The organism is Enterobacter sp. 296B2, from assembly GCF_034106185.1.
GTDB classification, from domain to species: Bacteria; Pseudomonadota; Gammaproteobacteria; order Enterobacterales; family Enterobacteriaceae; genus Enterobacter; species Enterobacter cloacae_N.
Genome location: NZ_JAWNCA010000008.1, coordinates 1 through 180868 on the forward strand (window position 1 = coordinate 1; position 180868 = coordinate 180868).

165 protein-coding genes and 2 pseudogenes are annotated in these 180868 nt (G+C 56.0%); 54 read left to right on the forward strand and 113 right to left on the reverse strand.

Translation table 11 applies throughout. The features are described from left to right. Positions 1-147 precede the first annotated feature (147 nt). A complete protein-coding gene (gene ychH / locus URZ40_RS07955) occupies positions 148-423 on the reverse strand; it encodes a stress-induced protein YchH (RefSeq protein WP_008499505.1) in 276 nt (91 codons plus the stop codon). A 274-nt stretch (positions 424-697) separates the two neighbouring features. On the opposite strand from ychH, the gene pth reads away from it, so the two are divergent. Further along, positions 698-1282: an aminoacyl-tRNA hydrolase gene (gene pth / locus URZ40_RS07960; RefSeq protein WP_320720258.1), complete on the forward strand. Its 585-nt coding sequence runs from the start codon at positions 698-700 to the stop codon at positions 1280-1282. A 126-nt stretch (positions 1283-1408) separates the two neighbouring features. Then, on the forward strand, positions 1409-2503 hold the full coding sequence (gene ychF, locus URZ40_RS07965; RefSeq protein WP_010432886.1) for a redox-regulated ATPase YchF: 1095 nt from the start codon (positions 1409-1411) through the stop codon (positions 2501-2503). A 43-nt stretch (positions 2504-2546) separates the two neighbouring features. Here the strand turns inward: ychF and URZ40_RS07970 are convergent, their stop codons facing one another. The 20 genes from URZ40_RS07970 to URZ40_RS08065 all read right to left on the reverse strand — a co-directional run bounded on the left by URZ40_RS07970 (position 2547) and on the right by URZ40_RS08065 (position 26988). After that, positions 2547-2963: a hypothetical protein gene (locus tag URZ40_RS07970; protein ID WP_320720260.1), complete on the reverse strand. Its 417-nt coding sequence runs from the start codon at positions 2961-2963 to the stop codon at positions 2547-2549. A 79-nt stretch (positions 2964-3042) separates the two neighbouring features. Further along, complete coding sequence (locus URZ40_RS07975) at positions 3043-3831, reverse strand: Appr-1-p processing protein (protein ID WP_320720262.1); 789 nt, start codon at positions 3829-3831, stop codon at positions 3043-3045. Next, a complete protein-coding gene (locus URZ40_RS07980) occupies positions 3788-8146 on the reverse strand; it encodes an RHS repeat-associated core domain-containing protein (protein WP_320720264.1) in 4359 nt (1452 codons plus the stop codon). Before URZ40_RS07980 ends, URZ40_RS07975 begins: the two co-directional genes overlap by 44 nt. Positions 8147-8149: 3 nt before the next feature. Beyond that, complete coding sequence (locus URZ40_RS07985; protein ID WP_320720265.1) at positions 8150-8590, reverse strand: DcrB-related protein; 441 nt, start codon at positions 8588-8590, stop codon at positions 8150-8152. 76 nt (positions 8591-8666) lie between these two features. After that, complete coding sequence (locus URZ40_RS07990) at positions 8667-9743, reverse strand: hypothetical protein (RefSeq protein ID WP_320720266.1); 1077 nt, start codon at positions 9741-9743, stop codon at positions 8667-8669. 3 nt (positions 9744-9746) lie between these two features. Continuing rightward, on the reverse strand, positions 9747-10187 hold the full coding sequence (locus tag URZ40_RS07995; protein WP_240326275.1) for a hypothetical protein: 441 nt from the start codon (positions 10185-10187) through the stop codon (positions 9747-9749). Positions 10188-10395: 208 nt separating this feature from the next. Continuing rightward, a complete protein-coding gene (locus tag URZ40_RS08000; RefSeq protein WP_226857675.1) occupies positions 10396-10902 on the reverse strand; it encodes a hypothetical protein in 507 nt (168 codons plus the stop codon). Between the two features lies 1 nt (position 10903). Then, positions 10904-13489, reverse strand: a complete 2586-nt coding sequence (locus URZ40_RS08005) for a type VI secretion system tip protein VgrG (protein WP_166711475.1) — start codon at positions 13487-13489, stop codon at positions 10904-10906. A gap of 65 nt (positions 13490-13554) precedes the next feature. Further along, positions 13555-14985 carry a serine/threonine-protein kinase gene (locus tag URZ40_RS08010; protein WP_116339354.1) on the reverse strand — a complete coding sequence of 477 codons (1431 nt, stop codon included), beginning with the start codon at positions 14983-14985 and terminating at the stop codon, positions 13555-13557. 24 nt (positions 14986-15009) lie between these two features. After that, complete coding sequence (tssH, locus tag URZ40_RS08015; protein ID WP_320720270.1) at positions 15010-17625, reverse strand: type VI secretion system ATPase TssH; 2616 nt, start codon at positions 17623-17625, stop codon at positions 15010-15012. Positions 17626-17663: 38 nt separating this feature from the next. Continuing rightward, positions 17664-18707: a type VI secretion system baseplate subunit TssG gene (gene tssG, locus URZ40_RS08020; RefSeq protein ID WP_116339350.1), complete on the reverse strand. Its 1044-nt coding sequence runs from the start codon at positions 18705-18707 to the stop codon at positions 17664-17666. After that, positions 18704-20575 carry a type VI secretion system baseplate subunit TssF gene (tssF, locus tag URZ40_RS08025; protein WP_316379624.1) on the reverse strand — a complete coding sequence of 624 codons (1872 nt, stop codon included), beginning with the start codon at positions 20573-20575 and terminating at the stop codon, positions 18704-18706. Before tssF ends, tssG begins: the two co-directional genes overlap by 4 nt. A 2-nt stretch (positions 20576-20577) precedes the next feature. Then, a complete protein-coding gene (gene tssE, locus URZ40_RS08030; RefSeq protein WP_116339346.1) occupies positions 20578-21141 on the reverse strand; it encodes a type VI secretion system baseplate subunit TssE in 564 nt (187 codons plus the stop codon). Next, a complete protein-coding gene (locus URZ40_RS08035; protein ID WP_316379623.1) occupies positions 21134-21946 on the reverse strand; it encodes a type VI secretion system accessory protein TagJ in 813 nt (270 codons plus the stop codon). Before URZ40_RS08035 ends, tssE begins: the two co-directional genes overlap by 8 nt. Positions 21947-21955: 9 nt before the next feature. Beyond that, entirely contained in the window at positions 21956-22948 is a 993-nt protein-coding gene (locus tag URZ40_RS08040; RefSeq protein ID WP_302218064.1) for a hypothetical protein, read from the reverse strand. A gap of 16 nt (positions 22949-22964) precedes the next feature. Beyond that, on the reverse strand, positions 22965-23762 hold the full coding sequence (locus URZ40_RS08045; protein WP_023336024.1) for a PP2C family serine/threonine-protein phosphatase: 798 nt from the start codon (positions 23760-23762) through the stop codon (positions 22965-22967). Further along, the gene (gene tagH, locus URZ40_RS08050) at positions 23759-25519 is read right to left on the reverse strand and encodes a type VI secretion system-associated FHA domain protein TagH (protein WP_320720274.1); all 1761 of its coding nucleotides are present in this window, start codon (positions 25517-25519) and stop codon (positions 23759-23761) included. The genes URZ40_RS08045 and tagH overlap by 4 nt, the downstream gene beginning before the upstream one ends. Before the next feature lie 86 nt (positions 25520-25605). Beyond that, on the reverse strand, positions 25606-25959 hold the full coding sequence (locus URZ40_RS08055) for a T6SS amidase immunity protein Tai4 family protein (RefSeq protein WP_316379620.1): 354 nt from the start codon (positions 25957-25959) through the stop codon (positions 25606-25608). Next, on the reverse strand, positions 25956-26447 hold the full coding sequence (locus URZ40_RS08060; protein ID WP_121424099.1) for a type VI secretion system amidase effector protein Tae4: 492 nt from the start codon (positions 26445-26447) through the stop codon (positions 25956-25958). The genes URZ40_RS08055 and URZ40_RS08060 overlap by 4 nt, the downstream gene beginning before the upstream one ends. A gap of 58 nt (positions 26448-26505) precedes the next feature. Further along, positions 26506-26988, reverse strand: coding sequence for a type VI secretion system tube protein Hcp (locus URZ40_RS08065; RefSeq protein ID WP_008502640.1), 483 nt, complete (start codon positions 26986-26988; stop codon positions 26506-26508). Positions 26989-27261: 273 nt separating this feature from the next. On the opposite strand from URZ40_RS08065, the gene URZ40_RS08070 reads away from it, so the two are divergent. Next, complete coding sequence (locus URZ40_RS08070; protein WP_320720276.1) at positions 27262-27477, forward strand: hypothetical protein; 216 nt, start codon at positions 27262-27264, stop codon at positions 27475-27477. Here URZ40_RS08070 and URZ40_RS08075 read toward each other — a convergent pair. From URZ40_RS08075 to URZ40_RS08125, 11 genes are all read right to left on the reverse strand, one after another. After that, complete coding sequence (locus URZ40_RS08075) at positions 27466-27678, reverse strand: hypothetical protein (protein WP_320720277.1); 213 nt, start codon at positions 27676-27678, stop codon at positions 27466-27468. The two genes, URZ40_RS08070 and URZ40_RS08075, sit on opposite strands and share 12 nt — an antisense overlap. After that, positions 27671-28336: a hypothetical protein gene (locus URZ40_RS08080; protein ID WP_320720278.1), complete on the reverse strand. Its 666-nt coding sequence runs from the start codon at positions 28334-28336 to the stop codon at positions 27671-27673. Before URZ40_RS08080 ends, URZ40_RS08075 begins: the two co-directional genes overlap by 8 nt. Before the next feature lie 97 nt (positions 28337-28433). Beyond that, positions 28434-29933 (reverse strand): type VI secretion system contractile sheath large subunit, encoded by a 1500-nt coding sequence (gene tssC / locus URZ40_RS08085; protein ID WP_014884232.1) that lies wholly within the window; start codon positions 29931-29933, stop codon positions 28434-28436. A 3-nt stretch (positions 29934-29936) separates the two neighbouring features. After that, the gene (gene tssB, locus URZ40_RS08090; RefSeq protein ID WP_008502644.1) at positions 29937-30461 is read right to left on the reverse strand and encodes a type VI secretion system contractile sheath small subunit; all 525 of its coding nucleotides are present in this window, start codon (positions 30459-30461) and stop codon (positions 29937-29939) included. Positions 30462-30536: 75 nt separating this feature from the next. Further along, entirely contained in the window at positions 30537-31553 is a 1017-nt protein-coding gene (gene tssA / locus URZ40_RS08095) for a type VI secretion system protein TssA (RefSeq protein ID WP_116339328.1), read from the reverse strand. Between the two features lie 11 nt (positions 31554-31564). Continuing rightward, positions 31565-32281 (reverse strand): type VI secretion system-associated protein TagF, encoded by a 717-nt coding sequence (tagF, locus tag URZ40_RS08100; protein ID WP_116339326.1) that lies wholly within the window; start codon positions 32279-32281, stop codon positions 31565-31567. Positions 32282-32297: 16 nt separating this feature from the next. Then, positions 32298-35918, reverse strand: a complete 3621-nt coding sequence (gene tssM, locus URZ40_RS08105) for a type VI secretion system membrane subunit TssM (protein WP_320720281.1) — start codon at positions 35916-35918, stop codon at positions 32298-32300. Positions 35919-35921: 3 nt separating this feature from the next. After that, complete coding sequence (locus tag URZ40_RS08110; RefSeq protein WP_166711502.1) at positions 35922-37160, reverse strand: DotU family type VI secretion system protein; 1239 nt, start codon at positions 37158-37160, stop codon at positions 35922-35924. 17 nt (positions 37161-37177) lie between these two features. Further along, positions 37178-38521, reverse strand: coding sequence for a type VI secretion system baseplate subunit TssK (gene tssK / locus URZ40_RS08115; protein ID WP_320720282.1), 1344 nt, complete (start codon positions 38519-38521; stop codon positions 37178-37180). A gap of 28 nt (positions 38522-38549) precedes the next feature. Further along, positions 38550-39053, reverse strand: a complete 504-nt coding sequence (gene tssJ, locus URZ40_RS08120; protein WP_116339318.1) for a type VI secretion system lipoprotein TssJ — start codon at positions 39051-39053, stop codon at positions 38550-38552. A gap of 23 nt (positions 39054-39076) precedes the next feature. Then, positions 39077-39571: an SH3 domain-containing protein gene (locus URZ40_RS08125; protein WP_163329910.1), complete on the reverse strand. Its 495-nt coding sequence runs from the start codon at positions 39569-39571 to the stop codon at positions 39077-39079. Positions 39572-40550: 979 nt separating this feature from the next. Between URZ40_RS08125 and URZ40_RS08130 the strand changes: the two genes are divergently transcribed. Both URZ40_RS08130 and URZ40_RS08135 read left to right on the forward strand, forming a co-directional pair. Then, the gene (locus URZ40_RS08130) at positions 40551-42839 is read left to right on the forward strand and encodes an FdhF/YdeP family oxidoreductase (protein ID WP_320720283.1); all 2289 of its coding nucleotides are present in this window, start codon (positions 40551-40553) and stop codon (positions 42837-42839) included. Between the two features lie 23 nt (positions 42840-42862). Then, positions 42863-43759, forward strand: a complete 897-nt coding sequence (locus tag URZ40_RS08135) for a LysR family transcriptional regulator (protein ID WP_320720284.1) — start codon at positions 42863-42865, stop codon at positions 43757-43759. On the opposite strand, the gene URZ40_RS08140 is transcribed toward URZ40_RS08135, so the two are convergent. Both URZ40_RS08140 and URZ40_RS08145 read right to left on the reverse strand, forming a co-directional pair. Further along, on the reverse strand, positions 43738-44496 hold the full coding sequence (locus tag URZ40_RS08140; protein WP_320720285.1) for a PhnD/SsuA/transferrin family substrate-binding protein: 759 nt from the start codon (positions 44494-44496) through the stop codon (positions 43738-43740). The genes URZ40_RS08135 and URZ40_RS08140 overlap by 22 nt on opposite strands. After that, a complete protein-coding gene (locus URZ40_RS08145; protein WP_320720287.1) occupies positions 44489-45460 on the reverse strand; it encodes a fatty acid desaturase in 972 nt (323 codons plus the stop codon). The genes URZ40_RS08140 and URZ40_RS08145 overlap by 8 nt, the downstream gene beginning before the upstream one ends. A 148-nt stretch (positions 45461-45608) precedes the next feature. Here URZ40_RS08145 and URZ40_RS08150 point away from each other — a divergent pair, with 148 nt between their 5' ends. After that, a complete protein-coding gene (locus URZ40_RS08150; protein ID WP_116339306.1) occupies positions 45609-46589 on the forward strand; it encodes a GlxA family transcriptional regulator in 981 nt (326 codons plus the stop codon). 78 nt (positions 46590-46667) lie between these two features. Then, positions 46668-47678: a type I glyceraldehyde-3-phosphate dehydrogenase gene (gap, locus tag URZ40_RS08155; protein ID WP_320720289.1), complete on the forward strand. Its 1011-nt coding sequence runs from the start codon at positions 46668-46670 to the stop codon at positions 47676-47678. 41 nt (positions 47679-47719) lie between these two features. Here gap and URZ40_RS08160 read toward each other — a convergent pair whose 3' ends face one another. Further along, positions 47720-48907, reverse strand: a complete 1188-nt coding sequence (locus URZ40_RS08160) for an MFS transporter (protein WP_116339302.1) — start codon at positions 48905-48907, stop codon at positions 47720-47722. Positions 48908-49022: 115 nt separating this feature from the next. Here URZ40_RS08160 and URZ40_RS08165 point away from each other — a divergent pair. Then, positions 49023-49979 (forward strand): annotated as a pseudogene (locus URZ40_RS08165) (cupin domain-containing protein). 14 nt (positions 49980-49993) lie between these two features. On the opposite strand, the gene URZ40_RS08170 reads toward URZ40_RS08165, so the two are convergent. Further along, a complete protein-coding gene (locus tag URZ40_RS08170) occupies positions 49994-51334 on the reverse strand; it encodes a carbohydrate porin (RefSeq protein WP_320720290.1) in 1341 nt (446 codons plus the stop codon). Positions 51335-51748: 414 nt separating this feature from the next. Between URZ40_RS08170 and URZ40_RS08175 the strand changes: the two genes are divergently transcribed. Beyond that, positions 51749-53434 carry an alpha,alpha-trehalase gene (locus URZ40_RS08175; RefSeq protein WP_163329900.1) on the forward strand — a complete coding sequence of 562 codons (1686 nt, stop codon included), beginning with the start codon at positions 51749-51751 and terminating at the stop codon, positions 53432-53434. 62 nt (positions 53435-53496) lie between these two features. Here URZ40_RS08175 and URZ40_RS08180 read toward each other — a convergent pair whose 3' ends face one another. Both URZ40_RS08180 and URZ40_RS08185 read right to left on the reverse strand, forming a co-directional pair. Continuing rightward, positions 53497-55599, reverse strand: a complete 2103-nt coding sequence (locus URZ40_RS08180) for a TonB-dependent siderophore receptor (RefSeq protein ID WP_320720293.1) — start codon at positions 55597-55599, stop codon at positions 53497-53499. 112 nt (positions 55600-55711) lie between these two features. Further along, positions 55712-55966, reverse strand: a complete 255-nt coding sequence (locus URZ40_RS08185; RefSeq protein ID WP_008502662.1) for a GlsB/YeaQ/YmgE family stress response membrane protein — start codon at positions 55964-55966, stop codon at positions 55712-55714. 207 nt (positions 55967-56173) lie between these two features. On the opposite strand from URZ40_RS08185, the gene URZ40_RS08190 reads away from it, so the two are divergent. Further along, positions 56174-56905, forward strand: coding sequence for a flagellar brake protein (locus URZ40_RS08190; RefSeq protein WP_116339292.1), 732 nt, complete (start codon positions 56174-56176; stop codon positions 56903-56905). A gap of 36 nt (positions 56906-56941) precedes the next feature. On the opposite strand, the gene emtA is transcribed toward URZ40_RS08190, so the two are convergent. Continuing rightward, the gene (gene emtA / locus URZ40_RS08195) at positions 56942-57553 is read right to left on the reverse strand and encodes a membrane-bound lytic murein transglycosylase EmtA (protein ID WP_116339290.1); all 612 of its coding nucleotides are present in this window, start codon (positions 57551-57553) and stop codon (positions 56942-56944) included. A gap of 106 nt (positions 57554-57659) precedes the next feature. Here emtA and ldcA point away from each other — a divergent pair, with 106 nt between their 5' ends. Next, positions 57660-58574: a muramoyltetrapeptide carboxypeptidase gene (gene ldcA, locus URZ40_RS08200; protein WP_163329897.1), complete on the forward strand. Its 915-nt coding sequence runs from the start codon at positions 57660-57662 to the stop codon at positions 58572-58574. Between the two features lie 88 nt (positions 58575-58662). Then, positions 58663-60396, forward strand: a complete 1734-nt coding sequence (locus URZ40_RS08205; protein WP_116339286.1) for a potassium/proton antiporter — start codon at positions 58663-58665, stop codon at positions 60394-60396. A 48-nt stretch (positions 60397-60444) separates the two neighbouring features. Here URZ40_RS08205 and dadX read toward each other — a convergent pair whose 3' ends face one another. Together dadX and URZ40_RS08215 are read right to left on the reverse strand one after the other, a co-directional pair. Further along, a complete protein-coding gene (gene dadX / locus URZ40_RS08210; protein WP_320720296.1) occupies positions 60445-61515 on the reverse strand; it encodes a catabolic alanine racemase DadX in 1071 nt (356 codons plus the stop codon). A 9-nt stretch (positions 61516-61524) separates the two neighbouring features. Beyond that, the gene (locus tag URZ40_RS08215) at positions 61525-62823 is read right to left on the reverse strand and encodes a D-amino acid dehydrogenase (protein ID WP_116339282.1); all 1299 of its coding nucleotides are present in this window, start codon (positions 62821-62823) and stop codon (positions 61525-61527) included. Positions 62824-63144: 321 nt separating this feature from the next. Between URZ40_RS08215 and URZ40_RS08220 the strand changes: the two genes are divergently transcribed. Beyond that, positions 63145-64677 (forward strand): SpoVR family protein, encoded by a 1533-nt coding sequence (locus tag URZ40_RS08220; protein WP_100170101.1) that lies wholly within the window; start codon positions 63145-63147, stop codon positions 64675-64677. Positions 64678-64790: 113 nt separating this feature from the next. On the opposite strand, the gene fadR is transcribed toward URZ40_RS08220, so the two are convergent. Next, positions 64791-65510 (reverse strand): fatty acid metabolism transcriptional regulator FadR, encoded by a 720-nt coding sequence (gene fadR, locus URZ40_RS08225; protein ID WP_023336056.1) that lies wholly within the window; start codon positions 65508-65510, stop codon positions 64791-64793. A gap of 199 nt (positions 65511-65709) precedes the next feature. Here fadR and nhaB point away from each other — a divergent pair, with 199 nt between their 5' ends. Together nhaB and dsbB are read left to right on the forward strand one after the other, a co-directional pair. Further along, positions 65710-67248, forward strand: coding sequence for a sodium/proton antiporter NhaB (nhaB, locus tag URZ40_RS08230; RefSeq protein ID WP_320720298.1), 1539 nt, complete (start codon positions 65710-65712; stop codon positions 67246-67248). Between the two features lie 46 nt (positions 67249-67294). Then, positions 67295-67825 (forward strand): disulfide bond formation protein DsbB, encoded by a 531-nt coding sequence (gene dsbB, locus URZ40_RS08235; RefSeq protein WP_320720299.1) that lies wholly within the window; start codon positions 67295-67297, stop codon positions 67823-67825. Between the two features lie 33 nt (positions 67826-67858). Here the strand turns inward: dsbB and URZ40_RS08240 are convergent, their stop codons facing one another. The 3 genes from URZ40_RS08240 to URZ40_RS08250 form a co-directional block, all read right to left on the reverse strand. Next, positions 67859-68299, reverse strand: a complete 441-nt coding sequence (locus URZ40_RS08240; RefSeq protein WP_023336059.1) for a YcgN family cysteine cluster protein — start codon at positions 68297-68299, stop codon at positions 67859-67861. 93 nt (positions 68300-68392) lie between these two features. Further along, on the reverse strand, positions 68393-69052 hold the full coding sequence (locus URZ40_RS08245; protein WP_116339277.1) for a fumarylacetoacetate hydrolase family protein: 660 nt from the start codon (positions 69050-69052) through the stop codon (positions 68393-68395). Between the two features lie 47 nt (positions 69053-69099). Then, positions 69100-69375: a YcgL domain-containing protein gene (locus URZ40_RS08250; protein WP_024909870.1), complete on the reverse strand. Its 276-nt coding sequence runs from the start codon at positions 69373-69375 to the stop codon at positions 69100-69102. A gap of 123 nt (positions 69376-69498) precedes the next feature. Here URZ40_RS08250 and minC point away from each other — a divergent pair, with 123 nt between their 5' ends. The 3 genes from minC to minE are packed head-to-tail and all read left to right on the forward strand — an operon-like array spanning position 69499 to position 71312. Beyond that, positions 69499-70206, forward strand: coding sequence for a septum site-determining protein MinC (minC, locus tag URZ40_RS08255; protein WP_233003056.1), 708 nt, complete (start codon positions 69499-69501; stop codon positions 70204-70206). Positions 70207-70229: 23 nt separating this feature from the next. Then, positions 70230-71042 (forward strand): septum site-determining protein MinD, encoded by an 813-nt coding sequence (gene minD / locus URZ40_RS08260; RefSeq protein WP_008500505.1) that lies wholly within the window; start codon positions 70230-70232, stop codon positions 71040-71042. Positions 71043-71045: 3 nt separating this feature from the next. Then, positions 71046-71312: a cell division topological specificity factor MinE gene (gene minE, locus URZ40_RS08265; RefSeq protein ID WP_024909868.1), complete on the forward strand. Its 267-nt coding sequence runs from the start codon at positions 71046-71048 to the stop codon at positions 71310-71312. Between the two features lie 86 nt (positions 71313-71398). Here the strand turns inward: minE and rnd are convergent, their stop codons facing one another. The 5 genes from rnd to URZ40_RS08290 all read right to left on the reverse strand — a co-directional run bounded on the left by rnd (position 71399) and on the right by URZ40_RS08290 (position 77778). Then, a complete protein-coding gene (rnd, locus tag URZ40_RS08270; RefSeq protein ID WP_163329956.1) occupies positions 71399-72514 on the reverse strand; it encodes a ribonuclease D in 1116 nt (371 codons plus the stop codon). An 83-nt stretch (positions 72515-72597) separates the two neighbouring features. Next, the gene (fadD, locus tag URZ40_RS08275) at positions 72598-74283 is read right to left on the reverse strand and encodes a long-chain-fatty-acid--CoA ligase FadD (protein WP_162874940.1); all 1686 of its coding nucleotides are present in this window, start codon (positions 74281-74283) and stop codon (positions 72598-72600) included. A 203-nt stretch (positions 74284-74486) separates the two neighbouring features. Beyond that, positions 74487-75068, reverse strand: a complete 582-nt coding sequence (locus URZ40_RS08280; RefSeq protein ID WP_233003057.1) for a Slp family lipoprotein — start codon at positions 75066-75068, stop codon at positions 74487-74489. Between the two features lie 37 nt (positions 75069-75105). Beyond that, on the reverse strand, positions 75106-75801 hold the full coding sequence (gene tsaB / locus URZ40_RS08285; protein ID WP_320720304.1) for a tRNA (adenosine(37)-N6)-threonylcarbamoyltransferase complex dimerization subunit type 1 TsaB: 696 nt from the start codon (positions 75799-75801) through the stop codon (positions 75106-75108). Positions 75802-75867: 66 nt separating this feature from the next. Next, a complete protein-coding gene (locus URZ40_RS08290; RefSeq protein ID WP_023325496.1) occupies positions 75868-77778 on the reverse strand; it encodes an ATP-dependent DNA helicase in 1911 nt (636 codons plus the stop codon). A gap of 133 nt (positions 77779-77911) precedes the next feature. Here URZ40_RS08290 and URZ40_RS08295 point away from each other — a divergent pair, with 133 nt between their 5' ends. Next, positions 77912-78256 carry a RidA family protein gene (locus URZ40_RS08295; protein WP_320720306.1) on the forward strand — a complete coding sequence of 115 codons (345 nt, stop codon included), beginning with the start codon at positions 77912-77914 and terminating at the stop codon, positions 78254-78256. Between the two features lie 6 nt (positions 78257-78262). Here the strand turns inward: URZ40_RS08295 and URZ40_RS08300 are convergent, their stop codons facing one another. Further along, positions 78263-78445 (reverse strand): YoaH family protein, encoded by a 183-nt coding sequence (locus URZ40_RS08300; RefSeq protein WP_008500497.1) that lies wholly within the window; start codon positions 78443-78445, stop codon positions 78263-78265. Positions 78446-78506: 61 nt separating this feature from the next. Here URZ40_RS08300 and pabB point away from each other — a divergent pair, with 61 nt between their 5' ends. The 3 genes from pabB (at position 78507) to sdaA (ending at position 81965) form a co-directional block, all read left to right on the forward strand. After that, complete coding sequence (pabB, locus tag URZ40_RS08305; protein WP_320720307.1) at positions 78507-79835, forward strand: aminodeoxychorismate synthase component 1; 1329 nt, start codon at positions 78507-78509, stop codon at positions 79833-79835. Between the two features lie 2 nt (positions 79836-79837). Continuing rightward, a complete protein-coding gene (locus tag URZ40_RS08310) occupies positions 79838-80416 on the forward strand; it encodes a CoA pyrophosphatase (RefSeq protein WP_116339264.1) in 579 nt (192 codons plus the stop codon). Between the two features lie 184 nt (positions 80417-80600). Then, positions 80601-81965 carry an L-serine ammonia-lyase gene (sdaA, locus tag URZ40_RS08315; protein ID WP_166711534.1) on the forward strand — a complete coding sequence of 455 codons (1365 nt, stop codon included), beginning with the start codon at positions 80601-80603 and terminating at the stop codon, positions 81963-81965. Between the two features lie 250 nt (positions 81966-82215). On the opposite strand, the gene yoaE is transcribed toward sdaA, so the two are convergent. Beyond that, positions 82216-83775, reverse strand: a complete 1560-nt coding sequence (gene yoaE / locus URZ40_RS08320) for a CNNM family cation transport protein YoaE (RefSeq protein ID WP_320720309.1) — start codon at positions 83773-83775, stop codon at positions 82216-82218. Beyond that, on the reverse strand, positions 83763-83972 hold the full coding sequence (locus URZ40_RS23175; RefSeq protein ID WP_371199783.1) for a protein YoaL: 210 nt from the start codon (positions 83970-83972) through the stop codon (positions 83763-83765). Before URZ40_RS23175 ends, yoaE begins: the two co-directional genes overlap by 13 nt. Positions 83973-84236: 264 nt before the next feature. Here URZ40_RS23175 and manX point away from each other — a divergent pair, with 264 nt between their 5' ends. From manX to mntP, 5 genes are all read left to right on the forward strand, one after another. After that, on the forward strand, positions 84237-85205 hold the full coding sequence (manX, locus tag URZ40_RS08325) for a PTS mannose transporter subunit IIAB (RefSeq protein ID WP_163329887.1): 969 nt from the start codon (positions 84237-84239) through the stop codon (positions 85203-85205). Between the two features lie 47 nt (positions 85206-85252). Beyond that, complete coding sequence (gene manY / locus URZ40_RS08330; RefSeq protein WP_003859914.1) at positions 85253-86053, forward strand: PTS mannose transporter subunit IIC; 801 nt, start codon at positions 85253-85255, stop codon at positions 86051-86053. A 12-nt stretch (positions 86054-86065) separates the two neighbouring features. After that, complete coding sequence (locus URZ40_RS08335) at positions 86066-86917, forward strand: PTS mannose transporter subunit IID (protein WP_006810994.1); 852 nt, start codon at positions 86066-86068, stop codon at positions 86915-86917. A 54-nt stretch (positions 86918-86971) separates the two neighbouring features. Further along, positions 86972-87430 (forward strand): DUF986 family protein, encoded by a 459-nt coding sequence (locus tag URZ40_RS08340; protein WP_163329886.1) that lies wholly within the window; start codon positions 86972-86974, stop codon positions 87428-87430. A gap of 399 nt (positions 87431-87829) precedes the next feature. Next, positions 87830-88396 (forward strand): manganese efflux pump MntP, encoded by a 567-nt coding sequence (gene mntP / locus URZ40_RS08345; protein ID WP_061099650.1) that lies wholly within the window; start codon positions 87830-87832, stop codon positions 88394-88396. Here the strand turns inward: mntP and rlmA are convergent. The 7 genes and pseudogenes from rlmA to mgrB form a co-directional block, all read right to left on the reverse strand. After that, positions 88393-89208 carry a 23S rRNA (guanine(745)-N(1))-methyltransferase gene (gene rlmA, locus URZ40_RS08350; protein ID WP_320720310.1) on the reverse strand — a complete coding sequence of 272 codons (816 nt, stop codon included), beginning with the start codon at positions 89206-89208 and terminating at the stop codon, positions 88393-88395. The two genes, mntP and rlmA, sit on opposite strands and share 4 nt — an antisense overlap. Before the next feature lie 67 nt (positions 89209-89275). Next, complete coding sequence (ftsI, locus tag URZ40_RS08355; protein WP_116339254.1) at positions 89276-90994, reverse strand: peptidoglycan glycosyltransferase FtsI; 1719 nt, start codon at positions 90992-90994, stop codon at positions 89276-89278. A 217-nt stretch (positions 90995-91211) separates the two neighbouring features. Then, entirely contained in the window at positions 91212-91421 is a 210-nt protein-coding gene (gene cspE / locus URZ40_RS08360) for a transcription antiterminator/RNA stability regulator CspE (protein ID WP_001062678.1), read from the reverse strand. Between the two features lie 13 nt (positions 91422-91434). Continuing rightward, positions 91435-91579: pseudogene (locus URZ40_RS08365) on the reverse strand (DUF2627 domain-containing protein). 524 nt (positions 91580-92103) lie between these two features. After that, a complete protein-coding gene (locus tag URZ40_RS08370; RefSeq protein ID WP_320720311.1) occupies positions 92104-93093 on the reverse strand; it encodes an MBL fold metallo-hydrolase in 990 nt (329 codons plus the stop codon). Positions 93094-93116: 23 nt separating this feature from the next. Beyond that, positions 93117-93407, reverse strand: a complete 291-nt coding sequence (locus URZ40_RS08375) for a YebO family protein (RefSeq protein WP_163329882.1) — start codon at positions 93405-93407, stop codon at positions 93117-93119. 74 nt (positions 93408-93481) lie between these two features. Continuing rightward, entirely contained in the window at positions 93482-93625 is a 144-nt protein-coding gene (gene mgrB / locus URZ40_RS08380; protein ID WP_006175995.1) for a PhoP/PhoQ regulator MgrB, read from the reverse strand. 159 nt (positions 93626-93784) lie between these two features. Between mgrB and URZ40_RS08385 the strand changes: the two genes are divergently transcribed. Continuing rightward, positions 93785-94024 (forward strand): YobH family protein, encoded by a 240-nt coding sequence (locus URZ40_RS08385; protein ID WP_163329881.1) that lies wholly within the window; start codon positions 93785-93787, stop codon positions 94022-94024. A gap of 65 nt (positions 94025-94089) precedes the next feature. On the opposite strand, the gene kdgR is transcribed toward URZ40_RS08385, so the two are convergent. Next, on the reverse strand, positions 94090-94881 hold the full coding sequence (gene kdgR, locus URZ40_RS08390) for a DNA-binding transcriptional regulator KdgR (RefSeq protein WP_116339246.1): 792 nt from the start codon (positions 94879-94881) through the stop codon (positions 94090-94092). Between the two features lie 178 nt (positions 94882-95059). Here kdgR and URZ40_RS08395 point away from each other — a divergent pair, with 178 nt between their 5' ends. Next, positions 95060-96433 carry an MFS transporter gene (locus tag URZ40_RS08395; RefSeq protein ID WP_320720313.1) on the forward strand — a complete coding sequence of 458 codons (1374 nt, stop codon included), beginning with the start codon at positions 95060-95062 and terminating at the stop codon, positions 96431-96433. A gap of 50 nt (positions 96434-96483) precedes the next feature. Here URZ40_RS08395 and htpX read toward each other — a convergent pair whose 3' ends face one another. The 4 genes from htpX to URZ40_RS08415 form a co-directional block, all read right to left on the reverse strand. Then, positions 96484-97365, reverse strand: coding sequence for a protease HtpX (htpX, locus tag URZ40_RS08400; protein ID WP_010432647.1), 882 nt, complete (start codon positions 97363-97365; stop codon positions 96484-96486). Between the two features lie 193 nt (positions 97366-97558). After that, positions 97559-99607, reverse strand: coding sequence for a carboxy terminal-processing peptidase (gene prc, locus URZ40_RS08405; protein WP_320720314.1), 2049 nt, complete (start codon positions 99605-99607; stop codon positions 97559-97561). A 19-nt stretch (positions 99608-99626) separates the two neighbouring features. Then, positions 99627-100313, reverse strand: a complete 687-nt coding sequence (proQ, locus tag URZ40_RS08410) for an RNA chaperone ProQ (RefSeq protein WP_014884292.1) — start codon at positions 100311-100313, stop codon at positions 99627-99629. Between the two features lie 96 nt (positions 100314-100409). Then, positions 100410-100907, reverse strand: a complete 498-nt coding sequence (locus tag URZ40_RS08415; RefSeq protein ID WP_116339238.1) for a GAF domain-containing protein — start codon at positions 100905-100907, stop codon at positions 100410-100412. 132 nt (positions 100908-101039) lie between these two features. Between URZ40_RS08415 and yebS the strand changes: the two genes are divergently transcribed. The 4 genes from yebS to URZ40_RS08435 all read left to right on the forward strand — a co-directional run bounded on the left by yebS (position 101040) and on the right by URZ40_RS08435 (position 106790). Further along, positions 101040-102323 carry a membrane integrity lipid transport subunit YebS gene (gene yebS / locus URZ40_RS08420; protein WP_320720316.1) on the forward strand — a complete coding sequence of 428 codons (1284 nt, stop codon included), beginning with the start codon at positions 101040-101042 and terminating at the stop codon, positions 102321-102323. Then, positions 102292-104925, forward strand: coding sequence for a PqiB family protein (locus URZ40_RS08425; RefSeq protein WP_163329877.1), 2634 nt, complete (start codon positions 102292-102294; stop codon positions 104923-104925). The genes yebS and URZ40_RS08425 overlap by 32 nt, the downstream gene beginning before the upstream one ends. 71 nt (positions 104926-104996) lie before the next feature. Continuing rightward, entirely contained in the window at positions 104997-106445 is a 1449-nt protein-coding gene (gene rsmF, locus URZ40_RS08430) for a 16S rRNA (cytosine(1407)-C(5))-methyltransferase RsmF (RefSeq protein WP_407065510.1), read from the forward strand. Positions 106446-106550: 105 nt separating this feature from the next. After that, positions 106551-106790, forward strand: a complete 240-nt coding sequence (locus URZ40_RS08435) for a YebV family protein (protein ID WP_008500472.1) — start codon at positions 106551-106553, stop codon at positions 106788-106790. 33 nt (positions 106791-106823) lie between these two features. On the opposite strand, the gene pphA is transcribed toward URZ40_RS08435, so the two are convergent. Then, the gene (gene pphA, locus URZ40_RS08440) at positions 106824-107468 is read right to left on the reverse strand and encodes a protein-serine/threonine phosphatase (protein WP_116339230.1); all 645 of its coding nucleotides are present in this window, start codon (positions 107466-107468) and stop codon (positions 106824-106826) included. Positions 107469-107635: 167 nt separating this feature from the next. On the opposite strand from pphA, the gene URZ40_RS08445 reads away from it, so the two are divergent. Next, entirely contained in the window at positions 107636-108577 is a 942-nt protein-coding gene (locus tag URZ40_RS08445; protein WP_320720318.1) for a VirK/YbjX family protein, read from the forward strand. 405 nt (positions 108578-108982) lie between these two features. Here URZ40_RS08445 and URZ40_RS08450 read toward each other — a convergent pair whose 3' ends face one another. Genes URZ40_RS08450 through yobA form a run of 3 tightly spaced genes read right to left on the reverse strand, consistent with a single transcriptional unit; the run spans position 108983 to position 110580 of the window. Next, the gene (locus URZ40_RS08450) at positions 108983-109321 is read right to left on the reverse strand and encodes a YebY family protein (RefSeq protein ID WP_320720320.1); all 339 of its coding nucleotides are present in this window, start codon (positions 109319-109321) and stop codon (positions 108983-108985) included. Positions 109322-109337: 16 nt separating this feature from the next. Then, on the reverse strand, positions 109338-110207 hold the full coding sequence (copD, locus tag URZ40_RS08455) for a copper homeostasis membrane protein CopD (RefSeq protein ID WP_320720322.1): 870 nt from the start codon (positions 110205-110207) through the stop codon (positions 109338-109340). Position 110208: 1 nt separating this feature from the next. Continuing rightward, positions 110209-110580 carry a CopC domain-containing protein YobA gene (gene yobA, locus URZ40_RS08460; protein ID WP_116339110.1) on the reverse strand — a complete coding sequence of 124 codons (372 nt, stop codon included), beginning with the start codon at positions 110578-110580 and terminating at the stop codon, positions 110209-110211. Between the two features lie 136 nt (positions 110581-110716). Here yobA and URZ40_RS08465 point away from each other — a divergent pair, with 136 nt between their 5' ends. The 3 genes from URZ40_RS08465 to exoX all read left to right on the forward strand — a co-directional run bounded on the left by URZ40_RS08465 (position 110717) and on the right by exoX (position 112395). Further along, on the forward strand, positions 110717-110947 hold the full coding sequence (locus URZ40_RS08465) for a DNA polymerase III subunit theta (RefSeq protein WP_013096102.1): 231 nt from the start codon (positions 110717-110719) through the stop codon (positions 110945-110947). Positions 110948-111057: 110 nt separating this feature from the next. Continuing rightward, positions 111058-111708 carry a nitrilase-related carbon-nitrogen hydrolase gene (locus URZ40_RS08470; protein ID WP_320720324.1) on the forward strand — a complete coding sequence of 217 codons (651 nt, stop codon included), beginning with the start codon at positions 111058-111060 and terminating at the stop codon, positions 111706-111708. 24 nt (positions 111709-111732) lie between these two features. Then, positions 111733-112395 (forward strand): exodeoxyribonuclease X, encoded by a 663-nt coding sequence (gene exoX, locus URZ40_RS08475; RefSeq protein WP_116339107.1) that lies wholly within the window; start codon positions 111733-111735, stop codon positions 112393-112395. Here exoX and ptrB read toward each other — a convergent pair. Further along, positions 112392-114452, reverse strand: coding sequence for an oligopeptidase B (gene ptrB / locus URZ40_RS08480; protein ID WP_116339105.1), 2061 nt, complete (start codon positions 114450-114452; stop codon positions 112392-112394). The two genes, exoX and ptrB, sit on opposite strands and share 4 nt — an antisense overlap. An 85-nt stretch (positions 114453-114537) precedes the next feature. Next, entirely contained in the window at positions 114538-115188 is a 651-nt protein-coding gene (locus URZ40_RS08485; RefSeq protein WP_116339104.1) for a tellurite resistance TerB family protein, read from the reverse strand. Between the two features lie 170 nt (positions 115189-115358). Here URZ40_RS08485 and purT point away from each other — a divergent pair, with 170 nt between their 5' ends. Then, entirely contained in the window at positions 115359-116537 is a 1179-nt protein-coding gene (purT, locus tag URZ40_RS08490; RefSeq protein WP_320720328.1) for a formate-dependent phosphoribosylglycinamide formyltransferase, read from the forward strand. A gap of 42 nt (positions 116538-116579) precedes the next feature. Here the strand turns inward: purT and kdgA are convergent, their stop codons facing one another. From kdgA to zwf, 3 genes are all read right to left on the reverse strand, one after another. Continuing rightward, the gene (gene kdgA / locus URZ40_RS08495; protein WP_014884307.1) at positions 116580-117221 is read right to left on the reverse strand and encodes a bifunctional 4-hydroxy-2-oxoglutarate aldolase/2-dehydro-3-deoxy-phosphogluconate aldolase; all 642 of its coding nucleotides are present in this window, start codon (positions 117219-117221) and stop codon (positions 116580-116582) included. Positions 117222-117260: 39 nt separating this feature from the next. Then, positions 117261-119072 (reverse strand): phosphogluconate dehydratase, encoded by a 1812-nt coding sequence (gene edd, locus URZ40_RS08500; protein ID WP_041909456.1) that lies wholly within the window; start codon positions 119070-119072, stop codon positions 117261-117263. A 234-nt stretch (positions 119073-119306) separates the two neighbouring features. Continuing rightward, positions 119307-120782, reverse strand: a complete 1476-nt coding sequence (gene zwf, locus URZ40_RS08505) for a glucose-6-phosphate dehydrogenase (RefSeq protein WP_116339100.1) — start codon at positions 120780-120782, stop codon at positions 119307-119309. 358 nt (positions 120783-121140) lie between these two features. Between zwf and URZ40_RS08510 the strand changes: the two genes are divergently transcribed. Both URZ40_RS08510 and pyk read left to right on the forward strand, forming a co-directional pair. Next, positions 121141-122010: a MurR/RpiR family transcriptional regulator gene (locus tag URZ40_RS08510; RefSeq protein ID WP_028013615.1), complete on the forward strand. Its 870-nt coding sequence runs from the start codon at positions 121141-121143 to the stop codon at positions 122008-122010. Positions 122011-122149: 139 nt separating this feature from the next. Continuing rightward, positions 122150-123592, forward strand: a complete 1443-nt coding sequence (pyk, locus tag URZ40_RS08515; protein WP_116339098.1) for a pyruvate kinase — start codon at positions 122150-122152, stop codon at positions 123590-123592. 43 nt (positions 123593-123635) lie between these two features. On the opposite strand, the gene lpxM is transcribed toward pyk, so the two are convergent. From lpxM to znuA, 3 genes are all read right to left on the reverse strand, one after another. Continuing rightward, a complete protein-coding gene (gene lpxM / locus URZ40_RS08520) occupies positions 123636-124607 on the reverse strand; it encodes a lauroyl-Kdo(2)-lipid IV(A) myristoyltransferase (protein ID WP_233003068.1) in 972 nt (323 codons plus the stop codon). Positions 124608-124726: 119 nt separating this feature from the next. Next, complete coding sequence (gene mepM, locus URZ40_RS08525) at positions 124727-126046, reverse strand: murein DD-endopeptidase MepM (protein ID WP_116339096.1); 1320 nt, start codon at positions 126044-126046, stop codon at positions 124727-124729. A gap of 15 nt (positions 126047-126061) precedes the next feature. Further along, complete coding sequence (znuA, locus tag URZ40_RS08530) at positions 126062-127006, reverse strand: zinc ABC transporter substrate-binding protein ZnuA (protein ID WP_162874936.1); 945 nt, start codon at positions 127004-127006, stop codon at positions 126062-126064. Positions 127007-127083: 77 nt separating this feature from the next. On the opposite strand from znuA, the gene znuC reads away from it, so the two are divergent. Together znuC and znuB are read left to right on the forward strand one after the other, a co-directional pair. Continuing rightward, the gene (gene znuC / locus URZ40_RS08535; RefSeq protein ID WP_014884314.1) at positions 127084-127839 is read left to right on the forward strand and encodes a zinc ABC transporter ATP-binding protein ZnuC; all 756 of its coding nucleotides are present in this window, start codon (positions 127084-127086) and stop codon (positions 127837-127839) included. After that, positions 127836-128624, forward strand: a complete 789-nt coding sequence (gene znuB / locus URZ40_RS08540; RefSeq protein WP_116339092.1) for a zinc ABC transporter permease subunit ZnuB — start codon at positions 127836-127838, stop codon at positions 128622-128624. Before znuC ends, znuB begins: the two co-directional genes overlap by 4 nt. 141 nt (positions 128625-128765) lie before the next feature. On the opposite strand, the gene URZ40_RS08545 is transcribed toward znuB, so the two are convergent. The 7 genes from URZ40_RS08545 to aspS form a co-directional block, all read right to left on the reverse strand. Continuing rightward, entirely contained in the window at positions 128766-129221 is a 456-nt protein-coding gene (locus URZ40_RS08545; protein ID WP_316379509.1) for a hypothetical protein, read from the reverse strand. Positions 129222-129418: 197 nt separating this feature from the next. Beyond that, positions 129419-130429 (reverse strand): Holliday junction branch migration DNA helicase RuvB, encoded by a 1011-nt coding sequence (gene ruvB / locus URZ40_RS08550; RefSeq protein ID WP_025756924.1) that lies wholly within the window; start codon positions 130427-130429, stop codon positions 129419-129421. Between the two features lie 8 nt (positions 130430-130437). Then, on the reverse strand, positions 130438-131052 hold the full coding sequence (gene ruvA, locus URZ40_RS08555) for a Holliday junction branch migration protein RuvA (RefSeq protein ID WP_163329867.1): 615 nt from the start codon (positions 131050-131052) through the stop codon (positions 130438-130440). Positions 131053-131132: 80 nt separating this feature from the next. Further along, positions 131133-131654: a crossover junction endodeoxyribonuclease RuvC gene (gene ruvC, locus URZ40_RS08560; protein ID WP_003859749.1), complete on the reverse strand. Its 522-nt coding sequence runs from the start codon at positions 131652-131654 to the stop codon at positions 131133-131135. Between the two features lie 34 nt (positions 131655-131688). Continuing rightward, entirely contained in the window at positions 131689-132429 is a 741-nt protein-coding gene (locus URZ40_RS08565) for a YebC/PmpR family DNA-binding transcriptional regulator (RefSeq protein ID WP_003859747.1), read from the reverse strand. Positions 132430-132456: 27 nt separating this feature from the next. Beyond that, positions 132457-132900 (reverse strand): dihydroneopterin triphosphate diphosphatase, encoded by a 444-nt coding sequence (gene nudB, locus URZ40_RS08570; RefSeq protein ID WP_061097872.1) that lies wholly within the window; start codon positions 132898-132900, stop codon positions 132457-132459. Position 132901: 1 nt separating this feature from the next. Beyond that, entirely contained in the window at positions 132902-134674 is a 1773-nt protein-coding gene (gene aspS / locus URZ40_RS08575) for an aspartate--tRNA ligase (RefSeq protein ID WP_061097871.1), read from the reverse strand. A 264-nt stretch (positions 134675-134938) separates the two neighbouring features. On the opposite strand from aspS, the gene URZ40_RS08580 reads away from it, so the two are divergent. From URZ40_RS08580 to cmoB, 5 genes are read left to right on the forward strand one after another with little or no spacing between them, the layout of a single operon-like run. After that, positions 134939-135505: a hydrolase gene (locus URZ40_RS08580; protein ID WP_166711571.1), complete on the forward strand. Its 567-nt coding sequence runs from the start codon at positions 134939-134941 to the stop codon at positions 135503-135505. Further along, on the forward strand, positions 135502-136320 hold the full coding sequence (locus tag URZ40_RS08585) for a DUF72 domain-containing protein (protein WP_192984913.1): 819 nt from the start codon (positions 135502-135504) through the stop codon (positions 136318-136320). Before URZ40_RS08580 ends, URZ40_RS08585 begins: the two co-directional genes overlap by 4 nt. Positions 136321-136371: 51 nt before the next feature. Next, complete coding sequence (locus tag URZ40_RS08590; protein WP_116339083.1) at positions 136372-136767, forward strand: MAPEG family protein; 396 nt, start codon at positions 136372-136374, stop codon at positions 136765-136767. A 40-nt stretch (positions 136768-136807) separates the two neighbouring features. Then, positions 136808-137551: a carboxy-S-adenosyl-L-methionine synthase CmoA gene (gene cmoA, locus URZ40_RS08595; protein WP_163329865.1), complete on the forward strand. Its 744-nt coding sequence runs from the start codon at positions 136808-136810 to the stop codon at positions 137549-137551. Further along, positions 137548-138519 carry a tRNA 5-methoxyuridine(34)/uridine 5-oxyacetic acid(34) synthase CmoB gene (gene cmoB / locus URZ40_RS08600; protein ID WP_116339079.1) on the forward strand — a complete coding sequence of 324 codons (972 nt, stop codon included), beginning with the start codon at positions 137548-137550 and terminating at the stop codon, positions 138517-138519. The genes cmoA and cmoB overlap by 4 nt, the downstream gene beginning before the upstream one ends. 189 nt (positions 138520-138708) lie before the next feature. Here cmoB and cutC read toward each other — a convergent pair whose 3' ends face one another. Next, positions 138709-139452: a copper homeostasis protein CutC gene (gene cutC / locus URZ40_RS08605; protein ID WP_233003071.1), complete on the reverse strand. Its 744-nt coding sequence runs from the start codon at positions 139450-139452 to the stop codon at positions 138709-138711. A gap of 77 nt (positions 139453-139529) precedes the next feature. Then, positions 139530-140090: a VOC family protein gene (locus tag URZ40_RS08610; RefSeq protein ID WP_316379504.1), complete on the reverse strand. Its 561-nt coding sequence runs from the start codon at positions 140088-140090 to the stop codon at positions 139530-139532. A 239-nt stretch (positions 140091-140329) separates the two neighbouring features. Between URZ40_RS08610 and argS the strand changes: the two genes are divergently transcribed. Continuing rightward, positions 140330-142063 (forward strand): arginine--tRNA ligase, encoded by a 1734-nt coding sequence (gene argS, locus URZ40_RS08615; protein ID WP_116339071.1) that lies wholly within the window; start codon positions 140330-140332, stop codon positions 142061-142063. 35 nt (positions 142064-142098) lie between these two features. On the opposite strand, the gene URZ40_RS08620 is transcribed toward argS, so the two are convergent. The 5 genes from URZ40_RS08620 to flhB form a co-directional block, all read right to left on the reverse strand. Beyond that, positions 142099-143238 (reverse strand): glycoside hydrolase family 105 protein, encoded by a 1140-nt coding sequence (locus URZ40_RS08620; protein WP_320720334.1) that lies wholly within the window; start codon positions 143236-143238, stop codon positions 142099-142101. 4 nt (positions 143239-143242) lie between these two features. Beyond that, positions 143243-144826 (reverse strand): MFS transporter, encoded by a 1584-nt coding sequence (locus tag URZ40_RS08625; RefSeq protein WP_320720336.1) that lies wholly within the window; start codon positions 144824-144826, stop codon positions 143243-143245. Positions 144827-145088: 262 nt separating this feature from the next. Next, complete coding sequence (locus URZ40_RS08630; protein WP_320720337.1) at positions 145089-145481, reverse strand: flagellar protein FlhE; 393 nt, start codon at positions 145479-145481, stop codon at positions 145089-145091. Next, positions 145481-147559: a flagellar biosynthesis protein FlhA gene (flhA, locus tag URZ40_RS08635; RefSeq protein ID WP_316379501.1), complete on the reverse strand. Its 2079-nt coding sequence runs from the start codon at positions 147557-147559 to the stop codon at positions 145481-145483. Before flhA ends, URZ40_RS08630 begins: the two co-directional genes overlap by 1 nt. Further along, entirely contained in the window at positions 147552-148700 is a 1149-nt protein-coding gene (flhB, locus tag URZ40_RS08640; RefSeq protein WP_041909432.1) for a flagellar biosynthesis protein FlhB, read from the reverse strand. Before flhB ends, flhA begins: the two co-directional genes overlap by 8 nt. Before the next feature lie 502 nt (positions 148701-149202). Here flhB and URZ40_RS08645 point away from each other — a divergent pair. The 4 genes from URZ40_RS08645 (at position 149203) to URZ40_RS08660 (ending at position 154316) form a co-directional block, all read left to right on the forward strand. Beyond that, on the forward strand, positions 149203-149778 hold the full coding sequence (locus tag URZ40_RS08645) for a fimbrial protein (RefSeq protein WP_233003076.1): 576 nt from the start codon (positions 149203-149205) through the stop codon (positions 149776-149778). Between the two features lie 127 nt (positions 149779-149905). Next, positions 149906-150598, forward strand: a complete 693-nt coding sequence (locus tag URZ40_RS08650; RefSeq protein ID WP_233003077.1) for a molecular chaperone — start codon at positions 149906-149908, stop codon at positions 150596-150598. A 9-nt stretch (positions 150599-150607) separates the two neighbouring features. Further along, the gene (locus URZ40_RS08655; RefSeq protein ID WP_320720338.1) at positions 150608-153163 is read left to right on the forward strand and encodes a fimbria/pilus outer membrane usher protein; all 2556 of its coding nucleotides are present in this window, start codon (positions 150608-150610) and stop codon (positions 153161-153163) included. Beyond that, complete coding sequence (locus URZ40_RS08660; protein WP_320720340.1) at positions 153153-154316, forward strand: fimbrial protein; 1164 nt, start codon at positions 153153-153155, stop codon at positions 154314-154316. Before URZ40_RS08655 ends, URZ40_RS08660 begins: the two co-directional genes overlap by 11 nt. A gap of 46 nt (positions 154317-154362) precedes the next feature. On the opposite strand, the gene cheZ is transcribed toward URZ40_RS08660, so the two are convergent. The 11 genes from cheZ to URZ40_RS08715 all read right to left on the reverse strand — a co-directional run bounded on the left by cheZ (position 154363) and on the right by URZ40_RS08715 (position 165979). Further along, on the reverse strand, positions 154363-155007 hold the full coding sequence (gene cheZ, locus URZ40_RS08665) for a protein phosphatase CheZ (RefSeq protein WP_047345948.1): 645 nt from the start codon (positions 155005-155007) through the stop codon (positions 154363-154365). A 10-nt stretch (positions 155008-155017) separates the two neighbouring features. Beyond that, the gene (gene cheY, locus URZ40_RS08670; protein ID WP_008500431.1) at positions 155018-155407 is read right to left on the reverse strand and encodes a chemotaxis response regulator CheY; all 390 of its coding nucleotides are present in this window, start codon (positions 155405-155407) and stop codon (positions 155018-155020) included. 17 nt (positions 155408-155424) lie between these two features. Beyond that, positions 155425-156474, reverse strand: coding sequence for a chemotaxis response regulator protein-glutamate methylesterase (locus URZ40_RS08675; RefSeq protein WP_014884341.1), 1050 nt, complete (start codon positions 156472-156474; stop codon positions 155425-155427). After that, positions 156471-157337: a protein-glutamate O-methyltransferase CheR gene (gene cheR, locus URZ40_RS08680; RefSeq protein WP_163329858.1), complete on the reverse strand. Its 867-nt coding sequence runs from the start codon at positions 157335-157337 to the stop codon at positions 156471-156473. The genes URZ40_RS08675 and cheR overlap by 4 nt, the downstream gene beginning before the upstream one ends. A 19-nt stretch (positions 157338-157356) precedes the next feature. Beyond that, positions 157357-158958 carry a methyl-accepting chemotaxis protein IV gene (gene tap / locus URZ40_RS08685; protein WP_316379495.1) on the reverse strand — a complete coding sequence of 534 codons (1602 nt, stop codon included), beginning with the start codon at positions 158956-158958 and terminating at the stop codon, positions 157357-157359. Positions 158959-159002: 44 nt separating this feature from the next. After that, positions 159003-160670 (reverse strand): methyl-accepting chemotaxis protein II, encoded by a 1668-nt coding sequence (gene tar, locus URZ40_RS08690; protein WP_316379494.1) that lies wholly within the window; start codon positions 160668-160670, stop codon positions 159003-159005. A gap of 84 nt (positions 160671-160754) precedes the next feature. Then, positions 160755-161714, reverse strand: a complete 960-nt coding sequence (locus tag URZ40_RS08695; protein WP_316379493.1) for a spore coat U domain-containing protein — start codon at positions 161712-161714, stop codon at positions 160755-160757. Then, positions 161711-164095 carry a fimbria/pilus outer membrane usher protein gene (locus URZ40_RS08700; RefSeq protein ID WP_320720345.1) on the reverse strand — a complete coding sequence of 795 codons (2385 nt, stop codon included), beginning with the start codon at positions 164093-164095 and terminating at the stop codon, positions 161711-161713. Before URZ40_RS08700 ends, URZ40_RS08695 begins: the two co-directional genes overlap by 4 nt. Next, positions 164071-164829 carry a molecular chaperone gene (locus URZ40_RS08705; RefSeq protein WP_166711587.1) on the reverse strand — a complete coding sequence of 253 codons (759 nt, stop codon included), beginning with the start codon at positions 164827-164829 and terminating at the stop codon, positions 164071-164073. Before URZ40_RS08705 ends, URZ40_RS08700 begins: the two co-directional genes overlap by 25 nt. A 16-nt stretch (positions 164830-164845) precedes the next feature. Further along, positions 164846-165394, reverse strand: coding sequence for a spore coat U domain-containing protein (locus tag URZ40_RS08710; protein WP_320720347.1), 549 nt, complete (start codon positions 165392-165394; stop codon positions 164846-164848). Positions 165395-165406: 12 nt separating this feature from the next. Next, complete coding sequence (locus tag URZ40_RS08715) at positions 165407-165979, reverse strand: spore coat protein U domain-containing protein (protein WP_116339047.1); 573 nt, start codon at positions 165977-165979, stop codon at positions 165407-165409. A 429-nt stretch (positions 165980-166408) separates the two neighbouring features. Here URZ40_RS08715 and URZ40_RS08720 point away from each other — a divergent pair, with 429 nt between their 5' ends. Then, a complete protein-coding gene (locus URZ40_RS08720) occupies positions 166409-167668 on the forward strand; it encodes a dicarboxylate/amino acid:cation symporter (RefSeq protein ID WP_320720349.1) in 1260 nt (419 codons plus the stop codon). A gap of 104 nt (positions 167669-167772) precedes the next feature. Here URZ40_RS08720 and cheW read toward each other — a convergent pair whose 3' ends face one another. The 6 genes from cheW to flhD all read right to left on the reverse strand — a co-directional run bounded on the left by cheW (position 167773) and on the right by flhD (position 173202). Continuing rightward, on the reverse strand, positions 167773-168276 hold the full coding sequence (gene cheW / locus URZ40_RS08725) for a chemotaxis protein CheW (protein WP_014884351.1): 504 nt from the start codon (positions 168274-168276) through the stop codon (positions 167773-167775). Between the two features lie 19 nt (positions 168277-168295). After that, on the reverse strand, positions 168296-170329 hold the full coding sequence (gene cheA / locus URZ40_RS08730) for a chemotaxis protein CheA (RefSeq protein WP_320720350.1): 2034 nt from the start codon (positions 170327-170329) through the stop codon (positions 168296-168298). A 4-nt stretch (positions 170330-170333) separates the two neighbouring features. Then, positions 170334-171263: a flagellar motor protein MotB gene (gene motB, locus URZ40_RS08735; protein WP_061097847.1), complete on the reverse strand. Its 930-nt coding sequence runs from the start codon at positions 171261-171263 to the stop codon at positions 170334-170336. Then, entirely contained in the window at positions 171260-172147 is an 888-nt protein-coding gene (motA, locus tag URZ40_RS08740) for a flagellar motor stator protein MotA (protein ID WP_008500417.1), read from the reverse strand. Before motA ends, motB begins: the two co-directional genes overlap by 4 nt. A gap of 123 nt (positions 172148-172270) precedes the next feature. Continuing rightward, positions 172271-172849: a flagellar transcriptional regulator FlhC gene (gene flhC / locus URZ40_RS08745; RefSeq protein WP_013096051.1), complete on the reverse strand. Its 579-nt coding sequence runs from the start codon at positions 172847-172849 to the stop codon at positions 172271-172273. A 2-nt stretch (positions 172850-172851) separates the two neighbouring features. Continuing rightward, complete coding sequence (gene flhD / locus URZ40_RS08750) at positions 172852-173202, reverse strand: flagellar transcriptional regulator FlhD (protein ID WP_028013654.1); 351 nt, start codon at positions 173200-173202, stop codon at positions 172852-172854. Between the two features lie 796 nt (positions 173203-173998). Between flhD and uspC the strand changes: the two genes are divergently transcribed. Then, complete coding sequence (uspC, locus tag URZ40_RS08755) at positions 173999-174427, forward strand: universal stress protein UspC (RefSeq protein ID WP_320720353.1); 429 nt, start codon at positions 173999-174001, stop codon at positions 174425-174427. Positions 174428-174443: 16 nt separating this feature from the next. Here the strand turns inward: uspC and otsA are convergent, their stop codons facing one another. The 5 genes from otsA to araF form a co-directional block, all read right to left on the reverse strand. Further along, positions 174444-175868, reverse strand: a complete 1425-nt coding sequence (gene otsA, locus URZ40_RS08760) for an alpha,alpha-trehalose-phosphate synthase (RefSeq protein ID WP_116339039.1) — start codon at positions 175866-175868, stop codon at positions 174444-174446. Then, the gene (gene otsB, locus URZ40_RS08765) at positions 175843-176646 is read right to left on the reverse strand and encodes a trehalose-phosphatase (protein WP_320720355.1); all 804 of its coding nucleotides are present in this window, start codon (positions 176644-176646) and stop codon (positions 175843-175845) included. The genes otsA and otsB overlap by 26 nt, the downstream gene beginning before the upstream one ends. Before the next feature lie 176 nt (positions 176647-176822). Beyond that, entirely contained in the window at positions 176823-177803 is a 981-nt protein-coding gene (araH, locus tag URZ40_RS08770) for an arabinose ABC transporter permease AraH (RefSeq protein WP_032644894.1), read from the reverse strand. A gap of 14 nt (positions 177804-177817) precedes the next feature. Further along, complete coding sequence (araG, locus tag URZ40_RS08775) at positions 177818-179332, reverse strand: L-arabinose ABC transporter ATP-binding protein AraG (RefSeq protein WP_316379488.1); 1515 nt, start codon at positions 179330-179332, stop codon at positions 177818-177820. Positions 179333-179403: 71 nt separating this feature from the next. Next, entirely contained in the window at positions 179404-180393 is a 990-nt protein-coding gene (gene araF, locus URZ40_RS08780; protein ID WP_008500409.1) for an arabinose ABC transporter substrate-binding protein AraF, read from the reverse strand. Between the last annotated feature and the right edge of the window lie 475 nt (positions 180394-180868).

The window sequence follows — 180868 nt, forward strand, 5'->3', positions numbered from 1 at the left end:
AGATCAAGAGCCTGTCCAATGTGCATAAAAAAATCCGGAAACGGGTGAGCATTTCCGGATTCTTACACAGCCACTGGATCGGTCAACCGATCCTTAACTGATCGGCATTACTCCAGATGGAGTCGTTTCGGTATTCTGTATCGGGCACTAGCTGTGCTTATGCTGGTCACGGCGGCAGCGTTTATCGTAATGGCGCACCCACCAGTATTTATCGCAGACTTCCTCATGTCCGCTTACGCGCGCCCCGGCAAGCCACAACACCGCACCGAGGAAGATACTCAGTACCGCGCCATGCGCGAAGTATTGCGGGAGATCAAGCTGCGGCAGCTGGTTTAAAATGGAATAACCCACGCCGACTACCATCACGAAGAGCCCCAACCCCATCAGCACGTTACCGAGTAACGAAGCGTTTTTGCGTTTCATGTGTCACCTCCGGAACTTTGGGTTGTCAGGGGAAAAGCCCCTAATCCTTGTGTGTAAAGTATAGACAACGCCCCTTTTATGAGTTGCGTGAATGATCACAATTACAGATAACTCCCAGACAAAAATTTACAAATAACATGTTGAACAGCTTGAAATTCTAATTGTTCAGATAAGTAATTATTTGTATTTCGCTGTGACGATCGCAGAATTTTGTCAAGCGGCGCGCCAGACAGTAAACTACGCGCCAGATCTGGAACCCATTAGGAATTAAATCGTGACGATTAAACTGATTGTCGGCCTCGCCAACCCGGGCGCAGAGTATGCAGCCACCCGCCACAATGCCGGGGCATGGTACGTCGATCTGCTGGCCGAACGGTTACGTGCTCCCCTGCGTGAAGAACCAAAATTCTTCGGCTATACCTCACGTATCAACCTTGCTGGCGCGGATGTTCGCCTGCTGGTGCCCACCACCTTTATGAACCTGAGCGGTAAAGCCGTGGCGGCGATGGCAACGTTTTATCGCATCAATCCGGATGAAATTCTGGTCGCCCACGATGAGCTGGATCTCCCCCCAGGCGTGGCGAAATTCAAGCTGGGCGGCGGGCACGGCGGCCACAACGGCCTTAAAGACATCATCAGCAAGCTGGGCAATAACCCGAATTTCCACCGTTTGCGCGTGGGAATCGGCCATCCGGGCGATAAAAACAAAGTTGTCGGTTTCGTACTCGGTAAGCCCCCGGTTTCTGAACAGAAAATGATTGACGAAGCGGTAGACGAAGCGGCGCGCTGCACCGAAATCTGGCTGAAAGACGGCTTAACGAAAGCGACAAACCGCTTACACGCTTTCAAAGCGCAATAATCCGCCCGATACGGCTTTTTTACCGCGCGTCATGCGGGTTACGTGTATAATAGGCGTAGTTATTTACTTTTCATCAATCGGTTATCGTTAACGGATTGATTATCAAGATATTAAGGTGATTTAGAAATGGGATTCAAATGCGGTATCGTCGGTCTGCCAAACGTGGGCAAATCCACCCTGTTTAACGCGCTTACCAAAGCGGGTATCGAAGCGGCCAACTTCCCGTTCTGTACCATCGAACCGAACACCGGCGTGGTGCCAATGCCGGACCCGCGTCTGGACCAGCTCGCGGAAATCGTGAAGCCGCAGCGTATTCTGCCAACCACCATGGAGTTCGTGGACATCGCGGGCCTGGTAAAAGGTGCCTCCAAAGGCGAAGGTCTGGGTAACCAGTTCCTGACCAACATTCGTGAAACCGAAGCGATCGGCCACGTAGTGCGCTGCTTCGAGAACGACAACATCATTCACGTTAACAACAAAGTGGATCCGGCGGACGACATCGACGTTATCAACACCGAGCTGGCGCTCTCTGACCTCGACACCTGCGAACGCGCGATTCACCGCGTGCAGAAGAAAGCCAAAGGCGGCGACAAGGACGCGAAAGCGGAACTGGCTGCGCTGGAAAAATGTCTGCCACAGCTGGAAAACGCGGGCATGCTGCGCGCGCTGAAAAACCTGACTGAAGAAGACAAGGCGGCGATCAAATACCTGAGCTTCCTGACCCTGAAGCCAACCATGTACATTGCCAACGTTAACGAAGACGGTTTTGAGAACAACCCGTACCTGGACAAAGTGCGTGAAATCGCAGCGGCGGAAGGTTCTGTGGTTGTGGCGGTTTGCGCTGCCGTTGAATCCGACATCGCCGAGCTGGACGACGCCGACCGTGAAGAGTTCATGGCCGAGCTGGGTCTCGAAGAGCCGGGCCTGAACCGCGTGATTCGCGCGGGCTACGAGCTGCTGAACCTTCAGACCTACTTCACCGCTGGCGTGAAAGAAGTGCGTGCGTGGACGATTCCTGTGGGTGCGACTGCACCTCAGGCGGCCGGTAAGATCCACACCGACTTCGAGAAAGGCTTTATTCGCGCGCAGACTATCGCGTTTGAAGACTTTATCACCTACAAGGGTGAGCAAGGCGCGAAAGAAGCAGGCAAGATGCGTGCGGAAGGGAAAGATTACATCGTTAAAGATGGCGATGTGATGAACTTCCTGTTTAACGTTTGATTTGTTTTGAATGAAAAAAATCCACGCTTTGGCGTGGATTTTTTTATAGAGTAACGAACTTATCCCCTCTTGCGCGATAGAACTCTAGATATTTTTTAGGTCTATTCTGAAACGCACGCTCTTTGCCGTAGTTATAAGCATCGTTAAAATATTTATACGCTTCCTCGAATTGATTCAACTCATAACAGACCATGCCGAGATCGATTAAGGATGCAGTGTCTATATCCGATCCACGTGTTCGTAATGTCGTCTCTCCCCATTTCTTTGCCTCAGCGTAATCCGCGAGATCAAAATATGCGCTGTACATGCAGGCAGAGATCCAGTTGGCAAATTCAGATTCGAACTTTGGTTCAGGAAGAGCTTGCCAGGCTTTTTGGTATTGCTCTAAAGCCTCGGCGTATTTTTGGTTGTCGTGAAACTCGTTTCCTTGTTCAATAGTATATGTTATAGATATTTGCATACTAAAGCCCTTGCCCTTTTAAATAAAATCTTCCCCTAAGCAACAACCAAATATAATAAATAGATTCCTAAATTTCATATTATAAAGTTATTACACTGCAATCAATCATCTTATAGCAAATCTTTTTTTGTATTAATGTCTCTATAACATCCCAATCACCTCCACCAAGGCCAGCTCCTATCCTTGGCATTTGTACTGAAAGGCGATTCACTAAAGCAAAGTCAGATAATTTTTCCAGACAAACTTCCAGGGATGCATATGATACGTATTGTTTTCTGTCATTTATACTTTTCTTTATTCCATCCTGCGCATACATATTAGCAATAAATATCTGTTCTTGAGCATCAACCATGACAAAATCAACCATTCCTAATTCAGGGAAGTTATTTTCTTTGAAGCTACTGAGATAATGTTTCTTTGCAGCAGGGTATTTATTTGAAAGGGACAGAACAAAACCTTTACCCCATTTCCCTTTATTATTCACAATATGAGCAATAACTGTGGATTTTTTCAAAGGTTCCACAGCATCTCCAGATAAGTACTTTATTCGCTTTTTTTCTTGCAATGAACTCGTTGATGTTTGCCAGAAAGTTTCAAATTCCTCATTTGAAATTTCTTCAGCGTCACTTAAGTCCAAGTCGCTTTTTTTACCATCATATAATAGAAAACCTACTTTATCATTTTTATCCAGTAAAGAGGAAGAAGCATAATATTCACCATCTATAATATTTATTTGTCGAGTGGTTACATCTCCTATAAACTCATTGAGAATGATCCCTTCACCTGCAATAAAATCCACATTTCCTTTATAATATTTTTTCACCTCAACCACAACTCCTCCCACTTTTAACAATTCTTTTAGAGACATCGAGATCTTTTGTGTTTAAGATCAAAAATGTATTTTTCCGGGGTTCAATTACATCTAAGCCAGTAACATCTATTTCGACAAAATGACTTATGCCTTTTAATTTCCTCGCATCACCATATATATCAGCTGCTAATTGACCCAGAGACATTTTTCCAGTTCCGCCAACATCTTTAAGTGTTCGTCCGCCAATCATTTCAGGTCTGATATTAGTGAAGTATTGACCATCCCCGAATCGGGCATGTATATCTCCTGATGAAGGTCTTATTACACCACTTTCCGTGATACCTTTCATCCCTTCTTCAGTCGTGTAGTGAATTAATGTTTTAGGAGTCAACCCCCACGGATCCACCCACCCCAGCGCATTCGGCGCATACTGGTAAAGGTTTATCCCCCCCGCCAGCCCTATCGGGTCCTGCTGCGTAAACCTTCCGCAGTCCGGGTCATAATACCGGAACAGATTGTAGTGCAGCCCTGTCTCACGGTCCAGATATTGCCCCTGCATGCGCAGGTTCTGAGAATATCCTGATACCTGCGTCTCGCTTTCCCGCAGCAGCTTGCCCCAGGCGCTGTTCACCCCTTCCCAGCGCACCTGCCCTTCGATATCCGTCATCCGCTCCGGCGTGCCGTTCGGCTGGCAGTGGAACCAGAAAATCTCCGGGGCATCAACACCGTCAATACGCGCCAGCGGATCATAGCTGTCCTGATCGCTGTAGACGTAGGTGAGCGGCACATCCCCGTGCACCTCCTGCAGCAGGCGGAACCCTTCCCAGACAAACCGGGTGGTGACTGGCTTGCCGGTTGGCTGTCCGCCCAGCATCTGGCGTCGCGTTTTGCTGATGCGCCGACCGAGCGGATCGTAGCGGAAGCTGACCTGCGTCTGCGGCCTGTTGCGGTCCCTTGGCTGGCTGATGACCTCCGTCAGGCGATGCTCGCCGTCATAGCGGTAGTGCCAGCGGGTCTGGCCGTTATCCTTCTCCACGGTACGGCCGTGGATGTCATAGCGCCAGCGAATGCCGTTCAGCTGCGTCAGGCGGTTGTGCGTGACCTTCTCAGCAGAGCCTTCAAGCGGGTTACCGGCAGCATCCCAGCGCCACTGCTCCTGTCCGGGCAGCGTGCCGTCCTGAACAAGCAGACGCCCGGCGCTGTCGTACTGCCAGCGGTACCAGCTGAACGGGTTATCGTCCCGCTCTTCCCGCACCAGGTTATTGCGGTAGTCATAATCCCAGCGGCGGGACCAGCGGCGCGGCGACGGGCGCTGGGCATTGCCGGTAAAAACGTCCCGGCGATGCAGGCGGCCGAGGCGGTCGTACTCGCTGCGGGTGGTCAGCAGCCCCTGGGTGCGGCTGGTCTCTCGGTGAAGCTCGTCGCGCGTAAAATCGGAAACCGAGAGCTTATCAAGAGCAATGCTGAGCAGATGCCCGCTGCCGTAGTAGAACTGCTTCAGCTCGCGACCATCGGGCAGCGTGACGGAGGTGCGGTTGCCCAGCGCATCATACTCCCACGCCAGCTCACCTTGCTCGCCCGCTTCGCGGGTGACGCGACCGAGTGCGTCATACTCAAAGGCAAGCTCCTGCTCTGCCTCGGTGGTCCACGCGTCGGCTGAAAGCGCCGGATGCAGCCCTATCCGGCTTAACAGCCCGGACGGAGTGTAGTGGTAGCGGGTCTGTCCTTCTGGCGTGGTGCGGGCGACCAGCTGGCCGCTCGCGCTCCAGACGAAGGCGTGGGTGATGGCCTCCGGATGGCCGGCGGCAAACGTGCGCGCTATCGTGCGCCCGCAGGCGTCATAGCGATACTGCGAGGCCACGCCATCAAGCCCCACCTCTTCCAGCAGCAGAGAGTCCGCGCCCCAGCGGAACTGGTACGCTTCGCCATTTTCGTTTTCAAGGGCAATCAGACGTCCGCGGCTGTCCCAGCGGCGACGGACCTCTTCACCCTGGGTATTACGGGTGGCGGTTAAGCGCCCGGCCCCATCGTATCTGAACTCACTTTCCTTCCCGTCGGCGCCAGCATGCTTCACCGGCAGGCCACGTTCGTTCCATTTGAGCGACTCCGTCCAGCCTTCCGGTCGGTCGAGCTGCACCGGACGCCCTGCGGCGTCGTAGCGGTAACGCGTCTCTTCACCGTCGGCGCTAATCTCAGCCACCAGCCAGCCCAGCGGGTGATAGCGATAGCGGGTAATACGCCCGGAACAGTCCGTCGAACGTATGATCTGCCCGGCCTCGTTGTACTCCTGATAGCGGCTGTTGCCTGCGGCATCGACCTCTTCTACAACCTGGCCAAACTCATCCCGTCGCAGCGACGTCGTCTGCCCCATCGGATCCACCACGCGCTTCAGCCCGTGGTGTTCGTCGTACCAGAACCGGGTGGCGCTGCCGTCGGCTTCAATAATGGCCGCAGGAAGCGCGCGGTGTTCCAGCCAGGTGGTGGTGCGGGTGTTGCCGTCGGCGTCGATCTCCTGAACCCGGTTGCCCATTTCGTCGTAGACGAAGGTGACGGCATTTCCGAGCGGATCGATGCGACGCGTCAGAAGTTCGTTCTCATCCCACTCGTAGCGCCAGTTTTCACCACGCTCGTCAACGTAGCGGACAATCAGATTTTGCGCGTTCCAGTAGTGGCGGCGCGTCTGACCGTCGTAGTGTTCGACGGTCGTCAACCCAGCTGCTAAATCATAGCTAAAGCGGCAGCCGTCACCGGTGCTGGTGCGGTTTTCCACCACGCGCCAGTGATCGAATTTTTTCCAGCGGTATTCGCTCTCCAGACCGCCCGGCATCCGGTGCCAGACCATCAGGCCGTGGTCGTTATAGCGGTATTCACGCGTCACCACGCCGGAGGCATCCGTCGCGCTCGCCAGCTGGCCGCGCGCGTCGTAGCCCCATTGCATCAGCGGCCAGGTCTGGTTGCCGTCGAAATGGCTGGCAGCGGTAACACGCCGCGGGAAACGTTCATCTTCATAGCGCAGGGTGACGTCGATTGCCCGCGGCTCGTCGTGCAGGCCGACCAGCCTGCCGTGCTCGTCCCACTCCGTCAGCAGCGCGTTGCCATATTCATCGCTGAGGGAGGCCAGACGCAGGATGGAGGGATTCACCCGGGTTGGTTTATACAGACGCCACACCGCGCCGTCATCGTCGGCAATCGCCACGTCGCCGCTCTCATTGCGGCGGATAATAATGCCTTCGCTGATGCTGTAAAACGCGCGGTCGACAGGCGGCAGTTCGAAGCTCAGCTCGCGCCCGGTTTCGTCGAACCAGGTGGCGTTGTCTTCTTCCAGCGCCAGATAGCTGTCAAAGGTGGTTGCCCAGCCCAGACCGAACAGCCCTTCGCGGGTGGTCAGGCTGTTGTAGCTGCGCTGCCAGCGCAGCGGGAAGCGCCCCGGCAGCGAGAAGTCGAGCTCATCGTCATCGTTCAGCACCTTCACGCCGGTGGCGGCATGGACCGGATGCGAGGAGCCAAACACGGCGTTGACCGCCATATCGGCCAGCATCCCACCGCCAGCCGCTGCCAGCGCGCAGGGCATGTTTTTGAGGATCTTGCCCGGGCGCCCGCGTAGCAGGGAGAGCGCAATCATCCCCAGCGCCAGGCCCGGCGTTTTACCGCTTTTAATATCGCGGACCGTGAGCGTGTCCCCGCCGATGATCACGTTCGGGGAGACATCGTCGGAAACGGTGCCTTCGCAGGTGGTGCGATCTTTCGCACGCACTGCGGGCTGCCCGTTGATAAAGACGCTTTTAGAGCCTTCCGCCAGGTACTGCGGCCCGGAGTGTTTTTCACACGCCACCTTATCTTCTTCCAGCGGCGAGGTTCCCGCAGCGGCAGAGGCCACGCTCGGCTGCCACATTTCGCTGCCAAACTGTCCGGCGGCGGAAAGCAGCATGCCCGCGTAATCGGCAAAGCTGCCCGGCGACTGCGGCTCAGGGGAAGGGGTATCGGCGGGCGTCAGCGTGCCTGCCGCGCGTGCGGCGGGGATTGCGTTGGTCAGCACGTTATTTGAACCGGTGGTGATTTTACCCGCAGGCGACGGCGGGAAAAGCGCATTGCCTAATCCTTCCGCGGCGTTGCTGATATCGTCGGTAATACCCGCCACGTTCGCCAGCACGCCACCGATAATCCCGCTTAACAGACAGCTGGATCCAATTGCCGCCACGCCTGCGGCAGCAGCACCCGCACCGAGTAGAGGCGCGGCAGCCGTTGCCGCCAGCCCTACCGCCGCGCCAATCACCGCATAGGCGGCACCTTCCGCCACAATGCTGGTGATGTCAGCAAAAATGCTGGAGTGAATAATCTCGTCGCCCTTACGAGCCGCGTTGTTATCGCTCATGCCTTACACATTCCGGTTGTCGTTTAGCGTCAGACTCTGCTTAAGCGCGCTCCAGCGCACCTCGTCCTCTTCGGTGAATGTTCTTAATGCCGAGAGGGTAAAAATCATCAATACCGGTTTGCCCGGCGTCTGAACGGCAAGCTGTTTTTGCCACAGGCGCTGTCCGTTACGGTCAAAGGTGGTCTCGACTTCCAGTCCGCTAATTTTTCCATCAGGACCGGCTTTTACGTTCCGGAATTCGCTCTGGGCAATTTCGCCCATCTGAGGACGCAGTATGTCCCACTGACGGTGGAACTCTTGCTCATAGTTGCTGCTATCCGGGATAACGCCGCGGCTGACCACCACGGACAGCCCGCTTTCGTCATCGCGAATAATGTTCATGCTGTTATCCTGCCAGGCAGCAGGAAATAGGGAAAACGAACCTTCCTGGAGGGTGTATTTCATAAGTGAACTCGGGATGATTAATATGATGAGAAACAAAAGAGGCCAATCCATGCTGGCCCTTTGGCTGGCTGTATAGTTATTTAAGCCACTGGCCTGACTGTTCAACTAAAACATGGTTGCCTTTGCTGACAACCAATTTCACGGGTGCGTACGTCACGGTGTAAGCGATCTCGCCATTTTTGTACGTTGAGCCGATTATTTTACCTGCTGGATCGTGCAGCGTTTTTCCCTTTAATGAGATGGTACTGTTATCGCTTTTGCGCACGCCGAGATAAACCATCTCGTCACATTCGCTATCAAAATGACCGCACGTGTTTATAAGAGAAATAGCGAATTTTTCGGTGTCCAGTTTTCTGGTTTCAGCGCTATAAACCGATGCGGTTTTACGTAACGTATAACGCAGCGGTGCATAATAATTTCCTTTTTGAGGAGGAGTGACTAAACGCCATTCCATTTCACTCCCTTTTATTTCCAGAACAGCTCGTCCGCCCACGCCGCCAAACGATGAGTTGAACTCAACGCTGGCACGATTGCCAGCGATCGTACCGCTAAGATTTTGCTCATCATCTTCCGGGCAATCTATGCGGTTTCCTCTCTGGGAGATATAGCAATAGGAGCCTGTGATACGGTTACCTGATTCAGCTAAACGCAGGGTTAACGTTGAGTCGTTCTCGAATTCGCCGGCCCAAGCTCCGTCAAACGCGAGGCCTGATTGGCTGTTCGTTGCAAAATGCTTCGCATTGAATCTGGCGGCCCACTGCAGAATATCGGCATGAATAGCCGGGCTATTATCAGAAGTCTGGTAATGAATAACGTCCGACTCCGGAATCACCCAGGCCGCAAAGATTTTGCCGTCAGGATTAATGACCAGCGCGGACGCGTTCTCCTGATAGAGATCCTTTAGCCAGCCTTCAACAAACAATCCACCACCTGGGGTGGTATGCGGTTCCCCGAAGACATCAAAGTTATCAATATAGGTCTGGTAATGATTTCCCAGCGTCTTCCTGAGATTGTCTGTCACTTCGCTATCATTAACGATGCGACTAACCGTATTGAGCTTATTGTATTGCGATAATTCAAGCGCCGATGACGTTTCAACGACGCCTGCCAATAAAGCGGTGAACAAGACGACTGCCAAATATTTCTTGGTCATAAATTACTCTGAAGAGCCATTGTTGTAATTCATGCTTATTTTCAAAACGTTGCCGTCTTTCATCTCAAACGAGAGCGCTTTTTTACCCAACTCGTAGGTAATCCACTGTTCCCCCGAATCATTGTCGACCTGACCGGTACCGTATGCGCTGTTCAGTTCCTCTCTCGTTGAACCCACATGGATACCACGCGGCGTTGCGAAGCCTTGGTCAGTCAGCGTAATTTGAGACACGATATAATCATCAACGCTTCTTTCCGCTTTATCCCACCAGAGATTGGAACTGAATATTTCTAACCCAGCCCTTTGATGCTGGAAGAATTTATAGTTCATTCCGTCAAAAGGAACCTCACCGGTAAAACTGCCTTCCACTGGCATTTCAATTTTACAGGCAATATCAGGAGTCCATCTGTCGCCCAGGGCGATGGGCTGGTCTTTGACCTTCACGGAAAAATCCTGTTTTGTCAGAACGGGCGGCATAGCCTCTGCCAAAACCACATTGCTACTCAGACAACTTAACATCAGGGAAAAACAAAGAAATATGGGCGTGTGTTTTTTCACGTTAAACGTCACTGACTTGATGTAAATTACGCTCTTCACGGATGCTGCAAACCGGCAGCGAAATACCCGTGCCGGCATGAAAACACAACACTTATTAACGATCGTAACGCGACATAACGACTCTATTTAAACATTCCTGGTTCATCACCGGAAAACTAAATGCCCATGCAAGTCCTCTCTCATCAGTAACGGTTCGGTATCCAACAGATTGTCCTGCGGTATTCCCACGAGGAATGTTAGAAATTTTAACATCAGGGAAATGAGTTTTGACTTGTTCGAGCGTAATGCAAGGCTGTTCGATTACAAACGAGACAAGTGAAACGCTATTATCTCCGTTTCCCCATAAACGAACATCTAAATCGCTGATACGCGTTCCATCAGATAATGTGAATGGAACTGACGTATAACGGTCTTTCACTTCTGGATTTTTTTGGACCAGTGGTTGATGGAAAAGTTTACTGACATCCTCGGTCTGTTTTCCCCAGACTGTTTTGAGTTCTTTAACAATATGCCATAACGAATCTTGGTTCATGTTTGTTTGTCCTGCGTAAGAAAAAGTTGAAAATAGTGGGAGCAAAAAGAGGATGGTATTTTTTGTCATTCTACTTACCATAGAAACCCCCGTAATAATCGCTGTAATTGAGATCGGTACCCGAAGCTATTTCGCCTTTACCGTAGACTTTACCTATAGCTTTTGCAGCGTCAACCCGCGACAGCTCTCCACTTACCATTTTATCATAGGCTGCATTGTAAGCTTTGAGATTTTCCGGGCTTCCTGCTATATCAATATCAATACCGCCATTCCCCAGAATTTCACGCTGTATTTTGATATTATTCAAGGTTGCACCACCTTCATCCATTAGCTGGCTGTTAATGAAGTTTTCTTTACTCGAATAATCTGCAGCAACAGGATATGTGGCATGTCCTGCTTCATGAGCTAAAGTTTGTACCGTCGTGGCCGTGTCTTCCATGTGTTCAGGATCCATAACGATCAATTTATTATCCGCCTCAGCATAACTTCCCCCACCAGCCGCTCCTGGTTGAATCGCCCATCCCTTGTCTTTCAAATCTTTTAGCTGAGTTTGAAGGGTCGGTGACTTGTTGATTTGTTTAACAACATCATCATTGAAAGGCATAACGTCTGAGCTATTCGGATTATTTTTATAAACATAATTCCCTTTCAAAGGCGGGGCTGTTGTTGACGCCGAAGCTGGAGCAGTTTTCGATTGGCCTGCTGCTGGAGCCGCAGCGGGGGCAGGACGACTGGCGCTCTCTTGCGGCGAAAACTTCGCCTGCACCGCCGCATCAATATCCCCTTTATGCCCTGACCCCGGCGCCGTTGTGCCCGGTTTGGTGCCAGAGGTATTCAGATGCAGCTTACCGCCCGTGGTGATATAACCATCCCCTTCCACGAAGAAGTTAAACTCTTTGCCGATCAGGTTAATCTTGCCGTTAGCGTTCAGCTCAATAGCGCTCTCACCTGAGACCAGCCGCAGCTTCGTCCCGGAAGCAATAACATACTGCTCGACCGCCGCATCCAGCTTGCCTTTCCCCGTCAGGATCTCGGTTCCGCCTTTCACCGCCTGAGTTTGGTTCGCTTCCACACGATGCAGCTCATTTTTCTTCACATAATGGCTGCGCGCCCCGCCGACGCTGTGCGTTTCATCATTTTTAACGCTTGTGTCCATGTTGCGCTCGGCCTGGATCCACACCTGCTCTGCGCCCGCTTTATCCTCAAAGCGCAGGGCGTTGGCGTTGTCCACGGAGCCACCCTTAGAGCGGCTCATAAAACCCATCTGCGTCGCCGCAGCCGGCAGCGCCCACGGCGGCATGCTCGCGTCGTTATACACGCGCCCGGTAATAATCGGACGGTCCGGGTCGCCGTTGATAAAGTCCACCACCACCTCGTCGCCGACGCGCGGGATCTGCACCCCGCCGTAGCCCTGACCTGCCCACGCGCTCGACACGCGCACCCAGCAGGAACTGGTGTCATCCCCCTTCGCCAGACGGTCCCAGTGGAACTTCACCTTCACCCGGCCGTATTTGTCCGTCCAGATACTCTCGCCCTTCGGCCCGACCACTTTCGCCGTCTGCGGACCGTAGGTGCGCGGCCACGCCGTGGATTGTGCCGGACGGTAGGCCACCGACGCAGGAATAACCGTGAAATCGGTGCGGTGAATGGTCTCCCCCTCGCCGCTGGCATAGCGGTTCTCTTCGAGGTGGTAGCCCGCCGCCGTCACCAGATACTCCCCGTTGTCGCTGAAGAACGGCGCGTTGGTTAACGTGAAGGTGTGCCCCGGCGCAATCCCCGCCGCCGTCGCGGTGGCCTGAATCTGCTGGTGCTCAACCTGCCAGCGCTCCTGACGAATACGGGCATAGAACTCCCCGTGCCCTTTGTCGACAAAGCGACCCGGCCAGTCGTACACGTCGATGCTGCCCGGCTTCGGCGACGCCGGGTTCTGCTGGGCCTGGAACAGCCACGCGTTCGGCTTGCGGAAGTCATAGTCGTCGAGGCTGTAAATCCCCGGCGTCACGCTGTCCTCCAGCGCCCACTGGCTGATGCCCTCTTCGTCCGTACTGCCGCCGGACGGCGTCTGGTGGTAAGGAATGACCTCATAGCCGCTGAACGGCTGATGCTGCGTGGCGGCGTCGGTGAGCACCAGCGTGTGCTTGTCCGCCTCATGGCGGAAGTGATAGGCAATCCCCTCCAGCTCCATCAGGCGACTGATGAAGTCCAGGCTCGACTCCTGATACTGCACGCAGTAGTCCCACACCCGGTAGCTGCCGGTGAGTTTATCCTCAACGTTAACCTGATGCTCACCGAGCAGGGTTTTCACAATCTGCGGCACCGTCTGCCCCTGGAAAATACGCAGGTTACGGTCGCGCTTCATTGGCCACAGGTCCGGCTCCACCGTCAGCTGGTACACCGCATAGCGCGTGCCCGTCAGTTCAACGGCGCTGACCGCCACCCGGGTAATCTTGCCGTTAACGTAGCGGGACGTCAGCAGGCTCTGCGTCGGGATGGTCACCGTGACCGGCTGGCCGAGCAGCTTGCTGCGGTCGATGCGCGCGTCCGTGCCGAGCACGGTCAGCGTCAGCGCGAACGACTCGGACATCGCCTCGCGGCCCGTCAGTTTCCAGAACAGAAGCCCCTCCACCGGGAGCTGAACGGTAATTCGGTTGAGCATAATCTTTATTCCATATAGCTTATGCGATTCAGAAAAGAGGTTCGCATCTTTGACTGAGCGTAATACTACGGATTCACCAGCCAGGTGCCCGGCTTGCCGATATCCAGCGTCTGGCTGCGCGTTCTCCCGTTGCCCTGCAGTTCAATCTTCGCCTCACCGGCTGGCAGCTTGAGCGAGGCATAGCCGTTCGCCGCCGGACGCAGCGCTTTTGGCTCGCCGTTCACTTTCAGGGTTTCGCCGTCGAGAATGCGGATATAGACCAGCGCAACAGGGCTCGCGACAGGCGGTGGCGTTTGTTGCGCTGTCTCCGGCGCAGTCGTCTGCTCGCCAGCCTTCGCGGCTTCTGGCTTCACGTCAGGCGTGTTCGCGGCGGTCTCAGTCGGACGCGTCTCTGCCGGTGCCTGTGCAGCCTGCTCAGGTGCATCATTACCGCCGCTGAACAACATCGCTCCGGCGACAACGCCCACCAGCACGCCCGCGGCAACCATGCCTGGGATCTTGTAGCGCCGCCAGTCAAGCGCCGATGCCGGCTTCTCTTCCTCAACCGGAACCAGCATGGTGCCGGTCTTTTTGGCGGTCAGCACATCGTTAATCCCGGCGACCGGCATCTCAATCAGCGCGGCAAATTCGTCGATAGACTGGGGACGATCCTCCATGTGCAGCGCCAGCGCGCGGTCGATGGCCTGCAGCAGCGGGATGGAGTAGCCCTGCGGCATGATTTCCACCAGCGGTTTGCAGGTGTCCTGAATAGAGCGCACCACGCTGACCGGCGGCGGAGAACCCACAATCAGGGTACGCAGCACCGCGCCGAGGGCGTAAATATCCGTCCACGGGCCCTGCTCGCTTTCGTTGTCGTCGGTGTATTGCTCAATCGGCGCAAAGCCGGGGCGCAGCATGGTTTCCGTTTCGTCGGAAAGGTTACCGATGGTGCGGCGCGCGGAGCCGAAATCGAGCAGCACCGGCAGGCCGTTATCCTGGATCTGAATGTTATCCAGCGAGATGTCGCGGTGCAGATAGCCTTCGTCGTGGATGGTCTTGATCGCGCCGAACAGCATCGGCAGCGTGCGGCGGATCCAGGCCTCGTTGATCAGCTCCGGTTTTTCTTCGCGCAGGCGCGAAAGCGTGGTGCCGCTGTAAAACAGCGTCCCCATGTAGGCCGTGTCGTTTTGCACCCAGAAACGCAGGACGTGCAGCAGGTTCGGGTGGTTAAAACGCGCCAGCAGACGCGCTTCCTGAATGAAGCTGTTCAGTCCCGCGGAAAACGCTTTGCCAAAGCGTTCGCTGCGCAGCACCAGGGTCATGTCGTCGCCGCGCACGGCGAGCGAGGCAGGCATAAATTCTTTGATAGCGATAGTGCGTTCGAGCTGGTGATCCCACGCGCGATAGACAATGCCAAAACCGCCGCCGCCGATCACCTCTTTGATTTCAAACTCGTTGAAGCGGTACCCGACCGGGAGCGCGTTTGGGACAGTCCGATTGTTATCATTATCCGTCATCTTTTACAGTTCTCTTGATGATTATTACGCGGCAAACTGACAGTGAAACTCGCCCTGCTCGCAGGTGACGTGCAGACGTCGGTACTGCTCGTCGCTGCGGCTGGCGGTAAGTAAGATCTGGCTCATCTGAGGCAGCAAGGTGTTAGTCAGGATAGCATCCACCATGCGGCCGCCGGACTCCACCTCGGTGCAGCGCTGAACAATCTGTTCCACCACGCTGTCGTCAAACTCAGAAATGATGCTGTGATTCTCCTCCAGACGACGCTGAATGCGCTTGAGCTGCAGGCGAACAATCTGCCCCAGCATCTCGTCGCTGAGCGGGTAGTACGGCACCACCAGCAGGCGGCCCAGCAGCGCCGGCGGAAATACCTCCAGCAGCGGCTGGCGCAGCGCGCCGCTCAAGGCGTCCGGCTCAGGCATCAGCTCCGGATCGGCGCACATGGCGCTAATCAGCTCGGTGCCCACGTTGGACGTCAGAATAATGATGGTGTTGCGGAAATCAATGTGGCGCCCCTCGCCGTCTTCCATCCAGCCTTTGTCGAAGACCTGGAAGAAAATCTCATGGACGTCCGGGTGCGCTTTTTCAATTTCGTCCAGCAGCACCACGCTGTAAGGGCGGCGGCGCACGGCCTCGGTTAACACGCCGCCTTCACCATACCCTACGTACCCCGGAGGCGCACCTTTTAAGGTGGAAACGGTGTGCGCTTCCTGGAACTCGCTCATGTTGATGGTGATAACGTTCTGCTCGCCGCCGTACAGGGATTCCGCCAGCGCCAGCGCGGTTTCGGTTTTCCCGACGCCGGACGGGCCGCACAGCATAAATACGCCCACCGGTTTGTTCGGATCGTCGAGCTTCGCCCGGGAGGTTTTCACGCGGCGGGCAATCAGGTCCAGACCGTGACGCTGGCCGATAACGCGCTGGTTTAGCGTGTCGGCAAGGTTGAGTACCGCGTCGATCTCGTTTTTCACCATCCGGCCCAGCGGGATCCCGGTCCAGTCAGAGACGACCGCGGCGACCACGTTTTCATCCACTGCGGCAAACAGCAGCGGCTCGTCACCCTGTAAGGCGTTCAGCGCCTGATGCTGTTCCGCCAGCTGGCCGCGCAGCTCGGCGGTATCTTCTTCGCCCGCCACGAACAGCGCGGCGCGCAGGCGGATAATCTCCTGCACCAGGCTGCGCTCTTCTTCCCAGCGCCGGGCCAGGGCTTCGCGTTTTGTTTCGAACGCGTCGCGTTCGGCGCGTAATGCCGTGACGCGCTCGGCATCACCGGCCCCCATGCGCGCTTCGCGTTCTGCGATCTCAATTTCCACGTCAAGCGCAGCAAGGTGGCGCAAGCAGTCTTCCAGCTGCGCAGGCGGCGCGCTCTGGCTCACCGCGACGCGGGCGCAGGCGGTGTCGAGCAGGGCCACGGCTTTATCCGGCAGCTGACGCGCCGGGATGTAGCGGTGGGACAGCTTCACCGCCGCGCTGACCGCTTCGTCGAGCAGCAACACCTGGTGGTGCGTCTCCAGCGGCGACACGGTGCTGCGCAGCATCAGAATGGCTTTCGCTTCGTCCGGCTCGTGAACCTGCACCGTCTGGAAACGACGGGTCAGCGCCGGATCTTTCTCAATGTACTTTTTGTATTCTGCCCAGGTGGTGGCGCCGATGGTGCGCAGCTGGCCGCGCGCCAGCGCGGGCTTCAGCAGGTTCGCTGCATCGCCGGTCCCCTGCTGGCCGCCTGCGCCAATCAGGGTGTGGATCTCATCGATAAACAGAATGATCGGCGTGGCGCTGGACTGGACTTCGTTAATGAGCGCCTGCAGACGGGCTTCAAACTCACCTTTCATGCCCGCGCCGGCCTGCAACATGCCGATATCCAGCAGCCACAGCTGAATATTTTGCAGCGGCTCCGGGACGTCGCCGTCAGCGATACGCAACGCCAGCCCTTCCACCACCGCCGTTTTCCCAACCCCGGCTTCCCCGGTCAGCAGCGGGTTGTTCTGGCGGCGACGCATCAGGATATCGACCATCTGGCGGATCTCCTCGTCGCGCCCGACAACCGGGTCAATCTTCCCGTCGCGTGCGCGGGCGGTCAGGTCCTGGCCGTACTGGGCCAGCGTACCCTGAGCCGCCGGGACCGCACCCGCGGGCGCGTCGACGGCGGCAGCGGCCTGCTGCGTCTCTTTGCTGTTGGCGCAGATGGCGTCGAACTGCTCAATCAGCACCTCAACGTTAAGGCGGGTGAACTGCGCCGAGATGCTTTTCAGCACGTTGGCCAGATTCCAGGTTTTGAGGATACCGATCAGCAAATGGCCGCCGCGAATGCGGCTGACGCCAAACTTCAGCGAGCCGAAGACCCAGGCGCGCTCCACGGCGCTGTCAATATGTTCAGAGAGATCGGAAACGGAACTTGCGCCGCGCGGCAGAGCGTCCAGCGCCGCCACGATATCGCGCGCCAGCTGCTGTTCATCAAGGGCAAAATGGCGGATGACCTGCTGCAGATCGCCATCCTGCTGCTGCATCAGCTGATGCAGCCAGTGCACCAGCTCAACGTAGGGGTTGCCGCGCAGCTTGCAGAAGGCAGTCGCGCTTTCCAGAGAGGTAAATAACAGCGTATCCAGTTTGCCGAAAAGCACGGCACGGCTAATTTCTGACATGTTAGTTTCCATTAACAATGATTCGGTATACGGAAGGATTACCGCTCTGCGCGATACACCAGATCGCCACGCGGGACAGGCTGCGGCTGCAGGCCCAGCCAGGTGTTATAGCCTAATCGCCCATTGCTGCCGAGCGTGGTGCCCTGCACCGCGTCTTCACGCAGGATCACCCGCGTTTCCCATTCAAATTCAATCCCGGCGTACTGGCGCACCCAGTCGCGCAGCTCGGTGACCCACGCTTCACCCGGCAGAAAGCGGTTGTACTCCTCCGCGCTCAGCGGGCCAATCTCAATGCGAAACTTATGCTGCACGTCGCGGACGGCCACGCCAAGAAAGGCGGATTCACCCATACGCGGCATGCGGCGACCTTCCCCCAGCTGCGCCTGCTCGCGCGTGGAAAGCGGCATCCACTGCGGCACGTTGCTGACCAGTTTGACCGGCGCTTTAAAGTAGCTGCGCAGGATCTTCTCCAGCCCCTCCGGATCCCGCCCGTGACGGGTCAGGTGTCCGGCGTGGGTAAAGCGGGCATGAGAGCTCAGGCTGCCTTTGTTCATCTGCCCCGGCTGCCCCATGCCAATCAGCGACGCCAGGTAGCCCTCAAAGCGCCTGTTATCGGCGCGATCCAGAGAGACAGCCGGTTGCGCATCCGCCCACGCGCGGTAAAACAGCAGCGCCAGACGATGATGAAACAGATCGGCAAACGCGCTGAGGCTGGTGTCCTGATGATGATGAATACGCTCGCGGGCGTATTCGGTCATATGGACCGGCAGCGGACCGTTCGGGCCAAACAGGCCGAAGCTTAAAATTGATACTTCATGAATCCCGCTTTCCTCACGCAGGCCGACCTGAGCCAGCGTCGACGGCGCAAAGCTCATCGACGGTTGCTGGCCAATGCGCAGCGGCTCAAACTTCGGCAGCGGCGCGCGTCCCAGCGGGTAGCGCTCGCCGCCCTGGGCATCAATGCGCCTTAACAGCTGAAACAGATCGTAGCGCCAGGGCGCCTCACGGACCCCGTGCCAGAACGCATCCGGCAGCTTCGTCAGGCGATGTACGCGCAGCGGTGCAGTAGCGGCGTCACTCATACCAGCGCCCTTTTACCCATGCGAGGCGCCCAGTAGCCAATCTCGCCGCGCTGCTGGCTCTTCAGGGTGAACTCGGTGAAGCTGTTGATAGAGACCAGACGGGCAAAGAGGCGCTCCATCACGCTGCCGAAAAGCCACGGGCTGGCGCCGGAAAACGCCCGCTCGTCTACGGTCAGGCTGATGCCAATTCCACGGGCGAAAACGACCGGGCCGGGTTCAGGCACGCGGCGGTGAACCGGCTCCAGCACGCAGTGGCGAACGCCCTCTACCTGACGCGCCACCGGCGTCTCGGCCAGGTTGGCGTACAGCCCTAACAGCTGGCGCAGCGCGGCTGCCCCCTCTTCATTCTCGCTGTCCATCAGGCTGAGGTAGTTCATCTGCAGCTGGCTGATGAGCCGCCAGGTGCTGAACCCTTCAGCCAGCGCCGGACGCGGTGGCGTCGGCCCTTTACGCAGGGTGAGTGATTTCACCGGCATAGAGTCGGCCATAATGAACTGCCCGAGCTCCTGCTGCAGCATCAGCGGCAGGTCGCGGCTGGTGCAGAGCACCTCGGCAGAGATATAGCGCAGGTTTTCCTGCCACGGCGCATGCTGCTCGTCCACCAGCGAAACAAACACCTCTGAACCGATATAGCCGGTACGGGTGCCGTAGCGCAGGGCATGCTCAGAGAGCACGCGCTGTTCCCGGCGCAGGGAAAAATAGGCCCCGTAGTTGCCCGCGTCGCCGCTCCAGGTGCTCCAGAATGGACGAAACGTCTGGTCGTCGCGCTGACCATCGGCGCTGCCAAAAATTTTATTTACCGCGTAAATTTCATAGTCCAGCGGCCGGATGTTATCGACCACCAGATGGTATTCATGCTGCCCTTCATTCAGCTTCTGCCGGGCCGCCACTTTCGGGAACAGGTTGATGACCGGCGTACAGTGCAGCGCCAGATGGCTGGCGTCTACCACGCGCTCCAGCTGCTCATCCGACTTATCCAGCAGAATAAAAATGTCGAAGGCTTTTTCACCCTCACAGCGCTGGATCAGCGTGCTCAGACCGCTCAGGCTGATGAAGCGGAAGCGGGCCGGAAACGCAAAATACTCCTGCAGCAGACGGTAGCCGTCAAAGTTGCGCAGATCGTCCGGAAGGAGCGCCTGGTCAGACTCAAAGCCCTCCTGGCGAAGCGCGTCCGACGCCAGCAGCTGTCGCTGCGGCTGCGGGCTGACCGTCTGGCAGACGATCCCGGCGTGATGCTCCATGACCAGCTCCAGCAGCTTCAGCGCCTCAATGTCCGGGCCGCTCAGGAAAAACTCCAGCCGGTCGAAATCCAGGTGCCCGAGGTTTTGCGGGCCATCGCAGGCGATGCGGATCCGCAGGGCGCTGTTGATCCCCCGCTGGCTCAACCCCAGCTGCGCGAGCGGCAGATCGGCGGGCACGCCGCCCAGCTCGACCTTGTCGATTTTCAGCGGCAGCAGGTTGACCTCGTGCGCCGTGGTATAGCTGCAGGTCACGCCGGTTTTTTTCAGCGCCAGGCTGTCCATCATGGTGCCGCGCGGCACAATGAAGCCCTTGCTCAGGTCGCCCCGGCTGCTGTCGGGCTCAATCTCCGCGATCGCCATCGACGGCGTGGGTGCGAGGTAGTTCGGCGCGATCATCTCCAGCAGACGCTGGGAGAAGCGCGGAAACTCCGCGTCCATTTTCATCTGCACGCGGGAGGTCAGGAAGGCGAAGCCCTCCATCAGACGCTCGGTATACGGATCCGCCACGTCGATGCCGCGCATGCCCAGCCGTCCGGCGACTTTTGGGTAACGTTCGGCAAACTCGGCCCCCATTTCGCGCAGGTAGGCCAGCTCGCGGTTGTAATATTCGAGCAGTTTACTTTCCATGATTACCCCGCATCTTTCAGTTCAAAATGGCCGTTTTCCAGATCGACATCGGTGCGAAACAGAAACTCCAGCGGGTACGGCACGCACCATAAACGCCCTTTGATCTCGATGGAGAGCACGTTGTGCAGATCCAGCGAGGAGGTATCCGACACGCAGCGGACCTGCAGCCCCTGCGGCAAAATGCGCGGTTCAAAATTGATGATGGCCTCGGTAAGCTTGCGCTGAATATCGTGCCATTCGATATCCGACATTCTTTTCCCGGCGAGCGGCGCGACGCCAAAGTTAATCACCGAGCGGCTCACGTGCGGCAAGGCGCTCAAATCGCCGGAGGCATCGTGGTTGATGGTGTTAAACAACCACTGCAGATCCCGCAGCACGTTGCGGCGCAGGGCGGCGTGGGTGATCAGATTGCTGTTAGCCGGCTCGCGCTTTTTTTCCGGGTCGTTATCGGTGAGACGATCCAGCAGCGAGGGCTGCATTTTGTCGCGCGCCCCCACCTTCTCCTGCCTGCTGCGAGCTTGCCAGCCGCTGCGCAGCAGATCGCCTTCGCCAGCGGGATTACTCATCGGCTCCATCCGTCGCAAACGTCACGAGGCTTAACGACAGCAGCGGGCTTTCGCTTTGCTCGCTGAGCCAGGCTTTCTGGCCCATCCCTTCGTAGAGGGTGCCGTCCTCGTCGAGCGGCCGCCATTCGGTGGTGCGGCCCAGTTTGATCGCATCCGAAGCCTCGGCAGCAAACGGGTAACGCGCCGGGATCTGACACACCTGCTCCGTACCGTCGGTCAGGCGCACCAGCGCATGACGCCAGACCAGGTCGGTCACGCTGGCGGGGGCCTGGAAACGGATCTCCGCGATAGCGTTAAACGGCAGCCAGAAATAACGGCCGTTCACGAGGGTTTCGCACACCGGGCCAAGCCGGGCATCGCCGTCCATCAGCCACTCGAACGCCTGCGTCTCCTCATTTTCGAGGGTGATGAGACCGGCAGTGGCCTGCGCCTGTTCGAGGGCCTCCAGCCGCAGCGCATGCGCACGCTCGCCGTCCTCGCTAAGCGCCATAGCCAGGGTGGTCAGCCAAGGCCACTGGGTTTCAGGCATGGCCGGACGCGCCTGCCCCGCCATCACCTGCGCGCGCTGCAGCTCGCCCTGAATAGACTGCTCCAGCAGCGTGACGGTCGGCTTCGCCTGCGGCTTCAGCGCCAGCCAGCTTTTCAGCTGGGCCAGCGCACGCGTCCAGTTGCCGCTGAGGGTTAAAAACTGCACGAACGCGGCGCGGAGGTCGGCATCTGCCGGACGGGCTTTGATCTGTGCTTCGAGGCGCGCCAGCGCGTCGTTGAGCGTTTCACCCGCCAGTTGTTGATAGAGCGTATTCATAGCCATTCCTTAATTCGCCGCGCGCCAGGCGCCCACTGCCGGATCGCGCAGCTGAGGGCGCAGGGTATCAATCAGAACGATATTCAGCGGCGTGCCCGGTGCGACCCAGGCGCTCCAGGTTTTCTTCACCGCCGCAATACGCGCCTGCAGCTTTGCATCGTCGCTGGCAATCTCACGGGAAATCTCCACCGCCACCGTGCCGTTGCTCTTCCAGCTGTTCAGGGCGCTATCGTAAGGCAGGATCATCCAGCTCTGGTCGCTGTTCGGGGTGCTGAATACCATGCGCTCTTTGTTAACGGAGGTGATCAGTGCGTTTTCCGGATCGGCGCTCTGATTCAGCCCCATCACCGGGAAGCCGTGAATGTACGTCACCGCCATCTCTTTCTGTCCGCCGTTGCGGGACTGAGAGACAACGGTGTGACCGCTCAGCCAGCTGCCGTTACCGCAGCGGGTGGTGTCAGAATCCGGGATAAAGAGCGCCGGTGCGGATGCGCCCCCTTCCCAGAAGGTGCGCAGGTGGCAGCCGTCCTGCAGGGTAAATTCCTGCCACGGCGTGCGGTCCGCGGCGACTGTATGGGCGGCAACGTTCTGATCCGGTGGCAGTAACGCGCCGCTGGACGTGGCCGTGGTGACGGCAGGCGCAGCCTGCTGCTGTTTCACCACCAGCGCCCACTCCTGCGCTTTGGCGGCCGTACCCTGCGCCAGCGTCGTCCCCTCCGGATCGTTGAGCGTCCAGCTCAGCTTATTCACTTTGCTGCACTGGTGCTCCAGCAGCGAGCCAAGGCGCGGCACAAAGTTTTCCAGCACCGAGACGTCTTTCTTGCCGTTCGCCACGATACGCAGCGCCACCTCAGGCTTACACCAGCTCTGCGGCGTGTTGTCTTTGATGTTGTCGATCCAGATATCCAGCTTCTGCGCAGGAGACTGCACGATGCGGAAATTCTCAGCCTGCGCGGTGGAGGTCACCGCCAGAAGTGCCAAACCCGATAGCCAAAGTTTCATATCGTTCCTTGTGTGTCTAATCAGTTCCGCAGGGAAGAAATTGTGCTGCGTCAGAGAGGGTGTGCAGCAAAGTAGTGTCCTGAGGATTGCCCATCCATACCGCCAGGGCAGTATAGTTATCCTGAGCATTCCCTTCCTGTTCGCCATTCTTTTGAATGATTTGGTTCATTAAGGTCAGCCACTCCTGCGGCGTATTGACCATGTGAAGTGACTGCTTCATTTGCTCTTCACTGACGCCGTGCCAGAACCCGTCGGTGCAGAGTAAAAAGGCATCGCCGTCTTCCACCTGCACCACGTCGCTGTAGCTCGCCTCCGGCCCGCCGTTTTCAATCCCCAGCGCCAGATAAAGCAGGTTGCTGTTGAGATCGTCCGTCTGATGCCCGGCATCTTTCATCTGCTGCACCAGGCTGTGGTCGGTGGTCACGTGCCACAGCCATCCCCGGCGAAACAGGTACAGGCGGCTATCGCCGGCATGCGCCCAGTACGCCAGCCCGTAGTCCCGGTCAATGAACAGACTGACCAGCGTTGTGCCCATCCGGCGATAGTCCTGAACGGCCTGCTGTTCGCTCAGAATGGTGCGGTTCGCCGTCTGTACATAATCTCGGATATGCTGCGCGTTCAGGTGCTTGTCGCCATCGAAGCGGGAGATAATGCTGTTGCGGGCCAGTTCCGCGGCGACCTCACCGCCCGGCAGCCCCGCGATGCCGTCACAGACGACAAAGCAGGCCGAGCGTTCCCCTATGGTTTCTCCCGTCTGATCCTGGTTGCTGGCGCGCGTCCCCTGGCGGGAGAGAGAAGCGGTTGCGATATTCATTTGTCTTCCGATCCGCTCTGTGAGTCTTTGTACTGATTCACCTCCATGTCGTACGCATGAAGGAAGGCTTCGCCGAACAGGGTGTGGAAGTCATCCTCGATCTCGCCCGCCGTCTCGCCATAGCTGCGAACAAAATAGTCCCACAGGGCGGCTTTGCGGCTGCCCGGCAGCGCCAGACGAGAGGTCATGCCGTTCTGCTTCGCCTGCTCCTCCAGCTGTTCCGGGTTAAAGGACTGCAGCATCGCGGCGATGATGGCGCGAATACCGGAGATCATCCCCAGCTGGTGCGCCTGAAGGTCGATCAGCGCGTCGCGCACGGATTTGGTCGGCGGCATAAAGCCCGGCATCGGCGTGCCAAACATCTGGATCAGTACGGTTTTGCCGGTCGGCAACAGCTTGAACGGGTTGTTGGCATCGTCCAGCACCATGGTCATATCGGCTTTCACGCCGCGCTTGAGGATAGAGCGCGACGAGAGCAGCGCCACGGTGCCTTGCGAGAACATGCCCAGAATCTGCCCCAGCTGACGCATATTTTCACGGTCAAACTGCGGAACGGGCTGCATTTCGCTCAGGCCCATGCCTTCGAGCAGCGCCTGCAGCAGTTCGCCCTGCAGCACTTCGCCCTTCTCGCCGTTATTCGCGGTTGCGGTTGGGGTTGCCGCGTTGTTGACCGGGTCGATGCGCAGACGCCCCTTCGGTGCCTGAGCACTGCTACGCGCAACGGCCTGCGGCGTTGGCATGGTGAAGCCCGCGTAATCCGGTCGCGCCTGCTCTTCTTCACGCGCCGTTTCCTGCGGCTCAGGAGCGAACAGCGGAGAATCGGCCAGCACATCCTCTTCCTGCTCTGATTCAGGCGCTGGTGCTGGCTTGTCGTCAGCAATGTCATCCGGATGGGTTAAAGGTGCCCCGCCCATCAGCCCGAGCGGATCATCATTGCGCGCGGCTGGCGCGCTGGCCTTTCCACCAAACAGCGCCAGCGGGTCGAGCTCGTCCGACGCTTCTTCTTTAGCGGTGGGTTGCCCCTCAACCGGCGGCACCAGCGTGGAAGGCGTCACGTCGTCAAAAATGCTCTCTTTTTTGAACAGCGCTTCGTCGCTGAACAGCGTGTCCGGGTCGACGTTCTTACGCTCAAGCGATGGATCGCTGTCGTTGAACATCGCGAGCGGATCTTCGGCATTACGCTCCGGGGCCGCAGGCTGGGAGAACGGATCGTGCGATGTCGCAGGCTGAGGTTTTGCGCGGTTGCTGGAGATGCTGTCGGAGATGGAGAACTCCTGCATCAGGCTGTCCCAGATTTCCGACGGCACGGCGGTCGGTTCCGATTTACCGCGTGGCGCAGGGTTAGCAGGCTTCGCCTGCGCTGCGGGTGCAGTTGGCGCGGCTGTCGGACGTGGCGGCTGCTGCATGCTGGCCGCCATACGGCTTACCGGCTGCGTATCGTGGATAAGCTCAGTAACTTCAATGCGGTAGTCATCAATACCGAGAATGTCGCCATCCTGGAGTTCAACCTGACGCCCCCGCTCCAGCGGAATGTCATTTAATACCACGCGGGTGACGCTGCCACGGTTGGTGACGCGGCATTCGCCCTGGGCATCAACGTGGACAATGGCCTGCAGACGCGAGATGGTGCGGTCATTGTCCGGCAATACCAGATTGTTATCCGTACCGCGCCCAATGGTGCCGCCCGGGGCGTAAAAATCACAGCTGCTCTGCGGCGGCTGATGACCGGGTTTCGTAGAAATAATCGTGAATCGCATGGCGTATTCCTGCTGGTATGATTAGCGCTCAAACGCTGCCGCTCTCGGGGCGAGAACGGCGGCGTTTGGGGCCGCTTCCACTGCTTCTATTTTGCGGTTTTGAGCGGACGAATCTCGTCGCTGTTGGCGATTAAGCTGCACTTTAAAACCTGATATTGACCCGACTGAGTACCGCCCACGTTCTCTTTCAGTAAAGTTGCAATCACCTTGTCAGCTTTTTCAAAATTTTCAGCAGGCAGATCGCTTGCTTCCAGCCAGGCGGCCGCGCTGGCCTCTGCATCATCTTTCAGACTTTTACTGTCTGCGATCTTGCTGATGCACCGATTTTGCACCCAATTTTCAAAGATTTGTTGCTGAGAAAAAGCGCTGACGGCAGGCAGATTTTGGGCATAAACAGCAGAGGCATTGATAGCCAATACCAGCAGTAATAAACGTTTCATTTCAGGCTCCAGAAGGTGGCGTTGGTCGGAATAAACGAACCATTACCCGGTGAGCCGAGGAAATGGCAATCATCAGAGCAAATATTTCCATTCCAGAGTGTTACATGACCGGTTGCGTCGCTCCAGCCGTGCCCGGTAAAAATGATGATGCCTTGCTTGCCTGCAAATTGCGCAGGCGTTGGGGAAGAAACCGACATATCTGCATTGCCCAGTACCGTGGGTAGAAATGCAATCATATCTTTAACGCGGAACATATAGCGCTTTTTGTCGTTCCCGGTCACTGTCGCATATTTACTGTTAGAAGGAATCGGAATGCCACAGTAATTTAAAACGTAACTCATACGAATTGGGCAGGCATTTTTAAAAATACCGGCGTCGATATTATGCTGAACTTTTCCACCCAATAATTTGCCAACCTGTTCTACGTTTACGTTAACTTCTCTGAATCTGTTCCAGGCGGCACCAAAAGCAGGACGCATTTGAGACATCTAATTTCTCCTTGATAAGAAGCTCAGGGTAAAGTGAGCCCTTTCGGGCCCACTATTATTATGCTTCTTTGTTTTCTTTGATATTCCAGCCAGCGCTGCTTTCAGCACCTTTACCACCAGACGTGGTCTGCTCCCAGTACTGCTGTTTCACTTTCGCAGCCTGGAATGCGTAGGTCACACCAACGGTATCGCCGTTGTCTGCACCAGTGTACTGAACGGAAGTCACCAGCACATCTTCCAGCGTAATGCGGGAATATTCCACCTGCTGGCCACCCGCTTTACATACGGACAGCTCAACTTTGGTCAGGTGTTTACCGCTGGCGCAGTGTTTCAGGATAGCGGTGGTGGATTTGTCGATCAGCGCGTTAACGTGCAGGTCGTTAAAGTTGACTTTACCGGCACCGCCGCCACCGCCAACGCTCATATTACCAGGCTGGGAAGCGCCCCAGGAGAAGGAGGTAATATCAGTCCAGCCGGTGTGGTTAGAATCTTTAGATTCGCCCGTAACACCCTCGACCTTCAGAAACATATCAATAGCCATAATATCTACTCTTCGTGGATGAACAATATTGCTTTCGAAAAAGCACTTATATGGCAAACAGGAAAGCATGGGGCTGAATAAAACCGTCCATATTTTACCTCTGCCTCTAGCCTGACGAATTCGTACTTCGTACAGACTCTTCAGAGTGCCTGCAATTGCAACCACCCTAAATGATGGTTAGTCACACTTCATGGTAACTAAGCGCTAGACAATCATTCACTGCATCATCTAGAATATTTTCAACCGTGTATCATTCATATAAGGCAACATAAAATGAAGAAAATAATGTTATTAATACTGACAGTCGTATTTTTAGTTATCGCAATTTTCACAACTGTAGATCTTTTCCAATCAGCCTGGTATGTATTTTCATTAGAAAAAATCACTACAACTTCTGCAGGCTTACTTTTTGGGAAATTAGTTTTCCTGCTGGTTATTCTTTTGGCACTTTACTTCTCGCTAAAGTTTTTACGCAAATCAAAGGCTTGACTTTAGTTTTTCCGCAAAATAGTAAATAGCGATAGATGCAACTACAAGAATGATTAATAGAGCTGCATTTATCGTTATTTCTAAGGTTGTTACCGACCAATCAAAAACAAAAATATAATAGCCAAGAGTTGAGAAGAAAAGCATAAATGAAACAATAAGCATGAGATAGACTATAGCGTACTTTGATGCTCTTTCAAACACGATTAGCTCCTGCTAAAAATCGGCTAAAAATCTCTTTATCTATAGCACCATGACTCTGTTGGAAATTTATAGCCTCAATAAATGGCTTAACATTATCTTCAACGAGAAAATATAATAAATCTAAATCACCCGCACCACGCAGCTCATAGTAAACATTTTTATTTAATTTTAACAGATCGTATGAGGTATAAACGGAGCGAGAAATTGAAGCCCCTACACTTAACACACCAGTAAGTCCTGCAGAGACAAGAAATCGCGGAACAATTTTTGAAACGAATAGCGTAATTAATTCATTTACGAAAACCATTTTAAAGGCTATACCACCTACTTGCGACCCACCTACTTTTAGGAGGAGTTCCTTAGATTGCTCTTCAGATAAACCAGACAGATAACGTTTGACCACTGTATTGATTAAGCGACGCACATCTTCTGATGTAAGCCCTTTTTTGATTAGCGTTAACAACCTAATTTTATCTGTTTCATTTCGCCACCGATGGTCTGTATCCAGAAAATCTTTGGTTAACATCCATAAGTCTTCTGGGATTGACATAAAACCATCGACCGCGCTGCGAGCGAAAATTTCTGGACCACTCTGTTTACGCGTATCAAAAATCTTCAACATGCCATCTGCAATTTCTTTTGGTGAACTCGTTCCCAATGTTGATTCCTCCTGAAGTTAATGAATGTCGATGGTTTTCTATATGAATTATGCCAATGTGGTTAACTTTGCCGGCCCTCCAGGGCCGACACCATCATCACGCGTCTTTCGTCTTCAGCGACGGCAGCTTAGATACCAGTCGCAGAGAAACGGTCAGACCTTCCAGCTGGTAGTGTGGACGCAGGAAGAACTTCGCGGCGTAGTAGCCCGGGTTGTCTTCAATCTCCTGCACCTGCACTTCCGCAGCCGCCAGCGGTTTACGGGACTTGGTCTCCTGGGAGGAGTTAGCCGGGTCACCGTCCACGTAGTTCATCACCCAGTCGTTCAGCCAGCGCTCCATCTCTTCGCGCTCGCGGAAGGAGCCGATTTTGTCGCGCACGATGCACTTGAGGTAGTGGGCAAAGCGGCAGCAGGCAAACAAGTACGGCAGACGAGAGGCCAGGCGCGCGTTGGCGGTGGCATCCGGGTCGTGGTACTCGGCCGGTTTCTGCAGAGACTGCGCGCCGATGAAGGCGGCAAAGTCGGAGTTTTTACGGTGAACCAGCGGCATAAAGCCGTTTTTCGCCAGCTCGGCTTCACGACGATCGCTGATGGCGATCTCGGTCGGGCACTTCATGTCCACGCCGCCGTCATCACTCGGGAAGGTGTGGCACGGCAGGTTTTCCACCGCCCCGCCGGACTCCACGCCACGAATCGAGGTGCACCAGCCGTACTCTTTGAAGGAGCGGTTGATGTTAGCCGCCATCGCATAGGCGGCGTTCGCCCAGGAGTAGCTGTTGTGGTTCGCGCCGTCGGTTTGCTCTTCAAAGTCAAAGCTGTCGACCGGGTTGGTGCGAATGCCGTACGGCAGGCGCGACAGGAAGCGCGGCATCACCAGGCCCAGATAGCGGGCATCTTCGGATTCACGCAGTGAACGCCAGGCCGCGTATTCGGTGTTCTGGAAGATCTTGGTCAGGTCGCGCGGGTTAGCCAGCTCCTGCCAGGACTCCATCTGCATCACACCCGGTGCAGTACCGGTGATAAACGGACAGTGCGCCGCAGAGCCGATGCGCGCCATTTCGCCCAGCAGCTCCACGTCCTGCGGGCTGTGGTCGAAGTAGTAGTCGCCCACGATGCAGCCAAACGGCTCGCCGCCGAACTGACCGTACTCCTGCTCGTAGATTTTCTTGAAGATCGGGCTCTGGTCCCAGCCCACGCCCTTGAAGCGCTTCAGGGTGCGGCCCAGCTCCTGCTTGGAGATGCTCATAAAGCGGATCTTCAGCATCTCGTCAGTTTCAGTGTTGTTCACCAGATAGCTCAGGCCGCGCCAGGCGCTCTCCAGCTTCTGAAACTCTTCGTGGTGAATGATCTGGTTCACCTGCTGCGACAGCTGCTCGTCGATACCGGCAATCAGGTTCTGAATGGTGCGATAGGTGTCGTTCGAGAAGGTAACGGTATTTTCCAGCGCCTGCTGCGCCAGGGTTTTGACCGCGCTTTCTACGGCGGAACGGGCCTGATCGGTTTTCGGGCGGAACTCTTTGTTCAGCAGCGCGCTGAACTCATCCTGGCTGAACGCCTGACCCGCCTGCTGCTCGTGTTGTTGAGTCTGGTTGCTCATCGATTATTCCTCGCTACCTTTCGCGCTTTCGTCATTTTTCGGCAACTGGCTCAGGGATTTGAGCAGCGTCGGATCCTGCAGAATTTTAGCGATCAGCTCTTCCGCACCGTTTTTGCCGTCCATATAGGTCAGTAGGTTAGAGAGCTGGGTACGCGCTTCCAGCAGCTTGTTCAGCGGCTCAACCTTGCGGGCCACCGCATCCGGCAGGAAGTCGTCCATGCTGTCGAAGGTCAGATCCACGTTGAGCTTACCTTCGCCAGTCAGGGTGTTATCCACCTGGAACGCCACGCGCGGCTTCAGCGCCTTCATGCGTTCGTCAAAGTTGTCGATGTCGATTTCGAGGAATTTACGCTCGTCGACGGCCGGCAGATTTTCAACCGGTTTGCCGACCAGATCGGCCATGACGCCCATCACAAACGGCAGCTGAATCTTACGTTCTGCACCGTAGATCTCTACGTCGTACTCGATCTGCACGCGGGGGGCACGGTTACGTGCGATGAATTTCTGCCCACTGTTACTCATTGCCATGATGTTCTCCATCAAAGATGCGCGGTGAAGGTGAAACGGCAGGCTCCATGCCTGTCGTCATAATGCCTGGACGCGTTATTCGCGGCGTCCAAAGATGTTTTCCAGTTGGTTAACGCCGTCTGGCGCCAGGTCGCGAATAATGTCCATAAAGTTAAGTTCTGACAGCCGCTGCACCCGTTCAATCATCAGCGGTGCGGGGTGGCTCGGTTCGTACTGCGCAAAATACTGCTTCGCTTTTTCCAGCATCAGCTGCGCGTCGGCGCGGCTGGTGACCTGCACGCTGCGCCAGTCGGTCACCTGCTGAATCGGCTGCGTTGCCGCCGATTGCTGTTCAGCCTGTGGCTCTGCCTGCGCTTCACGGTTCGGCAGCAGCTTGCTGATGTCGGTCACCTGACACGCGCTGGCGACCAGCCCCACGGTTTTCAGCAACTGCTCCATCTCCGGCACGCCGCTTTCACCGAGATGCCCGGTGAGCAGCTCACGGATGGCAAGCAGCCGTTCGTTAATGACGATAACCGCTGCGGTTCCCGGCTGGTCGCCGCGGGCCAGCTCGTCAATCAGCCGCGGACGGCCGCCGGGATAGTCCGGACATTCCGTCTTGCTGCCGTCCAGCAGCGCCTGGGCGTCACGCAGCGAAATTTCATCGCCGTTAGAACGCAGCAGCGAGGCGTTGCGTACCGCGACGGTGAGGTCGGATTTATCGCTCAGCCCGGCCAGGGCGTTAATGCGGTAGAACGGGTCGGTTTCGCCATACTCTTCAAGCAGCGGGTAGAGCGGCTCCCAGTAGCGCGCGATCGCCTCCTGCACCAGCATTAATCCGTCCGCGTAGCCCGCAAGCCCGCGGCGGCGGGTCCAGGCATGGGTTAACGCCAGCATCACGCGAAGATCTTTGGTGCGGGTCAGCAGGCTGGTGGCGAATTTTTCAACCGTGTTCCAGTCAGCTGGCTCTGCCGGGATAATGGTGTCGCCAAACTGCTGTTCCGCTTTCCCAAGACTTGCCTGATTCATGATCTGGAAGTCGGCGTCGTACTCCAGGTTTTCGCCGCAGGGCTTTTCGGGGCTTATTGGCGCGAGAAATTCTTCGATATTCATGAGATCCCTGCTTATTCAAACATGGGCGGATAGAGACCGTGACGCCCCGGACGGGCGCCCCCTGCCGGGTCGAACAGCAGGGTGAAAAGCTGCCCGGTAAAGTTACCGCTGTGAACGTGGGTGTAGAGCGGGTAACCGTCGCAGCGGTTGGTCCACCAGTAGCTGGTCTGACGCAGCGGGTCAAAACACTCTGCCGCCTGCGGCCAGCCCAGCGTGCTCTGGCCGTCCTCGTCATAGCCAATCACATCAAGGATGTCGGAACGCTTTTGCGGCTCGACGGGCTGCGGCGCCGGAATGGACATCAGCATCTCATCCAGCTGCGAGGCGGAAAAGCTGTTGCGCACCGCGTGCAGCCCCAGACGACCAATCTGCTGATACCAGCTCTCCGCCTGGCTGAGCAGGCTGGTCGACCACTCTGACGGGGCAAAGCTCAGCTGAATGCAAACCGGGTACTGTCGGCCAACGCTGTCGCGGCCGGGCAGCAGGCAGCCCATCTGGATCATCTGGCTGCCCAGCATCGGCGGGACGACGAAATTCCAGACCGGTGCTTTGGTGAACTGGCGTTCGCCACCGCGCTGCTCTTCCTGCTGCCAGGCGAGCAGGCCAACCTGAAACCAGTGCGACCACTGGCGCTGTAAGGTGTCAGGAAAGCGACGCTGCAGAAAATCTCCGGCGCTGGGTAATTTGCCATACCAGCTGTAGCGGTTCATCGCAGGGGTATTCGTCATACGGCTGTCCTTGCGGTTATGGGCATGAAAAACGGGGAAGCTGGAACGGGTTGCGAATGCTGTTTGGCGCAAACTCCAGCGTGACCTGATGTCCGTCGACGTTGAAGGTAGCCTGACGGCTCAGGCTACCCGCGCCAGGGCTGGTGCTCGCTTTGTCGAAAAAGCGGTTGAGCGCCCAGGAACCGTTGGTTACCAGCGTCGCCGTGCTGCCGTTAACGAGCCCCAGCTGCATGCGTACCTGATTGGTGCCGCCCGGCCCCGGCCAGTTCATGATCTGCACGGCCTGCGGGCCGTGGCTGTAGCGCAGGAGCTGGCCGTCGACGTCCAGCGTCAGGTTCAGAATGGTGTTATCCATTCTCACAGTGCGTACCGTTACCTTGAAAGACGGCGTGGTGGCGCCGTTAGCAAAGAAAGCGTCGCGAATCGACTGGGCCTGCTGGAACGGTCTCAACAGCCCTTCGCTGCCCGGCAGGGTTTTACCGTCGATGCCCGGCATAAAGCGCCAGTTTGCCTGCGTGGTATCGACTTTGCTGGTCAGGTTGTCGCGAAAGAAGGTATCCATCAGCCCGGTACCGGGGGCAAACATGCGGGCAAGATCGTCCGGGGTGACCTCGGTGCTGGCGCTACGCACCAGCGGGTAGCGGCCGGCGATTGCCTGACGGCAGAACCCGCCGACTTCAACGTTAATCCGCTTACGCACGTTTTCCAGGTCGCGGCGCTGGGTATCGCTGCTGGCCCCCACCGCCATGTTGCTGAACATGGTTTGCAGTCCGCCCGGCAAACGACCAGCGCTGGCCTGCAGACGGCTGATCGCCTCACCGCCGGGTGCTGGCATACCGCTGTTGGCCGCATCCTGAACCGCGGTCAGGTAACGATAAAGCTCATCCACCTGCCTGAGAAAATCATCAAATACAATCGTCTTCCCGCCCTTCTCCAGCGGCTGCGCCAGCTCAATCATCGGCGCATAGTGGTCGGTCACCAGTTGCTCCGGCGCCTGAGTAATTGCGGCGGCCTGCGTCGGGGCATTGTCATTATTGCTGAACAGCGCTTCCAGCGTGCGGGTGGCGCGGTTGCTCTGCGCCTGCGCTTTACCGGCATCTTCCGGCGCCGGGGTATCGCGGGAGAGCGTCAGCACCTGGCTCAGGTTCTGGACCAGACGACGCAGGGGCGAGTTTGCGCCAGAGAGCAGGCGCGCGGTGTTGATGCGCTGGGAGAGATCGGCACTGTTATTAAGCTGAATGTCGGCGAGAAAGCGATCCCAGTTCGCGATAAAGTCGCGCATGTAGAGCTGGCGCACGGCGTTATCGATCTGCTGTTTATCTTCCTGCGCGGTTGCGGCACCCAGCACCCAGGCGTCGTCCTCATGCAGGGCGGTGGTTACGCTGTCAATCTGGCTGTTAAAGCTTTTCCAGTAACCGTCCGGCGTATAGAGCCCCGGCACGCCTTCGCTTACCGGCTTGCCGCTTTTGCGGGAAAACACCAGCTCGCTCTGCGGGCCGCCCAGATCGGAAAGGGAGACCGGCTTGAGGTTTTCGTCATGTTCCAGCAGGCGCTTCAGGCGACCGTAGACGCGGGTTGAAAGTGGCTGCTGGTTGATCAAAGCCCTTTCGCGCGCCACCAGGGATTCGTCCTGAGCGTACGGCGAGGCCTGAATTTTCGGCTCCAGCAGTTGGGTGAGATGCCATTCGAGCTGCTGCAGCTGCGCCTTCGTGACGTTTTGCGGCAGGTTACGCTGCAGGTTGAGCATCACCCACGAATGCAGGAATTTGCCGTCGTAGTGTTTCGGCTGATACAGCATCTGATAGGCTTTCAGCGCCTCGTAGCTGTACTCCACGTCGCTGCCGTTGTCATTGCGCAGCCAGGTGGTGATGTGCATAGCAACGGCGGGCAACAGCAGCTGATCCAGCGCCTTCTGGTACAGGGACTGAGAGGCATCGCTGACGTCATCCCCACGATAAAGCCCCATGCGGCGGGAGACTGGCGGATCGTTCACATCAAAGGCGTCGCTTTTCGGCAGGTCCACCAGGCCATTCAGCAGCGGAAGCAGTTCGAACAGGTCACGCTGCGGCTGGTTCTGCAACGCTTTGCTCTGCTGGTCCAGCAGCGGCACCTTCGCATCCACCTCTTCCAGATAGGCCTTGTTTTTTGCATAGCTGGTCAGCCACAGCCCGCCGAGGATCGCCAGCAGGGCCAGCAGCGCCGCGTAGCCGGACCAGATCACTGCCCGGTTGCGCAGTTCCCACCAGCGGTTTTCGCCGGCAATCCCGGCTTCCTGGAAGATGACGTTTTGCAGCAGGTTCTTGATGAAGAAGCTCTGGCCCTTCGCGCCGGGGATAGGCGCTTCTTTGCTTACCGAATCCCAGTTATCGTTCTCTCCCCCTTCCGGCAGGGAGAGCGCGCGGTTCAGCTCGCCCATTACGCGGTCGAACGGCATGCCTTCCTGGGTACCGCTGGCGAAGTAGATCCCGCGCGGCGAGAACTCGGTTTCGAAGTTGGAGCGGGCGAAGACCGTGCTGAGGTAATCCGCCAGCAGCGGACGCAGCGCGGCGAACTCCTGTGGGAAGAGATACGCTTCGGCACGGGTTTTCGCATCATGCTCTTTGAGCATGGTTTCCGGCAGCCCGGCATCAAGGCGCTGCTGTAACAAAGAAAACTCCTGCTGGAAGTTACCCATCAGATCGTAATCGGCGTGTTTGGTTTGCTCCCACGGCAGCGTGAAGCCCCAGATCTGATCTCGCTGCGCTTTGTCGTAGTCGGCAAACCACGCGCGGAAGCCTTTGAGCAGGTCGGCCTTGGTCACCATCACGTACACCGGGAAACGGATACCCAGCTGTTCATGCAGCTCGGACAGACGCTGGCGCAGATTCACCGCCTGCTGGCGGGACGCCTCGGCGGACTGGGTCAGCAGGTCCGAAATGCTGATCGTGACGATGACGCCGTTGATCGGTTGGCGGCGACGGTACTTGCGCAGTAGCCCCATGAACTGCAGCCATTCACCGGCGTCCTGCACCTGTTCGCTTTCCTGAGTGGTATAGCGACCCGCGGTATCCAGCAGCACGGCCTCGTTGGTGAACCACCAGTCGCAGTTGCGCGTGCCGCCGATGCCCCGCAGCGCGGTTTTACCGAAGCGGTCGGCCAGCGGGAACTGCAGCCCGGAATTAACCAGCGCCGTGGTTTTACCGGAACCCGGCGCGCCGATAATGACGTACCACGGCAGTTGGTAGAGATATTGCGTGCTGAAGCGCTGCGTCCACTGGGCACCCTGTCCCGCTTTGCTGAAGTGCGCTTTTTTCAGCATCTGCGCGGCTTCATCAAAACGGCTGGCGAGGATCTGCTCCTCGCTGTTCAGGCGCTGCTGCGGATCCGCCGCCTCCGGGCTGGTGGTGTTCTCGTTGAGCTTGTCCATCAGCTTGCGGTTCAGCCAGGCGTTATAAAGACGCGGCAGAATATGGCCCTGCGCCCACAGCAGGTAGACCACGGCAATACTGATGATGCGGTTCTGCTCGGATTCGAGCGGTCGGGTGTCCACGATGGACAACAGCGGACCTATCATCCAGATCACTGCCGCCAGCGCCGTGACGCCGAGGAAGCTCCACAGAATGCGGTTAGTCAGTATGGAAAGAAGAGTCGTCAGCATTCCTTAGTTTCCTTGCGGCAATCCGTTCAGCTCGGCCTGAGTGTTTTCAGGCGACACCAGCAGAGTAATTTCCACACGGCGGTTACGGGCGCGGTTTTCCGGGGTCGTGTTCGGCGCCACCGGGTTAATCTCGCCCCGCCCTTCCGCCTTCACGCGGCCAGGCTGAGAGAGGCTTCCCTGCAGCATTTTCTGTACGGAGCGCGCGCGTTCCAGTGAGAGCTCGTAGTTAGAGGCAAAGCGTGCGCTGCGGATCGGCACGTTATCGCTGTAGCCCACCACCAGAATTTTGCCGCTGACGTTATTCATCGCCTGCGCAATGCGGTTGATGACCGGTTCATAGCGGTCGCGCACGACGGTAGAGGCGGAGGCAAACAGCCCGTCGCCCTTCAGGATCACGACGCTGCGATCCGCTTCGTCTTTCACCGCCACCAGGCCCGCCTCAATTTCAGGCTTCAGGAAGCCGCGCAGGTTCAGCACAGCGGGCAGCTGACGCGCCGGCTGCTGGATGGTGGTTTCCGGCAACTGGGACTGGTAAATCTTCGCCAGCACCGGGTTGGTGCTGTCGCCAAGACGCCAGTTAAGCACGATATAAAACAGGCAGGCGATAAACCCGGCCAGCGCCACGCAGGCCCACAGGGGAACCATCGGCCGCCACAGCTTGCGCAGCACCGGACGATCTTCCGGATGAGGAGAAAGCGGCGGCGGATAGCTGCCGCGTACGCCTCGGATCATTTGCCACAGCCGCTGCTTGATGGTTTCAAGCTGGGTGCGACCATTGTCCAGTACCCGGTAGCGCCCCTCGAAGCCCAGCAGCAGACAGTAGTTGATCATCTCCAGCAGCAGAATATGCTCGCGCGGGTTCTGCGACAGGCGCGCCAGCAGCTGGAAGAACTTCTCCCCGCCCCAGGTTTCGTTATGGAACGTCACCAGCAGGCCATTGCTGGACCAGACGCCGCTGCTGCCCCAGGGGGTAAGCGCGGCGGCCTCGTCCAGCGCCGTACACAGGCAGTAGCGCGCCCCGACGATCACTTCGTAGGGCAGCCCCGCCTGCTGGCAGCGGACTTCAAAACGGCGAATCTCATCGATCAGGCGCTGGCGTAACGCCACCTGATCGTCATGTGATACCGAATGACGGATCTGCGGAATCGCGTTGAGCAGCGGATTGGCGGCCGCCACCAGCTGATTGTTGCTACTGGCTCCGGTAAACGCGGCATCACTGCCGCTATCCTGTCGTTCCTGCATATTAAGCGCTCGCTTTATTATTCTGTCGGGCTACGGATGGCCCAAAACTCCATATCCAGCCCCGGGAACTCCCCTGCAAGGTGCAGGGCGAATGCGCCGGACTTATCCATCTCGTGCCACAGCTCGCTGCCCTTCTCCAGCTCAAAGTAGCTGTAGCCGGCATGCCACGGGATCTGCGGTGGCGCGACCGGCATGGCGCGCAGCATAATGCCCGGCAGCTGTAGCTGAACCAGATCGCGAATTTTCGAGACCGGTGCGACCTTCATCTGCGCCGGGAAATGGGTCTTCAGGTGTTCGCCCGGCACGTTGGCTTTTACCGCCAGCACGAAGCCAAACTCACGCACCATGCTGGTTTCAGGCACCGTGGCAATGTTCAGGCCATGGGAGCGCTCGTTAAGCGGCAGCTGAATCGCGTGGTCTTCCATTACCAGCGACAGCCCCTGACGCAGCATCAGCATCAGCTTGCTGAAGCAGTTCGCCAGATCGTCGTGATCGTAAATCGGCAGCACGCTCTCGGTTGTACGCTGCGACGTCCAGGTGGCGAGCTCGGTGGCAAACGGCAGCCAGCTGCGCCAGAGCGTTTCCGGGTGCAGCAGCGGCAGCGTTTTCAAATGTGAAATCTCGCCCAGATGACGGTTCACCAGCGACAGCAGCGTAAATTCAATCAGTTCAGAGGTGTTAAAGCGGCCAGGCTGGCGCAGGCGGCCGCCAATCTGCTGGCTGCGCTGCACCAGCAAGCCGTGCAGATCGTTAATCATGCTGTAGATCTGCGGGCTGTTGTTGGCGTTCAGCATCGGCGGGATGTAGCTGTTATCGAGCCGCACGTGGTTGTCGTTGCGTTTTTCAGTCACAAACGCCACGCCGATGGCGGTCCATTCTGCCGTGAGGTCTTTTTCCAGCATCAGGGTCAGACGCAGGCGGCCAAACTGTACGGTAGCATCCCCTACCGACATGGCGTTATCGTCTTCCACCTCCTGCTCGAACGCGACGAAGCGCGCCAGCGAGGCCGGCTCTTCGCTGAAGATCACCTCTTCCCGCTCGCCACGACGAACCGGCAGCGCAAGCACCACCTTTTCGTTGGTGAGGTTGTCAGGAATTTTTAGCGGCGCGGGACCGTTGCGTCCGTTGCGCACCTGGAAAAAGGTGCCGTCCGGCAGTAACCCGCTGCAGTAGCTCAGGGCAATGCAGCCCTGGCGAAGCATTGCTTCGTCCAGCTCTACGTCGAGAAAGCCCCAGAGATAAGAACGCTGCAGCGCACCCCACTCACGAACATGGTTGAGCAGATAACTTTCAGTCCGCTGAAAATGGTGTGGACGCAGGAACATGCCTTCGGTCCAGACGACCTTTTCTGCTTTGGTCATGATGATGTGTTTCCTGTTGTGAAGCGCGTTACTGGCTGATGACCCGAATGCCGTTTACGTCGAGAAAAACGTTGGCCTGGAGTTCATCCGCGGACCATTTCCAGAACTGGTAGATATGATTTTCGCCTGGCACAGGCAGCGGGAGTGAAACGCGCCATTTTTTACCGTCCAGCTTCTGATATTCCGCCATCACGCCGATATAGCGCGCCTCGGGATCGCTCTGACCGCTGAGGGTTTTGGACAGCTGTCCCGGCATCAGGAAGAAAACATCGCTGTTCAGCAGATTCGCGCCAAGCGTTGCTGACGCGTTGTTCTGCAGGGAATAGAAGTCGCTGGACATGAAATCCGCATCGGATTTCAACAACAGCACCCGGACTTTAAGTGGCGCAGAATCATTGATTTGTGGATGAGCCTGAAACTGCAGATTGTAGCGGGAAGGGTCGCTGTGTGAAGACGACGTACAACCACTGACAAGGGCGAAAAACGCCGCGTAAAAGACTAACCACAGCCGATGAAACTTTTTATTATTCATAAAAATACGCCCACGAAAGCCGTTTAGTTCAGGATCCAGGTACCGTTAGCGCTGTCTTTGCAGGCTTTGCTGTTGCCATCCACATCGACGCAGGTCGCCTTTTTACGCGCCTTAGGACGAATGGCCTGTTTACGAACGGTCGCTTCGTACTGGTCGGCTTTGATAACGGCACGCATCGGGACGTAGCCAATCAGCTGGTCGTTCCCCTCATCGGCGAGCGCCATCCAGTAGTGTTCAACCTGCCCCAGCACCACATAAGTTTTGCCGGTATCCAGCGTACGGATAACCTTTCCGCCAAAATCAGGACGGCTCATCAGGGAGGCCGGGTACATGGCGCGATAAGGCTCGTTAAGCGGGGTGAATTCCGTTGGCGGCACCACGGCGTGACGGTGAGTCAGGGTGACGCCGTTGACCTGGCTGGTCACAATCGTGTCGTCGGTGATTGCCGGTTTCTGTGGCGCTTTACAGCCCGCCACCGCCATTACAAACAGAAGTGAAAACAGTACGCGCATTTTCATATGCTTTTCCGTAGCGATATTTTGATGATGGAGATAAGGGGATGAAATTTGACTTAGGTGCTATTGTTAAAATAGTCAGGATAATTTCGGGGTGTTACTAATTTTAAGGCATAGCTACCGCACGAGCCCTTCAGAATAAGGCCCAGCGTCTTCCTGACATATTTTGACAAACGGTAAACAAGTTTACATGAGCTTGCCTGCAATTCAATATTTCCTGCCTGACAAGTGGTGCTTAAAGAAGCACATGAATGATTATAGGATTAATCTGAGAAAAAAATATGATTTAAGCGCGACCCTCTATTTCACCCGCCAGACAACCAGTTATCCAATTGATATTTAAAGATTAACCCCAAAAAAGAATTACTTTCATTACCGCAGTCACTCTATTATTACTACTACCATAACTAGTAGATTTTAGCTTTTTGTGAGGTGAAGAAAATATATCCAGTATGAATTATTTGTTGCATTAGCCATGTAACATTAATTACTGGAAGGGGTAAGATGAATATATGAAGCTTATTCAGCAGGGTTGAAAAAAGTTAATTTTGCACTTCAAAATAAGTTTCTCTTTTAGCCATTACTTTTTCCCCGTTATTATCACCTGGATATTATAACAATTAAGCGTTGCTACACCATTTATGACGTTTCCCTCGATGAAATTGTGAAGCATTCCCTTTTCTGTTCGGATTCGCTTTGCTGCAAACCACGCAACCTTCATTTGAAATTTCACCCTGACTACATTATCGCCCCGCTACCGCCATCGCTCAGACTGAACACATGATAGATATAATTTATTATTAAAATGATAAAATTTCGTTATAATTTCTTTAAATAGTTACACATACACCGATTTAACCCATTGTTATAAATATGATTACAGGCAAGAGCTATAACTCGATCGCATGGGTTCCCCTTTATGCCAGTCATTGCTTTTGCTTATTACCCAGCCGTTGCGCGATCAAACACGTCAGGAGTATGTATGAACACGAAAAGACGATCAGTTCCCGGTATCAGACACTATGATGGTCCTGCCGGCGGCTGGGGCGCGTTAAAAGCGACGGCCATTGCGGTACGGACTCAAATGGATACCTTTGAAGCCCCCGCTACGCTGCTGCGCACCAACCAGCCTGACGGTTTTGACTGCCCGGGCTGCGCGTGGCCCGATAAAGAACACAAATCAACGTTCCAGTTCTGTGAAAATGGCGCCAAGGCGGTGACGTGGGAAGCGACCAGCAAGCGCGTGACGCCCGCGTTTCTGGCGGAAAACAGCGTCTCCTCGCTGCTGGCAAAATCGGACTTTGAGCTGGAGGGTTACGGGCGTCTGACGCATCCCCTGCGCTATGACCGGACTAGCGATACCTTCCGGCCCGTCGACTGGGACGAGGCGTTTCAACGCATTGGGGAAATCTTGCGCGGGCTCGAACCGGACCAGGTCGAGTTCTATACCTCCGGACGTGCCTCCAACGAAGCGGCGTATCTGTTCCAGCTGTTCGCCCGGGAGTACGGCACCAATAACTTCCCGGACTGTTCGAATATGTGTCACGAGGCCACCAGCGTCGGCTTGCCGCGCTCCATCGGTATTGGGAAAGGTACCGTCTCGCTGGACGACTTCGACAAGACCGAGCTGGTGATCTCCATCGGCCATAACCCCGGCACGAACCATCCGCGAATGATGGGGACCCTTCATGAGCTGGCTCGTCGCAACGTGCCGATTATCGTCTTCAACCCGCTTCGCGAGCGCGCCCTCGAACGTTTTGCGGACCCGCAAAGCGTGATTGAAATGGCAACCTATAGCTCTACGGATATCGCCTCAACCTACTTCCAGGTGAAGGCCGGGGGCGATGCTGCCGCGCTGAAAGGTATTGCTAAACATCTTCTTGAAATGGAGGCCGAACGCGGTAACGTGCTCGATCGTGCCTTTATAGCAGAACACACCCAGGGCCTTGACGACTTTGCTGCCGATATCACGCAGACCCGCTGGGATGACATCGAGCGCGAGTCCGGGCTCAGCCAGGCAGCGCTCAAAAAGGTGGCCGAGGCCTATGCAAAATCAAACGCCACCATCATTACTTATGGAATGGGGATTACCCAGCACAATAAAGGCACGGCCAACGTCCGCCTGATTGCTGACGTGCTGCTCCTGCGCGGGAATATCGGCAAGCCCGGCGCGGGGATCTGCCCCCTGCGCGGCCACTCAAACGTTCAGGGGAACCGCACCGTCGGGATTAGCGAGAAGCCCACCCCCGCCTTCCTGACGCGTTTGAAAGAGGTGTTTGGCTTTGAGCCCCCTTCCCGTCACGGGCATGATGCGGTGCAGGCGACGCAGGCCATGATCGACGGTCGCTCAAAAGCGCTCATTTGCCTCGGCGGGAACTTTGCCGTTGCGATGCCCGATCACGAACGGGGTTTTCCGGCGATGGGTAACCTGGATTTGAGCGTGCAGGTTGGGACCAAGCTCAACCGTACCCATCTGCTGGTGGGCAAAGAGACCTTTATTTTCCCGTGCCTCGGCCGCACCGAGCTGGATATGCAGGCCACCGGCCGTCAGTCCATTACCGTTGAAGACTCCATGTCGATGGTGCACGCCTCCTCCGGCAAGCTAAAACCCGCCTCGCCGTTACTCCGCTCAGAGCCCGCCATCGTGGCAGGCCTTGCGAAAGCCACGCTGCCGAAAACCCGTGTAGACTGGACGACGCTGGTCGAGGATTACGACCGCATCCGGGATCTGATTGAGCAGACCATCCCGGGCTTCGAGAACTACAATGCGCGGATCCGCGTTCCCGGCGGCTTCCGCATGCCGCTGCCGCCGACGCAGCGTATCTGGCCGACCGCGACGGGCAAAGCGATGTTTTCGGTATTCGACGGCGTACACGAGAACGCCAGCGGCGAAGGCGAGCATGTTCTGCGCCTGATTACGCTGCGCAGCCACGATCAGTACAACACCACCATTTATGCCCTGGACGACCGCTACCGCGGCGTGTTTGGCCGCCGCGACGTGCTGTTTATGAACGAAGAGGATATGGCGCAGTCGGGGCTGGAACACGGCGATCGCGTGGATATTGAAACCGCCCTGCCCGGCAGCGCTCAGCGTCTGGAGGATATCACCGTGGTGGCGTACAACATCGCCCAGGGCTCTGTCGGGGCCTATTACCCGGAGGCCAACGTGCTGGTGCCGCTCGATTATCTCGATAAGGACAGCGGCACGCCGTCGTATAAATCGGTTCCGGTTCGCATTACCCTGCGCTCGAAAGAGATCCGCATGCTGTAAGGCTTCACGCGCAGAGAAGAGTGATGGACATTAAACAGTTAAAATATTTACTCGCGCTCGACGAAACCCGCCATTTTGGTAAAGCGGCCTCGCGGTGCAATATCACCCAGCCGACCCTCTCCATGCGCATCCGCAGCCTGGAAGAGGAGCTCGGGCTGGTGCTGATTGTGCGCGGACAGCGCTTTGAAGGGTTTACACCGGAGGGTGAACGTATTCTGGCGTGGGCGCGCGCGCTGCTCGCCGCGCACGACGGATTGCAGGCGGAAGCCGCGCTGTGCAAAGGTCAGGTGGTGGGGGAATTACGTCTGGGGATGGTGCCTCTGGCGAGCGTGGATCCGATGATCTTTATCCGCCAGCTGACGCAAAAGTACCCGGAGCTGACCTACAGCCTCTATTCTATATCTTCGGCGCAGATTGCGGACGGCGTCAGCCGCAACCAGCTGGAACTGGGGATTTGCTATCTCAACAGCATCGACACCAGCCTGTTTGATATTATCCAGCTTCCTGAAACGAAGATGGGCCTGCTGCACGATACCCGTCATTTCCAGTTGGACCAGACAACGCTCACCTGGCGCGATCTGACGGATTTTCCGCTGGGGTTCCTGACCAAAGGGATGCACTACCGGGCGCATATGGAGGCCAGCTTTAAATCAGCCGGCATCGAACCCAGGTCCGTTTTCGAGAGCGACTCCACGTACCAGATCATTCAGGCGGTTCAGAGCGGCGTGTGCTGCGCCGTGATGCCGCTGAACAACGGGCTTGAGGAACTGAACAACAATTTCAGGATCGTCCCCATCGCCGATGCCAACGTTGAGGCCCCCGTCGGCCTGATTATGCGCAGGCAGAAGCCCGTCTCCTCGCTGGCGCTGCGCTGTTTTACCGACGCACAGGCGATTTTTCACGCGGTCAATGTGGCGTAAGCCTGGCGCGTCACCACGCTAAAACCGCCGATTAGCACCGCGGCACAAACCTCCCGGTATTCCGGCGCGCTCACCAGCTCGCGTAGCGCATCGCGAATGGCACTGAGTGTTTCGGGGGACGTGCGTTGCGACGTGATTAATGGCAGCCCAGGCGTAAGCGGGGTACGATCGATCGCCGCCAGCCCCGCAAGCCGTTCCGGCTCATGACGCTCCAGCAGCGCCCAGGTCACGCAGTCGATGGCGGCGATATCGCTCTTTCCGCGCTGGACGTCAATCAGGGACTGACGGTGACTGCCGCTGAATGACGTTTGTGAGAAAAATGGCCCGTCAACAATCAGGGGAGCCACCTTTTTTCGCAGTGCGTTATAGCCGGACTGCGAGTCTACCGAATTACAGACCGCCCGACGTCCGCGAAAATCCGCCAGCGTCAGGTGCCGATCCTCCTCGCGCGCCACCAGAAAGCTGCGGTACTGGAACCCTTCGCAGCCCTCCACGGTGTAGTGAAAACAGCCGACCACCTGCACGTCCGGGAGCTGCGTGACCAGCGGGTAGCCGCACGTCTGGCTGAGGATAAGCTCAGGCTGCCGCCAGTGGGTCAGCAGGTCAGACTCCGGCCAGCCGGGAACAGGATCGACGGGCACATCCCGTGCGGCCAGCAGACGCTGCACCGCCAGCCAGAGCGCGCAGGTGTCGGCGCGATCCACGGCGTACATGGGAAACGCCAGCAGGTTACTCATACCTCTCCTCCTGTTGTTTTCCGGGATGAACGGTGACCTCCACAGGCCGGGTCCAGAACTGGCGTAGCCAGTCACCGTAGCCCCTGACCACAAAGACGTGGTTACGCTGCCGGTACGCCTCCCGATTTTGCCGGTAGATCGTCGGTAGCCCGTACCAGGGAACGCCCGGTAAATCGTGGTGAATGGAATGGTAGTTGAGATTCAAAAACAGCACCCGCCAGAACAGCCCGGCCTCGTTAATGACCGAGCGCGCGAGCGGATCGTCCGCCGCCCGATGTTCGTAAAACGACCGGACCTTGGTCAGCGCCAGCGCCGGATAGCTTACCGCCAGCACAAACCAGACGGGTGAAAAGCTGTGATGCGCCATCCACGCGAAAAGCGCCGCCAGCAGCAGAGCGTGAACCAGCCACATCGCCATCGCCCGCGGCTGACGATGACGAAACGCCGTCACGGCGCTGCCAGGCGTCTGAAGGATATCCAGAAGCGGCGCCAGCGCCAGCCGCCCGATAAAGGTATTCCGGGCGCGGATCGCGCGTTTCTGCCACGGCGAAAAACGTGCCCAGCTCTCGTCGGTAAAATAGTACGACTCCGGGTCATCCACCGGATCGGTCAGGCTATGGTGCCGATGATGCGCAAGATGGGAATCCCGGTACAGGCCGTACGGATACCAGACCGCCAGCGGGAGCGTGCCAAGCAGCTGATTAAGCCAGGCGAAACGGGTGGGATGTCCGTGGATCAGCTCATGCTGCAGCGACATGTACCAGGCGGTAAACCCGATGAGCAGCAGCGTGGCGGGCAGCAGGCCCAGCGTTTGCCAGAACGCCAGCGTGGCAAACCAGCCGGCATAAATAGTGACGATCAACAGCCACGTGGGCAGTTCGCTTCGCCATATAAAACCCGATGCGAGATGGCGGATTTGTTCGCGTTGTTGCGGATGTAAATAGAGGGAGCTTCGTTGACTCATTCCTTCAGACGCCGTTTCGCCAGAGACAGTGCCCTGACGATCGGGGATAACGCCTGAAATAACAAAGAACTTAAATCGCTTTGCTTTGCCAGAAATGTGGGGGCACGCGCCGCTTGACTTATTTTGTGGTAAAGGTACTTTTCAGGACATGAAGAAAATTTTAATTATCGTTCCCGACGGTGGCATGCTGTTTGAAGCCGCCGGTATCGCCGACATTCTGATGCAGGCCAACCGGCTGCATCCGGAAGGGCTTTCCCGGCCCCGCTACCGTATTATCATCGCCACCACGCAGCCTCACCAGGTGATCCACGGCCAGTCCGGTCTGAACCTGCTGGCGGACTATCGTCTGCCGGAGCTGGATCCGCGCGAACCGCTGGACACCATTATCATCACCGGACGCGGGATGAACGAGCAGGAAAGCACGGCGGTGGTGGACTGGCTGCACCTCGCTGCGCCGCATGCCCGGCGGGTAGCCTCTATCTGCGGCGGCGCGATGCTGCTGGCCCAGACCGGCCTTCTGGACGGTCGTCGCGCCACCACCCACTGGCGGCTGCTGGAGACAATGCAAGCCCGGTATCCGTCTATCCATGTCGAAGGGGGCCCGCTGTACATTCAGGATGGCCCCATCTGGACCTCCGGCGGCGTCAGTTCCGGGTTCGACCTGACCCTCGCGCTGGTGGAGGACGACTACGGTTTCACCCTCGCCCGCGACGTGGCACAGGATATGGTGATGTACCTGCGACGTCCCGGCGGACAGCTGCAGTTTAGCCGCTATAGCCTGCAGCAGCCTGGCACATCGGGGCCCATAAGCGAGCTGCAAACCTGGATCCTGCAGAACCTCACCGCCGACCTGTGTGTGGAAAATCTGGCCGAAAAGGTGGCGATGAGCCCGCGCAATTTTACCCGGGTATTTACCCGCGACGCGGGCGTCTCGCCTGCCCGCTACGTGACCGAAGCGCGCCTGGCCGCCGCCCGGCAGCTGCTTGAGCAGACCCATGATCCCCTTGATCGCGTTGCCGAGCAAAGCGGGTTTGGCACCAGCATTAATTTGCGCCGCATCTTTGAGAAGCAGCTTCACCTCACGCCCGGCGAGTACCGCCAGCGATTCCACTGCCGCAAGATGGCGTAATCTGATCCTTTTTTGTCATTTACGCCAACCAGCCCGACGCCTACAGTGACTCCAGACAACAGAGATAAGGAGTGCACCATGGTTATGGTCGGTATTAACGGTTTCGGCCGTATCGGACGTAATTTCCTGCGCGCGGCGCTGGGTAACCCGGCTCTTCAGATTGTGGCCATTAACGATCTGACGGACAGTAAAACCCTCGCCCATTTGCTGAAACATGATTCCCTTCTGGGCAAACTGTCCGCGCCCGTTGAAGCGGCTGACGGCGCGCTGCAGGTGGACGGTCAGCGGATCACGGTGTTTAGCGAGCGCGATCCGGCAAATATCCCGTGGCGCGATGTCGGCGTTGACGTGGTGATAGAGGCCACCGGCTTCTTTACCGAGCGGGAAAAAGCAGCGGTGCACGTCACGCACGGTGGTGCAAAGCGCGTCATCATCTCCGCGCCCGGCAAGAATGACGATCTGACGGTTGTGATGGGGGTGAACCACGATCGCTACGACCCGGCTCAGCATGTGGTCGTCAGTAACGGGAGCTGCACCACGAACGGCCTGGCGCCGGCGGCTCAGGTGCTGCATCAACAGTTCGGGATTGAGCATGGTCTGATGAACACGACGCACGCCTACACCAACAGCCAGGCGCTGCACGACCAGCCGGAGAAAGATCTGCGCGGCGCGCGCGCGGCGGCGCTGTCGATTGTGCCTTACTCCAGCGGCGCGGCGAAAGCGCTGGGCAAAGTCATTCCCTCACTGGACGGCAAACTCACCGGGTACTCTCTGCGCGTGCCGGTTCCGGTGGTGTCGATTGTGGATCTAACGGTAACGCTCAGCCGGAACGTAACCGCCGAAGAGGTGAATGACGCGTTCCGTAACGCGGCAGCCAGCGGGCCGCTGAAAGACATTCTGGGCTATAGCGATGAACCGCTGGTCTCCAGCGACTATCAGGGCGACCCGCGCTCCTCCATTATCGACGGGCTTTCCACGCTGGTGATTGGCGGGAACATGGTGAAGATCCTGGCGTGGTATGACAACGAGTGGGGCTTCTCTAACCGCCTGGTGGATCTGGCGGTGTGGATGGATAAGAAAGGGCTGTAAGCCTGGGGCCGGGTGGCGCAAGCGCTCACCCGGCAAATAAATTACTCCGCTTTGACCTTCACGCCCATCAACACAACCACCATCGCCGTCACCAGCAGCAACCCGCTTCCGGCGAATACTCCGCTGGCACCGTTAAGGTCAAATACCGCTCCGCCCACGGCCGCACCGGCACTGATTGCCAGCTGAATTGAGGCCACCAGCAGCCCTCCTGCACTTTCGGCTTCATCCGGAACGGTGGTAGCAAGCCAGGTTGACCAGCCTACCGGAACCAGACCAAACGCAAAGCCCCACAGCGCCACCAGGAACCCGTCCAGCATCGCCAGATGGCCAAACGCCACCATCGCCAGCGCCAGTATGCCCATGGCGAAAGGCACCAGCGCCAGCGTCAGGCGCAGATTACGTGCCAGCAGGTGCCCGGCAACGGAAGTACCGACAAAGTTCGCCAGCCCAAAACCCAGCAGGATCAGTGAAATGGTCTCAACGTTCGCCTGCCCCACCGTTTCCAGGAATGGGCGCAGGTAGGTAAAGAAGGCGAAATGGCCGCTGAAGATCAGAATAGTGGCCAGCATGCCGCCGATCATCCCCGGACGACGCAGCACGCGGAACAACGTGCTCAGGCTACCGCTGCTCTCTGGCTTCATGGACGGCAGTACCCAGATCTGCCACAGCAGCGCCAGCATGCTCGGCAGAATGCAGAGCACAAAGACGTTGCGCCAGCCAATCAGGCTGCCCAGATAGCTCCCCAGCGGGGCCGCAACCACGGTGGCAATCGACACGCTGGAGAAGATCACCGCCAGCGCTTTCGGCACCTTATCCGCCGGAACCAGACGCATCGTCGTGGCCGTCGACATCGCCCAGAACCCACCGATGGCGACCCCTAACAGCAGGCGCCCCATCAGAAGGACGTGCAGCGTGGGCGCAAAGGCCACCAGCAGGCTGGAGATGATTTGCAGCACGGAGAAAAACATCAATACCCAGCGACGGTCGATATTTTTGGTCGCCGGGGCGATCAGCAGACCGGTGACCAGCGCCACCAGCGCGGTGGCGGTGACGGCCTGCCCGGCCATGCCCTCACTGACGCCAAGGCTCGCGGCCATCGGCGTCAGCAAACTGGCCGGCAGGAACTCTGCCGTTATCAAACCAAACACGCCCAGCCCCAGTGAATAGACGGCCCGCCAGGCGGGTCTGGCAGGCGCAACGGCCTCTCTCGCCGCGACACATGAATTCATCTGTTATTCTCCCGTTATAAAAATGTGACAACTGTCGCAAAAGCATAGAGGGTTCACCGTGGACGATCTATGACATATAATCTCCACTTATTGATTATTCGTCCGGAGTTGCGGCATGACCGTACAGTCCCCCGATTTGATCAGCGAACTTTTACGCGGCATGCGCCTGTCGGGCGTGAAATACCGACGGATTGAAGCCAGCGCGCCGTTTGGCGTGGCGTTCCACCAGGCACCTGGTAAGGCGTAGTTCCATTTTGTGAGCCACGGAAGTGCCCTGCTCCGAATGGACAGCGGCGCAACGTTTGAACTGAGCAGTGGCGACGCGCTGTTTATTCCTGGCGGTAATTCCCATGCCCTGCTCTCTGACGCACAGGCAGCCATTACCCCGGTGAACGCCTTTCCCAGCGAGCCTATCTGCGGCTCGGTCTGTGCGATTACCTGCGAGCCCTGTCCGGAGAACGAGAACACCATCATCTTTAGCGGGTGTATGAATTTTGAGCTCGGCGGGATGCAGCCGCTGATTAAAGCGATGCCGGAAGTGATGATGGTCAGCCGGCTGATGTCCACCTGGCCGGAAATCCATCCGCTGCTGGCGGCCATGGAGCGCGAGTCAATGACACGACAGGTCGGGTTTGCCGGGATCCTCGCCCGGCTGGCTGACGTGGTGGCGGCGCTGATCGTCCGCGGCTGGGTTGAGGCTGGCTGCGGGAAAGCCACCGGCTGGGTGCAGGTCTTACGCGACCCGCGGCTGAGCAGGGCCATTTATGCCATGCACCAGCAGCCTGGCCTGAACTGGAGCGTGGCGGAACTGGCAAAAGAAGCGGGCACCTCCCGCTCCGTGTTTGCCGAACGGTTTCTGGCCGCGACGGGAACCACCCCGGCAAAGTATCTCAGCGAGCTGAGAATGCGGCTGGCGATTCAGTACATTCGCCACGAAAACCAGCCGATTGAAACGGTCGCACTTAGGCTGGGTTACGGATCGCTGGCAGCGTTTAGCCGGGCCTTTAAGCGCATCATTGGCCATGCGCCGGGCACGCTGCGGGAAGCCAGCCAGACCCCGGAAGAGATCTGACCGGCAGGCGGGCATCAGAAATAGTATTTAAAGCGCACGCGGCCACCGTAGCGGTCGTCGTTTTTATTATCACCCTCTTTCGGGGAAGCGTTGACCCAGGACGCATACGCGCCCAGATAGACGTTGAAGTTTTTCATCTTCATGACATTCGGGATCAGGTACGACGTATGGATGGTATGAATGTCATACTCGCCCGGGTCGGTGATCCAGCAGTCGTTCTCGCACTCTGCGTCAAACGTCGAGGTATTGAATTCGTCGATTTCGTTATGGGCGTAGATATAACCCAGCTCAAAATTATGCCAGAGGGCATTGATGCCTGAGGTAAAGTCGGTTTCGCCCGTCGCGTCCAGGTAAGCCGTGTTGAGGTTCATGACCACCCCGTCCTGCGGATCGGTTTTGAGCCCGTCCCAGGTCATAGTAAACCCGTAGCCGGTACGGTCGGATTGATCGACCCAGCGCCCTGCGTCGTCGCGATAGCCGTATGCGTTGTTCACCAGGTTGGTCTCCATGGCGACCGCGGTGGAAAACGGCCCGTCCTGCCACGAGATGACCGGGCGCACGTAAGCCACATTTTTATCGTTCTCAAGTTCTGCGCCGTGATAACGCTGGTCGACGTACAAATCGCTGCCGTCTTTAAACAGGGTATTCAGCTCAAAATACCAGTTATCCAGCGTCTTGCTCATCAGGAAGTTGCCCCCGCTGTCGGTTCGCCCGCGGCCCTCTTTCAGCATATAGATATAACCGTAGCCATCGCTGTAGAGATCGTCTGCGGTATTTCCTGAGTATTCCACAAAGGTATCCTGATTGAGCGGGAACATATCGTACGCTTCGAAGCGTCCGACTTTAATTTCCCAGTCGCTCTCAGAACCAAAGAAGAATACCGCATCATCAAGATACATTTTTCCGACGAGATCGCCGAGGGGCTGAACAGAAAATCCGGCAAAATTGCCGTTATCCATTTTACGATAACCATCAAAGCCTAATAAAATACGTCCGTTAATATCCCAGCGTTCTTTATCTCCTGGTGCCCAGTCGCTATTAGCGCTTTGCCTAACGGACGTCAGACTGCCGGTCTTACTCGCGGCATCCATATTAAACTCGACGTCGCCATAAAATTTAATATCACCATACCCTGAAAGCGTCAGCTTTGGCGGTTCGGCTTTGCTCACCGGCTCTTCCGACCTCACAACAACGGCGGATGCTGCCTGCGCGGCGGCCGCCTGCTGCTGTTTAAGCGCCTGAATTTGCGCTTCCAGTTGCGCCAGCTTTTCTTCCACGTTCGTCGAGGGTTGTGCCGCGAAAAGCGCGCCGGAATAGAATGCACTTATCAGTATTACCGTTTTTGTTAATTTCATAGAATCCATCCTGATTATAAAAGTGAATACGCAAATATTGAGCATCGCCATTTCGACCAAATACTCATTGGGGTGCTATTATGTTTTTTGATAAGTGAATTATGAATTTTAACTTATGTGATCGGCGCAGAGAAAACATCTCACGATGAACAAAAGAAATACTATTTACTTCACACTCTTATTCCATTAATCACATCAATATTTTAATGCGTAATGAATATAATTATTTAAAGGCATAATTGTTCTAACACCATTTACACAACAAATCCTTCCGGACAGGGCGTGCGAAGCGGTAAATTGTCTGGTTCTGCGCAAAATGGGATATTCAACACGCGAAGCGGGCGATATTCGTCTAAGGTTTTCAGGTGATTGATAACAGCGGTCACGCTGCTCAGGAATACAGGAGACGAACCGATGATAAGACCTCGTACTTTACGCCCTGCCCTTTTGCACCTCGCGCTAGGAGGCGCGCTACTCGGTGTGGCAACGATGGGCTATGCCGACGAAAAGCCAGCCTATCAGAAAAATTCACCCGATATTTTGCTTGGCCCTCTGTTTAATGACGTGCAGAGTGCCAAACTGTTTCCCGATCAGAAAACCTTCGCTGATGCCGTTCCCAAAAGCGACCCGCTGATGATTCTGGCGGATTATCGGATGCAGCACACCCAGACAAGTTTTGACCTGCGCCACTTTGTGGAGATGAACTTCACGCTGCCTGAGGAAGGTGAAAAATATGTGCCGCCTGCGGGACAAAGTTTACGTGAACACATTGACGACCTCTGGCCTGTACTGACGCGCACCACGGATAAAGCCAGCAACAAATGGGATTCCCTGCTGCCGTTACCGAAGCCTTACGTGGTGCCCGGCGGGCGCTTCCGCGAGGTCTACTACTGGGACAGCTATTTCACCATGCTGGGCCTGGCGGAGAGCGGCCACTGGGACAAAATCAGCGATATGGTGGATAACTTCGCCTGGGAAATTGATACCTTTGGCCATATCCCCAATGGCAACCGCAGCTACTACCTGAGCCGCTCCCAGCCGCCGTTCTTCTCATTGATGGTTGAACTGCTGGCGACCCACGACGACGATGCACTGAAGAAATACCGTCCGCAGATGGAGAAAGAGTACGCCTACTGGATGGAGGGCGTAGATAGCCTTCAGCCTGGGCAAGCTAACCAGCGCGTGGTGAAGCTGGATGACGGTTCGGTCCTCAACCGCTACTGGGACGATCGCGATACCCCGCGCCCGGAGTCCTGGCTTGACGATATCACCACGGCGAAGAGTAATCCTAACCGCCCCGCCACGGAGATCTACCGCGATTTGCGCTCCGCAGCCGCCTCTGGCTGGGACTTTAGCTCCCGCTGGATGGACGATCCGCAAAAACTCGGCACCATCCGCACCACCAGCATTGTGCCCGTCGATCTCAACGCCCTGATGTTTAAAATGGAAAAATTGCTTGCGCGAGCGAGCCAGGAGGCGGGCGACAGCGCGGCGGCGAGTAAATATGAAGCGCTGGCAACTGCACGTCAGAAAGCCATTGAGCGTCATCTGTGGAATGATAAAGAGGGCTGGTACGCCGATTACGATCTCAAGAGCAAGAAGGTGCGCAACCAGCTTACGGCAGCTGCCCTCTTCCCACTTTACGTGAAGGCGGCGGCGCAGGATCGTGCCGATAAAGTCGCCGCGGCCACCTCAGCGCGCCTGTTGAAACCGGGCGGTATTACCACCACTACCATCAACAGCGGCCAGCAGTGGGATGCGCCAAACGGCTGGGCGCCGCTGCAGTGGGTGGCAACGGAAGGGTTGCAGAACTATGGGCAGAACAAGGTGGCGATGGACGTAACCTGGCGCTTCCTGAAGAACGTTCAGCATACTTACGACCGCGAGAAGAAGCTGGTGGAAAAGTATGATGTCTCTTCTACCGGTACCGGCGGTGGCGGCGGAGAGTACCCGCTGCAGGATGGGTTCGGCTGGAGCAACGGCGTGACGCTGAAAATGCTGGATCTGGTTTGTCCTAAAGAGAAACCGTGCGACAGCGTGCCGGAAAATCAGCCTGCGGCGAACGATGAGGCTGCGCCGGTGAAAGCTGCGGCGCAGTAAGGATATTGCCGGGTGGAGGCTTCGCCTTACCCGGCCTACATTTTGAACTCACAGGGAGTTACTTAGAAACTGTAACTCGCCCCTAGCTGATACGTCCTGTCACGCCCAATCCAGCAGTTGGTCGCGTCATAGCAGGTCAACGTCTCTTTATTGGTGATGTTCTGCGCGCTGGCTTTAAGCGTTAGCCCTGCCAGCGAAGGCAGAATTTCGCCCATCCGGTACGAGGCCGCCAGATCGTACTGCGTAGTGCCCCCGAGTTTACCCGCATCGTTTGCCGGAGAGATTTCCATCGGCCCGGTGTAGCGTGCGCCCGCTCCCAGCATCAGTCCTTTCAGCGGCGTGTTCTCAAAGGTGTAATCACCCCAGAGGTTGAAGGCATTCTCCGGGACCTGCGTTGGACGTTTACCTTTGTACTTGTCATCTTCCCGGTTGATCGCGTGGGTGTACGCATAGTTGGCAATCAGCGTCAGGTTATCCGTCGGACGGCTGATGGCGGAGAGCTCCGCGCCTTTGGATTCCACTTCACCGGTCTGACGGTAGTTCAGGAAGCCCGGATCGGAGGTGACAACGTTTTTCTGCCGGATGTTAAACACCGAGGCGGTAAACGTCGTGGCGTACTCTGCCAGAAGATATTTTACCCCGCCTTCCACCTGCTTGCTGGTGGTCGGCTTGACGTCTTTCGCCACGAGCGTTCCCTGCGGCGACACTGGTGCAAAACCTTCTGAATAGCTGATAAACGGCGAAATACCGTTATCGAATGCGTAAAGCGCGCCCAGACGTTTGGTGACGCGATCCTGCGATACCCAGGCCTTATCGCCATTTTGCAGGTAATCGGTGGTGACGGAGCGGTAATCGTCGTAGCGCAGGCTGCCCAGCAGATTTAAGCCGCCAAATTCCACCTGATCCTGGAGGTAGTACCCGTTCTGCTGATAGCTGAGGCGGTTTTTCTGGGCGGTGTAGAGTCCCAGCGCGCTTTCATGGATTTGCGAATAGTCAGGATTACGCATATCCATGCCCGGCGTGGCGGACGCGTAACGGTAGTGGAAATGGGAATTTAGCCTTTGATAGTCAAACCCGGCCAGCAGATGGTGTTTCCAGTCGCCCAGCGCAACGGTTTTGGTCACCTGGTTATCAATGTTGAAGCTCTTAAGATCTTCATCGGTGGTATAGGCAAAGCGGTTAAGCTGATAGACCTCACTCCCCGTTCCCGTCGCGTAGACGCTGTTCTGGTGGGTATCGACGTCGAAATAGCGCGCTTTCTGGCTAAAGCCCCAGCCGCTGTCGAACTCGTGTTCGAAGCTGTAGCCCAGCATCCACTGGCGCTGCTTAAACCCGCTCCACTCATCGCCGGCGTAATCCCGGCGATCGGCATATTTCGAGCGCAAATAAGCGAACGGCAGCGGGTTCGACGGCGTCAGGCTCGGGGAATTTTGCGCCAGCGCATCCAGCGTGAGGCGGGTTTTGCTGTCGGGTTGCCAGGTGACGGACGGGGCGACCAGGTAATTTTCATAGCGGCTGGTGTGCGGCTGATCGTCATTCTCCGTCGCCTTACCCAGCAGACGGTAATTCCAGTCGCTGTCGGCTATTTGTCCGGTCGAATCGAGGTAGCCTTCTTTCAGATTACGGTTCCCGGTATTAAAACCGACCTCGGTTCGGGCTTCCCGCTGCGGCTTTTTACTTTGAATATTTACCAGCCCGCCCGGCGAAGCGCCGCCGTAAAGCACCGATGAAGGCCCTTTCAGGATATCGACGCTGTCTATTAACAGCGGATCGATGCGCGCCTTGGTGTTGCCGGTGACGTTATAGGGCAACTGCAGCCCGTTGTAGAACTCCTGGTCAACGGTAAAGCCACGAATTTTGTATTCGCTCATATAGGAGGTGTTACCCCGCACCTCGGTCGAGACGCCCGGAGCATAGCGCAGAATTTCATTCACGGAGTTCGCGTGACGCTTTTCAATTTCAGGCGCCGAGAGCGTGTTGATGACCTGCGGCGTTTTACTTTCGGCAACGGCCGACTTTGTGGCGCTGTTCGTCCAGGCCGGCAGTGCGCTGCCCTGCTCTGAGCCCGTGACGACAATGGTGGATTCTTCGGCGAAAGCCTGGACCTGCAGTGCCAGCGTGACGGCACCCGCCAGGGCGCATAACGTAAAACGTGAGGAGTTCATAATGTCGTCTTGTTGTTAGATGCAATACGGAACGACAATTATTATCATTTAGATTAACAAATCAATACTCAGGCAAAAAAACGGCCCTCCGCAGAGAGTCATTTACGTCAGTTTATGCTCGTCGCAGTAACCTGAATATGCCCAGCACCACAATGGCACCCACGACAGCGACCAGAAAACTGTGCAGGTCGAAACCACTTATGTTGCCTCCAAAACCAAACATCGTCGCCAGCCAGCCGCCTACAACCGCACCAACGACCCCGAGTACGCAGGTCAAAATAAAGCCGCCGCCATCGTTTCCCGGCATGATCAGTTTAGCGATAGCGCCAGCAATAAGGCCAAAGATAATCCAGGCGATGATACCCATAGCAATGCCCTCTTGCAGATTAAACGCATGTGCAGAAAACCTTCTGCACAGCTAGCTTAAGTATAGGTCATCGCCGAAAAACCATTTTCAGCTCACCGACTTATCTTTGCTTAAACAGGCAAAAAAACTCACCGGTTTGTATTAAGTTTGAGGGTGGATTGCCGATAACGCTAAGACAGTCCGTCATCAATCAAGGAGCCACCCGGCGTGAGTCATTACAGTGAGCAGTTCCTCAAGCAAAATCCGCTGGCTGTGTTAGGGGTATTACGCGACCTGCAAAAAGGCGAAGTGCCGCTGCGCATCAGCTGGTCGAATAATCAGTTTATCAGCAAGATCCTTGACGTCTCGCAGGAGCGGCTGGTTATTGACCTGGGCAGCCAGGAGTATGAAAACCGCGCGGCGCTGAAAGCAGAGAATATCGTCGTCATGGCCGAAACCCATGGGGCCAAAGTGGAGTTTGTCCTCCTGCGACTTGAAATGAGTGAATACCAGGGGCTCCCGGCTTTTGTTACCCCCCTTCCTGGCAACCTCTGGTTTGTCCAGCGTCGTGAATATTTCCGCATCAGCGCCCCGCTTCATCCTGCCTATTTTTGTAAGGCTAAAATGCCGGACAAAAAAGAGATCCGCTTCCGTCTCTTTGACCTGTCGCTGGGCGGAATGGGCGCGCTGATGGATACCCCTAAACCGGAGGGCCTGGTAGAAGGCATGCGGTTTACGCAAATTGAACTGGATATGGCGGGCTGGGGCCGTTTTTATTTCGATGCACAGCTGATTGCCATCAGCGAGCGCACGGTGGTGGACAGCAAAAATGAAACGATTACCTCGCCGCGGCTGAGCTTCCGTTTTCTGAACGTCGGTCCGGGCGCCGAGCGCGAGCTGCAGCGCATTATCTATTCGCTGGAGCGGGAAGCACGGGAACGTGCGAATAAGGTGCTTTGAGAGAAGTCGGGCAGCGAGCGCCGCCCGTTTGCGACATTACATGGCATCCATCGCTTTCTGTACTTTCCAGATATAGCGAGGCGCCTGCGGTGCCGGATGATTTTTCGCCACATGCTCGACGAATTCATCTTTGTCCATGTCGTTGATCTCCTCGATCGCCTCTTTACGGTCAGAGGAGAAGGTTCTGAGCAGCGCCCCTGCGCCGTTCACGTACGAGACCACCAGCGCGTATTGCATCACTTCCGGATCCTCGATGCCCTTCAGCACGCCATGTTCCAGAATGCTCAGGTAAGCGGTCCCCATGGAGATGTTACGTTCCGGGTTCTTCAGCTCGCTGGTCGATGGCTGTCCGCTCCAGCCCATATAGCGGTAAACCTCTCTCCCCGCCGTTGAGGCTTTCAGCTGCATCAGACCCACCGCGTTGGATTTGCTGACAAGCGTGGGATTGCCGCCGGACTCCACCGCAATAATGGCGGTGATCAGACGCGGGCTGACGCCCCAGGCCTTTCCGGCTTGTTCACTGATCGGCATCCACTGCATGGCCCGTTTCACCGGCACTTCCGGGTTCCAGGGCGGGTTTTGATAATCACGTTTTGAACTACAGCCAGCCAGCAAAACAATCAAAAAAGCAAACCATCTCAATTTCACGTCATCTATCCTTATAGCCGGTCATCGCGGTGCGCCGCCCTTGAAGCAGGCAGCGTATACGCGGCATGATATAGACAATTAGTTTCTCATTCAGCAAGGAATTGCCATGTCTCAGTTTCATCTCATCGCGCCGTCGGGCTACTGCATTAACCAGGACGCGGCGCAGCGGGGCGTTCAGCGCTTACTGGAATCCGGCCACCAGGTAGAAAATCAGACAATTATCCCGCGCCGCCAGCAGCGTTTTGCCGGAACAGAAGCGCAGAGGCTGAATGATATCAATAGTCTGGTGAACCTGAAGGGTGAAAACCGAATAGTCCTTGCGGTGCGCGGCGGCTACGGTGCGAGCAGGCTGCTGGAGAGCATCGACTGGCAGGGCCTGGCGCAGCGCCAGCAGCAGGATCCGCTGCTGATATGCGGCCACAGCGATTTCACCGCCATCCAGCTTGGTCTGCTGGCGCAGCATAACGTCATTACGTTTAGCGGCCCGATGCTGGCCGGTAACTTCGGCGCGCCGGAACTGGACGCGTTCACCGTGGAGCATTTCTGGCGCGCACTGCGCAATCCCACCTACAGCGTCGAGTGGCAGGGGAATGGGCCGCACTGGGAATGTGAGGGCCAGCTGTGGGGCGGTAACCTGGCGATGCTGGTCTCGCTCATCGGCACGCCGTGGATGCCTCAAATCGAGGACGGCATTCTGGTGCTGGAAGATATCAACGAACATCCGTTCCGCGTCGAGCGCATGTTATTGCAGCTTTATCATGCCGGTATTCTCGATCGCCAGTCCGCGATTGTGCTGGGCAGCTTCAGCGGCTCGGCCCCGAATGACTATGACGCGGGCTACTCCCTGGAAACGATGGTCGACTTCATCCGCTCGCGGCTGGATATTCCGGTTATCACCGGTCTGGATTTCGGCCATGAGCAGAAGACCGTTACCCTTGCGCTGGGCGCGCAGGCCACGCTTACACATGATGTTTCGGGCAGTCGGTTAACGATCGGCGGTCATCCGGTCATAAAAGCATAAAAAACCCCCTTAATAAAACGCTGTTACCGTTGTTAATATGTTAGGGTTTTAGTAACAGCGTTAACATTGAGGTGGGAGTAAGATAACATTGGATGCCGCAGCGATAATCAGCCTTTTCATTTTGGGTTCTGTACTTGTAACCAGCAGTATTTTATTAAGTTCATTTTCATCGCGTCTCGGCATACCCATTCTTGTTATTTTCCTTGCCATCGGCATGCTGGCCGGCGTTGACGGCATCGGCGGTATCCCCTTCGATAACTATCCCTTCGCCTACATGGTGAGTAACCTCGCACTGGCGGTGATCCTGCTCGACGGCGGGATGCGCACTCAGGCAAGCTCCTTCCGCGTGGCCCTGGGGCCTGCGCTGTCGCTGGCGACCGTCGGCGTGTTGATCACCTCCGGCCTCACCGGGATGATGGCCGCATGGCTTTTCCATCTCAATCTGATGGAAGGCTTGCTGATTGGCGCAATCGTTGGCTCTACCGATGCGGCGGCGGTCTTTTCCCTGCTTGGCGGTAAAGGGCTTAACGAACGCGTTGGCTCAACGCTTGAGATTGAATCCGGCAGTAACGATCCGATGGCGGTGTTCCTGACCATCACGCTGATAGAGATGATTCAGCAGCACGAGACGGGCCTGAGCTGGATGTTTGCCTTACATATCCTGCAGCAGTTCGGGCTGGGGATTGTCATCGGCCTGGCGGGGGGATACCTGTTACAGCAGACCATTAACCGCATCTCGCTGCCCTCGGGGCTTTACCCTCTGCTGGCGCTGAGCGGCGGGATCCTGATTTTTGCCGTCACCACCGCGCTGGACGGCAGCGGTATTCTTGCGGTTTACCTCTGCGGGTTCCTGATGGGCAACCGCCCTATTCGTAACCGTCACGCCATTTTGCAGAACTTCGACGGGCTGGCCTGGCTGGCGCAAATCGGCATGTTCCTGGTGCTGGGCCTGCTGGTGACGCCATCTGACCTGCTGCCTATTGCCGTTCCGGCGCTTCTGCTGTCGGCGTGGATGATCTTCTTCGCCCGTCCGCTGTCCGTGTTTGCGGGTCTGCTGCCGTTTCGCGGCTTTAACCTGCGAGAGCGCGTCTTTATCAGCTGGGTTGGCCTGCGCGGCGCGGTGCCGATTATTCTTGCGGTCTTCCCGATGATGGCCGGTCTGGATAACGCGCGGCTGTTTTTCAACGTGGCGTTCTTCGTGGTACTGATTTCCCTGCTGTTCCAGGGAACCTCGCTCGGGTGGGCGGCAAAAAAAGCCAAAGTGGTGGTGCCCCCCGTGGGCTGGCCGGTTTCGCGCGTGGGGCTGGATATTCATCCGGAAAACCCGTGGGAACAGTTCGTCTATCAGCTGAGCGCTGATAAATGGTGCGTGGGGGCCTCGCTGCGCGATCTGCATATGCCGGCCGAAACGCGCATTGCCGCCCTGTTCCGCGATAATGTCCTGCTGCACCCTACCGGCAGCACCCGCCTGCGCGAAGGGGATATTCTCTGCGTAATTGGCCGCGAGCGCGACCTGCCCGCGCTGGGCAAGCTGTTCAGCCAGTCGCCTCCCGTGGCGCTGGATCAGCGCTTCTTCGGCGACTTTATTCTTGAAGCCAGCGCCAAATTTGCGGATGTGGCGCTGATTTATGGCCTGGATGAAGGAGCTGAAGAGGGTGATAACCCGCAAACGCTGGGCGAAATCATCCAACAGCGGCTTGGCGCTGCCCCGGTCGTGGGCGATCAGGTTGAGTTTGCCGGGATGATCTGGACGGTTGCCGAAAAAGAAGATAACGCGGTGCGGAAGGTCGGTTTGAGGCCGATGGAAGAGGACGCGGAGTAGCGTTTTTTTACCGGGTGGCGGCTTCGCGTCACCCGGCACACGTACAAGTTACACCGTCACAACCGGCACTCTCGGTGCCAGCGCACACAACAGTTCATAGCCAACCGTTCCCGCCGCGGCCGCCACGTCATCAATTTTGATTTCGTTGCCCCACAGCTCGACCGGAGAACCGATCCCTGCCTGCGGGCATGGCGTGAGGTCAACCGCCAGCATATCCATTGAGACCGTCCCTACCGTGCCCGTGCGAACGCCATCCACCCAGACTGGCGTACCGGTCGGCGCGATGCGCGGGTAGCCGTCGGCATAACCGCCCGCGACGATGCCGATACGCTGCTCGCCCTTCGCCCGGTAGCGGCTGCCGTAGCCTACCGTGTCGCCCGTCTTCAGCGTCTGCACGCCGATGATCTCGCTGCGCAGGGTCATAACCGGCTTCAGGCCGCTGTTGGCGATATCCTGCCACTGCCCTGAAGGAGACGCACCGTACAGAACGATCCCCGGACGTACCCAGTTATAGTGAGCTTCAGGATGCCACAGCGTGGCCGCCGAGTTTGACAGCGAGCGCGGGCAATCGAGCCCTTCCGCCGCCTGCTCAATGCGGACCATGGCATCCACAATGCCGTCCGGTTTTTCCGCATCGGCAAAGTGCGCCATCAGCGTCATTTCGCCGACGTTTTTCAGAGCGCGCAGCTGCTGCCAGACCGTATGAACTCGCTCGGGCTGGAAGCCCAGACGGTTCATGCCGCTGTTTACCTTGAGATAAATATCCAGCGGAGCGTGGAGCTTCGCATCCTGAATGGCTTTAATCTGCCAGTTGCTGTGCACGCTGGTGGTCAATCGGTACTTATCCAGCAGCGGCAGATCGTCCGCGTGGAAGAACCCCTCCAGCAGCAGAACAGGCCCTTTCCAGCCGCGCTCGCGCAGCAGGATGGCCTCTTCGAGATTGAGTAACGCAAAGCCGTCGGTCGCGCCGAGCGCGCTCCAGATACGATCGATACCGTGGCCGTAGGCGTTCGCCTTGACGACCGACCAGACGCGCGAACCAGGTGCTGCCCGGCGAACAATTTGCAGGTTTTCCTTCAGGGCCTGCAGATCCAGCTGAGCCAGAACAGGACGGGACATGACAACTCCTTAGTTATGCGCGCCGTGCAGATGCTGAGGACGCGCTGGCGTGAATCCTGATTGATAGCGCGCAGCACTTAAATCGTCAAACGGAATTGCCGGCGTGCGCCCGGAAATCAGGTCGCTCAGCAGCTGGCCCGATCCGCAGGCCATCGTCCAGCCGAGCGTACCGTGTCCGGTATTGGTCCACAGGTTTTTGAACGGCGTGCGCCCGACAATCGGGGTGCCGTCCGGCGTCATCGGACGCAGGCCGGTCCAGAACGTCGCCTGCTCAACAAAACCGCCGCGCGGGAAGAGATCGCCCACCACCATCTCCAGCGTTTCACGACGCGGCTGCAGCAGTTCGGTGTTAAAGCCGACAATCTCCGCCATGCCGCCGACGCGAATACGGTTATCAAAGCGGGTAATGGCGATTTTGTAGGTTTCATCCAGGATGGTCGACACGGGCGCCCCGCTCTCCTCTTTCACCGGGATGGTCAGCGAGTAGCCCTTCAGAGGGTAGACCGGAATATCAAGAATGCCTTTCAGCATGGCGGTAGAGTAGGAACCAAACGCCATCACATAGGCGTCCGCCTTGATCACCTCGTCGCCGCACTTCACGCCGTAAATTTTTTCGCCTTCCGACAGCAATTTATCGACAGAGGTGTTGAAGCGGAACGTCACGCCTGCCTGCTCGCACATGTGCGCCAGACGCTGGGTAAAGAGCTGACAGTCGCCGGTTTCGTCGTTCGGCAGACGCAGACCGCCGGTCAGTTTGTGGGCCACTTCGGCCAGCGCGGGTTCAACCTGACCCAGCTGGCTGGCCTCCAGCAGCTGATAAGGTACACCGGCATCTTCCAGCACGGCGATATCGCGGGTGGCGTTTTCATACTGTTGTTCGGTGCGGAACAGCTGCAGCGTGCCGCCCTGACGGCCTTCGTACTCGATACCCGTCGAGGCGCGCAGGGCTTTGAGGCAGTCGCGGCTGTATTCCGCCAGACGCACCATGCGCCCTTTGTTTTCCATGTAGTGGCGGGTGTCGCAGTTGCGCAGCATCTGCCACATCCACTTCAGCTGGAACTGCGTGCCGTCAAGGCTGATGGCCAGCGGCGCGTGACGCTGGAACATCCATTTGATCGCCTTCAACGGCACGCCCGGTGCCGCCCACGGGGCCGCATAGCCGGGAGAGATTTGACCGGCGTTTGCCGCACTGGTTTCAAGCGCCGGGCCGGATTCACGATCGATAACGGTAACCTCATGTCCCGCCTGACTTAAATACCAGGCGCTGGTTACGCCAACGACACCACTTCCCAGTATGACAACACGCATAGCCACTCCATTATGAGCAAAAGAACAATCATCTAATTACAGATTGATAACCTAGTTGAAAATATTATTCAACATATGACTTTTTTATGGTGACTTACCTCACACATCCCCCAGCATCAGGGGACAGGGATAATTTGGGATCTCCTGCTGAGCTTTATTTTTAACCAGCATAAAATGCTGATGCGCACCCTTTTTTTGCCGTATCAAAAACGAGAAATCGCAAAGAAAAAATTTCTGCGCCAGCACGCTTTTTAACACGTTGATCTATGCTTGAAAGGAGGCTCTCCAGACAGAGAGAGCACCCACAACGAGGGCGCGCTAATGGCTACTATTGATTCCCTGAACAAGGACAACACACGTCTGAGCGATGGACCCGACTGGACCTTCGAGCTGCTGGATGTCTACCTCGCCGAAATCGACCGGGTGGCAAAGCTGTATCGCCTGGATACCTATCCCCATCAGATTGAGGTGATTACCTCCGAACAGATGATGGACGCTTACTCCAGCGTCGGGATGCCGATCAACTATCCGCACTGGTCGTTTGGTAAAAAATTCATTGAAACGGAGCGGCTGTATAAGCACGGCCAGCAGGGGCTGGCGTATGAGATCGTCATTAACTCCAATCCGTGTATCGCCTATCTGATGGAAGAGAACACCATTACCATGCAGGCGCTGGTGATGGCGCACGCCTGCTACGGGCATAATTCCTTCTTTAAAAATAACTACCTGTTCCGCAGCTGGACGGACGCCAGCTCCATCGTTGATTACCTGATCTTCGCGCGTAAATACATTACCGACTGCGAAGAGCGCTACGGCGTGGACGAGGTGGAGAAGCTGCTCGACTCCTGCCACGCGCTAATGAACTACGGCGTGGACCGCTATAAGCGCCCGCAGAAAATCTCTCTGCAGGAGGAGAAAGCCCGGCAGAAAAGCCGCGAGGAGTATCTGCAGAGCCAGGTGAACATGCTATGGCGTACCCTGCCGAAGCGTGAGGAGGAAAAAACGATCGCCGAAGCGCGTCGTTATCCGTCCGAGCCGCAGGAAAACCTGCTCTATTTTATGGAGAAGAACGCCCCACTGCTGGAGCCATGGCAGCGTGAGATATTGCGCATCGTGCGCAAGGTGAGCCAGTATTTCTATCCGCAGAAACAGACCCAGGTGATGAATGAAGGCTGGGCGACATTCTGGCACTACACCATTCTCAACCACCTGTATGACGAAGGGAAAGTCACCGAGCGTTTCATGATGGAATTTCTCCACAGCCATACTAACGTGGTGTTCCAGCCGCCCTACAACAGCCCGTGGTACAGCGGGATTAACCCGTATGCGCTGGGCTTTGCGATGTTCCAGGATATTAAACGCATCTGCCAGTCGCCGACGGAAGAGGACAAGTACTGGTTCCCGGATATCGCCGGCTCTGACTGGCTGGAAACGCTGCATTTTGCGATGCGCGACTTTAAGGATGAGAGCTTTATCAGCCAGTTTATGTCACCGAAGATCATGCGTGATTTCCGCTTCTTCACCGTGCTGGACGATGACCGTAACAACTATCTGGAGATCTCGGCGATCCACAACGAGGAAGGCTACCGTGAGATCCGCTCTCGCCTCTCTTCCCAGTACAACCTGAGCAACCTTGAACCCAATATTCAGGTGTGGAACGTGGACCTGCGCGGCGACCGTTCCCTGACGCTGCGCTATATCCCGCACAACCGTGCGCCGCTCGATAAAGGACGTAAAGAGGTGCTGAAGCACGTGCACCGCCTGTGGGGCTTTGACGTGCAGCTGGAGCAGCAGAATGAGGACGGCAGCGTGGAGCTGCTGGATCGCTGCCCGGCGCGGTTGAATACCCTGTAGTGCAGCTTTTTTGCCCGGTGGCGCTGCGCTTACCGGGCCTGCAAACCCCGTAGGTCGGGTAAGGCGTAGCCGCCACCCGACGAAAAAAACCTCTCGTATGAGAGGTTTTTCTTTTAGCGGGTCTGAATCGCTAAATCGCCCGGCAGCGTTTTCTGCATACGGTGCCAGATTTCGCCGGAGTCGTGGCCGTAGCGGCGCACGGTTTCATAAACCTGATCGTGCAGGCCTTCGGTGCAGAGTTTGCTCAGCTTATGGTAGAAGCCCAGCGCCAGGCTGCGGGCTTCAGGATTGGCAAAATAGTGGCGACCAATGCGGGTATAGAGCCCTTTCATGCCGTTGAGGATCAGGCCGTAAACCGGGTTGCCGGAGGCAAACGCCAGGCCGCGGAACACGTTGTAATCGAGGGTGGCAAAGGCATCGGCGTGATCTTCAACTTCATTCGCGCTGGCCAGCACCGCAAGCGCATCCTCCGGATGCTGACGGAAAGCGGTACGAATAAAGATAGTCGCGATGTTGGTGCGCACGGAGAGCAGATTATCAATCAGCTGCGGCACGCTTTCGTGGTCGAGGCGCGCCAGCGTTTCAAGAATGTTCAGCCCCGAGGTTTCCCAGAAGTTATTTACCTTTGTTGGCTTGCCGTGCTGGATCGTCAACCATCCATCACGCGCCAGTCGCTGAAGCACTTCACGCAGCGTGGTGCGAGTGACGCCAATCAGTTCAGAGAGTTCGCGTTCAGCCGGAAGAATGGACCCCGCAGGGAAACGATTATTCCAGATGCTTTCAATGATGTACTCTTCCGCGAAACCCGCCGGGCTCTGCGCCTTAATGACCATAGTGAGATTTCCATTACACAGCTTTTGCAAATTGGACTCATCATACCAGAGGCGCGCAGCGGCAGGTAGCGCGGCAAAGTGAGAAAAGGGGATCGCCGTTTCATTTTTGTGAAATTTACAATGCGGGCTTATCCGCCTCCGGGCCGCGATTTTTGCGTATACTGATGTTTTGTATTACTTGACGGGAAGGACGTCTGTTGTGGAAATTTCTTTTGGGCGCGCGCTGTGGCGCAATTTTTTAGGTCATTCTCCTGACTGGTACAAACTGATACTGCTGGTTTTCCTGGTCGTTAATCCCCTCATTTTTAGTGTGGATCCGTTTATCGCCGGATGGCTGCTTGTGGCGGAGTTTATCTTCACCCTGGCCATGGCGCTGAAGTGCTATCCCCTGCTGCCAGGCGGTTTGCTGGCGTTTGAGGCCGTGGTCATCGGCATGACGTCAGCAGAGCATGTCAAAGCAGAGCTGGCCTCCAATCTTGAAGTGCTCCTGCTGCTCATTTTTATGGTGGCCGGTATCTACTTTATGAAACAGCTGCTGCTGTTTATCTTCACCCGCCTGCTGCTGAGCATTCCGTCAAAAACCATCCTCTCGCTGGCGTTTTGTCTTGCCGCCGCCTTTCTGTCGGCCTTCCTGGATGCGCTCACCGTCGTCGCGGTGGTGATCAGCGTCGCCGTTGGATTTTACGGCATTTATCACCGCGTGGCCTCCTCTCGCCCGAGTGATGATTTGCAGGACGATAGCCACGTCGAGGCGCATAACCGCGACGTGCTGGAACAGTTCCGCGCATTTCTGCGCAGCCTGATGATGCACGCGGGGGTCGGTACGGCGCTGGGCGGCGTGATGACCATGGTGGGCGAGCCGCAAAACCTGATCATCGCGAAAGCGGCAGAATGGCATTTTGGCGAATTTTTCCTGCGCATGGCCCCCGTCAGCGTGCCTGTGCTGGTCTGCGGGTTAGCAACCTGCATTCTGGTCGAAAAATTCAGACTGTTCGGCTACGGCGCACAGCTGCCTGAGCCGGTCCGCAATGAACTGCATAAATTTGACGAGCAGAGCCGCAAACAGCGCACGCGCCAGGAGATGCTGCGTCTGATTGCCCAAGGGATCATCGGCATCTGGCTTATCGCCGCGCTGGCGTTGCATCTTGCCGAAGTCGGGTTGATTGGCCTCTCCGTCATTATTCTTGCGACCACCTTTAGCGGGGTAACGGACGAACATGCTATCGGCAAAGCCTTTACCGAAGCCCTGCCTTTTACCGCGCTGCTGGCAGTCTTCTTTGCGGTCGTGGCGGTGATTATTGACCAACACCTGTTCGCACCGATTATCGCATTTGTGCTCCAGGCCTCGCCGGACTCGCAGCTTACGCTGTTCTATTTATTTAACGGTCTGCTATCCTCTATTTCCGATAACGTCTTTGTCGGGACGGTGTACATCAATGAGGCCAAAGCGGCGATGGAGCAAGGGATTGTCAGCACCGGGCAATTTGAACTGCTGGCGGTGGCCATCAACACCGGAACAAACCTGCCCTCAGTTGCGACACCGAACGGCCAGGCGGCATTTCTCTTCCTGCTGACCTCGGCGCTGGCGCCGCTCATACGACTTTCTTATGGGAGAATGGTCTGGATGGCGCTGCCGTACACGCTGGTGCTTACCGCTGTTGGTTTGCTGTGCATCAAAATTACTCTCGTTCCCTGTACGCAATGGCTGTTACAAGCGGGTATACTTGCGGCGCATTAAAATTCGTTTACACTGCGCTTTCTAAGCATGTTCCAGGGAAATGATTATGTTGAGATTTTTAAACCAGTGCTCCCGCGGTCGCGGAGCGTGGTTGTTGATGGCCCTGACCGCCTTTGCGCTGGAAATGGTTGCGCTGTGGTTCCAGCACGTAATGGGACTCAAGCCCTGCGTGCTTTGCATCTACGAGCGCTGCGCACTGTTCGGCATTATGGGTGCTGGCCTGGTGGGTGCGATTGCCCCGAAAACGCCGCTGCGCTATGTGGGTATTGCAATCTGGCTGTACAGCGCCTGGAAAGGGATTGAGCTTTCCTGGCAGCACACCATGATGCAGCTGCATCCATCACCGTTTATGACCTGTGATTTCGCCGCCCGCTTCCCGAGCTGGCTGCCGCTGGATAAGTGGCTGCCGCAGGTGTTTGTCGCATCCGGTGACTGTTCTGTACGTCAGTGGGAATTCCTGACGCTGGAGATGCCGCAGTGGCTGGTGGGGATTTTTGTGGCCTACTTCGTGGTGGCGCTGCTGGTGCTGATTGCTCAGCTGTTCAAACCGAAGAAACGCGATTTGTTTGGAAGGTAAAAGCAAAAACCCGCCTCGGCGGGTTTTTTATTCTCACCGATTCGGGTGATTCATAATGTGGTCTTCCCAGTCCCGCACCTCAGACTCTTTCACCGCAATGTGGCGCACAGAGATACGCTCGCCGTGCATCGCCGCTTTTGAACCGGTCAGTAGCGGATGCCATTTCGGCAGATCTTTTCCTTCCGCCAGCAGACGATACGCGCAGGTATGCGGTAACCACTCAAAAGTCGGCAGATTTTCACGGGTTAACTTGATGCAGTCCGGCTCGTACTCGAAGCGGCGTTCGTAATTGCGGCACTGGCAGGTTTTAATGTTCAACTGCTTGCAGGCAACGTTGGTGAAATAGATCTCGTCGGAGTCCTCATCCATCAGCTTATGCAGGCAGCACTGACCGCAGCCGTCGCACAGGGATTCCCATTCCGCGTCGGTCATGTCGTCAAGAGTTTTGCTTTGCCAGAAAGGGATGTCGTTCATCAGGATGTCCACACGTCAAAAGAAAGCGCACCTTATAACGAGTCTGGCACGTTGTTGCAAGTTTTGCCGCCCTCTTCAGGCGGCAAGCTTCGGTTACAGCACGCGGGTTTTTAGCGACAGGCCGTTAAAACCGACCTCAAGCTCATCCCCGCTGGCGAGCGGGCCCACGCCTTCCGGCGTGCCGGTGAGGATCACATCGCCCGGCTTCAGGGTAAAGAAACGGCTCATGTAGGCGATCAGCGGCACAATCTTGTGGATCATGTCCGCCGTAGTGCCCTGCTGGCGAACCTCGCCATTCACCTTCAGGCTGAGCGGGGTATCCTGCGGATCGTTAGTAAATTCACTCACCGGAACGAATCCTGAAATCGGACATGCGTTATCAAAGCCTTTGGCTTTTTCCCACGGCTGCCCCGCTTTCTTCATTTTGCCCTGCACGTCACGCAGGGTCAGATCCAGCGCCACGCCGTAACCGGCAATCGCTTTCTCGACATGCTCTTCGGAAGCCTGGCGCAGCGTCGCGCCGATCAGCACCGCGAGCTCCACTTCGTGATGCACCGACCCCAGCCCCTGCGGCAGCGCCAGCGGCTGGCGGATGTCGCACAGTGCCGTCTCGGGCTTAATAAACAGGACCGGCTCTTCTGGCGTTGCGCTGCCCATCTCCTGAATATGCTTAGCATAGTTGCTGCCCACGCAGACCACTTTGCTGACGGGATAATCCAGTAATGCACCTTGCCAGTTATGATGTTGATACATGCTCGACCCCTAATCGGTTGATGTGTTATGCCCGAAAACAGCTGAGGCTATTTTTTCCCGTTCGCCTCGAGGTGCTGTTTTAATAAATTCTCAGGCGGCGGTGGAAGCTGTAAATAATAGCCCTGCTCGGCTAATGCCGTTTTCACTTTTTCCAGATCGGCATTCACCAGTTTCTTACGGCCGTCCAGCGGCAGCAGCATCGCCAGCTGTGGTCGGCCAAAGTTCTTCATTAATTCTTCCGGCACGCGTGAAAAATCGTCTTTCTTTTCGACATAAAGATAGGTCTGGTCACGGCTTGTACTTCTGTAGATCACACAAAACATGTTTTTACTCTGAATTAATGGGTGGTTGCTTGCCTCAATATACTCCTGACTATAACATGCCTGATACTCTTCGGAATATCGCAGCGAATGGCTGCGGTTAATAGCAAATTGAGTAAGGCCAGGATGTCAAACACGCCCATCGAGCTTAAAGGCAGTAGCTTCACCTTATCAGTGGTACATTTGCATGATGCAAAACCCGAGGTTATTCGTCAGGCGTTAGAAGACAAAATCGCCCAGGCTCCCGCCTTTCTGAAGCACGCCCCTGTTGTTATCAACGTCAGCGGTCTTGAGGCGCCGGTGAACTGGAAACTTCTCCAGCAGGCGGTCTCCTCAACCGGGCTGCGTATTGTCGGCATCAGCGGCTGCAAAGATACCGAGCTGAAAGCAGAAATTGAGCGCGCGGGGCTACCTCTTCTGAATGAGGGCAAAGAAAAAGCCCCACGTGTAGCGCCAGCTGCCGTGCAAACGCCCCCTCCTGCGGCGCAAAACGTTACCGCTCTCACAAAAACGCGAATGATTGATGTGCCGGTTCGTTCCGGTCAGCGCATTTATGCACCAAACTGTGATCTGATTGTTACAAGCCACGTCAGCGCTGGCGCAGAGCTGATTGCAGATGGCAATATTCACGTATACGGTATGATGCGTGGACGTGCGCTCGCAGGCGCAAGTGGCGATCGGGACGCGCAAATATTTTGTACTCACCTGACGGCGGAACTGGTGTCCATCGCAGGTGAATATTGGCTGAGCGACAAGATCCCAGCCGAATTTTATGGCAAAGCGGCTCGCCTGCTTCTGGCAGACGACGCGTTGACCGTTCAACCGTTGAATTGATCCCTTTTTAACAAGGAATTTCTATGGCACGCATTATTGTTGTTACTTCGGGTAAAGGAGGCGTTGGCAAGACCACCTCCAGCGCGGCCATCGCTACTGGTTTGGCCCAGAAGGGAAAGAAAACCGTCGTTATCGACTTCGATATCGGTCTGCGTAACCTCGACCTCATCATGGGATGCGAGCGTCGCGTCGTGTATGACTTCGTGAACGTCATTCAGGGCGATGCCACGCTGAACCAGGCGCTGATTAAAGACAAGCGCACCGAGAACCTCTATATCCTCCCGGCCTCTCAGACGCGTGACAAAGACGCCCTGACCCGTGAAGGGGTGGAAAAGGTGCTCGACGAGCTGAAAAAAATGGAGTTCGACTTCATTGTCTGCGACTCCCCTGCTGGCATCGAGACCGGTGCCCTGATGGCGCTCTACTTCGCTGATGAAGCGATTATCACCACCAACCCTGAAGTCTCCTCCGTGCGTGACTCAGACCGTATTCTCGGCATCCTCGCCTCCAAATCCCGTCGTGCGGAAAATGGCGAAGATCCGATTAAAGAGCACCTGCTGCTGACCCGCTATAACCCGGGTCGCGTAAACAAAGGTGACATGCTGAGCATGGAAGACGTGCTGGAGATCCTGCGCATTAAACTGGTTGGCGTCATCCCGGAAGATCAGTCCGTGCTGCGCGCGTCTAACCAGGGCGAGCCCGTGATCCTTGATACAATGGCAGATGCAGGTAAAGCGTATGCGGATACCGTTGACCGTCTGCTGGGAGAAGAACGTCCTTTCCGCTTCATTGAAGAAGAGAAGAAAGGTTTCCTCAAACGCCTGTTCGGAGGATAAGTTATGGCATTACTGGACTTTTTTCTCTCGCGGAAAAAGAACACCGCCAACATCGCAAAAGAACGTCTGCAAATTATCGTTGCGGAGCGTCGTCGTAGCGACGCCGAGCCTCACTACCTGCCGCAGCTGCGCAAGGACATCCTGGAAGTGATCTGTAAGTATGTACAGATTGACCCGGAGATGGTGACGGTGCAGCTGGAGCAAAAAGACGGGGATATTTCGATACTGGAGCTGAACGTGACGCTACCGGAAGCGGAAGAGTCTCGTTAAACCGTTTGTGGTTTTGTAGGCCGGGCAAGCGTAGCGCCGCCCGGCAATCTCCCCGGTGGCGCTACGCTTACCGGGGCTACAATTCTTTAGCGTGGGTATGCTTCCAGCAGCGTATTCAGGCGATCGGCCATCAATTCCCCGCGCCAGCCCGCCATCAGTTCCGGCACGCCATTCTGCGGTTTTAGCTTCCAGTGCCAGTTCAGCAGCTGGTTAATCTGCCTGCGTGACGCCAGCAGTTCTGCACTCAGTTTGCTTTCCGTTGCGGCATCCTGCACCAGCGCTTTGATATCCTTAAACGCTTTGCGGTAGCCCGGCATATCCATCAGATTCAGCAACGGCTCAGGCAGCGCCTCTTCCGGAAGCTCCTGCGCTTTGGCGACGAGGGCCAGCAGGGTTTTACCGTGGAAGCGGATCTCGCTCCCCGAAAGCCCGATGCTGTCCAGTTCTCCCAGGCTGCCCGGCATATAGCGTGCGACCGCCCAGAGATGCTCTTCGCGAACCACGAAGTTAACAGCCAAATCGCGTTCGCGCGCTTTGCGTAAGCGCCAGTCGGCTAACAGTTGGAGGCACGCCAGCTGACGCGTACGCAGCTGCCAGGCGTTGCTGATGTCGCGCCAGGCTTCTTTCGGATCAACCACTTCCTGACGACGCTGCTGTGTCATACGGCACTCGTCCAGCGCGGCTGACAGCCAGCCGGAGGCTTCCGCCTCTTTCATCAGCTGTCCGGCAATCGGCAGCAGGTAAAACACGTCTGCCGCCGCATATTCCAGCTGGCGCTCGGTAAGCGGACGCGCCAGCCAGTCGGTACGGGATTCACTTTTATCCAGCGTCAGGCCCGTGTACTCCTCCACCATGGCGGCAAATCCCCACGACAGCGGACGACCGCTGAACGCCGCAAGGATCTGCGTATCAATCAGCGGCTGAGGCATGATGCCAAAGGTATTCAGAAAGACTTCCAGATCTTCACTGCCCGCGTGCAGGTATTTCGTTACCGCAGTATCCAGCAGCAGGTCACGCATCGGCGCCCAGTCGGTAATGCCGAGAGGGTCGATCAGCGAGACGTGCTTACCGTCGTACATCTGAATCAAACCCAGCTGTGGATAATAGGTGCGAGTACGGACAAACTCGGTATCCAGAGCGATGGCAGGAAAGTCGCGCGTTACTTCGCACAGCGAAGCCAGCTCGTCGTTGGTCGTGATCATCTGGTAATTCAAATCGGATTCTCTTTTGTTTGCGCCCATAAAAAACGCCGGCTTAACCGGCGTCTGGGCGATTAACGTGAAGCTCAGGCCTTATTGTCTACTTTGGCACGGGCTTCGTCACGTAATTCTCGTCGTAATATCTTCCCGACGTTGGATTTCGGCAGCTCATCGCGGAATTCCACCAGCTTCGGTACTTTATAGCCCGTCAGCTGACGACGACAAAACGTTATCAGCGCTTCCTCGGTAAGAGAAGGATCTTTCTTGACCACAAAAATCTTCACCGCTTCACCGCTGCTGCCGGAAGGGACGCCGACTGCCGCCACTTCCAGCACGCCGCTGTGCTGCATCACCACGTCTTCGATCTCGTTCGGGTAGACGTTGAAGCCGGAGACCAGGATCATATCTTTTTTGCGATCGACGATGCGCAGGAAGCCTTCGTCATCCATCACCGCAATATCGCCGGTGTGCAGCCAGCCGTCTTTGAGGATCTCGTCGGTCGCATCAGGGCGCTGCCAGTAACCCAGCATCACCTGAGGCCCTCTGACGCACAGCTCGCCTGGCTCACCGTGCGGCACTTCGTTACCCTCATCATCCACCAGCTTTGCTTCCGTGGACGGCACCGGCAGGCCGATGCTGCCGCTATGGTAGTCGATATCGTGCGGGTTGACGCTCACCAGCGGCGCGCACTCCGTCAGGCCGTAGCCTTCCAGCAGATATTGCCCGGTTAACTTCACCCAGCGCTCGGCCACCGCCTGCTGAACCGGCATGCCGCCGCCCGCAGAGAGATGCAGCGTGGAGAAATCGAGCTGCTGGAACTCTTTGTTGTTGAGCAGCGCGTTGAACAGGGTGTTCACTCCGGTCATGGCGGTGAACGGATATTTCGCCAGCTCCTTCACCAGCCCCGGGATATCGCGCGGGTTGGTGATCAGTACGTTTTGCCCGCCCAGTTCGATAAACAGCAGGCAGTTCATGGTCAGCGCGAAAATGTGATACAGCGGCAGCGCGGTGATCACCAGCTCTTTGCCCGGATGGAGCAGCGGCCCGTAGGTGGCATTGACCTGCTCAAGGTTCGCCAGCATGTTGCGGTGTGTAAGCATCGCCCCTTTGGCCACGCCGGTTGTGCCGCCCGTGTATTGCAGGAAGGCCAGGTCTTCTGAGACCACTTCCGGCTTGACGTACTGCATGCGATAGCCCGCATGCAGCGCGCGGCGGAAAGAGATAGCGTCCGGAAGATGGTATTTGGGCACCAGACGTTTGACGTATTTAACGACAAAGTTAACCAGCGTCCCTTTAGCGGTGGAAAGCTGATCGCCCATGCGCGTCAGGATGACGTGCTTCACCTGGGTTTTGTCGACCACTTTTTCCAGGGTATGGGCAAAGTTAGAAACAATCACAATCGCCACCGCCCCGCTGTCGTTCAGCTGGTGTTCCAGCTCGCGCGGCGTATAAAGCGGGTTGACGTTGACGACAATCATCCCGGCACGCAGGATGCCGAACAGCGCCACCGGGTATTGCAGCAGGTTCGGCATCATCAGCGCGACGCGATCCCCTTTTTGCAGCCCAAGCCCTTCCTGCAGATAAGCCGCAAACGCCCGGCTACGCTCCTCAAGCTTACGGAACGTCATCACCTCGCCCATATTCACAAACGCGGGCTGGTCTGCGTAACGTCTTACCGAGTGCTCAAATAATTCAACCAGGGATTGATAACGGTCAGGATTGATCTCCGCAGGCACATCTGCGGGATAACGGTTAAGCCAAACCTTTTTCAATGCATCACCTCTGAAATGAGTGTTCGTCGTCATCACAGCCCCGATAATAAACAGTTTGTTAACATTATATTAACTCAGCGTACCAGTTTATTAATTGTTCAGATTGCAGGTTGCGAAGCGCGTCACTCTTTTTTTTCGTTTTATCCGTAAAAAAACAGAGACAGCGGCTGAGCCGCTGTCTCTTTCCTAATAATAACAGTAAGTTACTCAGTTACGATCGTTTGCACCTGTGCAGGGCCCGGGTTATACCATCCCCATCCCGGATAACCGTAACGATAAGGATGTGGACCCCACATCCACGGATCGATTGGCTGAGGCGGCATCACCACCTGCTGTGCGAGCCGCCAGCGCTTATAGCCGTTCACCTGCATGGTCATAAATTTGTACGGCGTGTTGCCGATTTTGCCCTGCACCGAACCGGTAATCGGTCCGACGACGGTCACCAGCTGTCCGCGAAAATCGACCGGATCGAGGAAGCCATTCACGTCAGCATAGATACGCCCGCGAGAGGCTTCACCGAGGACGGGCCGCGCGCCGCTATCGAGCGGTACGGTGGCGATTTCCAGACGGGTTTTCCCCTGCTGGTTCTGCACGTCGATCACTTTCCCGCCAAAGCGGGCTTCCTGGCCGACGTAAAGCTCGGGCGCATTCATCACCCGAACCAGATCCTGCTGTGGCGTCGGGCTGCTGCCCTTGATCGCATCAGGTACGGTTACGCAACCGCTCAGTGCTATGGCAACCGCGCCTGCCATAAAAAGGCGTACTACTTTAGTCTGAACCGCCATGATGCGACTCCTTTTTCTCAGTTCCTGTTACTGAGATTCACTCGCGGCCCGGAAGTTTCTTCCACGCGACGGTGTTTCGCAAATAAACCGGTTCCGCATGTTCAACGGCAACGGTTTTTCCTTCCGCAAGCATCTGACGGGCAATCGGGAGCATATCTTCTGCCGCCGGCAGGAGCATGTTGCCGTCCACCAGCGTCACGCCTGTGCCGCTCGCCATCTCCGGCCACGCCGGCCAGCCCGTGCCGACCGTCGCCCACTCGCCGGACAGCTGCTTCAGGCGTTCAGTCACGGCTTCAGGCTTAAGCACCGCTTCCGTCTCTTCGCCGTGCCAGACGCCGTTTTCATCGCGGGTATATTCCGCCCAGTAAACTTCGCCCATGCGGGCATCAATAGCGGCGAGCACGCGGGTCGCGCCCGTCATGCGCCAGGCCCCCTGCGCCATCGTGGCGAGCGTAGAGACGCCGATCATCGGCAGATCAGCGCCGAGCGCGAGCCCCTGCGCAATACCAATGCCAATACGTACGCCCGTAAAGCTGCCGGGACCGCGGCCAAAGGCCAGGGCATCGAGGTCGGTTAAGGCGGTATTGCCCTGGGTTAAAATGGCTTTTACCAGGGGCAGAATACGCTGGGTGTGTTCCCGGGGACACTCTTCGAAATGGGCAGAAACAGCACCGTCGTTCAACAGAGCAACAGAGCAAGCCTCTGTCGCGGTATCAATAGCCAGAATTCGCATTAGTCGTCGCGCTCTCGCAAGGGTCAGTCACAAAATGGCGCGCATCTTAGCACACTCCGGGGCGAATTACTCCGCCGTTGGGTTTGCCAGAAAGCGCACCGCGCGTTTAATGTCCCGCGTACGCGGGGCGGGCGGCAGGCTGGCGAGGAAGGTCGCACCGTAAGGACGCATAACCAGCCGGTTATCACAAATGACCAGCACGCCGCGATCGGTGACGTCGCGGATCAGACGCCCTACCCCTTGCTTCAGGGTAATGACCGCATCCGGTAGCTGAACCTCGTCAAACGGATCGCCCCCGCGCAGGCGGCAGTCCTCCATCCGCGCTTTAAGCAGCGGATCGTCCGGCGACGTGAACGGCAGCTTATCGATGATCACCAGCGAGAGCGTGTCGCCGCGCACGTCCACCCCTTCCCAGAAGCTGCTGGTCGCCACCAGCAGGGCGTTACCGGCGCTGACAAACTGCTGGAGCAGCTGCCCTTTGCTGGTTTCCCCCTGCAGCAGCACCGGCAGGGTCATGGTGGCGCGAAACTGCTCGGCGAGGTCGCGCATCATGGCGTGTGAGGTGCAGAGCATAAAGCAGCGCCCGTTGTTGGCCTCAATCATCGGCTTGAGCATCGCCGCGAGAAGCCGCGCCGCACCCGGCTGGTTCGGCAGCGGCAGATTGCGCGGCACGCACAGCAGCGCCTGCTTTTCGTAATCAAACGGGCTGGGCAGCAGCAGTGATTCCGCCTGCTCAATGCCGAGGCGCTCGGTGAAGTGGTGCAGATCGTCATTGACCGACAGGGTGGCGGAGGTGAAGATCCAGCTTCCCGGCTTCTGCGCCATCACCTCTTTGAATTTATCGGCCACCGTCAGCGGCGTGAGCGCCAGGGTAAAGTGGCGCGAGGTACATTCGTACCAGTAGCTGTACCCAGGCTGATTGATCTCTTTCAGCCGTTTCAACCGACCGCGATACAGCGTGGCGCGCTCGAAGGCGGCGTCAAGCAGCGCCGAGCGTCCGAGGGACAGCTTCGCCACGTCGTAGCATAGTTCCAGGGCATCATCGAGCAGCAGCAGCGCACGCTGGATATTTTTGTCCGCCAGCAGCTCGCGCAGGTTGCCGCGATAGCCCGGCTCGCCTAGCTGTAAGCGGAAATCCTGAGCGCTTTGCGCCAGGCGGTCGGCGCACTTCTGCAGCTGCTGGGTATCTTTGAGTTCGGTCCGGTAGGCAATGGTGAAATCTTTTGCCAGATCCTGAAGCTGGCGGCTGGAAAGCGACTGGCCGAAATACTGGCTGGCGATATCCGGAAGCTGATGGGCTTCATCGAAGATCATCACATCCGCCTCCGGGATCAGCTCGCCGAAACCGCTGTCCTTAACCACCATGTCCGCGAGGAACAGGTGGTGGTTCACCACCACAACGTCTGCATCCATCGCGGTTTTACGCGCTTTCACCACAAAGCAGTCTTTATACAGTGGGCAGTCGCTGCCGAGGCAGTTGTCGTTGGTGCTGGTTACCAGCGGCCAGGCCGGGGAATCTTCCGGCACGCTCGCGCAGGTGCTGATATCGCCCTCTTCAGTCTGGTTCGCCCAGGCGCGCAGAATAATGACGTCGCTCAGGGTTTGTACCGGCAGATCGCCACCCGCCAGCGCCTGCTGTTCAAGTCGCTCCAGGCAAAGGTAGTTTGAGCGCCCTTTCAGCAGCGCCAGGCGTCCTTTGTATTTCAGCGCTTTTGCTACGGTAGGCAGATCGCGGCTGTAGAGCTGATCCTGCAGCGCTTTCGATCCGGTGGAAATAATCACCTTCTTTTTCGCGCGCAGCGCAGGCGCAAGGTAAGCATAGGTTTTACCCGTGCCGGTTCCGGCCTCGACCACCAGCGGCTGAGCCTTATCGATGGCGCGTGCAACGGCGTGCGCCATCTGACGCTGAGGCTCACGGGGCTTGAAGCCGGGGATCGCCTGCGCTAATTGACCTTCAGGGGAAAAATCGTCTGCCACGTTGCTCTCTCACTGTATTTTTGCACAGGGATTATGTCAGCCCATCCTCTCCTGTGCCACCCCAAATAGTGACGACAGTGGAACAATATGGCAGTCTTGCCGCCTGACGACGAAAAATAACGAGGAAACGTTTATGACAATTGTGCGCATTGATGCCGAAGCCCGCTGGTCTGATGTGGTGATCCATAACCAGACGCTCTACTACACCGGCGTACCCGCTAACCTGGACGCGGACGCGTTCGAACAAACGGCTAATACCCTGGCGCAGATTGATGCCGTGCTGGAAAAACAGGGCAGCGACAAATCCCAGATTCTGGATGCGACCATTTTCCTGGCCAATAAAGATGATTTCGCGGCGATGAACAAAGCCTGGGATGCGTGGGTAGTGGCGGGGCACGCACCCGTACGCTGCACCGTACAGGCCACGTTGATGAAACCGGAATATAAGGTTGAGATTAAGATTATCGCGGCAGTTTAAGCCCGATTACTCTTCATCTTCATCCTCGAAACGCGCCACGATCCGCTCGCCGGTATGCGTGGCGCGCAGTTCTTCCGCCACCTGGGAAATCGCCTGTCCGCTGCTCATCCCCTGGGACATCAGTTCCTGGATTCGCTCAACAGCTTTCTGCTGCTGTTCATGGCTCAGAGAAGGTAAACCTGCAAACATCGTCAACTCCTGCTAAATTATTCGCGCTAATTATTTCACGCTGCCCGGTAGTATGCCACACATGAACATGCGCTTCCCCACTGTTATTACCTTGCCCTGGCGTGCAGACGCCGCTGAATTCTGGTTTGCCCGCCTGAGCCATCGTCCGTTTGCAATGCTGCTGCATTCCGGTCATGCGGACCACCCCTATAGCCGCTTTGATATTCTGGTGGCCGATCCGGTGAAGACGCTGACAACCGATGACCTGTCGTTAACGGACGATCCGCTGGTGCAGCTTCAGCAAGCCATTAACGCACTGGGCTTATCTGCCACACCGAATCCGGACCTCCCCTTTCAGGGGGGCGCGCTGGGCCTGTTTGGTTACGATCTGGGTCGCCGTTTCGAAACGCTGCCGGAGCATGCGCAGGCGGATATTTCCCTGCCGGACATGGCCGTGGGGCTGTACGACTGGGCGTTAATTGTCGATCACCAGAAAAAAACGGTCTCCCTGCTGAGCCATAATGACGTGCAGGCGCGTCTGGCCTGGCTTGAGGCGCAGCAGCCTGCCCCAGCCGAGGCATTTACCCTGACCTCCGGCTGGCGCTCGAACATGACCTCAGCGGAATACGCCGAAAAATTCGCGCGCGTTCAGTCGTATCTGCAAAGCGGCGACTGCTATCAGGTTAACCTCGCCCAGCGTTTTCAGGCGACGTATCAGGGGGACGAGTGGCAGGCCTTTATCCGTCTCAATGCCAGCAACAGGGCGCCGTTCAGCGCGTTCGTACGTCTGGAACAGGGGGCGGTCCTTAGCCTGTCGCCGGAGCGCTTTATTCATCTCGCGGAGGGCATGATTCAAACCCGCCCGATTAAAGGCACGCTACCGCGTCTTGCCGACCCTGATGCCGATCGCCGGCAGGCGGAAAAACTCGCCGCATCACCGAAAGATCGTGCCGAAAACCTGATGATTGTCGACCTGATGCGTAACGATATTGGCCGGGTCGCCGAGCCAGGCAGCGTGCGCGTGCCGGAACTGTTCGTCGTCGAGCCTTTCCCGGCGGTGCATCATCTGGTCAGTACCATTACCGCGCGTCTGCCCGCCTCTCGCACCGCCTGCGATCTGCTCCGCGCCGCGTTTCCGGGCGGCTCCATCACCGGCGCGCCAAAAATTCGCGCCATGGAAATCATCGACGAGCTGGAACCGCACCGCCGCAACGCCTGGTGCGGCAGCATCGGCTATATCAGCCTGTGCGGCACCATGGATACCAGCATTACCATTCGCACGCTGACGGCCTGCGGCGGCAATCTGTACTGCTCTGCGGGCGGCGGCATTGTGGCGGACAGCCAGGTCGAGGCGGAATATCAGGAAACCTTTGATAAGGTCAACCGTATCCTGAAACAACTGGAGAACTAACGGTGGAGAAAGAGAACCTGACGCTGGATGATTTTCTGTCGCGCTTTCAGCTGTTGCGGCCACAGGTCAACCGCGAGGCGCTGAATCAGCGCCAGGCGGCGGTGCTGATCCCGGTGGTGCGTCGGGAACAGCCAGGCCTGCTGCTTACGCAGCGCTCGCCGCATATGCGCAAACACGCAGGTCAGGTGGCCTTCCCGGGAGGCGCGGTGGACAGCACCGATGCGTCGCTGATTGCCGCCGCGCTGCGGGAAGCGCAGGAAGAGGTGGCTATTCCTCCTGAAAAGGTCGAGGTCATCGGCGTGCTGCCGCCGGTCGACAGCGTCACCGGCTTTCAGGTCACACCCGTGGTCGGCATTATCCCGCCTGGCCTGCAGTATCACGCCAGCGTCGACGAAGTCTCTGCGGTGTTTGAAATGCCGCTTGAAGAGGCGCTCCGGCTAAGTCGCTATCATCCGCTGGATATCCATCGCCGGGGGCATGACCATCGGGTCTGGTTGTCCTGGTATCAGCATTATTTTGTCTGGGGCATGACGGCGGGCATTATTCGTGAACTGGCGCTGCAAATCGGCCTGAAGCCTTGACTATACTTTACATTCCATCCTTTTTTGCAGGTTTGCGATCCGCGTCGCGCTATTAGCAAAACCCATCGTCAACCATTAGTTTAATTCATGTGAATAGTTAAGCCGAGGTCGGTGTTCCCTCTTACACTATGCGCAGTTATAACATCGTTACTGGAACCCCGGTAACCCTGTCAGGAGTGTGAAAGTGATTAGTATATTCGACATGTTCAAAGTGGGGATTGGTCCTTCTTCTTCCCACACTGTAGGGCCGATGAAGGCCGGTAAACAGTTCGTCGATGATCTGGTCGAAAAAGGATTACTGGAAAGCGTTACCCGTGTCGCCGTAGACGTTTACGGTTCACTGTCATTAACGGGTAAAGGCCACCACACCGATATCGCCATTATTATGGGTCTGGCGGGCAATATGCCGGACACTGTTGATATTGATGCCATCCCGGCATTCATCCGCGACGTGGAAGCGCGCGGCCGCCTGCTGCTGGCTAACGGTCAGCACGAAGTGGATTTCCCGCAGGATGACGGCATGCGTTTTCGCAGCGACAACCTGCCGCTGCATGAAAACGGCATGACTATCCACGCCTGGAGCGCCGAAAAAGAGATCTACAGCAAAACCTACTACTCCATCGGCGGTGGCTTCATCGTTGACGAAGAGCATTTTGGTAAAGAGAGCGCGGGCGACGTGAATGTGCCCTATCCGTTCAAATCGGCCACCGAAATGCTGGGCTACTGCAAAGAAACCGGTCTGTCGCTGTCCGGCATGGTGATGCAGAACGAACTGGCGCTGCACAGCAAAAAAGAGATCGAGGACTATTTTGCCAACGTGTGGCAAACCATGCGCGCCTGTATTGACCGCGGGATGAACACCGAAGGCGTCCTGCCTGGGCCACTGCGCGTGCCGCGTCGTGCCTCTGCCCTGCGCCGTATGCTGGTGACCACCGACAAGTTCTCTAACGACCCGATGAACGTGGTCGACTGGGTTAACATGTTTGCCCTCGCGGTAAACGAAGAGAACGCTGCGGGTGGTCGCGTCGTGACTGCGCCAACCAACGGTGCGTGCGGGATCGTCCCGGCTGTGCTGGCCTACTACGATCACTTTATTGAGCCCGTGACGCCGGATATCTATATCCGTTATTTCCTCGCGGCAGGCGCTATTGGCGCGCTGTACAAGATGAATGCGTCCATTTCAGGCGCTGAAGTGGGCTGTCAGGGTGAAGTGGGCGTAGCCTGCTCCATGGCGGCGGCCGGTCTGGCCGAGCTGCTGGGTGCAAGCCCTGAACAGGTTTGCGTGGCGGCGGAAATTGGCATGGAGCATAACCTCGGTCTGACCTGTGACCCGGTCGCGGGCCAGGTGCAGGTGCCGTGCATTGAGCGTAACGCGATAGCTTCCGTCAAAGCGATTAACGCCTCGCGCATGGCGATGCGCCGTACCAGCGAACCACGCGTGTCGCTGGATAAAGTAATCGAAACCATGTACGAAACCGGCAAAGACATGAACGCGAAGTACCGTGAGACGTCGCGCGGCGGTCTGGCCATTAAGGTGCAGTGCGACTAATCCTCTCTTTCGCCCATCCGCAACGGATGGGCGAATTTCTCCCTTCATTCTCGTCTCTTCCTTCTTTCCCCACTACACTTTTACGGTCGCGGCTGCTCGCGCACTGCCTGATATCAGGCAGCGGCTAAGTATTGGACTCGTTGCGAAAGGGGTTGAGAGAAGCGGACGCGGTATTAACGCCACAATGGCTGGCGGGAAATTCGTCCCCGCCAGCACATCATAACGGGCACATCGTACCCGTTAAGCAGACTTATTCATCTTCGTCGTGTGCAGACTGTTCTTTAACAATGCGGACCAGATCGACGCGGTAGTCGTTGGCTTCAACGATAGTGATGTGCAACGGAGGAAGCTCGATTACATCTCCGACGCGCGGGATCTGACCGTTTACGGCGATAACCAGACCCGCCACGGTTGCGATGTCTTCTTCGTCGTTAACCACGTTCTCCAGCCCCAGCGTGTGCGAGAGCGCGTGCAGGTCGGTCGCACCTTTGACCAGCCAGCCTTCGCCGTCGACCACAATCTCAGGCGTTTCGTCTTCATCCGGGAATTCACCGGCAATCGCTTCGAGAACGTCCAGCGGCGTCACCAGCCCCTGTACCACACCAAACTCGTTGGTGACGATAACAAAGCTACCGCGCGCGCGACGCAACACGCCCAGCAGGTTGATCGGATCCAGCGTTTCCGGCACGACAATCGCCGGCGACGAAGCTGCAATCGCCTCTACGTTGACGCCCTCTTCCAGCGCCACCAGCATCTCTTTTGCCCGCACGACGCCGATGATCTCATCCAGCTCACCGCGGCATACCGGGAACAGGCTGTGCGGTGAAGAGAGCAATTGCTGACGAATTTCATCTACGCTCAGGTTCGCATCCACCCAGCTGATTTCCCCGCGCGGCGTCATGATGCCGCGCAGCGAGCGGGAGGCAAGGGAGAGCACGCCGTTAATCATGTAGCGCTCCTCTTCCACAAACGCCCCTTCCGGGACCGGCACCGGGTTACGGTTTTCGGAATCAGACTGGACGTTCACCTGGCGACGCCCTCCCATCAGGCGCAGAATGGCGTCCGCCGTACGGGCGCGCAGCGGCTGATTTGACTGCTGCTTAATAAAGTTACGGCGCGCAATCTGGTTGAACAGTTCGATCAGAATCGAGAAGCCAATCGCGGCGTACAGGTAGCCTTTCGGAATATGGAAGCCAAAACCTTCCGCCACCAGGCTCAGACCAATCATCAGCAGGAAGCTCAGACAGAGCACGACCACCGTCGGATGCTGGTTGACGAAGCGCGTCAACGGTTTCGAGGCCAGCAGCATTACCGCCATAGCAATGACCACAGCCGCCATCATCACCGGCAGATGGTTCACCATACCGACTGCAGTAATAACCGCATCCAGCGAGAAGACCGCATCCAGCACCACAATTTGCAGTACCACGACCCAGAAGCTGGCATAGCCTTTACCGTGCCCATCATCGTGCTGACGGTTTTCCAGCCGTTCATGTAGCTCCGTCGTCGCTTTGAACAGCAGGAATATCCCCCCGATCAGCATGATCAAATCACGCCCGGAGAAGGTGTAATCCATGACGGAGAACAGCGGTTTGGTCAACGTGACCATCCAGGAGATGACGGAGAGCAGCCCCAGTCGCATGACCAGCGCCAGCGACAGACCAATCAGACGCGCTTTATCACGCTGTTTTGGCGGCAGTTTGTCCGCAAGGATGGCGATAAACACCAGGTTATCAATACCGAGAACGATCTCCAGTACGACCAGCGTGAGCAGTCCCACCCAGATTGACGGGTCCATTAAGAATTCCATGACAAGCTCCTGCTAAAGGAATGACAAAACGGTGCCCCACTCAACGTGGGCAAATATAAGGCAGACAGAGTCGATACGTGGCGTGGTTCGCCGGTGAAAAAGGCGCGGAATGGCCTGGTAGATGACTGACGTCGGTGACGGTCCATATAGTGGGCTGTAGCCCTATACTCCTGAACAATTAAACGGAGGCTAAACATATCAGACACAATGCATTTTTAGCAAAGATTTACGTTCCTTTGCAAAGATCTGTAACACAGTGGCTGTACCCTTAAGATAAATCTGTCGTGTGTAGCTAAATTACGGATCTTCATCACATAAATTATTTTTTCACTATCTAAAATAATTCGCGGAAGTCTTAGTTTTTGAACTCTAACCCTTATCTGAATCGATTCGGTTCGCCAATACGATTCTCAGTACGTCTGCCCGGCAGGCGTATTAATGATAATAAAAGGAGGTAGCAAGTGACCATTGCTATTGTCATAGGCACACATGGTTGGGCTGCTGAGCAGCTACTCAAAACGGCAGAGATGCTGTTGGGCGAGCAGGAAAACGTCGGCTGGATCGATTTCGTTCCCGGTGAAAATGCCGAGACGCTGATTGAGAAGTACAACGCTCAACTCGCGAAGCTGGATACCAGCAAAGGCGTGCTGTTTCTCGTCGATACATGGGGCGGCAGTCCGTTTAACGCTGCCAGCCGCATTGTCGTCGATAAAGAGCATTATGAAGTCGTCGCCGGGGTTAACATTCCCATGCTGGTGGAAACCTTTATGGCGCGCGACGACAACCCGAGCTTCGATGAGCTGGTCGCGCTGGCCGTTGAAACCGGTCGTGAAGGCGTGAAAGCCCTGAAGGCTCAGCCGGTTGAAAAACCTGCCCCTGCCCCGGCTGCGGCGGCACCGAAAGCGGCGGCACCGGCAAAACCGATGGGACCGAACGATTACATGGTTATCGGCCTTGCGCGTATTGATGACCGCTTAATCCACGGGCAGGTGGCGACACGCTGGACCAAAGAGACCAACGTTCGCCGCATCATCGTCGTCAGCGACGAAGTGGCCGCTGATACCGTCCGTAAAACCCTTCTGACTCAGGTTGCACCACCGGGCGTTACCGCGCACGTGGTGGATGTCGCCAAGATGATCCGCGTTTACAACAACCCGAAATATGCGGGCGAGCGCGTGATGCTCCTGTTTACTAACCCGACAGACGTCGAGCGCATTGTTGAAGGCGGCGTGAAAATTACCTCCGTGAACATCGGCGGTATGGCTTTCCGTCAGGGCAAAACGCAGGTCAACAACGCGATTTCAGTCGATGCGAAAGATATCGAGGCGTTCAACAAGCTGAATGCCCGCGGTATTGAGCTGGAAGCCCGTAAAGTTTCCACTGACCCGAAACTGAAAATGATGGATTTGATCGGTAAAGTTGGGAAATAAGCCCGCGCCGGTTTTTCACATAAAGCTTATGTCATAGGAGAAGTACAATGGAGATTACCACTCTTCAGATTGTGCTGGTGTTCATCGTCGCGTGTATTGCGGGTATGGAATCCGTACTTGATGAATTTCAGTTCCACCGCCCTCTGGTGGCCTGTACGTTGATTGGTGCCGTTTTGGGTGATATGAAAACCGGTATCATCATCGGCGGTACGCTGGAAATGATCGCCCTCGGCTGGATGAACATCGGTGCTGCCGTTGCGCCCGATGCCGCGCTGGCCTCTATCATCTCAACCGTTCTGGTTATTGCCGGTCATCAGAGTATCGGTGCAGGTATCGCCCTGGCCATTCCTCTTGCCGCAGCGGGCCAGGTGCTGACTATTATCGTGCGTACCATCACCGTTGCGTTCCAGCATGCGGCGGATAAGGCGGCCGAAAATGGCAACCTCACGGCACTCTCCTGGATCCACGTTTCGTCCCTGTTCCTGCAGGCGATGCGTATCGCGATCCCGGCGGTTATCGTTGCGATTTCTGTCGGCACAAGCGAAGTTCAGGGCATGCTGAATGCGATCCCTGAAGTGGTCACCAGCGGTCTGAACATCGCGGGTGGTATGATCGTCGTGGTGGGTTACGCAATGGTCATCAACATGATGCGCGCAGGCTACCTGATGCCGTTCTTCTACCTCGGCTTCGTCACCGCCGCCTTCACCAACTTCAACCTGGTTGCACTGGGTGTGATTGGTGCCGTGATGGCGATTCTCTACATCCAGCTCAGCCCGAAATATAACCGCGTTGCGGGTGCCCCAGCGCAGGCGGCTGGTAACAACGATCTCGATAACGAACTGGACTAACAGGTGAGCGAAATGGTTGATATGACAAAAACTACCACCGAGAAAAAACTCACTCCGGGTGATATTCGTGGCGTGTTCATCCGTTCTAACCTGTTTCAGGGTTCATGGAACTTCGAACGTATGCAGGCGCTGGGCTTCTGCTTCTCCATGGTACCGGCGATCAAACGCCTGTATCCGGAAAACAACGAAGCGCGTCGTCAGGCGATTAAGCGTCACCTGGAATTCTTCAACACCCATCCTTACGTCGCGGCTCCTGTTCTGGGCGTGACGCTGGCGATGGAAGAGCAGCGTGCGAACGGCGCGGAGATTGACGATGGTGCCATCAACGGTATCAAAGTCGGTCTGATGGGTCCGCTGGCCGGCGTGGGCGACCCTATCTTCTGGGGTACCGTTCGCCCGGTCTTCGCGGCGCTGGGTGCCGGGATCGCGATGAGCGGCAGCCTGCTCGGTCCTCTGCTGTTCTTCATCCTGTTCAACGCGGTGCGTCTGCTGACCCGTTACTACGGCGTGGCGTACGGCTACCGTAAGGGCGTGGACATCGTTAAGGATATGGGCGGCGGCTTCCTGCAGAAACTGACCGAGGGGGCGTCAATTCTCGGCCTGTTTGTGATGGGGGCGCTGGTTAACAAGTGGACGCACGTGAACATCCCGCTGGTGGTTTCGACCATCACCGGTCAGGATGGTCAGACCCGCGTCACCACCGTGCAGACGATTCTGGACCAGCTGATGCCTGGCCTGGTGCCGCTGCTGTTGACCTTCGCCTGTATGTGGCTGCTGCGTAAGAAAGTGAACCCGCTGTGGATCATCGTTGGCTTCTTCGTCATCGGTATCGCGGGCTACGCTGTCGGCCTGCTTGGCCTGTAAGACACTGCGTTATCGACCGGGGGCTTGCCCCCGGTCTTTTTATCCGGAGGATGAATGACTGTTACGGACATCGTACTGGTTTTATTTATTGTTGCCCTTCTGGCTTACGCGATCTATGACGAGTTCATAATGCCTCGCCGCCACGGCGAGACGCTGCTGTCCCTTCCCCTCTTGCGCCGAGGACGCATTGATGCGTTTATCTTCGCGGGCCTGGTGGTCATTCTGATATACAATAACGTGACCAGCCACGGTGCAATATTAACCACATGGTTATTATGTGCGCTGGCATTAATGGCGATTTACCTTTTCTGGATCCGCTCGCCAAAACTCATTTTTAAAAAACACGGATTCTTCTTCGCCAACATATGGATAGAATATAACCGTATTAAAGAGATGAATTTATCCGAAGACGGCGTGTTAGTGATGCAATTAGAACAACGCCGCCTGCTCATCCGGGTCAAAAATATTGATGACCTTGAAAAAATCTACAACTTACTCGTTAAAACTCAATGAGTTATTATTATATCCTCGGCTATATATTGTGATATTCTTTCGCAAAGAATATAGCCGTTGCTATATCTTCCCTCCTCATTGACTTATATTTATTAACGATATTTTCACGCATAAATCTAAATGAAAATCGTTATCAAAAAGGCGAATAAATTAAGCCTTTATCATTGTTGTTTTATATTCTCAAAATATGTTAAGGTTGCGCCCGTCGTTGGGGAGTAGCCGATTTCCTGCACGCAGGAAATGTACGTGTCAACATACTCGTTGAAAAACGTGGCGCGTACGGATCGCTTTCAGCACACTTACCGTGCAAAAGGGATCAGGCGAGACCATAGATACATCAACTGCTGTTTACTGGGGGCAGTGATGTGTCATATGGATATCCCCGGTCTGGACGCTCTTATGAACATCTCCGCTACGATCCTTCTCGCTTTTGGCATGTCCATGGACGCATTTGCGGCTTCCATCGGCAAAGGCGCCACGCTTCACAAACCTAAATTCTCAGAAGCTCTGCGCACCGGTCTGATCTTTGGTGCCATCGAAACGCTGACGCCGCTCATTGGCTGGGGTTTGGGCATGCTCGCCAGCCAGTTCGTGCTGGAGTGGAACCACTGGATTGCGTTCGTCCTGCTGGTATTTCTCGGTGGCCGAATGGTGATTGAAGGTTTTCGCGGGAATGATGATGAAGATGAAGCACCGCTGCACCGCCACGGTTTCTGGCTGCTGGTCACTACGGCAATTGCCACCAGCCTGGACGCCATGGCCGTCGGGGTGGGTCTGGCGTTCCTGCAGGTCAATATTATCGCCACCGCGCTGGCCATCGGCTGTGCAACGTTGATTATGTCCACGCTGGGCATGATGGTTGGACGGTTTATCGGCCCGCTGCTGGGTAAACGCGCCGAGATCTTAGGCGGTATTGTGCTGATCGGCATTGGTGCCCAGATCCTCTGGGCACACTTCGCGCCTTAAGCGTCGCGCTGCCAGACGTGGATACTGAAATCCGTCTGGCAGCCAAACGTCGTTCGAGCCGCTAACGCATCCCATACTTCCGGTTTTGCCCGCCACGCGAACGGCGTCATTTGCAGCAGGGCTACCGCCTCTTCACCGTTTAAATTCATTTCATACGCCACTGACTGCTCCTGCTTCAGCGTAAAGCCTGTCAGCTGTTCAGAGTGCGGGGCATGCAGACGCACCTCGTCGTAAATGAGCCCTTTCAGCTCCATCAGGTGACGCGGGCCCGGCGTGACGGTTATCACCCAGCCTCCGGGCTTCACCACGCGCGCCAGCTCTTCTGCTTTACACGGCGCGTAAATGCGGATAACGGCGTCCATACTGACATCCTCAAACGGCAGCCGGTGGCTGGATGCCACACAGAACGTCACGCCAGCGTAACGTTTAGCCGCCGCGCGGATCGCCACTTTCGACACGTCGAGACCGAATGTCACAGCCCCCTTTTCACGCACCACATCCGCAAACCGTGCGGTGTAGTACCCTTCCCCACAGCCGATATCAAGCATGGCGGACGCCGAATCAGGCAACATGTCATCCAGCATCTGCGCTACCGTTTCCCGCAGCGGCAGATAGTGTCCGGCATCGAGAAACGCCCTGCGCGCCTGCATCATCTCTGCGCTATCGCCCGGATCGCGGGAGCGCTTGTGCTGCACCGGAAGAAGATTCACATACCCTTCTTTCGCCATATCAAACTGGTGTCCCTGCGGACAGGCATAACTTTTATCTGAGCGCGTCAGGGACGCGTGGCAAAGGGGACAGCTGAAGGACATGACAACTCCGGGAGATAAACCAAAGGGCGAAGTGTACCGCTATTCGCCCCGCTATAAAACGGCTGGATTACCGCATCACGATAAGGTGGTCAGAACCGGCAGGCAGCCCGTCAGGCTTCACGTTCTCCAGGCGCAGAACGTTGCCCATAATTTCGCTGAAGACCGGTGCGGAAACCGCTCCGCCATAGTAGGCCCCGTTTTGAGGATCGTTAATCACCACCACCAGGGCAAAACGCGGGTCGCTGGCAGGCGCAACCCCCGCGGTATAGGCGACGTATTTATCGACATATTTGCCGCTATCATCAATTTTCTTCGCCGTCCCGGTCTTCACCGCCACGCGATAGTCGCGAACGGCCGCCTTAACGCCCCCGCCGCCGGGCAGCGCAACGCTCTCCATCATGTGCTCCACCTCGTGCGCGATCTCTTCCGGCATGACGCGGTGTCCGATAACGGGGGGATCGATGCGGGTGATGGAGAGTGGACGCTCAAGACCGAAGCCGCCAATCGTCGCGTAGACGTGGGCCAGCTGGAGCGGCGTGACCATAAGGCCGTAGCCAAAGGCAAAGGTCGCGCGGTCGAGCTGGCTCCAGTATTTACGCTGTGGCAGCAGCCCCGCGCTCTCACCCGTTAGGCCAAGCCCCGTGTTGGTACCAAAACCAAAGTTTCGATAGGTATCAATCAGATGCTGAACAGGCATCGCCAGCGAGAGTCGGGATACGCCGGTGTCGCTCGATTTTTGCAGGATCCCGGTCATGGTCAGCTCAGGATAATAACCCACGTCGCGGATACGATGCCCGTCAAGGGTATACGGGTGGGTATCAATAACGCTGTCCGGCTGGACCAGCCCCTGCTGCAGGGCCGTCATCAGCACCAGCGGCTTGACGGTCGAACCAGGCTCGAACGTATCGCTGATTGCGCGGTTGCGAAAATCGTTTATCGTCGCACCTTCCCGGTTATTGGGGTTGAAATCAGGATAGCTCGCCATGGCGAGTATTTCCCCGGTGGGGATATTGATTAACACGGAGGCCCCTGACTCGGCCTTATTCCAGGCGACGGCATTATCCAGCGCGTCTTCGGTAATGGTTTGCAGCCGCTCGTCAATGCTCAACTGGATGTTATGCGCCGGCGTGGGCGCCACTTCCGTCAGGTTTTCAACCACGCGCCCGTAGCGATCCTCCCTTACCTGTCGGATACCCGCTTTACCCGTCAGCTGCGCATTGAAGCTTTTTTCCACCCCTTCAATGCCCTGTCCGTCAATATTGGTGAAGCCAATCAGATTTGCCGCCACGTGGCCTGCCGGGTAAAAACGGCGGGATTCATCGCGTAAATTAATGCCGGGCAAATTAAGTTTATCAATCCACTTTGCCTGTGCTGGATCGACCTGACGCGCCAGGTAGATGAAGCGGCCCTGGGGATTAGCGTTAATTCGCGAAGCAAGCGTGTTCAGTGAGAGATGCAGCGCATTTGCCAGCGCCTGCCAGCGTTCATCAAAACCGACGCCCCCTTTCGCCCGCACGGTTTTAGGATCGGCCCAAACGGCCCGGACAGGCACGCTGACCGCCAGGGGTCGCCCTTCGCGATCCATAATCATCCCACGCGGCGCATCAATCGCCAGCTGACGGAGGGATCGCATATCTTCCTGCTTCACCAGATTGTCGGGTTTAATGATTTGTAGCCAGGCAACGCGGCCAAGTAAGAAGGCCAGACTGCAGAAAATAGCGAAACAGAGCAGCGCAAAACGCGCCGGCGTGAAATTGCCAGCGGTTATTATCAATTTCTTCTTCACCTGAACCCCGGGACTGTTAAACAACGCCCTGATTTAACGAGAAAAGATGCGCTTTGGGAGGCGAAACTGTGCTACTAACCTCGCAGCTTTGCAACAAGTTGCTAACAAGGCCGGAGATTGCAATATTTTGAAAGAAAGGGAATAAAAAAGCCCCGCATGATGCGAGGCTTTATGTCTGAGATTGAAGCGCTATGCGCCCCAGTCAGCAGCGGTTCGATCAGATAGCAGTTACGTTAACTGCAGCTGGGCCTTTCTGGCCGTCCTGAATTTCGAACTCAACGTTCTGGCCTTCAGCCAGAGTTTTGAAGCCGTTACCCTGGATTGCAGAGAAGTGTACGAACACGTCTTTGCTGCCGTCAGCAGGAGTAATGAAACCAAAACCTTTAGACTCGTTGAACCACTTAACTTGACCTTTAATCTTTGCCATTTTGCAAAATTCCTTAGAGTGTTTTCTTAGCCCGCAGGCATTAACTGAGATAAAACTGAGACATTACTGCATGAGGCACTAATATAAGGTTCGGCAGAGAAGCGGTATTCAACGACAACGTGTTTACTCAGGACTTCTTTACTGAAAATGCCACACATAAACAGAACTGTACCTCGTTTGACCCAAAACGTGTTATCACACACTATGTTTAATATGGCAAGCCATTTTTAAACATGTCTCGATCCGCCGCACAAATTCGAACACTGTCTGTAAGGATTTGCACAATTATGCGCTTCACAAACAGACGGCTTTACTCACTTACACAGACTCAACGCTGCTTACGCAACCGCTGTAAACTAAGACTTTTTTAACATAGCTCAATCATTACAATGCGTCCAGCTGACGGGAAAAGAAATCTTCGGCGTTGATTGAGTTAGAACAAATTGTGAAAACTTATGCTTAAATCATTGTAACGTGACCGTATTGTTTCAGGCAAAAATGATGTTAATAAACCACGACCCGCTGTATTAAAATGCACCAGATAATAAACAGGATTATGCACCAAAATAATGAAATTTTTATGACTCTGCATCAAAACAAGGCAAGCAAAACGTTTCGATAAAAATAAAACATTCCTGACAACGAATACATACACAATATATGCAACAATGCATCGCTTCGTTTATAAGGGTAAATATTCGCCAATTTTCAGTATCCTGAAAGGATTATTAACTGACGCTACATTATCCAGCGCGTCAGTTAATTCTTTTATCGGGTCATCCAGCGCTTCATCTGCCAGTTCAAACACCCCCCAGTGCACAGGGAACGCCAGAGGGCAACCTAACTGCTGCCACAGCGCAACGGCAGACTGGGGATCCATATGGTGTACGGCCATAAACCATCGCGGAGCATAGGCACCAACGGGCAATGCTGCCACATCAATCTGCCCCAGACGTTCCGGTATCAACAGCAGCTCAGGCGAATAGCCGGTATCGCCGCTAAACCAGAACCGGTGATGTCGCCCTTCAAAGACCCAGCCGCACCATAATGAGCGATTTCGGTTCCAGAGCGTGCGCATACTCCAGTGCTGCGCCGGTACGGCTGACAATGTCATCCCCTGCCAGGTAAAACTCTGCCACCAGTCGAGCTCAACCACCTGTTTTGCACCCCGGCGACGAAACCAGCCGCCCAGACCTAAAGGAACAAATATACTGACGTCGGGAAAGCGTTTGAGAATGTGGCGAATTGTGAGTTCATCAAGATGATCGTAATGATTATGCGAGATGACGACTGCGTCAAGTTGGTGCAGTTGATCGACAGACAGTGCCGGAGGCGTTTTACGCTGCGGCCCTAAGAAAGGGAGCGGAGAAGCGCGCCGTGAAAAAACGGGATCGGTAAGAAGGATATTGCCGTCCAGCTGCAGCAGTATGCTCGCATGTCCGAGCCACCACGCCCCATCCCCTTGTGGTTGCTGAAGATTGGCCGGTTGCCACCACTGCCGGATAAAGTCATCGTAACCGAGGGCGGGCGGCTTCGGCAGGCCGGCTTCTTTACGTTCTTTGCGCCAGCGGTCAAGGTCGCCGGGCTGGTGTCCTGCAGAAGTCGTATTACGAAAACCGTTTGGGGTGTGATGTTTCAGGGAGGGGTCATACCAGGGATTTTTCCAGACCACAGCCACCTCCCGGAATGATACGATTAGCGCTCAGCAACCAGGCGGATAAAATCGTCTTGGTCGTTGTTCTCTTCAGCGACCGCCTCTTTTGGCACGTCTTTCTCTTCCGGCTCGTTAGCCTCGCACAGACGACGCAACAGCGCATTCTGTCGCTTTTGCTGCTCAAGCAGCGCTTCCAGCAGTTCGATCTGCTCATTAGTACGTGAACTGGCACGGTTTACGAAAAACCAAATGACCAGCCCCACCAGCAGAACAACCAAAGAGATCGTCAGGGATGCCATATTTAGCAGCCCTGAATTCAGTAACTCACCCATTTCACCACCTCAATAAAAGCGTCTATTTTACCACTGGCGCGAAGGAAGGAAATCACCTGAAGAAAAAATGCGTGCTACCACGGAATAAACTTATTGATTGCGCAAACGCCGCTAAAAAACTGTACATCCTGATCGCACATCACGTTGATAGTCTGCGTCCATAACACCACGCACGCTATCAGCACGATAATCAGAATCACCCAGCGTATTTTTTTCACTCCACACTCCGTTTAAAGACCTGATGCAACCAGGTTATCACGGTTATCTTAAACAAGGACTAACTGTAGCGCCATCAGGCTCTTTTCAGAATCCTGCACTTGTTTCATTACGTAAACCGTTTAGTCTGGCATTATGATAACAATGAAAAAGAGGTAATAATGCGCTTAATTATTCGAACAATTGTTGCACTGGCGATACTCTGGATAGGCCTTCTGTTAACGGGTTATGGCGTGCTGGTGGGAAGCACCGAAAATGCAGCAGGGCTGGGCATACAATGTAAATATTTAACAGCACAGGGAGTCAGCACCGCGCAGTATCTCCATTCGGACAGCGGGATCGTTGGTTTAACCAACTGCCCGGTACTGCGTAAGACCTCCGTCGTGATTGATAATGGCTGATCCACAGCGTGAATGCCGAATAAAAAAACGCCGCAAAGATGCGGCGTTTTTTATGCTAACCAGGCTTAAAACGGATAGTCGTGGTAACCCATCTGTTCTGAAATCTTGCGCGCGGCGGTATGCAGAATAGCCACATACTCGTGCAGGCGCTCTTCCGAGAAGCGCAGCGTTGGGAAAGAGATGCTCAACCCCGCAATCACGACGCCAAAGCGGTCAAACACCGGAACGCCAATACAGCGCAGCCCTTCTTCCTGCTCTTCGTTATCCTCGCCATACCCTTGTTCACGCACCTTGTCGAGCACCGTTAATAACTCTTCGGTGCTGGTTATGGTGCGTTCAGTGCTGCGTTTGTACTCCACGCCATCGAGGATCTGTTTTACCTCTTCACGATCGCGCCACGCCAGCAGAACCTTACCAATTGCCGTGCTGTAAAGCGGGTTGCGACGACCAATGCGCGAATACATACGCAGGTTATACATGGAGTCGATTTTATGGATGTAAACAATACTGTCTTCATCCAGCGCACCCAGGTGGATAGTCTCTTTGGTCAGGCGGGAAATCTCACGCATCTGAATATCCGCGCTACGGATCAGATCCACGTTTTGTAATGCCCTGGCACCCAGTTCAAACAGTTTCAGCGTCAGAGAGTATTTTTCAGACTCCCCTTCCTGTGCAACGTAACCCAGTGATTTCATGGTTTGCAAAAAGCGATAAACGGTGCTTTTCGACATCATCACGCGCTGTGACAACTCTGTGATACCAATTTCACGCTCTTCCCCGAGCGCCTGTAAGATGCCAAACACCTTCAGCACGGAAGAAACAGAATCTGGCTGTTTATCCAAATCCGCAATTGCCATTTACCACCTCATAGAGAGTGTTTTATAAAAATCAGAACCGGTTTTTATTATAAATTCCCGTCATGTTACCTGCAATCAATCCGCGTTTACTTCGTTACAAATCTGCGACATAAAACGGTGTTGACGATGCTAAAATAGTTACCCTGAGAATAATTTCACTCTGAGCTATTTATCCCCGATGGAAAAGAACCTTTCCGATGGCCTGCCTTTGCCCCAGCGGTATGGCGCTATCGCTACGATAATTATTGGTATCTCAATGGCCGTCCTTGACGGCGCCATTGCGAACGTTGCCCTTCCCACCATTGCCACCGATCTGCATGCTTCCCCGGCCAGTTCGATATGGATTGTTAACGCCTATCAGATTGCGATTGTGGTTTCCCTGCTCTCCTTCTCTTTTCTGGGCGATATGTTCGGCTACCGTCGGGTATATCAGTGCGGGCTGGTGGTATTTACCTTCACATCACTGCTGTGCGCCCTTTCGGACTCTCTGCATACGCTGACGCTGGCGCGCATCGCGCAAGGTTTTGGCGGCGCGGCGCTGATGAGCGTCAATACGGCGCTAATCCGCCTAATCTATCCGCAGCGTCATCTGGGGCGCGGCATGGGGATAAACTCGTTTATTGTCGCGGTCTCATCTGCCGCCGGGCCAACCATTGCGGCCGCTATACTTTCTGTCGCCTCCTGGCAATGGCTGTTCGCCATAAACGTGCCGCTGGGTATCGTGGCCATCTTCTTTGCCCTGCGTTATCTCCCCGCTAACGGCCCGAAAAGCACCATGCCGCGCTTTGACGTGGCAAGTGCAGTGATGAATGCGCTCACCTTTGGTCTGCTGATTACCGCCCTGAGCGGCTTTGCGCAGGGTCAATCTCTGCTGCTTACCGCCGCGGAGCTTGTTGCCCTGCTAGTGACGGGCTTCTTCTTTGTTCGCCGACAGCTTGCCCTGCCGGTACCTTTACTGCCGGTCGATCTGCTGCGTATCCCCCTCTTTTCGCTCTCCATCTGCACCTCCGTCTGCTCGTTCTGCGCCCAGATGCTGGCTCTGGTTTCTCTGCCCTTCTTCCTGCAAAGCGTGATAGGACGTTCCGAAGTGGAGACCGGGCTGCTGTTAACCCCCTGGCCGCTGGCGACGATGGTGATGGCACCGCTTGCCGGTTATTTAATAGAACGTGTACATGCCGGTTTGTTGGGTGCGGTGGGGCTGGCAGTGATGGCAACCGGTCTTTTTGCGCTGGCGCTGCTTCCGTCATCGCCAGGCGATCTGGACATTGTCTGGCGCATGGTTCTGTGCGGTGCCGGGTTTGGCCTGTTCCAGTCCCCCAACAACCACACCATTATTACCGCGGCGCCGCGACATCGCAGCGGAGGTGCCAGTGGCATGCTGGGGACCGCGCGTCTGCTGGGACAAAGCACCGGTGCGGCGCTGGTTGCCCTGATGTTTAACCTTGCCGGGCAAAACGGTAATCACGTTGCGCTTCTCACCGCAGGCGCCCTTGCCACCCTGGCAGCCATCGTCAGCGGTCTGCGCGTGACCCAACCCGGCGTTCAGGCATAAAAAAAGCCGGGCGGAGTCTTCTCCTGCCCGGCTTATTTACGCTCTTAGCGTTACTTCAGGTATTCCCCACTGCGCAGCGCTTCAATACGTTTATCCAGCGGAGGGTGAGACATAAACAGCTCGCTCAACGACTTTGATTTGCCATTGATGCAGAAGGCCATCATGCTGTTCGCTTCCTGCGGCTCGTAGCTGGTTTTCAGACGCTGCAGAGCTGCAATCATCTTCTCACGCCCCACCAGCTTCGCAGAGCCAGCATCCGCATGGAACTCACGATGACGAGAGAACCACATGGTGATAATGCTCGCCAGGATACCGAACACCAGTTCCAGCACCATGGATACAGCGAAGTAGATCAGCGGGTTACCGTTGCTCTCCTCACCTTCATCGCGGTTGCCGCCCATGAAGCCAGCCGCAATCTGCGCCAGGATACGGGAGATAAAGATAACGAAGGTGTTCACCACGCCCTGAATCAGCGTCATGGTTACCATGTCACCGTTGGCAATATGGCTGATTTCATGCGCGATAACCGCTTCGGCTTCGTCACGGCTCATGTTCTGCAACAATCCGGTGCTCACGGCAACCAGTGACGCATCACGACGGGCACCCGTGGCAAACGCGTTAATATCCGGGGCATGGTAAATAGCAACCTGCGGCATCGCAATGCCTGCCTGCTTAGACTGCTGTGCCACCGTATTCATCAGCCACTGTTCCATATCGTTACGCGGCTGTTCAATCACCTCACCGCCTACGGATTTCAGCGCCATCCATTTTGACATCAGCAGGGAAATGAAAGAGCCACCAAAACCAAACAGCAGCGCCATAATCAACAGACCCTGAACGCTGCTCGACTGAATTCCTGTCAGGCTTAGCACGAGCCCGAAAACCACCATCACCGCCAGGTTGGTGAGCAGGAAGAGCGCGATTCGCATCATAATTTTCTTTTAACCTCAGTTTAACAAAACGCACTATGCGATTACCCACATCGTATGGGTATTACGGCTATTTTCAAGCATCCGGTAGGCGTAAGTCACCAGAAAGACACAACTTTACACAATTGGAAATCAGCCTGACGGAAGGATGCAGAACAAAAAGAAACAGGCACAATTTCTTGTGCCTGTTGGGAGATTATTTTGCCGGAGCGGGCTGTACGGCAGGCTTATCTTTTTCCAGATTCGCCAGGTCGAGCGCGATATGCACCGTCTCGTCCAGGTACGGATCCGGCTCCTGGTAATCTTTTGGCAGATCGTCCAGTTTTTTGAGCAGAGGTTTACCTTCTCGCTTGAAGCGATCGTTGATACGCGCCAGACGCGTTGCATCGTCCTCGTTGTTCTCTTTTTCACGCTGAGCGTAGTTCAGAGAAACAATATTCCGCTTATCTTTCAGGGCATTGAAACGCGCAATGTCCTTCATGATGTACTGGAATTCCGGATCTTTCGCGATGCGGTCATTATGCGCTTTCAGCAGCTCAGGACCAAACTGCGTCATATCACCGGCTTTAACGAACGTCGCAGCGTTGATGCTGTCCCACGGCAACGCGTTATCTTCAAACTTCTCGCCGGTTTCGGTCTCTTCCGTGCCGGTCGGCATCATGATATCCGGCGTTACGCCTTTACGCTGCGTACTGCCGCCGTTAACGCGGTAGAACTTCTGAATGGTGTACTGAACGGAGCCCAGCGCAGGCCATTCCGGACGCAGCATCTGATCGTAAATACGGTTCAGCGAGCGATACTGCTGAACGGTACCTTTACCGAAGGTGGGTTCACCCACGATCAGCGCGCGGCCATAGTCCTGCATTGCAGCGGCAAAGATTTCAGATGCGGACGCGCTGAAGCGGTCAACCAGGACCACCAGCGGGCCTTTGTAATAGACCACACCGTCGTTATCGGCATCTTCACGAACTTTACCGTTGTTATCACGCACCTGTACCACCGGGCCAGACGGGATAAACAGGCCAGAGAGCGACACCGCTTCAGTCAGCGCACCGCCACCGTTCGTACGCAGGTCGATGATAACGCTGCTCACGTTCTGCTTCTCAAGTTTCTGCAGCTGAACTTTTACATCGTCGGTCAGCCCCACGTAGAAGCCAGGAATATCCAGGACCCCCACCTTCTCTTTACCCACGGTTTTCACCGACATTTTCACCGCGCGGTCTTCCAGACGGATCCGCTCACGGGTCAGGGTCACGATACGGGTTTTGGTGCCTTTACCGGCCGGCAGAATTTCGAGGCGAACTTTGCTCCCTTTCGGACCTTTGATCAGCGCAACCACATCGTCCAGACGCCAGCCAATAACGTCAACCATGCTCTGACCGGTTTGTCCTACGCCCACAATGCGATCGCCTACGCTAATCGCTTTGCTTTTGGATGCCGGGCCGCCTGCAACCATGGAGTTGATCACCGTGTAGTCATCGTCCATCTGCAGCACCGCGCCAATACCTTCCAGAGACAGGCTCATCTCGGTATTGAACTGTTCGGTGTTGCGTGGAGAAAGATAGTTGGTGTGCGGATCGATTTCGTGCGCAAAGGCGGTCATCGCCAGTGAGAAAACATCCTCACTGTTGGTCTGCGCCAGACGACGAATGGCAAATTTGTAACGACGCGTCAGCGTGTCGCGGATCTCTTTCTCATCTTTACCGGTCAGCTTGAGGCTCAGTTCGTCGTATTTGACCTTGCCATCCCACAGCGCGTTCAGCTCGGCTTCGTCTTTCGGCCAGGGCGCTTTGCTGCGATCGAGATTAAAGGTGTCGTTGCCGGTGAAGTCCATCGGACGTTCGAGCACTTTCAGCGCGTACTGATAGCGCTCAAAGCGGCGCTTTTGCGACAGGTTGTAGAGATCGTAGAACAGATCCAGCTTGCCTGACCGCAACTCATCACCCACCTCGGATTTGCGCTTAGCGAACTGCTCGACATCGCTGGCGAGCAAAACGTTATGGCTGTAATCCAGCAAGTTCAGATAGCGGTCAAAGATTTTGGCCGAAAAGGCCTGATCGAGATCGAACTGACGATAGTGCGAGCGGGTAAAGCGAGAGGTTACACGCTCGCTTACCGTCGCGTGCTGCGTCTCTTCCTTGAGTACCGGAATTTGATCAACACGTGTGATATCGTCCACTGCGAAAGCATGGCCTGTTATGGCAAACAGGCCCGCCAGCGCGGTGAGCTTAAAAAAAGTGTTCATGCCAGGCTTGGCCTCCGTTTCAGAACAACAAGTGTTCTGCGCGTACAATCATTGACATACCAGAAGTCAGCTGTACACGAACGCCATCTTTGGTGATTTCCAGTACGGTGGCGTCCATAGCGTTGTTGCCCGCTTTTACCTTCAGAGCCTGACCCACGCTCAGGGCGTTAATGTCAGAAACCGGAGTATGACGCGGCTCTTCACGAGGCGCGCGAGGGGCTTTCGCTGCTGGTTTGTCTGCACGCGGTTTGCGATCGTTATTGTCGTGACGACGCGGCGCTGGGCGTGGTTTACGCTCACGACGAGGCGCTTCTTCCTGGCCGTTTGCCGCTGCGGCTTCGCGTTTTTTCGCTTGCTGTTCTGCACGTTGTGCCTGAACGCGTGCTTTGGCTTCTTCCAGCTGCTTGCGCGCGTGCTCAACATGCTGCTCGTCCAGCTCACCGCAAGGGTTGCCGTCGAGATCCACGCGGGTTGCGCCCGGTTTGATACCGTACAGGTAACGCCAGCTCGAAGTATAAAGACGTAAGGCAGAACGCAGCTGAGTTTTGCTGAGGTTCATTTCCCCTTCAACACGCGCCACCAGATCCTGAAAAATACCGACTTTCAGGGGACGAGCTTCACCTTCCGCGCTGAAGCACTGCGGGAAACGCTCGGCCAGAAATGCGATAACTTCTTTACTGCTATTCAACTTAGGTTGATTTTCCATGAAATTTCCTGATTACAACGGACGTTGCCAACAAGCGCAGGCATGAACAGGCGTCATTATAATGACGCTATCAGTAAATGCTACGTTATCCGTTGATTATCCTGCGACGCTCGCAAAGAATTTTTGATAATCGGTTGCAGCGAGGACGTTTTCCAGATTCGCTGCCAACTCGCGCAGCCCCTGTTCGTCCTCGCTTGTAAAGCGACTGAAGACCGTACTGTCGATATCCAGAACGCCAATAATCTGATTTTTTACCACCAGCGGCAGAACGATTTCTGAATTGCTGGCAGCATCACAGGCAATATGCCCGTCAAACGCATGCACGTCTTCCACGCGCTGAACCTGATTCTCGGCCACCGCGGTACCGCATACGCCGCGCCCTACCGGAATGCGCACGCAGGCCAGTTTGCCCTGAAACGGGCCCAGCACCAGCGTTTCACCTTCCAGGAGATAAAAGCCAGCCCAGTTCACATCGGATAGCCGTTCGAACAGCAATGCGCTAGTATTTGCCAGAGTGGCTAAGAAGCTGGTTTCACCTGCCATCAATGCCTTAAAATCGCGGTTCAGATCCGCGTAGAATTCTGTTTTGTTCATTATTCAATCACTTAGTTGTCTTACAAAATTACCGCATAGCCTATTAAAATAAGCAATAAATGCGCTCATGCTCAAGATGAATCCGTTCATGAGTTAATATAACGTTCAACAATACTTATTTGCGCGCAGCTGATGGCCTTAAAAACAACCAAAATTACGCCGACAAAAAAGATAACTGTCCATACGGTAAGCGAAGCTTTGCCTCGTGCACATTATCAGCGTTGCCCCCAGTGCGATACGCTTTTTATGTTGCCGAAGATGAAATCGCACCAAAGCGCCTTTTGTCCCCGCTGCGACGCTAAAATTCGTGACGGCCGCGACTGGTCGTTAACGCGCCTCGCCGCCATGGCCGTCACCATGCTGCTGCTGATGCCCTTCGCGTGGAGCGAACCGCTGCTAAAACTCTACCTGCTTGGTGTGCGCATTGACGCCAACGTGCTGCAGGGTATCTGGCAGATGACGAGCCAGGGCGATCCTCTCACCGCTGCCATGGTGCTGTTCTGCGTTGTCGGCGCGCCGCTGGTGCTGGTTGCCGCCATTGCTTACCTGTGGTTTGGCAACATTCTGGGGATGAACCTGCGTCCGGTATTGCTGATGCTGGAAAAGCTCAAAGAGTGGGTCATGCTGGATATCTATCTGGTGGGCGTGGGCGTGGCATCCATCAAGGTGCAGGACTATGCCTTTCTGCAGCCGGGCGTCGGGCTTTTTGCTTTTATCTGCCTGGTATTGCTCAGTATCCTGACGCTGATCCATCTGAACGTTGAGCAGCTTTGGGAGCGTTTTTACCCTCAGCGCCCTGCCACCCGCCCGGATGAGAACCTTCGCGTCTGTCTGGGATGCCATTACACCGGGCTGCCCGACAAGCGTGGACGCTGCCCGCGCTGCCATATACCGTTGAGGCTACGGCGCAACAACAGCCTGCAAAAATGCTGGGCGGCGCTGATTGCCTCACTGGTGTTTCTGATCCCGGCCAATATGCTGCCGATTTCCATTATCTACGTGAACGGTAGCCGTCAGGAAGATACTATCCTCTCCGGTATTATCTCCCTTGCGCACAGCAACGTTGGGGTGGCGGCCATCGTGTTTATTGCCAGTATCCTGGTTCCCTTTACCAAAGTGGTGGTGATGTTTACCCTGCTGGTCAGCATTCACTTTAAGTGTGAACAAGGTTTACGTACCCGTATTCTGCTTCTGCGATTCGTCACCTGGATTGGCCGCTGGTCAATGCTGGATCTGTTTGTGATTTCGCTGATGATGTCGCTGATCAATCGCGACCAGCTTCTTGCTTTTACTATGGGACCCGCGGCTTTTTATTTCGGCTCTGCGGTGATATTGACTATTCTTGCTGTGGAATGGCTGGATAGCCGCTTACTTTGGGATGCACATGAGTCAGGAAACCCCCGCTTCGCCGACTGAAGCGAGAATTAAAACTAAACGCCGCATTTCGCCATTCTGGTTGCTGCCCGTCATCGCGCTGATGATTGCAGGCTGGCTTATCTGGACGAGCTATGAAGATCGCGGCAGTACCGTCACCATTGATTTTCAGACCGCCGACGGCATCGTCGCCGGGCGAACCCCCGTTCGTTTTCAGGGGGTAGAAGTCGGTACGGTTCAGGACATCTCCCTTGGCAAAGGGCTTAACAAGATTCAGGTGCGGGTCAGTATCAAATCTGACATGCAGGATGCTCTTCGCAGCGAAACGCAGTTCTGGCTGGTGACGCCGAAAGCCTCTCTGGCCGGCGTCTCCGGGCTGGATGCGCTGGTTGGCGGTAACTACATTGGTATGATGCCGGGTAAAGGTGAACCGCAGGATCACTTTGTCGCGCTGGATACGCAGCCGAAATACCGCCTCAATAACGGCGATCTGATGATCCATCTTCAGGCACCGGATTTGGGCTCGCTGAACAGCGGCTCGCTGGTTTACTTCCGCAAGATTCCGGTTGGCCGCGTGTATGATTACACCATCAACCCGAACAAACAGGGCGTAACCATTGATGTGCTGATCGAACGTCGGTTCACCAATCTGGTGAAAAAAGGCAGCCGCTTCTGGAATGTCTCCGGCGTGGACGCCGACCTCAGCCTGAGCGGTGCAAAAGTGAAGCTTGAGAGCCTGGCCGCGCTGGTGAATGGTGCCATTGCCTTTGACTCCCCGGAAAATTCAAGCCCTGCCACGGCCGATGACACGTTCGGTTTATACCCGGACCTGGCGCACAGCCAGCGTGGCGTGATCGTTAAGCTTGTTCTGCCTGATGCTAAAGGACTGAAAGCGGGTTCCACGCCGCTGATGTACCAGGGACTGCAGGTCGGCCAGCTCACCAAAATGACGCTTAATCCGGGCGGTTCGGTGACCGGCGAAATGACGGTCGACCCGAGCGTGGTCGATCTCCTGCGCGAGAAAACGCGCATCGAAATGCGCAGTCCGAAGCTCTCCCTGAACGATGCCAGCCTCAGCGCACTGCTTACCGGAAATACCTTTGAACTGATCCCTGGTGAAGGTGAGCCAAGCAACAGCTTCGTCATTGCCCCGGCGGATAAAGCGCTGCTGCAAAAACCGGGCGTCGTGACGGTTACGCTGAATGCGCCCGAAAGTTACGGCATTGAGGCCGGTCAGCCGCTGATTCTGCACGGCGTACAGGTGGGTCAGGTGCTGGAGCGAACGCTCTCCGAAAATGGCGTGAGCTTCTCGGTTGCTATCGATCCGCAATACAGCAACCTCGTCCATGGCGACAGTAAATTCGTGGTGAACAGCCGCGTCGATGTGAAGGTGGGCCTGGACGGCGTGGAGTTCCTCGGTGCGAGCGCCAGCGAATGGGTTAACGGCGGCATTCGCATTTTGCCGGGCAATAAAGGCCCCGTTCGCGACAGCTACCCGCTCTACGCCAACCTGGACAAAGCGATTGAAAACAGCCTGAGCGATTTGCCAACTACTACCCTGACCTTAAGCGCCGAGACGCTGCCGGACGTTCAGGCGGGCTCCGTGGTGCTCTACCGCAAGTTTGAGGTCGGGGAGGTGATCGCCGTTCGCCCTCGTGCGGACGCGTTTGATATCGAACTGCATATCAAACCCGAATACCGTAAGCTGCTGACGCCAAACAGCGTCTTCTGGGCCGAGGGCGGCGCGAAGGTGCAGCTTAACGGTAACGGGCTGACCGTGCAGGCCTCCCCGCTCTCTCGCGCGCTGCGCGGGGCAATCAGCTTCGATAACCTCAGCGGCGCAGGCGCGAACCTGCGCAAAGGCGATAAGCGAATTCTCTTCCCGTCCGAAACCGCCGCACGTGCCGTGGGTGGGCAGATTACCCTGCATGCCTTCGATGCCGGCAAGCTGGCAGAAGGCATGCCAATTCGCTACCTGGGCATTGATATCGGGCAGATCCAGAAGCTGACGCTGATCACCTCGCGCAACGAGGTGCAGGCCACCGCGGTGCTTTATCCGGAATATGTGCAGACCTTCGCCCGAACGGGTTCACGCTTCTCGGTGGTGACCCCGCAGATTTCAGCCGCAGGTGTTGAGCACCTCGACACCATTCTGCAGCCTTACATCAACGTCGAGCCCGGCCAGGGCAAAGCCCGCCGTGATTTCGAGCTGCAGGAAGCCACCATCACCGACTCACGCTACCTTGGCGGCCTGAGCATTGTGGTCGAAGTACCGGAAGCAGGTTCGCTTGGCATCGGTACGCCGGTACTGTTCCGCGGCATTGAGGTGGGTACGGTAACGGGTCTCACGCTCGGCACGCTCTCCGACCGCGTGATGGTGGCGTTACGCATCAGCGAGCGTTACCAGCACCTGGTCCGTAATAACTCGGTGTTCTGGCTGGCGTCCGGCTATTCGCTGGACTTCGGCCTGACGGGTGGCGTGGTGAAAACCGGTACCTTCAACCAGTTCATCCGCGGCGGTATTGCGTTTGCCACCCCGCCGGGAACGCCGCTGGCGCCGAAGGCGCAGCCGGGTAAACACTTCCTGCTGCTGGAAAGCGAACCGAAAGAGTGGCGCGAATGGGGCACTGCCCTGCCGCGTTAATCTGACAGGCTCCGGTGTCAACGCGCCGGAGCCTTTATGTTACACTGCGCACCTGAACTTTTCCCTGTGGTGTGCTCGTGGCTCAAAACTCCGTATTTCTTCCTGAACAATTCCTGGCGCAGATGCGCGAGGCGCTTCCCTCTCATCTGTCGCTGGACGAATTTATCGCCGCCTGCCAGCGTCCGTTACGTCGGAGCATTCGCGTTAACACGCTGAAAATCAGCGTCGAGGATTTTTTGGCGCTGGTTTCTCCGTACAACTGGCAACTTACGCCGGTTCCGTGGTGTGACGAGGGATTCTGGATCGATCGCGATGACGAAGACGCCGTGCCGCTGGGAAGTACTGCAGAACATCTGAGCGGTCTTTTTTATATTCAGGAAGCAAGCTCAATGCTGCCGGTTGCCGCCCTGTTCGCCGATGGCAACGCGCCTGAACGCGTGATGGATGTCGCCGCCGCGCCCGGCTCGAAAACCACGCAGATTGCCGCCCGCATGGGTAACCGCGGGGCGATTCTCGCCAATGAGTTTTCCGCCAGCCGCGTGAAGGTGTTGCATGCCAATATCAGCCGCTGCGGTATTCACAATGTCGCTTTGACGCATTTCGACGGACGCGTCTTTGGCGCCGCCCTGCCGGAAATGTTTGATGCCATCCTGCTGGACGCCCCCTGCTCAGGAGAAGGGGTGGTGCGTAAAGATCCCGATGCGTTAAAGAACTGGTCGGTGGAGAGCAATCTTGAGATCGCCGCCACGCAGCGCGAGCTGATCGATAGCGCGTTCCACGCCCTGCGCCCCGGCGGCACGCTGGTGTATTCAACGTGTACTTTAAACCGGGATGAAAACGAAGACGTCTGCCTGTGGCTGAAAGCGCAATACCCGGATGCCGTTGAGTTCATGCCGCTTAACGATCTGTTCGCCTCGGCACAGGAGGCGGTCACGCCGGAAGGTTTCCTGCACGTATTCCCTCAGATTTACGACTGCGAAGGGTTCTTCGTGGCCCGCCTGCGTAAAACTCAGGCGGTAGCTCCCCTCCCCGCCCCTAAATTCAAGGTCGGAAATTTCCCGTTTGCACCACTCAAAGGCCGCGATGCCGCACAGCTTGAAGCCGCTGCCCGCAAGGTTGGGCTGGACTGGGATGAGAGTCAGCGCCTCTGGACGCGAGACAAAGAGATATGGCTGTTCCCGGCGAATATCGAGCCGTTGATTGGCAAAGTGCGTTTTTCCCGTATCGGGATTCGCCTGGCGGAAGTGCACAATAAGGGGTATCGCTGGCAGCACGAGGCGGTCATCGCGCTTGCCGGGCATGCAAATACTTTCGCCCTGACGCACCAGGAAGCTGAAGAGTGGTACCGTGGACGCGACGTTTATCCTGACGGCACGCCTTCCGCTGATGAAGTGGTGGTGACCTATCAGGGATACCCGCTGGGGCTGGCAAAAAAGGTTGGCTCAAGGCTTAAAAATAGCTATCCACGCGAGCTGGTCCGCGATGGCCGTCTGTTTACCGGTAACGATCGCACTGCCTGAAAAAAGCGCATTTTTTTACTGGCGATTTTGCTCTCCTTGTCTACGATCAAAAATGGATGCCCATACTGGTCATACCAGATTTTGACAACCGACCCGGAGAGCACTATGACGAAAACCAGCGTGCGTATTGGCGCTTTTGAGATCGACGACGCAGAGCTGCGCGGCGAAGCACAAGGCGATCGAACGTTAAGTATTCCCTGCAAATCCGACCCGGATTTGTGCATGCAGCTCGATGCATGGGATGCAGACACCAGCGTCCCGGCAATACTTGATGGCGAACACTCTGTTCTTTACCGTGAGCATTACGATAGTAAAACCGATGCCTGGGTCATGCGTCTTGCCTGACCTAAGAGAACCCGCCCGAAGGCGGGTTATTTATTACTGTAGCTGCGCCAGCGTAAAGTAACCGTCGAATACCGCACCGGTATCAATATAGTGCAGGTTAGAAAAATCATACCGTCTGTCGACGGGCGTATGGCCGAACCAGAAATGATCCGCGCCGCTAATCCCCTGCCCTTTGCCCACCATAAATCCCATCAGGCGGTCGCGATCCCACAACACGCGCTGGGCGCTTACCGGTTTTTCCCAGCGGTATTCCTCCGCCGGGTAATCCGCGTGAGCAATAACATTAAGGCCGTTTGCGCAGGTTATCTCAATAATATGCGGCAGCTCCCGGCAGGCGTTAAGTAACGTTCGCGCCAGCGCCTGCTGCTCATGCTCAAGGCGCGTAAACCACATTCCGCCATTCATCGTCCAGACCGAAAAATCATTATTATCCAGGCTATCTATTGCCATTTGCTCATGGTTACCCCGCACGGCTCGAAACCATTTCTCGTTAATGAGCTGTAATGATTTAACGCTGTCCGGCCCCCGATCGATCAGATCGCCAACGGAAATAAGTAAATCCTCATAAGGATTAAAATGACGGCGTTTCAGTTCCTCCATGAGCCTCTGGTAACAACCGTGTATGTCACTGACAACCCAGACGTGACGCCACTCTCCACTTTCGATTCGCTGATACATAAGGCCTCCCTTAAACAGTATAGCCGCGTCAGTAAATGAAAAAGACGGGAGCGGTCCTCACCAAGTCAAACAAACGGTAAACCAAAGAGAAATAAAGATCCTCACGCTATTAATCCCTTTTTATAGGCTCCGTAGAATAAGGGTAGAAAAAAACGAGAGGTCTTCACGTGTCTAATACACAGCTACATAACGATGTGTTCTATCCGCATCGCACGAATATTATTTCCGAGCTGGTGAACGGCAAACGCGTTCCGGGGCCAATCTGGCGGAAGCGCGATTACCGACTGAAGTTCCTTTTACGTTCGCTGCTGTTCTGGTCTTCCACCCACCGTATGCTGGAAGCCCTCTCTGGTCGTGACGATTTCGACAAATTGCTGACAGCGCAAATTACGTTGCCCAGCAAGACCCATCGGCAGTACCTGATGCGCGGTCTGACGGCAAACGATCGCGCTGACGCTATCGTTAACCACTATTACTGGATTGACAGCCTGAAAGAGAGCAGTCTCGCCCAGGCGCTGACCGGCCCGCTGGAACAACCCATTGCGCACTTCCATGCAAAAGACGGCGTGACCTACACGGTTAATGCGTCCTCAGCCGGCAAAGCCGAGCGTGAAGGTGAGAGCACACTCTGGCTGCGCGACAACGAGGATACGCTGCTGGCCAGCCTGACCTTTAGCGTCGCCCGCAGCAATGCTCAGCCCGTTATGGTCATTGGCGGACTTCAGGGACCCCGTCGCTGCGTATCACGGGATGCCATTAAACTGGCAACTCGCGCCTGCCATGGCCTGTTCCCCAAGCGCGTGCTGATGGAAGTTCTTTTCCATCTGGCAGCACAGTCATCTGTCCGGGCCATTTTTGCCGTCAGCGATGAGGGGCACGTTTTCCGGGCGCTGCGCTATCGCCTCAGCAAAGGTCGTCATTTCCACGCCAGCTATGACGAATTCTGGGATTCTCTGGGCGGAAAAAAAATCTCCTCCTTCTGCTGGCAGCTTCCGCTGCAGGTGGAGCGCAAATCCCTCGACGAGATAGCGAGTAAAAAACGCGCTGAATACCGTCGTCGCTTTGAACTGCTTGATGAAATTGAAGCGTCCGTTAAGTCCCGCTTTTAAGCACAGCGCTGACTTTCGCTGACTACTCACAAAAATTTAACAAAACAGGCAAAAAGGGCTGGACTTCCGCATGCTGTGTTGTGTTATGTTTTACGAAGTCGCACAGGACGCATGCGCTGTATAAAGAAGATAACGGAGTTAACTTATTCACTTTTATACAGATAAAAAGAGACCGAATACGATTCCTGTATTCGGTCCAGGGAAATGGCTCTTGGGAGAGAGCCGTGCGCTAAAAGTTGGCATTAATGCAGGCTAAGTCGCCTTGCCTTTTAAGAATAGATGACGACGCCAGGTTTTCCAGTCCACAGCAAAAGTGGACTGAAAAAAAGCGTTAGAGCATCATTAAAAGTGAAAAACCGCAGTGCTTTCGCGAGCATCTGCGGTTTTTTATTGGAAACCTGAACGTCAGCAGAGCTTGTCAGCGCGCTCGATAAACGGTGCCAGGCTCATCTTCTGCCCCGGGTGGGCCGGGTCATCAATCTGAATCACGCTGATTGGCTGACCGCTGCTCTTGCCGCTGGCGACCTGCTGCTCTGCGGTATCATTTAACGGATATTGCACCAGCGTACTCGGGTTGATTGCGTATAACGCATGCCCCGGACGGCAGGTCAGCATCACCTCTTCGCGATTGAAGGCCCATTTGTCTTTGCCCACCTCAAAACGGCTGACGGTGATAACCTGCGGTGCCGCCAGAGCGCTTCCCGCGCAGGTCAGCAATATGAGTGAAAGTACTGTCTTTTTCATTTAATAGTTAACCTTGTCAGAAGGGTTCCCAGGTAGCAAACAGACTGACCGTTGCCAGAACCAGCGCGCCCAGCACCACCTCTGCCTGTGTCATCCTGATAAAAAGCCGTTGTGCGCGCCCGGAATCTGGACGGAATCGTGGCACCAGAAAATACCGATTTACCAGCGCAATTGCCACCATCAACGCCACGAGAGCACATTTGAACAACAAAAACTGCACGTAGCCAGACTGCCAGGGAATATGGATGCCCAGAATCAACAGCGCATTCACCACGCCGGTGAGCAGCACGCCCGCGACGGCATAATGCCCCACGCGCGAGAAACGCATCATGGTATAGATGGCCGCGTTCTGCCAGCGCCCTTTAGTCAGACGCATGCAGAACAGCAGCGGCAACAATCCACCCACCCAGGTTGCGGCACACAGCAGGTGAACAGCATGATTGAGACGCTGTATCGCCCCCACCGGACCGTCGCTCATCGCCGCGTGCCCTACCCCTGCCAGAAGGATAAGCTGTCCCATAGCGAGCAGCAGCAGCCGCGAGCCTTTCAGCGGCGCGAGCCACGCGGCGGCAACGGTGATGGCGCCGAGGATGATTTGCCACAGCCAGACGCCGCCAAACCGAGTCCCCAGCACGCTGTGCCATATTTGCGGGTTAAGTACATCGCCCCAGCCGTTGCCCATTAAGCCACCCTGAAGCATGAACATCAGGATCGCAGCGGCCAGGCTGACAATGGACGCCACCCTCTGCTGGAGCTGGAAACGCCGGGCCATCAGGCGGTGCAGCCCGGAAGGCGCAAACCAGACGCTGTAAAGCGCGTTGCCAAAAACGAGCATCAGCGCCGCAAAATGGATAAAGCGCAACCCCACGTATAACAGTGCCAGCATGCTATTTCACGCTGAAGTGATAGCTGCCTGTGGTTTTATGTCCGTCGACGGAGACCACATGCCAGTCCACCCGGTAAGCCCCCGGCGCCAGCGTCTGTTCCAGCGGAACGGTCAGCTGTGCCTTGTTCTTTTCGTCTCGCGTTGCGGTACCGGTTTTGATCACCTGCTTGTGTGCATCCGTCACCACGACGCCGCTAAATCCGGGCTCAATGCCTTCGGAGAAATTCAGCGTAAGCACCTGCGGTGCCGCCACCTGGCTGTCTGCTGCCGGGCTTTGCTGCTTAAGATGCGCATGCGCCAGTACAGAGGGCGAAAGTATCGTCGAGGCCAGAAAAACCAGCGTACATACCGCGCGGGAAGAGGAAAAACCCATCACAATCATTCCTTTTTGTTATGCCTGTATGCTAAAGAATAACGCTGTATAATAAACGAGTCGAGGATCATCCCGCTCTGCTTGTCATCGTCGCGCAATCGCGGTAACGTTGCCGCCGCAAAATAAGGAGAAGGTAATGAAGATCAATCTGGCCGCCCTTCCTCAGGACGAGATGGATAAAGTGAATGTCGATCTCGCTGCCGCTGGCGTCGCCTTTAAAGAGCGTTACAACATGCCCATCGTGGCTGAAGTGGTCGAACGGGAACAACCCGCCCACCTGCGTGACTGGTTTCGCGAAAGGTTAATCGCCCACCGTCTCGCCTCGGTCAACCTCTCCCGCTTACCATACGAGCCGAAAGTTAAATAAGCTTAACGACTCGTTACACTTCCTTACGCGGAATCTGGCAGGATAAGAAAACCCTGGTTAAATTAGGATTATTCTTTAATCCCTGCGACTCAGTGTATAAGGAAGTCACGATGTCACATTGGAATATAGCGGCAGCACAGTATGGCGGGCAGCACCATAGCGTAGATGACCACGTTGCGCACCATCTCCACTTCATTGCCGAAGCAGCACAACATCGGTGCGATTTGCTGGTCTTCCCGGAACTCTCGTTAACGGGCCCGGGCACCACGGCACTACCGCTCCCGCCCGGAGACGCTCAGCTACTGCCATTGCTAAACGCCGCCCATTTTTACCGCATTACCCTCATTGCAGGGCTTCCCGTTGAACGAAACGGTCGGCGCCAGAAAGGCCTCGCGCTGTTTGCCCCCTCTCGCGATTGCATTCTGCGTTACCCTCAGGGGAGCGGCGCCAGCCTGGTGCCGGGGGATAAACAGCTCACTATCATGGACGAGCAAGGCGATTCCCCGAATCTTGATCCGCAGGCAACGCTCTTCACCAGCTGCCAGTCGGTGAGGGATTACCGCTGGCGACAGTCTATCAACACCCTGCAGCGCTTTGCGCACAGGTATGCCATCGCGGTATTAATGGCGAATGCCAGCGCGGGCAGCGCGTTATGGGATGAAAAAGGCCAGCTGATCGTTCGGGCGGATAAAGGTGAGCTTCTGTTGACCGGCACGCGCAACGGACAGGGTTGGCAAGGCGATATCATTCCTTTAGGCTAAGCGTTTTAAGCTCAGGAGATTTTCATGCTGCGCGTCATTGATACCGAAACTTGCGATCTTCAGGGCGGAATTGTGGAAGTGGCCTCGGTCGACGTGGTTGATGGAAAAATAGTCAACCCGATGAGCCATCTGGTGCGTCCCGATCGCCCTATTAGCCCACAGGCCATGGCTATCCATCGCATTACAGAATCAATGGTGGCGGATAAACCCTGGATAGAGGACGTTATCCCGCACTACTACGGCAGCCCGTGGTACGTTGCCCACAACGCCAGCTTTGACCGCCGGGTACTCCCCGAAATGCCCGGGGAGTGGATTTGCACCATGAAGCTGGCGCGTCGCCTCTGGCCGGGGATCAAATACAGCAATATGGCGCTGTATAAATCCCGCAAGCTCAGCGTCAGAACCCCTGAAGGGCTGCACCATCACCGCGCCCTGTATGACTGCTATATCACCGCCGCGCTGCTCATCGACATTATGAATATCTCCGGCTGGACGCCGGATGATATGGCAACCATCACCGGCCGCCCTGCGCTGCTGACGACGTTTACCTTCGGCAAATACCGCGGGAGAGCGGTATCGGATATTGCGGATAAAGATCCGGGCTATCTGCGCTGGCTGTACAACAACCTCGACAAAATGAGCCCGGAACTGCGCTTAACCCTGAAACATTATCTGGGCGAAGCTTAACGCTGCGCGCGGCCTGGCAGCGTATCCTGCGCCAGGCCAATCAAAAAGGCATACTCCAGGGCCACCCCTTCGTAAGATTTGAATCGCCCCGATTTCCCCCCGTGCCCGGAGTCCATATCGGTACAGAGCAACAGCAGGTTGTCATCGGTTTTCAGTTCCCTCAGCTTTGCCACCCATTTTGCCGGTTCCCAGTATTGCACCTGTGAATCGTGCAAACCGGTCGTCACCAGCATGTGCGGGTACGCTTTCGCTTCCACGTTATCGTACGGGCTGTACTCTTTCATATAGCGATAATAGGCTTCATCCTGCGGGTTACCCCACTCCTCAAACTCCCCGGTCGTCAGCGGAATGGACTCATCGAGCATGGTTGTCACCACATCAACAAACGGAACCTGCGCAACAATGCCCTTAAAGCGATCGGGGCGCTGATTGATGACGGCACCCATCAACATTCCGCCCGCGCTGCCGCCCATGCCGAAGCAGAGCTGCGGATCGCCATAACCTTGTTCAATTAACGCATCGCAGACGTCGAGATAGTCGTTGAAGGTGTTTTTCTTTTTCAGGAATTTCCCGTCTTCATACCAGTGCTGCCCCAGCTCGCCGCCGCCGCGAATGTGGGCAATAGCGAAAACAAAGCCGCGATCGAGCAGGCTTAATCTGCTGCTGCTGAAGTCGGCATCCATGCTGGAGCCATAGGAGCCGTAGCCGTAGACCAGGATCGGATTTTTACCTTTCTGAAAATGCGCCTTGTGATAAACGAGCGAAACCGGGACCTCAACGCCGTCGCGCGCGGTGACCCACAGGTGTTCGCTGCGATAATTGTCGGAATCAAAGCCCTTCACTTCGGTTTGCTTAAGCACCTGGCGCTGTCCGGTATCCATATCCAGCTCGAAGAGCGTATCCGGCGTGGTCATGGATGAGTAGCCGTAGCGCAACCGCGACGATTCGGGTTCAGGGTTGAAGCCGATCCACGTGACGTAGGCCGGATCGTCGAACGCAATCCCAATCACCTCACGCGTTTTACGGTTGATCTGCCGGATGCTGGTCAGCCCCCGCTGACGCTCTTCCACCACCAGCCAGTCGGTAAACAGCGTGAACCCTTCCAGCATCACCTGATCCCGCGCGGGGATAAGCACCTCCCACTTGCGCTCGTCGCGCACCTTGGTTTTGTACAGACCAAAGTTTTTGCCCTCGCGATTCGAACGCAGATAAAAGCTGTGCTGGAAGTGATCCAGGCTGTACTCGTGATCCTTGCGGCGCGGCAGGAAGCAGAGCGGCTGGGCATCAGGCAGTTCGGCATCCAGGAGCAGTACTTCCGAGGTGGTGGCGCTGGCCAGGAAGATAATCACATAGTGGCGCGAGGAGGTTTTATGCAGGCTGACATAAAACGTTTCGTCTTTCTCTTCATAGACCAGCTCGTCATCGGCTGAGTCCGTGCCTACGGTATGGCGCCACACCTGATAAGGCAGCAGCGTGGAAGCATGCTTTTTGACGTAGTAGACCGTCTCGGAATCGTTCGCCCAGACAAAATCCGGGGAGACATTTTCCAGCATTTCCGGATACCAGTTGCCGGTTTCCAGATTGCGAAAACGCAGGCCGTACTGGCGACGGGAGAGATAATCCTCCGCCAGCGCCATTATGGTGTTGTCCGGGGAGATGGACATGCCGCCCAGGGTATAAAACTCGCTGTGGGCGGCTCGCTGGTTCGCATCCAGCAGAATGTCCCATTCATCCCACTCGGCGCTTAATACCGACTGTCGCTGATAGATGGGATACTCATTGCCGGGCTCGTAAATATGGCGATAGCGATAGCCGTTTTTGGTCCACGGCGCGGAGATATCGCGCTGGGGAATGCGCTGCACCATTTCGTTCAGCAGCTGGTCCTGAAGCGCCTGCTGGCTGGACATGACCTTGCGACCATAGTCGTTTTCTTCGTGCAGGTAGTCGAGCACCTCTGGCCGGGAACGCGAATCATCCCGGAGCCAGTAGTAATTATCTATACGCGTATCGCCATGCGTGACGATCGCATAAGGAGTACGTCGGGCTTTCGGTGGCATGTCATCATTCTTTTGAGTTTTACACCCTATAAGGTTGGCAAAACCCGCGCATGATGCAAGCGAAACATGACCACCGGGGCGAGAGTTAGCCCTGTAGCGTCTGTTTTTGCTCCCGGATATCTTTTTCTATCCCTTCGCGTACGTCCTGAGGGATTTTCAGCGCATCGCCGAGGGCGTTGAGATAGCTGCGTTCCATAAAGTGATCGATATCGATGGCGGCACAGCTGAGGAAATAAAGTTCCAGCGCTTCTTCCTCATTTTTCACGTTCAGCGCCAGACGCTGCGGATCGAGCGGCTGCTCAATGGCCTGAGCCACCAGCGTTCTGCCCTGCTCTTCAACCCCGGCTTCGCGCAACTGCTGTTCGATAGCCGCTCTCTCTTTATCATCAATGTGCCCGTCGCTTTTGGCGGCAAACACCAGCGCGAGAATAAGCCGCTCCGTGCGCAAATCCAGCGGAGAAGTATGCTCGCCATAGTGAGGTTCATCGCGGTGCGCCGCCCGCACTTTATCCTTGTATTTGTTCCACAGCACGGTGCCAGCGATGGCACCACCACCGGCCAGCAGCGCGCCGGTACCGTACTTCGCCAGCAGCTTGCGTGAGGATTTATTGGCAACCAGCAGCCCTGCCAGCCCGCCGAGTGCCCCCGGTACCAGCAGCTTGCTCAGCCCCTGCTCGCCGGAACCTGACGTTTTCTGTCCTAACATGGATTGCAGTTGATTTAACCAGCCTGACATGGATTCCCTCGCTTAACGGTTAACATTTTCCACAGCGTATGCGAGCAGGCGTCAGGAAATGTCCGCTAAGGCTAAAGAAGCGCAAATTTCTCATCTGCCTTTTTGCCCTGCGCAAGACAGACGCAAACGTTTTCGTTTATACTGCGCGCATCTTTTTCAGGGGGAATATTATGACTCGTTTAGGAACCGCGCTGCGGCCTGCGGCGACGCGCGTGATGCTGTTGGGATCGGGTGAACTGGGTAAAGAAGTCGCCATTGAGTGTCAGCGCTTAGGGGTGGAAGTGATTGCCGTAGACCGCTACGCTGACGCGCCCGCCATGCACGTCGCCCATCGTTCTTATGTGATTAACATGCTGGACGGCGATGCCCTGCGTACGCTCATCATGCAGGAGAAACCGGATTACGTCGTGCCGGAAATTGAAGCTATCGCAACCGATACGCTGATCGCGCTTGAGCAGGAAGGCCAGCGCGTGGTGCCCTGCGCCAGAGCGGCAAAACTGACCATGAACCGTGAAGGCATTCGCGGCCTGGCGGCGGAGGAGCTGGGGCTGCCGACCTCACGCTACCGTTTTGCGGGCGACAAAACCGCATTCCTGCAGGCCGTCGAGGAGATTGGCTACCCGTGCATCATTAAGCCGGTGATGAGCTCTTCCGGTAAAGGTCAGAGCTTTATTCGCGACAGCAGCGCGCTGGATAGCGCGTGGGATTATGCGCAACAGGGTGGCCGTGCCGGTGCCGGTCGCGTCATTGTCGAAGGCGTGGTGAAGTTTGATTTCGAAATCACTCTGCTCACCGTCAGCGCCGTGGACGGCGTCCATTTCTGCGACCCGATAGGTCACCGTCAGGAAGATGGCGATTACCGCGAATCCTGGCAACCGCAGCAGATGAGCCCCCTGGCGCTGGAGCGTGCCCGGGAGATTGCCCGTAAAACCGTTCTGGCCCTGGGCGGCTACGGCCTGTTCGGCGTGGAACTGTTCGTTTGCGGTGACGAGGTGATTTTCAGCGAAGTCTCCCCTCGCCCGCATGACACCGGGATGGTCACGCTCATTTCGCAGGATCTCTCAGAGTTCGCCCTGCACGTGCGCGCCTTCCTCGACCTGCCGGTTGGTGGCATCCGTCAGTACGGCCCGGCGGCCTCGGCGGTGATCCTGCCACAGTTGACCAGCCAGAATGTGACGTTTGATAACGTCGAAGGTGCGGTTGGCGCAGGCCTGCAGGTCCGTCTGTTCGGCAAGCCGGAGATCGACGGCACGCGTCGTCTGGGCGTGGCGTTAGCCATCGGGGATAAGGTTGACGAGGCCGTAGCAAGAGCAAAAGCGGCGGCAGCGAACGTTAAGATAGCAGGATAGAAAAAACGGGCCGAAAGGCCCGTTTTTCATGCTGCGAATAAGTTACTGCTTCGCGCCTTCAACCGCTTCGCGAGCCAGTTTCGTGATGCGATCCCAGTCGCCCGCTTCCAGCGCATCCGCCGGTACCAGCCATGAGCCACCGATGCACAGCACGCTTTTCAGCGCCAGGTAGTCGCGGTAGTTCGCCGGAGAGATACCCCCAGTCGGGCAGAAACGTACCTGAGAGAAGGGACCCGCAATCGCCTGCAGCGCTTTAGTACCGCCATTAGCTTCTGCCGGGAAGAATTTGAACTCTTTCAGACCGTAGTCCATGCCCAGCATCAGTTCTGAAACGGTGCTGATGCCCGGGATCAAAGGAATCGTGCCTTCTGTCGCGGCCTTCAGCAGCGGCTCGGTCAGGCCCGGGCTGATGGCAAACTGTGCGCCAGCTTCGGTTACTTCCGCCAACTGCTGCGCGTTGAGAACGGTACCCGCACCGATGATGGCATCCGGCACTTCTTTAGCAATGGCGCGAATGGCATCCATCGCGCAGGCGGTACGCAGGGTCACTTCCAGAACGCGAACGCCGCCCGCAACCAGCGCTTTCGCCATCGGTACAGCGTGCTCCAGCTTGTTTACCACGATAACCGGCACGACAGGGCCAGTGGTCAGGATTGCTTCTGCACTTGTTTTCCAGTTTTTCATCAGAGTTCTCTCTCGCCAGATCGTTAAAATCAAGTCGTCTTAAAACGTAATACAGGTTGCGCCCTGCTCTGCACCGGAGAGTTTCTCACGCAGCGCGCTGAACATTTCGCGTCCGGTCCCCACGCGCGATGCGCTCAGGTCAGGAATATGGGGCTGACGTGCCGCCAGCTCGGCGTCATCCACCAGCAGGGTTAACTCGCCTGTCTGGCCGTTCACGCGGATCATGTCGCCGTCGCGCACTTTCGCCAGCAAGCCGCCGTCGTAGGCTTCAGGCGTGACGTGGATGGCGGAAGGCACTTTGCCGGATGCGCCTGAGAGGCGGCCATCGGTCACTAACGCAATTTTGAAACGGCGGTCCAATAATACACCAAGTGGTGGCATAAGTTTATGTAATTCTGGCATGCCGTTCGCTTTAGGCCCCTGGTGACGTACCACCACCACGCAGTCTTTATCAAGCAGACCGGCGTCAAAGGCAGGCAACACGTCGTGCTGGCTTTCAAACACCACCGCCGGGGCCTCGATAACCTGGTTCTCTTCCGGCACGGCAGACGTTTTCATCACCGCACGACCGAGGTTACCGCTCAGTACCTTGGTACCGCCGTGGTGGGAGAAAGGTTTGTCGATAGTGGCAATTACCTGCGGATCCAGAGACGCAGTTGCCCCGTCGCGCCAGTCCAGCTCGCCGTTGTTCAGCCACGGCTCCTGGGTGTAGCGCTGCAGGCCAAATCCGGCTACGGTGTTCACGTCTTCATGCAGCAGACCGCCTTTCAGCAGCTCGCGCATCAGCAGCGGGACGCCGCCCGCGGCCTGGAAGTGGTTGATGTCCGCCGGGCCGTTCGGGTACAGGCGAGCCATCAGCGGCACCACGGAGGAAATGTCGGAGAAGTCATCCCAGTTAATCAGAATGCCCGCCGCGCGCGCCATGGCCACGAGGTGCATGGTGTGGTTGGTCGAGCCGCCGGTGGCCAGCAGGGCGACGATGCCGTTGACGATGACTTTTTCGTCGACCATTTTGCCCATCGGCATCCATTCATTGCCGTTTCCGGTCAGACGCGTCACCTGACGGGCCGCGGCCTCGGTCAGCGCCTGACGCAGCGGCGCATCCGGCTGGATGAAGGACGAACCCGGAAGCTGCATCCCCATAAACTCCACCACCATCTGGTTGGTATTGGCTGTGCCGTAGAACGTACAGGTTCCCGGCGCATGGTAGGAGGCCGCTTCGGCCTCCAGCAGCGCCTGACGATCCGCTTTCCCTTCCGCATACAGCTGGCGGATGCGCACTTTTTCTTTGTTTGGCAGACCGCTCGCCATCGGGCCGGATGGCACAAAGATGGCGGGCAGGTGACCAAATGACAGCGCCGCCATCACCAGGCCCGGGACGATTTTGTCGCAGACGCCGAGATAGAGCGCGCCATCAAACATGTTGTGTGACAGGCCCACCGCCGCGGACATTGCAATCACTTCGCGGCTCAGCAGTGACAGCTCCATACCGTCCTGCCCCTGCGTCACGCCGTCGCACATCGCCGGCACGCCGCCCGCGACCTGACCCACCGCGTTTACGCTGTGCAGCGCCTTGCGAATGATGTTGGGATAGACCTCATAGGGCTGGTGTGCGGAGAGCATATCGTTATAGGAAGTAATAATAGCGATATTGTTACGCAACATGCTTTTCAGGGAGGCTTTGTCATCGGGCTGGCAGGCGGCGAAGCCGTGCGCCAGGTTACCGCAGGCCAGCTGGGAGCGGTGAACGGTGTTGCTCTTCGCCTGTTCAATCCGGGCGAGGTAGGCCGAACGGGTCTCTTTCGAGCGCTCGATAATGCGTTGTGTTACGCGTAACAATACAGGATTCATAAAAGCTCCTTTAATTTATCTGTCCGGGCCCGGGAGTTTACAAAGTCGCTGGCAGTTGTTAACAACGCTGAAACGCTTGCTGTCCGGAGCTCAGGGGCAAAATCACTTCCGGCAGTGTAATAAAAAAAGCTCCGCGGGTGAATCCACGCGGAGCTTAAAAGTATAAAAATTGTGCCACGAGCTGTGTTAGATCATGTTACCGGTAAAATAACACTTTTGGGCTAGTGGATAATCCTACTCAAACTCGTTCCAGGAGCGACCATCGCGGGTGATCATCGCCACCGACGCGACCGGCCCCCAGGTACCCGCCTGATACGGTTTTGGTGCATCCTGATCGGCAGCCCAGGCTTCGGTGATGGAGTCGACCCATTTCCACGCCTCTTCCACTTCGTCGCGACGTACGAACAGCGCCTGGATACCGCGCATGGTTTCCAGCAGCAGACGCTCGTAGGCATCCGCCAGGTGCGTCTGGTTGAACGTTTCGGAGTAGCTCAGATCCAGCTTGGTGGTCTGCAGGTTGTGCTTATGATCCAGGCCCGGTACTTTGTTGAGGATCTGGATATCCACCCCTTCGTCCGGCTGCAGACGAATGGTCAGCTTATTCTGGGGCAGCTCCTGCCAGGACTCTTTGAACAGGTTCAGCTCAGGGTTTTTAAAGTAGACGACAACTTCGGAACATTTCGTCGGCAGACGTTTACCGGTACGCAGGTAGAACGGAACGCCCGCCCAGCGCCAGTCGTCGATATCCACGCGGATCGCCACAAAGGTCTCGGTGTTGCTGGTCTTGTTCGCGCCCTCTTCTTCCAGATAGCCCGGCACTTTTTTGCCTTGCGCAAACCCGGCGGTGTACTGGCCGCGCACGGTCTTCTCGCGCACGTTGGAACGATCGATGCGGCGCAGCGACTTCAGCACTTTAACTTTGGCGTCGCGGATGCTGTCAGCCGTCAGGTCAGACGGTGGAGACATGGCAATCATGCACAGAATTTGCAGCAGGTGGTTCTGGATCATGTCGCGCATCTGGCCGGCCTGGTCAAAGTAACCCCAGCGACCTTCAATCCCCACCTCTTCCGCCACGGTAATCTCCACGTGGTCGATGGTGCGGTTGTCCCAGTTGTTCACAAAGAGGGAGTTAGCGAAGCGCAGCGCCAGCAGGTTCAGTACCGTCTCTTTACCAAGATAGTGGTCGATACGGTAGACCTGGCACTCTTCAAAGAACTCGCCTACCTGGTCGTTGATTTCACGCGAGGTCGCCAGCGACGTACCCAGCGGCTTCTCCATCACCACGCGCGCCGGCTTGGCGTTCAGCTTCGCTTCGCCCAAACCTTTGCAGATGGCACCAAAGGTGCTTGGCGGCATGGCGAAATAGTTAATGGTGACACGGTTTTTCTGATCCAGCATGGCACCCAGACGGGAAAACGCGCTAACGTCATTGACGTCCAGGTTGCAGAAATCGAGACGACCGCTCAGGGTATCCCACAAACTTTCATCAATTTTTTCCTTCATGAAAGTTTCGAGCGCCTCGCGGACGACTTTGGTATAAGCGTCCTTGTCCCAGTCGGCGCGCCCTACACCCAGGATACGCGTATCCGGATGAATTTGGCCCGCTTTCTCCAGTTGATACAGGGAAGGCAGCAATTTTCGGCGTGCAAGGTCGCCTTTCGCGCCGAAAATGACCAGGTCACATGCCTGGGCTGTTTGCGTTACCGCCATGTCATTCTCCTCAGTTGGATCACCTGGTGCTTCTGCCAGGTATCGTTGTAATTTTATTACAATGCACTGTACTGCTTTTACGTCATTCCCGAAACCATTAGCGCTTATCGTCTCGTGCGATACGGCGATTTTTCGCCATTCAGCCAATTACGGCGACGTAATGACGCAACAGCCGTCGATAATTTGCGCAACAGGGTCATAGCAAAACCCGACATCGATCAAGTAATGAAAAAAAACAACAACATTATCTTGTCGACTGTTACCCTTTATGGAAGCCACAGGGGTAATATCGGCTAATCGAATCAAGATTTCATCAATGCGTGAAATCGTTTCCACCCCCACGAGCGCCTTGTTAACAATGAACATGCTTGAAAAAATCCAGTATCAACTGGAACACCTTAGCAAATCCGAGCGAAAAGTGGCTGAAGTCATTCTGGCCGCGCCCGCTCAGGCAATTCATTCAAGCATCGCCGCTCTGGCTCAGGAAGCTGGCGTCAGTGAACCGACGGTCAACCGCTTCTGCCGTAGTCTGGAAACGCGCGGCTTTCCTGATTTTAAACTGCATCTGGCACAAAGTCTGGCGAACGGCACACCCTATGTTAATCGTAATGTGGATGAAGACGACAGCGTAGATGCCTACACGGCGAAAATATTTGAGTCGGCCATGGCCACGCTCGATCACGTTCGCCAAAGTCTGGATATGAGTTCAGTGAACCGCGCGGTGGATTTACTCACCCAGGCCAAGCGAATTGCGTTCTTCGGACTTGGCTCGTCAGCCGCCGTGGCGCACGACGCCATGAATAAATTCTTCCGCTTTAACGTACCGGTTATTTATTCCGATGACATTGTGCTGCAACGCATGAGCTGTATGAATTGCAGTGAGGATGACGTCGTGGTACTGATTTCGCACACTGGCCGCACCAAAAGCCAGGTTGAGCTAGCGCAGCTGGCCCGTGAAAACGATGCCATGGTGATCGCCCTCACCACCGCCGGCACGCCGCTGGCGCGCGAGGCGACGCTCGCCATTACGCTGGATGTCCCTGAGGATACCGACATGTATATGCCGATGGTGTCCCGTCTGGCGCAGCTCACGGTAATCGACGTGCTGGCGACCGGTTTTACCTTACGCCGGGGCGCAAAATTCCGGGATAACTTGAAGCGAGTCAAGGAAGCGCTGAAGGAATCGCGTTTTGATAAAGAATTGCTTATAAAGAGCGATGTTCCCTGAAGTAGATAACGAAGACGTAACCAATAATTACGATGTAATGATTTTCGGCATTCGGTCCCCTCTTTGCTGCCTTGCGGCAGATGAAGGCCGATTCTATGTTCACGCAACACCAAAGTTGTTTCAGTCAACGGAGTATTACATGTCCAGAAGGCTTCGCAGAACCAAGATCGTAACCACCTTAGGCCCGGCCACCGATCGCGATAATAATCTCGAAAAAATTATCGCCGCTGGCGCCAACGTGGTGCGTATGAACTTTTCTCACGGTACGCCAGAAGACCATAAATTGCGTGCCGATAAAGTGCGTGAGATCGCCGCAAAGCTGGGCCGCCACGTCGCAATCCTCGGCGACCTGCAGGGTCCAAAAATTCGTGTATCAACCTTTAAAGAAGGTAAAGTTTTCCTCAATATCGGCGACAAATTCCTGCTGGATGCCAACCTCGGCAAAGGCGAAGGCGATAAAGAGAGAGTCGGGATCGACTATAAAGGCCTGCCGGCTGACGTGGTGCCCGGCGATATCCTGCTGCTCGACGACGGTCGCGTCCAACTGAAGGTTCTGGAAGTTCAGGGGATGAAGGTGTTCACCGAAGTCACCGTCGGCGGCCCGCTCTCCAACAATAAAGGCATCAACAAACTGGGCGGCGGCCTCTCTGCGGAAGCCCTGACCGAGAAAGACAAAGCGGACATCGTAACCGCGGCCCAGATCGGCGTTGACTACCTGGCGGTCTCTTTCCCACGCTGTGGCGAAGATCTGAACTATGCGCGCCGCCTGGCCCGCGACGCAGGCTGTGATGCCAAAATCGTCGCTAAGGTTGAACGCGCGGAAGCCGTGTGCGATCAGGATGCCATGGACGATGTGATCCTTGCCTCTGACGTGGTGATGGTTGCCCGTGGCGATCTGGGCGTGGAAATCGGCGACCCTGAGCTGGTCGGTATCCAGAAAGCGCTGATTCGTCGCGCACGTCAGCTGAACCGCGCGGTGATCACCGCCACCCAGATGATGGAATCCATGATAACCAACCCAATGCCAACCCGTGCGGAAGTCATGGACGTGGCTAACGCCGTGCTGGACGGTACCGATGCGGTCATGCTCTCTGCGGAAACCGCGGCGGGCCAGTATCCGGCAGAAACCGTGGCCGCAATGGCGCGCGTCTGCCTGGGCGCGGAGAAGATCCCAAGCATTAACGTCTCCAAGCACCGTCTGGATATCCAGTTCGACAATGTGGAAGAAGCGATTGCAATGTCCGCCATGTACGCGGCCAACCATCTGAAAGGCGTTACGGCGATCATCACCATGACCGAATCTGGCCGCACCGCGCTAATGACCTCTCGCATCAGCTCCGGCCTGCCGATCTTCGCCATGTCACGCCACGAGCGTACGCTGAACCTGACGGCGCTCTACCGTGGTGTGACGCCGGTACACTTCGACAGCACCAATGACGGCGTAGCTGCCGCGCACGATGCCGTAAACCTGCTGCGCGATAAAGGTTATCTGGTGTCCGGTGATATCGTCATCGTGACCCAGGGTGACGTGATGAGCACCATCGGCTCAACCAACACCACTCGCGTACTGACCGTAGAGTAAGATCCGATCCCCTCTCCCCTATGGGGAGAGGGGTGACTGTATTTTATTTCCTCGGGTAGAGCTCTTTACGCTTATAGGGTTCCGTCTCTCCCGGCTTCCGCGTTTTCAGCAGCTTCAGTATCCACGTGTACTGTTCGGTATGCGGCCCCACCAGCAGTTCCACCTCTTCATTCATACGACGTGCGATGGTGCGATCGTCCGCAGTCAGCAAATCGTCCATCGGCGGACGGACTTCAATGCTCAGACGATGCGTTTTACCGTCGTAAACCGGGAAGAGCGGGATCACGCGAGCGCGACAGACCTTCATCAGGCGGCCAATCGCGGGGAGCGTTGCTTTGTAGGTAGCGAAGAAGTCGACAAACTCGCTATGCTCGGGTCCGTGGTCCTGATCCGGCAGATAGTAGCCCCAGTACCCCTGACGTACGGACTGAATAAACGGCTTAATACCATCGTTTCGCGCATGCAAACGTCCGCCAAAACGACGGCGTACGGTATTCCAGACAAAATCGTAGATTTTATTGCCCTGGTTATGGAACATGGCCGCCATCTTTTGGCCCTGAGAGGCCATCAGCATCGCCGGAATGTCGACGCCCCAACCGTGAGGAACGAGGAAAATCACCTTTTCGTCATTGCGACGCATTTCGTCGATGATTTCCAGCCCTTTCCAGTCAACGCGCTCGATGATTTTTTCCGGACCTTTCAGAGCCAGCTCCGCCATCATCGCCATGGCCTGCGGTGCGGTGGTGTACATCGCATCGATGATGGCCTCGCGCTCGGCATCGCTTTTTTCAGGAAAACAGTAATAGAGATTAATCTGCGCACGACGACGCGCGCTTTTACCTAAACGTCCGGCCAGACGGCCAATTTTCCCCAGAACAGGATCGCGCAGTGCGGCAGGCAGCATAGCGATGCCCGCAAAGGTGTAAACCCCCAGCCAGGCGCCCCAGTTGCGCGGGTGGCGAAAGGATTTTTCAAACTCAGGAATGTATTCAATATTATTTTTTTTTGTTTCCATGCTGGTTCCAGGGTCTGGTGACGCAAAAAATTATTCAGATAGTGTAGCGAGGCAGTCGCCCACGCACAAAAGAAAAAGCCGGTGCATACTGACACCGGCTTTTTTCACACAACAAAGGCTTAGTTTAAGCTTAGCTGCGGTATCACCTCTTTCGCCTGCGCCAGGTAATCGGAGCGATCTTTACCTGTCAGGCCTTCGGTGCGCGGCAGTTTCGCCGTCAGCGGGTTCACGGCTTGCTGGTTGATCCACACTTCATAGTGCAGGTGTGGGCCGGTAGAGCGTCCGGTGTTGCCGGAAAGCGCGATACGGTCGCCGCGTTTCACTTTCTGGCCCGGTTTGACCAGAAGTTTACGCAGGTGCATATAGCGGGTGGTATAGGTACGACCGTGACGGATAGCCACGTAGTAACCCGCTGCACCGCTGCGTTTTGCCATTACCACTTCGCCATCGCCCACCGACAGCACGGGCGTACCCTGCGGCATCGCGAAGTCTACCCCGCGGTGTGGCGCAACGCGCCCGGTAACCGGGTTCAGACGACGCGGGTTGAAGTTAGAAGAGACACGGAACTGTTTCGCCGTCGGGAAACGCAGGAAGCCCTTCGCAAGTCCCGTACCGCTGCGGTCATAGAACTTGCCGTCTTCAGCGCGAATAGCGTAGTAATCTTTGCCTTCAGAGCGCAAACGCACGCCCAGCAGCTGGCTTTGCTCGCGCTTGCCGTCCAGCATTTCGCGGGACATCAGGACGGAGAACTCATCGCCTTTCTTCAGCTTGCGGAAGTCCATCTGCCACTGCATGGCTTTGATCACCGCGCTGATTTCAGCGCTGGTCAGGCCGGCATCACGGGCGCTGGAAACAAAGCTTCCGCCCACAGTACCTTTCATCACGCTGTTCACCCAGTCGCCCTTCTGCAGTTCACTGGTCATTTTGAAACCGTTTGCAGTGCGATCGTAGGTGCGGGTTTCGCGGCGGGACATTTCCCAGGTCAAACGCTGGAGATCACCATCCGCCGTTAAGGTCCAGGAGAGCTGTTGCCCGATTTTCAGGTTACGCAGGTCTTTATCCGCAGCCGCCAGCTGGCTGATATTGCCCATGTCGATACCGTACTGGTTGAGCACACTGCTCAGCGTGTCACCGGTAGAGACAACGTATTCGTGGATCCCCGCTTCGTTCTCGGTTTTATCGTCCAGCTCATCCTGCGGGATGGCTTCATCTTCCTGAGCAGCCTGGTCGATAGGCTCGCTGGCTTCAGGCAGCAAAGAACGAATTTCGCTCTTTTCAAGCTCGATGGTCTTAATGATAGGGGCAGAACTCGGGTGGTAAACATAGGGCCGCCAGACGGCGACCGCTAAAGTGAGAACTGTAAGCGACCCCAGCATAACGCGGTGGGGTCGAGGCAGATTGTTAAATGCCAGGGCGACAGAGCGGGCTATCTGTTGCACGTATTCACTTCCTCGTTAATCTCCTTTCAGGCAGCTCGCATACTGGTTCGCCAGTTGGCTGAGGAACTGCGAATAGCTCGCTTTGCTCAACTGGATGTTCGTACCTAGCGGGTCAAGGGTTCCCATGCGCACGGATGTTCCCCTGGCCACGGCTTCTACGACCGCTGGCCTGAACTGTGGCTCAGCAAAAACGCACGTTGCTTTTTGCTCAACCAGCTGTGTTCTGATTTCATGTAAACGCTGCGCACCAGGTTGAATTTCAGGGTTGACGGTAAAGTGCCCAAGCGGGGTCAAACCATAGTGTTTTTCGTAGTAGCCGTAGGCGTCATGAAAAACGAAATACCCTTTTCCTTTCAACGGTGCGAGCTCATTACCCACCTGCTTATCGGTTGCGGCTAATTGTGCCTCAAAATCCTTCAGGTTGGCGTCTAGTTTGGCTCGACTTTGCGGCATAAGTTCCACTAATTTGTCATGGATTGCAACCGCTGAAAGCCGCGCTATCTCTGGGGAAAGCCAGAGATGCATGTTGTACTCGCCGTGATGGTGATCGCCATCACCTTTTTCACCCTCTGCAGCGTGATGATCGTGTTCGTCACCGTCGTCATCCGCCCCTTTCATGAGCAGCGGTTTCACGCCGGAAAGCCCGGCAATCGCGACCTGTTTTTCGCCTGGAATCTGTTTGGCCGATTTCTGCATAAACGCTTCCATCTCCGGACCAATCCAGACAACTAAGTCCGCGTTTTGCAAGCGTTTTACATCTGATGGGCGTAAGGAATAGTCATGCTCGGATGCACCATCCGGGAGCAGAACCTGGGTTTCCGTTACGCCATCGGCAATGGCCGATGCGATGAATCCAAGCGGTTTAAGCGAAGCGACAACGGCAGCGTTAACATCTTGTGCGGTTGTTCCCCAAAGGGCAGCGGATAATGCTGCGAAAAGAAGCGTATTTTTATGTAACATAATGCAACTAGTCATCGTAGTGAATGCGTGGAATGTGATATTATAACATCCGTTGACTTCTTCAAGCTTAAATTGACATGACGACACTGGTTTCTCTCGATAATATTTCGGTCTCATTCGGCCAGCGCCGCGTCCTCTCTGACGTATCGCTGGATCTCAAGCCCGGCAAAATTTTAACGCTGCTCGGCCCTAATGGCGCTGGTAAATCCACTCTGGTGCGTGTGGTGCTGGGTCTGGTAACACCGGACGAAGGTGTAATTACGCGCGAGGAAAAATTGCGGATCGGCTACGTGCCGCAAAAATTACACCTGGACGCCACCCTGCCGCTGACGGTAAGTCGCTTTCTGCGCCTGCGCCCCGGCACGCGTAAAGCCGATATTCTCCCGGCGCTGAAACGCGTGCAGGCGGGCCATCTTATCGACGCACCGCTGCAAAAGCTGTCCGGCGGTGAGACGCAGCGCGTTTTGCTGGCCCGTGCGCTGCTGAGCAGCCCGCAGCTGCTGGTGCTTGATGAGCCAACCCAGGGTGTGGACGTTAATGGTCAGGTCGCGCTTTATGATTTGATCGACCAGCTGCGCCGCGAACTGAACTGCGCCGTGCTGATGGTCTCCCACGATCTCCATCTTGTGATGGCGAAAACGGACGAAGTACTGTGCCTTAACCATCATATTTGCTGCTCCGGCACGCCTGAAGTGGTCTCGATGCACCCGGAATTTATCTCCATGTTTGGCCCTCGCGGCGCTGAACAGCTGGGTATTTACCGTCATCATCATAATCACCGCCATGATTTACAGGGACGAATTGTCCTGCGCCGGGGAAATGGACACTCATGATTGAACTATTACTGCCCGGCTGGCTGGCCGGGATTATGCTTGCCTGCGCCGCGGGTCCACTCGGCTCGTTTGTGGTATGGCGCAGAATGTCCTATTTCGGGGATACCCTCGCGCACGCCTCCCTGCTGGGCGTGGCTTTTGGTTTACTGCTGGACGTTAATCCCTTCTACGCGGTGATTGTTGTCACCCTGCTGCTGGCAGCCGGGCTGGTCTGGCTGGAGAAACGTCCGCACCTCGCCATTGATACGCTGCTTGGCATCATGGCCCACAGCGCGCTCTCGCTGGGTCTGGTGGTGGTAAGCCTGATGTCGAATATCCGCGTCGACCTGATGGCCTATCTGTTTGGCGATCTGCTTGCCGTGACGCCGGAAGATTTAATTTCCATCGCCATCGGGGTGGTGGTGGTACTCGGTATTCTGCTCTGGCAGTGGCGTAACCTGCTGGCGATGACCGTCAGCCCGGATCTGGCCTTCGTCGACGGCGTGAAGCTGCAGCGGGTTAAGCTGCTGCTGATGCTGGTGACGGCATTAACCATCGGCGTGGCGATGAAGTTCGTCGGGGCGCTGATTATTACGTCGCTGCTGATTATCCCTGCCGCCACGGCACGTCGTTTTGCCCGCACGCCGGAGCAGATGGCCGGTGTGGCCGTGATTATCGGGATGATTGCGGTAACGGGCGGATTAACCTTTTCAGCATTCTATGACACGCCTGCGGGGCCGTCGGTGGTGTTGTGTGCGGCGGTGTTGTTTATTTTTAGTATGATGAAAAAACAACCGAATGCCTGAATAAGCGATTACCACCACCACAGAGGCTGGCGTTTCGCTTCATGTCCTGTGATCAACTCATGGCGAGACTTCCACCCGCAGGAGTGCGCCCATGTCGGGCGCACACGTAAATAAGCACCGATGAAATTATCGGTGCTTATTTTATTTATTAGTACAAGTTGCTAAATACAATTTGGCGCCTGGGACATTTATACCGCCTTCAATATCAAGACATTTCTCATGACCTTCATAATCACTTGTTATCATCTGTCCGTTAACATGGTTCCAATGAGGCGCGGAAGTGTCATTTTGGACTAAATAGATTTTATTATCTATTGGTCCGAACACATAATATGGATGTTCATCCAGTATCAGAGTCCCACCAAGAGCGAAATTGGGCTCACGTATATTCTGCATAGCTGGATTAGAACCACACTCTTCCATCGTCGCCTGCTCCAGGCCAGCGCCAGTCATACACAGTTTTTGTCCGTTACTGGTATTTTCAAGTCTCTGATCTACCATTTTCCATGTTTGGGTTCCTGAAATAGCGGCATTCGCTACGCCAGATATAGCCGCCATAGTCAAAGCGGCAATAGATATTGCCTTCATTAATTTCATTTTGTTATTCCTGATAGGGTAAATAAAATTCATTTATAGCTTGGGTATCGCTATAAATTCATAGTAGATAAAATGAGTGAATTATCTCAAATGATATGGATGATAAATTTATCCAAAATAATATTGATGGGAAAATCGGATGAGGTGAATAATCGGTCAGCGTCGCAGGCAGAATTTAACATCCCGCCTGCTCATCGTTACGGCATTGCCGGTGGGGTGATACCAAAATGATTCCACGCCCGCACCGTCGCCATTCGGCCACGCGGCGTGCGCTGTAAGAAGCCCTGCTGGATCAGATACGGCTCCAGCACATCTTCAATCGTCTCACGCTCTTCACCGATCGCCGCCGCCAGGTTATCCAGGCCAACCGGGCCACCAAAGAACTTATCCAGCACCGCCAGCAGCAGCTTGCGGTCCATATAGTCAAAGCCTTCGGCATCGACGTTAAGCATATCCAGCGCCTGGGCGGCAATCTCTGCCGAAATGGTGCCATCATGCTTCACTTCGGCAAAGTCACGCACGCGACGCAGCAGGCGGTTGGCAATACGCGGCGTCCCGCGCGAACGCTTCGCCACTTCAAAAGCGCCCTCTTCACTCATATCCAGCCCCATATAGCGCGCGCTACGGCCAACGATATGCTGCAGGTCCGGCACCTGATAAAACTCCAGACGCTGAACGATACCGAAGCGGTCGCGCAGCGGAGAGGTCAACGATCCGGCACGGGTCGTGGCGCCAATCAGGGTAAACGGAGGGAGATCGATTTTGATAGAGCGCGCGGCCGGGCCTTCGCCAATCATGATATCCAGCTGGTAATCTTCCATCGCCGGATAGAGCACCTCTTCCACCACCGGAGACAGGCGGTGGATTTCGTCGATAAACAGCACGTCATGCGGTTCAAGGTTGGTCAGCATCGCCGCCAGATCGCCCGCTTTCTCCAGCACCGGGCCGGAGGTGGTGCGCAGATTAACGCCCATTTCGTTGGCGACGATATTCGCCAGGGTGGTTTTCCCTAACCCCGGCGGGCCAAAAATCAGCAGGTGATCGAGTGCATCGCCGCGCAGCTTTGCCGCCTGGATGAAAATCTCCATCTGGGAACGTACCTGCGGCTGGCCGATATACTCATCAAGCAGCTTAGGGCGGATCGCGCGATCCACCACGTCTTCTGCCTGAAGGGTGCCTGCCGATACCAGGCGATCTGCTTCAATCATCCTTTACCTCACAATGCAGCGCGCAGCGCTTCACGAATCAGGGTTTCACTGCTGGCATCCGGTTTGGCAATTTTGCTCACCATGCGGCTGGCCTCCTGAGGTTTATAGCCCAGCGCCACCAGCGCGGCAACCGCTTCCTGCTCGGCGTCATCATCAGAGGCAGGCGCGCCCGGGGAGGTCAGAACCAAATCGGCCGCCGGGGTGAACAGATCGCCGTGCAGACCTTTAAAGCGGTCTTTCATTTCGACTATCAAACGCTCTGCGGTTTTCTTACCGATGCCCGGAAGCTTAATCAGCGCCGCAGGATCTTCGCGCTCAACGGCATTCACAAACTGCTGGGCTGACATACCGGACAAAATCGCCAGCGCCAGCTTCGGCCCGACGCCGTTGGTTTTAATCAGCTCGCGGAACAGGGTGCGTTCCTGCTTGTTGTTGAAGCCGTAGAGCAGCTGAGCATCTTCACGCACCACAAACTGAGTAAAGACAACCGCCTCTTTGCCCGCGTCCGGCAGCTCGTAGAAGCAGGTCATCGGCATATGGACTTCATAGCCCACGCCACCCACTTCCAGCAGCACTAACGGGGGTTGTTTTTCAATAATGATGCCTCTGAGTCTGCCTATCACGTGACGCTCCTGCGTTCTGGAAGAAATTAACTGCCGACATAATAAAAAAAGGCTGGATAAACATCCAGCCTGATTTCTGATTATCGTAACCTGCCTCGCGCCAGGTTGAGCCGCGACTCGCTCATCTGCATCGCGTTCTGGCTGACGTGGCAGTGGGTAATCGCAATCGCCAGCGCATCGGCTGCGTCGGCCTGCGGGTTCGCGGGAAGCTTCAGCAGGGTACGCACCATGTGCTGCACCTGGCTTTTCTCCGCGCTACCGATGCCCACCACCGTCTGCTTGACCTGTCTTGCCGCATATTCGAATACCGGCAAATCCTGGTTCACGGCAGCGACGATGGCAACGCCGCGCGCCTGACCCAGCTTTAGCGCTGAATCGGCGTTTTTCGCCATAAAGACCTGCTCGATGGCGAAATAGTCCGGCTGAAACTGGGTGATGATCTCCGACACCCCCGCGTAGATGAGCTTCAGGCGCGACGGCAGATCGTCCACTTTAGTACGAATACAGCCACTGCCGAGGTAGGTTAGCTGGCGTCCCACCTGACGGATAACGCCATAGCCGGTGACGCGCGAGCCGGGGTCAATCCCGAGGATAATCGACATCACGCGTCTCCCGTAAACGGTTTACAGGCTCTCATCAGAGAGTCGCTGCAACCTCATCAGAGATTTCACCGTTGTGGTACACTTCCTGCACGTCGTCGCAGTCTTCGAGCATGTCGATCAGACGCAGCAGTTTCGGTGCGGTTTCCGCATCCATGTCCGCTTTGGTAGACGGGATCATTGAGACTTCAGCGTTGTCCGCTTTCAGGCCAGCGGCTTCCAGCGCATCGCGCACGGCGCCCATCTCTTCCCAGGCGGTGTAAACGTCAATGGCGCCATCATCGTAGGTCACCACGTCTTCCGCACCCGCTTCCAGCGCCGCTTCCATGATCGCATCTTCGTCGCCTTTCTCGAAGGAGATGACGCCTTTTTTGCTGAACAGGTAAGCTACAGAACCGTCAGTGCCCAGGTTGCCACCGGTTTTGGTGAACGCATGGCGCACTTCCGCAACGGTACGGTTACGGTTATCGGACAGACACTCAACCATCACCGCAGTACCGCCAGGGCCGTAACCTTCATAAATGATGGTTTCCATGTTCGCGTCTTCATCACCGCCGACGCCACGTGCGATAGCACGGTTCAGGGTGTCACGCGTCATGTTGTTAGACAGCGCTTTATCCACCGCCGCGCGCAGACGCGGGTTAGAAGCTGGATCGCCGCCGCCCAGACGCGCCGCTGTCACCAGCTCGCGAATAATTTTGGTAAAGATCTTACCGCGCTTGGCATCCTGTGCCGCTTTGCGGTGCTTGGTGTTGGCCCACTTACTATGACCTGCCATAAAAAGTTCTCCAAAAATCGCGCCTTCTCAGGCCGCGTTAATTACAAATTCTTCAATCGCCTGCCGGTTGCTCCACGACTTGGTAAGCGCGGCGGCATCCGCCGCATCTACCCAGCGGTAGTTCAGGTGTTCGGTAAACACGATCTCCCGCTCATGGGGAAGCGCGAGACAGAACCACGACTCCGTATTGCGCTCAATGCCCGGCGCATAGCGATGACGTAAATGGCTAAAAATTTCAAACTCCACCGTGCGCTGACAGTCCTTCAGGGTCAGTTGCTCATGAGCAACATCAATGGTGACCTCTTCCTTTACTTCACGCGCGGCGGCCTGCGGCGCGGTCTCCCCCTCTTCCAGGCTGCCGGTAACCGACTGCCAGAAATCAGGATCGTCGCGCCGCTGCAACATCAGCACCCGCTTCGTGTCTTCTGCATAAATGACCACCAGGACAGAAACGGGAAGCTTATATGCCATATCAGTTTTTCTCTTCCTTCTTCACCACTTCAATGCCCAGCTCGGCCAGCGCAGCCGGGTTGGCAAAGCTTGGCGCTTCGGTCATCAGACACGCTGCGGCAGTGGTTTTCGGGAAGGCAATAACATCACGAATGTTATCGGTGCCGGTCAGCAGCATGGTCAGACGGTCGAGACCGAAGGCCAGGCCCGCGTGCGGCGGCGTGCCATATTTCAGGGCGTCCAGCAGGAAGCCGAACTTCTCGCGCTGTTCCTGCTCGTTAATGCCCAGAATGCCGAACACGGTCTGCTGCATGTCACCGCTGTGAATACGCACGGAACCACCGCCCACTTCGTAGCCGTTGATAACCATGTCGTAGGCATTCGCAACCGCGTCTTCCGGTGCCGCTTTCAGCTCTGCCGCCGTCATGTCTTTCGGCGAGGTGAACGGGTGGTGCATCGCGGTCAGGCCGCCTTCACCGTCGTCTTCAAACATTGGGAAGTCGATAACCCACAGCGGCGCCCATTTAGTTTCGTCGGTCAGGTTCAGGTCTTTGCCGAGCTTCAGACGCAGCGCGCCCATCGCATCCGCAACGACTTTCTTGTTGTCTGCGCCGAAGAAGATCATGTCGCCATCCTGCGCGCCGGTGCGCTCAAGGATCGCTTCGACGATGTCCGCGTTCAGGAACTTCGCCACCGGGCTGGTGATCCCTTCCAGACCTTTCGCACGCTCGGTCACTTTAATATAGGCCAGACCTTTCGCGCCGTAGATCTTAATAAAGTTGCCGTAGTCATCAATCTGCTTACGGCTCAGCGCCGCACCGCCCGGTACGCGCAGGGCCGCCACGCGGCCTTTCGGATCGTTAGCCGGGCCCGCGAATACCGCGAACTCAACGGCTTTCACCAGATCAGCCACGTCCACCAACTCCATCGGGTTACGCAGGTCTGGTTTGTCGGAGCCGTAGCGACGTTCCGCTTCGGCGAAGGTCATAATCGGGAAATCGCCCAGCTCAACGCCTTTCACGTCGTTCCACAGGCTACGCACCAGCGCTTCCATCACCTCACGCACCTGTTCGGCGGTCATGAAGGAGGTTTCCACGTCGATCTGGGTAAATTCGGGCTGACGGTCAGCGCGCAGGTCTTCGTCGCGGAAGCACTTAACGATTTGATAGTAGCGATCGAAGCCGGACATCATCAGCAGCTGTTTGAACAGCTGCGGTGACTGCGGCAGCGCGTAGAATTTGCCTTTATGAACGCGGGATGGCACCAGGTAATCGCGCGCGCCTTCCGGCGTGGCTTTGGTCAGCATCGGGGTTTCGATATCGAGGAAACCGTGGTCATCCATAAAGCGACGCACCAGGCTGGTAATTTTCGCACGGGTTTTCAGGCGCTGGGCCATTTCCGGACGACGCAGATCCAGGTAGCGGTATTTCAGACGCGCTTCTTCAGTGTTGACGTGGTTGGAATCCAGCGGCAGCGCTTCGGCACGGTTGATGATAACCAGATCGGACGCCAGCACTTCGATGGCCCCCGTCGCCATGTCTGCGTTAACGTTTTTCTCGTCACGCGCACGCACGGTGCCGGTGACCTGAATGCAGAACTCATTACGCAGCTCGGAGGCCAGCTTCAGCGCTTCGGCGCGATCCGGGTCGAAGAACACCTGAACGATACCTTCACGGTCGCGCATATCGATGAAGATAAGGCTACCAAGATCACGACGACGGTTGACCCAACCACACAGGGTAACCTGCTGTCCGACGTGGGACTGGCGCAGCTGCCCGCAATATTCTGTACGCATGAGATATCCCTTAATTAGCCGCAGGCTAAATGTCGCCTGGTATGCAGGCTACTATGTCGCAGCTTTCTGTATGTCACAACTGGATGAAAAAAGGCGGCTATTATACTGGAAATTCCGCCGGACGATAAGAGCGAACCACCGCCAGACGGTCGTTTGCTGCACTCTTATTGCGCATTCTCACAAAAATTAACAAAATTATCCGACCGATAACAGGTCATCACGTCGTAAGGTGTTACGAAAGTGATTAATTTACCTGGAGTGACGATGTTAACACTTGATGCCCGCAAAACCGCGCTTGTGGTGATTGATTTACAGGAAGGGATCCTCCCCTTTGCCGGTGGCCCGCACGCTGCGGATGATGTGGTCAGCCGCGCCGCTCGCCTGGCCGAGAAATGCCGCGCCAGCGGTGCCCCTGTAGTCATGGTGCGCGTCGGCTGGTCCGCTGATTTCGCCGAGGCGTTAAAACAGCCCGTTGATGCCCAGGCGCCCGCGCATGCCCTGCCGGATAACTGGTGGACGTACCCGGTGTCGCTGGGCAAACGCGACAGCGATATCGAAGTGACCAAACGTCAGTGGGGCGCCTTCTACGGGACCGATCTGGAGCTGCAACTCCGCCGCCGCGGTATCGACACCATTATTCTGTGCGGCATTTCCACCAACATCGGCGTGGAATCGACCGCCCGTAACGCCTGGGAGCTGGGCTTTAACCTGGTGATTGCCGAAGATGCCTGCAGCGCGGCCTCCGCAGAACAGCATCGGGGCAGCATGACCCACATCTTCCCGCGCATCGGACGCGTGCGCAGTACGGATGAGATTTTAAGCGCGCTATGATGTACGTGGGCCTTCCCCAGTGGTCGCACCCGAAATGGGTGCGCCTGGGCATCACCAGCCTTGAAGAGTATGCCCGACACTTCAACTGCGTCGAGGGTAATACCACCCTGTATGCGCTTCCCAAAGCCGAGATTGTCGAACGCTGGCGAGAGCAAACGACCGACGATTTCCGTTTCTGTTTTAAGTTTCCGGCGACCATTTCCCACCAGGCCGCGCTGCGAAACTGCGGGGACTTAACGGAAGAGTTTTTCACGCGCATGTCGCCGCTGGCGAACCGCATTGGGCAATACTGGCTCCAGCTTCCCGCCACGTTTGCCCCGCGCGACCTGCCTGCGCTCTGGCAGTTCCTGGATGCCCTGCCCGGTGAATTCACCTACGGCGTGGAAGTCCGACACCAGGACTTCTTTGCGAAGGGCGAAGCAGAAAGAGCGCTCAACCGCGGCCTGCTTGAACGTTCCGTAAACCGGGTGATCCTCGATAGCCGCCCGGTGCACAGCGCGGTACCGCATAACGAGGCGATCGTTGAAGCTCAGCGTAAAAAACCGAAAGTACCGGTCCACGCCATCGTGACCGCGCAGAATCCGATGGTTCGGTTCATCGGCAGCGATAACATGGAGCAAAATCAGGCGATGTTCGCCGTCTGGCTGCAAAAACTCGCAAACTGGGAACACACCACCACGCCGTACCTCTTTTTACACACGCCGGATATCGCTCAGGCACCCGAACTGGTCGATGCTCTGTGGCAGGCCTTGCAGGCTGCGGTGCCGTCCGTGGGCAGCGCGCCGTCCATCCCACAACAATCTTCTCTTTTCTGATATCACCCCCTATCATAGTGAAGTGCCATCTGCCAAAAACAGGGAGTTAGTATGGTCAGCGCGCTGTATGCGGTGTTAGGTGCATTACTGCTGATTAAATTTTCATTTGATGTTGTGCGCCTGAGAATGCAGTACCGCGTCTCTTATGGCGACGGCGGTTTCTCCGAACTGCAAAGCGCTATCCGCATTCACGGTAATGCGGTTGAATATATTCCCGTGGCCCTCATCCTGCTGCTGTTTATGGAGATGAATGGCGCGGAAACCTGGATGGTGCATATTTGCGGTCTGCTGCTGATAGCTGGCCGGCTAATGCACTATTATGGCTTCCACCACCGCTTATTCCGCTGGCGTCGTTCCGGCATGAGCGCGACATGGTGTTCGCTTTTGCTGATGGTGCTGGCTAACCTGTGGTATATGCCGTGGGAGTTGGTTTTCTCCCTCCGTTAGCGCACAATACGCCACTTTATTTTTCCCGGATTTTTACGTTATGTCAGATCGCGACACGCTTTTTTCCGCGCCTATCGCCAGCCTGGGCGACTGGACCTTCGATGAACGGGTAGCCGAAGTCTTCCCGGATATGATCCAGCGCTCTGTTCCCGGTTATTCCAATATTATCTCTATGATCGGCATGCTGGCTGAGCGCTTCGTTCAACCCGGCACGCAGGTCTACGACCTGGGCTGCTCGCTCGGCGCGGCAACGCTGTCGGTACGTCGTAACGTTCATCACGAAGGCTGCCGCATCATTGCCGTGGATAACTCCCCGGCCATGGTGGAGCGCTGCCGTCGCCATATTGACGCGTATAAAGCCCCCGTACCGGTGGACGTGGTGGAAGGCGATATCCGTGAGATCGAGATTAACAACGCCTCGATGGTGGTACTGAATTTTACCCTGCAGTTCCTGGTGCCTGAAGACCGTCAGCTGCTGCTGGACAAAATTTATCAGGGGCTGAATCCCGGCGGCGCGCTGGTGCTTTCTGAGAAATTCAGCTTTGAGGATGCCAAAGTAGGCGAGCTGCTGTTCAACATGCACCACGATTTCAAACGGGCGAACGGCTACAGCGAGCTGGAGATCAGCCAGAAGCGCAGCATGCTGGAAAACGTGATGCTGACGGACTCCGTGGAAACCCACAAAGCACGCCTGCAGAAAGCCGGGTTTGAGCACAGCGAACTGTGGTTCCAGTGCTTTAACTTTGGTTCGCTGGTGGCGCTGAAAGCGGGAGATGCGGCATGATTGAATTCAGCAACTTCTATCAGCTGATTGCTAAAAACCATCTTTCCCACTGGCTGGAGACCCTGCCGGCGCAGATTGCCGCCTGGCAGCGCGATCAGCAGCACGGCCTGTTAAAGCAGTGGTCAAATGCCGTGGAGTATCTGCCGGAACTGACGCCGCATCGTCTGGATCTTCTGCACAGCGTAACCGCCGAGAGCGAAGAGCCGCTCCCGGCCGGGCAGATCAACCGCATCGAAACGCTGATGCGTAATTTAATGCCGTGGCGCAAAGGGCCGTTTTCGCTCTACGGCGTGAACATCAATACCGAGTGGCGCTCAGACTGGAAGTGGGATCGCGTACTGCCGCACCTTTCCGACCTGACCGGGCGCACCATCCTGGACGTGGGCTGCGGCAGCGGTTACCACATGTGGCGCATGATTGGCGCGGGAGCCCATCTGGCGGTCGGCATCGACCCGATGCAGCTGTTCCTGTGCCAGTTTGAGGCGGTGCGAAAACTGCTCGGCAACGACCAGCGCGCGCATCTGCTGCCACTGGGCATAGAGCAGCTCCCAGCCCTGAAAGCGTTCGATACCGTCTTCTCAATGGGCGTGCTGTATCATCGTCGTTCCCCGCTTGAACACCTGTGGCAGCTCAAAGATCAGCTGGTCAGCGGCGGCGAGCTGGTGCTGGAAACACTGGTGATCGAAGGTGATGAACATGCCGTTCTGGTGCCGGGCGATCGCTACGCGCAGATGCGCAACGTTTACTTCATCCCGTCCGCGCTGGCGCTGAAAAACTGGCTGGAGAAGTGCGGATTTGTGGATGTGCGCATTGCCGATGTCTGCGTTACCTCAATTGAAGAGCAGCGCCGCACCGACTGGATGATCACCGAATCGCTGGAGCAGTTCCTTGACCCGACCGATCACAGCAAAACCATCGAAGGCTATCCGGCCCCGATGCGTGCGGTGTTGATTGCGACCAAGCCGTAGTTTTCCCCTCACCCCGGCCCTCTCCCCATAGGGGCGAGGGAGAAAAACCGCACCGAGCCGTCCCCTCTCCCCTATGGGGAGAGGGTTAGTGTGAGGGGATAAAAAAAGGCCCCTGTGTAATTGGCAGGGGCCTGGTACAAGCAAGCATCATATTGGGCGACATGATGCGCGGTAAAAATCGGTACGTTGCTACACGTGATGACGCTCAATCAGCGACTTCATTTCCGCAACCGACTCTCCCTCTACGCCATAGCGTGAATACTCATCCGCTTCAGCATCCGTCGACATTGACAGCCCTGTATTGCGATAACGCATGGGTGAAGGTATCCATTTCCCCGCAGAGCTGTGAAGCTCTTCCACCCCGGCGTTTAAAAACCGTTCCAGATTGCTGGCACGGACTCCCGCACCCGCCATTATTATTGGAACACCGGAATGTGCTTTTAGTTCCGTAATTAATTGCAGTCCTTTTTCAGCCGAAGACTGCTGTCCCGATGTCAGAACGCGCGCCACGCCAAGTTCTCCAAGCGTTTCAAAGGCCTGAAGCGGATCTTTACACATATCAAACGCGCGATGAAAAGTGACGGCCATCCCTTTAGCGGCATCCATCACCTGGCGCATCCGCGGCAGATCGACGTGACCGTCTTCATCAAGCAGGCCGGTCACCAGACCGGGGAACCCCAGGTCACGAACAAGGGCGATATCTTCAAGCATGGCACTGAACTCGCCCGGCGTGTAACAAAAATCGCCGCCGCGAGGACGAATAATCGGGTGGACCGGAATGGTGACGGCCTGGCGGGCAGACTTCAACACGCCGTATGAAGGCGTTAACCCCCCTTCTTTCGGGGCCGCGCACAGTTCGATACGGTCAGCTCCCATCTGTTGCGCCGTAAGGGCACACTCCACGCTGTAACAACAAATCTCCAGCAGCGCCATCTACTCCTCCTTAAATCAGCTTAACACGCCATCATGGCACGCCTCTCGTTTCGGGTCTCAGCGGCGAATCACAACTCTCAGGCTTCGCTGGCAACGATCTGCTCAATGGTCCATGGATGAAATTTCACGGTCACCTGCCCGTCCGTCACGGCCAGCGTCGGGTTAGGAAGACGCTCGTGCTCGCCTTTCGGTGAGCTCGTCTTCACAAAAATCCCCGGCTTGCTTAACCCGTCGTCTGACAGCAGGGCAAGGGCGCGCGCGTTCAACGTTTCCGGCTCACCCGGCAGGACGATTTCGATATGCTCCCAGCCTTCGTGCGGATAGCGTTTTTCACCCGGCCACGGCAGTTCAACCACGGTGAACTGCCAGTGCGCCACGTTCACCGGTTCATGCAGTTTAAACAGACAAATTGGGCGTCCATTGATGATGTTCTCAGAGAGCAACTCGCCGCACTGTTCAAACCCGCGGCGCCAGCGTTCAGCCGTCGCATTCTGGTGACAGCGCAAAGAGATGTGATCTGCCTCAAGCGGCGCGATATCCAGACCAAGACGGGTGGCAAGTTCTGTGAACGCCTTTGTGAAGCGCGGTAAATCTGCGGAAATATCATGCAGTTCGTCAATGGATTGCCAGTTTGCCATAAGTCAGTCTCTTTTCATGTCGCAAAGCCGCTAATTTACTCTGTTGCCCTGTTTTGACCAACCGCAGAATCCGGCTTTTTGCGACTGCATGATTATGCACACCTTCACCGCCTGGATTCTGAGCAATCTTCAGGCCCCGCAATGCTGACGCCAGAAGGCATTTGCAGTATACTCCCGCCCTAAATTCTTTAACTGGCGCGGGCGGTTGTAAGCCCGCATCAAAAACGTAAGGTATCCAGGTGAATATTCAGGCTCTTCTCTCCGAAAAAGTCAGTCAGGCACTGATTGCCGCAGGCGCGCCTGCGGATTGCGAACCGCAGGTTCGTCAGTCAGCAAAAGTACAGTTTGGCGACTATCAGGCTAATGGCGTGATGGCAGTGGCTAAAAAACTGGGCATGCCGCCGCGACAGCTCGCTGAGCAGGTACTGACGCATCTGGATCTCTCCGGCATTGCCAGCAAAACCGAAATTGCCGGTCCGGGCTTTATCAATATTTTCCTTGAGCCTGCATTCCTGGCGAGCCACGTTGACGCGGCGCTGAAGTCTGACCGTCTGGGCGTTTCCCAGCCGGAAGCGCAGACCGTGGTTGTCGACTATTCTGCCCCGAACGTGGCGAAAGAGATGCACGTAGGTCACCTGCGCTCCACCATCATCGGTGACGCCGCGGTGCGCACGCTCGAATTCCTCGGTCACAAGGTGATCCGCGCGAACCACGTGGGCGACTGGGGCACCCAGTTCGGCATGCTGATTGCTTACCTGGAGAAACAGCAGCAGGAAAACGCGGGTGAAATGGCGCTGGCGGACCTGGAAGGATTCTATCGCGAAGCCAAAAAGCACTACGACGAAGACGAAGCCTTCGCCGAGCGCGCACGCAGCTACGTGGTGAAGCTGCAGGGCGGCGATCGATACTTCCTTGAAATGTGGCGCAAGCTGGTTGACATCACCATGTCCCAGAACCAGCTGACCTACAACCGTCTGAATGTGACGCTGACTCGCGACGACGTGATGGGTGAAAGCCTCTACAACCCGATGCTGCCCGGCATCGTGGCGGATCTGAAAGCCAAAAACCTCGCGGTGGAGAGCGAAGGCGCAACGGTTGTGTTCCTTGATGAGTACAAAAACAAGGAAGGTGAACCGATGGGCGTGATCATCCAGAAAAAGGATGGCGGCTATCTCTACACCACCACCGATATCGCCTGCGCGAAATACCGCTACGAAACCCTTCACGCTGACCGCGTGCTGTACTACATCGACTCCCGCCAGCACCAGCACCTGATGCAGGCGTGGACTATCGTGCGTAAAGCCGGTTACGTACCTGACTGCGTTCCGCTGGAACATCACATGTTCGGCATGATGCTGGGTAAAGACGGCAAGCCGTTCAAAACCCGCGCGGGCGGTACCGTGAAGCTTTCCGATCTGCTGGACGAAGCGCTGGAGCGCGCACGTCGCCTGGTGGCCGAGAAGAACCCGGACATGCCTGCTGATGAACTGGAAAAACTGGCTAACGCCGTGGGTATCGGCGCGGTGAAATACGCGGATCTTTCCAAGAACCGCACCACCGACTATATCTTCGACTGGGACAACATGCTGGCGTTTGAAGGCAACACGGCGCCGTACATGCAGTATGCCTATACCCGCGTGCTCTCCGTGTTCCGAAAGGCGAACATTGATGAAAGCGTGCTGGCGAATACGACAGTAACCATTACGGAAGATCGTGAAGCGCAGCTGGCGGCGCGTCTGCTGCAGTTCGAAGAGACGCTGACGGTTGTCGCGCGTGACGGCACGCCGCACGTAATGTGTGCATACCTGTACGATCTGGCGGGTCTGTTCTCCGGCTTCTACGAGCACTGCCCTATTCTGTCTGCGGAAAATGAATCGGTACGCAACAGCCGCCTGAAGCTGGCGCAGCTGACGGCGAAGACCCTGAAGCTGGGTCTGGATACCCTGGGTATCGAAACCGTAGAACGTATGTAATACAAAAAACCCGGCAGACGCCGGGTTTTTTATTATCAGAAATACTTCCGCAGATACTCCGTCAAACAGAGTATCGCCATCGCCTGTCCGTACGGCATCGACGTCAGCGGGATCTGGCGATAGAACTCAAGATCGCTGCCCATGCCCGTGCCGAACGAGGTTTGCAGCAGCTCGCCTTCCGGCGAAATATTTTTGACGATACCGCCAATCGCTTTTTCTGCCACTTCGGCATACTCCGCGCCAACGTAGCGCTTGCGCACGGCTTTCAGAATGCCGTAGGCAAACCCTGCCGTGGCGGACGCCTCAAGATAAGAATGTGGATCGTCGAGCAGCGTATGCCACAGCCCGCTGTCGTCCTGACATTTCGCCAGCGCGGAAATCTGCGCATTCAATACCTGCACCAGGTAGCGGCGCACGGCGCTGTTTTCCTGCAGATCCACCAGCTCGAGGAAGTCCGGGATCACGATGGTGAGCCAGCTGTTGCCGCGCGCCCAGCGGGCACGGGCAAAGTTATGATTACCGTCGTAGCTCCAGCCGTGAAACCACAGCCCGGTCTCCCGGTCCATCAGGTTCTGCACGTGCAGCAGGAACTGATACACCGCCTCTTCAACGTACTCCGGTTTGTTGAGCAGCTTGCCGATTTTTGCCAGCGGCAGCACCGTCATCATCAGCGTGTCATCCCACATCTGCTGGTGGTTCTCTTCTGCCAGGGTGATGTGCTGCATTCCACCGTAATCGGTGCGCGGCATCTCGGCTATCGCCCACTCCGCCCAGCTTTCCAGCCACGGCAGCCAGGCCGGTTTTTTGGTCTCTTCGTAGCGATAGGCCAGCGTCAGGAATGGCGACATGGTATTGACGTTTTTGGTGGTGGCGCCTTCCGCAAAGCGGTCTATAAACCAGCTGTCGATAATATTGCGCATCTCTTCGTCGCCGGTCTGGCAGTAGTACTGCCAGATGCCATACAAACCGACGCCGTGCGTCCACTCCCATCCGGCCCAGCCTTTGGTGTCGATGACGCGTCCGTCGTCCAGCCGCAGCAAAAACTCACCCGTTTTGTCGTGGATATTGACCAGGTTATACGTCACCTTTTGAATCAGCGATTTCAGCTCATCCCTGGCTATAAAACGTTCAGGCTGACGCAATAACGGGCTATGTTTGACAGGCCAAACTTTCATTATCTTAACCTCCGTTGTATGTCGAATTGAGTACCGCACGATCCTTCAGCGAAGGTGCCGCTGGCTTGTTGCGATTCAGATAACCGATGTTGTTATTGCCCCAGAGTGACTCATAAGGCATACCGGCCAGCATCTCGACGGTAGCGCGGGCGTGTGGCGTCGCTGACTCCGGCATTGCATGACCACACTCGCGCATTTTCGCGGTCTCCTCGCGCAGCGTGCTGTGGGTCTGCAAGTTAAGCTTGAAGCGCAGGGAGACAAGAAAACCGCAGAACAGCACCAGGACGGTGCCCACGCTCAGGATCGTCAAAATGGTGTGGCTCACTTCCGCAGGCTGGACTTTTTGACCGCTGACAAAGCCGGACATCTGCATCACAATGCCTACCAGCATCACCGCACCGGCCTGAGACGCCTTGCGGGTCAGGGTCATGATGCCGGCGAAAATCCCTTCGCGGCGCTGGCCGGTGATTACTTCATCCACGTCAGCAATGTAGGTGTAGGTATTCCATGGCACGTAGTTGATACCGCCGCGGCCCAGCCCAGCCACCGCAGAGATCAGCAACAGCAGAGCGTAGACGTCGCTCAGGCCCGCATAATAGAGCATGGCGTAAGAGAGAGACGCCAGGCCAAACAGCACCACGACCATGCGGTAGGACGGAGCAGGTCCGAAGCGAATACACAGCGGGATCATCCCGATCACGGCGAGGAACTGGAAGATAGCCATCGTGCCCAGCAGATTGGACGCCATTGAGGCTTCCTGCATCAGCACAAACACCACGTAGTAAGTGAATACCGCATTAAACACGTCCTGCGCGATATAGCCGCCGAGGTACATGCCCAGATGCTGACGGAAAATCTTGATGCGCAGCGTGGAGCTTAACTCAACGATCAGGCGATTGAGACTCTGCCCCAGCGTCAGCTTCTTCTTCTCTTCTTCAGCACGCAGCGCCGCTTCAGACCACTCCTCACGCGGGCGCTCCCAGGTAAAGAACCAGACAAAGGTCAGCATCAGCGCGCACAGCACGGAGAAGACCAGGCTTGCGTAGAAGAAGGAAACGGCGTTGTCTTTCCCGAATTGCGTGAGCAGGATCCCCGGCAGGAAGGAGGCCAGAATGGCGGACATCTGCGCCATAGAGATACGCGCCCCGGAGAACTTGGTTTTCTGTTTAAAGTCATCGGTCATTTCCGGTACCAGCGTCTCGTAAGGCACCAGAATCATGGTGTAGACAATATCAAACACCAGATAGGTGAGCAGGTAGTACCAGAAATTCATGTCCCCCACCCACATCAACGAGTAGCTGAACACGCATGGAATACCCAGCAGGATAAAGAACTTACGGCGACCAAAGTGCTTCCCAAGCCAGGTTGTACCGAAGTTATCCGTCAAAAAGCCCATTAACGGACTGACAACAGCATCCAGCACCCTCGCAGCGGCAAAGATGAAGGTTGCCTCAATCGGTGTGAGTCCACAGAAGGTGGTATAAAAATACAAAAGCCAGGCCGCCGTCAGGGCGGTAGTACCTGCCCCAAGAAAATCGCCTGCTCCGTAGGCAAGATAATTTGCGAGTCCAATTTTACGTGTTTTCATTGCCGTCAACCCTAATCAAATTTGGGAGACTCCCTGCAGGTAAGGCTCATCGGGGAGTTTTTACACGGCTACAGTAAATGCAACGACGTCCTGATACCTTTCTGTTTCTGCCATCACGAGCAGGGTGAATGGCAAAAATGCAAAGGGTCGCGTCACGCGTGTCACTAATTTATAAAACAGCGTTTCTGTTGCATCAAAAGAGGAGGTCAATTTTGCGAGACAGCCATCAGAATTGACTGATGGCTGGTGAAAAGGCAGGCAGCTAGCGGTAGTTGACGATGACAGAATTACTCTGCACCTTCAGCGCCGGGATCAAACGTCCCCCGCCCGGCACTTCCCAGATAAAACGCAAGGGTTCAATGGCCGGCACGCCGTTGAATGCCTGGGTTGTGCCATTTTCTCCGTCGATCTCCGCACAGCGAGTCTGAGAACAGAGACGCACCCGAAGCCCGGCAGGGGTTGGGCCAATCAGCCGGTAGTTCCAGACCACCATCCCCATCTGACCAGAAACCGTTTCAGAAGGCGACAGCGGGTTAGAGGACATGGCGACCCCCCGGTTGCTGAGGGTCACGCCCATGCTGCTTGCCTGCCAGGAGCCTTCCCCGGCAGCCTGAACCGCCAGCGGGAAGAACAAAATCCATAACCATTTACCCATTATTTTCCTCCAATCGTCGCCGTCATACGAATATGGCGGTTATCCGACAGCTCCATATTCGACAGCACAACCAGCTGGTTCAGGCTGCGACGCAGGAAGCGCGACAGTAGCGGACGCAGCGCGTGGTTGACCAGCAGCACCGGCGGCGCCCCCAGCATCTCCTGACGCGCCAGCGCTTCCTGGGTCTGCTCCAGCAGGCGATCCGCCAGCCCAGGCTCCAGGCCGCCTCCGCCCTGCAGGGCCTGCAGCAGAAGGCGCTCAAGCGGCGTATCGAGGCCAATAACCTGGACTTCGCCGGTTCCCGGGAACCACTGTTGGGTGATCGCGCGCCCCAGCGCCACGCGCACCACCGCCGTCAGCTCGTGCGGATCGCTTTGCAGCGGCGCATGCTCAGCAAGGGTTTCCAGAATGGTACGCATATCGCGGATCGGCACTTTTTCCTCAAGCAGGTTCTGCAGCACCTTGTGCAGCGTGGTTAACGTCAGCACGCCCGGCACGAGGTCTTCTGTCAGCTTCGGCATCTCCTGCGTCACACGGTCGAGAAGCTGCTGCGCTTCCTGACGGCCAAACAGTTCAGCCGAGAATTGGCCAATCAGATGATTAAGATGGGTTGCCACCACGGTACTGGCTTCAACAACCGTATATCCCTGAATTTGCGCCTGCTCTTTCAGCGCGCTTTCAATCCAGATTGCCGCCAGGCCAAAGGCCGGATCGACGGTTTGCTCGCCCGGGAGCGTGCCTGCTGCGGTGCCGGGGTTAATGGCCAGCCAGCGGCCCGGGTAGGCATCACCGCTGCCAATTTCGACCCCTTTCATCAGAATGCGGTAGCGCGCGGGCGGCAGGTCCATGTTGTCCTTGATGTGAACCACCGGCGGCAGAAAGCCCATGTCCTGGGCGAATTTTTTACGGATACTCCGGATGCGGCCAAGCAGCTCGCCATCCTGCTGGAAATCCACCATCGGGATCAGACGATACCCCACTTCCATTCCCAGGGAATCTTCCAGCTGAACGTCGTTCCAGGTCGCCTCTACAGCCTGGGTGTTCTCCGGCATTTTCACCGGTACCGGTTCCGCAGCCGGCCTGGCCTCGCGGCCACGCATCCACCAGGCCAGGCCCAGCAGCCCCGCCGTAAACAGCAGGAATACGAGGTTTGGCATCCCCGGCACCAGGCCGAGCAGTCCCAGCACCGCAGCCGCCAGCAGCATCACGCGCGGGTTACTGAAGAGCTGGCCAACCATCTGCTCGCCAACGTCCTGGTCGGTACTGACGCGCGTCACGATAACACCCGCCGCAGTGGAGATGACCAGCGCCGGGATCTGTGCAACAAGACCGTCACCAATGGTCAGCAGCGTATAGCTTTCCGCCGCGTGGCCCATGTCCATCCCGTGCTGCAATACCCCCACCAGCAGGCCGCCGACCACGTTAATCACCATGATCAGGATGCCCGCGATGGCATCACCGCGAACAAACTTACTCGCACCGTCCATGGAGCCGTAGAAGTCCGCTTCTTGCGTCACTTCCGCGCGGCGCTTTTTCGCTTCATCTTCGGCAATAAGCCCGGCGTTCAGGTCGGCGTCGATAGCCATCTGCTTGCCCGGCATCCCGTCCAGCACAAAACGCGCGCCTACTTCCGCGATACGCCCCGCGCCTTTGGTGATAACCATAAAGTTAATGATAACGAGGATAACGAACACCACGATACCGATAGCGAAGTTCCCGCCCACCAGGAAGTGGCCGAAGGCTTCGACCACCTTCCCTGCCGCTGCCGCGCCGGTGTGGCCTTCCATAAGGATGATACGCGTGGAGGCCACGTTCAGCGCTAGCCGCAGCAAGGTGGTAAACAGCAGAATGGTCGGGAACGCGGCGAACTCCAGGGTGCGCTGGGTGAACATCGCCACCAGCAGCACCATAATGGACAGCGCAATATTGAAGGTAAAAAGCAGATCGAGGATGAATGCCGGGAGCGGCAGTACCATCATCGACAGAATCAACAGGATGAGGATCGGCCCGGCAAGGATCTGCCATTGAGTCGATTTCAGGTTGCCGGGCAGGCGCAACATTGCCACCAGATTAGCCATCAGTGTCCTTCTCGTTCATAAAATCCAGCGCGGCAGGCACCGGAAGGTTCTCAGGTTTGACAGGCCGTTGACCGCCGGCCAGACGCCAGCGCTTCAACTGCCATACCCAGGCCAACACTTCCGCCACCGCGGCGTAGAGCTGTCCAGGGATCTGTTGTCCGATATCCGCGTGGCGGTAGAGGGCTCGCGCCAGCGGAGGCGCTTCCAGGATCGGCACGCGGTTTTCGGTGCCAATTTCCCGGATGCGCAACGCAATCAGCCCCGCCCCTTTCGCCACCACTTTCGGCGCGCTCATTTTGTTTTCGTCATAGCGCAGCGCCACGGAATAGTGTGTCGGGTTGGTAACGATGACGTCCGCCTTCGGCACATCTTCCATCATGCGGCGACGGGCGGCGGCACGCTGCATCTGGCGGATGCGCCCCTTCACGTGCGGGTCACCTTCCATCTGCTTATATTCGTCGCGGATGTCCTGACGTGACATCCGCAGTTTCTTGAAGTGGGAATAAAGCTGGAAGATCACGTCAAAACCCACCATCGGAATAATGCTGAGCACCACCAGCAGCGCGCAAAGCCCGACCAGATTCAGCGCGTTGCTCATCGCTGTGAGGGGCGACTCGCTGATAAGGCGCATCATTTCGGGCCAGTGGTACCAGAGAAAAAATCCCGCGGAACTGCCCATCAGCACCGATTTGAGAATAGCCTTGAGCAGCTCGGCCCCGGTCTGCGCCGAGAACATTTTCGCAATGCCCGGCAGCGGGTTGAGTTTCGAAAATTTGGGTTGCAGCGATTTTCCGCTAAAGACCAGGCCGCCCAGCATCACCGGCGAGACCAGCGCCACCAGCACTACGCCGGTAATCAGAGGCAGCAGCGCAACCATGGCCCCTTTTATCAGCTGAATAATCTGGCTGAGGATCAGATTCGGGTCGTTGACCATGCTGTGGTCAAAACGTAAGCCGGTGGAGAGCATCCCCGCCAGCTTGCGGGCGAGCGACTCCCCACCCCACCAGATAATGCACACCCCGACGATAAGGATCAGCAGGGAGGTCAATTCTCGGGATCGGGGTATCTGCCCTTCCTCACGCGCCTTTTCTAGTCGGTGGGGTGTGGGAGCTTCCGTTTTGTCGTCGTTCTCTTCTGCCACAGTACATGCTCAGCCCATTACGTCACGGGTATCATGCCACGGTGGCGCATCGTCAATGGGCTGATAAAACCCTATAAGCGGGCCTTTTTACACACTTTAAGAAGAGCCTGTACAGGAGAAGGCTGGAAAAATGGTTTAAATAATGCTCAGGTGGGTTTTGACAGCCAATCATCATCGATGAATAATTATTAAAAATGCATTTAGTAAAATTTAAGTACATACTCACCTGCTGAGCATTTGGTAAATACATCATCAAAATACGCTTATTTTTTCGCTCACTTGATTTCTTAAATGATAAAAATATGTAAATTAGATAACCGCAGCGTATCAAACATTAAATTCAATCAATTCAAATGTCATTTTTAATAGTTTACAATATACAATATTATTCTTGCCCATCGCTTACCTAATGAAAATTACCCGCTATACTTTTGCTCGGCGTTAATCGAGAAATATATCAAGTTGCATGCCAATTTGTTTTCAACTTCAGGAGTTTTTGTAGATGGATTTCAAAAGAAACATTTTTGCGGGCGTGACGCTTGCTGTCATTTCAATGGGCAGTTTCGCTGCCGAAATGAATGCAGGGACGATCCACTTCACGGGTGAAATTATTGAACCTAGCTGCACGATTCAAGGGGACAGCGGCACAGACAGTACGATTCCACTTGGCACCTATCCGGTCTCACTTTTTACAGAAGTCGGAAAGGAAACCACGCTCACTCCGTTCTCTATTATTTTGGCCAACTGTCCATTAAAAAGCGACGGATTGCCAGCGGTTCAACTGACCTTTAACGGTCCAACAACCTTGACGAAGACGAATACTCTGCTTGATGTAAGCAAAATTACCTCAACAGGTGACACCGCCGCGACAGGTATTGGCGTTGCCGTCAGTCCTGTAGGGAGCGATGCTCAGTTGATCACCATGGATGGTTCTGAAGAACAGGTCTACATTGAACTGCCCACGAAATCTTCTGATACCATCAAGGCAGACTTTAACGCCCGCTATAAATCATTCGCGGCAACGGTAACCGCCGGTCCAGCCGATGCTGATATGACGGTGAATATTTTATATCGCTAATAAACCATCGCCTAATATTCAGCTAATAAATATATTTACGCCATGACATTAAAGGAGTCATGCTCAGATAATAGTCCGCATTCGGACTATTATCGTTCTTTCAACCTGCTTTATTGAGGGGTTTTCCATGCGCACATCAATAAAACTCTTATTATGCATTCCCGTTATTGCAAGCACTTTTTGTCACGCCACGGGGGTACAAATCGGCCGTACTCGCATAATTTACGATGCCGCAAAAAAGGAAGTAGCCCTGCCCTTACTAAATAGTGAAAAAGAACTCCCCTGGTTAATTCAATCCTGGACGGATACTGGGGATGGAAAAACACGGGGCCCCTTTATCGTGACGCCACCTCTCTTTCGTCTCGATCCGCAAAAAGAGCAAAGTCTGCGAATAACCTGGAGCGGTCGCCCGCTGCCTGTCGATAAAGAGACATTGTTCTACCTTAATGTGCGAACCGTACCCGCCACGCCTGGAGATGAAGAGGGTAAGAATGTTCTGCGCCTGATTTATAAAACGCGCCTGAAACTCTTCTGGCGCCCTGTTGGACTTAGCGGCTCGCCATCAGAGTCATGCAAAAACCTGCGCTTCGTTCGCCATGACCAGCAGCTTACCGTCATCAACGATGGGGCATTTTACAGTATTTTTGATTCTCTCTCGCTGGGTGCAAAGAAGATAGAAAAAGCCGATATGGTAGGACCTAAATCCAGCGTCGCCATCCCGATACCTGCCAATATACAAGGAGCGAATGTCAGTTGGCGCTGCATCACCGATTACGGCAATGCTTCCGAAAAATACACCTCCAACCTGGCGCAGGATTAAACAAGCACAATGATTACAGGACGTAATTTTTTGTCCGGTCAGCGGATCTTTCAGCTAAACCCACTCCTCCGCTACCTTGGCGGCATTCTGATTATCACGAGCTGCTCAACGGATGCCCGGGAGTATCACTTTTCCGCCTCTTCGCTGGAAGGGGATATGTTGACGCAACAGGATATCGATCTCTCACTCTTTTCGAAATCGAATGCCCAGTTGCCCGGTACCTATCCCTCAAGAGTGATGATGAACGAACGTAGGCTTACCGACGCGGATATCGCTTACGTCAGCTCACCTGAAGGCGCGCTGGTGCCACAGCTGACGCCGAATATGCTCCGCGGTTGGGGGATTAATATCGATCGCTATCCAGAGTTGATTAAGCTCCCGGCCGACGAGACACTGCCAAACTCTCTGGGCAACTATATCCCGCTGGCATCAGCACAACTTGATTTCTCAACAATGACGCTAAAGCTGAGCATTCCGCAGGCGGCGATAAAAGGAAATGGTCGTGATTATGTCGATCCTTCACGTTGGGACGACGGTGTGCCGGTTTTGTTCAGCGATTACTCTTTTTCAGGATCACAAAATAAAGACAGCAGCGACAACAGCAGCACAAACCAGTATCTGAATTTAAGAACCGGGGCGAATCTTGGCGGATGGCGCGTGCGCAACTACTCAACGTGGAGCAAATCGGATGACGATCGCCACTGGGATACCATTAACACGTTCCTTCAGCACGACATTGATATACTAAAAGCGCAGTTCACAGCGGGCGAGAGCAGTACCCGCGGTGAAGTGTTCGATAGCCTCCAGTACCGGGGGGTAAACCTGGCCACGGACGAAGAGATGCTTCCCTATAGCCAGCGCGGCTATGCCCCGGTGATTCGCGGTATCGCCAGCTCAAATGCCGAGGTCTCCGTACGTCAGAACGGCTACCTCATTTATCAACAGAACGTTGCACCCGGCGCGTTTGAGATTAACGACCTCTACTCCACCACCAACAGCGGCGATCTGGAGGTGACGATAAAAGAGGCTGATGGAACCGAGCATCACTTTACCCAGCCCTACTCCAGCATCGCAGTCATGCAACGCCCGGAACACCTGAAGTATGAATTTACGGCAGGACGTTACCGTTCAGACAGTGGAACCAATCAAAAGGAACCCGACTTTCTTCAGGGAAGTATGGTATACGGCATAAACAATCTGCTTACCTGGTTCGGCGGGCTGACGCTTTCGAAAGACTATAACGCTGCCAACACGGGTGTAGGCGTGGCGCTCGGGCCCTTGGGTGCGCTGTCTGCAGATGTCACCGTGGCGGATGCGCAACTTGACGACGGTAGCGAGCATACCGGTCAGTCATGGCGTGTGCTCTATTCCGGTAAAATTGACTCTACCGATACCAACTTCACCCTCGGCAGCTATCGCTACTCCAGCCGTGGATATTACAGTTTTGCCGATGCTAATCAGAAGCTTGACGGTCACGAAGACGACTTGATGTTTAACTACAACAAGCGCAACCGTATTCAGGCCAGCATCAGCCAGAACATTTCCGCCTTAAGCGTGTACCTGAACGGTTATCAACAGGATTATTGGGGAACCTCCAAAAAAGAACGCAGCGTATCGCTAGGCGTCAACACCGTTCTCTCTGGAGTGAGCTATCACATGGCTTACACCTACAGTAAAACGAACGGCGAGGACTCCGACCGTATGGTCTCCTTCGGCTTTAGCATACCGCTCTCTCGGTGGCTGCCCCGCGCCTGGAGCAGCTATAACATCAGCAATACTAAAAACGGCTATACACGACAAAATATTGGCGTCAACGGGACGTTGCTGGATGACGAGAGGTTGAACTATTCACTGCAGCAAAGCCATTCAAATCACGATGGAGAAGACACAAGCAGTGTATATGGCACCTACCGTTCACGATACGCCAACCTGAACGCTGGATATTACGCCTCCTCTGACAGTTCTGAGCAGCTCAACTACGGCATCAGCGGGGGTATTGTTGCGCACCCGCACGGCGTGACGCTGGCGCAACCACTGGGTAGCCAGTTTGCCATTGTTAATGCCAACGACGCCGCCGGTGTTCGTTTCCAGAACCAGCGAGGTATCCAGACAGACTGGCTGGGGAATGCCGTTATTCCGTCCTTGACTCCCTATCAGGAAAACTACATTCGTATCGACACGGCCAGCCTGCCTGAAAACGTGGACAGTAGCGACACGGCTGCCACCGTGATCCCTTCACGTAACGCGGCTGTCGCAGCAAACTTCGATGCGCACGTAGGCTACAGGATGCTGGTAACACTGACGCGTCCAAATGGCCAGCGCGTACCTTTTGGTGCCATTGTCACCAGCACGCTCCCCCCAATGAGCGGCATCGCTGACGATACCGGTACCGTATACCTTACTGGTATCGGCGAGACAACGCAGCTTACGGTGAAATGGGGCAACGGTCAGGAGCAACAGTGCGTCTCCAGCATTTCGCCACAGACCGATCGACGCACTGAAACGCCTAACGGAATTCGCTCGCTTAGCGTGCTATGTCAGCAGGAATCATCACATGCTAAATAATATAAAGAAACTAGCCACTACGGCTTCACTGGCAACTGCAATGAGCCTGACATTTACGGATTCATGTCTGGCCGTTACGGTACTCAAAAATTGTTTCGGCGCACCACAAACCTACACGATCTCATACGATCATGAATTCACATCGACAGAGAACGTTGCAAATCATGATTACGATGTCCCCGGCCATCTGGTTGGGGCGGGTTCCGAGATGGATGCAAACTGTACGTGTCCAGGTAATGTGTTTTCGTCGAGTGTCATCTACGAAAAAAGCTACGCTGGCAGCCCACTCAGTCCGGGTACGAATGGATATGGCCATCTGACCGATAAAATTGATGCGGATATCACCGGCTATGCTGACGCGATCAATTCCCCGGACGGTAACTCTTTAACTGCAATCCCCATCAATGAGTACCCTACCTCGAGGGGGAATATGTTCTACGTTCTGGAATCGAGTCTATCGAAAACAGAAGGCGAGAGCACAGTCTGCAGCAGTGAGACTCAACCTTCAGGCGCTGCAACAGTAAAGCGTAAATTCCGTTGGAATGTTGTTGCAGTCATGCTGCGCGTCAAAAAGCCGATTCTTGGCGAGGAAATTATCCCGCAGACGCTTATCGCGCAGAACTACGCCTGCCTCTATATTGGCACCGGCGGAAGCTGCGACGCGGCTGAGGCAGAGCAGGTGTCAGATATCTGGTTCGGCGGCACCCTCTCCGCACCGTTAAGCTGTACAATCAACGCGGGCAGCACAATTGAGGTAGAGTTTGGCAGCATTGTCAGCAAGCAATTCACCAGCAAAGGGCAACCCCCGCAGGGATATACCCTTAAAGATGTAGATATTTCCTATCACTGCGACGATAACGCGGTTGGCAACAACGATCGGATAAAGCTCATGCTGTCTGCCGATCAGGGTGTGGCGGATAGCAGCACGCCATACATTGCTAAGTTACTGGAAAGAAACGATCTGGGTATTCGAGTGTATGATGAAAATAGCCAGAATGTCGCGCTGGATGGAACCTACGAATTTCCTGTCACCATGGACGAGCAGGGAAATGGGGTTGTCAAAATTAAGGCAGTGCCGGTAAGCACAACAGACACCACCCCCTCACCGGGTAGCTTTGAAGGTAACGTGACGGTGAAAATGGATCTGCGTTAAAAATATCCCTCAGATTGAGCAAACAACCTGAGGGTAAAGGCCGCAATCAGAAGCCGAGGCTGTCCAGCAGGTCGTCCACCTGGTCCTGGCTTGCCACCACGCCCGCCTTGCTGGCGTCGAGCTGTGGACCATTGAGCAGGCTTTCGTTCTCGCGTTTTGGACGGGCTGCCGGTTCCGGGATGTTCTCCAGCAGAACCATCAGCAGCTGACGCTCAATCTCCTGGATCACATCCATCATGCGCTTGATCACCTGACCGGTCAGGTCCTGGAAATCCTGCGCCATCATGATGTCCAGCAGCTGAGCGTTGGTAAAGCTGGTGTGGCCCGGCACATCACCCAGGTACTGACGGGTATCCGTCACCAGCTCGCGGGCATCCGCCAGCTCGATAGGGTTCTCAAACCACTCGTCCCAGCGTTTGCTCAGCGCTTTTGCGCCCTTTTCCATCGCATCCTGATGCGGCTGCGACGCTTCAACGCTGTTCAGCGCACGCTCAGCCGCCTGAGCGGTCATCTGCACAACGTAGTCCAGACGATCGCGGGCGTCCGGAATCGCTTCCGCCGCTTCGGCAATGGCCTGATCCAGCCCCAGTTCACGCAGGCTGTCACGCAGCATGCGCGTCAGGCTGCCGATGCGCACGATGATGTCGCTCGGCGAGTGTTCTTCAACGGGTTTCATTGCAGGTTGCATCATCACCAACACCTCACATGCCGAGTTTCTCGAAGATCTTACCGAGCTTCTCTTCCAGGGTCGCCGCGGTGAATGGCTTCACCACGTAGCCGCTTGCGCCCGCCTGTGCTGCAGCAATGATGTTCTCTTTTTTCGCTTCTGCAGTGACCATCAGCACCGGCATAGACGCCATTCCCGCGTCTGCACGAATCGTTTTCAGCAACTCCAGACCGTCCATGTTTGGCATGTTCCAGTCGGAGATGACAAAACCAAACCCGCCGGCCTGCAGTTTGTTCAGCGCATCAACGCCGTCTTCCGCCTCTTCAACGTTGTTGAAGCCCAGCTCTTTCAGCAGGTTGCGCACGATGCGACGCATGGTGGAAAAGTCATCCACAACCAAAAACTTAAGCTCTTTATCCGCCATAAAATAATACTCCTGAGTCAAATACGTATTGCCTGTCCGGCACTGATTTTCGCCAGCATCTGCTGGCTTACCTGGCTAAGATCGACCACTTCGCTCACGCCACCCATATTGATGGCCTCGCGCGGCATGCCGAACACCACACAACTTGCTTCATTCTGCGCAATCGTCCAGGCGCCAGCCTGGTGCATTGCAAGCATTCCGGCGGCACCGTCGTTGCCCATCCCCGTCAGGATCACCCCGACGGCGTTGCGCCCCGCATGTTTCGCCACCGAATGAAACAGCACATCCACCGACGGACGGTGCCGGTTGACCGGCGGTCCGTCATGAATTTTGATTTGATAGTTAGCGCCGCTGCGCGCCAGCTCCATATGCTTGTCGCCCGGGGCGATATACGCATGTCCCGGCAGTACGCGCTCGCCATCTTCCGCCTCTTTCACGCTGATCTGGCACAGCTTGTTCAGGCGTTCGGCGAACGAGCGGGTAAAGCCTGGCGGCATATGCTGAGTAATCAGAATACCCGGACTTGAAAGCGGCAATGGCTGGAGTACATGGCGAATTGCCTCTGTTCCTCCGGTTGACGCTCCAATAACCAGCAGTTTTTCCGAGCTGAGTAACGGACCGGCCTTGAGGGTTGCCGGCGCGGCCATCGGCTTGTGGGCCGCGAGCTTCGCGCGCGATGCGGTGCGAATTTTCTCCGCAATCATCTCGCTGTACGCCAGCATCCCCTCGCGAATGCCGAGCTGCGGTTTGGTGACAAAATCCACCGCCCCTAGCTCCAGCGCGCGCAAGGTGATCTCCGATCCTTTCCCGGTCAGGGAGGAGACCATCACCACCGGCATGGGCCGCAGCCGCATCAATTTTTCCAGGAAATCTATGCCATCCATGCGCGGCATCTCGACATCCAGCGTTAGCACGTCGGGGTTATATTTTTTAATTAAATCCCGCGCTACCAGCGGATCTGGCGCTGTGGCCACCATCTCCATGTCGCTGTGGCTATTGATTATTTCAGTCATGATCTGGCGCATCAGCGCTGAATCATCGACGGACAATACCCTGATTTTACTCATGCTTTTTCCTTACTCAGCGCATATACCGTTTGCCCACGCAGGCTAAACTCACGCGCGAGGTTGCTGAAGTTTTCCGAGTGCCCGGCAAACAGTAAACCGTCAGGCTTGAGCAACGGAACAAACCGACGCAGAATGTCCTGTTGCGTCGTTTTATCAAAATAGATCATGACGTTACGGCAAAAAATGGCGTCGAAAGGCCCCGGCACGTTGTACTGCTTATCGAGCAGGTTAACGGGCGCGAATTCGACGAGGTTCGCCAGCTCCTGGCGTACGCGAACCAGGCCTTCATGCGGCCCCGTACCGCGCATGAAGTAACGCTGCAGCTGCTGCGGTGACAGTGTTTTCAGCTCGTCCTGGCGATAAACGCCGTTGCGCGCCTTCTCCAGCACCTCGGTGTCGATATCGCTGGCGTAGACCTTCCAGCGCCCGGGCGCCATCCCCAGGGTATCGGCCAAGGTAATCGCCAGCGAATACGGCTCTTCACCCGTCGAGGCGGCCGCACTCCAGACGCGATACTCCCCGGTGCGACGGCGCGCGTGCTCGGCCAGGACCGGGAAGTGGTGAGCTTCGCGGAAAAAAGCCGTCAGGTTGGTGGTTAATGAGTTAATAAAAGCCTGCCACTCTGCGCTGTTTTGGTTGGCCTCAAGCATGCTCAGATAGCGGCCAAAATCATCCAGCCCCAGCGTACGCAAGCGCCGCACCAGTCGGTTGTAGACCATGTCCCGCTTATGATCCGCAAGCACGATCCCCGCACGCTGGTAGATTAACTGACATATCCGACGAAAATGCGCGTCGGACAGCGCGAGGCGCTGTGTCATCTGCAACAATAATGACGTTTGCCCAGGGGGCATTGGTGATGTCATAGCGCCTTCTTAATTACATTCAGGATACAACTGGCACGGCCTGCGACCGCCCGACTTCTGTTACTGCTTCAACGTGCTCTTTCACATTAAATACCGCGACCAGACCGGTCAGACGATCCGCCTGGCTGGCCAGCTGATCGGTTGCCGCTGCCGCTTCCTCAACTAACGAGGCGTTCTGTTGCGTTACCCGATCCATCTGGCTGACGGCCTGGGCAACCTGCTCAATCCCGCGACGCTGTTCATCCGACGCGGAGGCAATTTCGCCCATGATGTCGTTCACCCGCGTCACGGAGGTGACGATCTCGTGCATGGTTTGCGCCGCCGTATCCACAAGGGTTGAGCCCTGCTGAACGCGCGAGACCGACTCTTCGATCAGCACCTTAATCTCTTTCGCCGCGTTGGCGCTGCGGCTCGCCAGGTTACGCACTTCCCCGGCTACCACCGCAAACCCACGTCCCTGCTCGCCGGCGCGCGCCGCTTCAACGGCAGCGTTCAGCGCCAGAATGTTGGTCTGGAACGCGATACCGTCAATCACGCTGATGATGTCGCCAATCTTCTGCGAGCTGGTGGCAATCTCCTGCATGGTGCTGGCGACATGGGACGCCTGGTCGCCGCCTTTCTTCGCCGTCATCGCCGCCTGTTTTGACAGATCAGACGCCTGACGCGCGTTATCGGCGTTCTGGCTAACCGTTGCTGTCAGCTGCTCCATGCTGGCCGCCGTCTGCGCCAGCGAGGCCGCCTGCTGCTCGGTGCGGGACGAGAGATCGTTATTGCCTGCCGCAATCTCTGAGATCCCGGTGTGCATGGCATAACTGCCCTGACGCACGTCGGATACCGTTTCCCGCAGAGCGCCCTGCATCGCCTTCAGGCTGGCAAAGATCGCCGATATTTCGTTTTTGCCGAACACCGCCACCGGACGCGCCAGGTCCCCCTTCGCAATACTGTCGAAGTGGCTGCTGACGATCGCCAGCGGCTGCACAATCATTCTGCGCACCCAGAGCAGCGCCCCGCCGGTCAGCAGCCCCGCCAGGATCACGACGACGGCAAAGATGACGCCGGACATGTGATAGCTGATACGGCTCGCTTCACCTGCACGCTGAACAGACTGGTTAATATCCTGCTGCCACGCGTTAAAGCTGCCGTCAAACGCGGCCTGAGACGCCTGAACCGGTGCGGTCATAAAGTCCGAAAGCTGGTTGTTCTCAAGCCATGTCGCCTGGTGGTCCAGATCGCTGAACCACTGCTCAAAGTTCTTTTTCATGGCTGCCTTCAGCGCTTTCTCTTTCTCGCTGTCGGCCGCCTGCGCCGTGAAGGCCTTAAATTGTGCGTCTGCCTGCTTCAGGCTGTCGCGCGCCGTTGCCATCAGCGCTTTAATGTCATCCGGCGGATAGCTGAGCGCGGTTAAGGTTCCTGCCTTGTTCAGCGCAGTGCTTGCCTGCAACAGCACGGCACGCGTTTGTGCCAGTGCGGAGCGCTGCTGATTACTCGCCTCAACGTCCTGCAAATTCTGATAGCCATCGCGAAACGCCCAAAAAGACAACCCGTTACTGCCAACCTGCAACACACCGCAAAGGATCAGAATCAAAAACAGTGTGGTCGAGATACGAATACGATTTAACATCCACGCTCCCATCAAGCGGCAAGCAGCCGCGGTCTAATTGTCAGTCAAAATGTTTCCCAGTTTTCATCTTGTCCGGCCGTTGCAGCACGCATGCGGGTGACCGCCGGGTCGGCGGCTGGCGCGCGGTACGTCGACTGCGAAGTGACCGTATTTCCAGCGAGTGAAGCGAGACGAAACGCCGAGACGGCCATCTTCAGACGGCTCGCCTGGTCTTCCAGGGCAGCGGCCGCCGCAGCGGACTCCTGCACCAGGGCGGCGTTTTGCTGTGTCACGCGATCCATTTCCGATACCGCCAGGGCAACCTGGTCGATACCACGACTCTGCTCATCGGACGCAGAGGCGATTTCACCCATGATGTCCGTTACGCGGGTAACGGCATTCACGATGTCATTCATGGTCTCCCCGGCGCTTTCCACCAGCACCGAGCCGGTATCCACGCGGGAGACGGAGTCTTCAATAAGGGCTTTGATCTCTTTCGCCGCGTTGGCGCTGCGGCTGGCCAGGTTGCGCACTTCCCCGGCCACCACGGCAAACCCGCGGCCCTGCTCGCCCGCGCGCGCCGCTTCCACGGCGGCGTTGAGCGCGAGGATGTTGGTCTGGAAGGCAATGCCGTCGATGACGCTGATAATGTCAGCGATTTTCTTCGAGCTGTCGGCGATTTCGTGCATGGTTTTCACCACGCCATCCACCACGCGACCGCCGCGCTGCGCCGTCTCGGAGGCGCTTTCCGCCAGCTGAGACGCCTGGCGAGCGTTATCGGCGTTCTGCTTCACAGTTGCCGTGAGCTGCTCCATGCTGGCGGCCGTCTCTTCCAGAGCAGAAGCCTGCTGCTCGGTACGGGATGAAAGGTCGTTATTGCCCATCGCGATTTCGCTGGTGCCGGTATAGATAGCCTCTGACCCGTTACGCACGTTGGCGACGGTCTCGATCAATGAACGCTGCATATGGTCGACGCTGTTGGCCAACTCGGTGATCTCATTGCGCCCGGACACGGTCAGCGTTTTAGTCAGGTCACCGCTGGCAATATTGCGGATATGGGCAATCACGCGACCGAGCGGGTTCAGCAGGATGTGGCGAATGCCGTACCAGACCGCGATCAGCACAATGACCAGCGCCAGCGCCAGCACCGCCATCTGCCATTTCGCAAAGCGGTAGTCATTCTGGCTTTCAGTAAAGGCCGAATGATACAAATCGCCGCTGGCCTTCGCGTATTCCCCCAGCGCCGCGCCGAGTGCGTTTTGCATCCCCTGCGTCGGCTGTGCGAAGTAGGCGTCCATGTTGCCACTCTCCAGGAACTGAATCAGCTCCGTCAGCCCGGCATAGTAGGCGTTATATTTTTCATCAATATTCTGGCTCACCTGCGCCATAGCGGGCTGCGGGGCGATCTGTTTGAAGGTGGCGTAGTGTTTTGCCGCATCGGCCAGCGTGGCCCGGGCATTTTTTAGCAGATCGGTTTTCGCGCTGCTCTGCTGATTGTTGGGATCCATCATCATGCGCGCGGACGAGCGGCTCAGGTTGATGCGCGTTTGCAGCATCAGATCCCACGTTGACGTAAGCTCGCTCTGCTGAAGGCGGAGATCGTTCGAGGCGGCGAAGCTGTCCTGGTTCTGTTTTAACGACGAGAAAAAAAGCCCGCCGGAGATAAGCTGAAGTAGTGCGAAAATGACCAGCACCATCATGAGCATTGTGACAACGCGGATACGGTTCAACATACAACACCTTCTCATAGATTTATTAACGGTGTTATCGGCACAGGCCACAGGAACTTTACATTTGCGAAAGGGAAAAGCGCGGGGTTAAAACGCGACGTCAACAATCAGCGTATCGGTGTAGGTGCCGGCGGGTGGCGTGGCCTGATTGGTCAGGACCTTAGCGATATAGTTGTAGGTTCGCAGCAACCCGTCGCTACTGACCTGGGACGACGTCGCGCTGGACCAGCGTTCGGCACCGCTGCCGCCCCAGCGGTTACCGCTGGCTTCTTTATAGATGTCGTAGCTCAGGGCGTTACTGCCGCTCACCATACGCCGCACGTTGTTCAGCGCGTTGGCACCATTATTAATGCCAATGGTGTAGGTGCTGCCTTTGGTACAGGTCACGGCAATAGCCTGCGAAACGGTGGGAAAACTTTGCACCAGCGGTGCGCTGTTAAAGTTCACGTCCGGCGTGGTCATGGCGCTGCAGTCGTTGGTGACGGTCATGTTAAGCAGAATACTGGTCGTTGCGGTTCCCGACTGGGGAGATGTACACAGGCTTCCAAGACCGACGGCGCAGACGTTGTAGTTGATGCTGAAGGTCAGCAGCACCTGATAAGGCCCGGCAGTCACGTTTTGTCCGGGGACGGTGCGAAAATAGAGCGGTATGTTGTACCGTTTTGACCCGAGTAGCCCCAGCAGTGTGTTCCCGCTCCAGGTATAGGCTTTGCTTATCTGCACCTCGCTGCTGCTCGCGCAGCCCGATAATCCGCACAGCCGGGTGGGGATCACGTCCGTGATGGCCGCGTTATCCGTGCGTTTCATGGTGGCGCGGCTGTTGCCCGATACCGACGCTGCGGTGTAGTTCAGGGTCACCGAGTCGTTGGTCAGCACATTGAGCACGGCGTCACACGCCACCACCAGCGTGCCGGTGGTTTCCACTTCCCCGTTTCCGCTCAACGCAAACGACGTGACGCTGCCAAACGACGCATTGACCGTACTGACGGTGCACGCCGCCCAGCCGCCGCCGGAGAAAAGCAACAGCAACAGCAGCAGGCGCGTCATGGCCCCTCCCGACAAACCAGCGGACCGTAGGTTTGCAGCTTGTGCTCCGGATTGGCCCCCACGGTCAGGGTCGCCGTGCAGCGTTTTCCGGCAGGGGTGATCACCTCAAGCGGGTTCACATCGCTGAGGTTCTCCAGCCACGCGATGCCGTCATACCCCACCACTGCATTGCTGCGCGAGGCACGTCGGACCTGGCTTCCCACCGGGATCGCCTGCCCCTGCGCATCGTGCAGAATGACGCTTGCCACCCGCTCCTGCTCCATCGGGAAGTCCACCAGATAACCGCTGTGACGGCGAATGGCGATCCGCCGCTCAGTCTCCTTCAGCCGGGTATCCGCCGGCAGATTCAGCGTATCGATCCGGTAGCTTGCCGGATAGTACGCCGACACTCCGCTGACCAGCAGGTAGCCGTTGTTATTCGTTTTGCCGACGGGCTGGTTCTCATAGCTGACGGGCACGTCCGGATGGCCGTCGGTGCTGATCACCACAAACGCATCGTTGATTTTGTTCGCCGCGAACAGCTCCCCGTCCATCAGGACAATGGCGCCCATCGCCTCACCCCACCAGGTCATCGTGTCCCTTTCGCCATAGCCGCCGCCCTGAAGTTCGATATTGTTATTGCGCCAGCCCAGCGTACCCTGCTGATAATCACTGGATTTTGACTGGTTGGCCCAGGCCATGTTCCAGCTAAACCCGCCGTCAGAAGGCATAGAGTGGTTGTAGTTAATGCGCTGCGAGCTGCCTGCATCCGGGGTGTTTTCGAAGGTGACGGCAGCGCTGTCGCGTTCCCCCAGCGGCACCTGCAGCGACAGCGCGACCGTCCAGTCCCCACGCTGCTGGTCCCGGCTGCCGGCCAGGTAAATGCTGCTCGCCCCCCAGAGATTGCGGCTCCAGGAGAGATTCAGCAGTTCCGTTTTCTGGCTGTCAAAGCTTTCCACGCCGATCCAGGCCGCGCCGATATTGCCGTACTGCCCCAGATTGAAGGTCAGAGAATACTGGTCCGTATTGCGGCTAAAGCTGGCGATGGGTCTGTCATTTTCGTCATATACCGTCGGTTGGTCATAGAGAGCGAGATTGCCAAAGCCGCGATCGCGACGGGTGTGCTGGGTCGCGACGCTAAACTCGCTGGTGCTGTACTGATAACCCCAGCTGATTTGCCCGCCGTCGTCCCCGCGCATGCGGCTTTGTGAGTAAGAGGAATTCACCACGCCAAACTGGCCGAGCTTAATCACCGTCCCCGCCCCGCCCAGCGCCAGCTCTTCTGCCCCTTCCGCGTGGCCCTCCAGCGTTAGCCAGTCCGTCATCCCGTAGCGATACGAGCCGCTGCCTGCCGCAGGGCCGTAGTCAAAATTCCTGATGCCGTAATTCCGGCGCAGGCTGCCGAGCGTCACGGCCCCGTCGCTCAGCCCTGTTTTAAGCAAATCACTGGTGACATAAAACGGGAGCGTGGTGCTCACCTGGCGTCCCAGCGCATCGGTGGTGACCAGCACCGCATCCCCCGCCCCGTTGATATAGGGCAGATTGGTCAGAGTGAAGGGGCCCGGCTGAAGCTGAGTTGAGCCGGACCGATAGCCGTTGATAAAGAGATCCACCGAGGTGGGGACCGCGGCCTCACCCGAAAATTCGGGCAGCGGCCATGTCACCAGGTCCGGGCGCAGGGAGAAATCGCGTCCGTAGCTGATACCGCCCATCCGCACGCTGGAGGTCCAGCTCAGGGCATCGCTGATAACGTCTCCGGCGCTCCAGGTGGTCGCGTCATCCTCATTCGTTATCAGCAGCGTGGTGTCATAGCGAACATACCCTTCCTGCTGACCGTCGTTTCCGGTGAAATTTTTCCGGGCGTACCCGGTGGTGGAAAACGAACCGTTCTCGTCGAAGTAGCGGAGTTCATGCCAGAGCGACGCCTGGCCGCCAGTGTGCTCCGTGTGGTTGGTGTAGAGATCGTAATTCAGCAGCGCGCCGCGCCCGTAGTGCGGTTTGGACTGCGCCGTTTGCGCGCTAAAGGGTGTCACCCGGGCGGAGATCCAGTCCCGGGGAAGGGTCAGCAGCAGGCGCTGCGCGGCGCTGTCGTACTCCACACGAACCTGGCTCAGTGAGGAGATATTCACCTCTCCGGCGGGCACATGCTCCGGGGGCAGCCCGGCGCGCAGCAAATCGGCGCTGGAAATAAAGAAAGCGCCGTTGCGCTGCGTCACGGAGACCACCAGACCGGTGTCATAGTGGTTGAGCACCAGGGCAAGCTGAAAGACCGCTTCATCATTTACCGCCTGTGCCTGGGGAGGCGGCGGCAAACTGTCGTCGCCGGGTTCGCCCCAGGCTGTGGTACTGACGCAAAGCAGCATCATCATTGCCGGCTTCAGTTGACGGGCGTCGACTGCCATTGTGCGTCCCTGGCATTAATCTGCGCGCTCATCCGGTCTGGCTGACGAACGCCAGCGGGTATCGGCCAGCTACGGGTGCTGCCCGGCAGGACGTATCCCAGTAATCCCTCCGCTACGGTGCGTTTTTGCCCCCCCTGCACCAGCGACACCTGGCTAAGCCTGACGTGCACATCCCCCTGATTACGCACCTGTAATGCAGGTTGTCCTCCCTCCTGCGTCACCCGCCAGCTCAGGTTTCGGGTCTCCACCAGCGCGTGATGCGCTCCCTCTTTCAGGGTCGGGATCCCCTGTCCGTAAACAAACAGCGGAATGGAGTAACGCATCTGTAATTTGAGACCGATGGCGGGTGCAGCTTTGGCGTCAGGCTGCGGGATTTCATCCACGATAATGCGGTACGCCTGTTCAACGCCCGCGGGAACTGCGCCCTGTTTAATAAGACGAATCAGCTGCTTATTGCCTTTCTGGATGGTGACAATGGGCGGGCTGGCGACCACGTCCTGCTGCGCGCTGTAGCGTTCGTATCCGCCCTCCTGCTTCCAGCGCACAATCCGCACCTGCATGGTCGTTGCGCTGTTCCCCTGGTTCTGGATCCATAACTCCGTGGCGTTAGCATCGGCGGCAAGCCAGGGATCGATGGGCCAGAGCAGAATGGTGGCCGCCGCCTGCGCCTGTCCGGCCGCCGCGACGCATGACAACACACCCGCCAGACACATATGCCTGATAATTGGCTTCATTGCCTCTCTCCCTTTATTACCATGACAAGGTCACGGTGAGCTGATCGGAATAGGTTCCTGCCGGGCTAAACCCGGTCAATAGCGCCACGCCAAAAAGGGGCAGCGCGATGTTATTACTGTTGGTATAGGTCACCGGTATCGCCTGGTTAACGCCGATTTCGCTGTTTGCGGCCAGCGAACTGCTGCTGTACAGCCGGTACGGGACCATTTCCGTCCCGTTCGTACGTTTCATTCGGCGAACGGATGAATAATTCTGACCGCCATTAATACTCATAGTCAGCGCCACGCCCGGGGTGCAGGCGATGGACAAGGCCCCGTTTGGTACAAAGCTGGTGCTCACCGGCGCACTTTCCACGCCGTTATGGGTGCCAAAATCCAGCGTACCGAGAAGCCCCCCGCTGCCGGTAGCCACTGCGCACCCCGGTACAATGGTCGCGCTGACCTTAAAGGATTGTGATGTCACCGCCCCCGCCGTGGGGAGCAGCAACAACCCGACGATCAGCGCGAAAAAAGGCTGCACGTGTCCCTCTGCGCTTTTGCGCAGACCTATAAAAGGTGCCTTCATGGCAGTGCAGATCTAATAGGTCACGCTGACGTTAATCGTGTCGGTATAGGTGCCCGGTACCACCGTAACGCTGTTACCGCCGCCGGTAATGCGTCCGTAGAGGGTGTAACTGTCAACGCCCCCCGCCGTGGACGCGATCGGCAACGCGGCGTTATTAGCTACCACCGTGTTGAATCCGCTGTCGCTGTACAGGCTGTAAGCCACCCCCTGCGCCGTATTGGTCGTGTTTACCAGATAGCGCGCGGGCGTTCCCGGCGAGCCGACAACGGTGCCAGGTGCCGTGGAGTTGGTGTTGCCGGTGATCGCCACCGAATAGCTGGCGGTCGTGCATTGAATGGTGAAGGTATTTCCGCCGCTGGCGCCGGTTAGCTGCGTGGTCAGGGTAGAAAACGTTGCGGGATGGGTGCCGAAATCAAGTATCCCGAAGTTAATGCCGCTTTGGGCGGGCGATCCGTTAATCAGACAACCGTTTGTTAGCGTCAGCGTGGCGCCAATGGTGCCGTTGCTGGTGACGGCCAGGGCCTGATGGGCCGTTGTCGCAGTCAGCAACGTGCCTGCGCAGATCAAAAGGAGTTTTCTTTTCATTTACCACCCTCCAGAAGACGTCTCTGTTCCCTTGCGACATTTTATTTTTAACGTTCAAGATGTTAGCCCCGCTAAACCTTCCTCTGAGGGGGTTATTGAGAATTTAGTTTACGGATATCGCTTCGACCACCCGACGTGGGGCAGGTAAAACCCATGCCCTGACAGGATCATTTGTATATATAAAACAATGAATTAAATAATAACAAAGGAATATTCCTGCACTTTGACTGAGGATATATCCATAAAAATGTGATTAGCGTCACAATATATCGTTCAGGCATTAACAACAAAATTAATAAAAATTAAAAAGGAGTTGTATCCCCCTACGCTTTGCGTCAATTTATGTGCCGAATAATTTCCCGCGCCGCAATAAAAAATTTATATGTATCGGCGCGGGCTACAACTGAAGCGCATAGAGGGTCTTTTTTCGTGGCAAGTGCAAACAAACTCACACTCTTCATCGTGATATTCATGCTGGCGGGTATTCTTTCAGGGGCGGCAATTCACGAGTACGCATCTGCGGATGCCATCAAAGCCTGGTCGGATAATATTACCCTTCTGACCGATATTTTCCTCCGTCTGATCAAAATGGTTATTGCGCCGCTGGTCTTCAGCACGCTTACCGTGGGCATTATGAAGCTGGGAGAAACCTCCACCATTGGCCGCGTGGGCGGCAAAGCGATGGTGTGGTTTATCAGCTCATCCGTGCTCTCCATTCTGGTCGGACTGTTTATCGTCACGCTGGAGCGTCCGGGAAGCGGTCTGAACCTGACGGTCCCAACCGAGGCGGTAGATACAGGCCTGGCCGTGGGCGGGATGACGCTGGAAGCGTTCCTGTCTCACACCATTCCAACCAGTATCGCAGGGGCGATGTCGAACAATGAGATCCTGCAGATTGTGGTGTTCTCGATGTTCTTCGGCATTGGTGGCGCGTCGCTGGGGCAGAAATTCAACGCGCCGCTGGTGGCCGCGCTGGATGTGGTTTCCCATATCATGCTGAAGGTAACGGGTTACGTGATGTACGTTGCGCCGCTGGCCATCTTTGCGGCGATCTCCTCCGTCATTGCCACGCAGGGTCTTGGCATCCTGTTAAACTACGCCTCCTTTATTGGCGGCTACTACGTTGCCATTCTTCTCACCTGCATGGTGCTGCTGGCCGTGGGTTACATGGTGCTTAAAAAAGAGGTATTTCGCCTGGTCAGCATGCTGAAAGATCCGGTACTGGTCGCATTCACTACCAGCAGTTCTGAAGCGGCCTATCCTAAAACGCTGGAGCAGCTGGAGCGCTTTGGCTGCTCGCGCAACATCGCCTCTTTCGTTCTGCCAATTGGCTACTCCTTCAACCTGGTGGGGTCGATGGTGTACTGCTCTTTCGCCTCGATGTTCATCGCTCAGGCGTACAACATTCACCTGAGTTTCTCTGAGGTGACGGTGCTGATGCTGACCCTGATGCTGGCGTCGAAAGGGATTGCGGGCGTACCGCGTTCTTCGCTGGTGGTGCTGGCAGCGACCATTCCGAGCTTTAATATTCCTGTGGCGGGGATCCTGCTGCTGATGGGAATCGACCACTTCCTGGATATGGGGCGTTCCGCGATTAACGTGCTGGGGAATGGTATTGCGACCGCGATGCTGTCGCAGAATGAAGGTGCGCGGGAAGCGGAAGCTGAGCTGGTAAAGCAGGAAGCGTAATGGCATGAAAAAGGGTGAGGCCTGATGCCCTCACCCCGGCCCTCTCCCACAAGGAGAGGGAGCAAACACAAAAAACGGCAACCCGGTTGCCGTTTTGCATTTACCTACGCTACATGATTCGCCGCGATATCCAGCAGCGCCATCTCTTCGCTGTTCAGCAGCTTCTCAATGTTCACCAGAATCAGCATACGCTCGCCGAGCGCGCCCAGACCGGTCAGGTATTCGGTCGACAGCGTGACCGCAAATTCCGGCGCAGGGCGGATTTGGTCAGACGTCAGGGAGAGGACGTCAGATACGCCATCCACCACGATACCCACCACGCGCTGCCCCAGGTTGAGGACGATCACCACGGTGTTGTCATTGTAGTCAACGTCGCCCTGGCTGAACTTCACGCGCAGATCGACGATTGGCACAATCACGCCGCGCAGGTTGGTGACGCCTTTAATAAACGCAGGCGTGTTCGCGATGCGGGTAACCTGGTCGTAACCGCGAATTTCCTGCACTTTCAGGATATCGATGCCGTACTCCTCATCGCCCAAAGTGAAGACCAGGAATTCCTGCCCTGATGGCTCGCCCGCCAGTTTCGTTACATTACTCATACCGGTCATGTTATTACCTTCTACTTAATCAGGCGGCTGTGTACGCCACACGTTGTTCACGATTTAATCCCTGAAGCGCCGACACGTCGACGATCAGCGCCACGCTACCATCCCCCAGAATGGTGGCAGCAGAAATACCCGGCACCTTGCGGTAGTTGCTTTCGAGGTTCTTCACCACCACCTGGTGCTGACCAATCAGCTGATCGACCAGCAGCGCGTAGCGGCGGCCCGCGCTTTGCAGGATCACCACGATACCCTGCGTGGCCTCGGTCTTCGCCCCGTCCACTTCGAACACTTTCCACAGCTCGACCAGCGGCAGGTACTCACCGCGCACCTCAAGCACGCGCTCGCCGCCCGCCAGCGGATGCAGATCTTCCTCACGCGGCTGCAGGGATTCCATCACCGCATTCAGCGGCAGAATGAAAACTTCGTCCGCCACTTTCACCGACATACCGTCGAGGATCGCCAGCGTCAGCGGCAGCAGAATACGGATGGTGGTGCCGGAACCCTGTTTAGACTGGATCTCAACGTGGCCGCCCATCTCCTGGATGTTACGCTTCACCACGTCCATGCCGACGCCGCGCCCGGAAACGTCCGTCACCTGCTCGGCGGTCGAGAAGCCCGGCGCGAAGATGAGCATACCCACCTCTTCGTCGGTCATGTTTTCATTCACCGCCATCCCCTGCGAAATGGCCTTCGCCAGGATGCGCTCGCGGTTAAGACCGGCGCCGTCGTCGGTCACTTCGATGCAGATGTTCCCGCCCTGATGTTCCGCTGAGAGGATCAGGTTCCCGACCGGGGATTTCCCGGCGGCAATGCGGTTTTCCGGCAGTTCGATACCGTGGTCCAGGCTGTTACGCACCAGGTGCGTTAACGGGTCGATGATGCGCTCGATCAGGCTCTTATCCAGCTCCGTTGAGCTGCCCATCAGGGTCAGTTCAATCTGCTTATTCAGCTTGCTGGCGAGGTCGCGCACCAGGCGCGGGAAGCGGCTGAAGACATATTCCATCGGCATCATGCGGATGGACATGACCGATTCCTGCAGATCGCGGGCGTTACGCTGCAGCTGGCCCATGCTGGTGATCAGATCGCCATGCGTGACCGGGTCCAGCTCATTGGAGCGCTGCGCCAGCATGGACTGGGTGATCACCAGTTCGCCAACCAGGTTAATCAGCTGATCGACCTTCTCAACGGCAACGCGAATGCTGGTGGACTCGCTGGAGCGCGCGGCCGGTTTTTCAGCGCGGCCAGGTGCTGCGGTCTCTTTTGGCACAGCCTTCAGCGCCGGTGCCGCAGACGCAACAGCCGGTGCTGCAACCTGGGCAACGACGGCAACCTCTTCTGCTGCAGCCGGCGCTTCTGCCGCGGGGGTTTCCGTTTCGAAAGCAATCTGGTCGGCTTCAATCACAAAGCACAGCACCGCCACGATATCGTCCTGACTGATACCGTCATCGAGGGTCGCCGCGAGGCTGTCTTTGCCTTTCACCACATTGCTTAACTTCGCCAGGTTGCCCAGCTCTTCTTCCAGCAGGTTAACTTCGCTCTCTTTCAGGCGTGACAGCACAACGCGCAGTTTGCCCGCTTGCGCAGCGGGCGAGGCCTCTTCAGCAGCAACCGCATCAACAACGCTCAGTTTTGCCGCAGGGACAACGGCTGCAGCGACCTCACCTTTTGCTTCCAGGGCGAGCTGGCGCAGCGCATTGCAGATGTATTCAAAGCTGGCGGCATCAGGCTCTGCCGAACTTTTATAGGCGTCGAGCTGTTCCTGCATAATATCTTTGGTTTCCAAAAACAGGTTGATAATGTCGGTATTGAGCTGCATCTCACCGCGTCGTGCTTCATCGAGCAGGTTTTCCATTAAATGGGTCGTTTCCTGCAGGATGGTAAATCCAAACGTTCCGGCTCCGCCTTTAATGGAATGCGCCGCGCGGAAGATGGCATTGAGCTGCTCGGAGTCCGGTGCTTCGGGCACCAGATCGAGCAAATGTTGCTCCATATCCGCCAACAATTCGTCGGCTTCATCAAAGAATGTCTGGTAAAAATCGCTAATATCCATGCTCACGCTATCACCTCGGATTGGCTGGTGGCGATGTTGGAACGGCAGCCGCAGGGACGGCCCCAGGCTGTTTTAAATCGTCCAGTGACTCATTCTGACTTTCGGCGTTTTCATGCAGGATGGCCTGCTCCGCCTGCTGGTTCAGCACTAAAAGACTGATACGACGGTTGATGGCGTCATCCGGCCCGCGGTCGGAGACGCGCATGGTTGCTGCCATGCCGACCACGCGCAGTACCTTGCCATCATCAAGCCCACCTGCCACCAGCTCGCGACGCGAGGCGTTGGCACGATCGGCAGAAAGCTCCCAGTTGCTGTATCCCTTCTCCCCACTGGCGTACGGGAAATCATCCGTGTGGCCCGACAGGCTGATTCGGTTAGGAATACCGTTCAGCACCGGGGCAATAGCGCGCAGAATATCGCGCATGTAAGGTTCAACTTCCGCACTCCCGGTTTTAAACATCGGGCGGTTCTGGCTGTCGATAATCTGAATGCGCAACCCTTCCTGGACCAGATCGATTTTCAGGTGCGGACGCAGCGCGCGCAGTTTGGGATCCGCTTCAATCAGCTGATCGAGATCGCCACGCAGCTTTTTCAGGCGCGCCTGCTCCATCTTTCGTTTCAGCTCGTCGATGTTCGGCTCTTTTTTCACCTCACCCTTCTGCTGGGTGTAATCATCGCCGCCGCCAGGAATGGGGCTTTCGCTGTTAGAGATACGCTGCCCACCGGTCACTGCCGTCGCCAGCGGGGTACGGAAATATTCAGCAATCTGGATAAGCTCCTTCGGGCTGGAGATGGAGATCAGCCACATCACCAGAAAGAACGCCATCATTGCGGTCATAAAGTCGGCGTACGCGATTTTCCAGGAGCCGTGGGAACCATGTCCGCCGCCCTTGTGCTTGCGTTTTTTTACGATGACGATCGGATGGGACTGGTTTTTCATGCGTCCTCAGTTGTCGTCTGTTGGTTTGGGTTTTTCACCGCGCGCACGTGTTCTTCAAGCTCGATAAACGACGGACGCTCGCTGGAGTAAAGCGTTTTACGGCCAAATTCAACCGCGATCGGTGGCGCGTAACCGTTGAGGTTAGAGAGCAGCGTGATCTTCACGCACTGCATCATTTTGGTGGTTTCCGCGCTCTTCTGGCGCAGCACGCTTGCCAGCGGAGAGATAAAACCGTAAGCCAGCAAAATACCGAGGAAGGTACCCACCATCGCATGGGCAATCAGCGCGCCCAGTTCGGCCGCCGGGCGATCCGCTGAGGCCAGGGCGTGTACTACCCCCATGACCGCCGCCACGATACCAAACGCCGGAAGGGAGTCGCCCACCAGCGCCAGGCTGTTGGCCGGCACTTCTGATTCGCTTTCGTGGGTTTCGATCTCTTCGTCCATCAGCGCTTCGATTTCGAAGGTGTTCATATTGCCGCTGATGATGAGTCGGAGATAGTCGACGATGAAATCCAGCATCATGGCGTCCGCCAGAATGCGCGGATAGCTGGCAAAAATCTCGCTCTCTTTCGGGTTTTCAATATCCCGTTCGAGCGAGAACATTCCCTGCTGTCGCGACTTCGCCATCAGGCGATAGAGCAGCGCCAGCAGATCCATATACATGCTTTTGGTGTATTTCGAGCGACGGAACAGCAATGGAATTGCTTTCAACGTGCCCTTGATCGATTTACCGTTGTTACCAACGATAAAAGCCCCTACCCCTGCGCCGCCGATGATAATAAGTTCAGCCGGTTGATAGAGTGCTCCAAGGTGCCCGCCGGTCATCATGTAACCGCCGAAAACTGTACCGAGAACTACCAGGTAACCTAATAAGATAAGCACGACATCATCCTTCCGCTAGTGACTATGGCAAGGACGTCCAGTTCGCAGCGTTTACCGTTTGCGGGGTAAAAAAAAGCAGCGGTAATTGCTTACCGCTGCTGGAATCTTGCCCACACGTTCGGGTTAAACAGCTTGTTCGATCTGTTCATCCAGCAGTTGTGGAATAATATCGGCAGCATCCCGGGAAAGTTTACGTCTTTTTACTGCGCGGGATGGCGGCTGACATAAACTACAGGCGAAGCTGCCTGCAGGCTGATGAGCATGGGTAATAAAATTGCCATCGCAGCAATTGCAGCGCGACAGTTCAAGCATTCCGCTCTCAACAAAACGCACCAGCGTCCATGCGCGGGTCAGCGCCAGCAGAGGGCCTTCTTCCTGCTGTGGGCATTGTTCAAGGTAAAGTTTGTACGCTTTGATCACGGCGTCTACGCCGCTACACAAACCGGTTTTGAGAAGATACTGCCAGGCATTACAGAACATGGAGGCGTGTATATTCTGCTCCCAGGTCATAAACCAGTCCGTAGAAAACGGCAGCATGCCTTTCGGCGGGGGACTACCACGTAACTCTTTATACAGTTTGATGAGGCGACCACGGCTCAGCTGAGTCTCGCTTTCCAGCATTTGTAAACGAGCACCCAGCGTAATCAGCTCCATGGCCAGCTGTATGTCACGCGCTTCCTGAACAATGCTTTTTTCGCTCATTGCTAGGCCCTTTTCTTACGGGCTGCGTCATCAGGCTGGCTGATGTCGCTAAGCAAGCGAGTGGAGAGCAGAATACCGGTATGGATCTGTTGGAGATCGTCAACGCGGGATTCCTGCGTCAGACGCGTTATCGTCTGCGGATTATCAAAACGGAACTGGCACACCAGTTGATTCGTTTCCGCCAGTTTTACCATCTGTGGGAGGGTTAACCCACCCAGCATGGTTGCCATTTCTTCGTTAATACCCAGACGAAACATCGCGGACGCTTTGTCCTGACTAATTAAACGCTGCGCGAGCAGTAAATATGACAAATTGATGTCATAGATATGTTTTAGCAACTCGGATGTATGCATTGTTCCCATCCCGAATAACCAACTATTATTTTTATGCGGAAAGACCGCACCCCGTGATGTCGCCGGGAAATCACCCGGTATAAAAAAGAAAAGGCTAAATGCATAGTTGAATCTAGGTTTGTATTCATCGAAACGCGCAAGGGATGCAACAGGGTTACATCTCTGACACGGTTTATCATTTCTTACAAATAACTAAGATTTTTCCTAATTCGACGCAAACTCTACTCGTCAGATTTGCCACATACAATGCAGGCACCCTCAAATTTAAAAAAAATGTGATCCACGTCACATAATTTAAGCGAATACACCCCATAAATCCATCAGTATGACTTCTAATTTGCTCATTTTTTACTCAATCAGCACTGTTTTGTATTCTTAATCGACGAATACTCATGCATAAGCGTGAGCAAAAGTGGCATGCAACGTGCTTTTACCATTACGTGCAGCATCAGCAATCGTTTACATCCCATATGTTTCAGGGACACATTTTGATTACCTCGATAAAACATATAGTTATGCATAGCGGCCAAAAAAAATGTTTCTACGCGTAATCATTTGAAATGCGTTTATAACTTGTTAAAACCATTTGATAGCGAAAGCGCAGATTTGTGTGACTTACGTTAAGTTGTTAATTTTTTTCATTTAGGCTCGTTTTTTAGTTATTCTTCTTATAAGAATAATTAATGAATAATTATGATTAGCTTCACACTAATGTCGTATTCAACTCTTGCGGAACCAGGAAATTCGCGGTAATGGTGATGTAACGCTGCCTGTCAGACATCTTAAGGAGTGCGCCATGAGTTACTCCCATCTTCTTGTTTCTGTTGCTGTTTCCCCCGAAAGCCACCAGCTTGTCGCCCGGGCCGTTTCGATCGCCAGACCCCATAATGCGCGCATCAGCCTCATCACCCTTGAGGCCGAACCCGAGATGTACAATCAGCTGGCGGCCCCCATGCTGGAAGATATTCGTGAGGTATTGCAGGAAGAAACACAGCAGTTTCTGCGAGAGCTTGTCGAAAAAGCAAATTACCCTGTACATGAAACCGTTATTGCGACGGGGGAATTGAATGCCCATATTCTTGATATGTGCCGCAAGCAGAATATTGATTTAGTGATTTGTGGGAACCATAACCACAGCTTTATATCGCGGGCTACCTGTGCGGCAAAATCTATTATCGCCTCAAGCGAGGTAGACGTGCTGTTAGTACCGCTTGGGGGGGCTTAACCCCCCCAGAGGAAAATCAGGCGAGTTTAGGGAAAGTCGCGATCTTTTTTTGCAGATCGCCTTCATGACTTTGCGGGGTTATTTCGCGTAGATCCTCAATAAAACGCGCCTGCCAGTGATTAATATCGTTTTTACGGATCGTCTCCATCATTTCGGCATGGCGGGAAATTCGCTCCGTCAGCGGCATTGTCAGGGCGCGGTTGAGGGCGTTAGCCACATCATCCCGATCGTAAGGGTTTACGAGCAGCGCAGAGGTCAGTTCGTTCGCAGCCCCGGCAAACTGGGAAAGCACCAGCACGCCCGGATCCGCAGGGTCCTGAGCCGCCACATACTCTTTTGCCACCAGGTTCATCCCGTCACGCAGCGGCGTGACCAGCCCCACGTCCGCGTAGCGGAAGACCTTCATCAGGATCTTACGGTCAAAATGCTGATTCAGATAAAAGAGCGGCGTCCAGCCCAGCTGGCCGTAGCGCCCGTTGATGCGCCCCGCTTCTGTCTCCAGTTGATGACGGATATCCTGGTAGGCCTGGACTTCCCCGCGCGACGTTGGCGCTATCTGGGTATAGCGGATTTTACCGTGGTGTTGGGGGTATTTATCCAGCAGCGTTTCATAGGCCAGGAAGCGTTCCGGCAGCCCTTTGGAATAATCCAGACGCTCTACCGAGAAGATATTCTTCACATGCTTGAGTTCATTCTTAAGCTGCGCCAGCTTCGGCGGCAGCGGGCCGGAAGCCTGTTCCGCAATTTCGTCGGGTTCAATCCCTATTGGATACACTTCGGTATGGAAGGTTTTCCCCCACGCCGTATGGCTTTTACCGCCCCTGGTGACCAGACGCGCTTTGCCTGATACGGAGTCCAGAAACGCGAGACGGTCATTTTCGGTCTGGAAGCCCAGCAGGTCATAATCACACAGCGCCTCCAGCAGCTCTTCATGCGGCGGCAGCGCGGTGAAAATCTCCGGCGTCGGGAAAGGAATATGCAGGAAGAAGCCAATCCGGTTATTGACTCCCCTTTTACGCAGCTCCCGGGCGAAGGGCAGCAGGTGGTAATCGTGGATCCATAAAATATCGTCTTCTTCTATTAAAGGCAGCAGTTTATCCGCCAGCAGTGCATTTACGCGCGAATAGCCCTCGAAGGACTCACGCTGGAATTTCACCAGGTCAAGACGATAGTGAAACGCAGGCCACAGGACGGCGTTGGAGAACTGCGAGTAATACTCGTCATAGTCTTTCTCCTTTAACGCAAATGATGCCCACGTAATGTTCCCGCGCGTCACCTTTTTAAGCGGTTTCTCTTGTTCATTGATTTCACCACTCCAGCCAAACCACAGCCCGCCAGCGGCTTTTAAGGCACCTAATACCCCTACCGCCAGGCCACCTGCACTGGCTTTTTTATCATCAGGCGGTGCAATTCGGTTAGAGACGACGACTAAGCGACCCATAATGGTTTCCCCCTTTGTTTTGCGCTATTTGTTGTTGTTGCTGGTTAGCGATATCAGAAATCCACTGCCAGACGCTGGCGACATTCGCCAGACGCCATTCAGCGACAGTGTCACCAGGCCCCACCTTAACGGCGATCCCTCCGGCCTGTTTCACCACGCGAAACCCGGCCTCATCGGTCAGGTCATCGCCAAAAAATACCGGTGTACGTCCCTTAAATGGCGGTTCCGCCATAAACGCCGCAATAGCAGCGCCCTTATTAATGCCCTCAGGTTTTATCTCAACGACGCATTTCCCCGGCTGCAGCGCAAGCTGCGGGTGTGCCTCGGCCACGCTGCGGGCAATCGCAAAGATCGCCGCTTCGTGATGCGGAGCCTGCCGATAGTGCAAGGCGAACGCCATGCCTTTCGCTTCCAGTTCCGTGCCCGGGAGCGATGCCAGCGCCAGGGAGAGTTCAGTCTGTAACGCCTGAATTAAGGTATCGGGGAGTGATACAACATGCAGTTGATCATGGATATCGCGGCGCTCCGCTCCGTGTACACCGGCTAGCGGAAAGTGGTAAGGACTGGCGAGCACGTCCAGCTCGGCCATTGAGCGCCCTGAAATCAATGCCAATGCGCCCTCGTTCAGTCGAGAGAGCTGCTGCAAATTCTCTAACACCGTATCCGGTACGACCACGTCGTCAGGATGCGGCTGGATCCCGGCGAGCGTCCCGTCGAGGTCAAAAAAGAAAGCATATTTTCCGGGCAGTACAGGCGGTGCGGTTAACAAGTCAGCCACCCTAATCCTCCTTACGGTTTACGAGAGGTAAACGCCTTTACCTCTTTCATAGCCATGTAAGTATAGACAGTGTGATGGGCCTCGCCATTTGACAACCGCCCCGCCAGCAAAACTGGCGAGGCGGTTCAGGGGTCAACTATGGTTATTAGTTGAGCAATAAAAAGTCAGCGCTGGAGTTACACGGTACGCTTCGCTTTTTGCTTGTAACGGTCGAAAATCACGGCTGCCAGCAGGATCAGGCCCCGCACGACGTACTGAGAGAACGGCGAAATATTCAGCAGGTTCATGGCGTTCTCCACCGTGCCCAAAATCAGGATACCGGCCACCACATATGAGATTTTTCCGATGCCCCCCTTGAGGGAAACGCCCCCTAAAACGCAGGCTGAGATGACGATCAGCTCATAACCGATAGAGGTCATAGGCTGTCCGCTGGTCATACGCGAGGCCAGAATAATCCCGGCAGCGGCGGAGACCAGCCCCGAGAGCACAAAGATAATAATCTTGGTTCGTACGACCGGCACCCCTGCCAGACGCGCCGCTTCTTCATTACCGCCGATCGCCAGCGTGTTACGGCCAAAGGTGGTGCGGTTCAGCAGGAAGCCGAACAGGATCAGGCAGGCCACGGTGAGCCAGATAGGCGCCGGCAGGCCCAGCCAGTTAGCATAGCCCAGCGTAAAGAAGCGCTCGTCTTCAATCCCCACCGCTTTGCCGTCGGAGATGATATAGGCCAGACCGCGCACTATCTGCATCGTCGCAAGCGTGGTGATCAGGGCGTTAATCTTCAGGCGTGCGATAACAAAACCGTTCACCAGACCGCTGATGACGCCGAGCAACAGACCGGCAAAAACGCCAATCCACAGGCTTTCCGTCATGTTGATCACCACCGCCGTGGTGACGCCCGCACAGGCGATAACCGAGGCTACCGACAGGTCGAAATCACCGGAGGCCAGACAGAAGAGCATGCCGCAGGCCACCATGCCGGACATGGAAATAGCCAGCCCCAGCCCTTTCATATTAATGAAGGTGGCAAAATTAGGCACGAAGATCGCACAGGCGATGAAGAGTGCGGCAAAGACCACCAGCATGCCGTACTGATCCCAGATACGGCCAAAACTGAATGCCGACTTCGGCGCTCCGGATGTAGTAACAGAGGACATCATTAACTCCTTACTCAGGCGACTGCCTGACTGACTTTAGGCATGGCGAGGTTCAACGCCTGTTGTTCATTCGCCTGTTCATGAAGTAATTCACCGGCGATTTCACCTTCCCGCATCACCACAATGCGGTCGGCAACGCCAAGCACCTCAGGCAGATCGCTGGAGGCGAACAGCACCGCCACGCCGCGTTTTGCCAGTTCATAGATCACGTTGTAAATCTCGTGTTTTGCGCCCACATCAATACCGCGCGTCGGCTCGTCCAGCAAAATGACCTTCATATCTTCCGACAGCCAGCGGCCCAAAATGGCCTTCTGCTGGTTCCCTCCTGAGAGATTCATAATCAGCTGTTCCGGGCCGGGGGTTTTGATGTTCAGCGAGCGGATATGGTGGTCGGCGTTGCTCGACTCCCAGCCGTCGTTTATCAGGCAGCCCGCGCGGATAAACTTACGGCGGGCAGAAATGTTGATGTTGTCGCGCACCGAATGCACTGGAATGATCCCCTCCGCCTTGCGGTCTTCCGGGCAGAGCATCATTCCGGCCCTGATTGCATGGGCAGGTTTCTGAATATCCACCGGCTCGCCGTCAATGGAGACCTGGCCTGCGGTAATGCGGGTACCGCCGAACAGTCCTTTCATCAGCTCGCTGCGCCCGGCCCCCACCAGACCAAACAGCCCGACGATCTCACCGCTGCGAACGGATAACGAAACCGGCGTTCGCACGCCCGGCGCTTTGACGTTGTCCAGGCGCAGGCGTTCAGGACCGTACTCGCGCGGTTTCCAGTGATAGATATCGCCCAGATCGCGCCCGACCATCGCCTGAACAAGCTGGTCATGGTTAACCTGCTGCATATCGGTAAAGGTGCGCACATAGCGCCCATCTTTAAATACGGTGATGGCATCGCTCAGGGCAAAAATCTCCTCCATGCGGTGCGAGACATACAAAATGGTGCGGCCTTCCTGACGCAGCTCGCGGATCACGCGGAACAGGTTTTCGATTTCACGCGCGGAGAGCGAACTGGTGGGTTCATCAAAGGCAATAATTCTGGCGTTACGCGCCAGCGCCTTGGCAATTTCAACCATCTGCCACTGGCCGATGGAGAGGTATTTCAGTGGCGTCTGGGGATCGACGTCCAGACCCAGGTGTTTAAGCTGCAGCCCCGCTTCATAATTAAGTAGCGAACGATTCACCACGCCGCTTTTGTGCGGAAGCTGCCCTAAATAGATGTTTTCAGCCACGGTCATCTCAGGGATGAGGTGCAATTCCTGATAGATAATGGCGACACCAGTGTTGAGCGCCGCCGTGGTATCGGCGAAGGCCACCTCTTCACCGCGAATGGCCAGCGTGCCGGTTGTTGGCGCGTAGTTGCCGCTGAGGATTTTTAGCAGCGTGGATTTCCCCGCTCCGTTTTCCCCCATCAGGGCATGAACCTGGCCGGCATAGCAGTCGAAGCTGATATCGGTCAGCGCGTTAACACCGGGAAACGTTTTCCCGATGCCGCGAAAAGAGAGATACGGATTAGACTGTTGCATAACGACTCCGTGATTCCTGTAGTGTGTACGTCTGGCCCCTTACGGCGAGTAAGGGGCACAATCACAGCGTATTACTTACCGCCCAGTCCTTTTTTCGCCAGTTCCTCTTTGAAGTTGTCGCGGGTAATCAGCACCACGTCGGTCACTTCTGTAAATTTCGGCGGTTCTGCCCCTTTGGTTACCCAGTTGTAGAGCATTTCGCTGGATTTGTAGCCATGGACGTCCGGGCTTGGCAGCAGAGAGCCGTAGAAGCCAGTGGCCTGCGCTTTGGACAGCTCGCTCACCGCATCCACGCCGTTGATGCCGATCCCAATGACGTCTGGCGCTTTGAAGCCCTGGCCTTCCGTCGCGCGCACGCCGCCCAAGACGGTGTTGTCGTTCATGCCGACCACCAGCCAGTGTTTCACTTCCGGGTGCTGGACCAGCATGGAGTTCGCGGCATCAAAGGCACCCGGGATGTCGTTAGATTTGGTAGGCACTTTGTAGATCTGTTTTTCCGGGAAGCCGGCCGCTTTCAACGCGTCCATTGAACCGGTCGTACGGCGACGCGCCGTGTCCAGCTCGTCCGCGGTGATAGCCATGACGGCGGTCTCTTTCACATCCCAGCCGCGTTTCTGCATCTCCTTATAAAGTTCCTGCCCCTGACGTTCACCGATTTTGGTCGCCGCCATCATGACCAGTGGAACGCTGTCCATGGGTTTGCCTTTGGCGTTAACGAACTGATCGTCAACCGCAATAACCTTCATGTCGTAACCGCGGGCTTTTGCCGCAATTGCTGACCCCAGTTTGGGATCCGGGGTGCAGATAACAAAGCCTTTCGCGCCGCTGGCCGCCAGGCTGTCGATGGCGTTCAGTGTTTTCTCACCGTCCGGCACGGCGATTTTAATCACCTCAAAACCTAAATCTTTTCCGGCTTTATCAGCGAATTTCCACTCGGTCTGGAACCAGGGTTCTTCCGGCTGTTTTACCAAAAAACCGAGTTTTAAATTCTCAGCGATAGCGGATTGTGACATAACGGCAGCCAGACCGATGGCCGCCAGCGCTTTAGTAAATTTGTGCATGGTAAACTCCAGCTTTAGCATTCTTTTCTGTAGGGAAGATTTGCGTGCTTCTTATTTAATCGGACTTAAAACAAGGCATTAGCGCTTACCTCGTCATAAGCGTTATTGCTGGTGATAGTTTTAGCGGGAAATTAATCATCCATAAGAGAGCCCCATCACACCGCAGAATTACAGTAATTGCGTACATAAATTCAGCGAAAAATGACATAAAAATGGCAGGAATTGTCAGACAAATGAAAGGGAGGTGAGCAGAATAATCCATAAGATTAGCTAAGAAATCCCTGATGCCTTACGGGGGTGACGCTGCGGCTATCGCCTGACGAGGGAACCATGCTTTTTATCAAAAAAGCGAAAGAGGCATAAAAAGGCGTTATTCCTTAAAAATTGATTTAGCGCAAATTTAGTAACGCATCATATATTTGAAATGAATAATCTGTATTTATTTTTTTTACAGAGCATTATTCCGGTTAAATAT

Coding starts and splice junctions, on each gene's coding strand:
- URZ40_RS08590 (WP_116339083.1), top strand. CDS start 136,372: ATGGTCAGCGCGCTGTATGCGGTGTTAGGTGCATTACTGCTGATTAAA.
- URZ40_RS08565 (WP_003859747.1), bottom strand. CDS start 132,429: ATGGCAGGTCATAGTAAGTGGGCCAACACCAAGCACCGCAAAGCGGCA.
- URZ40_RS08700 (WP_320720345.1), bottom strand. CDS start 164,095: ATGGCAGTCGACGCCCGTCAACTGAAGCCGGCAATGATGATGCTGCTT.
- cutC (WP_233003071.1), bottom strand. CDS start 139,452: ATGGCGCTGCTGGAGATTTGTTGTTACAGCGTGGAGTGTGCCCTTACG.
- URZ40_RS08065 (WP_008502640.1), bottom strand. CDS start 26,988: ATGGCTATTGATATGTTTCTGAAGGTCGAGGGTGTTACGGGCGAATCT.
- edd (WP_041909456.1), bottom strand. CDS start 119,072: ATGAATCCTGTATTGTTACGCGTAACACAACGCATTATCGAGCGCTCG.
- URZ40_RS08645 (WP_233003076.1), top strand. CDS start 149,203: ATGGATTTCAAAAGAAACATTTTTGCGGGCGTGACGCTTGCTGTCATT.
- tssH (WP_320720270.1), bottom strand. CDS start 17,625: ATGTCAGAAATTAGCCGTGCCGTGCTTTTCGGCAAACTGGATACGCTG.
- tar (WP_316379494.1), bottom strand. CDS start 160,670: ATGTTGAACCGTATCCGCGTTGTCACAATGCTCATGATGGTGCTGGTC.
- htpX (WP_010432647.1), bottom strand. CDS start 97,365: ATGATGCGAATCGCGCTCTTCCTGCTCACCAACCTGGCGGTGATGGTG.
- URZ40_RS07990 (WP_320720266.1), bottom strand. CDS start 9,743: ATGACCAAGAAATATTTGGCAGTCGTCTTGTTCACCGCTTTATTGGCA.
- URZ40_RS08385 (WP_163329881.1), top strand. CDS start 93,785: ATGCGCTTAATTATTCGAACAATTGTTGCACTGGCGATACTCTGGATA.
- tagH (WP_320720274.1), bottom strand. CDS start 25,519: ATGCGATTCACGATTATTTCTACGAAACCCGGTCATCAGCCGCCGCAG.
- URZ40_RS08035 (WP_316379623.1), bottom strand. CDS start 21,946: ATGAATACGCTCTATCAACAACTGGCGGGTGAAACGCTCAACGACGCG.
- rlmA (WP_320720310.1), bottom strand. CDS start 89,208: ATGTCCTTCAGCTGTCCCCTTTGCCACGCGTCCCTGACGCGCTCAGAT.
- URZ40_RS08470 (WP_320720324.1), top strand. CDS start 111,058: ATGTCACATTGGAATATAGCGGCAGCACAGTATGGCGGGCAGCACCAT.
- URZ40_RS08220 (WP_100170101.1), top strand. CDS start 63,145: ATGGCTACTATTGATTCCCTGAACAAGGACAACACACGTCTGAGCGAT.
- proQ (WP_014884292.1), bottom strand. CDS start 100,313: ATGGAAAATCAACCTAAGTTGAATAGCAGTAAAGAAGTTATCGCATTT.
- URZ40_RS08655 (WP_320720338.1), top strand. CDS start 150,608: ATGATTACAGGACGTAATTTTTTGTCCGGTCAGCGGATCTTTCAGCTA.
- URZ40_RS08145 (WP_320720287.1), bottom strand. CDS start 45,460: ATGAGTCAACGAAGCTCCCTCTATTTACATCCGCAACAACGCGAACAA.
- URZ40_RS08450 (WP_320720320.1), bottom strand. CDS start 109,321: ATGAAAAAGACAGTACTTTCACTCATATTGCTGACCTGCGCGGGAAGC.
- URZ40_RS08040 (WP_302218064.1), bottom strand. CDS start 22,948: ATGAAACTTTGGCTATCGGGTTTGGCACTTCTGGCGGTGACCTCCACC.
- URZ40_RS07985 (WP_320720265.1), bottom strand. CDS start 8,590: ATGAAATACACCCTCCAGGAAGGTTCGTTTTCCCTATTTCCTGCTGCC.
- URZ40_RS08625 (WP_320720336.1), bottom strand. CDS start 144,826: ATGAAAACACGTAAAATTGGACTCGCAAATTATCTTGCCTACGGAGCA.
- ldcA (WP_163329897.1), top strand. CDS start 57,660: ATGTCTCAGTTTCATCTCATCGCGCCGTCGGGCTACTGCATTAACCAG.
- cheZ (WP_047345948.1), bottom strand. CDS start 155,007: ATGATGCAACCTGCAATGAAACCCGTTGAAGAACACTCGCCGAGCGAC.
- kdgA (WP_014884307.1), bottom strand. CDS start 117,221: ATGAAAAACTGGAAAACAAGTGCAGAAGCAATCCTGACCACTGGCCCT.
- URZ40_RS08660 (WP_320720340.1), top strand. CDS start 153,153: ATGCTAAATAATATAAAGAAACTAGCCACTACGGCTTCACTGGCAACT.
- araF (WP_008500409.1), bottom strand. CDS start 180,393: ATGCACAAATTTACTAAAGCGCTGGCGGCCATCGGTCTGGCTGCCGTT.
- URZ40_RS08000 (WP_226857675.1), bottom strand. CDS start 10,902: ATGACAAAAAATACCATCCTCTTTTTGCTCCCACTATTTTCAACTTTT.
- cheW (WP_014884351.1), bottom strand. CDS start 168,276: ATGACCGGTATGAGTAATGTAACGAAACTGGCGGGCGAGCCATCAGGG.
- copD (WP_320720322.1), bottom strand. CDS start 110,207: ATGCTGGCACTGTTATACGTGGGGTTGCGCTTTATCCATTTTGCGGCG.
- URZ40_RS08580 (WP_166711571.1), top strand. CDS start 134,939: ATGTTAACACTTGATGCCCGCAAAACCGCGCTTGTGGTGATTGATTTA.
- URZ40_RS23175 (WP_371199783.1), bottom strand. CDS start 83,972: ATGTTTAGCCTCCGTTTAATTGTTCAGGAGTATAGGGCTACAGCCCAC.
- URZ40_RS08650 (WP_233003077.1), top strand. CDS start 149,906: ATGCGCACATCAATAAAACTCTTATTATGCATTCCCGTTATTGCAAGC.
- mntP (WP_061099650.1), top strand. CDS start 87,830: ATGAACATCTCCGCTACGATCCTTCTCGCTTTTGGCATGTCCATGGAC.
- URZ40_RS08695 (WP_316379493.1), bottom strand. CDS start 161,714: ATGACGCGCCTGCTGCTGTTGCTGTTGCTTTTCTCCGGCGGCGGCTGG.
- exoX (WP_116339107.1), top strand. CDS start 111,733: ATGCTGCGCGTCATTGATACCGAAACTTGCGATCTTCAGGGCGGAATT.
- URZ40_RS08280 (WP_233003057.1), bottom strand. CDS start 75,068: ATGGCGGTTCAGACTAAAGTAGTACGCCTTTTTATGGCAGGCGCGGTT.
- URZ40_RS08375 (WP_163329882.1), bottom strand. CDS start 93,407: ATGGGTGAGTTACTGAATTCAGGGCTGCTAAATATGGCATCCCTGACG.
- flhA (WP_316379501.1), bottom strand. CDS start 147,559: ATGGCTAATCTGGTGGCAATGTTGCGCCTGCCCGGCAACCTGAAATCG.
- URZ40_RS08180 (WP_320720293.1), bottom strand. CDS start 55,599: ATGAACTCCTCACGTTTTACGTTATGCGCCCTGGCGGGTGCCGTCACG.
- URZ40_RS08340 (WP_163329886.1), top strand. CDS start 86,972: ATGACTGTTACGGACATCGTACTGGTTTTATTTATTGTTGCCCTTCTG.
- URZ40_RS08710 (WP_320720347.1), bottom strand. CDS start 165,394: ATGAAGGCACCTTTTATAGGTCTGCGCAAAAGCGCAGAGGGACACGTG.
- znuA (WP_162874936.1), bottom strand. CDS start 127,006: ATGTTACATAAAAATACGCTTCTTTTCGCAGCATTATCCGCTGCCCTT.
- URZ40_RS08335 (WP_006810994.1), top strand. CDS start 86,066: ATGGTTGATATGACAAAAACTACCACCGAGAAAAAACTCACTCCGGGT.
- cmoA (WP_163329865.1), top strand. CDS start 136,808: ATGTCAGATCGCGACACGCTTTTTTCCGCGCCTATCGCCAGCCTGGGC.
- URZ40_RS08135 (WP_320720284.1), top strand. CDS start 42,863: ATGGACATTAAACAGTTAAAATATTTACTCGCGCTCGACGAAACCCGC.
- minD (WP_008500505.1), top strand. CDS start 70,230: ATGGCACGCATTATTGTTGTTACTTCGGGTAAAGGAGGCGTTGGCAAG.
- yoaE (WP_320720309.1), bottom strand. CDS start 83,775: ATGGAATTCTTAATGGACCCGTCAATCTGGGTGGGACTGCTCACGCTG.
- URZ40_RS08245 (WP_116339277.1), bottom strand. CDS start 69,052: ATGTATCAACATCATAACTGGCAAGGTGCATTACTGGATTATCCCGTC.
- manY (WP_003859914.1), top strand. CDS start 85,253: ATGGAGATTACCACTCTTCAGATTGTGCTGGTGTTCATCGTCGCGTGT.
- cspE (WP_001062678.1), bottom strand. CDS start 91,421: ATGGCAAAGATTAAAGGTCAAGTTAAGTGGTTCAACGAGTCTAAAGGT.
- pyk (WP_116339098.1), top strand. CDS start 122,150: ATGTCCAGAAGGCTTCGCAGAACCAAGATCGTAACCACCTTAGGCCCG.
- znuC (WP_014884314.1), top strand. CDS start 127,084: ATGACGACACTGGTTTCTCTCGATAATATTTCGGTCTCATTCGGCCAG.
- dadX (WP_320720296.1), bottom strand. CDS start 61,515: ATGTCCCGTCCTGTTCTGGCTCAGCTGGATCTGCAGGCCCTGAAGGAA.
- URZ40_RS08620 (WP_320720334.1), bottom strand. CDS start 143,238: ATGAAAGTTTGGCCTGTCAAACATAGCCCGTTATTGCGTCAGCCTGAA.
- ptrB (WP_116339105.1), bottom strand. CDS start 114,452: ATGCCACCGAAAGCCCGACGTACTCCTTATGCGATCGTCACGCATGGC.
- tssK (WP_320720282.1), bottom strand. CDS start 38,521: ATGACCAAAGCAGAAAAGGTCGTCTGGACCGAAGGCATGTTCCTGCGT.
- URZ40_RS08005 (WP_166711475.1), bottom strand. CDS start 13,489: ATGCTCAACCGAATTACCGTTCAGCTCCCGGTGGAGGGGCTTCTGTTC.
- ruvC (WP_003859749.1), bottom strand. CDS start 131,654: ATGTCGATTATCCTCGGGATTGACCCCGGCTCGCGCGTCACCGGCTAT.
- araG (WP_316379488.1), bottom strand. CDS start 179,332: ATGCAACAGTCTAATCCGTATCTCTCTTTTCGCGGCATCGGGAAAACG.
- URZ40_RS08435 (WP_008500472.1), top strand. CDS start 106,551: ATGACGAAAACCAGCGTGCGTATTGGCGCTTTTGAGATCGACGACGCA.
- URZ40_RS08510 (WP_028013615.1), top strand. CDS start 121,141: ATGAACATGCTTGAAAAAATCCAGTATCAACTGGAACACCTTAGCAAA.
- lpxM (WP_233003068.1), bottom strand. CDS start 124,607: ATGGAAACAAAAAAAAATAATATTGAATACATTCCTGAGTTTGAAAAA.
- pphA (WP_116339230.1), bottom strand. CDS start 107,468: ATGTATCAGCGAATCGAAAGTGGAGAGTGGCGTCACGTCTGGGTTGTC.
- URZ40_RS08395 (WP_320720313.1), top strand. CDS start 95,060: ATGGAAAAGAACCTTTCCGATGGCCTGCCTTTGCCCCAGCGGTATGGC.
- URZ40_RS08295 (WP_320720306.1), top strand. CDS start 77,912: ATGACAATTGTGCGCATTGATGCCGAAGCCCGCTGGTCTGATGTGGTG.
- URZ40_RS08250 (WP_024909870.1), bottom strand. CDS start 69,375: ATGTTTTGTGTGATCTACAGAAGTACAAGCCGTGACCAGACCTATCTT.
- otsA (WP_116339039.1), bottom strand. CDS start 175,868: ATGGGTCGCTTAGTCGTCGTCTCTAACCGAATTGCACCGCCTGATGAT.
- tap (WP_316379495.1), bottom strand. CDS start 158,958: ATGTTAAATCGTATTCGTATCTCGACCACACTGTTTTTGATTCTGATC.
- ychH (WP_008499505.1), bottom strand. CDS start 423: ATGAAACGCAAAAACGCTTCGTTACTCGGTAACGTGCTGATGGGGTTG.
- URZ40_RS08585 (WP_192984913.1), top strand. CDS start 135,502: ATGATGTACGTGGGCCTTCCCCAGTGGTCGCACCCGAAATGGGTGCGC.
- URZ40_RS08415 (WP_116339238.1), bottom strand. CDS start 100,907: ATGAACAAAACAGAATTCTACGCGGATCTGAACCGCGATTTTAAGGCA.
- URZ40_RS08125 (WP_163329910.1), bottom strand. CDS start 39,571: ATGAAAATGCGCGTACTGTTTTCACTTCTGTTTGTAATGGCGGTGGCG.
- tssF (WP_316379624.1), bottom strand. CDS start 20,575: ATGGAAAGTAAACTGCTCGAATATTACAACCGCGAGCTGGCCTACCTG.
- URZ40_RS08215 (WP_116339282.1), bottom strand. CDS start 62,823: ATGCGTGTTGTCATACTGGGAAGTGGTGTCGTTGGCGTAACCAGCGCC.
- gap (WP_320720289.1), top strand. CDS start 46,668: ATGGTTATGGTCGGTATTAACGGTTTCGGCCGTATCGGACGTAATTTC.
- tssA (WP_116339328.1), bottom strand. CDS start 31,553: ATGAATATCGAAGAATTTCTCGCGCCAATAAGCCCCGAAAAGCCCTGC.
- tssB (WP_008502644.1), bottom strand. CDS start 30,461: ATGGCAATGAGTAACAGTGGGCAGAAATTCATCGCACGTAACCGTGCC.
- URZ40_RS08705 (WP_166711587.1), bottom strand. CDS start 164,829: ATGAAGCCAATTATCAGGCATATGTGTCTGGCGGGTGTGTTGTCATGC.
- pabB (WP_320720307.1), top strand. CDS start 78,507: ATGAACATGCGCTTCCCCACTGTTATTACCTTGCCCTGGCGTGCAGAC.
- URZ40_RS08465 (WP_013096102.1), top strand. CDS start 110,717: ATGAAGATCAATCTGGCCGCCCTTCCTCAGGACGAGATGGATAAAGTG.
- cheY (WP_008500431.1), bottom strand. CDS start 155,407: ATGGCGGATAAAGAGCTTAAGTTTTTGGTTGTGGATGACTTTTCCACC.
- URZ40_RS08545 (WP_316379509.1), bottom strand. CDS start 129,221: ATGAAATTAATGAAGGCAATATCTATTGCCGCTTTGACTATGGCGGCT.
- motB (WP_061097847.1), bottom strand. CDS start 171,263: ATGAAAAACCAGTCCCATCCGATCGTCATCGTAAAAAAACGCAAGCAC.
- tssE (WP_116339346.1), bottom strand. CDS start 21,141: ATGAGTAATCCCGCTGGCGAAGGCGATCTGCTGCGCAGCGGCTGGCAA.
- rnd (WP_163329956.1), bottom strand. CDS start 72,514: ATGATCACGACCAACGACGAGCTGGCTTCGCTGTGCGAAGTAACGCGC.
- URZ40_RS08485 (WP_116339104.1), bottom strand. CDS start 115,188: ATGTCAGGCTGGTTAAATCAACTGCAATCCATGTTAGGACAGAAAACG.
- kdgR (WP_116339246.1), bottom strand. CDS start 94,881: ATGGCAATTGCGGATTTGGATAAACAGCCAGATTCTGTTTCTTCCGTG.
- ychF (WP_010432886.1), top strand. CDS start 1,409: ATGGGATTCAAATGCGGTATCGTCGGTCTGCCAAACGTGGGCAAATCC.
- URZ40_RS08185 (WP_008502662.1), bottom strand. CDS start 55,966: ATGGGTATCATCGCCTGGATTATCTTTGGCCTTATTGCTGGCGCTATC.
- flhC (WP_013096051.1), bottom strand. CDS start 172,849: ATGAGCGAAAAAAGCATTGTTCAGGAAGCGCGTGACATACAGCTGGCC.
- URZ40_RS08175 (WP_163329900.1), top strand. CDS start 51,749: ATGATAAGACCTCGTACTTTACGCCCTGCCCTTTTGCACCTCGCGCTA.
- URZ40_RS08130 (WP_320720283.1), top strand. CDS start 40,551: ATGAACACGAAAAGACGATCAGTTCCCGGTATCAGACACTATGATGGT.
- yobA (WP_116339110.1), bottom strand. CDS start 110,580: ATGGGTTTTTCCTCTTCCCGCGCGGTATGTACGCTGGTTTTTCTGGCC.
- URZ40_RS08610 (WP_316379504.1), bottom strand. CDS start 140,090: ATGGCAAACTGGCAATCCATTGACGAACTGCATGATATTTCCGCAGAT.
- URZ40_RS08425 (WP_163329877.1), top strand. CDS start 102,292: ATGAGTCAGGAAACCCCCGCTTCGCCGACTGAAGCGAGAATTAAAACT.
- tssJ (WP_116339318.1), bottom strand. CDS start 39,053: ATGAATAATAAAAAGTTTCATCGGCTGTGGTTAGTCTTTTACGCGGCG.
- tssM (WP_320720281.1), bottom strand. CDS start 35,918: ATGCTGACGACTCTTCTTTCCATACTGACTAACCGCATTCTGTGGAGC.
- cmoB (WP_116339079.1), top strand. CDS start 137,548: ATGATTGAATTCAGCAACTTCTATCAGCTGATTGCTAAAAACCATCTT.
- URZ40_RS08010 (WP_116339354.1), bottom strand. CDS start 14,985: ATGACGGATAATGATAACAATCGGACTGTCCCAAACGCGCTCCCGGTC.
- URZ40_RS08160 (WP_116339302.1), bottom strand. CDS start 48,907: ATGAATTCATGTGTCGCGGCGAGAGAGGCCGTTGCGCCTGCCAGACCC.
- zwf (WP_116339100.1), bottom strand. CDS start 120,782: ATGGCGGTAACGCAAACAGCCCAGGCATGTGACCTGGTCATTTTCGGC.
- cheR (WP_163329858.1), bottom strand. CDS start 157,337: ATGACATCACCAATGCCCCCTGGGCAAACGTCATTATTGTTGCAGATG.
- URZ40_RS08715 (WP_116339047.1), bottom strand. CDS start 165,979: ATGAAAAGAAAACTCCTTTTGATCTGCGCAGGCACGTTGCTGACTGCG.
- URZ40_RS08675 (WP_014884341.1), bottom strand. CDS start 156,474: ATGAGTAAAATCAGGGTATTGTCCGTCGATGATTCAGCGCTGATGCGC.
- URZ40_RS08300 (WP_008500497.1), bottom strand. CDS start 78,445: ATGTTTGCAGGTTTACCTTCTCTGAGCCATGAACAGCAGCAGAAAGCT.
- znuB (WP_116339092.1), top strand. CDS start 127,836: ATGATTGAACTATTACTGCCCGGCTGGCTGGCCGGGATTATGCTTGCC.
- yebS (WP_320720316.1), top strand. CDS start 101,040: ATGGCCTTAAAAACAACCAAAATTACGCCGACAAAAAAGATAACTGTC.
- ruvB (WP_025756924.1), bottom strand. CDS start 130,429: ATGATTGAAGCAGATCGCCTGGTATCGGCAGGCACCCTTCAGGCAGAA.
- aspS (WP_061097871.1), bottom strand. CDS start 134,674: ATGCGTACAGAATATTGCGGGCAGCTGCGCCAGTCCCACGTCGGACAG.
- nudB (WP_061097872.1), bottom strand. CDS start 132,900: ATGGCATATAAGCTTCCCGTTTCTGTCCTGGTGGTCATTTATGCAGAA.
- flhD (WP_028013654.1), bottom strand. CDS start 173,202: ATGCATACATCCGAGTTGCTAAAACATATCTATGACATCAATTTGTCA.
- araH (WP_032644894.1), bottom strand. CDS start 177,803: ATGTCCTCTGTTACTACATCCGGAGCGCCGAAGTCGGCATTCAGTTTT.
- URZ40_RS08110 (WP_166711502.1), bottom strand. CDS start 37,160: ATGCAGGAACGACAGGATAGCGGCAGTGATGCCGCGTTTACCGGAGCC.
- URZ40_RS08070 (WP_320720276.1), top strand. CDS start 27,262: ATGAAGAAAATAATGTTATTAATACTGACAGTCGTATTTTTAGTTATC.
- tssG (WP_116339350.1), bottom strand. CDS start 18,707: ATGAGTGACGCCGCTACTGCACCGCTGCGCGTACATCGCCTGACGAAG.
- URZ40_RS08150 (WP_116339306.1), top strand. CDS start 45,609: ATGAAGAAAATTTTAATTATCGTTCCCGACGGTGGCATGCTGTTTGAA.
- URZ40_RS07975 (WP_320720262.1), bottom strand. CDS start 3,831: ATGTCTCTAAAAGAATTGTTAAAAGTGGGAGGAGTTGTGGTTGAGGTG.
- minC (WP_233003056.1), top strand. CDS start 69,499: ATGTCAAACACGCCCATCGAGCTTAAAGGCAGTAGCTTCACCTTATCA.
- minE (WP_024909868.1), top strand. CDS start 71,046: ATGGCATTACTGGACTTTTTTCTCTCGCGGAAAAAGAACACCGCCAAC.
- tssC (WP_014884232.1), bottom strand. CDS start 29,933: ATGAGCAACCAGACTCAACAACACGAGCAGCAGGCGGGTCAGGCGTTC.
- purT (WP_320720328.1), top strand. CDS start 115,359: ATGACTCGTTTAGGAACCGCGCTGCGGCCTGCGGCGACGCGCGTGATG.
- URZ40_RS08170 (WP_320720290.1), bottom strand. CDS start 51,334: ATGAAATTAACAAAAACGGTAATACTGATAAGTGCATTCTATTCCGGC.
- URZ40_RS08240 (WP_023336059.1), bottom strand. CDS start 68,299: ATGAACGACATCCCTTTCTGGCAAAGCAAAACTCTTGACGACATGACC.
- uspC (WP_320720353.1), top strand. CDS start 173,999: ATGAGTTACTCCCATCTTCTTGTTTCTGTTGCTGTTTCCCCCGAAAGC.
- tagF (WP_116339326.1), bottom strand. CDS start 32,281: ATGACGAATACCCCTGCGATGAACCGCTACAGCTGGTATGGCAAATTA.
- URZ40_RS08060 (WP_121424099.1), bottom strand. CDS start 26,447: ATGTCTCAAATGCGTCCTGCTTTTGGTGCCGCCTGGAACAGATTCAGA.
- URZ40_RS07980 (WP_320720264.1), bottom strand. CDS start 8,146: ATGAGCGATAACAACGCGGCTCGTAAGGGCGACGAGATTATTCACTCC.
- URZ40_RS08140 (WP_320720285.1), bottom strand. CDS start 44,496: ATGAGTAACCTGCTGGCGTTTCCCATGTACGCCGTGGATCGCGCCGAC.
- fadR (WP_023336056.1), bottom strand. CDS start 65,510: ATGGTCATTAAGGCGCAGAGCCCGGCGGGTTTCGCGGAAGAGTACATC.
- URZ40_RS08055 (WP_316379620.1), bottom strand. CDS start 25,959: ATGAAACGTTTATTACTGCTGGTATTGGCTATCAATGCCTCTGCTGTT.
- dsbB (WP_320720299.1), top strand. CDS start 67,295: ATGTTGAGATTTTTAAACCAGTGCTCCCGCGGTCGCGGAGCGTGGTTG.
- URZ40_RS08630 (WP_320720337.1), bottom strand. CDS start 145,481: ATGGGTAAATGGTTATGGATTTTGTTCTTCCCGCTGGCGGTTCAGGCT.
- prc (WP_320720314.1), bottom strand. CDS start 99,607: ATGAACACTTTTTTTAAGCTCACCGCGCTGGCGGGCCTGTTTGCCATA.
- URZ40_RS08045 (WP_023336024.1), bottom strand. CDS start 23,762: ATGAATATCGCAACCGCTTCTCTCTCCCGCCAGGGGACGCGCGCCAGC.
- URZ40_RS07970 (WP_320720260.1), bottom strand. CDS start 2,963: ATGCAAATATCTATAACATATACTATTGAACAAGGAAACGAGTTTCAC.
- tsaB (WP_320720304.1), bottom strand. CDS start 75,801: ATGCGAATTCTGGCTATTGATACCGCGACAGAGGCTTGCTCTGTTGCT.